Origin of the sequence: Flavobacterium xueshanense, from assembly GCF_900112975.1 — a bacterium.
In the GTDB taxonomy this organism is placed as follows: Bacteria; Bacteroidota; Bacteroidia; order Flavobacteriales; family Flavobacteriaceae; genus Flavobacterium; species Flavobacterium xueshanense.
On the sequence record NZ_FONQ01000002.1, the window covers coordinates 288,357 to 492,695 of the forward strand.

195 protein-coding genes, 1 tRNA gene and 1 pseudogene (1 of these 197 cut by a window edge) are annotated in these 204,339 nt (G+C 34.3%); 122 read left to right on the forward strand and 75 right to left on the reverse strand.

What is annotated here, in order from left to right; genetic code table 11:
* The 3 genes in view from BMZ76_RS03470 to rnr are tightly spaced (at most 42 nt apart) and all read right to left on the reverse strand, a layout consistent with a single transcriptional unit that may run on beyond the window.
* Positions 1–270, reverse strand: partial view of a LysE family translocator gene (locus BMZ76_RS03470; RefSeq protein WP_091203323.1) — the 5' end (the start) only. It extends 408 nt beyond the left edge of the window; only the first 270 of its 678 coding nucleotides appear in the window; it begins with the start codon at positions 268–270; the stop codon falls past the left edge of the window.
* 42 nt (positions 271–312) lie between these two features.
* Positions 313–981, reverse strand: a complete 669-nt coding sequence (locus BMZ76_RS03475; protein ID WP_091203324.1) for a head GIN domain-containing protein — start codon at positions 979–981, stop codon at positions 313–315.
* A 5-nt stretch (positions 982–986) separates the two neighbouring features.
* Positions 987–3,179: a ribonuclease R gene (rnr, locus tag BMZ76_RS03480; RefSeq protein WP_091203325.1), complete on the reverse strand. Its 2,193-nt coding sequence runs from the start codon at positions 3,177–3,179 to the stop codon at positions 987–989.
* Between the two features lie 119 nt (positions 3,180–3,298).
* Here rnr and BMZ76_RS03485 point away from each other — a divergent pair, with 119 nt between their 5' ends.
* From BMZ76_RS03485 to BMZ76_RS16045, 5 genes are all read left to right on the forward strand, one after another.
* A complete protein-coding gene (locus BMZ76_RS03485) occupies positions 3,299–3,532 on the forward strand; it encodes a hypothetical protein (RefSeq protein ID WP_091203326.1) in 234 nt (77 codons plus the stop codon).
* 730 nt (positions 3,533–4,262) lie between these two features.
* Positions 4,263–4,691: a ribose 5-phosphate isomerase B gene (rpiB, locus tag BMZ76_RS03490; RefSeq protein ID WP_091203327.1), complete on the forward strand. Its 429-nt coding sequence runs from the start codon at positions 4,263–4,265 to the stop codon at positions 4,689–4,691.
* Positions 4,692–4,789: 98 nt separating this feature from the next.
* Positions 4,790–5,023 carry a hypothetical protein gene (locus BMZ76_RS16035; protein WP_244281740.1) on the forward strand — a complete coding sequence of 78 codons (234 nt, stop codon included), beginning with the start codon at positions 4,790–4,792 and terminating at the stop codon, positions 5,021–5,023.
* Between the two features lie 38 nt (positions 5,024–5,061).
* Positions 5,062–5,352 (forward strand): ATP-binding protein, encoded by a 291-nt coding sequence (locus tag BMZ76_RS16040; RefSeq protein ID WP_244281741.1) that lies wholly within the window; start codon positions 5,062–5,064, stop codon positions 5,350–5,352.
* 54 nt (positions 5,353–5,406) lie between these two features.
* Entirely contained in the window at positions 5,407–5,859 is a 453-nt protein-coding gene (locus BMZ76_RS16045) for a DUF4143 domain-containing protein (RefSeq protein WP_244281742.1), read from the forward strand.
* Here BMZ76_RS16045 and BMZ76_RS03500 read toward each other — a convergent pair.
* Entirely contained in the window at positions 5,838–6,107 is a 270-nt protein-coding gene (locus BMZ76_RS03500) for a DUF1294 domain-containing protein (protein ID WP_091203328.1), read from the reverse strand. The two genes, BMZ76_RS16045 and BMZ76_RS03500, sit on opposite strands and share 22 nt — an antisense overlap.
* A gap of 64 nt (positions 6,108–6,171) precedes the next feature.
* Here BMZ76_RS03500 and BMZ76_RS03505 point away from each other — a divergent pair, with 64 nt between their 5' ends.
* Complete coding sequence (locus BMZ76_RS03505; protein WP_091203329.1) at positions 6,172–8,295, forward strand: Tex family protein; 2,124 nt, start codon at positions 6,172–6,174, stop codon at positions 8,293–8,295.
* A 40-nt stretch (positions 8,296–8,335) separates the two neighbouring features.
* Here the strand turns inward: BMZ76_RS03505 and tatA are convergent, their stop codons facing one another.
* Positions 8,336–8,509, reverse strand: a complete 174-nt coding sequence (gene tatA, locus BMZ76_RS03510) for a twin-arginine translocase TatA/TatE family subunit (protein ID WP_091203330.1) — start codon at positions 8,507–8,509, stop codon at positions 8,336–8,338.
* Between the two features lie 211 nt (positions 8,510–8,720).
* Here tatA and BMZ76_RS03515 point away from each other — a divergent pair, with 211 nt between their 5' ends.
* The 10 genes from BMZ76_RS03515 to BMZ76_RS03560 all read left to right on the forward strand — a co-directional run bounded on the left by BMZ76_RS03515 (position 8,721) and on the right by BMZ76_RS03560 (position 18,777).
* Positions 8,721–9,233, forward strand: coding sequence for a peptidase (locus tag BMZ76_RS03515; protein WP_091203331.1), 513 nt, complete (start codon positions 8,721–8,723; stop codon positions 9,231–9,233).
* 35 nt (positions 9,234–9,268) lie between these two features.
* Positions 9,269–10,768: a GH3 auxin-responsive promoter family protein gene (locus BMZ76_RS03520; protein WP_091203332.1), complete on the forward strand. Its 1,500-nt coding sequence runs from the start codon at positions 9,269–9,271 to the stop codon at positions 10,766–10,768.
* A gap of 8 nt (positions 10,769–10,776) precedes the next feature.
* Positions 10,777–11,655, forward strand: coding sequence for a carboxypeptidase-like regulatory domain-containing protein (locus BMZ76_RS03525; protein ID WP_091203333.1), 879 nt, complete (start codon positions 10,777–10,779; stop codon positions 11,653–11,655).
* Positions 11,656–11,697: 42 nt separating this feature from the next.
* A complete protein-coding gene (locus BMZ76_RS03530; RefSeq protein WP_091203334.1) occupies positions 11,698–13,377 on the forward strand; it encodes a DUF6909 family protein in 1,680 nt (559 codons plus the stop codon).
* A gap of 9 nt (positions 13,378–13,386) precedes the next feature.
* Positions 13,387–14,379: a hypothetical protein gene (locus tag BMZ76_RS03535; RefSeq protein WP_091203335.1), complete on the forward strand. Its 993-nt coding sequence runs from the start codon at positions 13,387–13,389 to the stop codon at positions 14,377–14,379.
* Between the two features lie 165 nt (positions 14,380–14,544).
* Positions 14,545–14,823: a dTDP-4-dehydrorhamnose 3,5-epimerase family protein gene (locus BMZ76_RS03540; RefSeq protein WP_091203336.1), complete on the forward strand. Its 279-nt coding sequence runs from the start codon at positions 14,545–14,547 to the stop codon at positions 14,821–14,823.
* Positions 14,817–15,659 (forward strand): dTDP-4-dehydrorhamnose reductase, encoded by an 843-nt coding sequence (rfbD, locus tag BMZ76_RS03545; protein WP_091203337.1) that lies wholly within the window; start codon positions 14,817–14,819, stop codon positions 15,657–15,659. Before BMZ76_RS03540 ends, rfbD begins: the two co-directional genes overlap by 7 nt.
* A 30-nt stretch (positions 15,660–15,689) precedes the next feature.
* Positions 15,690–16,934 carry an oligosaccharide flippase family protein gene (locus tag BMZ76_RS03550; RefSeq protein ID WP_091203338.1) on the forward strand — a complete coding sequence of 415 codons (1,245 nt, stop codon included), beginning with the start codon at positions 15,690–15,692 and terminating at the stop codon, positions 16,932–16,934.
* Between the two features lie 124 nt (positions 16,935–17,058).
* On the forward strand, positions 17,059–17,469 hold the full coding sequence (locus BMZ76_RS03555; RefSeq protein ID WP_091203339.1) for a hypothetical protein: 411 nt from the start codon (positions 17,059–17,061) through the stop codon (positions 17,467–17,469).
* A 21-nt stretch (positions 17,470–17,490) separates the two neighbouring features.
* On the forward strand, positions 17,491–18,777 hold the full coding sequence (locus BMZ76_RS03560) for a hypothetical protein (protein ID WP_091203340.1): 1,287 nt from the start codon (positions 17,491–17,493) through the stop codon (positions 18,775–18,777).
* A gap of 46 nt (positions 18,778–18,823) precedes the next feature.
* Here BMZ76_RS03560 and BMZ76_RS15845 read toward each other — a convergent pair whose 3' ends face one another.
* The gene (locus BMZ76_RS15845) at positions 18,824–18,967 is read right to left on the reverse strand and encodes a hypothetical protein (RefSeq protein ID WP_167547409.1); all 144 of its coding nucleotides are present in this window, start codon (positions 18,965–18,967) and stop codon (positions 18,824–18,826) included.
* A 292-nt stretch (positions 18,968–19,259) separates the two neighbouring features.
* On the opposite strand from BMZ76_RS15845, the gene BMZ76_RS15850 reads away from it, so the two are divergent.
* The 8 genes from BMZ76_RS15850 to BMZ76_RS03600 all read left to right on the forward strand — a co-directional run bounded on the left by BMZ76_RS15850 (position 19,260) and on the right by BMZ76_RS03600 (position 27,541).
* The gene (locus BMZ76_RS15850) at positions 19,260–20,000 is read left to right on the forward strand and encodes an O-antigen ligase family protein (RefSeq protein WP_167547410.1); all 741 of its coding nucleotides are present in this window, start codon (positions 19,260–19,262) and stop codon (positions 19,998–20,000) included.
* Complete coding sequence (locus tag BMZ76_RS03570) at positions 19,990–21,081, forward strand: glycosyltransferase family 4 protein (protein WP_167547411.1); 1,092 nt, start codon at positions 19,990–19,992, stop codon at positions 21,079–21,081. The genes BMZ76_RS15850 and BMZ76_RS03570 overlap by 11 nt, the downstream gene beginning before the upstream one ends.
* Positions 21,082–21,090: 9 nt before the next feature.
* Positions 21,091–22,305 carry a WcaI family glycosyltransferase gene (locus BMZ76_RS03575; protein ID WP_091203343.1) on the forward strand — a complete coding sequence of 405 codons (1,215 nt, stop codon included), beginning with the start codon at positions 21,091–21,093 and terminating at the stop codon, positions 22,303–22,305.
* Between the two features lie 17 nt (positions 22,306–22,322).
* A complete protein-coding gene (locus tag BMZ76_RS03580) occupies positions 22,323–23,069 on the forward strand; it encodes an FkbM family methyltransferase (RefSeq protein WP_091203344.1) in 747 nt (248 codons plus the stop codon).
* Positions 23,008–24,048, forward strand: a complete 1,041-nt coding sequence (locus tag BMZ76_RS03585) for an NAD-dependent epimerase/dehydratase family protein (protein ID WP_143071047.1) — start codon at positions 23,008–23,010, stop codon at positions 24,046–24,048. Before BMZ76_RS03580 ends, BMZ76_RS03585 begins: the two co-directional genes overlap by 62 nt.
* Before the next feature lie 84 nt (positions 24,049–24,132).
* Positions 24,133–25,116 carry a UDP-glucuronic acid decarboxylase family protein gene (locus BMZ76_RS03590; protein WP_091203346.1) on the forward strand — a complete coding sequence of 328 codons (984 nt, stop codon included), beginning with the start codon at positions 24,133–24,135 and terminating at the stop codon, positions 25,114–25,116.
* A gap of 287 nt (positions 25,117–25,403) precedes the next feature.
* Positions 25,404–26,756, forward strand: a complete 1,353-nt coding sequence (locus tag BMZ76_RS03595) for an exopolysaccharide biosynthesis polyprenyl glycosylphosphotransferase (RefSeq protein WP_091203347.1) — start codon at positions 25,404–25,406, stop codon at positions 26,754–26,756.
* Between the two features lie 2 nt (positions 26,757–26,758).
* A complete protein-coding gene (locus tag BMZ76_RS03600; protein WP_091203348.1) occupies positions 26,759–27,541 on the forward strand; it encodes a glycosyltransferase family 2 protein in 783 nt (260 codons plus the stop codon).
* On the opposite strand, the gene BMZ76_RS03605 is transcribed toward BMZ76_RS03600, so the two are convergent.
* On the reverse strand, positions 27,525–28,835 hold the full coding sequence (locus BMZ76_RS03605) for a phenylacetate--CoA ligase family protein (protein ID WP_091203349.1): 1,311 nt from the start codon (positions 28,833–28,835) through the stop codon (positions 27,525–27,527). The genes BMZ76_RS03600 and BMZ76_RS03605 overlap by 17 nt on opposite strands.
* A 132-nt stretch (positions 28,836–28,967) precedes the next feature.
* Between BMZ76_RS03605 and purD the strand changes: the two genes are divergently transcribed.
* Complete coding sequence (gene purD, locus BMZ76_RS03610) at positions 28,968–30,242, forward strand: phosphoribosylamine--glycine ligase (protein ID WP_091203350.1); 1,275 nt, start codon at positions 28,968–28,970, stop codon at positions 30,240–30,242.
* Positions 30,243–30,273: 31 nt separating this feature from the next.
* On the opposite strand, the gene BMZ76_RS03615 is transcribed toward purD, so the two are convergent.
* Positions 30,274–30,504: a DUF6341 family protein gene (locus BMZ76_RS03615; RefSeq protein ID WP_091203351.1), complete on the reverse strand. Its 231-nt coding sequence runs from the start codon at positions 30,502–30,504 to the stop codon at positions 30,274–30,276.
* A 142-nt stretch (positions 30,505–30,646) separates the two neighbouring features.
* On the opposite strand from BMZ76_RS03615, the gene BMZ76_RS03620 reads away from it, so the two are divergent.
* A complete protein-coding gene (locus BMZ76_RS03620) occupies positions 30,647–31,576 on the forward strand; it encodes a DUF6427 family protein (protein WP_091203352.1) in 930 nt (309 codons plus the stop codon).
* Here the strand turns inward: BMZ76_RS03620 and upp are convergent.
* Positions 31,571–32,224: a uracil phosphoribosyltransferase gene (gene upp, locus BMZ76_RS03625; RefSeq protein WP_091203353.1), complete on the reverse strand. Its 654-nt coding sequence runs from the start codon at positions 32,222–32,224 to the stop codon at positions 31,571–31,573. The genes BMZ76_RS03620 and upp overlap by 6 nt on opposite strands.
* Positions 32,225–32,310: 86 nt before the next feature.
* On the opposite strand from upp, the gene BMZ76_RS03630 reads away from it, so the two are divergent.
* Entirely contained in the window at positions 32,311–32,916 is a 606-nt protein-coding gene (locus BMZ76_RS03630; RefSeq protein ID WP_091203354.1) for a DUF4254 domain-containing protein, read from the forward strand.
* A gap of 110 nt (positions 32,917–33,026) precedes the next feature.
* Complete coding sequence (locus tag BMZ76_RS03635) at positions 33,027–34,043, forward strand: glycosyltransferase family 9 protein (RefSeq protein ID WP_091203355.1); 1,017 nt, start codon at positions 33,027–33,029, stop codon at positions 34,041–34,043.
* Between the two features lie 54 nt (positions 34,044–34,097).
* Here the strand turns inward: BMZ76_RS03635 and BMZ76_RS03640 are convergent, their stop codons facing one another.
* The 5 genes from BMZ76_RS03640 to BMZ76_RS03660 form a co-directional block, all read right to left on the reverse strand.
* Positions 34,098–34,406: a hypothetical protein gene (locus BMZ76_RS03640; RefSeq protein ID WP_091203356.1), complete on the reverse strand. Its 309-nt coding sequence runs from the start codon at positions 34,404–34,406 to the stop codon at positions 34,098–34,100.
* 25 nt (positions 34,407–34,431) lie between these two features.
* Positions 34,432–34,725 carry a type II toxin-antitoxin system RelE/ParE family toxin gene (locus BMZ76_RS03645; RefSeq protein WP_091203357.1) on the reverse strand — a complete coding sequence of 98 codons (294 nt, stop codon included), beginning with the start codon at positions 34,723–34,725 and terminating at the stop codon, positions 34,432–34,434.
* The gene (locus BMZ76_RS03650) at positions 34,718–34,969 is read right to left on the reverse strand and encodes a type II toxin-antitoxin system ParD family antitoxin (protein ID WP_091203358.1); all 252 of its coding nucleotides are present in this window, start codon (positions 34,967–34,969) and stop codon (positions 34,718–34,720) included. Before BMZ76_RS03650 ends, BMZ76_RS03645 begins: the two co-directional genes overlap by 8 nt.
* Positions 34,970–35,165: 196 nt before the next feature.
* Entirely contained in the window at positions 35,166–35,711 is a 546-nt protein-coding gene (locus BMZ76_RS03655) for a GNAT family N-acetyltransferase (RefSeq protein ID WP_091203359.1), read from the reverse strand.
* Between the two features lie 176 nt (positions 35,712–35,887).
* The gene (locus BMZ76_RS03660; RefSeq protein WP_091203360.1) at positions 35,888–36,940 is read right to left on the reverse strand and encodes a ferredoxin--NADP reductase; all 1,053 of its coding nucleotides are present in this window, start codon (positions 36,938–36,940) and stop codon (positions 35,888–35,890) included.
* Between the two features lie 152 nt (positions 36,941–37,092).
* On the opposite strand from BMZ76_RS03660, the gene BMZ76_RS03665 reads away from it, so the two are divergent.
* From BMZ76_RS03665 to atpG, 15 genes are all read left to right on the forward strand, one after another.
* Entirely contained in the window at positions 37,093–37,434 is a 342-nt protein-coding gene (locus tag BMZ76_RS03665; RefSeq protein ID WP_091203516.1) for a PadR family transcriptional regulator, read from the forward strand.
* A gap of 10 nt (positions 37,435–37,444) precedes the next feature.
* Positions 37,445–38,116 carry a hypothetical protein gene (locus BMZ76_RS03670; RefSeq protein WP_091203361.1) on the forward strand — a complete coding sequence of 224 codons (672 nt, stop codon included), beginning with the start codon at positions 37,445–37,447 and terminating at the stop codon, positions 38,114–38,116.
* Positions 38,117–38,126: 10 nt separating this feature from the next.
* Positions 38,127–38,807: a hypothetical protein gene (locus BMZ76_RS03675; protein ID WP_091203362.1), complete on the forward strand. Its 681-nt coding sequence runs from the start codon at positions 38,127–38,129 to the stop codon at positions 38,805–38,807.
* 260 nt (positions 38,808–39,067) lie between these two features.
* The gene (locus tag BMZ76_RS03680; protein ID WP_091203363.1) at positions 39,068–40,537 is read left to right on the forward strand and encodes a DUF5687 family protein; all 1,470 of its coding nucleotides are present in this window, start codon (positions 39,068–39,070) and stop codon (positions 40,535–40,537) included.
* A gap of 50 nt (positions 40,538–40,587) precedes the next feature.
* Positions 40,588–41,283, forward strand: a complete 696-nt coding sequence (locus BMZ76_RS03685) for an ABC transporter ATP-binding protein (RefSeq protein WP_091203364.1) — start codon at positions 40,588–40,590, stop codon at positions 41,281–41,283.
* 313 nt (positions 41,284–41,596) lie between these two features.
* On the forward strand, positions 41,597–44,224 hold the full coding sequence (porW, locus tag BMZ76_RS03690; protein ID WP_091203365.1) for a type IX secretion system periplasmic lipoprotein PorW/SprE: 2,628 nt from the start codon (positions 41,597–41,599) through the stop codon (positions 44,222–44,224).
* 3 nt (positions 44,225–44,227) lie between these two features.
* The gene (locus BMZ76_RS03695; protein WP_091203366.1) at positions 44,228–44,626 is read left to right on the forward strand and encodes a bactofilin family protein; all 399 of its coding nucleotides are present in this window, start codon (positions 44,228–44,230) and stop codon (positions 44,624–44,626) included.
* A gap of 28 nt (positions 44,627–44,654) precedes the next feature.
* A complete protein-coding gene (locus BMZ76_RS03700; RefSeq protein WP_317615049.1) occupies positions 44,655–44,840 on the forward strand; it encodes an AtpZ/AtpI family protein in 186 nt (61 codons plus the stop codon).
* The gene (locus BMZ76_RS03705; protein ID WP_091203368.1) at positions 44,837–45,220 is read left to right on the forward strand and encodes a hypothetical protein; all 384 of its coding nucleotides are present in this window, start codon (positions 44,837–44,839) and stop codon (positions 45,218–45,220) included. Before BMZ76_RS03700 ends, BMZ76_RS03705 begins: the two co-directional genes overlap by 4 nt.
* Positions 45,221–45,344: 124 nt before the next feature.
* Positions 45,345–46,496: a F0F1 ATP synthase subunit A gene (gene atpB / locus BMZ76_RS03710; protein ID WP_091203369.1), complete on the forward strand. Its 1,152-nt coding sequence runs from the start codon at positions 45,345–45,347 to the stop codon at positions 46,494–46,496.
* 41 nt (positions 46,497–46,537) lie between these two features.
* Positions 46,538–46,738, forward strand: a complete 201-nt coding sequence (atpE, locus tag BMZ76_RS03715) for an ATP synthase F0 subunit C (RefSeq protein WP_026708812.1) — start codon at positions 46,538–46,540, stop codon at positions 46,736–46,738.
* A 77-nt stretch (positions 46,739–46,815) separates the two neighbouring features.
* Positions 46,816–47,307, forward strand: coding sequence for a F0F1 ATP synthase subunit B (locus BMZ76_RS03720; protein WP_091166431.1), 492 nt, complete (start codon positions 46,816–46,818; stop codon positions 47,305–47,307).
* 2 nt (positions 47,308–47,309) lie between these two features.
* Positions 47,310–47,843 carry an ATP synthase F1 subunit delta gene (gene atpH / locus BMZ76_RS03725; protein WP_091203370.1) on the forward strand — a complete coding sequence of 178 codons (534 nt, stop codon included), beginning with the start codon at positions 47,310–47,312 and terminating at the stop codon, positions 47,841–47,843.
* Positions 47,844–47,881: 38 nt separating this feature from the next.
* On the forward strand, positions 47,882–49,459 hold the full coding sequence (atpA, locus tag BMZ76_RS03730) for a F0F1 ATP synthase subunit alpha (protein ID WP_091203371.1): 1,578 nt from the start codon (positions 47,882–47,884) through the stop codon (positions 49,457–49,459).
* A 71-nt stretch (positions 49,460–49,530) separates the two neighbouring features.
* Entirely contained in the window at positions 49,531–50,391 is an 861-nt protein-coding gene (gene atpG / locus BMZ76_RS03735) for an ATP synthase F1 subunit gamma (RefSeq protein WP_091203372.1), read from the forward strand.
* 61 nt (positions 50,392–50,452) lie between these two features.
* Here atpG and BMZ76_RS03740 read toward each other — a convergent pair whose 3' ends face one another.
* The 3 genes from BMZ76_RS03740 to BMZ76_RS15855 form a co-directional block, all read right to left on the reverse strand.
* Positions 50,453–50,704 carry a hypothetical protein gene (locus BMZ76_RS03740; protein WP_091203373.1) on the reverse strand — a complete coding sequence of 84 codons (252 nt, stop codon included), beginning with the start codon at positions 50,702–50,704 and terminating at the stop codon, positions 50,453–50,455.
* A gap of 625 nt (positions 50,705–51,329) precedes the next feature.
* Complete coding sequence (locus BMZ76_RS15680; protein WP_143071048.1) at positions 51,330–51,542, reverse strand: hypothetical protein; 213 nt, start codon at positions 51,540–51,542, stop codon at positions 51,330–51,332.
* 3 nt (positions 51,543–51,545) lie between these two features.
* Entirely contained in the window at positions 51,546–51,713 is a 168-nt protein-coding gene (locus tag BMZ76_RS15855) for a hypothetical protein (protein ID WP_167547412.1), read from the reverse strand.
* A 378-nt stretch (positions 51,714–52,091) separates the two neighbouring features.
* On the opposite strand from BMZ76_RS15855, the gene BMZ76_RS03745 reads away from it, so the two are divergent.
* From BMZ76_RS03745 to BMZ76_RS03760, 4 genes are all read left to right on the forward strand, one after another.
* Positions 52,092–53,798: a helix-turn-helix domain-containing protein gene (locus BMZ76_RS03745; RefSeq protein WP_091203374.1), complete on the forward strand. Its 1,707-nt coding sequence runs from the start codon at positions 52,092–52,094 to the stop codon at positions 53,796–53,798.
* Positions 53,799–53,925: 127 nt separating this feature from the next.
* A complete protein-coding gene (locus BMZ76_RS03750; RefSeq protein WP_091203375.1) occupies positions 53,926–55,623 on the forward strand; it encodes a S8 family serine peptidase in 1,698 nt (565 codons plus the stop codon).
* Positions 55,623–57,833, forward strand: a complete 2,211-nt coding sequence (locus tag BMZ76_RS03755; protein ID WP_091203376.1) for a lantibiotic dehydratase family protein — start codon at positions 55,623–55,625, stop codon at positions 57,831–57,833. Before BMZ76_RS03750 ends, BMZ76_RS03755 begins: the two co-directional genes overlap by 1 nt.
* Positions 57,834–57,836: 3 nt before the next feature.
* A complete protein-coding gene (locus tag BMZ76_RS03760; RefSeq protein WP_091203377.1) occupies positions 57,837–58,685 on the forward strand; it encodes a thiopeptide-type bacteriocin biosynthesis protein in 849 nt (282 codons plus the stop codon).
* Between the two features lie 145 nt (positions 58,686–58,830).
* Here the strand turns inward: BMZ76_RS03760 and BMZ76_RS03765 are convergent, their stop codons facing one another.
* From BMZ76_RS03765 to BMZ76_RS03775, 3 genes are all read right to left on the reverse strand, one after another.
* Positions 58,831–59,790, reverse strand: a complete 960-nt coding sequence (locus BMZ76_RS03765) for a hypothetical protein (RefSeq protein WP_143071049.1) — start codon at positions 59,788–59,790, stop codon at positions 58,831–58,833.
* Positions 59,791–59,983: 193 nt separating this feature from the next.
* Positions 59,984–60,676: a hypothetical protein gene (locus BMZ76_RS03770; RefSeq protein WP_091203379.1), complete on the reverse strand. Its 693-nt coding sequence runs from the start codon at positions 60,674–60,676 to the stop codon at positions 59,984–59,986.
* Complete coding sequence (locus tag BMZ76_RS03775) at positions 60,677–62,062, reverse strand: hypothetical protein (protein ID WP_091203380.1); 1,386 nt, start codon at positions 62,060–62,062, stop codon at positions 60,677–60,679.
* A 586-nt stretch (positions 62,063–62,648) separates the two neighbouring features.
* Between BMZ76_RS03775 and BMZ76_RS03780 the strand changes: the two genes are divergently transcribed.
* The 8 genes from BMZ76_RS03780 to BMZ76_RS03815 all read left to right on the forward strand — a co-directional run bounded on the left by BMZ76_RS03780 (position 62,649) and on the right by BMZ76_RS03815 (position 70,469).
* The gene (locus tag BMZ76_RS03780; RefSeq protein WP_091203381.1) at positions 62,649–63,092 is read left to right on the forward strand and encodes a GNAT family N-acetyltransferase; all 444 of its coding nucleotides are present in this window, start codon (positions 62,649–62,651) and stop codon (positions 63,090–63,092) included.
* 10 nt (positions 63,093–63,102) lie between these two features.
* Positions 63,103–63,564: a hypothetical protein gene (locus tag BMZ76_RS03785; RefSeq protein WP_143071050.1), complete on the forward strand. Its 462-nt coding sequence runs from the start codon at positions 63,103–63,105 to the stop codon at positions 63,562–63,564.
* Positions 63,565–63,683: 119 nt separating this feature from the next.
* Positions 63,684–65,150, forward strand: a complete 1,467-nt coding sequence (locus tag BMZ76_RS03790) for a lipopolysaccharide biosynthesis protein (RefSeq protein ID WP_091203517.1) — start codon at positions 63,684–63,686, stop codon at positions 65,148–65,150.
* Between the two features lie 204 nt (positions 65,151–65,354).
* Positions 65,355–65,789, forward strand: coding sequence for a dUTP diphosphatase (dut, locus tag BMZ76_RS03795; protein WP_091203383.1), 435 nt, complete (start codon positions 65,355–65,357; stop codon positions 65,787–65,789).
* A gap of 206 nt (positions 65,790–65,995) precedes the next feature.
* The gene (locus BMZ76_RS03800; protein ID WP_091203384.1) at positions 65,996–67,006 is read left to right on the forward strand and encodes a sugar phosphate nucleotidyltransferase; all 1,011 of its coding nucleotides are present in this window, start codon (positions 65,996–65,998) and stop codon (positions 67,004–67,006) included.
* Between the two features lie 51 nt (positions 67,007–67,057).
* The gene (locus BMZ76_RS03805) at positions 67,058–68,410 is read left to right on the forward strand and encodes a tetratricopeptide repeat protein (protein WP_091203385.1); all 1,353 of its coding nucleotides are present in this window, start codon (positions 67,058–67,060) and stop codon (positions 68,408–68,410) included.
* Positions 68,407–69,192: a lipoprotein insertase outer membrane protein LolB1 gene (locus BMZ76_RS03810; protein ID WP_091203386.1), complete on the forward strand. Its 786-nt coding sequence runs from the start codon at positions 68,407–68,409 to the stop codon at positions 69,190–69,192. Before BMZ76_RS03805 ends, BMZ76_RS03810 begins: the two co-directional genes overlap by 4 nt.
* A gap of 59 nt (positions 69,193–69,251) precedes the next feature.
* A complete protein-coding gene (locus BMZ76_RS03815) occupies positions 69,252–70,469 on the forward strand; it encodes a murein hydrolase activator EnvC family protein (protein ID WP_244281743.1) in 1,218 nt (405 codons plus the stop codon).
* Positions 70,470–70,683: 214 nt separating this feature from the next.
* On the opposite strand, the gene BMZ76_RS03820 is transcribed toward BMZ76_RS03815, so the two are convergent.
* Together BMZ76_RS03820 and BMZ76_RS03825 are read right to left on the reverse strand one after the other, a co-directional pair.
* A complete protein-coding gene (locus tag BMZ76_RS03820) occupies positions 70,684–71,532 on the reverse strand; it encodes a polysaccharide deacetylase family protein (protein ID WP_091203388.1) in 849 nt (282 codons plus the stop codon).
* Between the two features lie 14 nt (positions 71,533–71,546).
* Positions 71,547–72,575: a hypothetical protein gene (locus BMZ76_RS03825; protein ID WP_091203389.1), complete on the reverse strand. Its 1,029-nt coding sequence runs from the start codon at positions 72,573–72,575 to the stop codon at positions 71,547–71,549.
* Positions 72,576–72,904: 329 nt separating this feature from the next.
* Between BMZ76_RS03825 and BMZ76_RS03830 the strand changes: the two genes are divergently transcribed.
* On the forward strand, positions 72,905–74,983 hold the full coding sequence (locus tag BMZ76_RS03830) for a TonB-dependent receptor family protein (RefSeq protein ID WP_091203390.1): 2,079 nt from the start codon (positions 72,905–72,907) through the stop codon (positions 74,981–74,983).
* A 22-nt stretch (positions 74,984–75,005) separates the two neighbouring features.
* Here BMZ76_RS03830 and BMZ76_RS03835 read toward each other — a convergent pair whose 3' ends face one another.
* Both BMZ76_RS03835 and BMZ76_RS03840 read right to left on the reverse strand, forming a co-directional pair.
* Positions 75,006–75,449 (reverse strand): c-type cytochrome, encoded by a 444-nt coding sequence (locus BMZ76_RS03835; RefSeq protein ID WP_091203391.1) that lies wholly within the window; start codon positions 75,447–75,449, stop codon positions 75,006–75,008.
* Between the two features lie 3 nt (positions 75,450–75,452).
* A complete protein-coding gene (locus BMZ76_RS03840; protein WP_091203392.1) occupies positions 75,453–76,577 on the reverse strand; it encodes a PQQ-dependent sugar dehydrogenase in 1,125 nt (374 codons plus the stop codon).
* Between the two features lie 500 nt (positions 76,578–77,077).
* Here BMZ76_RS03840 and BMZ76_RS03845 point away from each other — a divergent pair, with 500 nt between their 5' ends.
* The gene (locus tag BMZ76_RS03845; protein WP_091203393.1) at positions 77,078–77,497 is read left to right on the forward strand and encodes a DUF2452 domain-containing protein; all 420 of its coding nucleotides are present in this window, start codon (positions 77,078–77,080) and stop codon (positions 77,495–77,497) included.
* A 389-nt stretch (positions 77,498–77,886) separates the two neighbouring features.
* On the opposite strand, the gene BMZ76_RS03850 is transcribed toward BMZ76_RS03845, so the two are convergent.
* Both BMZ76_RS03850 and rseP read right to left on the reverse strand, forming a co-directional pair.
* Positions 77,887–77,960 (reverse strand) — tRNA-Asn (locus tag BMZ76_RS03850).
* A gap of 138 nt (positions 77,961–78,098) precedes the next feature.
* On the reverse strand, positions 78,099–79,439 hold the full coding sequence (gene rseP / locus BMZ76_RS03855) for an RIP metalloprotease RseP (RefSeq protein WP_091203394.1): 1,341 nt from the start codon (positions 79,437–79,439) through the stop codon (positions 78,099–78,101).
* Positions 79,440–79,629: 190 nt separating this feature from the next.
* Here rseP and BMZ76_RS03860 point away from each other — a divergent pair, with 190 nt between their 5' ends.
* From BMZ76_RS03860 to BMZ76_RS03885, 6 genes are all read left to right on the forward strand, one after another.
* Entirely contained in the window at positions 79,630–80,697 is a 1,068-nt protein-coding gene (locus BMZ76_RS03860) for an NADH:flavin oxidoreductase/NADH oxidase (RefSeq protein ID WP_091203395.1), read from the forward strand.
* A gap of 155 nt (positions 80,698–80,852) precedes the next feature.
* Complete coding sequence (locus BMZ76_RS03865; RefSeq protein WP_091203396.1) at positions 80,853–81,893, forward strand: Gfo/Idh/MocA family oxidoreductase; 1,041 nt, start codon at positions 80,853–80,855, stop codon at positions 81,891–81,893.
* Positions 81,894–82,062: 169 nt separating this feature from the next.
* Positions 82,063–83,274 carry an MFS transporter gene (locus BMZ76_RS03870; RefSeq protein ID WP_091203397.1) on the forward strand — a complete coding sequence of 404 codons (1,212 nt, stop codon included), beginning with the start codon at positions 82,063–82,065 and terminating at the stop codon, positions 83,272–83,274.
* Positions 83,275–83,645: 371 nt separating this feature from the next.
* Positions 83,646–86,579 (forward strand): carboxypeptidase-like regulatory domain-containing protein, encoded by a 2,934-nt coding sequence (locus tag BMZ76_RS03875; protein WP_449756307.1) that lies wholly within the window; start codon positions 83,646–83,648, stop codon positions 86,577–86,579.
* 10 nt (positions 86,580–86,589) lie between these two features.
* Positions 86,590–87,945: a DUF5689 domain-containing protein gene (locus BMZ76_RS03880; RefSeq protein WP_091203398.1), complete on the forward strand. Its 1,356-nt coding sequence runs from the start codon at positions 86,590–86,592 to the stop codon at positions 87,943–87,945.
* A gap of 89 nt (positions 87,946–88,034) precedes the next feature.
* A complete protein-coding gene (locus BMZ76_RS03885; protein WP_091203399.1) occupies positions 88,035–88,499 on the forward strand; it encodes an FKBP-type peptidyl-prolyl cis-trans isomerase in 465 nt (154 codons plus the stop codon).
* 334 nt (positions 88,500–88,833) lie between these two features.
* Here the strand turns inward: BMZ76_RS03885 and BMZ76_RS03890 are convergent, their stop codons facing one another.
* The gene (locus tag BMZ76_RS03890; protein ID WP_091203400.1) at positions 88,834–90,948 is read right to left on the reverse strand and encodes a glycoside hydrolase family 97 protein; all 2,115 of its coding nucleotides are present in this window, start codon (positions 90,946–90,948) and stop codon (positions 88,834–88,836) included.
* Positions 90,949–91,670: 722 nt separating this feature from the next.
* Between BMZ76_RS03890 and hflX the strand changes: the two genes are divergently transcribed.
* The 3 genes from hflX to BMZ76_RS15860 all read left to right on the forward strand — a co-directional run bounded on the left by hflX (position 91,671) and on the right by BMZ76_RS15860 (position 93,708).
* Positions 91,671–92,921, forward strand: a complete 1,251-nt coding sequence (hflX, locus tag BMZ76_RS03895; RefSeq protein WP_091203401.1) for a GTPase HflX — start codon at positions 91,671–91,673, stop codon at positions 92,919–92,921.
* A 261-nt stretch (positions 92,922–93,182) separates the two neighbouring features.
* On the forward strand, positions 93,183–93,389 hold the full coding sequence (locus tag BMZ76_RS03900; RefSeq protein WP_091203402.1) for a hypothetical protein: 207 nt from the start codon (positions 93,183–93,185) through the stop codon (positions 93,387–93,389).
* 148 nt (positions 93,390–93,537) lie between these two features.
* Positions 93,538–93,708, forward strand: a complete 171-nt coding sequence (locus tag BMZ76_RS15860; protein WP_167547413.1) for a hypothetical protein — start codon at positions 93,538–93,540, stop codon at positions 93,706–93,708.
* A gap of 205 nt (positions 93,709–93,913) precedes the next feature.
* On the opposite strand, the gene BMZ76_RS03905 is transcribed toward BMZ76_RS15860, so the two are convergent.
* The 7 genes from BMZ76_RS03905 to BMZ76_RS03935 are packed head-to-tail and all read right to left on the reverse strand — an operon-like array spanning position 93,914 to position 99,450.
* Positions 93,914–94,426 carry a DUF2480 family protein gene (locus tag BMZ76_RS03905; protein WP_091203403.1) on the reverse strand — a complete coding sequence of 171 codons (513 nt, stop codon included), beginning with the start codon at positions 94,424–94,426 and terminating at the stop codon, positions 93,914–93,916.
* A 9-nt stretch (positions 94,427–94,435) separates the two neighbouring features.
* A complete protein-coding gene (locus BMZ76_RS03910; RefSeq protein ID WP_091203404.1) occupies positions 94,436–96,268 on the reverse strand; it encodes an ABC transporter ATP-binding protein in 1,833 nt (610 codons plus the stop codon).
* A 1-nt stretch (position 96,269) separates the two neighbouring features.
* Positions 96,270–96,593 carry an SUF system Fe-S cluster assembly protein gene (locus BMZ76_RS03915; RefSeq protein ID WP_091203405.1) on the reverse strand — a complete coding sequence of 108 codons (324 nt, stop codon included), beginning with the start codon at positions 96,591–96,593 and terminating at the stop codon, positions 96,270–96,272.
* Between the two features lie 16 nt (positions 96,594–96,609).
* Entirely contained in the window at positions 96,610–97,368 is a 759-nt protein-coding gene (locus tag BMZ76_RS03920; protein WP_091203406.1) for a hypothetical protein, read from the reverse strand.
* Positions 97,340–97,759: a SufE family protein gene (locus BMZ76_RS03925; RefSeq protein ID WP_091203407.1), complete on the reverse strand. Its 420-nt coding sequence runs from the start codon at positions 97,757–97,759 to the stop codon at positions 97,340–97,342. Before BMZ76_RS03925 ends, BMZ76_RS03920 begins: the two co-directional genes overlap by 29 nt.
* A 23-nt stretch (positions 97,760–97,782) precedes the next feature.
* On the reverse strand, positions 97,783–98,214 hold the full coding sequence (locus BMZ76_RS03930) for a hypothetical protein (protein ID WP_091203408.1): 432 nt from the start codon (positions 98,212–98,214) through the stop codon (positions 97,783–97,785).
* Positions 98,215–98,235: 21 nt separating this feature from the next.
* Positions 98,236–99,450, reverse strand: a complete 1,215-nt coding sequence (locus BMZ76_RS03935; protein ID WP_091203409.1) for an aminotransferase class V-fold PLP-dependent enzyme — start codon at positions 99,448–99,450, stop codon at positions 98,236–98,238.
* A gap of 232 nt (positions 99,451–99,682) precedes the next feature.
* On the opposite strand from BMZ76_RS03935, the gene BMZ76_RS03940 reads away from it, so the two are divergent.
* The 4 genes from BMZ76_RS03940 (at position 99,683) to BMZ76_RS03955 (ending at position 103,515) form a co-directional block, all read left to right on the forward strand.
* Positions 99,683–101,029 carry a serine hydrolase domain-containing protein gene (locus tag BMZ76_RS03940; RefSeq protein WP_091203410.1) on the forward strand — a complete coding sequence of 449 codons (1,347 nt, stop codon included), beginning with the start codon at positions 99,683–99,685 and terminating at the stop codon, positions 101,027–101,029.
* A gap of 64 nt (positions 101,030–101,093) precedes the next feature.
* Positions 101,094–101,603: an ATP-binding protein gene (locus BMZ76_RS03945; protein ID WP_091203411.1), complete on the forward strand. Its 510-nt coding sequence runs from the start codon at positions 101,094–101,096 to the stop codon at positions 101,601–101,603.
* The gene (locus BMZ76_RS03950; protein ID WP_208857632.1) at positions 101,603–103,132 is read left to right on the forward strand and encodes a PIN domain-containing protein; all 1,530 of its coding nucleotides are present in this window, start codon (positions 101,603–101,605) and stop codon (positions 103,130–103,132) included. Before BMZ76_RS03945 ends, BMZ76_RS03950 begins: the two co-directional genes overlap by 1 nt.
* Positions 103,133–103,134: 2 nt before the next feature.
* Positions 103,135–103,515: an ASCH domain-containing protein gene (locus BMZ76_RS03955; protein WP_091203413.1), complete on the forward strand. Its 381-nt coding sequence runs from the start codon at positions 103,135–103,137 to the stop codon at positions 103,513–103,515.
* Positions 103,516–103,668: 153 nt separating this feature from the next.
* On the opposite strand, the gene sufD is transcribed toward BMZ76_RS03955, so the two are convergent.
* The 6 genes from sufD to BMZ76_RS03985 all read right to left on the reverse strand — a co-directional run bounded on the left by sufD (position 103,669) and on the right by BMZ76_RS03985 (position 108,175).
* Positions 103,669–104,985, reverse strand: a complete 1,317-nt coding sequence (gene sufD, locus BMZ76_RS03960; RefSeq protein WP_091203414.1) for a Fe-S cluster assembly protein SufD — start codon at positions 104,983–104,985, stop codon at positions 103,669–103,671.
* A gap of 81 nt (positions 104,986–105,066) precedes the next feature.
* On the reverse strand, positions 105,067–105,819 hold the full coding sequence (gene sufC, locus BMZ76_RS03965) for a Fe-S cluster assembly ATPase SufC (protein WP_091203415.1): 753 nt from the start codon (positions 105,817–105,819) through the stop codon (positions 105,067–105,069).
* Positions 105,820–105,830: 11 nt separating this feature from the next.
* Positions 105,831–106,103, reverse strand: coding sequence for a Txe/YoeB family addiction module toxin (locus tag BMZ76_RS03970; RefSeq protein WP_091203416.1), 273 nt, complete (start codon positions 106,101–106,103; stop codon positions 105,831–105,833).
* Complete coding sequence (locus BMZ76_RS03975; protein ID WP_091203417.1) at positions 106,094–106,297, reverse strand: DUF2683 family protein; 204 nt, start codon at positions 106,295–106,297, stop codon at positions 106,094–106,096. The genes BMZ76_RS03970 and BMZ76_RS03975 overlap by 10 nt, the downstream gene beginning before the upstream one ends.
* 19 nt (positions 106,298–106,316) lie before the next feature.
* Positions 106,317–107,765 (reverse strand): Fe-S cluster assembly protein SufB, encoded by a 1,449-nt coding sequence (gene sufB, locus BMZ76_RS03980; RefSeq protein ID WP_091203418.1) that lies wholly within the window; start codon positions 107,763–107,765, stop codon positions 106,317–106,319.
* A gap of 80 nt (positions 107,766–107,845) precedes the next feature.
* Positions 107,846–108,175, reverse strand: coding sequence for a HesB/IscA family protein (locus BMZ76_RS03985; RefSeq protein ID WP_091203419.1), 330 nt, complete (start codon positions 108,173–108,175; stop codon positions 107,846–107,848).
* A gap of 168 nt (positions 108,176–108,343) precedes the next feature.
* Here BMZ76_RS03985 and BMZ76_RS03990 point away from each other — a divergent pair, with 168 nt between their 5' ends.
* The 3 genes from BMZ76_RS03990 (at position 108,344) to BMZ76_RS04000 (ending at position 112,848) form a co-directional block, all read left to right on the forward strand.
* Positions 108,344–109,204 carry an MBL fold metallo-hydrolase gene (locus BMZ76_RS03990; protein WP_091203420.1) on the forward strand — a complete coding sequence of 287 codons (861 nt, stop codon included), beginning with the start codon at positions 108,344–108,346 and terminating at the stop codon, positions 109,202–109,204.
* A gap of 77 nt (positions 109,205–109,281) precedes the next feature.
* Positions 109,282–110,913, forward strand: coding sequence for a S8 family peptidase (locus BMZ76_RS03995; protein WP_091203519.1), 1,632 nt, complete (start codon positions 109,282–109,284; stop codon positions 110,911–110,913).
* Positions 110,914–110,973: 60 nt separating this feature from the next.
* Complete coding sequence (locus BMZ76_RS04000) at positions 110,974–112,848, forward strand: M1 family metallopeptidase (RefSeq protein ID WP_091203421.1); 1,875 nt, start codon at positions 110,974–110,976, stop codon at positions 112,846–112,848.
* Positions 112,849–112,909: 61 nt separating this feature from the next.
* Here BMZ76_RS04000 and BMZ76_RS04005 read toward each other — a convergent pair whose 3' ends face one another.
* Positions 112,910–114,115, reverse strand: coding sequence for an NAD(P)/FAD-dependent oxidoreductase (locus BMZ76_RS04005; protein ID WP_091203422.1), 1,206 nt, complete (start codon positions 114,113–114,115; stop codon positions 112,910–112,912).
* A 150-nt stretch (positions 114,116–114,265) separates the two neighbouring features.
* Positions 114,266–115,216 (reverse strand): L-threonine 3-dehydrogenase, encoded by a 951-nt coding sequence (locus BMZ76_RS04010; RefSeq protein ID WP_091203423.1) that lies wholly within the window; start codon positions 115,214–115,216, stop codon positions 114,266–114,268.
* A 224-nt stretch (positions 115,217–115,440) separates the two neighbouring features.
* On the opposite strand from BMZ76_RS04010, the gene BMZ76_RS04015 reads away from it, so the two are divergent.
* From BMZ76_RS04015 to BMZ76_RS04030, 4 genes are all read left to right on the forward strand, one after another.
* Positions 115,441–116,046: a hypothetical protein gene (locus BMZ76_RS04015; protein WP_091203520.1), complete on the forward strand. Its 606-nt coding sequence runs from the start codon at positions 115,441–115,443 to the stop codon at positions 116,044–116,046.
* Positions 116,039–119,407, forward strand: a complete 3,369-nt coding sequence (mfd, locus tag BMZ76_RS04020) for a transcription-repair coupling factor (protein WP_091203424.1) — start codon at positions 116,039–116,041, stop codon at positions 119,405–119,407. The genes BMZ76_RS04015 and mfd overlap by 8 nt, the downstream gene beginning before the upstream one ends.
* A 290-nt stretch (positions 119,408–119,697) precedes the next feature.
* Positions 119,698–119,922, forward strand: coding sequence for a hypothetical protein (locus BMZ76_RS04025; RefSeq protein ID WP_091203425.1), 225 nt, complete (start codon positions 119,698–119,700; stop codon positions 119,920–119,922).
* Positions 119,913–120,206, forward strand: coding sequence for a type II toxin-antitoxin system RelE/ParE family toxin (locus BMZ76_RS04030; RefSeq protein WP_091203426.1), 294 nt, complete (start codon positions 119,913–119,915; stop codon positions 120,204–120,206). The genes BMZ76_RS04025 and BMZ76_RS04030 overlap by 10 nt, the downstream gene beginning before the upstream one ends.
* A 9-nt stretch (positions 120,207–120,215) precedes the next feature.
* On the opposite strand, the gene BMZ76_RS04035 is transcribed toward BMZ76_RS04030, so the two are convergent.
* From BMZ76_RS04035 to BMZ76_RS04045, 3 genes are all read right to left on the reverse strand, one after another.
* Complete coding sequence (locus BMZ76_RS04035) at positions 120,216–120,872, reverse strand: aspartate kinase (RefSeq protein ID WP_091203427.1); 657 nt, start codon at positions 120,870–120,872, stop codon at positions 120,216–120,218.
* 109 nt (positions 120,873–120,981) lie between these two features.
* Positions 120,982–121,341, reverse strand: coding sequence for a YraN family protein (locus BMZ76_RS04040; RefSeq protein ID WP_091203428.1), 360 nt, complete (start codon positions 121,339–121,341; stop codon positions 120,982–120,984).
* A 185-nt stretch (positions 121,342–121,526) separates the two neighbouring features.
* Positions 121,527–122,423, reverse strand: a complete 897-nt coding sequence (locus tag BMZ76_RS04045) for a S66 peptidase family protein (protein ID WP_167547415.1) — start codon at positions 122,421–122,423, stop codon at positions 121,527–121,529.
* Between the two features lie 270 nt (positions 122,424–122,693).
* Between BMZ76_RS04045 and BMZ76_RS04050 the strand changes: the two genes are divergently transcribed.
* The 3 genes from BMZ76_RS04050 (at position 122,694) to amaB (ending at position 126,163) form a co-directional block, all read left to right on the forward strand.
* Positions 122,694–123,803, forward strand: coding sequence for an endonuclease/exonuclease/phosphatase family protein (locus BMZ76_RS04050; RefSeq protein ID WP_091203430.1), 1,110 nt, complete (start codon positions 122,694–122,696; stop codon positions 123,801–123,803).
* 40 nt (positions 123,804–123,843) lie between these two features.
* Positions 123,844–124,383 (forward strand): 3-hydroxyanthranilate 3,4-dioxygenase, encoded by a 540-nt coding sequence (locus BMZ76_RS04055; RefSeq protein ID WP_091203431.1) that lies wholly within the window; start codon positions 123,844–123,846, stop codon positions 124,381–124,383.
* A gap of 232 nt (positions 124,384–124,615) precedes the next feature.
* Positions 124,616–126,163: an L-piperidine-6-carboxylate dehydrogenase gene (amaB, locus tag BMZ76_RS04060; RefSeq protein WP_091203432.1), complete on the forward strand. Its 1,548-nt coding sequence runs from the start codon at positions 124,616–124,618 to the stop codon at positions 126,161–126,163.
* Between the two features lie 94 nt (positions 126,164–126,257).
* Here amaB and BMZ76_RS04065 read toward each other — a convergent pair whose 3' ends face one another.
* Both BMZ76_RS04065 and BMZ76_RS04070 read right to left on the reverse strand, forming a co-directional pair.
* Positions 126,258–126,755, reverse strand: coding sequence for a DUF6646 family protein (locus BMZ76_RS04065; RefSeq protein ID WP_091203433.1), 498 nt, complete (start codon positions 126,753–126,755; stop codon positions 126,258–126,260).
* A 43-nt stretch (positions 126,756–126,798) separates the two neighbouring features.
* Positions 126,799–127,524, reverse strand: a complete 726-nt coding sequence (locus BMZ76_RS04070; RefSeq protein ID WP_091203434.1) for a metallophosphoesterase family protein — start codon at positions 127,522–127,524, stop codon at positions 126,799–126,801.
* Positions 127,525–127,890: 366 nt separating this feature from the next.
* Between BMZ76_RS04070 and BMZ76_RS04075 the strand changes: the two genes are divergently transcribed.
* Positions 127,891–128,667 carry an alpha/beta fold hydrolase gene (locus BMZ76_RS04075; protein WP_091203435.1) on the forward strand — a complete coding sequence of 259 codons (777 nt, stop codon included), beginning with the start codon at positions 127,891–127,893 and terminating at the stop codon, positions 128,665–128,667.
* A 19-nt stretch (positions 128,668–128,686) separates the two neighbouring features.
* On the opposite strand, the gene BMZ76_RS04080 is transcribed toward BMZ76_RS04075, so the two are convergent.
* The 3 genes from BMZ76_RS04080 to BMZ76_RS04090 all read right to left on the reverse strand — a co-directional run bounded on the left by BMZ76_RS04080 (position 128,687) and on the right by BMZ76_RS04090 (position 131,588).
* Complete coding sequence (locus tag BMZ76_RS04080; protein ID WP_091203436.1) at positions 128,687–129,826, reverse strand: ATP-binding protein; 1,140 nt, start codon at positions 129,824–129,826, stop codon at positions 128,687–128,689.
* Between the two features lie 86 nt (positions 129,827–129,912).
* On the reverse strand, positions 129,913–130,668 hold the full coding sequence (locus BMZ76_RS04085; RefSeq protein ID WP_091203437.1) for an SDR family NAD(P)-dependent oxidoreductase: 756 nt from the start codon (positions 130,666–130,668) through the stop codon (positions 129,913–129,915).
* A gap of 47 nt (positions 130,669–130,715) precedes the next feature.
* The gene (locus BMZ76_RS04090) at positions 130,716–131,588 is read right to left on the reverse strand and encodes an aldo/keto reductase (protein ID WP_091203438.1); all 873 of its coding nucleotides are present in this window, start codon (positions 131,586–131,588) and stop codon (positions 130,716–130,718) included.
* Positions 131,589–131,800: 212 nt separating this feature from the next.
* Between BMZ76_RS04090 and BMZ76_RS04095 the strand changes: the two genes are divergently transcribed.
* The 8 genes from BMZ76_RS04095 to BMZ76_RS04130 all read left to right on the forward strand — a co-directional run bounded on the left by BMZ76_RS04095 (position 131,801) and on the right by BMZ76_RS04130 (position 141,017).
* The gene (locus tag BMZ76_RS04095; protein ID WP_091203439.1) at positions 131,801–132,805 is read left to right on the forward strand and encodes an AAA family ATPase; all 1,005 of its coding nucleotides are present in this window, start codon (positions 131,801–131,803) and stop codon (positions 132,803–132,805) included.
* Positions 132,806–132,907: 102 nt separating this feature from the next.
* Positions 132,908–133,771 carry a DUF58 domain-containing protein gene (locus BMZ76_RS04100; RefSeq protein ID WP_091203440.1) on the forward strand — a complete coding sequence of 288 codons (864 nt, stop codon included), beginning with the start codon at positions 132,908–132,910 and terminating at the stop codon, positions 133,769–133,771.
* A gap of 56 nt (positions 133,772–133,827) precedes the next feature.
* A complete protein-coding gene (locus BMZ76_RS04105; protein ID WP_091203441.1) occupies positions 133,828–135,459 on the forward strand; it encodes a hypothetical protein in 1,632 nt (543 codons plus the stop codon).
* Entirely contained in the window at positions 135,459–136,460 is a 1,002-nt protein-coding gene (locus tag BMZ76_RS04110) for a vWA domain-containing protein (RefSeq protein ID WP_091203442.1), read from the forward strand. Before BMZ76_RS04105 ends, BMZ76_RS04110 begins: the two co-directional genes overlap by 1 nt.
* Before the next feature lie 128 nt (positions 136,461–136,588).
* The gene (locus BMZ76_RS04115; protein ID WP_091203443.1) at positions 136,589–137,620 is read left to right on the forward strand and encodes a VWA domain-containing protein; all 1,032 of its coding nucleotides are present in this window, start codon (positions 136,589–136,591) and stop codon (positions 137,618–137,620) included.
* 47 nt (positions 137,621–137,667) lie between these two features.
* On the forward strand, positions 137,668–138,435 hold the full coding sequence (locus tag BMZ76_RS04120; protein ID WP_091203444.1) for a tetratricopeptide repeat protein: 768 nt from the start codon (positions 137,668–137,670) through the stop codon (positions 138,433–138,435).
* Between the two features lie 20 nt (positions 138,436–138,455).
* A complete protein-coding gene (locus BMZ76_RS04125; RefSeq protein ID WP_091203445.1) occupies positions 138,456–140,201 on the forward strand; it encodes a BatD family protein in 1,746 nt (581 codons plus the stop codon).
* A gap of 72 nt (positions 140,202–140,273) precedes the next feature.
* On the forward strand, positions 140,274–141,017 hold the full coding sequence (locus BMZ76_RS04130) for a tetratricopeptide repeat protein (protein WP_091203446.1): 744 nt from the start codon (positions 140,274–140,276) through the stop codon (positions 141,015–141,017).
* Positions 141,018–141,073: 56 nt separating this feature from the next.
* On the opposite strand, the gene BMZ76_RS04135 is transcribed toward BMZ76_RS04130, so the two are convergent.
* On the reverse strand, positions 141,074–141,577 hold the full coding sequence (locus BMZ76_RS04135) for a CvpA family protein (RefSeq protein ID WP_091203447.1): 504 nt from the start codon (positions 141,575–141,577) through the stop codon (positions 141,074–141,076).
* A gap of 134 nt (positions 141,578–141,711) precedes the next feature.
* Between BMZ76_RS04135 and BMZ76_RS04140 the strand changes: the two genes are divergently transcribed.
* The 3 genes from BMZ76_RS04140 (at position 141,712) to BMZ76_RS04150 (ending at position 143,816) form a co-directional block, all read left to right on the forward strand.
* A complete protein-coding gene (locus BMZ76_RS04140; protein ID WP_091203448.1) occupies positions 141,712–142,068 on the forward strand; it encodes a hypothetical protein in 357 nt (118 codons plus the stop codon).
* A gap of 101 nt (positions 142,069–142,169) precedes the next feature.
* Complete coding sequence (gene pheS / locus BMZ76_RS04145) at positions 142,170–143,189, forward strand: phenylalanine--tRNA ligase subunit alpha (RefSeq protein ID WP_091203449.1); 1,020 nt, start codon at positions 142,170–142,172, stop codon at positions 143,187–143,189.
* A gap of 219 nt (positions 143,190–143,408) precedes the next feature.
* Positions 143,409–143,816: a hypothetical protein gene (locus tag BMZ76_RS04150; RefSeq protein WP_091203450.1), complete on the forward strand. Its 408-nt coding sequence runs from the start codon at positions 143,409–143,411 to the stop codon at positions 143,814–143,816.
* A 224-nt stretch (positions 143,817–144,040) separates the two neighbouring features.
* Here BMZ76_RS04150 and BMZ76_RS04155 read toward each other — a convergent pair whose 3' ends face one another.
* The 4 genes from BMZ76_RS04155 to BMZ76_RS04170 all read right to left on the reverse strand — a co-directional run bounded on the left by BMZ76_RS04155 (position 144,041) and on the right by BMZ76_RS04170 (position 147,531).
* Complete coding sequence (locus BMZ76_RS04155; RefSeq protein WP_091203451.1) at positions 144,041–144,259, reverse strand: hypothetical protein; 219 nt, start codon at positions 144,257–144,259, stop codon at positions 144,041–144,043.
* A gap of 37 nt (positions 144,260–144,296) precedes the next feature.
* Positions 144,297–145,292 carry an NAD(P)H-dependent glycerol-3-phosphate dehydrogenase gene (locus BMZ76_RS04160; protein ID WP_091203521.1) on the reverse strand — a complete coding sequence of 332 codons (996 nt, stop codon included), beginning with the start codon at positions 145,290–145,292 and terminating at the stop codon, positions 144,297–144,299.
* A 306-nt stretch (positions 145,293–145,598) separates the two neighbouring features.
* Positions 145,599–146,762 (reverse strand): iron-containing alcohol dehydrogenase, encoded by a 1,164-nt coding sequence (locus tag BMZ76_RS04165; RefSeq protein ID WP_091203452.1) that lies wholly within the window; start codon positions 146,760–146,762, stop codon positions 145,599–145,601.
* 4 nt (positions 146,763–146,766) lie between these two features.
* Positions 146,767–147,531, reverse strand: a complete 765-nt coding sequence (locus tag BMZ76_RS04170; RefSeq protein ID WP_167547414.1) for a type 1 glutamine amidotransferase domain-containing protein — start codon at positions 147,529–147,531, stop codon at positions 146,767–146,769.
* 86 nt (positions 147,532–147,617) lie between these two features.
* On the opposite strand from BMZ76_RS04170, the gene BMZ76_RS04175 reads away from it, so the two are divergent.
* A complete protein-coding gene (locus BMZ76_RS04175) occupies positions 147,618–148,514 on the forward strand; it encodes a LysR family transcriptional regulator (RefSeq protein ID WP_091203453.1) in 897 nt (298 codons plus the stop codon).
* A gap of 198 nt (positions 148,515–148,712) precedes the next feature.
* Here the strand turns inward: BMZ76_RS04175 and nadD are convergent, their stop codons facing one another.
* The 5 genes from nadD to BMZ76_RS04200 all read right to left on the reverse strand — a co-directional run bounded on the left by nadD (position 148,713) and on the right by BMZ76_RS04200 (position 152,304).
* Positions 148,713–149,336, reverse strand: a complete 624-nt coding sequence (gene nadD, locus BMZ76_RS04180) for a nicotinate (nicotinamide) nucleotide adenylyltransferase (protein ID WP_091203454.1) — start codon at positions 149,334–149,336, stop codon at positions 148,713–148,715.
* Positions 149,337–149,403: 67 nt separating this feature from the next.
* The gene (gene gmk, locus BMZ76_RS04185) at positions 149,404–149,979 is read right to left on the reverse strand and encodes a guanylate kinase (RefSeq protein ID WP_091203455.1); all 576 of its coding nucleotides are present in this window, start codon (positions 149,977–149,979) and stop codon (positions 149,404–149,406) included.
* A gap of 29 nt (positions 149,980–150,008) precedes the next feature.
* Positions 150,009–150,869, reverse strand: coding sequence for a YicC/YloC family endoribonuclease (locus BMZ76_RS04190; RefSeq protein ID WP_091203456.1), 861 nt, complete (start codon positions 150,867–150,869; stop codon positions 150,009–150,011).
* A 203-nt stretch (positions 150,870–151,072) separates the two neighbouring features.
* Positions 151,073–151,954, reverse strand: coding sequence for a DMT family transporter (locus tag BMZ76_RS04195; protein WP_091203457.1), 882 nt, complete (start codon positions 151,952–151,954; stop codon positions 151,073–151,075).
* A complete protein-coding gene (locus BMZ76_RS04200; RefSeq protein WP_091203458.1) occupies positions 151,954–152,304 on the reverse strand; it encodes an arsenate reductase family protein in 351 nt (116 codons plus the stop codon). Before BMZ76_RS04200 ends, BMZ76_RS04195 begins: the two co-directional genes overlap by 1 nt.
* 76 nt (positions 152,305–152,380) lie before the next feature.
* Between BMZ76_RS04200 and BMZ76_RS04205 the strand changes: the two genes are divergently transcribed.
* Positions 152,381–152,839 carry a DinB family protein gene (locus BMZ76_RS04205; protein ID WP_091203459.1) on the forward strand — a complete coding sequence of 153 codons (459 nt, stop codon included), beginning with the start codon at positions 152,381–152,383 and terminating at the stop codon, positions 152,837–152,839.
* 140 nt (positions 152,840–152,979) lie between these two features.
* Here BMZ76_RS04205 and BMZ76_RS04210 read toward each other — a convergent pair whose 3' ends face one another.
* Positions 152,980–153,723 (reverse strand): DUF3298 and DUF4163 domain-containing protein, encoded by a 744-nt coding sequence (locus BMZ76_RS04210; RefSeq protein ID WP_091203460.1) that lies wholly within the window; start codon positions 153,721–153,723, stop codon positions 152,980–152,982.
* Between the two features lie 101 nt (positions 153,724–153,824).
* On the opposite strand from BMZ76_RS04210, the gene BMZ76_RS04215 reads away from it, so the two are divergent.
* Positions 153,825–154,970, forward strand: a complete 1,146-nt coding sequence (locus BMZ76_RS04215) for a cystathionine gamma-synthase (protein ID WP_091203461.1) — start codon at positions 153,825–153,827, stop codon at positions 154,968–154,970.
* A 79-nt stretch (positions 154,971–155,049) separates the two neighbouring features.
* Here the strand turns inward: BMZ76_RS04215 and BMZ76_RS04220 are convergent, their stop codons facing one another.
* The gene (locus tag BMZ76_RS04220) at positions 155,050–155,853 is read right to left on the reverse strand and encodes a THC0290_0291 family protein (protein ID WP_091203462.1); all 804 of its coding nucleotides are present in this window, start codon (positions 155,851–155,853) and stop codon (positions 155,050–155,052) included.
* A 278-nt stretch (positions 155,854–156,131) separates the two neighbouring features.
* On the opposite strand from BMZ76_RS04220, the gene gdhA reads away from it, so the two are divergent.
* The 8 genes and pseudogenes from gdhA (at position 156,132) to BMZ76_RS04260 (ending at position 167,461) form a co-directional block, all read left to right on the forward strand.
* On the forward strand, positions 156,132–157,475 hold the full coding sequence (gene gdhA, locus BMZ76_RS04225; RefSeq protein WP_091203463.1) for an NADP-specific glutamate dehydrogenase: 1,344 nt from the start codon (positions 156,132–156,134) through the stop codon (positions 157,473–157,475).
* A gap of 124 nt (positions 157,476–157,599) precedes the next feature.
* Entirely contained in the window at positions 157,600–159,888 is a 2,289-nt protein-coding gene (gene porZ / locus BMZ76_RS04230) for a type IX secretion system anionic LPS delivery protein PorZ (protein WP_091203464.1), read from the forward strand.
* Between the two features lie 90 nt (positions 159,889–159,978).
* Complete coding sequence (gene recO, locus BMZ76_RS04235) at positions 159,979–160,692, forward strand: DNA repair protein RecO (RefSeq protein ID WP_091203465.1); 714 nt, start codon at positions 159,979–159,981, stop codon at positions 160,690–160,692.
* 465 nt (positions 160,693–161,157) lie between these two features.
* Positions 161,158–161,301: pseudogene (locus BMZ76_RS04240) on the forward strand (helix-turn-helix transcriptional regulator); the annotation flags it as partial.
* A 355-nt stretch (positions 161,302–161,656) separates the two neighbouring features.
* The gene (locus BMZ76_RS04245; RefSeq protein ID WP_091203466.1) at positions 161,657–162,694 is read left to right on the forward strand and encodes an alpha/beta hydrolase; all 1,038 of its coding nucleotides are present in this window, start codon (positions 161,657–161,659) and stop codon (positions 162,692–162,694) included.
* 235 nt (positions 162,695–162,929) lie between these two features.
* The gene (ileS, locus tag BMZ76_RS04250; RefSeq protein ID WP_091203467.1) at positions 162,930–166,388 is read left to right on the forward strand and encodes an isoleucine--tRNA ligase; all 3,459 of its coding nucleotides are present in this window, start codon (positions 162,930–162,932) and stop codon (positions 166,386–166,388) included.
* Positions 166,389–166,395: 7 nt separating this feature from the next.
* Complete coding sequence (locus tag BMZ76_RS04255; RefSeq protein ID WP_091203468.1) at positions 166,396–166,776, forward strand: TraR/DksA family transcriptional regulator; 381 nt, start codon at positions 166,396–166,398, stop codon at positions 166,774–166,776.
* An 85-nt stretch (positions 166,777–166,861) separates the two neighbouring features.
* Positions 166,862–167,461, forward strand: coding sequence for a lipoprotein signal peptidase (locus BMZ76_RS04260; protein ID WP_091203469.1), 600 nt, complete (start codon positions 166,862–166,864; stop codon positions 167,459–167,461).
* Positions 167,462–167,525: 64 nt separating this feature from the next.
* Here the strand turns inward: BMZ76_RS04260 and BMZ76_RS04265 are convergent, their stop codons facing one another.
* The 3 genes from BMZ76_RS04265 to BMZ76_RS04275 are packed head-to-tail and all read right to left on the reverse strand — an operon-like array spanning position 167,526 to position 169,320.
* Positions 167,526–167,723, reverse strand: coding sequence for a hypothetical protein (locus tag BMZ76_RS04265; RefSeq protein ID WP_091203470.1), 198 nt, complete (start codon positions 167,721–167,723; stop codon positions 167,526–167,528).
* A 42-nt stretch (positions 167,724–167,765) separates the two neighbouring features.
* A complete protein-coding gene (locus BMZ76_RS04270) occupies positions 167,766–168,329 on the reverse strand; it encodes a 5-formyltetrahydrofolate cyclo-ligase (protein WP_091203523.1) in 564 nt (187 codons plus the stop codon).
* Positions 168,330–168,339: 10 nt separating this feature from the next.
* Positions 168,340–169,320: a succinylglutamate desuccinylase/aspartoacylase family protein gene (locus BMZ76_RS04275; protein ID WP_091203524.1), complete on the reverse strand. Its 981-nt coding sequence runs from the start codon at positions 169,318–169,320 to the stop codon at positions 168,340–168,342.
* A gap of 130 nt (positions 169,321–169,450) precedes the next feature.
* On the opposite strand from BMZ76_RS04275, the gene uvrC reads away from it, so the two are divergent.
* The 11 genes from uvrC to BMZ76_RS04330 all read left to right on the forward strand — a co-directional run bounded on the left by uvrC (position 169,451) and on the right by BMZ76_RS04330 (position 186,028).
* On the forward strand, positions 169,451–171,253 hold the full coding sequence (gene uvrC / locus BMZ76_RS04280) for an excinuclease ABC subunit UvrC (protein ID WP_091203471.1): 1,803 nt from the start codon (positions 169,451–169,453) through the stop codon (positions 171,251–171,253).
* Between the two features lie 36 nt (positions 171,254–171,289).
* Positions 171,290–173,488, forward strand: coding sequence for a patatin-like phospholipase family protein (locus tag BMZ76_RS04285; RefSeq protein ID WP_091203472.1), 2,199 nt, complete (start codon positions 171,290–171,292; stop codon positions 173,486–173,488).
* 184 nt (positions 173,489–173,672) lie between these two features.
* Positions 173,673–174,830, forward strand: a complete 1,158-nt coding sequence (locus BMZ76_RS04290; RefSeq protein ID WP_091203473.1) for a homogentisate 1,2-dioxygenase — start codon at positions 173,673–173,675, stop codon at positions 174,828–174,830.
* A gap of 195 nt (positions 174,831–175,025) precedes the next feature.
* Positions 175,026–176,186, forward strand: coding sequence for a 4-hydroxyphenylpyruvate dioxygenase (hppD, locus tag BMZ76_RS04295; RefSeq protein ID WP_091203474.1), 1,161 nt, complete (start codon positions 175,026–175,028; stop codon positions 176,184–176,186).
* A 292-nt stretch (positions 176,187–176,478) separates the two neighbouring features.
* Positions 176,479–177,249, forward strand: a complete 771-nt coding sequence (locus BMZ76_RS04300; protein ID WP_091203475.1) for a DUF3108 domain-containing protein — start codon at positions 176,479–176,481, stop codon at positions 177,247–177,249.
* Complete coding sequence (locus BMZ76_RS04305) at positions 177,249–178,184, forward strand: tryptophan 2,3-dioxygenase family protein (protein WP_091203476.1); 936 nt, start codon at positions 177,249–177,251, stop codon at positions 178,182–178,184. Before BMZ76_RS04300 ends, BMZ76_RS04305 begins: the two co-directional genes overlap by 1 nt.
* Positions 178,185–178,204: 20 nt before the next feature.
* On the forward strand, positions 178,205–179,419 hold the full coding sequence (locus tag BMZ76_RS04310) for a peptidoglycan DD-metalloendopeptidase family protein (protein ID WP_091203477.1): 1,215 nt from the start codon (positions 178,205–178,207) through the stop codon (positions 179,417–179,419).
* 185 nt (positions 179,420–179,604) lie between these two features.
* Positions 179,605–181,257, forward strand: coding sequence for a glucose-6-phosphate isomerase (pgi, locus tag BMZ76_RS04315; RefSeq protein ID WP_091203478.1), 1,653 nt, complete (start codon positions 179,605–179,607; stop codon positions 181,255–181,257).
* Positions 181,258–181,642: 385 nt separating this feature from the next.
* Positions 181,643–184,948: a TonB-dependent receptor gene (locus BMZ76_RS04320; protein ID WP_091203479.1), complete on the forward strand. Its 3,306-nt coding sequence runs from the start codon at positions 181,643–181,645 to the stop codon at positions 184,946–184,948.
* Positions 184,949–185,044: 96 nt separating this feature from the next.
* Positions 185,045–185,467: a hypothetical protein gene (locus tag BMZ76_RS04325; protein WP_091203525.1), complete on the forward strand. Its 423-nt coding sequence runs from the start codon at positions 185,045–185,047 to the stop codon at positions 185,465–185,467.
* A gap of 84 nt (positions 185,468–185,551) precedes the next feature.
* On the forward strand, positions 185,552–186,028 hold the full coding sequence (locus BMZ76_RS04330) for a septal ring lytic transglycosylase RlpA family protein (protein ID WP_091203480.1): 477 nt from the start codon (positions 185,552–185,554) through the stop codon (positions 186,026–186,028).
* Here BMZ76_RS04330 and BMZ76_RS04335 read toward each other — a convergent pair whose 3' ends face one another.
* Positions 186,029–186,496, reverse strand: a complete 468-nt coding sequence (locus tag BMZ76_RS04335) for a CYTH domain-containing protein (RefSeq protein ID WP_091203481.1) — start codon at positions 186,494–186,496, stop codon at positions 186,029–186,031.
* Positions 186,497–186,805: 309 nt separating this feature from the next.
* Here BMZ76_RS04335 and BMZ76_RS04340 point away from each other — a divergent pair, with 309 nt between their 5' ends.
* The 3 genes from BMZ76_RS04340 (at position 186,806) to BMZ76_RS04350 (ending at position 190,632) form a co-directional block, all read left to right on the forward strand.
* The gene (locus tag BMZ76_RS04340; protein ID WP_091203482.1) at positions 186,806–188,893 is read left to right on the forward strand and encodes a recombinase; all 2,088 of its coding nucleotides are present in this window, start codon (positions 186,806–186,808) and stop codon (positions 188,891–188,893) included.
* Between the two features lie 46 nt (positions 188,894–188,939).
* Entirely contained in the window at positions 188,940–190,022 is a 1,083-nt protein-coding gene (dinB, locus tag BMZ76_RS04345) for a DNA polymerase IV (RefSeq protein ID WP_091203483.1), read from the forward strand.
* A gap of 94 nt (positions 190,023–190,116) precedes the next feature.
* Positions 190,117–190,632: a PAS domain-containing protein gene (locus BMZ76_RS04350; RefSeq protein WP_091203484.1), complete on the forward strand. Its 516-nt coding sequence runs from the start codon at positions 190,117–190,119 to the stop codon at positions 190,630–190,632.
* A gap of 55 nt (positions 190,633–190,687) precedes the next feature.
* Here the strand turns inward: BMZ76_RS04350 and BMZ76_RS04355 are convergent, their stop codons facing one another.
* From BMZ76_RS04355 to BMZ76_RS04380, 6 genes are all read right to left on the reverse strand, one after another.
* Entirely contained in the window at positions 190,688–191,461 is a 774-nt protein-coding gene (locus BMZ76_RS04355) for a Bax inhibitor-1/YccA family protein (protein ID WP_091203485.1), read from the reverse strand.
* Positions 191,462–191,634: 173 nt separating this feature from the next.
* Positions 191,635–193,065 (reverse strand): pyruvate kinase, encoded by a 1,431-nt coding sequence (gene pyk / locus BMZ76_RS04360; protein ID WP_091203486.1) that lies wholly within the window; start codon positions 193,063–193,065, stop codon positions 191,635–191,637.
* Between the two features lie 5 nt (positions 193,066–193,070).
* Entirely contained in the window at positions 193,071–193,559 is a 489-nt protein-coding gene (locus tag BMZ76_RS04365) for an IPExxxVDY family protein (RefSeq protein ID WP_091203487.1), read from the reverse strand.
* Between the two features lie 114 nt (positions 193,560–193,673).
* Positions 193,674–194,414, reverse strand: a complete 741-nt coding sequence (locus BMZ76_RS04370) for a ribonuclease III family protein (RefSeq protein ID WP_091203488.1) — start codon at positions 194,412–194,414, stop codon at positions 193,674–193,676.
* Positions 194,415–194,420: 6 nt separating this feature from the next.
* Entirely contained in the window at positions 194,421–195,674 is a 1,254-nt protein-coding gene (gene fabF, locus BMZ76_RS04375) for a beta-ketoacyl-ACP synthase II (protein ID WP_091203526.1), read from the reverse strand.
* A gap of 181 nt (positions 195,675–195,855) precedes the next feature.
* On the reverse strand, positions 195,856–196,092 hold the full coding sequence (locus tag BMZ76_RS04380) for an acyl carrier protein (protein ID WP_007137004.1): 237 nt from the start codon (positions 196,090–196,092) through the stop codon (positions 195,856–195,858).
* 176 nt (positions 196,093–196,268) lie between these two features.
* On the opposite strand from BMZ76_RS04380, the gene purN reads away from it, so the two are divergent.
* The 4 genes from purN to BMZ76_RS04400 all read left to right on the forward strand — a co-directional run bounded on the left by purN (position 196,269) and on the right by BMZ76_RS04400 (position 200,371).
* Entirely contained in the window at positions 196,269–196,838 is a 570-nt protein-coding gene (gene purN, locus BMZ76_RS04385) for a phosphoribosylglycinamide formyltransferase (protein ID WP_091203489.1), read from the forward strand.
* Between the two features lie 7 nt (positions 196,839–196,845).
* Complete coding sequence (gene rnhA, locus BMZ76_RS04390) at positions 196,846–197,325, forward strand: ribonuclease HI (RefSeq protein ID WP_091203490.1); 480 nt, start codon at positions 196,846–196,848, stop codon at positions 197,323–197,325.
* 95 nt (positions 197,326–197,420) lie between these two features.
* Positions 197,421–198,344 (forward strand): PfkB family carbohydrate kinase, encoded by a 924-nt coding sequence (locus BMZ76_RS04395; RefSeq protein WP_091203491.1) that lies wholly within the window; start codon positions 197,421–197,423, stop codon positions 198,342–198,344.
* 128 nt (positions 198,345–198,472) lie between these two features.
* A complete protein-coding gene (locus tag BMZ76_RS04400) occupies positions 198,473–200,371 on the forward strand; it encodes an amidophosphoribosyltransferase (RefSeq protein ID WP_091203492.1) in 1,899 nt (632 codons plus the stop codon).
* Between the two features lie 308 nt (positions 200,372–200,679).
* On the opposite strand, the gene BMZ76_RS04405 is transcribed toward BMZ76_RS04400, so the two are convergent.
* Positions 200,680–201,288, reverse strand: coding sequence for a superoxide dismutase (locus BMZ76_RS04405; RefSeq protein ID WP_091203493.1), 609 nt, complete (start codon positions 201,286–201,288; stop codon positions 200,680–200,682).
* Between the two features lie 376 nt (positions 201,289–201,664).
* A complete protein-coding gene (locus tag BMZ76_RS04410) occupies positions 201,665–202,348 on the reverse strand; it encodes a ComF family protein (RefSeq protein ID WP_091203494.1) in 684 nt (227 codons plus the stop codon).
* A 97-nt stretch (positions 202,349–202,445) separates the two neighbouring features.
* On the opposite strand from BMZ76_RS04410, the gene BMZ76_RS04415 reads away from it, so the two are divergent.
* On the forward strand, positions 202,446–203,987 hold the full coding sequence (locus BMZ76_RS04415) for a glycine--tRNA ligase (RefSeq protein ID WP_091203495.1): 1,542 nt from the start codon (positions 202,446–202,448) through the stop codon (positions 203,985–203,987).
* 61 nt (positions 203,988–204,048) lie between these two features.
* Here the strand turns inward: BMZ76_RS04415 and BMZ76_RS04420 are convergent.
* Positions 204,049–204,339 (reverse strand): integrase core domain-containing protein (locus tag BMZ76_RS04420; protein ID WP_143071051.1); only part of this gene is annotated, 291 nt, incomplete at its 5' end.

Sequence of the window (204,339 nt, forward strand, 5' to 3'; positions counted from 1 at the left end):
TAGGAAGGAAATTATACCATAAACTAACATCAATACACCTCCAAAAATGAAAAGGGCCGGCTGATCTTTTAAACTTTGAATTAACCGATAACTTCCTAAATAAGCAATTCCAATGAAAACAATATCTCCTAAAATGACTCCTAAATCAAATACTAAAGCCGCTCTAAATCCTTTTATAATACTTGTTTCCAGTAAAATAAAAAAAACAGGACCAATCATAAAACTTAAGAAAATTCCCCATGGAATACCAGCTACAATATCGTTTACCATTAAAAATTAAAATTTATTACCGCCAAAATATACACTATAATACTAATTTTTTTCAATTATCGTTCCGCCAATGAAAACTTTTGTGTTAATGTGTTTTGGTTTACCGTAGATAAAAATAGAGCCTCCAGCTCTTACTTTTGCATCAACTAATGTAGACGCATGGATTTCTGATTTTCCTCCTGCAGCAACACTTATTGTGGTTTGTGAAGTCTCTAAATCCTTTGCGTTTAGAATTCCACCAGAAGTTATTACAACATCTTGATTTTTCGCTTTCCCGGATAAAGTAACTATTCCACCAGCATTTGCTTTCACACTTACTTTATCAACATCTATGTCTAAGTTTATTTCTCCACCTGATTTTGCATTCAAATCTAAGCTTGTTTGTTTAAAATCTTTTTCACTTGAAACATAACTTCCCTCACTCACAGCGATACTTTCCAGGTTTTTAAAATATAATTTAACCATAATATCTTCACCGGATAATAATTGTGGAAAAGGCATTCTGATTTTCAATTCTCCGTTTTTATTTACCGTTTCCACTTCGTCAGCGCGAGCTCCTGTTACGACAATTTTGTTCTCTGAAGATTCAATTAATTTGACATTGATTTTATCAAAAACTTTAACTTCATCAAAATCTCCTAAGTTTCTGGTTGCTTGAGCATTTGTTAATTGACTCAAAAATACAAAAGCAATAATCATTAATTTTTTCATTTTTTTTATTTTAGAGGTTCTCCAATTCTTCTTAAAAAATTAAAATCCAGTTGTTTTTTAACTAAATCGGCATTTTTTACTTTAACGTAAATTTCATCTCCTAATTGTAATAATTTACCAGAAGTTGCGCCGGTTAGTGCATATTGTTTTTCGTCAAAGGTGTAATAATCGTCTTTTATATCCCGAATTCTACACATTCCTTCACATTTATTTTCTATAATTTCAACATAAATTCCCCATTCTGTCACACCTGAAATTACTCCTAAAAATTCCTGATCCTGATGATCTTGCATATATTTTACCTGCATGTATTTAATAGAATCACGTTCGGCATTGGTTGCCAAACCTTCCATTGTGGACGAATGAACACATTTTGTTTCATACGTTTCTTCATCTACAGATTTTCCGCCGTCTAGATAATGTTGCAACAATCTATGCACCATTACATCCGGATAACGACGAATTGGTGAAGTAAAATGCGAATAATAATCAAAAGCTAAACCGTAATGTCCTATGTTATCCGTCGAATATTTGGCTTTACTCATACTTCTAATCGCAAGCGTATCAATTAAATTTTGTTCTTTTTTACCATTCACTTCTTCCATCAACGCATTCAATGATTTTGAAATATCGCCTTTGTTACGGAAATCAATTTTGTAACCAAACTTAGCAATCACCGTTTGCATGGCAATTAATTTATCTTCATTTGGTTCATCGTGAATTCTGTAAATAAAAGTTTTCTTTTGTTTTCCAATGTATTCCGCTACTTTTCTATTGGCCAAAAGCATGAATTCTTCAATCAGATGATTGGCATCTTTTGAAACTTTAAAATAAACCCCTTGAGGTTCTCCGGCTTCATCTAAATTGAATTTGACTTCAACTTTATCAAAAGATATCGCTCCTTCAGCCATTCTTCTTTTTCTAAAAATTTTAGCTAATTCATCCATTTTTAGCGTCGCAGCAACAATTTCTGAAGAAACTTGATACGAACTTCCCGTAATCGAAATTTCTTCAGGAATTACATCGTCTTTGGTTTCTATGATGTATTGCGCTTCTTCGTAAGCAAAACGTTGATCGGAGTAAATTACCGTTCGACCAAACCATTGATTCACTACTTGCGTTGTTTCTGTTATTTCGAAAATAGCAGAGAAAGTATATTTTTCTTCATTTGGGCGTAAAGAACACGCAAAATTTGATAATACTTCCGGTAACATTGGTACCACTCTATCTACTAAATAAACCGAAGTCGCTCTTTGATACGCTTCATCGTCCAGGATTGTTCCTTCTTTAAGATAATATGAAACATCGGCAATGTGTATACCAATTTCATAATTACCGTTTTCTAATTTTTTGAAGGAAAGTGCATCATCAAAATCCTTCGCATCTTTTGGATCAATCGTAAAAGTCAACGTATCTCTCATGTCACGACGTTTGGCAATTTCATCATCTTCAATCGAAGTATCAATTTTTTGTGCAAACGTTTCTACTTCAATAGGAAACTCAGATGGTAATCCGTATTCAGCAAGAATAGCGTGGATTTCCGTATCGTGTTCTCCTGGTTTACCTAAAACTTTTATTACAGAACCAAAAGGACTATCGGCTCTGGCTGGCCAATCTTCGATGTGAACCAAAACTACATCGCCTTGCTCCGCCTCGCCTATTTTATCCTTTGGAATAAAAATATCGGTATACATTTTTGGATTTGCAGTAGAAACAAAAGCAAAATTAGCTTGAATGTCAATAACACCAACAAAGTCGGTTTTGTTTCTTTCAATTACTTCAATTACTTCACCTTCCGGTCTTTTCCCTTTTCTGCGATTGTAAACATACACTTTGACGATATCTTTGTCTAAAGCGTGGTTCAAGTTATTGGTGGGGATAAAGACATCTTCTTCCATTTCAGGACAAACAAAATAAGCTGTTTTTCGTCCGGTCATGTCAATCTTACCTTCGTAATACTCTTTACTCTCAGCTTTCACTAAGTATTTGCCCGGTTCTGATTCTATAATTTTATTTTGCGAAGCCAAAATCTTCAAATCTTTGATAATTTGATTTCTGCTTTCGGTATCATCGAGCTCCAGCTTTGCACCTATTTGTTTATAATTGAACGCTTTATTAGCACTTTGCGATAATATTTTTATAATTTTTTCAGAGAAATCTTTCTCTTTTTTTATCGGCTTTCTTAATCTTTTACTCATAAATCTGTTCTTAAAAGTCTAAAATTACAAAATACTAAATTGTTATCGGTAAAGAGTTCACAGTTTTAAAGAAAATATAACTTTACAGAATAGTTGTACCTTTATAAAAAGTATCAAAAATGGAAGAATTTCAAACCATTGCAATTTTTAATTATTCGCATGAAATTGTAGTTATAAAGCATTTGCTGGAGCAGGAAGATATTCACTATTTTTTTGAAAATGAAACATTGGTTTCCATTGATCCGTTTGGAAGTTTCGCATACGGTGGAATCAAACTCAAAATTCATTTCAATGATTTTGAAAAAGTTCAGGAATTATTAGACAATCTGAACAACAATTTGAAAATCGTTTAGATTTGAAATCAATTTTTAAGTTTTAATTTTTTGAAAGTTGTCAACATATATTAATATAATAAAAAAGAAAAATTAAATTTAAATTATTTTTTGGTTGTTATTATAGCGTGTTAATAGTAGCAATAAATTTATTTTAAAAAGCTTTGAAACCAAGTTTAAAGATTTTATTGAGAGTTATCAACATACTTATTTTGCGATAAAGTATTAGTTTTAAAGTATTTTTATATTTTAATTAACAATCGTTGATAACATAAAAACTATTGCTTTTGTAAATAACTCGTGCTGCGGTTTTTTGTTGATAACCTACTTTTTAATATTGATAACTATTCTAAAAATTCTCCGAACTAAATTAGGATTTAAAAACTAGGTTTTGGATTACATATTTTTTCGATACAATTAAAAAATAGTTCTTATTTTCTATCCAAAGTTATGAACAGTTTGTGTTAATTTAAAGTTAACTGAATATCAAGCAATTGCGTTTTGCTATTAACAATACAAATTTTTAACATTTTAAATATATAACTTTCATTGATTTACAGCTATTTATACATTTAAAAGAATTGTTGATAACCTTTAATTTAATAGAAATCTGATAGTTACAGAACCTTTTGTTGAATTCATTTTTAAAGGTACGCTTCAATTAAAATAGTCGAATGAAGAAGTTATATTTAAATTCATCAGAATAGATTACTTTAATTAAATTTGCAGAACACAACTTAATACATAAAACATGAAAATCTCGATAGGAAATGATCACGCAGGCCCGGATTACAAAAAAGCAATTGTCGAAATGCTGAAAGCAAAAGGACACGAAGTAACTAATTACGGAACAGATTCCGCAGAAAGTGTAGATTATCCTGATTTTGGTCGCCCGGTTGCAACGGATATTAGTGAGGGAAAAGCTGATTTTGGAATTGTTATTTGCGGAAGTGGAAACGGAATTTCTATGACAGTGAATAAACAGTCTAAAGTTCGCGCTGCTTTATGTTGGATAAAAGAAATTGCAGTTTTGGCGCGTCAACATAATGATGCGAATATTATTAGTATTCCCGCACGTTTTACTTCAATTCCACAGGCAGTAGAAATGGTAGAAGCGTTCTTAAATACAGAATTTGAAGGTGGAAGACATCAAACAAGAGTGGATAAAATTTCTTATTAGACTCTTTTTATTGACTGAATTTACATTAATTCAGTCAGTGGACTGACTGAATTACTATTTTTTGATTGTAGTTGATTTAGGTTTTTAAATCAAATAGAATGGAAGATTATTTAAAAAGAGCATTATTTCAAGATTTTGGTAAAAAAGTACTTCCTAACAAAGTATTGATTTTATTAAGCGCTCGTCGTGGTGGAAAAACTAAACTAATAAAAAATTACCTTCAAACTATTCCTGATGAAAGTTATTTGCAACTGAACGGAGAAGATATCATTGCCGCTAATTTACTCAAAGAACGTTCCGTAGCAAATTACAAGGATTATACTCAATATTGATTTGCTGGTTATAGACGAAGCCCAAACGATTCCTGATATTGGATTTAAACAACAATCTTGGCGAACCATTGTTAGGAAGAAAAAATACGATGTATCTTTTTCCAATAGCACAAATGGAATATTCGCAATACGAAAATTACAAACAAACTACAGAAAAAATAGAGGAAAGATTACTCTGTGGAAGTTACCCTGAACTGATTCAATATCCAGACTGGCAAGACAAAAAAGAGTATTTATATGAAATCATTAATTCGTATTTACTGAAAGATATTTTAGTATTTGAAAGAATAAAACATACCGATAAAATATATGATTTGCTGCGTTTATAAGCCTATCAATTAGGAAAAGAAGTGTCGCTACATGAATTAGCAAATCAATTGCAAATGTCAAAAAATACAGTGTCTATTTATTTAGATTTGCTTTCTAAGGTGTTTATTATCTTTAAAGTAGAAGGATTTAGAAGAAATCTCCGAAAAGAAATTGTAAAATCCAGCCGTTGCTATTTTTATGATATTGGGATTAGAAACGGCATCATTAATAATTTTAATCGTTTGGATTCCAGAACAGATGTAGGCGATTTATTGGAAAATTACTTAGCTGTAGAACGCGTTAAAAAGCAAAAATACCTAAAAATAAAAACCAATAATTATTTCTGGCGCACTTATGATCAGCAAGAACTAGATTGGCTTGAAGAAAAAGGAGAAGAACTGGCGGGATTTAAGTTTAAGTGCAGTGAAACCAAAAAAGTTAAAATTCCTGCCGCTTTCGCCAAAGCTTATCCAGATGCTACTTTTGAAGTAATTAACAAGCGTAATTATTTAGATTTTATAACGTAGAAATACACAATAAAAACTTGGAGCAAACCAATTAAAAAAAACTTCCATAAAAAAGACATTTTTGAGGTTTTATGTCGGAAAACAAGCATCGCTAATCCAGAACCAATTGTTCCGCCAAAAACACTTGTAAACAATAAATTGCGTTCAGAAATGCGCCATTTTTGCTGTATGGCCAGCCGTTTGTCAACTCCTACTATTGAAAAAGCAACCAAGTTCATAAGCGGAAAGTACCAGAATAAAAAAGACATAAATAAGGATTTTTGACTCAAAGATACTATTTTAGCAACATGATTTTATAATCTTAAATTTAAAATGACCAACATACAATTCATATCAAAAGTCGTTGCCACTGCAGCGATAAACATTCAAAAAACAGTACAATTATTACAGGAAGATTGTACGATTCCGTTTATTTCCAGATATCGAAAAGATACAACAGGAAATCTGGATGAAGTACAAATAGAACAAATTGCAAAGCTTCAAAAAGAATACGAAGTGATTGTAAAACGCAAAGAAGCGATTTTAAAATCGATTCAGGAACAAAATGCGCTAAGTCCAGAATTAGAGAAAAAAATCCAACAGAGCTTCGGTTTACAGGAATTGGAAGATTTTTATCTGCCATTCAAAAAAAAGAAAAAAACAAAAGCCGATCTTGCGCGAGAAAACGGATTGGAACCGCTGGCCAAAATCATCATGGCGCAAAATAATAACGATGTCGATTTTATATCCACACAGTATTTGAATGAAAAGGTCATCAACGAAATAGCGGCATTACAAGGAGCAAGAGACATTATTGCCGAATGGATTAATGAAAATATTTATGTTCGAAAACAACTCCGACGATTGTATGAACGCAAAGCCATTATCACCACCAAAGTTGTAAAAACAAAAAAAGACGACGAAGCAGCACAGAAATTCAATCAGTATTTCGACTGGTCAGAACCGCTTAGTAAAGCACCTTCGCATCGATTATTAGCCATGCTTCGTGCCGAAAATGAAGGATTTATCAAGTTTAAAGTTGAAGTAGATATTGATGAAGCGTATGATATTACTGACACGTTAATTTTAAAAGGTCAAAATAAAACTACGCCACACATTCAACTAGCTATTGAAGACAGTTACAAACGATTGCTGAATCCAGCAATTTCAAATGAAGCTTTACAAGAAGCTAAAGCTAAGGCTGACGCCAATTCCATTCAGGTTTTTGCGAACAATCTGGGGCAATTATTACTAGCACCGCCTTTGGGAGAAAAACGAATTCTGGCGATTGATCCTGGTTTTAGAAGCGGATGTAAAATTGTTTGTTTGGACGAAAAAGGAGATTTGTTATACAATGAAACCATTTATCCGCACGCACCTCAAAAAGAGGAAGCGATGGCGATGAAAAAAATCCGTTCGATGGTGAATTCCTATAAAATTGATGCCATTTCTATAGGAAACGGAACCGCTTCACGTGAAACCGAATTCTTGATCAAGAAAATAGCTTTTGATAAACCGGTCCAAGTTTTTATCGTTTCAGAAGCGGGTGCATCGGTATATTCTGCCTCCAAAATTGCCAGAGATGAATTTCCGAATTATGATGTCACGGTTCGTGGCTCGATTTCTATCGGGCGACGATTAAGTGATCCATTGGCTGAATTGGTGAAAATTGACCCGAAAGCCATTGGCGTAGGCCAATACCAACATGATGTTGACCAAAACAAGTTGAAAGAAGAATTAGATAATACGGTGATTCGTTGCGTGAATTCAGTTGGGATAAACATCAACACGGCGAGCAAGCATTTATTGAGTTACGTGAGTGGAATAGGAGAGAAGCTGGCCGAAAACATTGTTCAATATCGTTCTGAAAATGGTCCTTTTACAGATCGAAAACAACTTAAAAAAGTGCCGCGTTTGGGTGAAAAAGCGTACCAACAAGGCGTTGCTTTTATCCGAATTTCGAACGCAAAAAATCCGTTGGATAATTCGGCTGTTCATCCGGAAGCATATGGAATTGTGGAGAAAATGGCAAAAGATTTGAAATTGACGGTACATGATTTGATTGCCAATAAGGAAAAAACAGGCTTAATAAAACCAGAAAATTACATTACTCCAGAAATAGGTTTATTGGGATTGAAAGACGTTATCAAAGAACTCGAAAAACCGGGATTAGATCCAAGAAAATCAGCCAAAGTTTTTGAATTTGACCCGAATGTAAAAACGATAAAAGATATAAAAACAGGAATGGTTTTACCGGGAATTGTGAATAACATTACTAATTTTGGTTGTTTTGTAGATATTGGAGTCAAAGAAAGCGGATTGGTTCACATTTCCCAACTCAAAGCGGGTTTTGTCAGCGATGTGAATGAAGTGGTTAAATTACACCAGCATGTTCAGGTCAAAGTCACCGAAGTAGATGAAGACAGAAAGAGAATTCAATTGAGTATGGTTATTTAAACCATAAAAAAAAGCTTTTCAAATTATGAAAAGCCTTTTTTTATTTTGTTTCTTCTTCTTTTTTATCAGCTGGCTGACCATCTTTGGCTGCGTTTTTGAACTCTTTGATTCCACTTCCCAAGCCTTTCATAAGTTCTGGGATTTTTTTACCACCAAAAAGTAATAAAACAATCGCTAATATAACAAGGATTTCTGTAACACCTATACTACTCATAATACGATAATTTATGCCGAAGCGAATTTGTAATAAATCTAAAAGCAAAGGTAGATAGAAATAGTTTACGGAAATTCAATTTACCTCATTTATTTGGTTTCAAAAGCGTTAAAAATTTACTAAAAATTAATTAAGGTTTGCTATGCGGTATAAATACAAGTAAACACAAGCAAGGACAAAAATTGTTATATTTGTTTATTAATCAAATTATATGTCCAAGAAAAGACAAAAGCGACGCAAAATCAAGGAAAATTTATTTAATAAAAGACGTTTAATCATACTAAACGAAGATACTTTTGAAGAGACATTTTCATTGAAACTTACCTTAATGAACGTTTTTGTGGTAGCGACTTTGGGCGCAATAATTATCACATTTGTCACTACTTTAATTATTGCTTTTACTCCTTTACGGGAATTAATACCAGGATATTCCTCGTCAAAATTAAAGCGAGACGCAACGGAATTAGCCTTGAAATCAGATTCGTTGTCCAAGGCTTTAAAAAGAAATGAAGCCTACATCAAATCCATCCAGAAAGTATTGACGGGAGAGTTAGAATACGCTAAATTTAATAAAGATTCCATACTGGAAGCAGCAGATGAAATTACTATACCTGTTGATTTATCGCCATCAAAACAAGAACTGGAACTGCGGGAACAAGTAGCGAAAGAAGATAAAAATTCTCTTTCAAGCTCCTTGAAAACCAGGAGTGGAAATCCGAAATAAAAAGTATCTTTCAATTTTAAAAGAACAAAACAAAAATGTCAATAAAATCATTTGCAGCAAAATTATTTGCAAAAAAAATATACAAGGAAACACAACTTTGGTCCAACAATCCAATTGCAACTCAAAGAAAAGTGTTGTTGCAATTAATCCAAGATGCCAAACAAACACAATTTGGGATTGACCATCATTTTGACCAAATAAAAAACGAGATGGATTTTGCTAAACAAGTTCCGGTTCGCGATTATGAGGAGCTGAAACCATACGTGGATAAGGTGGTAAAAGGCGAGAAAAATATCCTTTGGAAAGGAAAACCACTTTATTTTGCCAAGACTTCCGGAACGACTTCCGGGGCCAAATATATTCCGTTAACTAAGGAATCCATGCCGTATCATATTGAGGCGGCCCGAAATGCGATCTTGCATTATATTCACGAAACCGGAAATGCAGATTTTGTTGACGGTAAAATGATTTTCTTGCAAGGGAGTCCAATATTAGAAGAAAAAAACGGAATTAAATTAGGAAGATTGTCTGGAATTGTGGCGCATTTTGTTCCAAAATACCTTCAAAAAAACAGAATGCCTTCTTGGGAAACCAATTGTATCGAAGATTGGGAAACCAAAGTGAATGCAATTGTCGAGGAAACAATCAACGAGAACATGGCTGTGATTTCCGGAATTCCTTCCTGGGTGCAAATGTATTTTGAGAAATTGCATCAAAAAGGAGGGAAGCCTGTTGGGGAAATCTTCAAAAACTTCAATTTGTTTATTTACGGCGGTGTGAATTATGAACCTTACCGCGCTAAATTTGAAAATTTGATAGGGCGAAAAGTAGACAGTATTGAGTTATTTCCGGCTTCGGAAGGATTTTTCGCGTATCAGGATTCGCAAAAGGAAAAGGGAATGTTACTGCTTTTGAACTCGGGAATTTTTTATGAATTTATAAAAAGCGACGAATTTTATACGAATCCAGAAGGTTCGGGACCAAGACGTTATACCATTGGCGAAGTAGAATTGAGCATAAACTATGTTTTGATTATTTCTACTAATGCGGGACTTTGGGGCTATAATATTGGAGATACCGTTCAATTTACCAGTTTAAAGCCATACCGAGTTATCGTTTCGGGAAGAATCAAACATTATATTTCTGCTTTTGGCGAACATGTAATTGGGAAAGAAGTAGAAAGCGCGCTGCAGGAAGCAATTATTGGAACTAACATTCGAATCAATGAATTTACGGTCGCACCTCAAATCACTCCAGCAGCAGGATTACCGTATCATGAATGGTTTATTGAGTTTGAAAATGAACCGGAAGACAGCGCATCGTTTGCGGAAGCTTTAGACAACGCGATGCGAAAACAGAACATGTATTATGATGATTTGATTGTGGGTAAAGTGCTCCAAAAAGTGATGGTCACCAAAGTTGCTAAAAATGGTTTTCAAGACTACATGAAATCGATAGGGAAGCTGGGTGGTCAAAATAAAATCCCAAGGCTTTCAAATGATAGAAATATTGTGGATAAATTAGAAAATTTATAAATTAGAAAATGAAAAAATTTGCACTGTTGTTATTGTTATTGAGTACTTGTATCTATTCACAAATTAAAGGCATTGTTCTAAATGAAAGTAATAAACCAATTCCCTATGTTAATATTTGGGTTGAAAACGAAAATTCAGGAACGACATCTGAGGAAAATGGTTCATTTTCTATTAATGTAGTTGATCAAAATAAGGTTTTGATTTTCTCCGCTTTGGGTTTTGAAACCAAGAAAGTTAAAGTTGCGGGTGCAGAAAAAGTGGTTTTGAAAGAAATAACATTTGAATTGAATGAGGTGGTAATTAATAAGAATAAAAAAGAATTAACAAGGCTTATTGGGGATTCAAAAAGCACGAGTGCTATTCATATCTCAAGAAGAGCGCCATGGATTTATGCCAAGTTATTTAAATATGAAATTGATTATATAAAAACTCCTTTTATAAAAGAAGTAATAATTTACACCTATAGTAAAATAAAAAAAGCTAGTTTTAAATTACGAATTTATAAAGTTAAAGAAGATGGATTTCCAGGAGAAGATTTCATTAGGGAAGATATAGTTGTATTTGTAAAAAAAGGTACGATAAAAAACACTGTAGAATTATCAAAATATAATCTGAATATTCCGAAAGAAGGAATATTTGTTGCGTTTGAATGGATGTTGATTGAAAATAATAAGATCGAATTCATATATAAGAATCGAGAATTAAAAAAAACATACAAAGATTTTGATTATGCTCCATCCTTGGTGTTTAATTATAAAGATAGAGATTTAACATTTACTTATTCTAATGGGAGATGGAATAAAAGGCCAAAAATAGATTTTGAATTAAACAAAAGTGTCAGAGGTGCTGTTATTGAGCCTGCAATCAATATGACATTAATAAACTAAAAGTTAAAAACTTACATTTGCAGGTTAAAAAAGTAAAAAAGTATGAAAGAAACAAAAAATATATCACGTTCCAGATCGCAAGAATCATCGGCTGCCATTGAAAAAATGTATATCACGATGCGCCATCTTTTCAACAGAGGATTTTACAAACCAATGGGAATTTCAGGTGATACGTTGCGTGAAGCATTATTAGCATTACGACCAGAAATTTATGGGAATATTGCCGAAGAAAAAGTAGAATTGAACGGACTTTTATATGTAATTGAACGTCTGCCGGTAGGAATTGAAGAATGTAGATTTATCAATTTAACTTCGGAAGAAGGGTATTCAAAATCTCATTTTCAGGCGATTGTACCGCCAAAAAGACGCCGTAATTGTTACCGAATTGATGAGGAACAAATGAACGTGGAGATTACCCGCGGACGATCAGATATTTATGACATTCTGACGCATTTGACCTTTATTTTCATCGAATCACACAAAATTAGAAACAGGGTTTTGCTGGATGATGCCGGTGAGGTTTCCCGCGACTGGTTCAAACTGGAACAAGCGGTTTCCCAAAAGAAGAAACTAACTCTTGTTGAAAAAGAAAAAGCCATTTCACATGCCGCTAATATTCTTGGGAGAACATTTGAGGAAGTATTGGATATTTATGATGCTTTTGGTTCAGCTGCTGCGCCAGATCGCTTTTTGCATGTCATTTTTTGGTTGGGGAAACTCGCCATTGAAGAAATTGTAGATGATAATAAAAGAACGATTACCTTTAGTCCTATTTTAAGAGAGCGATTGGGACACCATATTCACGGGGAAATTTGGGCCACTAACATCAAGGAGGTTTTGAAAGAAAACCAACTTTTAGACCGTCCGATTCACGTGATCAGTGCGAACATGCACAGTGTGATGAACTCTATTTTTGCAACTAAAGTTTTAAAAACCAAGTTCAAGGACAAGCCTGATTTCTTTATTTATGAGGAACTGAGTAAGTCCGGCGCGAATGCTGTCCGGAACCAAGTCGAAGAAGCAGCCTTGAAATTTGGAATGATTTCGTTGCCGGACACATCTGGAACGAATATCGATGTTCAGATTTTTGATACTGCCAAAATTGACTGGGCAAAAACATCTTTTCCTAAGGCAAATACAGGAGATAAAAAACCAGTGTTAATCGTTATGGATTATGCATTTGGGGAACAGGCTTATGAAACGATTGATGAGTTGTTGAAACCATTTAAAAAAGACATCTTACTGAATGTGGAATCAGTTTCTATCATGGGGAAAGCTGGAATTCTGGAAGGTGGAAAAGGGGATATTATGATTCCGAATGCGCACATCAATGAAGGAACAGCGGATAATTATTTTTTCAAAAATGAATTAACTGCTGATATGTTTGAAGGAAATGATATTGCTGTTTTTGCAGGTCCAATGGTTACTGTTTTAGGAACTTCTTTACAAAACAGAGATTTATTGAAGTTTTTCCATGAATCGACTTGGGGAATTATCGGACTGGAAATGGAAGGTTCATATTACCAAAAAGCGATACAATCTGCTTCAAAAATCAGAAAGAGTGTTCCTCACGATGTTAAAGTTAGATATGCTTATTATGCCTCTGATAATCCACTGGAAACAGGAAGCACATTGGCTTCAGGCGGACTGGGGACTACGGGTGTAAAACCAACGTATTTGATTACGATTAAGATATTGGAACAAATTTTCAACGTAAAATAAAAAATATAAATGAGTACAAACGTGCCCAATAATCAAGACGATCAGGAAATTGATTTGATGCAAATTTCTAGAAAAATTGGCAATATATTTCAGGATTTTAATACATTCTTGTTCAGATGCATTCGGTTTTTTGTAAAAAATGCAGTAGTGATTTTGATTTTGTTCGTGCTTGGTTTTGGAGTAGGGATGTTTTTAGATTCAACTAAGAAGACCTACAATCATGAAATTATTGTAACTCCAAATTTTGGAAGCACGGATTATTTGTATTCAAAAATTGATTTGTTAACTGCTAAAATCAACGAAAGAGATACCGCTTTTTTAAAATCAATAGGTATTCAGGAACCAACTAAAATAACAAAAATTACAATTGAACCAATAGTTGATGTTTATGGTTTCATCAATAACAGCGAACAAAATTTTGAGTTACTAAAATTGATGTCAGAAGATGGGGATTTAAAATCGATTGTAAAAGAAACGACTACGAGTAAGAATTACGCTTTTCATACCATTACGTTATTAACAAAGGGTATAACCGAAAGTAAAAAAGGAATACAACCCCTGCTAAACTATTTGAATACCAGCGATTATTACAATAGAATTCAGAAAGTTTCAGTTAAAAACATTCAACAAAAAATAAAGACAAACGATGCCATTGTTTCTCAAATAGATGGAATATTGAATGAGTTTTCGAATTCCGCTTCCGGAAACCATCAAAAGAGTGATAAATTGGTATATTACAATGAAAACACACAATTAAATGACGTTATCAAAACTAAAGAATCATTAATTAAAGAGATAGGAAATCTAAAAGTGGCTCTGTTATCTTCAGATAAAATCATCAAAGACAACAGCACAACTATAAATAAAGAAAATACAACCTCTATCAATGGTAAATTAAAATTAATTTTGCCACTTGTATTTATTCTTATTTTTATTTTCATACGTTTTTTTATTGCTTTTTATAAAAAACAATCATTAAAAGCACAACAAATAAAAGCTTAATTTTTAGAGATAAATTTAATTCTCAACCAGAGGATTCTCAATTTTTTACTATTCATAAGAATGCTACAAAATGCATTATATTGCAATTAAAATTGAAAGGATTTGTGTCATGATTACTAAAAAAGTTTTCGAAATGCATGTATTTGTTATTATTTAAATTAAATCATGAATTTTATACCGACTCAAATCAACGGATGTCACAGTTTAGAATCGGAATTTATTAAAAATAAAAGGGGCTATTTTATGATAAGTTTCAAAGAGAATGCCTTAAAAAAAGAAGTGCATCAGGATGTTCATTTTGTTCAAAATTATCAATGTTTTTCAACAACAGGAGTGCTTCGCGGAGTGCATTGTCAAACGGAAATTCATGCACAGGCGAACGAATTAATTTCCGATAAACATTTCGTATTATTGACTTTAGAAAACGAAAAAAAAATATGGTAGTTCTTGTAACGGGTGCGAATGGACAATTGGGACAATCATTGCAATTTATCGTTGCGGGTTATCCTGAAATTGACTTTGTTTTTTGTGATTCTAAAACCTTAGATATTACTAAAAAGGAATCGATTGAGCTAGTTTTCACAAAAGTAAAACCTGATTTTTGTATTAATACGGCTGCTTACACAGCAGTTGATAAAGCAGAAAGTGAACCTGAAAAAGCATTTGAAATTAATGTCATTGGGGCACAAAATTTGGCAGAAGTTTGTCGGGATTTCAAAACAAAGTTAATTCATGTTTCTACTGATTTTGTTTTTGATGGTACCAAAAACAGACCTTACACAGAGGATGATAGTACCAATCCTCAAAGTATATACGGCCAAACTAAATTAGATGGTGAAAAAATTATTCAAAAAACGATAAAAGAATGTTTTATCATAAGAACTTCTTGGATTTTCTCTTTATTTGGGAATAATTTCATGAAAACCATGTTGCGATTGGGAGCTGAAAGAGACAGTTTATCCGTTGTTGATGATCAGATAGGAACACCAACAAATGCAGTTGATTTAGCCCATGCTTTGGTACAAATTATTTTACAGACTTCTGAAAATCCGGAAATCAATAGGTACGGAATTTACAATTTCAGTAATGAAGGACATTGTAGCTGGTATGATTTTGCTCAAAAAATACTCGAAATAAATAGTATAAACATCCATGTAAAACCAATTCCATCTTCAAGTTATCCAACTCCGGCTGAAAGGCCTAAATACAGTGTTTTAAATAAAAGCAAGATCAAAAGGGCTTTTGATATTGAAATTAGAGCATGGGACGAAACAATTTAGTTTAGGTAAATACAACTAATTTGCAAGTAAATGTTTAGAAAAATATACCTGTCATTAAATAACGAAATCGCCAAGAACTTTTTTTATTTTAGTGTAATAAAGTTTGCTAACATACTGTCAAAATATATTTTATTAGGCTATTTGATAAGGACTTTGGGCGAGGAAGGATACGGAGTTCTTACTTGGGTTGATTCATTTGTTCAATATTTTCTGATATTGGTTAATTTTGGATTTGATATGTATGCGGCTAAATACATTGTTGAAAACAAACAAAATAAAACTAAAATCGATGAAATTATTTCTGCAATTATAACTGTAAAAACAGGATTATTTGTTTTTGGTTTTGTTCTTTTGGGGTTGTTTTCTTTTAACAATGAAATAGCCAAACATATCGATTTGATATTTTTTATGTTGTTTATGGGAATTGGAGAAATATTGTTTCCAATTTGGTATTTTCAAGGAATTGAAAAAATGAAGCCCATTGCTATTGTAAGTGTGGTTTCCAGAACATTATTGGTTTTTCTTACGATACTATTTGTAAAAAATTCAAGTCACATCGCAGTATATATTTTTATTTTAGTTCTTTCTAACATTGTTTGGGGAGGTTTAGGGTTTTATTTTCTAAAAAAGAAATCTGATTTTAAATTTATACTTGTTCCCTTAGAAACCATTAAGCATTATCTAAAAGAGGGATATTTGTTTTTTTTAGGAAGATTTTCGACACTTTTTTTAAATTTTGGAACCATTTTTCTAATTGGTTATTTCTGTTCAAAAAACTTAGTTTCTGGTTTTGATATTGCTTCTAAAATAATTTTTGCTTTCATATTTCCATTTGAAGTCATTCAACAAGCAGTTTTTCCTTTAATTGTAAGGACTAAAAACAAATTATTTTTGCAACGATTGGTGCTTTTTACCATTTGTAGTGCTTTGTTTTTTTCTGGAAGTATTTATTATTTTTCCGAAGAAATGATGACTTTTTTTGGAGGAAATCAAATGACAAAATATGCTTATTTACTAGAATCATTGGTGGTATTAATTCCGGTGATAAGTTGTTCTATAATTATAGGAAGCTGTTCTTTAGTTGCTTTTGGTGCGTTAAAACAATATAATTATGCGCTTGTTTTTTCATGTTTGATTTATTTTTTTACAGTGTTACTTTTGTATGTAATGAATCAAATGAGTTTTATTAATTTGTTGCTGCTTCGCATTAGTGTTGATGTAATTATGGTTATGCTTATTTTTTATTTTGCTGTAAAAAAGAAAACATTGTTGTAATTTGATACAAAAAACAGTGACCAGAAAACTATTTTAAATCGATATGATTATAGTCTAATTTGACAATGAAAATTAAAAATTGCAACTATATTTGTATAAAAGTTAAATTAAAAAAGATTAAAAAATGAAAAATTATTTTTATTTGATATTTGTATTAGCGCTATTTCTATCGTGCAAGGAAGAGGAAAAGAAAACAGACTCTTTTAGTTTAAAAGAAATTGTAAACAAACAAAATTATCAAATGGAACTTTATCAAACAGATGCTAATGAATATTCATTAGTGGTATTGAATAGATTGACTGGAAAGGTATTTGTAGGCAAAAATGCCTCTGGATGGTATGAAGCTACAAATGCGGATAGTATTCCGGTTTACAAAACACCAACGTATTCCATTAAAGTATTTAAGGGCCCCGAGTCCAGTCCTCAAATTTCATTGATGGATGAGAAAGAGGGAGAACTTTATATGTATATTGTGGGACACACGGCAAATTTTTACAATACAAATGCTGGTATAAAAGCGCTTGAAAGAGGTTAATACATCCCTAAAATGATATTAATGGTTGTAATTTTATTTTTTTTATTCTTACTGGTAGGAATTCTATATTGGAAGCGAAAAATATTTTTGCTGTCACCTGTTGATGTTTTTGTATTGTTCTTTGCAGGAGTTTTAATTTCGACTGTATTATATCATAATTTTTATCCAAGATACGAGAAATTCAATTTTTTTCAGTTTGATTTTATTGGAAAAAACAAATTCAACAGAACCTTTTTTGTTTATCTAAAAATGCTTTTGCTGTTTTTGTTAGGCGTTTTTATCTATTCGGTTTTTAATAAATCGTATTTCGTTTTAGCCAAACAGCGAATCAAAATTATTGATACGCGAAATCTTAAACTCAACACCAATCAAATTTCTAAGATTATAGTAATCATCGCTTTGTTATGTGTGTTGTTGGTTTACATTGATTACGGTTCTTTACTATTTTACAGAGCAGAATATATTCCGAAGGATAATTCTATTTTTAAAATTATTTATCAAAATTTATTTATTGTTTTGTGCCTTTTGTCAGGTGCTGTATACAGAACTAACAGGTCACTTGCGCTGACAGCTTTTTGTATTGCCATTATTGTAGGGATAGGAGTGGGGAGCAGATCAGCCACTATTTATTTATTAGCATTTGGGTTGAGTTATTCCGTTTTTTTAAATCGTTCCAGAGCCAGAACGTTCTATATTTTCTTTATTCCTTTTGTAATTTTTTTCTTTGGATACAACATTTCGCTGCGTTTAGAAGCGAATGGACATGGTTTAATTCCGTATTTAAAAGTAACACTTGAAAAACCTGAAATTTTATTTACTTACACTATAATGAATATTTATTATACGTTTATTTTTGGGTTTTACGCTACTTCCGAAACCATTCATTTGTATAAAAATGCTTCGATTGGTAATTTAATCACCACACTGAATCCATTACCGGGAAGAATGACAAATTGGTATAGTATTGCTTCTAAATTAAGAATAAACGAAATAGCTCCTTTTACGGCCATTGGTGAATTAGCCAAATACCCTGTTTTTAGTGTTTTTTATTATTCCTTATTAGGATATTATTTTGCAGCGATAGATTATTTTATCAAAAATCAAATAGTGCGCAAAAAATATTTGTGGGCTGTACTTCAATTCTTATTGTTAGTTTTATATGTTGTTCATAGTTTTGAGTATAATCTGCGATCTTCACATCGTTTTATTTATTATTCTATGGCGCTTTATCTGCTTTATTTTATTTTAAAAGGATTAAAAACTAAATTGCCGCGTAAATTAAGCAATAGTAATCTCTTGACAGAATGAGGGTAAAAACAAAAATTAACGATTTCTCAATTGAAAAAGCAGTTCCTTATGTTGCTTTCTTTTGCGGTTTATTTGTGCTACTGCCATTTAAAGTAAAGCCCATTACGGTAATGGTTTTTTTTCTTCTGTGTCTTTTTTCTATTTTTAAATACAGAATCAGCGCTAAAATTAAAATGAAAACAGTTTTCATGTTTAGTATTTTCTTTATCGTTTATGCGCTTAGCTTATTTTTTTCTGAAAATATTCAAAAAGGTTTTGCAATTTTAGTCCGTAGTATTCCAATATTAATTATACCTCTTGGATATTCTTTTTTAACTTGTGAGACAAAAGTAAAGTTCAATCAAGTATTCCGGAAGACCTTTATTATTGCCGCAAGTATCTATTCAATTTTAATATTTATTTACTTATTTCAATTAGGATATTTTAGTCAAAAACATGATTTATATTATTGTTATTCCTACATAACATTTGAATTTTGGGGCATGAATGAGCATCCTATTTATATATCAATCTTTTTTTCGGTAGCATTATTTTTTATTTTGATGGAAGGTTTCAAAAATAAAATTTTTAATTTCATTTTGTTTTTAGTCTTAATTTCTGGACTTTTAATATTGGCAAGAAAAGGTGTTGTTGTTTCTTTTTGTATTCTTTCTGGCATTCTTTTGTTTCTAAAACGAGATAAAAAACAAATCGCTAAATTGGTATTCGTTTTTATAAGTTTAATGGTATTATCACTATCTATTGCCGAAATTAGAAACCGTTTTTTGGAAATATTTGATACTAGTAGTATTGTAAATAATAAAGAAACGTCGTCTGGTATTAGATACATTCTATGGAACACAAGTGCGAAAGTAATTCAAATATCAGATTATTTAGGATATGGAATTGGAGATGCCCAAGCAGTTTTAAGCACACAATTGGCGGCGGATGGTTATACGGTTTTATCTGAGGAAAATTATAATGCGCACAACCAATTTCTTCAAATAGGATTAGCAACGGGAATTGTGGGAATTTGTTTGTATTTATTTTCGTTGCTCTACTTTATTCGAATATTTATCAAAAGAAAGAATGCTGAAGGAGTTGTCTTTTTACTGTTTTTTATTTTTGTTTTTCTATTCGAAAGTGTTTTGGAACGACAAAATGGAATAATTATCTATTCCTTTACAAATTGCATGTTTATATATGCTTCAGAATTTGACAAAAACCTTAAAAATGAGATATAACCTCCTTATCATTGGTCCTTTTCCAGGTCCGCCAAAAGGAATAAGCTTGTCCAATCAAGTTGTTGCAAATGGTTTAATAAAGAGAAATTGGAACATAAAAAAAATAAATACGGAACATTCTGATAAGGTAAACGGTGCAATTGGTCAGTTCTCAGTTGATAAATTATCATTCCTAAAAACCTATTTTCAAGGCTATAAAATTTTTACGGTTGATGTAGTTTATATCACGATAGGAATTACTTTTTTTGGAGTCTTAAAATATGCACCCTTTATTTTGTTGTCTAAAATTGTAAACAAGAAAACAATAGTTCATCTGCACAGTAACCATCTTAAAAAAGAATACCAATCTCTAAAAGGAATAAAAAAGAAGGTCTTTTTTAATCTTATTGCATCGTTTGACGCTGGAATTGTACTTTCTAATTCTTTAAGAGACAATCTAACACCTTTTATAGCTTCTGATGCTGTTCGAGAACTGTATAATTTTGTAGAAGACAAATTAATAATTTCGGAAGAGATTTTACTTAAAAAGAAAGATTTTACAGAAATCCGACTTTTCTTTTTAAGTAATTTTTTAGAAGAGAAGGGAATAAACCTATTGCTTCAAGTTATAAAAAGATTAAATGAAGAAGGATTATTTCTAAAAGTTAAAATAGCAGGCAATAAGATCTCAGGAAATAATGTAGATGGATTGCTGGCAGAATTAAATAATGTGGAGTATCTTGGGATTGTTTCTGGTGTAGCCAAACAAGATTTGTTAATTTGGGGCAATGTTTTTTGTCTCCCTACTTTTTTCAGTATGGAAGGACAACCCATTAGTATTCTGGAAGCTATGGCATTTAATAATTTAATTTTGACAACACAGCATGCAGGAATTCCAGATATATGTTCTGAGGAAAATGCTGTTTTTTGTAAAGAAAAAAGTGAAGAGGATCTTTATTTAAAAATAAAATTCATAGTTTCAAGATGGGATGAAGTACAAAAAAAAGGAATCTCAAACGGAGTTTATGCGAGAAATAAATTTACTGAAACCAAATTTATATCAACACTAGAAGCTATAATTTTAGAAACGATACAGAAATAAATTTCATAAATGAAAATTACTATAATCAGTCATAATTATTTCCCGGAGGATAGTGGGATAGGTTTATATTCGACGGGCATGGCAGAGTTTTTGGCTTTAAAACATGATGTGAATATAATAACAGGAGTTCCCTATTACCCGCAATGGAAAATCTATTCAAATTATGCAAACAATCCTCTCTTTTCAAAAGAAATTATAAACAATGTAACGGTATATAGATTCAAACAATACACTCCCGTAAAGCCAACTTTTTTTAAGAGAGTGCTTCAAATGACTCATTTTTTTTTGGGTTCAGTTTTTAATATTATAAAAATCAAGAAAGCAGATGTGGTATTAGTTGTTATGCCTTTTACGCTTTCCATTATTCTTGGGTGGTTTTTAAAAACAATAAGGGGAGGAGGAATGCTTTGGGTTCACATCCAGGATTTTGAATTTGATGCAGCTTTTAAAAATGGGATTTCAGCAAAGAATCAGTTACCGTCAAAGATTTTATTTAAAATTGAAAAATGGACCTTAAATAGAGCGGACTTTATTAGCACCATCAGTAGAGGAATGATGATAAAATCAGCGCAAAAAACAACAGTCAATCAAGTTTACTTTCCTAATTGGATTGATTATTCTTTAATAAATCCAGAAATTGCACAGGAAAATAAAGTTTTTAATAAAAATACGTTTAACATTCTTTATTCTGGTAATATTGGAGAAAAACAAGATTGGAATTTCTATATTGAGTTTGTAACCGCAATGGAAGTACATCCCGAATTTCATTTTTATTTAGTGGGTGAAGGAGCAAAACGCGTGGAAGTTTTAAAACAATTACAAAACAAAGTAAATTTCACCTATTATCCTCCGGTGCCTTATAAACAGTTAAATAATTTGTTGTGTGATGCGGATGTTCATGTATTGTTTCAAAACTCAGAGTTCAACGATTTGGTCATGCCCTCAAAAATCTTAGGGATGATGGCAAGTGCAAAACCATCAATAGTTACTGGCCATAAAGATTCTGAAATAAAGGTTAACTTTGAGAATTCTCACGGGGGTTATTATTTTGATGAGAATACTATTGAAACAATAAAAATGTGTCTAATGGATTTAAAAAACAATCCTGAGAAGGCTCGTTTAATGGGAATTTTAGCAAGAGATTTTGTAATTGAAAATTTTTCGTATGAAAAAGTTTTATCAGAATTTCAATTAAAATTAGAAGATACAGTTCAAAAAAAATAAAAAACAATTGATAATAAATGGAATATTCTACCTTAATAAAAAGGATTTTTATTATTGCAAAATCAAAATGGATCTTGCATATATTAAAAGGAAATTTATTTTCTTTAGCCTCTTTTGAAGTAGTTTCAAATTTAAAGGAAATGGTTCCGGAATTGCATTATATAATTGATGTAGGAGCTAATTCGGGACAGTTTTCGAAGGTAGCGAGCTATTTTTATCCTGAAGCAAGAATAGATGCTTTTGAACCGCTTCCAAATCTTTACTCAAAGATTAAAAAAACATTTGAAAACAAAAAAAATATTAGAATTCATAATGTTGCTTTAGGAAATGAGAACGGAACCATTATGTTTAATAAAAATAATTACGGACATATTAGTTCAATATTGGAGATTAGTAGTACAAATAAACACTATCCTAAACAAGAAAATGATTTAAACCAAATTATTGTTAATATAAAGACCCTAGACTCTTTAAATTTAATCAAAAATAAAACCAAAGGTAATGCCCTTTTAAAACTAGACGTTCAAGGATATGAACTGGAAGTTTTAAAAGGTGCAGTAGAAACAATCAACAATATTGATTATATTGTTATTGAAGCAAATTTAGAGGAACTGTATTCCAATCAACCTTCCTTTACAAAAATGAATAATTATCTGAATGAAAGGGAATTTGAATTAATGGGAATGCTTGATTTTAATTTAGGTGATAAGAATAAATACATCGAGGTGGATTTATTATATAAAAAAACAGAAAAAAGGAAATAGTTCTATGGCAAAAATACTAATCACCGGAGGTTCTGGCTTTATAGGGACTAACTTAGTAGCATATTTTTGTTCTAAAAACCACGAAGTTATCAACTTAGATATCAATTCACCAAAAAATAAATTGTATTTAAAAAATTGGGTCAAAGGGGATATTTTAAATTTAAGTGATATTAAATCATGTTTCAATACATTTAATCCTGAATATGTAGTTCATCTGGCAGCACGCACAGATTTAGAAGAAAAAAAATCAATCAACAGTTACAGCGCAAATACGGATGGAGTTCTAAACATTGTTGAGGTTGTAAATTCATTTCCGAACATAATAAAAACAATTTATGCTTCAAGTCGAATGGTTTGTAGAATAGATTATTTACCGACTTCATTTAATGATTTTTGTCCTCCAAATTTATATGGCGAAAGTAAAGTCATTGGAGAAAAATTAGTTAAGGAAAAGGCAAAACATGATTATGTAATTGTTAGGCCAACTTCAATTTGGGGTCCATATTTTGAAATTCCTTATCGTACTTTTTTTGATACTATCAGAAAAAAAACATTCTTTTTACCTAAAAATTACAATCCTAAAAAATCATTTGGGTTTGTCAGCAATACGGTTTTTCAAATAGAGCAAATATTATTTGCTTCTAAAGAAAATACAGAAGAAAATTATTATTTATCAGATTATCCAGCAATTAATCTAAAAGAATGGTCAAATTTAATCTCTGAAGAGTTTAACGGAAAGAAAACAAAAGAGGTTCCCATTTTTCTATTAATAATAGCCGGAAAAATCGGTGATATTCTACTAAAAACCGGTTGGAAAAATCCTCCTTTAACTTCATTTAGATTAAACAATCTAATAACGGATATGGTTTATGACACTCAAAATCTAGAGAAATTATGTGGAGAGTTGCCTTATAAGCTGGAAAATGGTGTAAAAATAACTACTCAATGGATTAAAAATGAACATGCCAAAAGCGTGTAAAGCACCATTATTTAAAACAAATCTCATTTTTTACAAGATTATTTGTTAATTGTTTTTTATACCTTGCGTTCGTAAAATTGATTTATGAAAAGAATACTTATCACTGGAGCCGCAGGTTTTTTAGGATCACATCTTTGTGACCGATTTATCAAAGAAGGTTATTTTGTTATTGGGATGGATAATCTCATCACTGGGGATTTAAAAAACATTGAGCATCTTTTTAAATTAGAACAATTCGAATTTTACCATCATGACATCACAAAGTTTGTCCATGTTCCGGGAAATTTAGATTATATACTTCATTTTGCATCACCTGCAAGTCCAATAGATTATCTAAAAATTCCAATTCAAACCCTGAAAGTAGGATCTTTGGGAACGCACAATTTGTTGGGATTGGCCAGAGTAAAAAAAGCACGAATTCTTATTGCATCCACTTCTGAAGTGTACGGAGATCCATTGGTTCATCCGCAAACCGAAGAATATTATGGAAATGTAAATACAATAGGACCAAGAGGAGTGTATGATGAAGCAAAACGTTTTCAAGAATCAATCACTATGGCATACCATACATTTCATGGTGTAGAAACCAGAATCGTTAGAATCTTTAATACTTATGGGCCAAGAATGAGACTTAATGACGGTCGTGTTATTCCAGCATTCATAGGTCAGGCGATTCGCGGAGAAAATTTAACCATTTTTGGTGACGGGATGCAAACTCGTTCGTTTTGTTATGTTGATGATCAGGTAGAAGGTGTTTTCAGATTATTGCATTCGGATTACGTTTATCCAGTAAATATTGGAAACCCGGACGAAATCACCATCAAGGATTTTGCAGAAGAAATTATAAAATTAACAAGCACAAATCAAAAAGTAGTCTATCATCCGTTGCCCGTAAATGATCCTCTGCAGCGTCAGCCTGACATTACTAAAGCTAAAAATTTATTAGGATGGGAAGCTAAAGTAGGTCGTGCCGAAGGAATGAAAATCACGTATGATTATTTCAAATCTTTATCTAAAGAAGAATTATCCAAAGAGGAGCACAAGGATTTTTCAAAATATATTTTTTAATACAAGGATTTAGGCTCAAAATGGTTTCGTCATTCTTGTGTAGTTTTATCATACTCTTTTTGATTTCATATTGTAATAAAATAAACCATTTTTACATGCCGATGCGTAGTTTAAATGTTATAAATTAATTTAAACATAAATTTATAATAAAAACACTTTTATTTTTGTTTCAAAAATCATAATTTGGGCATGAAAATACTGCATTAAAAGACAGCTTATTTTCGGTTTCGGAGTGTAATCATAGTAGTAAAAGAAAATCAGTATGACTTTTCTAATCGGATAAAATAGTGAAAACCAAAACGGGAAGATATTCAGGCTATATTCGCCCTTTTTCATTTGTAATAGACTTAATTGTTATCAATGTACTCTCAGTATACTTGACTGGCTTTCCTGTTTACGAGCTTTTTTATCCCCTTTTTATAAGTATAAGTTGGTTTATTATAGCTTCTAGTTTGGGGTTTTATGAAGTTTATAGATACACGAAAGTGATTTCCATACTAAATTGTGCTCTAAAGCAAGGGATTTTGTTTACGCTTATCTGTCTCGCCTTCGCTTTTTTTGACTCTGAAAATTCCAGTTTTCAAAGAATCGTTCTCTTCACTTCAGTTTCGCTGTTCTTAATTCTAATCATTAAACTGTGTATTTATTATTTTCTAAAAAGGTACAGAGTGCTTTTTGGCGGTAATTTTAGAACTGTAATACTGTTAGGAAATTCTAAAAGTGTGAAGCCATTACAACAGTTTTTTACTGAAAATCCGGATTATGGATATAAATTAGAAAAAGTTTTTGACTTGGAAAAAGATAAAGTGCGAAAGCTTAGGGAGAGTTTTGCCTTTGTTTTGGAACACAAAATAGATGAAATGTATTGTTCGATGAGTGATTTGACGCAAAATCAAATTAATGAAATTGTATATTTTGCTGACAATAACCTAAAAACATTAAAATTTATTCCGGACGAAAAGCAGATTCTTTCCCGGAATTTTACTTTTGAATATTACAATTACATTCCAGTAATTTCCTTGAGAAATATCTTGTTAGACGATACCTTGAACAAGGTCATCAAGCGGGTTTTTGATATTTTATTTTCGGTTGTGGTGATTCTAGGGTTGTTATCTTGGCTTACCATAATTCTCGCAATTTTTATAAAATGGGAATCAAAAGGGCCTTTGTTTTTTATACAAAAGAGGAATGGATTAAATTATAAAGAATTCAATTGCTACAAATTCAGATCGATGGAATTAAACGATGAAGCTGATGTAAATCAGGTTTCTAAAAATGATATTCGGGTAACTACAGTAGGTCAGTTTATACGGAAAACAAGTATTGATGAGCTGCCACAGTTTTTAAATGTATTATTTGGCGATATGTCCGTTGTAGGCCCCAGACCCCACATGGTAAGTCATACCGAAATGTATGCGTTGAAGGTGGATAAGTTCATGGTACGCCACTTTATAAAGCCAGGAATAACCGGACTTGCTCAAACCAAAGGATTTCGTGGTGAAGTCGAAACAGATAAAGATATTATTAACAGAGTAAAATTTGATATTTTTTATTTAGAAAATTGGTCTATTTTATTAGATATTAAGATTATTTTTAACACAATATACAACACCATAAAAGGTGATGAAAAAGCGTATTAAAAATGGAAAAATCACTTGTGTCCATAATTACTCCTTCTTTTAATTCTGAAAAATTTATTGTTGAAGCGATTCAATCGGTTCAGCACCAAACCTATCAGCATTGGGAAATGATAATAGTAGATGATTGCTCCACTGATGAAACGGTTTCTATAATTGAAGAAATCGCAATTAAAGACGCAAGAGTCCAACTTTTTAAACTCGAAAAAAACTCAGGAACCGGAATTTCCAGAAACGCCGCTTTGGCGAAGGCAAACGGAAAATATATTGCTTTTTTGGATGCAGATGATTTGTGGAAACCAAACAAGTTAGCAGTACAAATTGAGTTCATGAAAGTGAATAATCTTCCTTTCACGTTCTCTTTTTATGAATGCATCAACGAAGCTGGACAACCGCTTAACAGAAGAATCGAAGCGCCACTGCATCTTTCATACCGGCAGTTGTTTTTTTGTAATTATGTAGGGAATCTAACGGGTATCTATGACGTAAATTACTTTGGGAAAATCGCTATTTCCTCCATCCGGAAACGACAAGACTGGATGATGTGGCTGACTGTTCTTAAAAAAATAAAATTCGCACAACTTGTTCCGGAGAGTTTGGCTTTTTATCGCATCAGAGACAACTCGATTTCTGCATCTAAATTTGATTTAGTAAAACATAATTTTTCAGTGTACAGATCATATCACCGTTTGAATTTAATTGGTGCAACACTTTGCATGATTGGTTTTTTGTTTACTCAATTAATCCTCAAACCACGTTATTCCAAGACCATTAAAGCATCGATTTAAATTGCTTCAATTTCCCTCGATTGCTTCTTTCTAAAGTATCTTTTCGGATAAATATAAATTTTAAATTCGGTTCCAAATACAGTTCAATCGCCTTTTCAATTTTTTTAATTTGTGCCAAATTTAATTGGGTTTCACTCACATATTCAATTTCAAAAGTATCTATTTTGGTTTGTTTTATCACAAATTCTTTTACGTTTCCGTCGTCTTCAATAATGCTTTTTGTCACGTAATAGAAAGTAAGTCCGGGCGACTTTTTTCCGCTTGGCAAAATAGCAACATCATTAGTTCTTCCAATTAATTTTTTGAGAATTGGTTTTTGCAACGTGCTTTTTTCGTCCAAAATTCCAATATCGCCAATATCGTATCGGATAAACGGATGCGCTTTATTGAATAAGGAAGTAATGACAATACGTCCTGAAGTACCGTTAGGAACTGCTTTATCATTGTCATCTAAAATTTCCACAAACAACGTTTCGGAATTCACCTGCCATTCATCATCTGGGTTCTGGAAGGCAATCAAATCCAGTTCTGAAGCGCCATATTCATTGACGATAGGAATCCCAAATTGTTTTTCCAATAAGAGTTTGTCTTCTTCAAAAAGCATTTCAGAAGTTACCATGCACACTTTTAAAGAGGGACAAATGGCTGTTAATACAATATTTTTCTTTTGTAAAAATTTGGCAAACAAAACAATCGAACTCGTGTAACCGTTGATGTAATCGAATTTTTTAGTTCGAAAATGATTCAAAAATCCATCTAAAACTTTATCAGATAAATCGAAAATGGGAAACCTAAACCGATGGCTCAAAGCATCTTTTAAACGCTCTTTTTGATGGCCTATGAAATCCATTGGAATTCCATAAAAACGCGCTTGAAAGGATACATTAAAATCGATGCCGTACCAATCAAAACGATACATGTTTGAAGCCCAAGTCAACGCATGACAATATTTATCTTTGGCAAAAATAAAAGGAGTTCCGCTGGAACCAGACGTTTTATTGACGTAAATGTTTTTAGCGGAATAGCCTTCCGAAAGCCTTTCCTGTAATGGTTTCTGTAAATTTTTCTTATTTAAAACTGGTAAATCTTCCCAGCGGGTAAAAGTTGTTACGCCGGTTAAATCTTTGTAAAAAATATTGTTTTGCAAATGAAAATGAACAATTTCCAATTTTTTATGTTCAACGAAAGTCTCGTGTTCTTTTTCAGAAAAGGCTACAATTTTCCGCAATTCGGCTTTGGCTTCCTTCATTGGGAAACTATTTAGCTGCAGCGATAAGTCGAATAGTGGGAACATCTTAAAGGTATATTTCATCAAAAATAATATTTACCAACAACTAATAATGGAGAACCAACAACTTTTTAAAAATTAATTATTTTTTAAGTTCAAAAGCAATTATTTTTGCTGCACAACTAAACACAACGACACATGACAATTTTACTACTGGGTTCAGGCGGAAGAGAACATGCTTTTGCATGGAAAATGATTCAAAGTCCGCTTTGTGACACACTTTTTGTAGCACCAGGAAATGCGGGAACGGCTTCTATTGCTACTAATGTCGCTATCAGTCCAACTGATTTTGAAGCTATAAAAGCATTTGTTATTCAGGAAAAAGTAGCAATGGTTGTCGTGGGACCAGAAGATCCTTTGGTAAAAGGGATTTATGATTTTTTTCTAAACGATGCTGCATTAAGTCATATTCCGGTTATCGGTCCTTCAAAAATGGGCGCACAACTGGAAGGAAGTAAAGAATTTGCCAAAGAATTTCTAATCAGACATAACATTCCAACTGCCGCATACGATAGTTTTACAGCTGAAACGGTAGAAAAAGGATGTGAATTCTTGGAAACACTGCAACCTCCGTATGTTTTGAAAGCTGATGGATTGGCCGCCGGAAAAGGCGTTTTGATTATTCAGGATTTGGCAGAAGCCAAAGAAGAATTAAGAAACATGCTGGTTCATCAAAAATTTGGTGCCGCAAGTTCTAAAGTCGTTATTGAAGAGTTCCTTGACGGAATTGAATTAAGTTGTTTCGTTCTTACTGATGGGAAAAATTATAAAATTCTGCCAACGGCTAAAGATTATAAACGCATTGGCGAAGGCGATACAGGACTAAACACGGGCGGAATGGGAGCTGTTTCTCCAGTTCCTTATGTTGATGCGGTTTTAATGGAAAAAATTGAAACACGCATCGTAAAACCTACCATTGATGGATTTCAAAAAGACGGAATTCCGTACAAAGGTTTTGTTTTCATTGGGTTAATCAATGTTAATAACGAGCCAATCGTAATTGAATATAATGTGAGAATGGGCGATCCGGAAACCGAAGTGGTTATCCCGAGATTGAAAACGGATTTGGTAGCGTTGTTTTTGGCTGTAGCCAATGAAAAACTAGACGAAATCAATCTGGAAATTGACAAAAGAAGCGCTACTACAATTATGATTGTTTCTGGTGGATATCCGGAAGATTTCGAAAAAGGAAAAGTAATTTCCGGATTGGAAAAAATTCAAGATTCTATTGTTTTTCATGCGGGTACTAAACTGGATAACGGAAATATTCTTTCAAATGGAGGAAGAGTTTTGGCTGTAACATCTTTTGGAAATGATTTTGAAGAGGCCATAAAAAAATCTTACCAAAACATAGACAAGCTACATTTCGATAAGATGTATTTTAGAAAAGATATTGGAAACGACTTGAAATAATTGACAAGTATCGTTCACTTTTTTTTAAATATTATTTTAAGAAAGAGTGAGCGGTAGTATCTTGCTTTTCTGTTCCAGCGTCTTCAAAAATCTTTAATTGTCTGATCCAATATACCATTGCGGCAGCACAAATAATCATAAAAATCCAGTTGATTGTATTTGCAACAAACCAAGAACTCAACTCTAATGAGCGTAAAAAGTCTAGTGGAGCAAATAGAATATCAACAAATAAATATTGTATTCCTTCGAAAAATGATTTCATAATGTATAGAATTAATTTTAATAGTTGTTTTTGGCAACTCTGATTTGTAAAAGTTCTGATTTAGAAGAATCTTTTTGAACAAGCAGGGTTTACTTTTTAAACAAGTATTATATTTACGAACACAAAAGTATAAAATATCCGTATGATAACAAGTGTTTTTAGAAAATCTACACCGTTAAATTTTTCATTGGTCGTAATTTTAATGCTGGTTTTCTTTTTATTTTTCCAATTTCAAGATTTATCTTGGACAAATTCTTTTTTTTCTACCGCACAAAAAGGGGGATTGTTCTGTGTTGTTGTTGCTTCTGTTTTTATTACCGATTTTGTGGCAAAGAAAAACGGATTGAGTAAAGACAGCACATACACGATTTTTTTTTACTTTTTGTTTCTACTTTTTTTTCCTTCAGCGCTAGATAATTTAAACTTGATTTTGTCTAATTTCTTTATTCTGTTGGCGCTTCGCCGATTGATTTCATTACAATCTCTAAAAGCTTCCAAAGAAAAAATATTTGATGCTTCATTATGGATTTTTCTGGCTGCGTTATTTCATTTTTGGAGTATAATCTTTCTAGTGTTAGTTTTTATATCAATAATTTTTCACGTTTCCAGCGATTATAGAAACTGGATATTACCTTTTATCGCTTTTTTTATAGCAGTAATCATGTTCCTGCTTTTTGCAACGGTTTTCGATTTAAATGTCATTGAATACATCCTTAAAAGTGTACAAATCAATTTTAAGATTGATTATTTCACGAATAATTATCAAAATGGGGCTTTGTCTATTTATGCAACTGTTGCCCTGTTTTTCTTGGTTTCTATGTTTGCCACATTGTCAAGCAGACCACAATTGCTGCATACTTCTTTCAAAAAAATTATCGCCTCTTTCTTTATTGGAGTAATAATTTTTCTGATTTCGGATAATAAAAGTAATGACTTATTGCTTTTTACATTTGCGCCTTTGGCCATACTGGCAACGAGTCACATCGAAATGCCACAACTAAAATTGAAGCAGGAAATGGTACTTTTTGTGCTTATAACCTGCAGTTTATTTGCTTTTTTCAGCCAACTATAATTTTTCACCGTAGGCTAAATCTCCCGCATCTCCCAGACCGGGAACAATATAGCTGTGTTCATTAAGTTTTTCGTCTAATGAAGCGACCCAAAGATGACAGTTTTTCGGCAGATGTTCTTCCAAATGCGCGATGCCCTCTGGTGCGGCAATTACAACTGCGATATGAATTTCTTTTGGCGTTCCTTTTTCCATCAATTTATTGAAAACGCTTACAATAGATTGACCGGTGGCAAGCATGGGATCAACTAACAGCAGATTTTTGTTGTTGATGTCAGCAATGGCTTGATATTGCACTAAGATATCAAAGTAATCATCATTGTTGGGATGGTGACGGTAAGCAGATACGAAACCATTTTCGGCATTATCAAAATAATTCAAAAAACCCAAATGCAGTGGCAATCCGGCTCTTAAAACAGAACATAAAACCAGTTGATCTTTAATCTCAGTCGTGTTTTTTATACCTAGCGGCGTTTGGATTTCGACACTTTTATAATGCAGTTCTTTACTTAATTCATACGCCATTATTTCGCCAATACGTTCAATATTTCTTCGGAAACGCATGCTGTCATTGTGAACATTTACATTGCGTATCTGTCCCAAAAAATGATTTAGAATACTGTTTCCTTCCGATAAATAATGAATTTGCATGGTTTTATTTTTGTAATTAAACTTACAGTTATTTTTTTATGGTATAAAAGTATAAAAAGTATCTTTGTCTTTTAATATATAAAGATATGTTTTCAAAATTAGCGTACTCCGTATTCGAACAAAGCATCAAAGATTATCATCAATTTGATAACGTTAACCAGCCTATAAATAATCCTTTTCCGAAGGATAAATTTGAACATTTATTGTATCACAAAAACTGGATTGATACCGTTCAATGGCATTTTGAAGATATTATTCGGGATCCAAATATTGATCCTGTGGCTGCTTTAACATTGAAAAGAAGAATTGATGCTTCTAATCAGGAACGTACCGATATGGTGGAATATATTGACAGTTATTTTCTTCAAAAACACAGTCTTGTAATCGTAAAAGATAATGCAAAAATCAACTCCGAAAGTCCGGCGTGGGCTTTTGACCGATTGTCGATTTTGGCATTGAAAATTTATCACATGCAAGAAGAAACTAATCGTGCCGCAGCTTCACAAGAGCACAGAGATAAGTGTCAGACAAAGTTGAATATTTTATTGGAGCAAAGAACAGATTTGTCAACTGCTATTGATGATTTATTGACAGACATTGAAAATGGCAATAAATTCATGAAAGTGTACAAACAAATGAAAATGTACAATGATGATGATTTGAATCCTGTTTTGTACCAAAACAAGAAGTAAAAAAGATATTTTGAACCATAAAAGTATTAAGATTCATTAAGTTTCTCTTAATTACCTAATGGTTTTTAAACAATAATTAATTGGCAACTAGCATCAAACATATAGCCGTCATGAGACTTTCCGCAATGGGAGATGTCGCCATGACGGTTCCTGTTTTACGCGCTTTTGTAAACCATCATCCACAAGTTAAAATCACAGTGATTTCCAGACCGTTTTTCGAACCTTTTTTTGAAGAAATTCCCAATCTTTCTTTTTTTGCTTTCGATGAAAAAGAACGACACAAAGGGTTTTTGGGATTGTTGCGCTTGTTCCAAGATTTAAAAGGTTTAAACATTGATGCTTTTGCCGATTTACACAACGTTTTGCGTTCTAAAGTCATCCGAAATCTTTTTGCGTTAAGCAGAAAAAAAACAGGTTCGGTGGATAAAGGAAGAGCAGGAAAAAAAGCGTTGACCCAATCCGAAAATAAAGTGTTTCAGCAACTCCCTACGATGTTTGCAAGACACGTCAAAGTATTTGAACAACTCGGTTTTACAGTTGATTTATCACATCCAGTTTTTCCTGACAAACCAATTTTGGGCCATGAAATTCTGACGATAATTGGAGGAAAAAATCACAAACTTATAGGAATTGCTCCTTTTGCACAATACGATTCTAAAGTATATCCGTTGGATTTGATGAAGCAAGTAATTGACAAATTAGCTTTAAATACAACACATACCATTTTACTTTTTGGCGGTGGAAAAAAAGAAATTGAACTATTGAATTCACTTGCTTCCAACAAAAAAAACGTAATCAATATGGCTGGGCAACTCAAATTGCAGCAAGAATTGCAGCTCATCAGTAATTTGGATGTGATGCTTTCGATGGATTCCGGGAATGCGCACATTGCGGCTATGTTGGGCGTAAAAGTAATTACACTTTGGGGCGCTACGCATCCGTATGCAGGATTTTCACCGTTTAATCAGCCATTGGAAAATTCTTTGGTTTCCGATAGAAATATTTTTCCAAAATTACCAACTTCGGTGTATGGAAATAAAAAAGTTGCAGGTTATGAAGATGCCATGCGAACGATTTTGCCGGAATCAATAGTTTTAAAAACAAAAAATATTCTTTTGAACCATTAAGGCATTAAGAGATTTAAGATTTAATGAAACTTAATTCTTTAATGGTTCAAGAATTCAAAGCCAAATTATTTCGTCTTGACATCGCTTCAAAATATATCTTTTTAAATTCGAAATGGTTTCCTGATAATTTGGAGCGTCATACCCAAAACGTTCGTGCTCGGCTTGTTCTTTTTCGATAGCATCGCAGCCTTTTATGACTTCTTTAAGCATATCAAGCATTGCCAATTCTTTGTTGGTTGTTTTTTGAAATTTGAATTCCACTATTTCATCTTGTAATTGCTCACAATATTCTAAAAGTTGCGTTACTTCTGGTTCGTTAAGAAGGGAAGGGTTGTTTTTGAATATTTCTCGAATGGATTTCATATAAAAAACAGTTTACAGTCTCAGTTTAAAGCTTAGATTTCAAATCCATTCTTTCATGAAGAATCCTTATTATTTCTATTTCTTTGACCGAAATAATTCTATAAAAAATAATGTGATGATTGGTTTTAAATCCTAAAATATCAGGTTGAATTAACACATAATTTTTCCCAAAGTTGGGATAGTTGGCTAATTCCTGACAAGATTCTAATAGTTGTTTATAATATTTATTGGCTTGTTTTTCTGACCATTCCTCATAAGTATACTCCCAGATTTCAGCTAAATCATTTACAGCTAAATTTGTCAAATAATATTTAGCCATTTACTCTTTTCTTTGCTTGTAACGTTTCTAGGTGATTTTTTGGGTCAAAGTCTTTTGCAAGTCCACTATCGATTCCTTCCTGAATGGCATTTTTTAATAGTAGAACTTTATCTTCTTCTTCTTCTAGCATACGAAGACCAGCCCGAATTACCTCACTTGCATTTTGAAATCGACCTTTTGAAATACTTTTTTCGACAAAAATTTCAAAATGATTTCCTAAAGAGATTGACGTGTTCTTTCCCATGATTTTAATTTTTTACTAAAGTACCAAAAATTGGTAACAATTGAAATGTTTGTTCTGAAAATTTAACGTTTCCCTGTTTCTTGTAGCAGGGGAAAAGTATATATTAAATTTTTATCAATCACTCGATTTACAAGGATAAGACAACTTTAAATTAAGCCTAAAACCAAATAAAGTAAAACTACGGTTAGAGGTAATTTTAGTTTGTTTTTTTATAATTCTTTTTAATTAAATTCCAATATATCATATCATTTTCTATTCTTATCTGTGCAAAATTAAATTTATTCAGAAGATTTATCGAACTATTATTTTCGGTTAAACAATTTGCAGTAATTTCTTTTATTATTTCGTTTGAGAAAGCCCATTTTATTATTTCTCTTACTGCTTCTTCTGCGAAACCTTTTCGTCTTTCCTCTTTAATTATGCCATATCCTATATCAATATTTTCTTCTTTATTGTTAAATCCTTTAAATCCTAAATCTCCAATTATTTCCAACGTGTCTTTTTTGATTATCATCCAAGATTCATAACCCGTTGGAGAACCTACTTTAGTTAGATTATTAATAATTCTAGGTAATGTTTCTAAAACATCATTGTCTGGCCAACTTTTCCCTTTTTGAAAGTTCCATTTTTCTAAATCACTAAAATCATTGTTTAAAATATTTTGACAAAATGAAATTGTAAAAGGTTTAAGTATTAATTTTTCAGTTATTAGTTGTTCAATTTCAATTTTTTTAATTTTCATATTTTTTTGTAGAAGATTATCAAAGTAAATAAATATAAGGTGTTACCTCATAGGATTCAAAAACAGTGTAGATTTTAATGTACTATTATTCTGCTAATATACTACAAATCAAAATCTTCTCAAAACAAAAAAACTTCCCTTTTCAGAGAAGTTTTTGTTATAATTCAGACTAATTCTTAAACATCATCATAATCCACATAAATAGTCGCTGAGGTAGGATGCGCTTGACAGGTAAGAATAAGTCCATCTGCGATTTCTTTATCGGTAAGGATGGAATTTTTAGTCATTTCGGCAGTTCCGGAGATAACGCGAGCCAAACAACTGCTGCATATTCCGCCTTGGCATGAATACGGAGCATCAATACCCTGCTTTAAAGCGGCATCAAGAACGGTTTGTTTTTGTGACATTTCGAAAGTCGTTTCCTCATCATCTACCATTATGGTAATTTTAGTATGACCTTCTAATGATTGTTCTATTTTATGTTCTTTCGTAGAAGTGGAAAACAATTCAAATTTTATTGCCGATTCTTTTACATTATGTTCTTTTAAAACACCAGAAACAATATTGATCATTTCTTCCGGTCCACACAAAAAGAACTTATCAAATTCTAATTCCTTGTGTTTGTTATTCAAAATAAAATTCACCGTCGATTTTTCAATTCGTCCAAACAAGGCATGTTCAACTTTGGCTTGACTGAAAACATAATGAACAAAAAGACGTCCTACATATTGCAATTGCAAATCGTGTAATTCTTGATGGAAGATAGTTTCTTCAGGCGTTTTGTTTCCGTAAACCAATACAAAAGAACTCTTCGGTTCATTTTTCAATACGGATTTTAAGATAGACATCACTGGTGTGATTCCGCTTCCCGCTACAAAAGCTGCGTAGTTTTTTTGTCGATCCACTTGGGGATCAAAAGTGAATTTCCCTTCTGGTTTTCCTACTTCAAGAACATCGCCAACTTTGAGTTTTGTATTAGAAAATTGTGAGAAAGCACCGTTTTTGACAGCTTTCACTGCAATGCGCAACTCGCCGCTTTCGGGAGAAGAACAGATAGAATACGCCCGACGAATTTCAGTACCGTCAAGTGTTAATTTTAAGTTGATGTATTGACCGGCAATATAAGCGTAATCTGCTTTTAATTCCTCGGGTACGTTAAAAAGTATCGAAACAGCGTCTTTGGTTTCGCGTTTTACTTCTTTTATTATTAATTTCAGAAAGGATGACATGTGATTATTTTTTTACAAAGATAGGAAACACATTAGATTTTTTGAATCCAAAATATTTGAAAATTTTAATACCTAAAACTATTATGTATAAGAATCTTATGTATATTTGTTTTTCAAAATGAGATTACTTCGTGCCTCGCAATGATAAAAAAATGAAAAACTCACAATTATATAAAGGAAGTCTGAATACGATTATAATGAAATTGCTCGAAGAAAACGGCAAGATGTACGGGTATGAAATCACCCAAAAAGTCAAGGTGATTACCCAAGGCGAACTCAACATTACCGAAGGCGCTTTGTATCCGGCTTTGCACAAACTGGAAGCGGAGGGTTTACTGGATGTAGAAATCGAAAAAGTGGACAACCGCATGCGTAAATATTACAAACTCACGGAAAGCGGTCAGAGAGAAACCGTAAACCGACTCTCAGAACTCGAAGATTTCATCCGAAACATGCAGAGTTTAGTGAACGCAAGCCCAAAATTAGAATTTTAATTTTTTGAAGATGAAACTAACCACCGAACAAATAGAATATGTATCTAATTATGTCAAATCCTTTGAAATCAAGTGGTATGAATTACAAGTAGAATTTACAGATCACATGGTAACTAGTATGGAGGAAATTTGGGGGAAAGATCCTGAACTAACTTTTGAGCAAGTAAAACAGCATGCAGCAAAAAAATTTGTAGGGGATTCAAGTTTTAAATCTATTACAAAGGAAAGAAAACGTATTTTGCAAAAAGAGTACAGGAAAGTACAATGGAAAATGATAACTGAGTATTTGAAGTTTCCTAAAATTATTGGAAGTATCATATTAGTGTATCTCGCGTATACTTTTTCATTTTTTTTTGTTAGTCCTCAGAAATATTTAGCGGTATTATTTTGTTCTTTATTACTCATTGGTTTACCATCGCTGTATTACTGGTGGAAAAGCAAAGAAATTGATGGTAAGCATTTTTTAACTTTAGAAACCTTAAACCCTAATCTTTTGGTATTTTCTTTTCCTTCTTTGGGAATGAATATAACTAGACAACTGAAAGAAGAATTACTGCAATACCAATGGTTAATATTGTTTTTTTGTTGTATTTGGGTATTAGGAATTTTGATTTCAATTACAGCAATTCATCTTCAAAAGAAAACAAACGAAAATGTCAAAAAACAATACCAACTAACATAATTTTTTGAAGATGAAACTAACTAACCACCAACTAACGATTATTGAAGAAACGCTTGTTTTAAATGGAGTTGTTTATGATGATATTAAACTAGAATTGATTGATCATATTGCTTCAGAAATTGAGGCGGAAGCTTTTAGTGAAGCGAAACCTTTTGAGATTATTTTAACAAAGGTATTTGATAAATGGAAGCCACAATTAAAACCAACTTCGCATAATTTATTGCTAGGTTATGGGTTTTTAGCCCCAAAGATTATTTCAGATAAATTTGCCGATGACAAGAAAAAGGAACTCCTTGTCGCCGGAGTTACTGTCTGTATGCTTACGGTTTTAATTTTATTGATTAAGAGTAAATTTCAGAGTCCTTCAATTTTATCGGGCATTGTTTTTGTTTTACAAACGACATGCGTACTGGGTGCATTATTGATTGTAAGTGCAAGACTATTTGTTTTAAAATCCAAAACAAAAACAACATATTTATTTTGGTTTAATAAAAGTTTTTCTTTGATTTTGCTTTACGGTTTGCTCATCGGATCTGGTTTTTTCCCCATCCTTGTTACGAATGAAAATTTAGAAATAAGAGTCGGATCCTTGATTGTAGCTTTAACTTATTTATTCTTAGTTTATGGGAATTTAAAATTTTTTTACAAACACTTACAATTCAAAAAGAAACTGTCTATTTCTAATGCATGAAACTGATAGTCCAACGGACAGACCGACTTTATCCACAACATATTGTTCCAACTATTCAATAGTTTTTTAATCAATGACTATTTTTTATTGGGAGTAAATATTGTTTTTATAGTAGTAAGCATCGTACTTTTCATCACTTTTAAAATAATCCCTTCCAAAGTAGAAGCCTATTAAAAACAAACCTACCCGGAATATAAATAAGAAAACTTGTAACGTTTTCTTGTTTTGACTACATATTACAAAACCAAAATAACCAAATTATGATTCAAAAATTCCTTTATCTCGAATGGAAAGCATTTTTTAGGTCAGCTTCCTTCGCTACTAATCTGGCTTTGAAAATCCTGATGGGCTTTGTGGCCATTTATTTCATTTTAATTTTCCTAGCATTAGGAGTCGGGGCCTTTTATATTCTGAAGAAAATGAATTTCGATCCCATCGTAACTGTAAATCAATTCATGATTTATTATGTATTGATGGATTTAATCATCCGATTGCTGTTGCAAAAAATCCCGGTGATGAACATTCGTCCGATGTTGATTTTTCCAATTGAAAAATCCACAATTGTTCATTTCTCTTTGGGGAAAACCGTTTTGTCATTCTTCAATTTGGTGCATGGTTTTTTCCTGATTCCGTTTTGTGTTGTTTTAATCATCGAAGGTTATGATGTGCTTTCCGTCGTGCTTTGGTACACTGCCATCTTTTCTTTGCTATTCACCAACAATTTCCTCAATATTCTACTGAGTAATAAGGATAATTTATTTGCAATTTTCTTAGCAATGGCTGCTATTTTAGGAGGATTACATTATTACGGACTCTTTAATATCACGGAGTTAACAGCGCCATTTTTCAATGCTATTTTCAATACGTATTGGGCTTTTGCCATTCCGGTTTTGGGTCTAATAGCTATATATTATGTTACTTTCCAGTATTTTAAAAAGAATTTATACCTCGACGCTGGATTGTCAAACAAACATGATGTTGCCAAAACGGAGGAGCTGACTTGGTTAAACCAATTTGGAACCATAGGAACCTTCTTAAAAAACGACATTAAATTAATCAAAAGAAACAAACGGTCAAAAACTACCGTGGGATTGAGTGTCATGTTCCTTTTTTATGGTTTGCTTTTCTTTACTAATGGGATCGAAGCTTATAATAATCCTGTAATGCACATTTTTGCCGGGATTTTTGTTTCGGGCGGATTCTTAATCACTTTTGGACAATTTGTACCGAGTTGGGACAGCGCCTATTACCAGTTGATGATGACGCAAAACATTCCGTACAAAGGCTATTTGAGTTCGAAATGGTGGCTGATGGTAATTGCTACAATAGTGACCACTACCATTGCATCGTTCTATCTTTATTTTGGATGGCAGGTATATTTAACAATTGTTGTGGGTGCGATTTATAACATCGGAGTCAATTCTCATTTGGTTTTATTGGGTGGTGCATACACCAAAACACCAATCGATTTAAGTTCCGGAAAAGGTGCTTTTGGCGATAAAAAAGCATTCAATGTAAAAACCATGTTGATTTCGATTCCGCAGTTGGCTTTGCCCGTTTTGTTGTATTGGCTAGGCTCTAAATATGCAAATCCAAATGTAGGCTTAGCGCTAGTAACAGGGGCAGGAGTGATTGGTTTTGCATTCAAAGAGAAAGCATTTTCGTTGATTGAAAAAATCTACAAATCAGAGAAATACGCGACCATTGCGGCTTATAAACAAAAAGGATAATTAGCAATCACATTACCCAAGTAACCAGTTAAACGATTAAACTTCAAAAAATGATACAAGTAAACAACCTTTCGAAAACATACAACGGAACAACCGTATTAAAAATAGATACTTTAGAAATAAAAAAAGGCGAAAGCTTTGGATTAGTAGGGAATAACGGAGCCGGAAAAACCACTTTTTTCAGTCTCTTATTGGATTTAATCCAGCCATCAACAGGAAATATTATCAATAATGACATTCAGGTAAACACCAGCGAAAACTGGAAACCATTTACTGCTTCTTTCTTAGATGAAAGCTTCCTGATTGGGTACTTAACGCCGGAAGAATATTTTTATTTCATTGGTGATTTACGCGGACAAAACAAAGCCGATGTCGATGCTTTACTGGCAACACACGAAGAGTTTTTCAACGGAGAAATACTTAAAAACAAGAAATATTTACGCGATTTATCCAAAGGAAACCAGAAAAAAGTAGGCATCATTGCCACCTTAATTGGGAATCCGGAAGTCATTATTCTGGACGAACCGTTTGCCAATTTAGACCCAACCACCCAATTTCGATTAAAAAAAATTATCAAGGATTTAGCTGATAATCCGGAAGTAACCGTCTTGGTTTCCAGCCACGATTTACTGCACACCGTTGAGGTCAGCAACAGGATTGTCGCGTTGCACAAAGGTGAAGTGGTCAAAGACATTCAAACTTCGCAAGAGACGTTACAGGAATTAGAACTGTTTTTTGCTGTTTAAAATTCAACGCAACAGTCGTAGACAAAACTTTTACCGCTAATTTGCGAATTGCATTTATTAATTTGAGTGTTCAGTTTGCGAATTAGCGGTTTATTTTTGGCGTAACCCTCCGTAAAAACTTCGGGTCGGGCTGTCCGCTGTATCTTTATTTTCTTAAAGAAAGAAAATAAAGGATGCCGCTTTCATCCCTTACGCACCAGATGAATATCCAAATATAATGTCATAATTTTCACGATATCAAAAAGAAATGTATTTTTACCAGTTCATATACTAAAAAGTATATTTGGCAGTTAATTGATAAAAACGTTTTCCATTGAAAATCAATATATTTAAACCATTATCCTTCTTGTTATTTTTTGCTTTTTTGGTAGCTTGTTCTACAAAGAGAGACACTTTTATGGCTAGGAATTCACATGCTTTGAGTACCAAATATAATATTTTATATAACGGTCAAGTAGGCTTGGATAAAGGAGTTGAGGCGGTAAATACCAACAGCGATGACGATTTTTGGCAACTACTGCCGGTAGAAAAAATGCAAATTGTAGAAGATTTCACTTCCACAACAAAATCTAAAAACACCGATTTTGAATTGGCAGAAACCAAAGCTACCAAAGCCATTCAAAAACATTCGATGAACATTGGTGGTAAAGAAAAAAACAGTCAAATTGACGAAGCGTATCTGATGCTCGGAAAAGCCAGATATTACGACCAACGATTTGTTCCTGCACTCGATGCATTCAATTATATTTTGTACAAATACCCAAACAGCAGCCGAATTTATGAAGCTAAAATTTGGCGGGAGAAAACCAACATGCGTCTGGGAAATGATGCTTTGGTGATAAAAAATATCAGTAAATTATTAGAAGATCAAGATGTAAAAAAACAAGTTTTTGCAGATGCAAACGCTCTTTTAGCCGCTTCTTTTTTAAATTTAGAAGAAAAAGACAGTGCAGTTGCTAAACTAAAATTAGCAATAGAATTCACGAAAGTAAATCAGCAAAGAGCCCGTTACCGTTTTGTTTTGGGACAACTGTATCAAGAATTAGGATACAAAGACAGTGCTGTTACTTCCTATCAATCCGTGATTGCTATGAACCGAAAAGCGGAGCGCAAATTTGTTATTCAGGCACATGCCAAAAAAGCGGAGTTGTTTGACTACCAAGCGGGAGATTCGGTTTCTTTTGTAAAAACATTCGATAAATTGATTCAAGACCGGGAAAATCGTCCGTACAAAGATTTGATTTTTCATCAAATGGCAGTATTTCATGACAAGCAAAACAATCAGAAAACTGCATTGAATTTTTATAATGCATCGTTACGTACCAATTCAAAAGACACCTATTTAGTAGCTTCAAATTACAGAAATTTAGGAAACCTGTATTTTCGAAATGCAGAATATCCGTCGGCAGCAAAATACTACGACAGTACTTTGGTTAAACTGAATATTAAAACAAGGGAATTTGCAAAAATCCAAAAAATAAGAAGTAACCTCGATGAGGTGATGTTGTATGAAGCGCTTGCAAAGCGAAATGACAGTATTTTAAATGTGGTTGCGATGAATCCTGCGGATCGTAAAACTTATTTTGAAAAGTACATTGTTGCGCTAAAAGAAAAAGATGAGGTTAAGCAACTTTTAGAGGAGAAAAACAAAGCGAAACAGGAAAACATAAACAGAAACAATGCGATTACTTCGATGGATCCTGCTTCAGGTCAAGAGCCGGTAAAATCAGCCCGTAAATCATCAATGGCTCCGCCTACAATTACCAGTGCGGCTTCTCAACCAGCAGCTGGTGTTTTCTATTTTTATAATCCTACAACGGTCGCTTTTGGAAAAGTAGAATTTAAGAAAAATTGGGGCGAAAGGACATTAAATGGCAATTGGAGAATTTCATCAGGAAATGCAAATTCAGCTTTGGCTACTGCTTCGGATGAGGATAAACAATCCGTTGAAAAGGAAGCGGAACCAAATAAAATTATGGAACAATACACCGCTGATTTTTACCTGAAACAGCTTCCAACAGCGCAAATAGAATTGGACAGCATCAATAAAGAACGCAATTTTGCGTATTATCAGTTAGGGATTATTTACAAGGAAAAATTCAAAGAAAATGCTTTAGCAACTGCTAAACTGGAACAATTTTTAATCAATAATCCAGAAGAAAAACTGACGCCGCCGGCGATGTATAATTTGTATAAATTATATCAAATCACAGATGTAAATAGAGCGGCGGAAATGAAAAACAAGATTTCAGCTCAATTTCCGGATTCTCGATATGCACAAATAATTAATAACACTAATCCAAATGGAATTTCTCAAAATGAAACCCCGGAAAATGTCTATAATAAATGGTACAAGTTATTTCAACAAGAACAATTTGTTACGGTTTTAGAAAACGCAGACGTTTTGATTAGTCAGTTTTCGGGAGATGAGATTGTATCCAAATTTGAGTTGCTAAAAGCAAATGCTATTGGTAAATTAAAAGGTTTGACGGCCTACAAGAACGCATTGCAAGTGGTAGCGGATAATTATCCCAACAGTGAAGAAGGGAAAAATGCACAAGTTATTCTGACCGAACAAATCCCATTTTTAGAGAAAGTGGAATTCAAAACAACAGATTCAAACAATTGGAAAATTCTATTTCTTGTGGGTTCCCGAGACGATAAAAACACAAAAGCTTTAGAAGAAAAAATCAAATTATTCATTGCGAGTGAAAATCTTCAAAAACTATACTATTCGTATGATATTTACACGGAGAAAGAAAATTTTATTACAATTCATGGGATAAAATCACGAGTTTACGCGGATGATATTGCACTGGTTTTGAAAGAAAATGTAAAATATAAAATGACCGAGCCAGCTATTGTGGTTTCGGGCGATAACTACAAAGTGATTCAAATTAAGAAAAATCTTGAAACGTACTTAGTACCAGCAAAAGAGTAAAATATGTTTAATAAAAAACAAAAATCCTACACCGATCTTTTGGGAAAAACCAATCGAATCGTGGAAGGCACAATTATAAAAGGCGACATTATATCCCAAGCTGATTTTAGATTGGACGGGAATTTAATAGGAAATTTTCAGTCGGAAGGAAAAATAGTTATTGGACCTGCGGGAAGTGTCACTGGCGATATTATCTGTAAAAATGCGGATGTCGAAGGAAAATTTGACGGAAAAATACAAGTTACTGAAATCCTGAATGTAAAAGCGAAGGCCAGTATTCATGGCGAAGTTTCAGTAGGAAAATTATCCGTGGAACCTGGCGCTGATTTCACTGCGTCTTGCGCGATGAAAACCAATAGTATAAATCAAACCTTGAATGATGGACAACAAAACACCAAATAAAAACAATTCCAACAAGTGGTTGGTATTTATGGGAATTCCGTTTCAAATGGGAATTGTTATTTTCGCGTTCACTTACTTTGGGATGTGGTTAGATAAAAAATATTCAGATGAAAGCTCTTCCTTTTACACTATTATTTTATCACTATTGTCCGTTTTTATAGCACTTTACAACGTAATTCGCCAAGTTAAAAATATTAATAAAAATAACGAATGATTAAAATTTTACCGTTTTTGAAGTATTTAATACCCTTCACATTGCTCTTATTTGCTGCACAATATTATGGAACAGCAGCCTGGAATACACATCATGAATTTTTTTATGCTACTTGGAGTATTTATCTTTTCCTGTTTGTTACCACACTTTTAATCTATTTGCTGTTGCTTTTTGTAAATTTAAATTTTCCTGATTTTACTGGTTTTGCTTTTCTGGGCACCACTTTTGTGAAAATGATGGCGGCTGTCGTTTTTTTGATTCCATTGATACAATCAGAAGGCAGAGAAACTAATTTGGATATAGCAGCTTTTTTCATCCCTTATTTCCTATTTTTGCTTTTTGAAACCGTTTTTGCGGTACGATTAATAGATAAAAGATAAGTTGCTTGAAAATAATGCAATACGATTATAAAATTCATTTTTTGAAATCATCATTATAATTTTCAATTAAATATGTACCTTTGCAAAAAATTTTAAAAACGTAAAATCAGATACACAATTAATAATGGTAATTTCTAAAAAATCACTTCAATTCCTGTTAGTTACTTTTCTAGCGTGTATGCCGTTGGTTACTTTCGCAAATCCAACAGCGGATAGCCTTCAAAATCATACTGAAAACGCTGCTCCTGTTACAGAAGCGCACGTAGAAACAGGTCATTCTGCTGAAAAAGAATTCAATGCTACGGAATTGATTAATGATCACATTGGAGATTCTCATGAATTTCACATTGCGGATTATGATGGTCATCCTATTACGTTTTATCTTCCTGTGATTTTATGGACAAACAATGGATTGAAAATTTTTTCTTCAGAACAATTTCACCATGATAATGAAGGACACCATGTTGTTGATGTTAATGGTCAAAAATTAGTTCGTTTCAACGAGGTTATTTTTTATGCGGATAAATTTGAAACCTTAACGGAGGATGAAAGAAAAAATGGTGCTTTCGCATTTGACGCCAGACCGCTTGATTTTTCAATCACTAAGAATGTTTTCTCGATGTTAATGTCAGCTCTTGTATTGTTCTTCTTGTTCCTTGCTGTAGCGCGTTCTTACAATAAAAATAAACTAGCACCAAAAGGAATCGCTGGATTTCTTGAGCCATTAGTAATATTCGTTAGAGATGAAATCGCGATACCTAATATTGGAACAAAAAAATACGCGAAATACATGCCGTATTTATTGACTATATTTTTCTTTATCTGGATTAACAACCTTATTGGATTGATTCCTTTTTTCCCTTTCAGTTCAAACCTTACCGGAAATATCTTCTTTACATTTGTATTAGCATTGATTACTTTTATTGTAACTTCTTTCAGTGCTAACAAAGATTATTGGAAACATATTTTTATGCCTCCGGTTCCTAAAGCATTATATCCCATTATGATTCCTGTAGAAATCATTGGAATGTTGACAAAACCTTTTGCATTAATGATTCGTTTATTCGCGAATATTACTGCAGGACATATTATTATATTGAGTTTAGTCTCATTGATTTTTATATTCAAAACAGTAGCCGTTGCGCCTATTTCTGGAGCTTTCGTATTGTTCATGAGTGTACTTGAAATGTTGGTTGCGGCGTTACAGGCTTATGTCTTTACGTTGTTGACAGCATTGTTTATTGGTCAGGCCGTAGCAGAGCATGATCATCATTAAAATGTGTTTTATTAATTATTAACTATATTAAATTTAGTATTATGGTATTAGCTGGAATCGGAGCTGGATTAGCTGTTATTGGTGCAGGTCTAGGTATTGGAAAAATTGGTGGTTCTGCAATGGACGCTATTGCTCGTCAACCTGAGGCTGCTGGAAAAATCCAGACTGCTATGATTATTGCTGCTGCACTTATTGAAGGCGTTGCACTTTTCGCAGTAGTTGTTGCGTTGATCGCACAATAATTAAAATTTAAAACTTCCTGATACGGTTGGTATCAGGGAGTTTTTATTTCTAAAACAAACTTTTTAAATATAAAAATATGAATTTAACAGCACCAGAGAGTTTAATTTTTTGGACCTCGATCATCTTTATAGTTTTCTTTATCCTTTTAAGAAAATTTGCCTGGAAACCAATTCTTGGCGCAGTAAAAGGTAGAGAAGATTCAATCAATGAAGCCTTATCTTCAGCAGAAACTGCTCGTAGAGAAATGCAAAATCTTACTGCCGAAAACGAACGTATTCTTCAGGAAGCAAGATTAGAACGTGACTCTTTATTGAAAGAAGCGCGTGAAATGAGAGAAAAGATGATTGCTGATTCTAAAGCTGATGCACAAGCAGAAGGCGCAAGAATGATCGAGCAAGCTAAAACAGCTATTTTAGCAGAAAAAAATGCGGCTATGGCTGAATTGAAATCACAAGTTTCATCATTGTCTTTGAGTATTGCTGAAAAAGTATTAAAGGATGAATTATCTAACAAAGAAGCTCAAACAAAATTGATTGAGAATATGTTAGGTGACGTTAAATTGAACTAATTATGGCAAGTACAAGAGCAGCAATTCGTTATGCAAAAGCAATTCTAGACTTAGCAAACTCAAAAGGTGTTGCCGAAGCAGTAAGCAGTGATATGAAAACTATTGCTACAACTATTCATGGAAATTTAGAATTGAGTACTTTTATTCAAAATCCTACCATTAAAGTTGCGGTAAAAGAAAATGCCTTGTTAGAAGTTTTTGCGGGTATCAACGGAGTAACTCAAGGGTTATTTCATTTATTATTTGAAAACAAAAGATTCGAAATATTAGGGGCTATTGCTACTGAATATGGTAAATTATCTGACTTGGAAAATGGTATCGAAGTAGCGCAAGTTACTACTGCAATTCCTATGGATGCGGCTTTAGAAACAAAAGTTTTAGCGAAAATAGCAACATTTTCAGATAAAAAAATTACAATAGAAAACATAGTAGATCCTGCGATAATTGGAGGTTTTATTTTGAGAATAGGTGATAAGCAATACAACGCTTCAGTTGCCAATAGATTACAAGTATTAAAAAGAGAGTTAAGTAATTAGTTTTATTGCACATTTAAGTGTCTAAATTATAAATTAAGATGGCGGAAATCAAACCTGCTGAAATTTCAGCAATATTAAGAAAGCAAGTAGAAGGTTTTGAATCTGGTGCTACACTAGAAGAAGTAGGAACAGTGCTTCAAGTTGGAGATGGTATTGCTCGTATTTACGGGCTTTCTAATGTTCAATATGGAGAGTTAGTTGAATTTGACAATGGATTAGAAGCTATTGTTTTGAATCTTGAAGAAGACAATGTAGGTGTAGTACTTTTAGGACCATCAACAGGAATCAAAGAAGGTTCAACTGCAAAAAGAACACAACGTATTGCTTCTCTTAAAGTAGGAGAACAAATGGTAGGTCGTGTAGTAAACACTCTTGGTTTTCCTATTGATGGAAAAGGACCAATCGGTGGAGATTTATACGAGATGCCTTTAGAAAGAAAAGCTCCTGGAGTTATCTTCCGTCAGCCCGTTACTGAACCATTACAAACGGGTATTAAAGCAGTAGATGCTATGATTCCAGTTGGTCGTGGACAACGTGAGCTAGTTATTGGTGACCGTCAGACAGGTAAATCAACTGTTTGTATCGATACTATCTTAAATCAAAAAGAATTTTACGATGCTGGGAAACCAGTATTTTGTATCTATGTAGCTATTGGACAAAAAGCTTCGACTGTAGCAGGAATCGCTAAAATGTTAGAAGAAAAAGGTGCAATGGCGTATACTGTTATCGTTGCTGCAAATGCATCTGATCCAGCTCCTATGCAAGTGTATGCTCCTTTCGCAGGTGCTGCAATTGGTGAATATTTCAGAGATTCAGGTCGTCCGGCTTTAATTGTTTATGATGATTTATCAAAACAAGCCGTTGCGTATCGTGAGGTTTCTCTTTTGTTAAGAAGACCACCGGGACGTGAGGCATATCCTGGAGACGTTTTTTACTTGCACAGTAGGTTATTAGAGCGTGCTTGTAAAATAATTGCAGATGATGGCATCGCTAAAAATATGAATGATTTACCAAATTCATTGAAATCAATTGTAAAAGGTGGTGGTTCTCTTACTGCGTTACCAATTATTGAAACTCAAGCTGGTGACGTTTCTGCATACATTCCAACAAACGTAATTTCGATTACAGATGGTCAAATTTTCTTGGATGGAGATTTGTTTAACTCTGGGGTACGTCCGGCAATTAACGTTGGTATTTCGGTATCTCGTGTTGGAGGAAATGCACAAATTAAATCAATGAAAAAAGTAGCAGGTACTTTGAAACTGGATCAGGCACAATTCCGTGAATTGGAAGCATTTGCTAAATTTGGTTCTGATTTAGATGCCGTTACTTTAAACGTAATTGAAAAAGGAAAAAGGAACGTTGAAATTTTGAAACAAGGTTTGAACGATCCATATACTGTTGAAGATCAAGTTGCGATTATCTATGCTGGTTCTAAAAACTTATTGAGAAATGTTCCTGTGAACAAAGTAAGAGAATTTGAGAAAGATTTCTTGGAATTCTTGAACAACAAACACAGAGCAACTCTTGATGCTTTGAAAGCAGGAAAATTAACAGACGAAATTACAGATGTAATCGAATCTGTAGCAAAAGAATTATCAGCAAAATATAACTAATTTAGTGAAAAATGAAAAGTGAGTAGTTTTGGCTATTCACTCTTCACGATTCACTCTTCACTACAAAAAAAATGGCAAATTTAAAGGAAATCCGTAATAGAATTACTTCCGTTTCATCGACGATGCAAATTACATCGGCAATGAAAATGGTTTCTGCAGCAAAGCTAAAGAAAGCACAAGATGCAATTACAGCAATGCGCCCTTATGCCGAAAAATTAACTGAATTATTGCAAAATCTTTCTGCTGCACTGGAAGGTGATGCTGGTGGAGAATTTACAACCCAACGCGAAATTAAGAAAGTGTTACTTGTTGTAGTGACTTCTAACAGAGGTTTAGCGGGTGCTTTTAATACGAATGCAATCAAAGAAGCTAAAAGCCGCGCTGAATTTTACGCAGGTAAACAAGTGGATATTTTTGCCATAGGAAAAAAAGGAAACGATGTTTTAAGCAAAACATTACCGGTTGTAGCTAATGAAAGCGCTGTTTTTGATGATTTGACTTTTGATAATGTGGCTAAAATTGCTAATTCATTAATGGAGAAATTCGTTGCTGGTGAATACGATAAAATTGAGTTGATTTACAATCAATTTAAAAATGCAGCTACACAAATCGTTCAAACAGAACAATTCTTGCCTTTAGCGTCTCTCAAGTCAGATGTTACGGTTGCTCCTGGAGATTACATTTTTGAACCATCGAAAGAAGAAATCGTGTTGACTTTGATTCCAAAATCATTAAAAACACAATTGTATAAAGGAATTCGGGACTCATTTGCTTCTGAGCACGGAGCGCGTATGACTGCGATGCACAAAGCAACTGATAACGCAACGGAATTGAGAAATCAATTGAAATTGACTTATAATAAAGCACGTCAAGCTTCTATTACTAATGAAATCTTAGAAATTGTTGGTGGAGCGGAAGCATTGAATGGGTAATACATTATTGATTCAAAATACATTGAGAGAGCCAACAGATGTTGGCTCTTTTTTTATGTACTTAACTCCTATTTTTGTTTTTTTTAATTGGGTTTTCTGTGCTTGTTTTGACTTGGGACGTTCCCATTATAGAGTCAATTTGTTTTTTACCTATGGCCTCTAACCAAGATATTTGTTTTGTTTTGCTTTTTTGCCAGGGACATGTATTTACTGCTTTTTCTATTTCAGGTAAGGCTATTTTACCTTTTTTTTGGGCGTAAGATGGTGCAGGGAATAATGCAAAGCATACCGAAAAGTACATGTATTTTTTCATATTTTTATACTGAAATCACTATTAAATGTTTTGCAAATACTAAGCTAAATTTATCGTCAGCCTAAAACATCTGTAATAAAATTCACTATTATTTCCAAGTATTGTGTGATTATTTTAAGTATCAGTGTAAACATTTTAATTTGATTTGATTTTCTGTTATTACTGTATTTTAATTATTAGTAATAAGACATTTTATTATGATTAGTGAGATATGTAAAATGAATTATTTCTGTATGAATTTTAATGTAAAAGATTTAATTTAACTACAAAGTCTGTATGGTTCATTTAGGATAGACTTAAAATGAAGTTTTGGGATTCAGCTCCTTTTTTGAATCTGATTGCTTCTTTTTGTATGTTTCATAGCTTGCTAGTGCTACTGAAAAAAAGAGGATTAGAAAGATGCGTTCTAAGACCAATAGTTTGTAGATGTCGTTGTTTTTTTCATCTTTAAAAAAATTTCGTATAATTAAAATAAACACAATTAGAATTGTATTTTGTAACGTTTGAGTAATAAAGTATTTCATTAGATGTGGCTTTTAAACTTCAGTATAGTAGTAGTAACTGAAAAAATATACTTTTCAAACAAATTTTGTAGGTTTTAGATTCTTAAAGTCAGAACTTATATTTATTGATTTAGTTTTGTCATATCGATGGCTCTCATTTTAAAATATATCTTTATAAACACTACAGCAATAAACAATCTATAGCCTCTGTATACCCAAATATTTACTGGGAAAGAGAATAATTCGTAGGTGTCTCTGATTTCAATTAAGGAATAAATGAAGTTTATGGTAAAGAAAATTCCAAAGAATAAATAAAAGTTTTTGGATAGCTTCATTTGTTAGTGATTGTTTGGTATTGCTCTCATTAGTCCAGCCATAAAATTGGCCCAATCAGAAATTATCGCAGCTGCCGCAGTAATAAGCATTAAAAATGCAGTGAAAGTCGGTTCTTTTATAGTTTTTACTTTTGCAATATTTAGTTGATCTAAAAATGGTTGTAAATTCATTTTTTCATTTTTTTAAAATCCTGTTTTTAAAAAAGTTTCTCGAGAACTTTTATGCTCATTTTTTAATGGATATTGTAGCTTTATAAACTCCATGCTCTGTATTTTTTTTAAGGGTTACGTACCAGCTGAATTATTCCCTTTTTTTGATAAAGCTTATATTATTTGACTATCGTTTTTATTTTTAATACTTTTCCTTTCTGAGGCCAAAACTAGGATAGTGGCAGACGTTGTGCAAATACTTGTTATCGGAATTCACGGAATTCCGACAAGATGTATTTTTAAAATATTAAAAATCAATACAATACAAATAACTTAGAAATTTAGTTTTTTACATTATTTTAATTTACATAATCTACTTTTGTACTAAACCAAATAACAATGACTAACCAACAATTTTTAAAAATAGTTCTTGCTGTACTGTTTCCTTTCTTTTTATGGTCGCAGACAAGTAAGCCAATTCAAAAATCGGATTCTTATGAAGATTTAAAAAAAGAGTTTATTTCACAGAAAAGTGATTATAATAAGAAAAGATTTATTTTGGAAATCATTTCTAATTCTTATTCTAAAAAAAATAATTTAAATCTTTCACGGAGTTTTTATCTTTTATCAACTTTATACAAAGGAAATAAAGCAATTCAATACCTTGATTCATCTATTGCTTATTCCACTAATCAAAATGATTATAATTTTCCAGCATTATCTTATTCTAGAAAGGCATATGAGTTAAGAATGCAATTTAAGTATAGCAAGGCTTTGGACAATTTTTTTAAAGCAGAAAAATATGCTAATGGTAATAATGAAGATTTAAATTTTTATATCAAGCGGTCAATTGGTGTTTTGAGGTCAGAGGAATTAGGTGAAGTAGAGGAGGCTTTGTTACTATACCGTGAATGTTTAAATTATATTAGAAAAAAGGAATTATCTTCTTTAAAATACAGTAGCGATTATCACAATCTTTTATTTGTGCTTGCGGATGCACATAAATCATTAAAGAATTTGGACTCTGCTAGTTTTTATAACAAATTAGGGTACAAAGAGTCTATTAAAACTAACGATAAGTTTTACATACCCTATTTTATTTTAAATGAAGGTGCAAATGAAATGTTAAAGAAAAATTATAAAGCATCTTTAGATAGTATAAATAAGGCATTGCCTCAGATAATATTAGATAAAAATTATGGTAATATACTGGCGTCTTATTTTTATTTAGGAAAGTCTTACGCAGGTATGAGTAATGAAAATAAAGCGATTCAAAATTTTATCAAAGTAGATTCTATGTATTTATTAAATAAAAGAATTACACCAGAGTTTATAAGTGGATATTCCTATTTAATTGAATATTACAAAAAAACTGGCGACAAAGAAAATCAATTAAAATTCTTAAATAAGATTATGAGTATTGATAGCATATTACATAGAAACTATAAATATTTAAATAAAGTTTTAGTAAAAGAATATGATACCCCGCACTTAATTGCAGAGAAAGAAGCTTTAATACAATCTTTGGAAAAAAGGCAATCTACTTCTTATATCTGGATTGTAGTTTTAGTTGTAGGTGTTACAGGCTTGTTTGGCTACCAATTTTATTTAAAAAAACAACACCAAAAACGATTTGAAGCAATTCTGCATCCAGCCATGACTACCGAAGAAAATAGTACTGTACTACAAACACAGCCTATAACACCTGATGCTAAAGAAAATCAAGTACAACAAAGTCTATCAGATGAAATAATACTTGAATTATTGGAAAAATTAATAGTATTCGAAAACGATAAAGGCTTTATAGAAAAAACAATTTCTATTCAAAAATTGGCTTTACAATTGAGTACCAATACTAAATATTTGTCTAAGGTAATTAATGAACAAAAAGGAAAAACGTTTGTACAATACATTAATGAGCTCCGGGTAAATGAAGCAGTTTTGCAAATGCAAGCACAACCTATTTTGCAAAATTATACCATAGCTTCATTAGCAAGTGAGTTTGGTTTTAATTCGGCAGAAGCCTTTTCGGCTGCTTTTTATAAAAAGTATAAAATCAAGCCTAGCTTTTTTATCAAAGAGTTGAGTAAAACTAGAGCTAGTTAACTGTTTTAAAATAAGTAAATAGAATTTTAGGTAGCGGAATTCACGGAATTCCGGTAAAAACTTTACATTTTTATTTACAGGAATCGTACAACTTTAATACATTTGAACCATTAAAATTACCTTAATTATGAAATTATTGCCGCTTTATTATTTTACTTGTTTTGTTTTTATTGCAAATATTGTAAGCTGTTTTTCTCAAGAGAACACGATAAGCAGTAATTTATTCAGCATAAAGCAGGATAGTTTATTAAATAATTGGTTTCAGAAAGATTACTTGCAAGACGGTCTACCAGGTATTTCCTTAGACAAATGGTATAAACAAAATAAAAGAATACCAAAAACTAATGAAATAATTGTTGCAGTTATTGATACTAAAATTGATTTAAAACACGAGGATTTAGAAAATCAAATATGGATCAACACAAAAGAAATTGCAAATAACGGCATAGACGATGATAGCAATGGATTTATTGATGATTTAAATGGTTGGAATTTTTTAGGATATAGTAATGGAGACTATATAAAATGGGGGAACAATGAGTTTGTGCGTATTATTAGAAAATGGGCACAGGTATTTAAAGATAAAACAGCGGCACAACTATCCAAGAATGAATTAAATCAATTCAAAGAATATGAAAGAGCCCAATTAAAATTTGGAACTGAAACTAAATTTTATAAAAATTGGTTAAGGTCTTTGCAGTATCTTATACAAGTATATCCATTGGTCAAAGACACATTAAAATACTATTTTCCAAAAGAAGACTATACAAACCAACAGTTGGATAGTTTGTATCAAAAGCATAAAATCAATGACAAAAGTTTTAGGAGCAGAAGGGATGATAACGACAAAGATCTAGGAGCATTAATTGATTATATGCGGGTTAGCTTAGGGTCAAATCAAAATACTTTAAAAGATATAAAAGATCAAGAATCACAACTTAATTCCATTGTAAATGAATGTTTAAATCTTGAATTTAATGAACGCCATTTTATTAACGATGACGTATTTGTCGCAAAAGGAAACAATGAAATAACAAATACAACTAAAAAAGAGCACACGATAGAGAATCACAGCACACTAGTTTCTGGAATAATTGCAGCTGATAGAACCAATGATATAGGAATAAAAGGGGTTGCACCTCATACTAAGATAATGCCTTTGGTTATTTGTAGTAATGCAGATGAGCATGATAATGATATTGCTGCAGCAATTCGTTACGCAGTTGATAATGGTGCAAAAGTAATCAACATGTCTTTTGGTAAGGAATTTTCGTTGTACAAAAACAGGGTAATAGACGCTTATAAACATGCCGAAAAGCATGATGTTTTGCTCGTTCATGCTGCAGGAAACAATAGTTTTAATGTTGATGAAAACCCATATTATCCAAGTGATGTTGATTATGAAAACCCAGATGAAGTTGTAGACAATTTTATAACTGTGGGTTCAATATCACAAAAAATAGATAGTAATTTTGTGTCTGAATTCTCTAATTATGGCAAAAAAAATGTGGATTTATTTGCTCCTGGAGATAAAATTTATACTACTACAGCTGGAAATAGTTATGCGTATGATTCAGGAACTTCACTAGCAGCACCTATGGTTTCAGGGGTCGCTGCTTTGATCTGGTCATATTATCCTAAACTTACAGTTCAGGAGGTAAAACAAATCATTTTAGATTCGGGTACAGCCTATGATATTGAGGTTTTGGTTCCCGGTGGAGAAGGTAAAAAAGTAAAATTTTCAGAACTATCTAAATCTGGAAAGGTTTTGAATGTCTATGATGCGATGGAACTCGCTAAAAAAGTGAGTAAAAAGAAACGATAATGAACAACTACCAAGTTCGTCCTTTCTCGCACTATGTTTTAAGAACCCCTTTATTTCCTTTGTCTTTCTATTGGGATGTTTTGGAAAAGTATTCTGAAAAGACCTTATTGTTGCAGTTTGAAAACCCTTATGTTAGAGAAGCCATTCGTATGGCTTCCCCGGAACTAGTAACGGCTTTAGACAAATGGAAATCTGATCCTTCCAGTCTATCCCATAAAAAAAGGGATGGATTACAGCTTAGCTTACTGAAATATATTGCGCGAATATCAACTCGTTGTACGCCTTTCGGATTATTTGCTGGTTGTACAGTGGGCAAAATAACTTCTGAAACGAAGATTATACTCAATTCAACTGAAAATTTTAGTCGTTTTACACAATTTGACATGCAATTTTGGGTGGCACTATTACACCAATTTGCTAAACGAGAAGAAGTTACAACCCGTCTCAACTATTATCCTAATAATTCGATCTATGCTCTTGGGGATTTTTACCGATATGTTGAATACAACTATGTAAAAACAAAAAGAGAGCACAGTATTTCAGCATTGCGAAAAACAGCACTTTTAAGTGATTTAGTGCTCCAAGCAAAATCCGGAATGACTGTTGATGAAATGATTTCTCTAATTGCCGACGATGATTCTGAAACCGCAGAAGCTTTAGAATATATTAATCAACTTATCGATTTTCAGTTTCTGGTAAATGAATTGGATGCAACAGTTACAGGTAGTGATGAATGGGCGCGTGTTTTTTCAATCATTGATAAAATTCCGAATTTTAAAAAAGAGTCTCTCCTTTTGCAAAGTATAAGAACTCAATTTTTAGTATTGGACCAAACGCTTGTCCCTTATGAAAAAAACTATGAAGCTATAAAGGATTTAATTCAGAAAATAGGTGTGGATCATGATGAAAAATATCTTTTTCAAACTGATTTAAATACGACCGCTTCCGTAAATACTTTGAGTACTAGTTCTCAAAAAAAAGTCTTCCAAGCGGTTCGTTTTTTAAACGGAATTCAAAAGCAAAAGAAGTCTGAAAACCATACGAGTTTTATAAAAGCATTCACTCAAAGGTATGAATCCAGAGAAATGCTTTTGGCAACTGTTTTGGATACTGAAACGGGAATTGGATATCTTCAAAATTCTGAAATGAATGATACGCATGAGATTTTGGAGCATTTTTCTTTCAAAAGTAAAGTTCAAGAATCAGTCATTCAGTCGTGGTCCTCTAATGATTTTATACTGGAGAAAAAACTACGGAAATGTAACCTGAAAAACGAAAAAGCCGTATCGCTTTCTGAGAATGATTTTCCGGATTTTGATCCTACTTGGAATAATGCACCAGCTACCTTTTCGGGAATGATTGAAATTGCATTGCATCAAGAAAAAGAATTGCTTTCAATTGAATCTTCGGGTGATGTTAGCGCAGCAAAATTATTAGGGCGTTTTTGCAATGGAAATGATGCAATTTACAATTTGACCAATGAAATTGTAATAAAAGAAGCGACCTATCATTCTGATAAAATTCTGGCTGAGATCGTTCATATTCCGGAATCAAGAACTGGTAATATATTAAGAAGACCTGTTTTCAGAGCATTTGAAATTGCCTATTTGGCTAACTCTGGAGTAAAGCAAGATTACACGATTGATCTTAATGATTTAATGATCTCGATACGCAACAACAAAATTATTTTGCGATCTAAGAAGTACAATACAGAAGTTATTCCTTGTTTGTCAAATGCCCATAACTATTCTAATAAATCGCTGCCTATTTATCATTTTTTATGCGATTTACAATCGCAAGATATAAAGCCCATTTATAGTTTCAGTTGGGGTGTTTTAGAAACACATTATGATTTTTTTCCAAGGGTTGAGCATAACGGAGTACTACTTTCAAAATCAAAATGGATGGTAAGTAAAACTGAAATTATGTCTTTTTATAAAATGGATGGCAATCAATTATTTGAAGATTTTTCGATTTGGAGAAAACAACGAAGCATTCCTCGTTTTGTAAATTGGGCCTATTTTGACAACACACTATTACTTGATTTTGAAAAAGAAATCGGGATTCAATTATTTTTAAAATCAGTTGTAAATCATGCTAAAATCACTTTAGAAGAATTTCTATTTAGAGAGGAATTTGTTGTGAAAAACGCAAACGGTGAAAATTTTGCCAATCAGTTTATACTATCCTTTTATAAAGAACAATTGTAAAGTATGGAAAGAGATTTTTGCATAGGGAGTGAATGGCTGTATTATAAAATATACACTGGAGTAAAAACAGCAGATCTTATATTGTCTGAAAAGTTTTATCCCTTAATTTTAGATTTACAAAAGGAAAAAATAATTTACAAATGGTTTTTTATCAGGTATAAAGATCCTGATGAACACTTAAGAATTCGTTTGTATTGTAAAACCCCAGAAAATACTGCGACGGTAGTCGCCAGAATGTATCCGGTTTTAAATATGTTGTTGGAACAAAATAGCATTTGGAAAGTGCAAACGGATACGTACCAAAGAGAAATGGAACGATATGGTAAAAAAACGATGATTGCTTCAGAAACATTGTTTTGGCATGATAGCGAAATGATAATACGTTATTTAGCGGTAAAGTCCTCTTTTGAAAAAAAGGAAATGCCCCTTTTATTTAGCTTTACTGCTATTGACACATTTTTAAATTCTTTTGGGTTAAGTAATTCCGATAAATTATCTTTAATGGATCAGTTACAACTGGCTTTTAAAAAAGAATTTGATGCGGATAAAAGTCTTAAAAAAGAATTAGATAAGCATTATAGAGAATTGTTTCCGGAAATGCAGCGGTTTTTACTAGGAAAAGCGGCAGAAGATCATCCTGAAATTTTCAATTTTATTAGTGCAAAGAATAAAAAACACAATGATATGATTAATTCCATTAAAGGAAAATTACAAATTCCTTTATCCGAATTTTTATGTAGTCACATTCACATGATGCTGAATAGACAATATACCTCGAAGCAAAGGCTGTATGAATTGATCATCTACGATCATTTATATCGTTATTATAAAATTCAAGAATATAGAAAATGAAACGCCCATGACAATCGTCATTGACAAACAGTAATATGATTATAGGCGTTCCAACTTCCAATAAAAACAAACATTATAAACAGATGAATTAAAAGGGTTTGGCTACTTATGTTAAACCCTATTGTTTTAAAGTAAAAGATGCAGTTTATTTAAATCCAGTTACTTCAAAAGTTCCGTTATTGATGGTATGCAGTAGCACACCATTATCAAAAACTTGAGTGTTTATTTCACCTCTACTTACTTTTAGTCCGTTGATGATTAGGCGTTCTTTAATAATATAACTTCCTGAGGTTTGAAACTTTTTCCAATCGACGGGACGAATCCATAGTAATTGAGTAGCTCTAAAAATGCCAATGTATTGCTCTAAATCGATCCTGTTTTCTGTACTGTTTTGGTCAAAAGTATAGGTTCCTTTATCCAAATCCCATAAATCTTTTTTGGATTTGATTATGGCGCGGTAACCGTTATCAGAATAGAAAAAAAACTGGTAAGGATTTGTTTTTAAACTTGAATCAAAACTTGAATAAGGTAGATTGGTTAAAAAATTTAGAGTGTTTGTTTCAAAATTTAGGTCTGAAATAAAACTAGTACATTCCGTGTTTCTAACATCTTGAATGGTTATTGTACCTTCTATATGTTTTCTTTTTTTATCAACATCCAACGCATCACTGTAAGATTGCTCCAGTAGTTCTCCTTTAAAATTAAAATGAAGATAATTTTTTGTTTCATCGTATTCAAAATTGGTAATTGTCATTAATCCTTTTGGATTAAAATCGGCTGTTTCAAAATGCATATTTTTATTGCGATAATCAAAAAGTGTGATGTTTCTTAAAGCACCATTTTTATTAAGGCGAAATTCGATTCTAAAACCCATATTATTAGAGCTATCATATCTACAGCTAGCGAATACACCGTTACAACTTTCGTTAGAACTTATAGAACTATTTGTTACTTTTAAATTTTCATTATCAATTTTAATTTCGAAAGACCTTTTGATGTCCTCTTTTTCTATTTCGTCTTTATCACAGGAGTATAATACTAAGAATAGAAGTAATGAAGCTACATTAATTAAAAATCTCTCGAAGTATTTATTTTGATTTGTCACAGTTGTTTTTTACCATTATACTTGTATTAGTTTGGATTCAAATTGTATTTTCTTGTATTATAAACTCTGGATATAATTATTAATCTATCGGCATTCTTGCAAACAACTTTATCCATAAATTGTACAACTTAGTTATTTAAAGTATTTTAACTAGTCGTCTTGGTTTAAAATATATTTTTTATTATCGTAAATTTTAAAATTCTTTCCCGAGTTTAAGGCCAATCCTTATTAATTCATCATATCCTCCTCCAGTTTTAAAGAAATGGTTATCTCTTATTACAGGGAGTTGCCCCCTGATATTAATTCCGATGGTAAAGTTTTTTGGTAGAGTATAGTCGTATCCTAATGTTGTAAGATAGACAAGTGTTTCTGTATTCTTAACTAGATAAGATAATTCAGTGTTCTTAGTTACTGTTTCATCGTTATTCAGAGTAAAATTGTATTGAAAATAATTTTGATAAGTGATTCTTTGTATATTATATCCCACGCCATTTGAAAAATATAGTAAATGTTTTTGCTTTTTTATTAAATTTAAATAAAAATGAGATGCAAATACGATTTGACTTATTGTTTTGTTTTCTTTAAACGAAATTTCATAATTCTTGATTTCATTACTATTTATAGTTCTTTCATCACCGTATGAAAAAACAGCTGGTACATTGTTGAATGAGCTACCTTCTAATGAAATTGAAATACCATATCGTTTTTTTAGATTGAAATAATATTCCATTTCTAAACCTTTAGTCCTATCGTCAATACTCTGATCACTAGACGCTTCAATATAATTGACAGATATTTTGCTAAATTTGTTATTCGTTTGTGCTTGTAGATTTGAAAAAAGCATAGTAGCAATTGCTACTATGCATAATGTGTTGTTAATTTTCATTTATTGAACAATTTTTGTTAAATAAGGTTTAAAATAATACTGTAACTTATCAGCTGCTCTTACAGAGTATTCCGTACCGTTATCATTGTATGTACCAGCTCCCGTGTCTCCAATAATTTGTGTTAAAACCGCTCTTCTGGAAACATTATTGTTATATCTTAATTTGCAGTTACCTCCAACTCTAACATCAAAGTTAATATCGATTTTAGGATCAAATGTAACTTTTTTCTGTTCAACATCCCAGCCTAATTTAACCGTTCCTTTTGCGTTTAAATTACCTGAAAAAGTATGATGAGATGCCCATGTCAATGTGTGCTCAGCTTCATGCATATTCCAATCGTCATCCCATAATATGTTTACATCTACCCAATTATGATTTCTCGCATCTCTTCTTTTTATATGCTGTCTAGTCATAAGTTGTCTCGAATCAGCAGACAGCGGAAAGACTAGATTATTATTATTATCTGTTGTCAAATTCGCTGAAGATCTCACCAATGTTATTGTTGTTGGTGTCAAAAATGTTCCCAAATGCTCCATCAAACGAATTTTGGGAATATTAACTTTCAGTACATCTGCATCCATTATTTTTGTATGGTCTACGTTAAAGTTCAAAAAACCTTGCCATCCCTGAAAGGCCCAATTTGGAGGATTATTACTTATTATTACAGGATTTGGGTTAGGGTCAGAAGCAATTCCACTTTCAATATACACTGCGGGTCTAACAACTAAAACAGGATTATTATAGGCAAAATCGTCGTTTATTATAGCAATTGGTTGTAAACCATATATTCCATTTACAGATTGATAGCCATAATTATAATTTTGTTCAATCATTGGATCCCAAGTAAGTGTAATTGTGTTTTCATCTTCTAAATTAAAGTTTTCTTCATAAGGGAAATAAACGTCAAGTCCTTGTGATGCATAATACTCAGAAAGTTCATCATATGTATCCTCGATAGTTCTTTGAGTCGTTGAAGCGTTAATTTTTTTCAGTTGACTTTTCAAGTTGGGATATTGATCAATATTTTTTCGTACTTCGTTTATAAGAGTTTTTCTAAATGATTCTTTTGCAGAAATTTTTATGTTGTTTCTATTTCTGGATAGTAATAATAATTCCTCTTTCGATATGTTTTTTCCCAGTAGCGCATTTACAGTTACTGCTTCTGAATTATCCCCTCTTTGATGTATTAGATCAACCAGATATTTGCGATTTTCTTTATCTGATAAAGTTTTACCTAATAATTGTGCAAACTCTTTCATCGCTTCAATTTTATTTGATTTCGCTGAATAATTCATTTCCAAACTATTATCTTCAATTTTATCTTCTCTCTCGCAAGAATTTAATGTAAATATTCCTACTGCAATTAATAATAAATATTTTTTCATGTCATTTTTAATTTTTTGTTGTTTTCTAAAAAGCCACTAATTCATAAGAGCTTTCTAAGATTTTAAACTGTTGTTTTCCAATATGGATATTCTACTTGTAAACAGAAATTCACTATGTCAGAAAAATTTAAAATTTTTTATAGAATAATCAAACTTTATCTTTCCGAGATAATTTGGTAATGTAAAGTTTCTCGAGAACTTTTGGGCTTAGTTTTTTAGAGATCATAGCACGATAACTCTTTGCTGTGTTTTTTCTGAAAGGGTTACAGTACAGCTGAAGTATTCCCTTGTAATTGGCCAATTGATTTTAAAAAGTGATTTAGATTTAGATAACGTCTTACCCAAAAGACTTTCACTTTCTTAAAGCCAAAACTACCCTCATATATTTTAACACACAAACACTTGTTATTGGAATTCGCGGAATTCCGTGTCCAAATTCCGTGAATTCCGATAGGTTATTTAAAAAAAGAAAGTAATTCATTTTTCTTTAGAAAATAAGGATCGTAATGTCTTTCAGAAAAATCATAATTTCTATTCTTCCAAACCATTCTTTTTTTCTTTAATTTTACATTTTTGAAAAACAACCATGAAAATACAATTAAGAGAACTCAGCACAGTAGAAGAAATGCTTGAAAACATTGAAGTAATGCGATTTTTATACCCCGCATTTACGGTAGAAAAATACAAATCGTATCTTACGGAGATGATTCCGAATAATTACAGGCAGGTAGCCGTTTTTGAAAATGAGATTTGTGTGGCGGTTTCTGGGTTTTGGTCGGGAACAAAACTTTGGTCGGGAAAATACATCGAAATTGATAATTTTATTGTGCATCCGGATCACCGTTCCAAAGGATTGGGCAAAATGATGACGGATTATGTAGATGCTTTGGCGAAGGAAACTGGTTGTACCATGATCGTTTTAGATGCCTTTACCGGAAATTTCACCGCGCATCGCTTTTATTACAATCAAGGTTATGTGCCAAAAGGGTTTCACTTTCTTAAGATTTTAAATGAAGAAGGATTAAGTTAAATTGAAAATTATGAAAAGATATAAAATAATTAGTCTCTTGTTGATCACCGCTATCAGCCTTACTTTTTGTGCCATGAAACAAGAACTTCAAACAGAATTTCCTCAAGAAATCCAGTCTGCTTTTTATCAGAAAATGAAAAACGGAACCGAAAGCAGCGGTACTCATTTTTATATCGAATTCAAAAAACCGCTTGCGACAAACATCAAATTGGAGAAAATCTATTTTCACAATCAAGAATCTTCTGTTGAAGAAATTACTAAAAGTACCGTTGTAGCACATTTTTATCAACGTAATAAAAAAGAAGATTTAATTTTGGATAGTAATCCTGCCAAAGAATACGGCAACAAAGCACCCGTAATTCAAAAATCTAAATTTGATTTAAAACCCAATGAAGCAATTTTGGAATACAAGAAAGACAATAAAACCCAGTTCTTTAAAATAACCAATCTCACAGAAAAGCCATTGCGGTAATTGCGCAATAGAAAAGCTTTTGTTATTGATTGTTCTCTTTCAAAACAAACATTCACTTCAGTGGATTAAACCAAAGAATTAGTTATTTTTGGCACTTTAATTTTAATAAAAACACCATTTTGGGATTATATAAAAATCTTTTTAAACAGACTGCCATTTACGGATTGGCAACGGTCATCCCCCGAATGTTCAGTTTCTTATTGGTGCCATTGTATACGGATTTACTCCCAAAAGCAGAATACGGAAAGGTTTCCATCATTTTTGCCTACATGATTTTCTTTAATGTCATTCTTGCATACGGTATGGAAACCGCGTTTTTTAGGTTTTACAACAAGGAAACCAACAAGAATTCAGTAGTAGAAACCACCTCGATTTCAATTTTTTGGACTTCCTTAGCATTTTTGTTTGTATCCTTATTGTTCCGAAACACCTTATCTCTTTGGTCCAGAATAGACGAACAATATATCAGCTACACCATTTGGATTTTAGTGCTCGACGCTTTAGTGATTGTTCCATTCTCTAAATTAAGGGTCAATCAGCAACCTGTAAAATATGCGATAATCAAAATAGGAAATGTAGCTGTCAATCTGTTTCTGAACGTTTTCTTTTTGAGTTATTTACCGGCGATTGCAGAGTCAAATCCAGACAGTGTTTTACGTTCTTTGTACTTGGAAGATTTTCAAATAGGCTATATATTTGTTTCCAATATTGTTGCCAGTTTACTTACATTTATACTGTTGTCACCCAATTACTTTAAATTGAAATGGCATTTTGATTATTCGCTATGGAAACGAATGATGAAATACGGTATGCCTATTATGGTGGCCGGAATAGCATTTGCTATCAACGACCAATTTGACAAAATATTATTGGGAAACTTATTGCCTCCTGACATTGCTGATGCCGAAGTGGGCGTTTATTCCGCCTGCTACAAACTTGGATTATTCATGGTTTTGTACCGAACGGCCTATACTTTAGGAATCGAACCCTTCTTTTTTAGCCACTCGGATAGTCAGGATGCGCCACAAACATACGCTACGATCACCAAATATTTTGTGATATTTGGCTCTTTTATATTACTGTCAGTCATCGTTTTTGCTGATATTCTGAAAGTAATTATGATTCAGGATGAGTCCTATTGGGAAGCCATGAAAGTAGTGCCGCTCATTATTTTGGCAAACTTCTTCTTAGGAATTTATACTAATCTTTCCGTTTGGTACAAACTGATTGATAAAACACATATTGGCGCCTATATTTCTATAGTGGGGGCCATAATCACACTCGCGTTAAATTACCTACTGATCCCAACAATGAGTTATTACGGGTCGGCAATTGCCACGATTGCGGCGTATGGAAGCATGATGTGTATTTCCTACTATTTCGGGAATAAATATTATCCTATTCCGTACGATACGAATAAAATTTTCATGTATCTATTGATTTCAGTAGGATTTTCGGCAGTTTCCTTTTATGGTTTCAGAGAGAATTATTACGTAGGAATCACATTATTACTTGTATTTATTTATTTTATATACCACAACGAAAAAGAATTATTAATCAAAATGTTGAATCGAAAAAAGAATTAGAATCTAGTTTTTAAGAGCTATTTCCTGCTATTCGTTGCAAATGAAATTCACTGAACTCAAATGAAAATAAAAGTATAGTGAAGTAATTTTTTCCTTTTTAAAGAAAAAAGGAAAAGGATTTCCACTACTATCAGGGCTATTACTAAAAAGAAACAACAATATGTACAGACAAGTGGCGACTTGTTTCTTCTAAATAAAAAAACAATGACAATAAACATCATCAACAAATCACAACATGCCTTGCCTAACTATGAAACTATAGCCTCTGCAGGAATGGACTTACGAGCCAGTTTAACTGAATCTATTATTTTAAAGCCACTTGGAAGAGCCATTGTCAAAACAGGTCTTTTCATTGAATTGCCCATAGGTTATGAAGCACAAGTACGTCCGAGAAGTGGTTTGGCTGCCAAAAAAGGAATTACGGTCCTGAATTCTCCTGGAACAGTAGATGCTGATTATCGTGGTGAAATTGGTGTAATTTTAGTAAATTTATCCAATGAAGATTTCATTATCGAAAACGGAGAGCGTATCGCTCAACTAATCATAGCAAAACACGAACGTGCGCAGTGGATTGAAGTACAAGAGCTAACAGAAACGTCACGAGGAGAAGGCGGTTTTGGAAGTACGGGAGTAAAATAGTTTTTGGTATTCAGTTGCAGTTAGCGGTTATGAAATAACGAAGTGAAGAATATATTTCAAATACAATGCTGCAAAAATTCGTTTAATCCATGTGATCTGTGGCGAACAAAAGCGATAGTTTGCAAATCGTGCAAACGTAAAAATAATAAAAACCTTCGTGAACTTTGCGAGAACCTTCGTGAACTTTGCGGTTAAAAAAATATTAAATGAAAATAATTGTTCCAATGGCCGGTCGTGGCTCACGTCTTCGCCCACATACATTAACCATTCCTAAACCATTAATTCCTGTCGCTGGAAAACCAATCGTTCACCGTCTGGTGGAGGATATTGCGGGAGTATTGAATCAAGATATTGAAGAAGTAGCCTTTATCATCCATGAAAGTTTTGGCAAAAAAGTAGAAGAAGAATTAATCGCTATCGCACAAAAATTAGGAGCCAAAGGCACTATTTATTACCAAAATGAAGCTTTAGGAACGGGTCATGCTATTATGTGTGCCAAAGATTCTTTGAGCGGACCTGCAGTTATTGCTTACGCAGATACGTTAATTCGTGCCGATTTTGATTTAGATAAAAATGCGGACAGTGTGATTTGGGTAAAACAAGTAGACGAGCCAGAAGCTTTTGGTGTTGTAAAACTGAATGAAGCGAATGAAATAGTAGAATTAGTGGAGAAACCGGCAACTTTTGTATCTGACCTTGCCGTAATTGGAATTTACTATTTTAAAGATGTTGCAGTGCTAAAAAACGAATTACAATTAGTATTAGACAACAACATTATCCACGGTGGCGAATATCAAATAAATGACGGGATCAAGCAAATGATGGCCAAAGGCATGAAATTTGTTCCGGGTAAAGTAGACGAATGGATGGATTGCGGTAATAAAAATGTAACCGTTGAAACAAACTCCAGAATGTTAGGATTCTTGCATAATGATGGCGAACATTTAGTGGACTTTGATGTCAAATTAGAAAATTCTATTATAATCCCGCCTTGTTATATCGGAAAGGATGTGGTTTTGATTAACGCAACTGTTGGGCCAAATGTATCTTTAGGTGATGGATGCCATGTTTCAAACAGTACGATAAAAAACAGTTTAGTACAAACACACTCTCATATCAAAAATGCAAATTTGGACAATGCGATGATTGGAAATTACGCTAGTTTTGATGGGAATTTTACAAGCATTAGTATTGGAGATTATTCGGTATTGGAATAAATAAAATACAATTCCTGCCTCTTTTTAAAATGGTGCAGGATTAAATTTAAAATGAAAAAAAGCGCTTTCATAATTTTATTTCTCGTTTTGCAATGCAATTCTGCTTTGCTGTGGGCGCAAACGGAGCCCGAAGAAATCAAGCTCGATACAGATCAATTTCAAGAACTTTTTTATGAATCCTTGCTTCAGAAAGGAATTGAAAATTATGATAAAGCGATAGTAGCTTTGGATAAAGCCAACAAAATAAAACCGAACGATGCAACTGTTTATTATGAATTGGGAAAGAATTACTTAGCATTAAAAGAGTATAAAAGTGCCTATAATTACTTTGAAAACGCCACCAAGATCGACCCTAAAAACAAATGGTTCTGGATAGGAATGTATGATGTGAGTTACGAAACTAAAAATTTCAATCAAGGTATTACCGTCATCAATAAGTTGATTGAATTTGATCCAAAATACAAAGAAGATTTGACCTCATTGTATATGGGAACCAATCAGTATGAAAAAGCTTTGGCATTGATTCAGGAACTCAATGAAACCTATGGAAAAACAGACCGAAGGGAATTGTACAAAAGCCAGATTTTATCAGTAGGTAAATTTCAAAATATGGAGATTACCAATCTGGAAGATCTAATTGTTAAAAATCCACAAGATGAGTTCAATTATATCAGTTTAATATTTTTGTATTCCAAAAATAATGAAGAAACAAAAGCTTTTGAAATAGTCAAAAAACTAGAAAAAGCAATTCCAGATTCGGAATGGGCACAAGTTAGTTTATTCAAAAATTATTTGGATGCTAATGACGCACCAAAAGCGATAAAAGCGATGAATGTCGTTTTGGCCAGTTCCAAAATAGATTCGAAAATAAAACACAGAATTCTGAATGAGTTTCTGATTTTCACGGATAAAAATCCGCAATATTCGCCTGATTTAGAGAAAGCTGTGAACTATTTTGACAATGATTCTTCCGTAGATGTAGCCAAAGAAGTAGGGAAATTTTTCCATGCTAAAAAACAATGGGAAAAAGCTATTATTTATTATGAAAAATCGACAAGCAAGGGAATAGGAGATACTGTAGAAACGAATTTACTTTTGCTTCAAGCGCATACAGAGATGAAACAATTTGATGCAGTAGCCAAAAAATCGTTGGCGCTGGTAGAGACTTTTCCAACACAACCGCAATTTTATTATTATGCCGGTTTGGCTAACAATCAGCTCCAACAATTTAAAAAAGCGAAAGATTTATTAGAAATGGGCATGGATTATGTAGTGGAGAATAAGGAATTGGAAATAAATTTCAATATCCAGCTTGGAGAAGCGTACAACGGTTTAGGAGATTTCAAGAAAAAAGACTTGTTTTTTTCTAAAGCCAATCAATTATTAAAAGAAAAAAAACAATGAAAAAAATTTCAATACTAGTACTACTTACTGTTCTTATGGTTTCGTGCAAATCGAAAGCCATTGCCATTGCAGCAAGTAATGAGCCTGTTGTGGAGGCAGGATATATGTCGGCCAAAAAAATAATAGAAAATCATTACAACAATAAAAACGAATTTTCTACATTATATATAAAGTCAAACGCCCGTTATGCTGATGACAAACAAACGCAAAATGTTACCGCTGAAATCAAAATCAAGAAAGATGAACAGATCTTGGTAAGCATACGTTTTCTGGGAATTACAATGGCAAAAGCATTAATCACTCCCAATACAGTAAGCTATTACGAAAAGATAAATGGGAAATATTTTGATGGCGATTTCAGTAGTTTAAGCCAATGGCTTGGAACGGATTTAGATTATAATAAAATCCAGAACATGTTATTAGGCCAGGCCATTGATGATTTGACAAAAGGAAAATATTTAGAATCATTATTGGAACAAACGTATCGATTGGATGATACATCAAATAAAAATACTAAAAAATCATTCTTTTTGGATGCCGATAAATTCTTGGTTCAAAAACAAGAAATCACGCAAACTGCTGAAGAGCGAATGATCAAAGTAGCGTATGCTAACAACAAAGTATACAATCAGGCTACATTGCCAACAAGCGTTTTAATTAATACATTTCAGAAGAAAGGAAATACCGAAATTAATCTGGAATACAACTCAGTAACTTTCAATGAAGAACTTTCTTTTCCTTATAGTGTTCCAAATGGGTACAAAAGAATTATAATTAAGTAAATTAGCAAAAATATTTTTTCAATATGCCAAAATTTCTCCTAAGCCTAATTTTTATCTGTATGACTTCATTACTGTGGAGTCAGGAATCTCAACAAGAAAAATTAGAAGAACGTAAAGCTCAAATTCAAAAAGAAATTCGAGAAAATGAAAAGTTATTACAATCTGTAAAGAAAAAAGAAAAATCTGCTGTTAACGTAGTGATTATTCAAAGCACTAAAATAAAGCTGAAAGAAAAATTAATAAACACCACTGAAAAGCAAACCAAATTGCTGAATAATGACATGTATATTAATCAGGTTCAAATCAATAAATTGAAAAAAGAATTGACTGAACTTAAGGCGGATTATTCTAAGATGATTGTGAAATCATATAAAAGCCGTTCATCGGAAAGCAGAGCGATGTTCTTGTTATCGTCTGAAAACTTTTTACAGGCTTACAAAAGAGCCCAGTATATGAAGCAATACACGAGCTATAGAAAAATGCAGGGTGAAGAAATAAAAACGAAGTCGAATAAGCTTACGGATTTTAATCAAAAACTAGATGTACAAAAAACAGCAAAACAAAAACTGATTGCTGAAAATGAAAAAGAACGATTGTCACTCGAAAAAGAGAAAAAAGAGCAGTTGAAGTTGGTTAGCGTTATCAAAAAAGATAAGAATAAGATTTCCCAAGAAATTAGAAAAAGACAACAAGAGTACAAAAAAATTGACAGGCAAATCAATAAACTAATTCGGGAAGCTATTGCTGCAGCCAACAGGAAAGCAGCCTTAGAAAAGGCAAAAGCCAATCCGAATGCCCCGGTTTCTAAAGCTGCTGTGTCATCATCCAAAATTGAATTAACTCCGGAAGCCAAAATTATTGCAGATAATTTTAGAGCTAACAGAGGAAGACTGCCTTATCCAGTTGAAAAAGGATATGTGTCATTAGGATACGGAAACCAAACGCACCCATTGTTTAATACGATAACCGTGCACAATAGCGGTGTAGAAATCACTACTGACAAAGGCGCAAGTGCAAGAGCAGTTTTTGGAGGAGAAGTAACCAGCGTTATTGTATTGTCACCAGTAAACAAAGCGGTAATGATACAACACGGGGATTACTTCACGGTCTATCAAAATTTAAGTTCCGTGAATGTTAGCAAAGGAGATAAAGTAAGTATAAAGCAAAGCCTTGGAAAAGTAAGAACTAATGGGGAAACGGGTAAAACGGTAATTAAATTCTTAATCCTTCAAAATACAACTTACAACAATCCTGAAGGTTGGTTGTCACCAAGATAAAGACAGTTATTTTAAATAAAAAAAGCACTATTATATTCCTTGGAATACGATAGTGCTTTTTTTATGACCGATATTTTAGTTAAGAAACTCTTTAAAACTAAAGCAAAAAAAAGTTTTGCAAAGAACCTTTTCAACGGTTATATTGTAAATTTATAATTAGTACAATTGATTTAATTTGTAAAAACAAATGCAAATTTAGAATCGGTTTAAAGTGCTATTCAGCTTTAGTAAAAGAAGAATTTATAGCCTTTATTGTTCCTTCAGTAGACCAAGTCCCCGAAACTATAATACGTCTGATAGTGTATAATGGATCAACAGGATCTCTTTTGGTAGATAAAATATAAGCCATTTTATAATCACTCTTTTTTATTTCTGGGATTGCATCGGTATTCCATAACCCAAACGGATAGGCAAAATCGGGTACTGGTTTCCCTATGATTTCCTCCAGTTTTGCTTTTGGTTTAACCAATTGTGTATTCCAGTCGTCTCCGGTATATTTTGTTACCATGTGATGATCCCAAGTATGTGCGCCTATCACATGCCCGTCGTCAGATAAGCTTTTAATTTGCTCTTTGCTCATATATCCGGGACGGTTAATAGAAACGGTCATTATAAAAAACACCCCTTTAAAACCATATTTTTTCATCTCGGCTGCGCCAATACTAAATTGTTCTTCTCTGGTATCATCAAAGGTAATCATGATTGGCTTTTCAGGTAATGGGTCATCAAAAACTAAATAATTATACAATTGTTCCGGCAAGATGGTGTGGTAGCCTGCATCAGCTAACGTTTTCATTTGTTCTGCAAAAGCAGGAGGTTTTACGGTATATACTTTCACGTTTCCACTCGCACTGGCGCTAAAATCCCTGATGTTATGATAACATAAAATTGGCACTTCTTTTTTCGAAAGAATGGTCGCGGCATCAGCAGCTACTTTTTTTGGAGCAATAATTTTTGCAGGAGCAGCAACAAGCGGGACTTCAGGAACTATTTTACGCGTTTCTGATTGACATCCCACCAATAAAAATAATCCAATGAAAACGGAATAAAGAATATTTTTCATAAGTTAAATAGTAATTATTGGTACTGAATGTAAATTGGTTTTGGAGTGAATTTCACTAATTCTTCAGGACTATAGATTTTCCAATCGTTTTTATTGTCATTTTTATAAAACAATTTAAAACCGGCAAATTGTACAGGTTCTCTATAAATATAACTGACGTAAGAATCTTTTTTTAATACCTTACTTCCAAAACCATCCATATCCATTACGATTTGAACTTCGGGTACGGTTTTGATTTCTTTGTAGTTTTTAACCATACCTTGTGTAAAACGGTGTATCACTAACACTTTTGGAGTCAGTTTATTTTTGCGGACAATGTCTGCCAAAATAGTAATGGCGTCATTAATATCTGCGGCCGTAAAATGTCCGATTTTAGAACCTGGACGTTCTCCGTTTTTCATCGAAAATTCAGGATCAATTCCAAGATGTACATTAGGCATGGCAAGATATTTTTCCAGTTCCGCTACTTCTGATTTAACAGTGCTGTGACCTACCTGGATATCTAAAAATACTAATGCATTGATGGGTTTTGCCCAACTGATAACAGTGTCAATTTGTTTAAAAGGCATTCGCAAGCGGTGCATGTTGTTTTTACCCGGAGCGCCTTGAGCCGTAACAGCAATGTAGTGCAAAGCGGGAATTGTTTTTACACTAGAATCAGCTGCCTGCCATTTAGCTACTTCGCCTTGTAATTTTGCCAACATTTCTTTTCGAGGAAGTTCACCCAAAATTCCCATTCTTGTGGAGTATAAATTTCCGTAATAAGCAATAATTCTATTGTATGGTAATAACGCACCGGGTAAAGGATAAGGCGCTTTTACAGGCCATCTGCCGGTGGTGTCATTGTTGCTTAAAGCGACCATTCTTTTGTTGAAATCAAGTGTGTCAATGGTAAGAGCGGTCTTTTTTTCTATTGAATCCGCTTTTTCAGTCTCTGTTGTCGTTTTTCCGTTTACAGTATCGGCCGCTTTGCCACGATCGCAGGATAAAGTACTTAACAACAATAAAGGAAGTGTGATACATGCAAGTGCTAATTTTTTCATAAGTAAATAATGTTGTTTTTTATTTAAAAGGAATATCGAAGTTTAAAGATAATTTAATTCTTGTTTCAATCACAAAGGTATGATTTTTAAAGAACGTCTTTTCAAGTAAAGTAGTGTTATAAAGCGGTATTTTTTATATAATTTACGGTTTAACGAGGGCTTTATATAATTTCACAACCTATTTTAATCAAATATAAAAACAGAATATAGTTCCGCTTATATGCAATCGAGAATTTTCTTTAATCAATCCTTGCTTAAAAATGATTTTTAGGAATAAAAATAAATAGCTAACTTTATAAACGTTTTTACTCATTCAAATACTCTAACAATTGTTCAAAAAATCCTCTTTTTTCCTCCTTTTTTTATGTAGTGCGACTGCTGTTTTTGGACAAATAAAAAAAGATACGATTGCCCTTTCAGAAATCACATTGAAGGGTTCGCCAATTAAAAATGTACTTCAAAATACGGCTTCTTCTGTTTCAGTGATTACCACAGCTGACATAAATAAAAGTGATGGAATTATTCTGACTCCGGTCTTAAACAAAATCCCTGGCGTTACGATGCAGCAAGGCGCTTTCAATACCAACAGGATTACGATTCGGGGTATTGGCGCCCGATCTCAATATGGTACCAATAAAATAAAAGCCTATTTTGATGGGATTCCATTGACTTCCGGTGAAGGCGAAACCACAATAGACGATATTGATTTAGGAGCGATCGAAAAAATTGAAATTATAAAAGGGCCAAATTCCACTAGTTTTGGTTCCGGTTTGGGCGGTGTAATCCAATTGTTTTCACGAGAAACGCCTTCGTTGGAATCATTCGGGAAATCAACAATCACTTTTGGAAGTTTTGGGTTGTTGCAGCAACGTCTTTCGGCAGGATACAGCGATTCCCAAACAAATGTATTTACAAGCTTTACGGATTTACAAAGTGACGGATTCAGAACAAACAGCTCCTACAACAGAAAATCATTTAACCTGCACGCCAAACAAAAAATTGTTCCCAATGGTAGTTTGTCATTTTTAGGAACATTCACTCGATTGAAAGCTTTTATTCCAAGTTCTATCAATGAGACTGATTTAAAAAATAATCCTGAGAAAGCAGCCGCAACTTGGGCAGCCGCGCAAGGTTTTGAGTCGTATGACAAATTTATGTTCGGATTAGGATACGAGCATCAATTTTCCGAGAAATGGTCTTTACAAACCAGTGTTTTTTCTAATTTTAAAGACGCGTACGAACCCAGACCTTTTGATATTTTGGATGAAAAAATAAATGCCGCGGGTTTTCGTTCCAATGTAAATTATAAAGACCAATTGTTTTCCTTGCCATTTGAACTGAGTTTTGGCACCGAATTATCAACTGAAAAGTACAAGTATTCTCTTTTTAAAAATTTGTACAAATCGCAACCGGGTCAAGGCAGTATTCAAGGAGACGAATTTAGTGCCGTCAAACAAAACCGGAATTACACCAACTACTTTTTACAAATGGAGCTTTGGATTTCAGAAAAACTGCATCTGGAAACCGGAATAGCATTTAACACAACCAAATATTCGTTACAAGATATTTTCGAAAATAATTCTGGGGGTCAAAAGATGCCTTTTACTTTTGGAAATGTTTGGTCGCCAAGAATTGGTTTGTCTTATAAAGTAAGCAAAGGGAAAAACATATTTACGTCGGTTAGCAAAGGATTTTCGGTACCTTCAGTTGCAGAAACATTGACTCCCGAAGGTCAAATAAATACCGATTTAAAACCAGAAATAGGTTGGAATTACGAACTAGGTTTCAAAGGAAATTGGCTTAAAAATAAAGTTTATACAGAAGTAACGTTTTATACCACACAAATTGAAAATTTATTGGTGGCACGACGCACCGCCAATGATCAATTTGTAGGAATTAATGCGGGCAGCAGTTCGCATACGGGATTTGAATTCTTAGTAAATTATAAACTTTTAGAGCTGACCCAATTTCAAATTACACCTTATTTTTCAGGAGCGGTGAATACTTTTAAATTCAAAGAATTTTTGGATGGTGGTGCGAATTATTCGGGAAACCAACTTACTGGAGTTCCCGAAAAACAATTCAATTTTGGAGTGGATCTAAATACAAAAAACGGATTTAGTGTCAACACTTCTTTCCGAACGATAAGTAAAATTCCGTTGAACGATTCCAATACAAAATATAGTGAGCGGTATTCGTTGCTCGACATTAAAACGACGTATGTTTTTACGATCCTTAAAATCCTAAAAACAGAGTTGAATGCTGGAGTTAATAATGCATTGGACACTAAATATGCAGCGAACATTCTGCCGAATGCTGTAGGTTTTGGGACTGCCGCCCCACGCTATTTTTATCCGGGAAATCCTGTCAATTTTTATGGTGGTTTTTCGGTGTCGTATGTTTTTTAGAGACCAATCCTAAGTGCGAATTTTATTTTTTAATGGTTGCGACTTCTTTTTCGGTAACAATTTTGGTTTGTTTATTACTCCAAGAAGTCATGATGTAATTCATCACATCAGCAACTTCCTGATCCGTAAGTCCCATGGCTGGCATGGTACTATTGTACTTTATTTTATTGACGACAATTTTGCCACTTTGTCCAAATTTTACAGCAGCTATACTTTGATTTCTCTTGGTTTTTAACCAATCAGAACCGGCAAGAGGAGGGAAGTTCTTACCATCTCCTTTACCATTTGCACCATGGCATTGCATGCAAAAATCAGCATAAATTTCTTTTCCCGGTGACTGAAATTTTGAAACAACTGTGGTTTTGGTATTCAAGTCAATGTAGTTGTTTTGAGAAAATGGGTTTTCTAAAAAAAAGCTTCCCAATACAAATAGTCCAAATCCCAAAAATAATTTCGTTGTAAACATAGTCTAATTAGGTATGATTTTAATAATTCCTTTTCCTTCTACGCCCATATAAATATAGCCATCTGGACCTTGTGCCACATTACGTACACGACCAATATCGGTTGCGATTTTTTGTCTGCCGATAACTTCATTGCCTTTCAACTTTAGCAATTCAAGATATTGGAATTTTAAAGAACCAACCAATAAATGCCCTTTCCAGTCCGGATATTTGTCGCTGGTAACAAAAGTCATTCCGCTAGGAGCGATAGAAGGCAACCAATAATAAATAGGTTTTTCAATGCCTGGTTTTTCATTTTCTTTGCTGATGGTTGTTCCGTCATAATCGATGCCATAAGTGACTACAGGCCATCCATAATTGACTCCTTTTTTGATAATGTTGATTTCATCCCCACCTTGAGGACCGTGTTCATGTGCCCAAATTGCTCCTGTTACGGGGTTTTTTGCCATTCCTTGCGGGTTGCGATTGCCATAGGTGTAAATCGCTTCTTTTGCTTCAGCCTGTCCTACAAATGGATTGTCTTTTGGAATACTTCCGTCATCATTTAAACGGTATATTTTTCCACCGTCGCGTTTAATATCTTGCGGATTTACAAAATGTTCGCCGCGCTCTCCAATAGAGAAATATAAATAGCCATCGCCATCAAATACAATTCGGGAACCAAAATGCTGCCCTTTTGTAGTGTTGGGAGTGGCTTTGTAAAGCGATTCAATTTGTGTCAGACTTCCGTCCAATAATTTTGCTCGAATGAGTTTTGTGTGACCGCCAGTTCCTTCCCCTTCATCGGAAGCATACGTCATATAAATCCAGCCATTTTTAGCATAATCAGGATGCAGTACGATGTCTAACAATCCGCCTTGTCCACGAGAATATACTTTAGGAACATTTTTGATTTCGGTTTTTGTACCGTTTTTGACTTGATATAAAATACCGCTTTTTTCAGTAACTAACATGCTGCCGTCTGGCAACCAAGTCATTCCCCAGGGAATAGCAATATCTGAAACTACGGTTTCGAGCGTGTAATTTTTTACTTCGTCTTTAATGGGGATGTCATTGGATTTGACTTGCGCATCGCAACTGAAAGAAAGGAATGATATCATTGAAAGTGAAACTAATTTGATTTTTTTCATGAGTTTTATTTTTGGGCATTTTAAAATAAATAAATCTTTTAAAGATAGTAAAAGAGGATTTAAAAATTTAAAAAGGTGTATATTTTTGCTTAGAATTAACAAAACATAATTATTGAAGTCCTGTTTTTGATGTCAGAATTCAAATAGTTTTTTATAATCTTCCAAATCTAAATATTAAATACTTTTTTACGACACATTGAAATTAAATATTTTATTAATTTTGGAATAAGAAGTTGAAACAAAATTAATATTGCCCTTCAAAGCTTTATTTTACTACCGATTTAAATTATTTGTTTAACTTTGCATCAATATCATTAAACAAAATAGCTTTTAAAATGTACGTTTTGAAATTTGTAAATCCACTTTTGCTTTCAACCGAATATTGGTAGATATAAAAAAGTATTGCAAGAACAAGCATTTTAAACTCATTTTAAAAATTATAGATGAAATGTTACTGATTGATTCCTCGGAATTAATTGGAAAAAATAAATTAAAATTTGATGAAAAATAAAAAACCAGATAATGTTGTATATTCAGTCGAAAAAGGTTTTAATGCGAACGTATTGCCTTACGCTACAAATGTTGGAGCCCCGGTAATCAGGGTTGATGATGTGGTTTCTTGGAAAAGTAGAGGGATTGACAATGTGAATAAAGAGCTTGGAAATAAGTTTAACGAACTGAAGCTGCAATATCAAAAGTTGATGCAAGAATACGAATGGAATGAATTAGTGTACAGCGCTAAATTTTCATTTGAACCCGTTATTGGTGAAATTTATCATTTGTACAGAGATGCCACAGGGGTAAATTTTCTTTCTTTAATAGGACCTGATGAATGGAACAAGGAACATATTGGCACCTTTAAACTCAACAGTGATAAAAAATGGATTCTCCTGAATGCACAAGATTCCCATCTCTATTAAATTAAAATAACCGAGATCATTTGGGGATATAGCGTTTATTTATATTTCTAAACCCAGAATTGATTTACTGAAGTGTACTATCTAAGAGAGCATAATCCCTTTTCATTGATTTTAGTCGGACTGATAACAAACAGAATTGTGATTTTTTCTTTGTGCATGTTTCCAATTGATTTTGAGTTAAACAATTGGCATAACAATTCGGAATTCTAAAATGGGTACCTCGAGATTTTAGATGGGTACCGCAATGGGTACCTTTTTTTATCAAAAAACCGGTCAAAGTTGTCAAATGACGAAATTTCCATTTTTCAATAAAACATCGTGAAGTCCAGCTTTCACTACCGCTTTAAAACAAAAAAGACCTTACATCACTGTAAAGTCTTTTTAAAAAGCTCCCTCTCTTGGGCTCGAACCAAGGACCCTCTGATTAACAGTCAGATGCTCTAACCAACTGAGCTAAGAAGGAAACTGTATGTTTTTATTCTTGTAATGAATGAACGTTTTTATATGCTTATTTGTGAAGTGTGTTTCACTTGTAAAGCGGTGCAAAGATAGGCTATCATTTGGTTTGTGCAAATAAAAATCAAACTTTTTTTATTTTTTTTTACTTCCCTACAATTGCCTTGTATATATCATTTCCGTTAGCAAATAATAACAGTGTTATAAGTAATACGAAACCAACCATTTGCGCATTCTCTAGGAATTTGTCACTTGGTTTTTTACCGCTGATGATTTCATATAATAAAAACATAACGTGTCCACCATCAAGTGCCGGAATAGGCAATAAGTTCATTACACCAAGCATTATGGATAATAAAGCGGTGATGTTCCAGAAAACTTCCCAGCTCCAAGTATTAGGGAAAACATTATAAATAGCATGAAATCCTCCTACTTGCTTGTAGGCTTTAGTTTCTGGATTGAAAATCATTTTGAGTTGTTTTCCGTAACCAAATAATTTGTCTTTACCCCTTTTTAGACCGACCGGGATGGATTCAGTAAGAGAATATTTTTTTTCTGTTATTTTGTAATATCCTAATTTAGCTAATAATGAGGCCTCTAATTCGCCAAGTTGTACACCTAGCTTGCCATCTTTGGATACAACAACTTGTATTTGCTGTTCTTTTTGGTTTCTAATAATGGTAGCAGTAATAGTTTTGTTTTTATTATTTAACAAAATCTTTTTGACTTGATCCATATATTTGGCTTCTTGTCCATCCAAAGCTAAAAGTAGGTCATGTGCTTTTAAATTTTTATTAGTGGATTCCGCTGGAATTTCATTTATATAAAATGGTATTCTCATTGAAGCCGGAGGAACACCTTCTTCTTTTCTTTGATCAGCAAAATCAATTGGCATGGTTATTTCTTTTTGAACACCATTTCTATCGATTAATACTCTTTTTGACATCACAAGGTTCATGTTTAAGTCATTGTCAATTTTTTCAAGCTTTTCATCATCAATTGATATTATTTTATCTCCCGTTTTGAAACCAGCTTTCATCATGGCTTGACTTTCAATGTTCAATCCATCTTTCAAATCCTCATTAGCAATGTAGGTATCGCCATAAGCAAATGCCATTCCGATATATATAATGAAAGCCAAAATAAAATTTACGGTAACGCCTCCCAACATAATAATCAAACGTTGCCAAGCGGGTTTTGAACGAAATTCCCATGGTTGCGGTGGCAAAGCCATTTGTTCCTTGTCCATACTCTCGTCAATCATTCCCGAAATTTTCACATAACCGCCCAAAGGCAACCATCCGATACCGTATTCAGTTTCGCCAATTTTCTTTTTTATAAGGGAGTATTTAACATCAAAAAACAAATAGAATTTTTCGACTCTGGTTTTAAACAATTTAGCAGGAATGAAATGTCCTAATTCGTGAAGTATAATCAGTAATGATAAGCTCAATAAAAATTGAGAAAGCTTGATAACTATGTCCATTTTTTAATTTTAGTTCTTTTATAACTCACAAAAGTAAGGTTTTCTATTTGTTTATTTTACAATAATTGTTCCATACCATTTTAAATGTTTGTTAATTAATGGAAATTGAATTCTAAGTTTGATTTGTGAATCTTAACTTTACTTTTTTGAAATGAGTATTTCTTGTTTCTTTCACTTTTAAAATAAGGATATGTCGTCAAAATTATTTTCTCCTCTTCAAATAAAAAGCATCACTCTAAAAAATAGAATTACAATTTCACCGATGTGCCAATATTCTGCTCAAGATGGTTTTGCCAATGATTGGCATCTCGTACATCTGGGAAGCCGTGCCAGTGGTGGTGCGGGACTAATCATTCAGGAAGCGACTTCAGTTTCTCCCGAAGGCCGAATTTCTCCCGAGGATTTGGGACTCTGGAAAAACGAGCAAATCGAAAAAATGCAGCAGATTAATCAATTTATTATCAGTCAGAAATCGGTTCCCGGAATCCAATTGGCGCATGCCGGAAGAAAAGCAAGTGCCGCATCACCTTGGAACGGAAGCCGAAAACTAGACGCAACACAAGGCGGTTGGGATACCGTAGCGCCAAGTGCTGTGGCCTATCATGACAATGAAAAATCACCTGTTGCATTAGATAAAACGGGAATTCAAAAAGTAGTTTGCGACTTTCAATTAGCTACAAAAAGAGCCGTTGAGGCGGGTTTTCAAGTATTGGAAATCCATGCGGCGCACGGGTATTTGTTGCATCAGTTTCTTTCGCCATTATCTAATTTTAGAACCGATGCGTATGGCGGAACTTTCGAAAACCGAATCCGTTTGACTCTCGAAGTAGTCGAATCCGTTCAATCAGAATGGCCGGACAATTTGCCTTTATTCGTTAGGATTTCCGCGACAGACTGGGCAGAAGGCGGCTGGAACTTAGAGGAATCGGTACAGCTTTCGAAAATATTAAAAGAAAAAGGAGTCGATTTAATCGATGTTTCTTCAGGAGGATTAGTCTCGCACCAACAAATTCCGTTGGGTCCAAATTACCAAGTTCCTTTTGCGGAAAGCATTAAAAATGAAACCGGAATCCTAACTGGCGCCGTAGGTTTAATTACGGATGCCGTTCAAGCTGAAAAAATTGTAGCTACAGGAAAAGCAGATTTAGTGTTATTCGCCAGAGAATCCCTTAGAAATCCGAATCTGGGATTGACATTCGCCCATGATTTAAACGCGGATATTCAATGGCCAGAACAATACGAAAGAGCTAAAATTTAATAAAATCTAATCACGAATTTCACGAATTGGCACTAATTATTGGGAGTGAATTTCAGAGGTAAAATTTCAGAGTTAGCCATTTCACCCAGTTCTTCTGTAAACTTATATGATTTATTTGTTTAAAACACACACGTTACTAATTTGAAAAATACGATATGCAAAAAATAAAAACAGCATTGCTCTCTTACGGCATGTCCGGAAAAGTATTTCATGCTCCTTTTTTAAATTTTCACACGGGATTTGAACTTCTTGGTTCTTGGGAACGAAGTAAAAAATTAATCCACCAGGATTTTCCTGCGTTAAAAAGCTACACGTCAATAGAGGAAGTATTGCAAGATGATGTAGATTTAGTCATCGTAAACACTCCGGTGGAAACGCATTATGAATATGCAAAAGAGGTTCTTTTGGCCGGAAAACATGCCATAGTCGAAAAAGCATTTACTACTACTGTTGCCCAAGCGCAGGAATTAGCAGCTATCGCCAAAGAAAAAGGGCTAAAGCTCGCCGTTTTCCAAAACAGAAGATGGGACAGCGATTTCAAAACCGTACAGAAAATTATTTCAGACAAAGTATTGGGTGACATCGTGGAAGCCGAATTCCATTTTGACCGCTATAATCCTATTTTAAGTCCAAAGCAACACAAAGAAACCGCCAATTCTGGTGCAGGCATTCTAAAGGATTTAGGGCCTCATTTAATTGATCAGGCGTTGTGTTTATTTGGTTTACCACAATCAGTTTTTGCGGATATTCGCATCACGCGGGAACATTCTTTAGTAGATGATTACATTGATATTTTACTGTATTATTCCAATTTTCGTGTCCGACTCAAAGCTGGATTTTTTGTGCGCGAAGCCATTCCGGCGTATGTTATTCATGGAAAAAAAGGTTCTTTCCTAAAACCGCGTGGTGATGTACAGGAAGACGAATTGAAAGTAGGAAATAAACCAAATTTAGAAACGTGGGGAACGGAATCCATTGAAAGACGGGGACTTTTGCACACTGAAATTAATGGAGAAATTATTCAGGAAATTATATCCACACTTCAAGGGAATTATTATGATTTTTTTGACGGAATTTATCATTCGATTGTAAATGACTTAACCGAACCGGTGACGGCTCAAGATGGTCTGCATGTAATGCAAATTATTGAAGCTGCAATCCAAAGCAGTGTGCAGAAAAAAGTAATTGACCTATAAAATCTACCGCGAATTCGCTTATTTTTAAAAAAGTCTAAAAAATTAGCGAATTCGTGGTAATTACTTTTTATGAACAATAACGTTGTATTTTTCCTCAAATGTGTTGTTTTGACACAACTAATGATTGCTTTTTGTAATTTTGACCCAATAAATGCTAAAATAAATCACTTTGATAGATTTAAACTTTTTAGGAAGGTCAAAAACGAAAGCCAAATTCAAAAAAACTTACAAAGACGCTAAGGTTTCTTATTTGAACCGAATTCGTTGGGCTGTTTCCATGTTTTATTTTGGCATGGGTTTGTGTTTTGCCACTTGGGCCAGCCGAATTCCGGATATAAAAACCGCTTTACACCTCAGCGAAGGCGATTTGGGAAGTATTTTATTCGCTTTGCCATTAGGTCAATTAGTGATAATGCCTTTTTCGGGAAAATTAGTCACTCGTTTTGGCAGCCACAGAATCTTAATATTTTCCCTTTTGTTATATGTTTTTAGCATGACAAATTTAGGTTTAGCTGCGGCGGCTTGGCAATTGTCATTGGGATTATTCGTGTTTGGAATCTTTGGAAATCTATCTAATATTGCCGTAAACACACAAGGCGTTTACACCGAAGTGCTTTTCAAAAAAACCATTATGTCCTCTTTTCATGGGATGTGGAGTTTTGCCGGATTTATGGGAGCATTAGTAGGATTAGGAATGCTTGCTTTTAAGTTAACACCTTACATTCACTTTCTCATTGTTGGCGGAATCGTGTTTTTGATGATGGCGTTCAATTATAAATTTTTAATAAAAGCCAAAGAAACCATCAAAGCCGAAAAGAAAAAACTTTTTTCAAAACCGGATAGCGCGCTAATTTGGTTGGGAATAATCGGATTCTGTTGCATGGCCAGCGAGGGCGTAATGTTCGACTGGAGCGGTGTTTATTTCAAAGATGTCATCAAAGCGCCTGGACCATTATTCATTCTGGGATACACTTCTTTTATGATTATGATGGCCGGCGGACGTTTCTTAGGAGATGGCCTGATCCGTAAATTTGGACGAAAAACGGTCTTACAAATCAGCGGAATCATGATATCAGCTGGACTTTTTACAGCAGTATTTTTTCCGTTTGTCATTCCAGCAACCATCGCATTTATGTTTGTTGGTTTGGGAGTTTCCACCATCGTTCCCACGGTATATAGTGTTGCCGGAAAAACCCCCAACGTATCGCCCAGCGTAGCCTTGACCACAGTTTCCAGCGTCAGTTTCTTAGGTTTTCTTATGGGTCCGCCAATTATCGGGTACATTGCGGAGCTATCAAGCCTCAGATTTTCATTCGCATTCATCGGTATTTTTGGAATTCTTATCTCCTTAATGGTGTCCCGAATCAAAGCAATCGAATAGATAGAAGTATTTAGGAGCACTATATTTCGTTTCCATAAAAATAAATTCTCCCGCTGTTCGCAGTATCTTTCCAGTCCTGAAAAAGCTCAGGACTGGAAAGGATACTTGCTGCCATCAGGGCTATTAAATTCGTTTCTATTTCCTAAGAACTTTCCCTTAAAATAGATTCAATAAAAATATTTTCATTGAAAATCAATATGTTAGTATTTTTTTTATACATTTAACATTATAATTCTTTCATAGATTATTTTGATTTGATACTGCATGCAAAATACCACTTAGTTGGCAGTATCGTATTTAAGGTTTATACCACTTTTTCCAAAATTCAATTTTAATTATTTTAACGTTATCCCATTTCGGATAATGTTTTCATGTTTGTAGTTCAACCGTTACATGTGATTGTAGCGATTGAACTACTTATTGGATTTTCAGCTTTTAAAAAATATAAACCATCATCCGTTGCATCTATGAACAAATTTTACGTTGCATTTTTCTTTATCGTTCATATTGGATGTAGTGTTGCACAAAACAACACAGGATTTTTTGGAAAAGTCGTGGACTCAAAAACCCAAAATTCATTAGGTTTTGTGGTCGTCAGTATTCAAAATACTACCTTGATGCAACTCACTAAAGACGATGGTAATTTTAGTTTTGATACTGTTCCCGAAGGAAATATTTTGGTTCTGGTGCACAGTCAGGGATTCAAAGATGGGTTGTATCCGGTCGAAATTACTGAAGGACAAATGTTGGATCTAGGAACCATAACTTTAGAAGAAGACCAATCCACGGAACAACAAAACAGTATCATAACTCTTATCGAAAGTGATTTTGGTGAGGACAACAGTAGTTCCGAAAGTACTTCCGGTCTCTTGCAATCCTCCCGGGATGCTTTTTTGCAAGCCGCCGCTTTCAATTGGGGACAAGCCCGTTTTAGAGTTCGCGGATTAGACAGCGAGCATTCCACGATGATGATTAATGGCGTTTCCATGAATAAAATTTATGACGGAAGACCGCAATGGGGCGAATGGGGCGGATTGAATGACGCACTCCGCAATCAGGAATTCACGCTCGGAACAGCACCTTCGGATTATACGTTTGGCGGAATTTTAGGAACGCAGGAAATCAATACGCGGGCTTCTATTTACAGACCCGGTTCCCGAATCTCATTTTCATCAGCCAACACTAATTACAGTTGGCGCACGATGGCAACGCATGCTTCCGGAATGAATTCTCGTGGCTGGGCTTTTGTTGTGTCAGCAGGAAAGCGCTGGGCGCAGGAAGGCTATTTTGAAGGAACAATTTATGATGCAAATTCTTTTTTTATAAGTCTGGAAAAAAAGTTAAGCGAGAAGCATTCCTTAAATCTGACGGCAATGTACACGCCCAATTCCAGAGCCAAAAATTCTCCAAACACTGCTGAAGTTACGCAATTGACGAACGTAAATTACAATTCCTATTGGGGTTTTCAAGATGGTATAAAAAGAAATGCCCGCATAAAAACGATTGAAGAACCCACGATAATGCTAAATCATTATTTTAAAATTAATGATAAAATCAATTTGAATTCAAGTGTAATGTATCAATTTGGGAAAATTGCCAACAGCAACATTGATTATCAAAATGCGAATAGTCCTGATCCTACGTATTACAGAAAAATGCCCAGTTATTACAGCTCCCTTTATGCAAAGGATAACGGAGAATTTTCGGGTGAGTTCACGCCGGATTATGAAAATGCGGAGAAAAGTAAAGCGGAGTTTTTAGCCCATTCTCAAATCGATTGGAAGGCATTGTACCAAGCCAATCAAAATCCAGTTTTGAATTCCAATGGAACTATTTCAGGTTATGAGCCTACAAAAAGCAAGTACGTTTTGTATGAAGATCAAGTAGTGGATGAAACGGCGGTGGCTACAACAAATTTGAGTGCGCAACTATCAGAAAATATCTTTCTGAATGTTGGAGCGTCTTTCAAAAAACTAAAATCTCATAACTCACAAAAATTGTTGGACTTGCTTGGCGGTTCTTATTTTGAAGATATTGATGCTTTTTATAGCGGGAATCAATCCCAGTCTGATTTGAATAATCCAGATCGACAAGTGGTCGTTGGAGATACGTACGCATACAATTATAATTGTTTTGCCAATACTTTAGAAGCGTTTACGCAATTTAAATTCACTTACAGTAAAGTGGATTTTTATCTGGCGCAAAATTTTTGCAGAGCAGATTATCAAAGGGAAGGTTTGTACAAAAACGGAATCTATGAAACCAATTCCTTCGGGAAAAGCGAAAAAATAGCGTTTGAAAACTTTGGCTTCAAAGCCGGATTTAATTTGAAAATTTCCGGCAAACAGTTGGTGACTTTCAATGCGGCACATTTAACCAAAGCACCCTCATTAAGAAATACTTTTGCTAATTCCCGTTTGAATAATTCCATTGTTGACGAACTCGAAAGTGAAAATATCAGTAGTCTGGACGTCAGTTATATCTATCGTTCCCCAAAACTCAAAGCCCGACTAACAGCGTATTATTCTCTAATTAAGAACGCTACTCAAATTTCTTTTTTTTATGCCGAAGGAATTTTTGATGATGGCGCTGGTTATTTAAACACTGATGCATTTGTTAGCCAAACATTGACGCAATTGAACAAGAAGAATGTGGGTGCAGAATTTAGTTTGGAATACCAATTGACACAAACATTTAAAACCACTTTTTCGGCGGCCTTTGGGGAATATATTTATGACAGCAATCCAAGAGTGACGTTGACAAACGATGCTGAAGCAACTTCAGAAAATACCAGTCCGATTTTTAATTTTGGAATGGCTTCACTCAAAAATTACAAGCAAGCGGGGATGCCACAACGAGCCTATTCCGTGGGAATTGAATATCGAGATCCAAAATATTGGTGGATTAGCGCAAATGTAAATTACCTCACCAACAGTTATATTGATATCTCACCCATTTCCAGAACCGAAATATTTTATAAAAATCCCGCAAGTGGTTTTAATTTTCCGGAAGCAACCGAAGAACGGGCAGCAATGCTATTAAAACAAGAAAAATTTGATCCAACGATGTTATTCAATCTTGTGGGTGGAAAATCATGGCGCATTTATGGTAAGAATGTTGGAGTTTTTGCCAGCATCAATAATGTACTTGATGTTACCTATAAAACGGGCGGTTATGAACAAGCCCGAAATGCCAATTTCAGACAAATTAATCAGGATGTTTCCAGTGGCACACCTTCTTTTGGGCCAAAATATTTCTACGGATACGGCAGAACGTATTTCGTGAATCTTTATATCAACCTGTAAATTAAAGTATATGAAATCAACATTCTACAAAACCTTTCTGTTTTTACTGATAATAATCACATTTGGCAGTTGTGTAACAGATGAGGTTGCGGCCCCAAAACTCATTTGTACACAACAGGATTTAGTTACAAATAAAACAGTGAGCGAAGTTCATGCGGTTGCAAATGCCATTGTAACGCAATACAAATACGATGATGTCATCGAGGCGTATGTGGTTTCCAGCGATGAATCGGGGAACTTTTTCAAGTCAATTTCCTTTCAGACTTTGGCAACAGCCACCACGCCAGCCATAGGATTTAGCGTTCCTGTGGATGCTACAAATTTGTATATTGATTATAGATTGGGCAATAAAGTATACATAAAGTTGAAAAACCAATACACGGATATTTCGTTCGGTGGCATGCGCATCGGAAGTATTTTTGTGAATTCCTATAATGAAGGCGGAGTAGGACGGCTTTCGCAAAATGAATATAAAAAAGTGCTGAATGCGTCTTGTACAAACGTAAAGGAAGAGGTTCTGGTTCGGTCATTAATCATGTCGGAATTGCTGAACGATGCTAATTTGAATACGTTGGTCGAATTGTCTGACGTTCAATTTTCAGCCGAAGCTGTAGGACGACATTATTTTGAGGAAGCCAATAACGTGGGCGGCGCTACCAATTGGGGTTTAATAGATAAATTAGGCAATAAAGTGTATTTTAGGACCAGTAGTTTCTCTGATTTTGCGAGTAAAATAGTTCCGCAAGGTAGCGGAAAAGTAAGGGGAATTTTGACGAAATACGGGACGGATTACCAATTATTGCCCCGTTCCGAAAAAGATGTTGTGATGACCGCAACTCGACTGGTTCCCTTCTTCGCTGAAAATTTCGAAACCGTGGTTGATAAATCGAAATTAAGTCTTCCGGGATGGTCAAATTTGGTGCAGAAAGGAACGCTATTCTGGAAAGGCACAGTTTATTCGGGAAACGGGTATGCCGAATTTAATATTTCTGGAACTAAAGTTGTTTCAAATATAGCGTGGTTGATTTCGCCTAAAATAGATATGGATGTTTACACGAAAGAAGTCTTATCTTTTAGATCGGCTCAACATCATTTAGACGTTGATTCCCAATTAAATTCTTTGGAAGTATATGTTTCCGGTAATTTTGACGGGTTGAATTTTGCTACCGCAACTTGGGTTCCGTTAGCCGTTAATTTGCCCAAGCAAGCCACACCTTGGTATCAATTTATAGGAAGTGGCGCAGTAGATTTATCTTCGTACAAAGGCAAAATTAACATTGCTTTTAAATATACCGGTTCGGGGAAAAATCTAGCTTTGGATGGTGCTTTTCAAGTAGATGACGTTCAGGTTTTTGGTATTAAATGATTTTTATTGAAAGAAAGGAGTTGAGGTCATTTTTAGCCACAACTACAATTGTAATTGTATTATATTTGCCTCTCTAAATAAATTATACGATGAAATACACTTTAATTGCTCTAGTCCTAACTCTTTTTATGTCTTGTGCAAAAGGCAAAACTAAAGTAACCGAATCAGTCGATTATGTAACCAAAAACGAAAAAGAAATCGTGGATTACATTGCCAAAAATAAATTGACTGCCACAAAAACCGATTCAGGTTTGTATTATGTGGTTAATGAAGCAGGAAATGGTGTTCAACCAACAGCTTCATCCAACGTAACAGTAGCGTACAAAGGGTATTTTACAAATGGAGATGTTTTTGATCAAAGTAAGGCGGAAGGTATTTCTTTTGGATTAAATCAAGTCATAAAAGGCTGGACAGAAGGCATTCCTTATTTTAAAGAGGGAGGAAGCGGAATTCTTTTAGTTCCTGCTCATCTTGGTTATGGAAGCTATGAAGGTGGGCCTATACCAGGAGGTTCTGTTATTATTTTCGATGTCAGGCTGATTAAAGTAAATTAGTTTAAGAATATTATAAAACAAAAAAGGCTGTCTAGATTTTCTAGGCAGCCCTTTTTGTTTTATGAATCTATGTGGTAAAATGAATTACAACATACAAATTATTATTATTAACTCGTTGGGTGTAATTAATAAAAATTTCAATTAATCTTTAATAAAAAATTTGAACCACATAGAAACATAGAAACATAGAAAAAAAGAGTAGGATAGCCTAATTCTTGGGTTCACATAGCTATGGTTTTCTCTGAAAAAGTGAAACGCCTTAAATAATGTTAAAATCTATGTTTCTATGTGGTTAAAAAATTAAACAAATTGAAATAAACCCAACGGGTTATTATTATTTAATTTCAACGATGCTAATGGCATAACCTCCACCCGGAACACTGAGTTGTTTCAGTTTCGATTTATTGGTTATGGTCATTTTGCGAATCGTATACGCTTGCGGATTGGTTTTATAATGCGCATCTTTTGCATCAGCATAAATCGTGGCCGTATATTTCTTTCCTTTTTCCAAGAAATCAAATTTGATGGTTGAGGTTCGAGACGTATCGCCATTTACGTTCCCAATAAACCAGTTGTTAGTCACTTTTGCTTTACGAGCCACAGTAACATATTGCCCTGGTTCTGCTTCAAGGTATTTGCTGTCAGACCAATCTACTGCTACATCTTTGATAAACTGAAAAGCATCCGGAAAGCGATCATAATTTTCTGGTAGATCAGCCGCCATTTGCAACGGACTATACATCGTTACATACAATGCCAGTTGATTGGCAATCGTGCTGTTCACATGAGAATTATTGTCAGTATTCAATTTGCTTAAATCCATTTCAAAAATTCCCGGTGTGTAATCCATCGGTCCGCCCACTAAACGTGTAAAAGGCAATAGCGTTACGTGATTAGGTTTAGATCCGCCAAAAGATTGATATTCTGTTCCTCTTGCGGCTTCGTTACCAATTAAATTGGGATATGTTCTGGAAATACCAGTTGGACGAACCGCCTCGTGCGCATTCACCATAATTTTATAATCGGCTGCTTTTTCTATTGCGTATTGAAAGTGGTTGTTCATAAATTGGTTATAATGATTTCCACCGTTTTCAATGATAGAACCAACATAACCACTTTTTACGGCATCATACCCATTGTCTTTCATAAACTGATACGCTTTATCCATGTGGCGTTCGTAATTACGCACAGAACCCGAAGTTTCGTGGTGCATCATCATTTTAATGCCTTTTGATTTGGCGTATTCATGCAAGCCTTTCAGATCAAAATCGGGATACGGCGTCAGGAAATCAAAAACATAATCTTTGGAGTGTCCAAACCAGTCTTCCCAACCTTCATTCCAGCCTTCGACTAAAACCGCATCAAAACCGTGTTTAGCTGCAAAATCAATGTATTTTTTGACATTGGTATTGTTTGCGCCATGTTTTCCATTTGGTTTTGCTTTTGAAAAATCAGTCACGCCAAGTTGTACCGTTGGAAACTCATCCGTGTATGCCCAAGAACTTTTTCCGGTAATCATTTCCCACCAAACACCCACATATTTAATAGGTTTTATCCATGAAGTATCTTCAATTTTAGAGGGTTCATTCAAGTTCAATGTTATTTTTGAAGCTAGAATTTCTCTTGCGTCATCACTAACAATTATGGTGCGCCAAGGCGAATGATGTGGAGCCTGCATGTATCCTTTATCGCCGTTGGAATCTGGTGTCAACCACGATTCAAAAACCATAGTTGTATCATCGAGATTCAAATGCATGCAAGAGTAATCGACTAATGCCGCTTCATGTAAATTGATATACAAGCCATCCGCCGTTTTTAGCATCAGCGAAGTCTGTACTCCTGTTGTAGAAAACGACTTTTGAGAAACATTTGCGGTCGTTGCTTTTTCTGACAAACCTCTAATTTCTGACAATTTTGAGGTTGTGTAATCGTATTCTTGAGTGTCATAATCGCCTGGAATCCAAAATGCCGTGTGATCGCCAGTCATGGCAAACTGCGTTTTTTCTTCTTTTATTACAAAATAAGTTAGGTTTTTTTGCGAAGGAAATTCGTAACGAAATCCTAAACCATCGTCAAACAAACGAAAGCGAATAACAATTTGTCTGTCTGTTTCTTTTTGATTTAAGGTTACTGCCAGTTCGTTATAATGATTCCGAATTCTGGCTACTTCACCCCAAACTGGTTTCCAGCTTTCATCAAAAGTTGCCGTTTTGGTGTCAATGACAGTAAAGTCATTTAATAGTGATTTTTTGTCATTTTTTAATTCAAGACCTAATTTGCTGGGTTTGACAACTGCTTTACTTTTGTAATCTAAACTGTAACTTGGAGTTCCGTCATTTAATAATGTAAACTCCATTACAAATTTACCATTTGGGGATTTTAGCTGCTGCGATTTGGCAGGGTTAAAAAAAGCGAGCCATACAAAGGCTGTGAAAAGAAATTGCTTCATTTTTTAAAATATAAATTAATAATTAATCCGAATTTGGAATTAGCATTCGGAATTTTTTTTAAGAAATTGATTTATTTAAAAACGCAACGGTTTTAATACAAATTCTAAAAGTGTGAAAGCAAAAGTAACCTCTTTATTGTTTATTTCACACTCTTTGCAGTCAAATAAAATTTGAAATGATGTACTGTTTTGTTCAATTTATCTGTTAATAAGCCAAAAGTATTTCCGAAACTGTTTTCAAATGATGTTGAACTACCAAAACAGAACTAGTATTTAATGTAAGCAAGTCAAAAACAATAATTTTAAAATAACCATCAATGCTCCAAATTTTTTAAAATTTTTTTAACCGTGAATTACCCGAATTTTCACTGATTTTTTTTGAAATCAAATGTTGATTTGTGGCAAAATTTTTGTTTGGAAATAAGCACTTTAGCCCGCTGATAAAACAGATGTGGCAGATACTCGCAGATTATTTATCGCCAAGAGAAAAATCCGTTTAATCTGTGCTAATCTGTGGCAAAACTTTTCTCGTTCTGGAGTAAAATCGCAGTTTCATCTGTAGAAATACATGGCTGAATTTATTTTATTTTTGGAAAACATTTCAATAGTATAATTTTTGGCTCAACACAAAAACTATCATTATTCACGGCTTCTAATTTTTTATAAACACATAACTTCATAAGTACAAAGCAAATCATTAAATTTGTAGCTTATTCAAAAATATGTTAGAAAAAGAAGTAATAAATTTCGAAAAAACGGCTATAGTTGGTATCGTAACTCAAAACCAAAGTGAAGAGAAACTTAAGGAGTATCTTGACGAATTGGAATTTTTGACTTTTACCGCAGGAGGTGAAGTGGTGAAACGTTTTTCGCAAAAAATGGAACGTCCAAATCCCAAGACTTTTGTTGGAACTGGAAAAATTGAAGAAATACATCAATTCGTTAAAGAAAACGATATCTCGACTTTGGTATTTGATGATGAATTGTCGCCTTCCCAGCAAAAAAATATCTCTAAAATCATTGTGGAATGTAAAATCCTCGATCGAACACACCTTATTCTGGATATTTTTGCGCAACGTGCCGAAACCTCGTATGCTAGAACGCAAGTAGAATTAGCACAATGCCAATATTTATTACCAAGACTTTCTGGAATGTGGACGCACCTTGAGCGTCAAAAAGGAGGAATTGGAATGCGTGGACCCGGCGAAACGGAGATTGAAACCGACAGACGTATTGTTCGTGACCGAATCGCATTATTGAAAGAAAAAATAAAAAGTATCGACAAGCAAATGGGAACACAACGCGGCAATCGTGGCGCTATGGTTCGTGTGGCTTTGGTGGGATACACTAATGTTGGGAAATCAACCTTGATGAATGCCGTAGGGAAAAGTGATGTTTTTGTAGAGAATAAACTTTTTGCCACTTTGGATACCACTGTTCGGAAAGTAGTCATCAAAAATTTGCCGTTCTTGCTTTCGGATACTGTAGGATTTATTAGAAAATTGCCAACACAGCTGGTTGATTCTTTCAAAAGTACGCTGGATGAAGTTCGCGAAGCCGATTTGTTATTACACGTAGTTGATATTTCACATCCTGAATTCGAAGATCATATTGCATCAGTAAACCAAACGTTGTTAGACATCAAAGCGAATGAAAAACCGGTAATTATGGTTTTCAACAAAATTGACGCTTACAAGCATCTGACCATTGATGAAGATGATTTAATGACCGAAAAAACGCCAAGACATTACACGCTGGAAGAATGGAAATCGACCTGGATGAGCAGAGTAGGCGAGCAAAATGCTCTATTTATATCGGCTACCAAGAAAGAAAATTTCGAGGAATTCAGAGAACGCGTTTACGAAGCCGTACGACACATTCACATCACCCGTTTTCCGTACAATAAGTTTTTATATCCGGATTATAAAGACGCGGTGGAAAAAGAAGAAAAAGACGAGGAAGAAATCGAATAATTTTCTCTTAAACATAAAATACAGCAATCCCTTTTGAAATTTCAAGAGGGATTTTTTTTGGGCATGCCCCAGCTTTCTCTGCGTTGCAGCTGCGTCAGGCTGTTCGCTGCAATCTTTTATGTAGTCCCGAGGTTTCGGGACTATATAAAAGGATTTTCGCTTCCATCCTTCATGCGGGCTCTCGTGAATATAAATGCTTGTACATTGTTCAAAATCAATTTGTAAAAAAAAATCAATATATTTGAGAATAAAAAAATATTTATGAAATCGCAAAATAAAATTACAAGATTTTTATTAACTATTGGCGGAATTCTTTTACTAATGGGATTGTTGTCATTAGATTTAAATGATTTTTCTTATGATTTCAATAAAAAATCATATTTTAAAATTATCTCAGGTATTTTACTGCTTTTGATTTGTTTTATTAAAATATACTTTGAAAAAAAGAAAACGGTTTCAAATAACTAAAAATAATGTTGCTGGCACTTGTTTGTTCACGTTCAGTAATCTGTGACAAGTACTTACTTAAATTAAGAAACAAATCATAACGTTTGTAACACCAATCGTTGAAATAGAATATTTTCAGTATTTCACATAAACTTTAAAACTATAAATTATGAATGTTTTAGAAATGCAAATGAAAGAGTTGATACAAAAATCTAAAGATTATCTTGCAAAGGGAAAGCGTAAAATGCAATTTATAATTTTAGGCGTTTCACTGAGTATTTTAGCAATATATGAAGCAGGTAAAAGTTTTGGTGAATTAATATATTTTATCAAAAATTAAATATCGATTAACGCGTTAATGTTCACGTTTTCTGATACGGAACTCACTGGCTCTCGTCCGTCCTCATTCATGGAGATCGTTTGCAGCGAGTATCTACTTAAATTTAAAGACAATCTTTAACGTTTGCATCGCTGATAGCAAAAAAAAGAGTAAACAAAAAGCCCTTCAAAAATTGAAAGGCTTTTCTAAGAAAATAAATTTAAAATTACCTGCCAGGTGATTTATAAAGTGGAACTGCGGAGCACGCTTCACCATACATAATGCTTCGCGCAAAACGCTGTAAATATTGGGCAGCTAAAACATAAGCCCGCATCGGAACCGGTTTTCTGGAGCATCCTTTTATGATAATAGACTTGTTTTCATAAACTGAATAGTCAATTTCAGACAGTAATTCTTCATAAAGTGAAGCGTCTAAATCTTCCAAAGTTCCATTGATAATTTTCTTTGCAAATGGCGCTAATTGAATCGCAACCAAAATAGAAGCCCAAGCCGGTACAATAGCATCGGTACTGCAATTTATTGCCACATATTGATCTTGGTATTGGGACCAATCGTGCTTTTTTAATTCCGATCTAAAATCTTTTTCTTTTAATAAAAATCCATCAAAAAGCCATTGCGAAATATCTATTTGTGTGCGAATCCCTGTTGGATAATAATCTTCAAGATCAAAAACTACCAAAATACTATTGGCAACTTTATTTATAATTTCATCTTCCATACCATTTTTTTATTGATACCCTTCAGCCTGCAGTGTGAACAGTTGGGCATATAATTTATTGTTTTCCATTAACTCATTATGCGTTCCTGATTCTAAGATCTTACCTTCTTGTAAGACTAAAATGCGGTCTGCCTGTCTTACCGTACTAAACCTATGAGAGATGATCACACTCGTTTTATCTTTTATTAATCCTATAAATCGCTCAAAAACTTCGCTTTCGGCTTTGGCATCCAGTGCTGATGTGGGCTCGTCCAGAATCATAACCTCAGCATTTTTCATGTAAGCCCGTGCCAATGCGATTTTTTGCCATTGTCCTCCGGATAGTTCCTGACCTTTGGCAAATCGTTTTCCTAGTTGTTGTTCGTAGCCATACTTTAATTCAGAAACAACTTCGTTGGCCAAACTCAATTCAGCCGCTTTTTGTATTCGTTCGTAATCATTAATTTCATCAATTTTTCCGATGGCAATATTTTCTTTCACTGAAAATTCATACTTGAAAAAATCCTGAAAAAGAACTCCAAAATATTCCTGATAATTGGCCTTATTATAGCGATTTATATTGATGCCGTCAAGCAAAATTTCACCCGAGGTTGGTTCGTAAAACCGAAGCAGTAATTTAGTAAGTGTGGTTTTTCCAGCACCATTTTGCCCAACAAATGCTATTTTTTCTCCTGCCTTTATAACAAAACTAATATCTTTTACTATTTGATTTTCAGATTCCGGATACGCAAAATAGACGTTTTTAAATTCAAATCCGGTTTTGATTTTCTCTGGCAAGGGAATCTCCTTTTCATTTTTATGTTCGGATCGAATGTCAAGAAAATCAAAATAATCTTTCAGATATAAAGAACTTTCGGATATCCGAGTAAATTTCGAAAAAAAATCTCGCAGACTACTCATTAAACGATTGAAACTCCCGGATAAAAAAGTTAATTCACCAAGTGTTATTCCTCCCGAAAGCACTCTGTAAATTATAAAAACATACGCTGCATAATAACTAATTGATCCTAATACATTGAATAAAAACCCATAACTGGAACGTTTTACAACGAGCGATTTATTTAATTTAAAATAGCGTGTTGCAAGGGTTTCAAATCTTTCGACCAGAAAGCTAGTTAATCCAAAAAGCTTAATTTCCTTTGCCGTTTTATCATTGGCGCCAATAAATCTAAGGTAGTCCAATTCCCTTCTTTCGGAAGTCCAGCTTCTGGCCAGCGAATATTGTTGTTGACTGAAACGTACTTCATTAATAAAAGATGGAAAAATGCTTAAAACTAATAAGACAATTAAATAAGGTTCAAAATAAATCAATCCTATCACAAGCGAAAAGATAGAAATAGTAGTTTGCGCCTGACCTAAAACATTCGACATTAAATCGACACGGCCTGCCGTTTGCGTTCTTGCTCGGTCAAGCTTGTCGTAAAATTCAGAATTTTCCAGCAGACTAATATCGATTTCATTAGTCTTTTTAATGATTTTAATCGAACTATTGATATTGTACTGATCTCCAAGAATTCCATCGGTAAGTGAAATTGCCCGACCTACCAAATCAGATAACACTACGAGTATAAACTCTATTGCCACAGAATGCCAAAGCGTAGAATAATCCTTTTCGCCGTGTGTTGTAATTTGGATGATGGCATCAAAAATGAGTTTTCCAACCCATAAAATTGCAACGGGCAACAAAGCCGCAACGATTCTGCAAAAAGCTGATGTCAAGAATAACGTTTTGTTAGTACGCCAAATTTCTTTGAAAAAGCGGGGTATAAAAAAAAGCGAATCAAAAGAAGATTTTAATCCAATTTTTTGATCGTTTAAAGATTTGGGTTGAGTCCGCGCCATTTTAAAGCATTCCCAATTCTAATTTTGCTTCCTCGCTCATTAAATCTTTGCTCCAAGGCGGATCAAAAGTAATTTCTACTTCAGCGTCTTTTACATTCTCTAATGATTTTACTTTTTCCTCCACTTCTCGTGGTAAACTTTCTGCAACCGGGCAGTTTGGTGATGTGAGCGTCATCAGGATTTTTACTTCAAAATCCGTATTGACCATCACGTCGTAAATTAATCCTAATTCGTAAATATCGACAGGAATCTCCGGATCATAAATAGTCTTTAATATTTTTACGATTGATTCTCCTAATTCGGCAGTGTCTATTTCTTGTGTCATAATTTTTATTATTTTATTACTCGTAAATAACTGATATTAATGTAATTGTATCAAATAGGGAAGCTATTTTAATAACTCCAAAATCATTGTTTGAAAATATAATATCAGGGGTAATTTTATTATTGTACTTTTTGTCTAAAGTAACTAAATTGGTTTGAAAATCTTTGTTTGTTTGAAAAGTGTACGTTCCTATACTTTTATCGTCACTTGTAAAGTTGATCTTTTTTAATTGTGAGTCAAACGATTTTGTATAATTCGTTTTGGGATAGTTAGTATGTATTTTTTTTTCATTGTAATTAACAACGACATTGAATATAAACGCATTGTAGTTACCTCCAAAATATTTTTTAAAAGTTTCATTTAATGCCTTATTTCCTCTCGTAAAAAATAGTTTTGTTTTATTCTTTTTTAAATCATAGGTTCCTTCTATCGTATGAGTTGTATGATATAAATTACTTTGTAGTATTTTTTTGTCTTCGTTATTAAAACTTTTAATTTCAAGAAATCCAATAATTTTTGTCGAATCAGACGGACTTATTACCTTTGAAAATTTTAATTTTGGATATTCAGCTTTAAGTAATAATGTGTCTGCATACACTTTGTCATCTTCAATAAAAAAGTTCGATTTTTGTTCATAAACAAATTTGATTTTTGAATATGTTACTGGCAATGTTGTTTGTGAGAAAACTATATTGCATGCTAAAATTAACACTGTTAAAAATATTTTTTTCATACCAATAATTAAATTAATTCCGCGTGCTGAATGCCAAAGCATACATTTTTATATTTTTTATCATCGAAACTAATCCGTTTGCGCGTGTTGGCGATAAATGTTCTTTCAAACCTATTTCGTCAATAAAATTCAGATCGGCTTCCAGAATATCAGATGCTTTTTGATTGGAAAAAGTACGAATTAATATCGCAATAATTCCTTTGGTCAAAATGGCATCACTGTCAGCAGTGAAAATAATTTTATCATCCGTTTGCTCTCCTTGCAACCACACTTTGGACTGGCAACCTTTGATAATGTTGTTTTCGGTTTTGTATTCTTCTTTGATTAAAGGGAGTTTTTTTCCTAATTCGATGATGTATTCATACCGCTCCATCCAGTCGTCAAACATGGAGAACTCATCAACAATTTCATCTTGTATTTCTTTAATTTTCATACTCTGCTGAATTTATTTCAGTTTTATTTTTTAGCTAATGAAGTTATCGTATTTACGAATTTCTTAATTTCTTTTGGTGGAAAACCGTGATCAAAACTAGTGGTTTCATAGGCTTTCTCCTTAATGGTAATTTTCAGTTTGGCTATAGCGGCACCGTCATGAAAACGTTTTTCGCTGGGCGCTTTGAGCTTAGACAAACTATCCAATTTCACTGTTTTAAAACAATCCACTAATTCTTTCCAGTCGGCATCCGATAATTTTTTTGGTACCGGTTTGTCATTGCCGTCTCTATCTTTCGAAACCGTCAGCATCTGATTTTTTACCGTTATCTTTTGATAGAAGCCTCTGGTATTAGCCGTGTATTCAATAACTGCGGTTTCAATATCCTGCGCTTTGGCACTATCGCAACCGTTTCCCAGAAAAATAGTTAGAAATAATAATGATAAGATTTTCATGTATTGATGATTTTAATTTTTTTAAGATAACATTAGTTGCGCTTTTTTAATAGCTTCAACCATTACATCAATTTCTTCTTTGGTGTTATAAAAGGCAAAAGATGCTCTTAGTGTTCCCGGAATTTTAAAGAAATCCATAATGGGTTGCGCGCAATGGTGGCCGGTTCTTACAGCTATTCCTAATTTGTCAATTATGGTACCAATATCGTACGGATGAATGCCTTCAATATTAAACGAAATTACGGAAGTTTTTTCTTTGGCGGTGCCAAAAATTTTTAAACCTTCAATTTCCAATAATCGTTTAGTTCCGTATTCTAATAATTCCTTTTCTTGCTGTTGAATGTTATCAAATCCAACTTCATTCATATAGTCAACAGCAGTTCCCAGAACAATTCCTCCGGCAATATTTGGTGTTCCAGCTTCAAATTTATGAGGCAACTCAGCATAAGTAGTTTTCTCGAAAGTCACTTCCTTGATCATTTCGCCTCCACCTTGATACGGCGGTAATTTATTCAACCAAGCTTCTTTTCCGTATAAAATTCCAGTTCCTGTGGGACCGCATATTTTGTGTCCTGAAAAAACATAAAAATCACAGTCTAATTCCTGAACATCAGGTTTCAAATGCGGAACGGCTTGCGCTCCATCAATCAAAATTGCCGCGCCAACTTCATGCGCTTTGTCAATCATATATTTAATTGGATTGACAGTTCCAAGAGCATTCGAAATATGATTTACGGTTACAATCTTCGTTTTATCCGAAAGCAATGTATCATATTCGGACATGATCAATTCGCCATTCTCATTCATTGGAATTACTCGTAAAGTCGCTCCAGTTTTCTCGCACAACATTTGCCAAGGCACAATATTGCTGTGGTGTTCCAATGCCGAAACTAAAACTTCATCGCCTGGTTTCAAAATCGAAGCAAATCCATTGGCAACTAAATTAATTCCATGTGTTGTTCCCGAAGTAAAAAGAACTTCATGGGCAAATTTTGCATTGATGTGATTTTGAAGTTTACCGCGTGAAATCTCGTATGCATCAGTTGCTAGTTGACTTAATGTGTGTACGCCACGATGAATATTTGCGTTAATTTCCTGATAATATTTTGAAATGGCATCAATCACCACCTGTGGTTTTTGCGAAGTGGCTCCGTTGTCGAAATAAACCAACGGTTTTCCGTTTACTTTTTGGGAAAGAATAGGGAAGTCGGATCTAATTTTATTTATGTCTAACATGTGTCTGTTTTTTTAATGTTTTTATTGGAAAAATATAAAGCCAATAGTCAACATTTTTAGATAGACTAATTTGAAATCAGCCTTGCATTATTTAGAATTTTTCTAAATACAAAAGTAGTGAAATTGGAATTAATTTTTGGCAAACACTTGTTAATAAAAGTTGATTTTCTCATTCGAGTATTGGTTAAAAAATTGTACTTCTTTTTTATTAAATTGCTGAAAATTAATTTCTATGAAAAAATTATTCAAATTCGTTGGTTTAGCTTCTTTTATCGGAATCTTTTATGTTGGGTTCACCACCTATCCAAAAATGGATTTAATTTCTGGCTTTTCAGCCAAAAGTATGGCTTCAGGTCATTTTATTGATAATCGATCACAGGAAATGATTGAGAAAGGAGATAATGATATCGATATGATTGATTTGGCCAAAAACCAAATTGAAGAAGCCGGAAAGTTTGCCGCTGCTTCGGTTTATGGTTTGAAAGAACGAAAAGCGATTTACCGCGAAGGTTTAGGTGCTACTTTAATCAACGATGATTTTGATGTTTCAAAACCGTATTTGGTTCCCAAAAGAACAAAATTGAACAACAATTTACCTTTTCCGTATGGAAATAAGGAACCTAAAGACACCATTTTTAGTAACGTTGATTATACTAAATTGAATGCCGCTGTAGCCAATGCTTTTGATACAAAATGGCAAATCAAAAAAAGAACGCGTTCCCTTTTAGTAATTTATAAAGACAAAATCATTGCTGAAAAGTACGATACTGGTTTTGATAAAAATAGTAAATTATTAGGTTGGTCCATGACCAAAAGTATTACTAGTACCATGTTTGGAATTTTGGAGAAACAAAGAAAATTTGACATTGATGATCCTGCGCCAATTCCAGAATGGGCGAATGACAACCGAAAATTGATTACAACAAGCGATTTGCTGCACATGAATTCCGGTTTACAATGGGTGGAAGATTACGCGACTATTTCTGATGCCACCAAAATGCTTTTTCAGTCTGAAGATATGACTCGCGCGCAATTAGAAAAACCGGCGGAATATAAACCCAATATGCGGTGGAATTATTCTTCAGGGACGACGAATTTGCTTTCCGGGATTTTGCGAAAACAGTTCAAAACGCATCAGGAATATTTAGATTTTTGGTATTCGGCTTTGATTGATAAAATAGGAATGAATTCTATGGTGATCGAAACAGATATGGCCGGAAATTATGTAGGTTCATCCTACGGTTGGGCTACAACACGAGATTGGTCAAAATTTGGGTTGTTGTATTTGCACAAAGGCAACTGGAACGGCGAACAAATTTTCAACGAAAGTTGGGAGAAATATACTGCAACTCCTACGAATAGATCTGACGGAAGATATGGCGGACATTTTTGGCTCAATGCCAACGGACATTTTCCTGATGTGCCAAGAGATATGTATTACTGCAGCGGTTTTCAAGGTCAGATGGTGGCGATTATTCCGTCACTTGATTTAGTGATTGTACGAATGGGTTTAACCGAAGAACCTGAATTTGATTTTAATGGAATGTTGAAAGGGATTGCGGGAAGTTTAAAGAAGTAAATACTTACATTCTTATTTATTTTCATTAATATTACAAAAGCATTTAACTCGTTTTAAGTAATTTATGAAAAACATAATCTTTATTGGAGGAATTCACGGTGTTGGAAAAGGTACAATTTGTAATGAAATAGCTTTAAAAACTGGCTCAATTCACCTTACTGCTAGTCAAATATTAAAATGGGAAGAAATTAGCAATAGGGATAATAAACTTGTAAAAAATATTGCTTCAACCCAAAGTAGATTAATAAAAGGGCTGGAAAATCTAATTAGAACAGATGAAAAATATCTTCTTGATGGTCATTTCTGTCTATTAAATTCAGATGGAATGCCAAGTAGAATTGATGAAGATACTTTTGACCAAATTAATCCAAAAGCTATAGGGATTGTAATTGATGTAGTTGAAAAAATTGCAAAAAGATTAGAAGCAAGAGATGGCAAAATTTATGATGTTAAAGTTTTGAATGAATTACAACAAATGGAAATAGAATATGCAAAATATCTTTCCGACAAATATTCAATACCTCATATTGAAATAAAAGATAGAAACTATACTCAACTAATGGAAATTATTTAATGATGAAAATTTTACTAGATACCAATATCATTATTCATAGAGAAGCGAGTAAAATATACAAACCAGAAATTGGGCAACTTTTCAAATGGATTGATAATCTAAAGTACTCAAAACACATTCATCCTTTAACAGTCGAAGAATTAGAAAGATATAAAGACCCAAATGCTCTTGACACAATGAGTATTAAGATTCAGAGTTACAATTTACTAAAACATCAAGCTCCATTAGGAGAAGAAATATTAAAAGTAAGCAAAAAAGTAGATAATCAAGATAATGATATAAATGACACTCAAATCTTAAATGAAGTTTATGAAGGTAGGGTTGATATCTTAATTTCAGAAGACAAAAAAATTCACACTAAAGCCAATTTGCTTGGAATAAGTGAAAGAGTTTTTAAAATTCAAAATTTCCTTGAAAAAGTTACTGCAGAAAATCCAGAATTAGTCAATTTTAAAGTTTTAGCTGTAAAAAAAGTTGATTTTGCAGAGGTAAAGATTAAAGAATCATTTTTTGATAGTTTTAGAGAAGATTATACGGAATTTGATGTTTGGTTTAATGGCAAATCGGAAGAGTCGTGTTATGTGTGTCATAGTGATGGAAATTTAACAGCATTTCTTTTTGTAAAAACAGAAAGTGAAGAAGAAAATTACTCAAACATTTCACCTGTTTTTCAACCAAAAAAGAGATTAAAAATTGGTACTTTAAAAGTTACGGGAAACGGATATAAAATTGGAGAGCGATTTCTTAAAACTATCTTTGACAATGCTATTCAGTATAAAGTTGAAGAAATTTATGTCACTCTTTTTGTCAAAAGGCCTGAACAAGAACAGCTAATTGAAATGCTTGAAGAATGGGGATTTGTTTACCACGGATTAAAAACAACCAAAAATGGAGAAGAACGAGTATATGTCAGATCATTTGGTAAAAATTTACCAAAGAACATTCAAAATCTTAAATTAACTTTTCCGTTCTTTTCTAGAGAAACAGATAAATATATTATAAAAATTGAACCTCAATATCATACAGAGCTTTTTCCAGACAGTATAAATACAAGAGAAGATAAATCTAAATATACTGAAAACGAACCTCACAGAAATCGAATAAGTAAAGCCTATATTTCACATTCAAAAGATAGAAATTTAAAATCTGGCGATATTGTTTTAATTTATAGAATCGGAGAAGAAGGGACTCAAAAAATTTATACAAGTACTATCACGACTATTTGTATAGTGGAAAACATTAAAAATGATTTTAAAACTTTTGATGATTTTTTCGACTCTTGTAATAGGAAAACTATGATCTCTAAAGATGATTTAAGAAATAAGTGGTGGGATAAATATCCTAAGTATAGACCTTTTGTGATTAATTTTTTGTTTGCACATTCATTACCAACTCCCAAACCAACCATAAGAAATTTAATTGACTTAAAGATTTTTGAAGACAGTAAAAGCATACCTTTAGGCTTTATAAAATTAACTAATGAACAGTTCAACGATTTAATTAATTTTGCATATAAAATCAAAAAATAGTTATGAAAGTAGTAATGTCAATTAAGCCCCAATTTGCAAATAAGATATTTGATGGTACTAAAAAATTTGAATTCAGAAAAGCTATTTTTAAAAACCAAAATGTCACTTCAGTCCTAGTTTATGCGTGTTCACCTGTTCAAAAGGTGATTGGTGAATTTGAAATTGGTGAAATATTCAATTTTGATCTTAAAACGCTTTGGGACAAAACCAAAGAATATTCTGGAATAACAGAAGATTATTTCTATGAATATTTTGCTGACAAAGAACAAGGTTTTGCGATTCAAATTAAAAATAAGAGAAGATTTAAAACACCAAAAAATCTTAAGGAAGATTATAATTTGACACCCCCTCAATCTTTTGCCTATTTTAATTCAATAGAATAATTTTAGCCCCGATAGCAGTGAAAATCCTTTTATTGTTTTCTTTAAAACAATAAAAGATTGCAACTAATGGCGGGAAAAGCTCCTAAAAAAATAAACCCTGTCAGAGTTTTAAACTCTGACAGGGTTACCATTATAACTTTTTCTTAGTGTTGATTATAAATCAAATCCTATTTTCACGCCTAATTTCGTAGCGATAATTTTGGTAATTCGTTGTTTCAATTCCGGTATTTTAATGTTTTCGATAACGGCATTTGAGAACGCATACATCAATAACGCTTTGGCTTCTTTTTTAGGAATTCCGCGTTGTTGCATGTAGAACATTGCGGTTTCGTCTAATTGTCCAATAGTACAGCCATGAGAACATTTTACGTCATCAGCAAAAATCTCTAGTTGTGGTTTTGCATTAATCGTCGCTTTGTCGCTCAATAATATGTTATTGCTTTTTTGGAATGCATTTGTTTTTTGAGCTTCTTTCTCCACGTACACTTTTCCGTTAAAAACTCCCGTAGAACGATCAGAGTAGATTCCTTTATAATCCTGAAAGCTTTCACAATTTGGAGTGGAATGTTTCACTAAAGTATAATGATCGACATGTTGTTTTTCACCAATAATTGTTATTCCGTTTAAAGTACTTGTTAGGTGTTCGCCAAAGTGATAAAAATTCAAGTTGTTTCTCGTGAGGTTTCCACCAAAAGAAAAAGTGTGAACGGATACATGGCTTTCTTGCTTCTGAGAAACATAAGTATTATCAATTAAATTTGCTTCAAGCGTATCGTTTTGAATTTTGTAATAATCAACGATAGCGCGTTTTTGAGCAAAAATCTCAGTAACAGAATTCGTTAACACGGGATTTTCGTTTAAACTTTGATGGCGCTCAATAATTTGGACATGTGAATTCTCTCCAACAATCACCAAGTTTCTCGGCTGAACCAAAAGCGCCGCTTCATTCCCTGTTGAGAAATACATAATCTCAATTGGTTTATCCGCTACTTTACTTTTTGGAATATTGATGTAGGCGCCTTCAATAGCAAAAGCGGTGTTCAATGACGTCAAACTTTCGTCTCTGTTGGCAATTTGATTAAAATAAGTATCAATTACCATTTTGTATTTTGGTTTGGTCAATGCCGATGACATCAGACAAACATCAATTCCTTCGTGTGTGGTTGACGATAAATGCGAACTGAAAACCCCATCAATGAACACTACTTTATACGTGTCTATTTCGTGTAAAAAATATTTTTTTACATGGTTAAATTCAACTGCATTATCTTGTTTTGAAAAAACGGTAAAGTCATTTTTTAAGATGGCGTTTAGTGACGTGTATTTCCAAGCTTCGTCTTTTTTGGTTGGGAAACCTCTATTTTCAAAGTTTTTTATGGCGGCAGTTCTCACGTCATGAAGTTCAGCGTGAACATCAATACGCTCTTCGAAAGCCATAAAAGATGATAGTAATTTTTCTTTTAAATCCATTTTTATTTTGTTTCAAGTTTAATGTTTAAATGTTTAAAGTTATCTGGTGGCAACTTTAAACTTTAAACTTCAAACAAATTTTTACACTTCTTGTTCTTGTTTAATCCAGTCGTATCCTTTTTCTTCCAATTCATGCGCTAATTCTTTTCCACCAGATTTTACAATTTTTCCGTTGTATAACACGTGAACAAAATCAGGAACGATATAGTCTAATAATCTTTGGTAGTGTGTTATAACTACGATTGCATTTTTGTCGCTTTTTAGTTTGTTAACCCCATTAGCCACAATTCGTAAAGCATCAATATCAAGTCCAGAATCGGTTTCATCAAGAATAGCCAATTTTGGTTCTAGCATCGCCATTTGGAAAATCTCGTTACGTTTTTTTTCTCCACCAGAAAAACCTTCGTTTAGAGAACGAGACAGAAATTTCCTGTCGATTTCTAATAATTCTGATTTCTCACGAATCACTTTTAGCATTTCGTTTGCCGGCATTTCTTCCTGACTATTTGCTTTACGGGTTTCATTAATGGCAGTTCTGATAAAGTTCGTCACTGAAACTCCTGGAATCTCCACTGGATATTGAAACGAAAGGAAAACTCCTTTGTGCGCTCTTTCTTCTGGTGCCAATTCCGAAAGGTCTTCTCCGTCTAAAGAGATTTCACCTGCGGTTACTTCGTAGTTTTCGTTTCCTGCAATGATTGAGGCTAATGTGCTTTTTCCGGCACCGTTTGGTCCCATTATCGCATGAATTTCTCCTGCTTTTACCTCAAGGTTGATTCCTTTTAATATTTCTTTGTCCCCAATTGAGGCGTGTAAATTTCTTATACTTAACATGTTGTCTTTGTTTATTCGTAATGACCTTTTAGTGATAAAATGTCTAATATTTCAATTGTATTTTCTTCGGTAACTTTATATATAATGCGATGTTCTTGATTTATTCTTCTTGACCATTTTCCAGAAAGCTGGTATTTCAATTGTTCCGGCTTTCCGATTCCTTCAAAAGGATGTAGTTGAATGTCTTCTATTAAATCTGTAATTTTATTTAAAATGTTTTTATTTCCAGATTTAATCCAAAAATCTAAATCTTTTCTAGCTTTAGTCGTAAATACTATTTGCATAAAGCACGTATTTCTTCCATCGTCATTTTTATCCCTTTCCCGTCTTTAATGCTTTGTTCTGCTTCCAAAATTTCTTTTACAAACTCAGGGTTATATGGATTTTCTTCTTTTACAATTTCAAATCCAAGCGATTTTGCCAATGATTTTAAGACTGGAAAATCTTTTTTCTTTACATTTTTTAAAATTATATCCATAATATTTAGATTTAAAAAATTACCCCACAGAACCTTCTAACGAAATTTCTAATAATTTTTGTGCTTCTACGGCAAATTCCATTGGTAATTTATTCAATACGTCTTTACTAAAACCGTTTACGATCAACGCAATTGCTTTTTCGGTTGGAATTCCACGTTGGTTGCAATAGAAAACTTGGTCTTCGCCAATTTTACTTGTCGTAGCCTCATGTTCTATTTTTGCTGATGGATTTTTGCTTTCGATGTATGGAAACGTATGCGCGCCGCAATTGTTTCCCATTAATAAGGAATCGCATTGCGAAAAGTTTCTGGCGTTCTCTGCGTTTGGTGAAATGCGGACCAAACCTCGATAACTGTTTTGAGATCTTCCGGCAGAAATTCCTTTAGATATAATAGTTGACTTCGTGTTTTTACCCAAATGCACCATTTTAGTTCCTGTATCAGCCTGCTGGAAATTATTGGTCACAGCAATCGAATAAAATTCTCCTGTTGAATTATCTCCTTTTAAAATAACGGAAGGGTATTTCCACGTTATCGCTGAACCGGTTTCTACCTGTGTCCAAGAAATTTTTGCGTTTTTCTCGCAAATTCCTCTTTTGGTTACAAAATTAAAAACTCCGCCTTTTCCTTCTTTGTTTCCAGGATACCAGTTTTGTACGGTTGAATATTTTATTTCGGCATCGTCCAAAGCGATTAATTCTACCACTGCGGCATGCAATTGGTTTTCATCACGACTTGGAGCGGTACAACCTTCAAGGTAACTTACATAACTGCCTTCATCGGCAATTAATAATGTTCTTTCGAACTGCCCAGTTCCTGCTTGATTGATTCTGAAATAAGTCGAAAGTTCCATCGGGCAACGAACGCCTTTTGGAATATAACAGAAAGATCCGTCAGAGAAAACTGCCGAATTCAAAGCTGCATAAAAGTTGTCTTTTTGTGGGACAACTGTTCCTAAATATTTACGGACTAATTCTGGATGTTCTTTGATGGCTTCAGAAATACTCATAAAGATTATCCCTTTTTCACCTAATGTTTTCTTGAATGTTGTGGCTACTGAAACAGAATCCACAACAATATCCATCGCTACATTGTTCATCATTTTTTGTTCATCGACAGAGATGCCCAACTTTTTGTACATTTCTAAAAGTTCCGGATCTACGTCGTCCAATGTTTTGTTTGGATCGACCGCTTTTGGAGCTGAATAATAAGAAATGGCCTGAAAATCAGGTTTGGTGTAATGCACATTTGCCCATTCCGGCTCTGTCATTTGCTCCCAAGCACGATACGCCTCAAGACGCCAATCGGTCATCCATTGTGGTTCTCCTTTTTTGTGCGAAATAGCACGAACTATATCTTCACTTAAACCAATAGGAAAGGTTTCTGATTCCAATTCGGTGTAAAATCCGTATTCGTATTCTTTAGTTTCGAGTTCGATTTTTAAGTCGTCTTCTGTATATTTTGACATAATTTTTTGTCTTAAAGTTTTAAAGTCTAAAGTTTTGAAGTCATTACCAGTCTTTCGACGATATGACTGTCAACATTCGACTAAAGTGAAAATGATTCTCCGCAACCACAAGTTCTATTGGCGTTTGGGTTATTGAAAATAAACCCTTTTCCATTAATTCCCCCTGAGAATTCTAATATTGTTCCGGCTAAGTATAGAAAAGATTTTTTTTCGATTGCAATAGTTATATCGTTATCTACAAAAATTTTATCATCGTCGCTTTTTGTTTTATCAAATTTTAAATCATAAGACAATCCAGAACATCCGCCGCTTTTTACACCCACTCTTACGTAGTCGATTGCAGCGTCAAAACCATCATCTTTCATTAAATCGATGATTTTTTTTCTTGCTGTGTCAGAAACTTTTATCATAGCTTATATTGATTTTGTCTAAATTAATGACAAAGATAGTGTATAAAATGCTTTTTCCATAATTGATAACATTTTTATAATCAATGTTAAAATAGAAAAAAGCTATTTGAAACCGCTAAAAGCATTTGAATACCTTAACTTTGAAACCTATCAAAACCTACAAAAAAAATGAAACTATATCCTATAGAAACAGGCAATTTTAAATTGGATGGCGGCGCAATGTTCGGCGTGGTGCCAAAAACGATTTGGAACAAAACCAATCCGGCTGATGTAAACAATTTAATTGATATTGCCGCACGCTGTTTATTGGTTGAAGATGGTAACCGACTTATAATGATTGATACCGGAATGGGGAACAAACAATCCGAGAAATTTTTTGGTTATTATTCGCTTTGGGGAACCCATTCGATGGACAAATCGTTGGCCAAATATGGTTTTCATCGGGATGATATTACTGATGTTTTTATGACGCATTTGCATTTTGACCATTGCGGTGGTAGCGTACAATGGAACGCTGACAAAACAGGATACGAACTTGCTTTTAAAAATGCTAAATTCTGGTCTAACGAAAATCATTGGGAATGGGCTACAAAACCAAATCCTCGGGAAAAAGCGTCTTTCTTGTCTGAAAATATTTTGCCCATACAGGAAAGCGGTCAGCTGAATTTCATCCAAAGACCCGAAAACGATTTTTTAGAAAAATCAGAATTGGGTTTTGGCATCTTCTTTGCTGATGGACATACTGAAAAGCAAATGATTCCGCACATTCAATATAAGGATAAGACCATTGTTTTTTGTGCTGATTTATTGGCAACAGCCGGACACGTACCTATTCCTTACGTGATGGGCTATGACACCAGACCATTATTGACTATGCCTGAAAAAACAAAGTTTCTAAATGCCGCCGCGGATAATAATTATTATTTGTTCTTGGAACACGATGCGCACAATGAAATCATAACCGTGCAAAAAACCGAGAAAGGCATACGGCTCAAAGAAGTTTATAAATGCGATGAAGTCTTAACATAGTGTTAAGGACAGTTTCATTTGTAACAAAAAAAAATTATTTTAGACAAATATTTCAAAAACTAAATAAAAAATTCGAAATGAATACCATTAAACCCATTTACATTTCTGCTTTTGCTTTTTTAGCACTAGTAGGATGTGGCGCTTCAAAACAAGTTTCAAACACTAGTAATTCTGACCTAGTTGCCATAAGCGCCCCTTTAAACATTACAAAAAAGGCACCAATAACTGAAAACGACTTAAAACGTTGGAGTCATTTAGATATTGTGACCGATACCATTCCTGGGATGAGTGTTGATAAGGCTTACGCCGAATTATTAAAAGGTAAAAAAGGCGTGCCAGTAATTGTTGGAATTGTAGATTCTGGTGTGGATATCGAACACGAAGATTTGAAATCTGTACTTTGGACCAATACAAAAGAGATTGCCGGAAACGGAATTGACGATGACAAAAACGGATACATTGATGATATTCACGGATGGAATTTTCTTGGAGACAGTACCAAAGAAAATTTGGAATACGAAAGAATTATCAAAGACAAAACTTTAGTTGATGATGCTACTTACCAGGCGGCAAAAGCATTAAATGATAAAAAAGTGGCTGATGCTGCTGCTGGAAAAACACGTTCACAGCAAATGTTAGAGACTATTGCTGCTGGTGATGCTGTTTTAGTTAAACATTTTGGCAGACCAGTTTATACAATCGAAGAGGTAAATGCAATTGTTTCACAAGAACCGGTAACACAAAAAAGTAAGGCGGCCATGCAACAAATGCTTTCGTATGGATTGACAATATCAGAGTTGAAAATTGCTGTTCAAAAACAATTAGACGACCAGGTTGCACTTATCAACGGGGATCATCTTAAAACAGATTACCGTAAAGTTGTAGGAGATAATCCAAACGATATTACTAATACAAAATACGGAAACAATAATGTAATGGGACCAGACAAGAATGAAATTCTTCATGGAACTCACGTTGCCGGAATTGTTGCACAAACCAGAAACAATGTTTTAGGTGGCGATGGTGTTGCTAATAATGTTCAAATCCTTACGGTTCGTGCAGTGCCAGACGGTGATGAGTATGATAAAGATATTGCATTAGGAATTCGTTATGCAGTAGATAATGGTGCGAAAGTAATCAACGGAAGTTTTGGAAAAAGTTTTTCTCCACACAAACAATGGGTCTATGATGCGATAAAATATGCTGAGAAAAAAGATGTATTGATTGTTCACGCAGCCGGTAATGATGCAAAAGATATTGACTTTGCTGAAAATTTCCCCAACGATTCAAAAGATAAAGTAACGGAGTTTGCCGATAATTTAATCACAATTGGCGCTTTAAATTTTGAATATGGAAATAAAGTTGTGGCTCGTTTTTCTAATATAGGAAAAATAAATGTAGACGTTTTTGCTCCCGGCGTAAAAATTTACGCTACAACTCCAAATAACACTTATAAATATTTGCAAGGAACTTCAATGGCTGCGCCAAATGCTGCCGGAGTTGCCGCACTGATTCGTTCTTATTATCCAAAATTATCTGCTCAACAGGTAAAACATATCTTGATGGATTCAGGGGTTGCTATTTCAACAGCTGTTGTTGTGGGAGGAAAAGCAAGTGATACGCGTGCTTTTACTACTCTGTCTAAATCAGGGAAAATAGTAAATGCATACAATGCTTTACTGATGGCAGAAAAAATGTCCAAAAAATAACAATTCAAATATTCATCAATGGAAGAGCACTTTGTTCTTCCATTTTTATTTTTAACCTATATGAAAAAACTACTTTTATTATCTTTTTTTACATTAAGTTTTGCAAATTTGTTTGCTCAAAGCTCTTCTTATTGGCAGCAGCATGTTGATTACAAAATAGATGTAACCATGGATGTTAAGACTTATGAGTACAAAGGAAAACAGGAATTGGTTTATACCAATAATTCTCCGGACACCTTAAGAAAAGTATATTATCACCTTTATAATAATGCTTTCCAGCCAGGAAGCGAAATGGATGCCAGAATTCAAAGTATTAAGGACCCTGATGCCAGAATGGTTAACAAAATAAATTCGGGGATTAATGAAGTGAAAGAAAGCCGAATCAAAAATCTAAAACCTAATGAAACGGGGTATTTGAATATCACTAATTTCAGGCAGGACGGAGTTAATATTCCGGTAAAAGCGGTAGGAACAATTCTCGAAGTTACTTTGGCTAAGCCAATACTTCCCAATTCAAAAACTACTTTAAAGTTAGATTTTGACGGTCAGGTTCCCATTCAAATTCGTCGTTCCGGAAGAAATAATGCTGAAGGGGTAGAATTGTCAATGGCACAATGGTACCCTAAAATTGCCGAATTCGATTTTGAAGGATGGCATGCGGATCCTTATATTGCCAGAGAATTTCATGGTGTTTGGGGAAATTTTGACGTGAATATTACCATCGATGCAGCATACGTTTTAGGCGGTACGGGTTATTTACAAAACAAAAATACAATTGGACACGGATATCAAGATCAAGGCGTAGTTGTGACCCTTCCAAAGGGAATTAAAACGTTGACATGGCACTTTAATGCACCAATGGTTCATGATTTTACTTGGGCAGCTGACAAAGAGTACATTCACGACGTAGTGAAAGGTCCGAACAATGTCGACTTGCATTTCTTGTATAAAAACAATCCAAAATATATAGAAAACTGGAAAAATTTGCAGCCAAAAACAGTGCAGTTAATGGCATTTTACAATAAAACAGTTGGTGATTATCCATACAAACAATATTCTGTGATTCAAGGCGGCGATGGCGGAATGGAATATGCGATGTGTACGCTGATTTTAGGACAAGGAAGTTTTGAAGGATTATTAGGAGTAACCGCTCACGAAATGGCGCATTCTTGGTTCCAGCATGTATTGGCTTCCAATGAATCAAAACACGGATGGATGGACGAAGGTTTTACTTCATTTCTGGAAGATTTAGGAATGAATGAAATTGCAGATAAAAAAGTAGAAAACCCATTCACAGGAGCGTATGCTGGATATTTTTCAATGGTAAATTCAGGGAAAGAATTGCCACAAACCACACATGCAGATCGTTTTGACGAAAACAGAGTGTACAGCATCACTTCGTATAGCAAAGGAGAACTTTTCCTGACACAATTAATGTATTTGATAGGGAAAGAAAATTTGATGAAAACCTTAAAAAAGTATTACAGCGATTTTAAATTCAAACATCCTACGCCAAACGATATCAAAAGATCTGCCGAAAGAATTACTGGAGCAAATCTGGATTGGTACTTGACGGATTGGACACAAACCACCAACACTATTGATTACGGTATTAGAGAACCGAGAGACATTGGTGAAAAAACGATTGTAACATTAGAAAGAATAGGCAGAATGCCAATGCCAATTGATTTGTTAGTGGAATATACAGATGGAACATTGGAGAGTTTTTACATTCCGTTGCGTATGATGAGTTTTGAAAAAGAAAATCCGAATCCCGCCATAAAAAGAACGGTTTTGGGTGATTGGGCTTGGGCTTATCCTACAATGGAATTCATGATTGCGAAACCTAAAAGCGCCATCAAGAAAATTACCATCGATCCGAGCAGCTTAATGGCTGACATCAAGAAAGAAAACAATACCTACGAATTAAAGTAATATTTAAAAGCCCTGAAAAGGGCTTTTTTTATGCAATCTAGTCAGGTGTTGCTATTGAAAATTACCTTCTGAATTTAAAATATTCTGCTAAAGGATGCTTCTTATTTTTCAACATTTTAGAAACGAGCTCCATTCCAATTACAGAAAATGTGATGCCGTTTCCGCCAAAGCCCAAAACAAAATAAGCACTTTTGAAATTAGGATGTTTGCCAATGTAAGGTAAACCGTCTTTAGTCTCGCCAAAAGTACCCGCCCAGACAAAATCCATTCTGAAATCATAATCGGGTAAAATTTTCTTCAGATATTTGGTGAGCTTAACTGACTTGTCGCTTAGTAAGGAATCTCTTTTTTCGGCATTTACAAAATCCTCATCCTCTCCACCAATAAGTAATCGGTTGTCATCTGTGGTTCGCATATACATGTAGGGTTCCGCCGTATTCCAAAAAAGAGTGTCGTTAATATGTGATTGGTCGTCTTCAAACCGTTCTCCCACTATTGCGTAAGTAGAAAGTAATTTTACAAACTCATCTTTAATGATTTCGGTACTTTCAAAACCGTTGCAGTAAATTATTTTTTTAGCGGTAATGGTAGTGCCATGTTCTGTTAGAACGCTGACGCCATTTTGTTTGTAAGTGACTTTTTTGATATCCGTTTTATCAAAGATTTTCAATCCTTTTTCATGATTGTACGCCAGAATATCGTGGGCTAATTTGAATGCATCTATACTGCCGCCTTGTTCCGACAAGATTCCACCATACGAATGTTTGATGTGAAACTTTTTATCAATTTCATCAGCTTCGAGCCATTTTACAGGCATTTCAATTTTTTTTCGCGCCTCGAATTCTTTTTTTAACCAACCAACGTCTTTCTCTACAGCGGCAAAATAGAGCGATTCTTTTTTCTTGAATCCACAATCAGATTTTACCTGTTGCACGATTTTCTTCAAATCATCAATCGATTTATAACACGCCCAATAACTTTCAACGGCGGCTTTTTCACCAATTAAATCAATGAGTTGGTGCAAAGGAACGTCAATCTCATATTGTAACATGGATGTCGTCGCCGATGTACTTCCGTGACCAATTTCTCGTCGGTCCATCAGCACGGTTTTGTAACCGTCTTCCATACATTGATGAGCTATAAGGCTGCCCGTTATTCCTCCGCCTACGATTAAAATTTCTGTGTCCAAATTTTCTCTTAATGACGGATAGGAGTTGACGATTCCGTTTTTTACCAACCAAAAAGGTTCACTTGATTTTAGTTTCATGGCGCTGAGGTTTTTATCAAATTTAACGAAAACATTTTTTTAAATGATGCTAAAGAAAAAACACAAAACACAATTAAAAAAAATTGGGTTTCAAAAAACTAGATTTCCACCTTAATTTTTTAAAACCCGAACTCTTTATAAATAAAAGTATTATGCTTTTTCCCAACTCAAATTTTTCAACATATCTTTAGTCATCGTTTCCAAATCAAATTCATGTTTCCATCCCCAGTCCTTTCTGGCTTCAGCGTCATCAATACTTGCTGGCCAGCTGTCGGCTATTTTTTGACGGAAGTCCGGCTCATAAGTAACTGTAAATTCAGGAATATGTTTCTTGATTTCGGCAGCAATCTCCGTCGGCGTAAAGCTCATTGCAGCCAAATTATATGAAGAATGAATTTTTATTTGTTCTACTGGCGCTTGCATAATTTGAATGGTCGCCGCAATAGCATCGTCCATATACATCATCGGCATTTTTGTTTCTGAGGACAAAAAACATTCGTATGTTTTATCCGAAAGTGCCTTGTGAAAAATATCTACCGCATAATCCGTGGTTCCGCCACCAGGAGGCGATGACCAGCTGATTAGACCCGGATAGCGAATGCTTCTGACATCCACCCCAAAAATATTGTGATAGTATTCACACCATCTTTCTCCGGCTTGTTTGCTGATTCCATACACCGTTGAAGGTTCCATTATCGTATATTGTGGTGTATTTTCTTTCGGAGTTGTTGGTCCAAAAACCGCAATACTCGAAGGCCAGAATATTTTTTTTATTTTTCCGGCTTTCGCCAAATTCAAAACATGAAACAACGAATTCATATTTAAGTCCCAAGCAAAAGCTGGGTTTTTCTCGGCTGTTGCAGATAATAATGCGGCCATCAAATACACTTCGTCAATTTGATGCAATTCCACTAAATGTTCAATTTGATTAAAATCTAAAGCGTTTACCACTTCAAATGGACCGGAATTCACCACATCAATATTTAACTTTCGGATATCCGAAGCGATTACATTTTCTGTTTCGTATATTTTTCGTAGTTTTTGGGTAAGCTCCGTTCCTATTTGGCCACAAGCGCCAATAATCAATATTTTTGTACTCATTTTTGTCTGTTTTGAAAAACAAAGATAACGTTTTCGCAAATAACATAACTTTGATGAAAATCATTATAAAAATCTTAAAATAGTGTTTAAAAAAATACGTAATTTCTTAATTTCGGATGTTTTTAAACATAAAAATCAGTATAGCAATATTAGATTGTTATTCCAATACAGGAATTCATTATTGTAAATTTACTTTGTAACTTTGTGCTTTAATGAAATTAAAAATGAAATACATTTTAGCCGTTTTCTTTTCGCTGCTTTTTCTTTTATTGTCCTGCAAAAATGACAATGAAAAACGCATGGTAGAAAATAAGAAAGAAATTCAAAAAAGAGAAGTTATATTTAAAAACATACAGAAAGGTTGGGTTTTGTATGACACGCCAGTAACGGAGGCTGCTGAAAAAAGCATGGCATCTTGGAACGAATGGCGCATGTTTTTGGCTGAACTAGCGCAAAAGCCTAAAAAAACGATTGGAGCTTTTCAGCAAAAATCGAAAGCGCTTTCTAAAAAAGCAATGGCTTTAAACGATAATATTCCTTACGAATACAACAAACCTCAAATAAAAAGCAGAATTTCGATTTTGATTACTAAAGTTAGATTGTTGGATTTATTTATTCATTTGGATAACATTCCGGATAAAAAAGTGACCTTATTAGTGTCAGAAATTAACTTGGAATTGGTTTCACTTCAAAGACAAATGGACAAAATTGTGGAGAAAAGTAAAATCCCTATTGAGGAAGGTGAATCTGAATTAAGGAGAATGATGGACACGGCAAGAGCCATTCCCAATACACCAGTTATAGATCCAAATATCCCACGCGTTGAGTAAAAAAGTCCTATATAATACCTACGATAATGCGCCAAAAACTCAGCAAATAGTTGCTCGTTTATTGGAAAATAATCAAGTAAAAATGCAGCTGTCGGGACTTTTGGGTTCTGCAGTTTCGTTTATAATTCGTTCTGTTTTTAAACAATCGGAGCTTCCTTTTTTAATTGTTTTAAATAACAAAGAAGAAGCCGCATACTATTTGAACGATTTGGAACAAATGATTGGCGAACAAGATGTGCTCTTTTATCCCGGTTCGTATCGTCGTCCGTACCAAATTGAAGAAACCGATAATGCAAATGTTTTGCTTCGCGCTGAAGTCCTTAACAGAATCAATTCCCGCAAAAAACCGGCCGTTATTGTCACTTATCCTGAAGCATTATTTGAGAAAGTGGTAACCCGAAAGGAATTGGATAAAAACACGTTGAAAGTTGCTGTTAGCGACAAGATTTCCATCGATTTTATTAACGAAGTATTGTTCGAATACGAATTTAAAAGAGTCGATTTCATTACGGAACCCGGAGAATTTTCGGTTCGTGGAGGAATTGTCGATGTGTTTTCTTTTTCGAATGATAATCCGTACCGAATTGAGTTTTTTGGAGACGAAGTGGAGAGCATTCGTACCTTCGATGTAGCGACGCAATTGTCCATCGTAACACAAAAAAAGATTACTATAATCCCAAATGTGGAAAACAAAGTTTTTCAGGAAAACAGAGAAAGTTTCTTGGACTATATTTCGGAGAAAACGGTAATTTTCATTCAGAATACCGAAGATTTTTTATCACAATTAGACAAACAATTTGGCAAAGCCGAAGAAGCTTTCGCAAAATTATCGCAGGAAATAAAACGTTCGACACCGGAACAATTATTTTTGAATCAAGCGGAATTTATAAAAAGAGCGTTGGATTTCTCGATTGTGGAATTGAGTTCGAAAGCTATTTTTAGAACCACCAAAAAATTTGAATTTCACATTCAGCCGCAACCATCATTCAACAAGCAATTTGATTTGTTGCTGAATAATCTGAATGAGAATCATTTTAACGGATACAAAAATTATTTGTTTTGTTCAAATGAAGCTCAGGCGAAACGATTTCATGATATTTTCGAAACTTTGGATGAGGCCAATTCTGAGAATATCCGAAAGCAGTACAATACGATTGTTTTGCCTTTGTACCAAGGATTTATTGACGAAGAAAATCAAATAACCTGTTACACCGACCATCAGATTTTTGAACGCTACCATAAATTCAACATCAAAAATGGCTATTCGAAAAAACAGAATATTACCTTAAAAGAACTCACGACATTGTCCGTAGGTGATTATGTGACGCACATCGATCACGGAATTGGGCGCTTTGGAGGATTGCAAAAAATACAGGTTGAAAACAAAACGCAAGAAGCCATCAAGCTCGTGTATGCCGATAATGACATTGTGTATGTGAGCATTCACTCACTGCACAAGATTTCAAAATACAACGGAAAAGACGGAACGCCGCCCAAAATTTACAAATTGGGTTCGAACGCCTGGAAGATTTTAAAACAAAAAACCAAAGCAAGAGTTAAACATATTGCATTCAATTTGATTCAGTTGTATGCCAAAAGAAGGCTCGAAAAAGGATTTCAGTTTGCACCCGACAGTTATTTACAAAATGAACTGGAAAGTTCGTTTATCTATGAAGATACACCGGACCAAACCAAATCTACGGCAGAAGTTAAAGCCGATATGGAAAGCGACCGTCCAATGGATCGCTTGGTTTGTGGTGATGTGGGTTTTGGTAAAACCGAAGTTGCCATTCGTGCGGCTTTCAAAGCGGTGGACAATAGCAAGCAAGTCGCGATATTGGTTCCAACAACAATTTTAGCGTACCAACATTACAGAACATTTACAGAACGGTTGAAAGATATGCCAGTTTCCGTTGGCTATTTAAACCGTTTTAGAACGGCCAAACAAAAAGCGGAAACTTTAAAACAATTGGCCGAAGGAAAACTCGATATTGTCATTGGAACACACCAATTGGTTAACAAAAATGTAGTTTTCAAAGATTTGGGATTGTTGATTGTGGATGAGGAACAAAAATTCGGGGTCAACGTAAAAGACAAACTCAAAACCATAGCTGCAAATGTTGATACGCTGACTTTGACCGCAACGCCAATTCCTAGAACGTTACAGTTTTCGTTGATGGCAGCACGTGATTTGTCGGTAATTACAACTCCTCCACCTAACAGATATCCAATTGAAACGAATGTGGTCGGTTTCAGTGAAGAGTTGATTCGAGATGCGATTTCGTATGAAATTCAGCGAAACGGTCAGGTATTTTTCATCAATAACAGAATAGAAAATATCAAGGAAGTTGCAGGAATGATTCAGCGTTTGGTACCAAATGCCAGAGTTGGAATTGGTCACGGACAAATGGAAGGGAGAAAACTTGAAGAGTTGATGTTGGCATTCATGAATGGAGAATTTGATGTTTTGGTCGCAACCACGATCATCGAAAGTGGATTAGACGTTCCCAATGCCAACACGATTTTTATCAATAACGCGAATAATTTCGGATTGTCTGATTTGCATCAAATGCGCGGTCGGGTAGGACGTAGCAACAAGAAAGCGTTTTGTTATTTTATTTGTCCGCCATATTCTGCGATGACGGATGATGCCAGAAAACGAATTCAGGCTTTGGAACAATTCAGTGAATTGGGAAGTGGATTTAATATTGCGATGAAAGATTTAGAGATTCGTGGTGCCGGAGATTTATTGGGAGGCGAGCAAAGTGGTTTCATTAACGAAATCGGTTTTGATACGTACCAAAAAATCATGAATGAAGCCATCGATGAATTGAAAGAAAATGAATTTAAGGATTTGTATCCGGAGGAAAACAATTTGGAAACCAAAGAATATGTAAAAGACCTGCAAATCGACACTGATTTTGAGTTGTTGTTTTCGGATGAATATATCAATAATGTATCGGAACGATTGAGTTTGTATAATGAATTAGGCGCAGTAAAAAATGAAGAGGAATTGATCATTTTTCAAAATAAATTGATAGACCGTTTTGGTCCAATGCCGCCACGTTCCAAAGCGTTAATGAATAGTATACGAATCAAATGGATTGCAACCCGTATTGGAATCGAAAAATTAGTAATGAAACAAGGCAAGATGATTGGTTATTTTATTTCAGATCAACAATCCGATTATTATCAATCTAAACGTTTTCAGGATGTGTTACAGTTTGTGCAAAAACACAGTGCTATTTGTAAAATGAAAGAGAAGCAAACGCCAGCTGGATTACGACTTTTGTTGACTTTTGACAATGTGAAAAATACCAGGACAGCTTTGGAATTGATGGAGATGTTGGGGGATGAATAAATGGTGAACAAAGCTTTCAGTCTTTTGAAGACTGGAAGCTTTGTTAAATTACTTAACTATCAATTTTTCAATTTCATTTAAATTTTGATTAAAGGTATGGTAGTATTTAAAGTTTTCTAAATCGAAGATTAAAAAAAAACATCAACTTATTACCTACTCAATCGAATGAATAATAGGTTTAAGATCAACTCCTTTTTAATATTTGAAAATGAAATAGTTAGTTAAATTTTAGGATTTGTTTTTTTTACACAATCAAAAAATATAACTTTGTTATACTAAAATTTTAAGTTATGAATTTAGCCGCCAGAAAATATAATTTTATTCAAGAGTTGACTAAGATAGACGAAAATTTATTGGAAAAACTTGAAATTATTTTAAGAACCAGCAAGAAAGATTGGTTTGTTGATTTGAATTCTGAAGAAAAACTTGAAATTGAAATTGGTTTAAAACAAGCAGAAAATGACGAATTTATTAATCACGAAACCGTAATGAATAGATTTTCTAAATGGCGTTAAAGATCAAATGGACGCCACAAGCCGATAAAGGTTTGGCAATTGTTATTGAATATTTAGCGGCAGAATGGACTTTTAGAGAAATTTTGCAATTAGAAGAAAATATTAACCAAGTTACCAATCAGATTAGTCTTTTCCCTGACTTATATCCAAAATCTGAAACCTATAAAAATCTTCACAAAGCAATAATAGATAAAAATAACTACTTGATTTACCGAGTAAATTATAAAAAATCAAGTATTGAAATAATTAATTTTAGAGGGACTAAACAAAAACTGAAATATTAGAAAACCAATCTAATTCTTCAAATCCTTAATTACTTTGAAAGCAACATCTACTTGCTCTTCGCTTACTAAAATCGTGAACTCGTTTGAAGTCGAAATTACTTCATTGATAATGATTCCCTCCCAAGCCAAACGTTGAAAAATGAAATAGTAAATTCCGGGAACAACAATATTTTCTTTAGGTAATTTTACAGTAATCGAAGCCAGATTATCTAGTTTTTGAATCAATTTTTCATTGGCAAAATGCTTATCAACCAGATTATTGATGCTGTTACTGACTACAATGTTAGTTTCATTTACACCTCGGGATGAAGTGTAAAAAATATCCGGAAGTGAATTGATATCTGTAATTAAATCCGCTTGTTTGTTTAAAACGGTGTCAGATGCAGCAAAAGTATAATCAGTCAGGGCCGAACGAACGGTGATTTCCCCAATATTTTTGATGACTTTATTTATCTTGTGATTTAACCTGAAATCCAGTTCTTCTGTTAATCTTTTTAAAGCCATAACAACTGCACCTTGTTTTACTTCCTTGCCAAATTCACTTTCTAGTTCGGTCATTATGTTTCGGGATAATGAGGTCAGATTGATGATGCCCAATGATAATGCATTCAACAAAAAAGGCTTTGTTTTGATGTAATTTTCAACAATGGAGGAAACAGTTTTCATGAAGTAATTTTTTAGTTGGTTGTTATAATACGCGTAGCCAGTGTGTAAATAATACGCAAATATAAATAAAAAAACAATTTGTTACAAATATAACATAAAGAAAAAACAACTAAAAGTGATAAAAAGCGTCTATAAGGTGCTCAATTACAAAAGATTTACCTTCTTTATGGACGGCGATAATGTCAAAACGGACTTCTATATCTAAATTTCTTTCGTTTACAAATGCGTCTACTGCTTTGACAAGAAGCTGGATTTTTTTTGGTTTTACAAAATCTTGTGGCAATCCAAAATCTAATGAGGAACGAGTTTTGACTTCAACAACAGCTAGTGTGTTTCCTTTTTGGGCAAGAATATCTATTTCGGCTTTTTGGAAGGTCCAATTGGTTTGCAAAATAATGTAGCCGTCTTTCCTTAGAAATTCGACTGCCATTTCTTCTCCAAGTTTCCCCAGTTCGTTGTGTTCCGCCATAAAAAAAGTGTTCAGTGTTCAGTTGCAGTATTCAGTTTATAAACTTATGCAATCAATCCCGACGCTTCGGGACGTTAATATGCAATCAAAAATCCAAAACGATGTTCCGTATTACAACAATTATCCTCAGTCTGCCTCCGTTTAGTCTCGTCCTCCTTTAAAGGGAGCTGGAGGAAAGAATTTCTTTATTCAAAAACCAGCGTACTGCATTTTTCATTGACATTAATCGTTACATTATTTCCTAAAATTAAGGCTCTATTATCTTGAATATGACCGGCAGGAAAATTATATAAGATAGGAATATTGTATTTTTTGGTAACATCCTCGATAATTTCTATGGCATTTTTCCCCCATGGAATGTCATTGTCCTTCATTTTTGTCATGGAACCCACAACAATTCCTTTAATGCTTTCCAGACAACCATTTCGTTTTAAATTCATCATCATGCGGTCAATGTGATATAAATATTCATCTAAATCTTCTATAAACAAGATTTTATCAGCACAATCAATCGCGGATGGTGAACCAAACAAACTGTATATAATCGATAAATTTCCGCCTACTAATTCTCCGGTAGCTTTTCCGGGTCTGTTCATCAGGAAAGGATCTATTTCGTACGAAAGTTTTTCGCCAAACAACGCAATTCGCATGGTTTCTATGGCTTCTGGAGTTGCTCTAGGAGCGGTTATTGGCATGATTCCATGAATGGATTTGTAACCCATTGTATTCAAATGATTGTGTAAAACGGTTACATCACTGAAACCAACAATCCATTTTGGATTTTTTTTGAACGCCGTAAAATCCAGTAAATCAATCATTCGTACGGTTCCGTATCCGCCTTTAACGCACCAAATGGCTTTGATGTTTGGATTATCCAATTGTTGCTGAAAATCGGCGGCACGCTGCTCATCCGTGCCGGCTAATTGGTCGTTGTCTAAACCTATTGTGCTGCCTATAACCACATCCAAGCCCCAACTTTTCAATAAATTAATAGCGGGTTTCAAGTTGTCATCTGTATTTTTTCTGGCTGTTGCCAAAATAGCTACGGTATCTCCTTTTTGTAAACTAGGTGGTGTAATCATATTGTATTGGGCTTGACTGTTGAAAGATTGTAAAACAAAAATAAGCAATAGAAATTGATATAAAACAGGATGCTGTTTTTTAAAAGGGAATCGGTTTTTATTCATGCGGTAATTACTTTTCTAAAAAAAAATTAACTTGGAAGTCTATAAATGACAAAAACAAAGATAGACAATTAGAAAAACAATTCTAAATTCACCTCAAATGACTATTTTTACAAATACAGGATTCTAAAATAGGATCAAATCAACGGCGGTAAACAAATGTTGCTTATGAGAATTACGCACCGGATTCTTCTTTTATTTTTATTTTTTCCAATAGTAAAAGCAAATTCACAACAGAAAAAATACGTCATTCACACTGTTGCGTTTTATAATTTTGAAAATCTTTTTGATACTATAAATGATCCGAATACTTTTGATGAAGAGTGGACTCCAACAGGTTTGCAGCGTTGGACCTACGATAAGTACGAAAAGAAACTGGGGAACTTAGCCCGCGTTTTATCTGAAATTGGTTCTGCTGAAAATACGGACTCACCCACATTTATTGGCGGATGCGAAATAGAAAACAGAGGCGTTTTGGAAGTTTTAGTAAAACAGCCCAAACTGATCGAGAAAGATTACGGAATAATCCATTTTGATTCGCCTGACAAAAGAGGAATCGATGTGGCGCTGTTGTATCAGAAAAAGAAATTTCAGCCCACGAGTTATAGCAATATTCCGTTGTACATTTATAAAGAAGGAACTATTACAAATGAAAATTCCAAATCCAATGCTGAAGAAAAAACAGATGATGAGTTGCAAATAAGCACCAAAAATTATCGGGTTTACACGCGTGATCAGCTTTTGGTAACTGGATTTCTCGATGGCGAGGAAATTAATATCATTGTCAATCACTGGCCGTCGCGTTCTGGCGGGGAGAAGAAATCAAGTCCGTTCCGTGAAGCCGCAGGAGCATTAAACCGAAAAATAATAGATTCTTTGCAACGGATAAATCCAAATTCAAAAGTGATTGTTTTGGGCGATTTGAATGATGGACCGTATAATAAAAGTGTCAAATTTGGGCTTGGCGCCAAAGCAAAAAAGGCAGATGTACTTCCGTTCGGAATTTACAATCCATTTGAAGAAATGGCCAAAAAAGGATTTGGAACCATCGCATTTCGGGATGCTTGGGATGTTTTTGACCAAATAATGGTTTCCGAAACTTTACTTCAAACGGATTATACGAGTTTTCGGTATTGGAAAGCAGGAATTTACAACAAGTCATTCTTAATACAAACCAGCGGACAATATAAAGGCTATCCGTTGCGACATTCCGCCAGCGAAATAGGATTTAGCGACCATTTCCCAGTCTATATTTATTTAATCAAGGAAAAAAAATAACGATTTATTATTTCATAACTTTACATTTAAAATAAAAATCATGGCAATAGCAAAACCTTTCAACCTCAATAAATGGATTGACGAAAACCGTCATCTGCTCAAGCCGCCTGTTGGTAACAAAAATTTATACACAGAATCCGGTGATTATATCGTTATGGTTGTTGCCGGTCCAAACGCCCGAAAAGACTATCATTACAATGAAACCGAAGAATTGTTTTACCAACTTGAAGGCTCCATAAAAGTGATTATTCAAGAAGACGGTGAGCGAAAAGAAATGGAATTACATCCCGGCGATATGTATCTTAATCCCGCTAAAATCCCGCATTCTCCTGTGCGTTCCGAAGGTTCTATAGGACTTGTCATTGAACGAAAAAGAGCCGGACAAGGATTTACAGATGGCTTGCTTTGGTTTTGTGATTCTTGCAATCATAAACTGCACGAAGTCTATTTCGAATTGCATAATATCGAGAAAGATTTCTTGCCTCATTTCGAACATTTCTATAATTCAGAACACTTGAGAACCTGCGAAAAATGCGGAACTATAATGGAAACCGACCCAAGATTTGTTGCCAAAAAATAATTCAATGCTGAATTTATATCGGTTTTAGGAGCTAATTACTTCGTCAGTTCGCTTCGCTCGTGTCCGCTATCCGTTCTATCTTTTGCGGTCTCGTAAAAAAAACGAGACCACAAAAGGATGCCACCCCTATCGAGGCTAAAAAATTGTAAAATAAAAGTAGCAATGTTTACTATTTCACGTTAAATCAATATATTTGTAAAAAAATATAACAATTTTCAATAAAAAAGTTACAATGATAACAATAGCAGATCAATTCGGAATCAAAGATGCCCTTAAGCAATTAGGGATTGAGGAGATAAATGAAGGAACATCAACTGGAGCAGCTAATTTTGCCAACGGAAAAATCATCGAAAGTTATTCACCAGCAGATGGGACTTTAATTGCAAAAGTAAAAACGTCTTCGAAAGAGGATTATGAAAAAGCGATGCAAAAAGCTTCAGAAGCGTTTCTAGAATGGCGTATGGTTCCAGCTCCTAAAAGAGGTGATATCGTCCGTCAGATGGGAGATGAATTAAGAAAATTCAAAGAGCCTCTTGGAAAACTGGTTTCTTATGAAATGGGAAAAAGTCTTCAAGAAGGATATGGTGAAGTGCAGGAAATGATTGATATCTGTGATTTTGCGGTGGGATTATCCCGTCAGTTGTACGGATTAACAATGCATTCTGAAAGACCTTTGCACAGAATGTATGAGCAATACCACCCAATAGGAACCGTTGGAATCATTTCAGCATTTAACTTTCCAGTAGCAGTTTGGAGTTGGAACGCAATGATTGCTTGGGTTTGTGGTGATGTTGCGATTTGGAAACCAAGTTCAAAAGTACCTTTATGTGGAGTGGCTTGCCAAAATATTATCAAAACAGTTTTAAAAAGAAATAACGTTCCTGAAGGCGTTAGTTGTTTAGTGACAGGAAACGAATCAGGAGATTTAATCAATAATGATAAAAGAATTTCGTTAGTTTCTTTTACAGGATCAACCAGAATAGGACGTCATGTATCAAAAACCGTTGCAGAACGTTTTGGAAATACTATCCTTGAATTAGGAGGAAACAATGCGATTATCGTTTCGGAACATGCGGATATCAGTATGGTATTGGTTGGAGCCGTTTTTGGAGCGGTTGGAACAGCAGGACAACGTTGTACATCAACAAGACGTTTAATAATTCACGAAAGTGTTTATGACAAAACCATCAGCGTATTGAAAAACGCGTACGGTCAATTGCAAATAGGAAATCCACTGGATGAGAATAATCACGTTGGGCCACTTATCGATAAAGGCGCTGTTCAGGATTATTTGAATGCGATTGAAAGCGCCAAAAAAGAAGGCGGAAAAATCATCGTTGAAGGTGGATTGGTTGAGGGCGAAGGATATGAAAGTGGTTGTTATGTAAGACCATGTATCATTGAGGCTGAAAATCATTTTGATATCGTTCAGAGAGAAACTTTTGCTCCTATTTTATATGTAATGAAATACAGCACGATTGAAGAAGCGATTGCGTTGCAAAACGGAGTTCCACAAGGACTTTCTTCTTCTATTTTTACAAACAGCATGAGAGAAATGGAATTGTTTCTTTCTCAATCGGGTTCTGATTGTGGAATTGCCAACGTAAATATTGGTACTTCCGGAGCAGAAATTGGTGGTGCTTTTGGCGGTGAAAAAGAAACCGGTGGCGGACGTGAATCCGGTTCTGATGCTTGGAAAGCCTACATGAGAAGACAAACCAACACCATCAATTACGGAACCCAATTGCCATTGGCACAAGGAATAAAATTTGATTTGTAGGACCAAAATATAATAAACTAAAAAAGGCAATTTGAATATTTCAAATTGCCTTTTTTTATTTCAAATTCCTTCGAGAATTGTTGTGAAAAGTGTTTTATAAATTAAAAGATGCTCCAATATTAAACGTGAATTGATTGTTTAATTTATCAAAACCTATTGGATTTGTTTTGTAACTAGCAATTGGAATTCCAGCTTCGGTGAAAACACCAAAACCTTCCGTAAAGAAATAACGGAAACCCAAATGCGCACCAAAATTTCTTAAACCTAAATTCAATCCCGGGTAAAGATCCATTTTTGGATCTAATTCAAAAACATTTCCCAAGTTTGCATTGAAACGTCCCTTAACATCCACTCTGTCTCCAAAATCAGGTTTGTTTCCTAAATCATCTTTAGAAACGGATAATAAATAAGAAGTAACAAATCCGAATGACATGTTTTCTCCAACTCCAAAATCAGAAGAAACACGAATTCCAGATCCTCCGTTTTGAAAGTTAGCTCCAACATCAAATTTAACATCTCCTTTTCCTTTGAAGGCCTGAGCATTGATCAAGCCAACTGCCAATAGCAACACTAATGTGGTAATCTTTTTCATACTTTTAATTTTTTAAGTGGGTGCAAAAATAGTTCAATAAAATCTAATTTCTTCCTTTCTCGTCGAAATATAATTGGTCCAAAGGTTCGCTTTGCCAGAATTCTTTGGTGTCAACATCCATAATGCTCAATGGCCCTTTGAAAGCCGCTCCGGTATCTACGTTCCAAACATTTGCCTTTTGAACTGGAGTCGTTTCACCTATTCGGGTAACGGGCGTGTGGCCAATGTAGATTTCTTTGTATAAAGTAAAACGTTTTGGATAAAACGGGTGCTCCGCTTTCATTTTTGTGTCTAATGCCAATGCAGTTTCCCACAAGGTTCTGTCCCAGTAGAAAAGTCCGGGAAAATATTCGAAATCAACACCGTTCATATTAGTAAAACCAGCATGAACAAACAGACGACGTTGCTCATCCAGATAAAAATTATCCAGCGATTTTAGGAATTCAACGTGCTTTTGCTTTGTTTCTGCATTAACGGATTCGTAGGCCAAAACCGTCGCTTCCCCGCCATGTTTGTACCACAAAAGATTGTCCTTACTTTCGTGAAGCCATTCCAGCAATAAATCATCGTGGTTTCCGCGGATGCAAATGCAGTTTTGTTTGGTTTTTAAATCAATGATAAAATCTAGTACCTGAGGAGATTGGCTCCAGCCATCAACGTAATCTCCCAGAAAAACAAGGGTGTCTTTTTTAGTAACGTTGGCTCTTTCCATAATTTGGTGCAATGCTCGCAAACCACCGTGGATATCGCCTATAACAAGTGTTCTCATGGACTTTTTTCTTTTATTAATGCAAAAATAGCAGAAAATGAATACTATTTTTCAAGTTATAAAATTAAGTAAAAGAGTGATGAACGAAGCTTTTTTGGTTTATTTATTTTAAAAATTTTAAAGAATTTGTATTTTAATATAAAATTGAAATATCACTGTTTTAGGTGATTGTTTTATTTAGTTTTTCAGATTAGTTTTACAAATAATTAAACTTTTTATAAATGAGTACACTACTTACATTATCATTACTGTTGGCCAAGATGATTTGTCAATTTTTAAAAGAATTGTTGGCTTTTATTTAGAATTATAAATCAATAAATTTGTGTCAAAACTATTCTTGCAATCAGATAAGCGCTCAAAATTTATATGAAAACATACCTACAAATACTAGTTTGTTTGCTTTTGTTTAGTTGTACGTCCAATAAAAACTTAACAAATGTTAAAGTCAATAATCGTGAATTTGAAGTCAAGTCAGATGGTGCAAGTTGGTTGGATAGTTCCAGAAACAGATTAATTCCGGTCGCGTTTTATAATTCGATTGTAAAAGATAAAATTCGAAATCAACAATTGGTAATTGTCAGTCATGGTTATGGAGAAAATAAACCCGGCGCGAATAAATCGTATTCATATTTAACGAAAAAATTAGCGTCTAAAGGCTATTATGTAGTCAGTATTCAGCATGAATTATCAACGGATGATTTGTTGCCTTTGACAGGGATACCTCAAGTTGTACGACGATCAAATTGGGAAAGAGGAGTAGAGAATATTCTATTTGTTCTAAATGAATTAAAAAAAATAAAACCAGAATTAGACTTCAAACATGTAAACTTAATTGGACATTCAAACGGAGGTGATATTACAGTTTTGTTTGTCCAGAAGTATCCAAATTTGGTTAATAAAATAATTTCGTTAGACAACCGCCGAATGGAATTGCCTAGAACTTCTCAGCCTAAAATCTACTCGCTTCGTTCGAGCGACCAGCCTGCAGATGAAGGAGTTTTGCCTACTGTTGCAGAGCAGGAAAAGTTTGGAATAAAAATCATTAAACTCGCTAATACCATCCACAATGACATGAATGACAGAGGTAGTAAAAGACAAAAAAGAGAAATTAATACGTACATAATGGGATTTCTTATCGAATGAAATATCTAAAATATTGCACTTACTGCACATCATATTTCATCTTTCTCAAAATCCGCAACGCTTCTTTAAACGACAAATACACTTGATTAAAAGGTTTCAAAAGCAACTTGGCATCAATCAGTTTTTGTTTGGCTTCTTCAAAACCGTTGAGGTAACAAATCATGAAGGTGGAAGGCAGGTTCTCTAAATCTTTGTTCTCTCTTGCGGATAACGAAAGTCCTTTCTGGAGTTTTTTAAGCAAAGCAACATTAGCATTGTAAATATGAAATAACATTTTTTTGTTGAATTCCGGCGGCTGAAAAAGCATCTCTCTTTCAATTTTATAATAACCATTGTCATGAAAATGAATTGTTTGTTTTTCTAAAGGATAATAGCTCGTTTTGTCGTTCAAACCTAAAGGAACGTATTCAATAATCGTAAAAGTATCTTCGTCGAAAGTGATTTCGACCACATCCTGAGCCGAATAAAATAGTTTGATTTGCTCATTTATTAATTCAATATCTACGCGGGACAAATAGGTTTTGTCGCGGGATTTCTTGGCAATTCCTGCCCAGCAAATCACAAATAATTCCTTGAATACTTTGTACTTTGGCGCCATATCCTTGTGGCGAAAATTCATGAAATCAATTACGCCATCGAGTGTGTTTTCGATGCTGTTTCGAGAGTTGTTTTCTATGTCAGTTACGGTTTCTGTGTTTTGGTAATTTTTTTCAATTTCGCCTTCAATCGGCGTTGTGTTACTGCCTCTTCGGATAAAAACACTATTGGCAGGAATTGTGTAAATTCCTTTTTTGAAATGGGAGGTTTTGCTTTTTGGCTTGACCGTTACCAGTCCGATAACTTTATCTTTTGGTAAATTTGGAAAAGGTACATTTTCATACTGAATTTTAGGGGGGTTTTCCAGATAGGCATTCACTAAATTCTGAATCCGGCTATCGTCAAAAAAATCATCGCCCACAATAATATTGTCTTGATCTTCGACACCAACAACAATATAGGAATTGTTCGCAGGATTTGAATTGGACAGTGCGCAAATGTGCTTAAGGAACTTGGCTTTACCTTCTCGAGTGTGTAAGTTCAACTGGCGCTTTTTATCATAAAAACTACTCTCATCATTGTGAGCGAGCAGGTTCTTGATAAGAATGCGTTTGTTGATCATTTGCAATTAAATTTTTAGATTTCTCAGACTACTGGATTTTTAGATTGTCTAAATAATCTAAAAATCCAATAATCTAAAAATTAATTTTAAACATCCCTTTTTAAAATAGTCGCTGCGGCTTGTGCTGTTGGCAATACCATCAAATCGGCAATATTTACATGATACGGTCTGGAAACTACAAAGTGAATAATATCGGCGATATCTTTTGGATGTAATGGCTCAAAACCTTTGTAAACATTGGCGGCTCTGTCTGCATCACCCTTGAAACGCACTTCGCTAAATTCTGTCTCTACGGCACCGGGATGAATGGCACCAACGCGAATTCCGTAAGGATTCAAATCCATTCGCATGGCTTGGTTCAAGGCGTCAACTGCATGTTTGGAGGCGCAATAGACATTTCCGTTTGGATATACTTCTTTTCCGGCAATGGAACCAATGTTGATGATATGACCTGATTTTCGTTCAATCATTTGCGGGATAATTGCTTTCGATACATATAAAAGTCCTTTGACATTAATGTCAATCATGGCGTCCCAATCGTCTAAATCTCCGTTTTGAATGGGATCTAAACCATGTGCATTTCCGGCATTATTAATCAAAACATCGATTGCAGCAAAGGCTTCGGGTATGGAATTGATGCTTTCAAAAACCGCTTTTTTGTCCCGAACATCAAAGGATAAAGTGTGCACTTCGGTAAATTCCGAAAGTTCTTTTTTAAGATCATTTAATCGGTCTTCGCGGCGTCCGCAAAGAATAATTTTATAGTTATTTTTAGCTAATATTTGCGCTGTTGCTTTACCGATTCCGCTGGTAGCTCCAGTCACTAAGGCTGTTTTAGTCATGATTTTTTTATATTTTATATTTTAAAGTTTCTGAACTGAACACTAGTTTAGGCTACATCATCGCCCATGCTTGCGGTCCAGATTGCAAACCAATCTTCTTGGTCTAATTCTAATTCGACAGCTTTCATCAGCGATTGAATTCGGGCCACATTTACCGTTCCCGCAATTGGAATTACTTGTGCCGGATGTTTTAAAATCCAAGAAAGTAAAATGGAGTCCGACCCCAAATGGTATTTTGAAACTAAAGTCGCCAGTAATTTTTTCAATCGTCTGGTTTGTGGAATATCTTTTCTAAAAACAGATCCCAGTGGATTCCAGGACATAGGACGAATTTTGTTGGCTTGCATGTAATCAAAACTTCCATCGACCATAGGCTCAAAATTTGTTGCTGAAAATTGCACTTGATTGTACAAAACTTCTGTTTTTTGGCGAATCAATTCGGTTTGTGTAGCCGTAAAATTAGAAAGTCCAAAATCATTAATTTTACCATCTGATTTTAGTTTCAAAACAGCTTCGGCAATTTCATCAGCCTGCATCAAAGGACTTGGTCTGTGTAATAAAAGAACATCCAGATAATCCGTTTGTAGATTTTTTAAGGAATTTTCAACAGACCAGATAATGTACTCTTTTGAATATTCGTAATGTTTTATAGTGTTATTGCGGTTTTCCGTTACCATTTGGATGCCGCATTTGGATATTAATTGCATTTTTTCTCTGGTAATTTTACTCGAAGCAAATGCTTTTCCAAAATCAGCTTCGGTCGTATAATCCCCATATATATCGGCATGATCGAAAGTAGTAATTTTGTTCTCCAAACACACATTAATCATGTTTTCCATTTCTTTGGTGTTGAGATTTTTATCCCAAATTCCCCAATTCATGACACCCGCTACAACAGGGGATAATTTTGTTTTATTCATGGTTTTTATTTTTTAATGAAATTCATAATTCTGCTATTTCAAAGTATATTTTTCAAAGTTCTTAAAAATATAAAAATTGTATCATAATTCGTCCTTAAAATTAGGGTTTTTGTCGAAGTTTTAACCATTTATTAACATCTTACTTCTAAAAAAAAATTCAATTTGCACCTTCAAAACGAAGACATTAAATTGAAGGTTTTAAAAATAATAAAATGGAAGAAAATACATCGACTTTAGATATCAGGGCAATTAATGAAAAAATTGAAAGAGAGAGTGCATTTATAGACCTTCTCACGATGGAAATGAACAAGGTTATTGTGGGTCAAAAGCACATGGTGGAGCGTTTATTAATTGGACTTTTGGGTCAGGGCCATATTTTATTAGAAGGAGTGCCGGGATTAGCAAAAACTTTAGCAATAAATACTCTTTCACAAGCCGTTCAGGGATCTTTCAGCAGAATACAGTTTACGCCAGATTTATTGCCGGCAGATGTTGTGGGAACTATGATTTACAACATTAAGCAAAATGAATTTTCGATAAAAAAAGGACCGATTTTCGCTAATTTCGTTCTTGCCGATGAGATTAACCGTGCACCTGCCAAAGTACAATCGGCATTACTGGAAGCGATGCAGGAAAAGCAAGTTACTATCGGTGATACTACTTTTAAACTAGACCGACCATTCTTGGTTTTGGCTACTCAAAATCCAATTGAACAAGAAGGAACCTACCAATTACCTGAAGCTCAAGTCGATCGTTTCATGCTAAAAACGGTTATTGATTACCCAAAAATGGAAGACGAGCGTTTAGTGATTCGCCAGAACTTAAAAGGAAGTTACGAAAAAGTAAATGCAGTGGTTTCAGTCGAACAAATTTTACGTGCTCAAGAAGCAGTTCGTGAAGTTTACATGGATGAAAAAATTGAAAAATACATACTTGATATTATTTTTGCCACGCGTTACCCAGAGAAATATAAATTGGCTGATTTAAAACCATTAATCAGTTTTGGAGCGTCACCACGTGGAAGTATCAATTTGGCGACGGCCGCAAAATGTTACGCCTTTATTAAACGTCGCGGCTATGTAATTCCTGAAGATGTTCGTGCGGTAGTTCACGATGTGTTGCGTCATAGAATTGGAGTTACTTACGAAGCGGAAGCCGAAAATATTACTTCAGTAGACATCATTAACAAAATTGTAAACGAAGTAGAAGTACCATAAGTCAGTTGGCAGTTTTCAGTGATCAGTTTTCACTTAGAACGCATTAATGACTTATGAATTAAATAAAACTTTTTGCCTTTGCGCCTTTGTGGCAAGAAAAAAATGGAAACAAAAGACCTCTTAAAAAAAGTACGAAAAATAGAAATTAAAACCCGAAGATTGAGCGATCACATTTTTTCGGGAGAGTATCATACGTCTTTCAAAGGGCGTGGAATGACGTTTAGCGAAGTGCGTCAATACCAGTACGGAGATGATATTCGTGCCATTGATTGGAATGTAACCGCACGCTACAATGAAGCACACGTAAAAGTTTTTGAGGAAGAACGCGAGTTGACCATGATGTTGATGGTTGATATTTCGGGTTCAGAAAGTTTTGGTTCGAAAAATCAATTCAAAAAAGATATTGTTACGGAGATTGCCGCAACGATGGCCTTTTCGGCGACCCAAAACAATGATAAAATAGGTCTGATTTTGTTTTCAGATGAAATTGAATTGTACATTCCGCCAAAAAAGGGAAGATCACACGTATTGAGAATCATTCGGGAATTGATAGAGTTTCAGCCGAAAAGCCGTAAAACAGATATTGCTCAAGCCTTAAAATTTTTATCGGGAACCCAAAAAAAGAAAGCAATCGTGTTTGTAATTTCTGATTTCATGTCGGAAGATTACGAGCAAACATTAAAAATAGCCTCCAAAAAACACGATATAACTGGGATTCGCGTGTACGACATTCGAGAAGAAAAAATGCCGGATTTGGGGATGGTTTCCATGCTTGATGCCGAAACCGGAGCAATAGAATTGATAAATACCGGTTCGAAAGCAGTTCGAATGAATTATGAAAAACAGTACCGCGACAAAGTAAACTATTTTAAAGAGACATTCAGTAAATCAGGTTCAGGTGTTGTAAACACAAGGGTTGACGAAAGTTATGTGACGAAATTGTTGAGCTATTTTAAATCGAGATAAAACGAAACCTAGCCCTACCAGAGTTTTAAACCCTGACAGGGTTAACTAGATAAAAAATGAAAATTAGACTTTACCTACTATTATTGCTGCTTTCTACGGCTGTTTTTGCACAACAAAAGCAAGTAGTCACAAGTATTGACACGATTAAAAATAAAATTGGCGCGGAATTTAAACTATCCATAAAAACTACTGTTGATACTTCTTCTAAAGTAATTTTCCCGAAATTAAAAAACTTAGGCGCTTTAGAGGTGATTCAGTCATATCCTATTGACACTGTCAAAATGGACGGTCGTTATGAATTAATCAAAAAATACGGTTTAACCCAATTTGATTCTGGTAGATATGTAGTTCCAAGTATCAAGATTTTTATCAACAGCAAACCGTTTATGACGGATTCACTTTTGGTTGAAGTGGCAAATGTTCAGGTAGATACTTTGAAACAAAAAATGTTCGACATTAAAGATATTGCTCCAGCAGATAACCCGATTGGAGACTGGTGGAAATACCTACTGATCGCCGCATTGATTGTGGGTATTGGAGCATTTATTTATTGGTTTATTAAAAAGCGTCAAGAAAAGAAATTACAGGAAGAAATTTTCAAGACGCCAATCGAGAAAGCGACTAGTTTGCTGGATACTTTAGAGAAAAAAGAACTTTGGCAAAAAGGAGAAGTTAAAGCCTATTATAGTGAATTGACGGATATTGCCAGAAATTATATTGAAGAAGCGATAGAAATTCCGGCTATGGAAAGCACAACTTCGGAATTGATTCAAGGACTTAGGGCAGCTTCTGTCAAAAAGAAAATGACGCTTTCTCAGGAAATAATCGAAAATCTGGAGCGTGTTTTGAAACAAGCCGATTTAGTGAAATTCGCCAAATCAAAACCATTGGATTTTGAAATCACAGAAGACCGAAATAAAATTCAAAAAGCAATTCTGACATTAGACAATTCGATTCCTGTGGAAGTACTAGTTGAGGAAGATATGCTGTTGAATGAAGCGCAAAGACAAAAACAAATTCAAATTCAATTGCACAAACAAAAGAACAAACGCATCGTGACTGCAGTGGCTTCGGTTGTTTTTTTGTTGGCAGCGACTATTACTTTTTTCATCATTACGAAAGGGTTTGACTATGTAAAAGACAACATTATTGGTCATCCCACCAAAGAATTATTGGAAGGCGAATGGGTAAAAAGCGAGTACGGAAATCCGGGAATTATCATAGAAACACCAAAAGTGCTCAAGAGAGTGGATTTGACTAAAACACTTCCTAAAAACGGAATGGCTTTGATTAAAGAAATGCAATCCTTTGCGTATGGAAGTGTTTTGGACCGTTTTTATGTGATGGTTTCTACTTTAAAATTTAAACAGGAGACGCAAATCGATTTGGCTAAATCTATGGATGGAGCTTTGCAATCACTCGAAGCGCAAGGTGCACAAAACATGATTGTAAAACAGGAAGATTTTGAAACCAAAGAGGGAATCAAAGGATTAAAAGCGTACGGAACCTTCTCACAAGTTGATAGCGACAATAAGACCACTGCGAAAATGTATTATGAAGCAATATTGTTCAGTCAAGAAGGCGGATTGCAACAGATTTTACTTTTTCATGAAGAGGGAGACAAGTATGGCAGTGAAATATCAGAACGCGTTTTGAATGCTGTCGAATTAAAACAAGCGAGTAAATAATGGAGAAAATAACTTTTTTAAACCCGGAATTTTTTTGGTTGTTTTTGCTGATTCCAGTTGTAATTGTCTGGTTTATGCGAAAAAAGAACCATCAATCCGCCACATTAAAAATAAGTTCGTTAGAAGGATTTAAAGGCAATAAATCGTATTTGACAAAGTTAAAACCGATGTTAAATGTGCTTCGGGTTTTGGCTTTATGTTCTTTGATTGTAGCCATGGCACGCCCAAGAACGGTCGATGTAAGTAATAAAACTAAAACGACGAAAGGAATTGATATCGTAATGGCAATAGACGTTTCCGGAAGTATGCTTGCCAAAGATTTGAAGCCAGACCGAATGCAAGCACTGAAAAGAATAGCTGCAGATTTTGTTGAAGAACGACCAAATGACAGGATTGGACTAGTTGTATATGCCTCTGAAGCGTATACAAAAGCGCCGGTAACCAGTGATAAAGCAGTTATACTTGATGCGATCAGAAGTATAAAATACGATAATGTTTTAGTAGACGGAACTGGAATAGGAATGGGATTGGCAACCGCTGTCAACAGATTGAAAGACAGTCAGGCAAAGAGCAAAGTGGTTATCCTAATGACTGACGGGGTGAATAATGCAGGGTTTATTGAACCGGATACTGCTTCGGATATTGCAAAAGAATACGGAATAAAAGTATATACAATAGGAATAGGAACAAACGGAATGGCCATGTTTCCGTATGCTATTGCACCAAACGGAAAATTTCTTTTCCAAATGATGAAAGTGGAGATTGATGAGCAAATGATGAAAAAAATTGCTAATCATACTGGTGGAAAATATTTTAGAGCAACGAGCAATAGTAAATTAGCCGAAATTTATGCAACAATAAATAAGCTAGAAACTACTGAAATTGAAGAATTAAAATTCTATGATTATGATGAAAAATTCAGACCTTTTATTTGGTTTGCCGGTTTTTTATTATTGCTGGAAGTAGGGTTAAGGAATACTGTTTTTAGAAGCTTTATATAAAATCCCCAACCCAGCGCTCCCCGAAGGAAAGGGAGTACGAACTGGAATATTGGAATTAGAATGACCAAGTTTAGAATTTTGATTTAGAGTAAAATCTAAGATCAAAATTCATAAATCTAAAATTAAAAATGGAATTAGACGAAAAAAAATATTTATATCTCCTCTTAATACTGCCTTTAGTGGTGTTGATTTTTCTGTTCAATTTATATTGGAAAAGAAAAAAACAACGCGAGTTTGGAGATTTAGAAATGGTGAAAAAGCTGAGTCCTGAAAGTTCAGTTTTTAAACCCGTTTTGAAAGTGTCAGTACTGATTTTAGCATTGCTAGGTTTAATTCTCGGTTTGGTAAATCCAAAAATTGGTACCAAAATGGAAACCGTTAAGAGAGAAGGAATCGACATTGTTTTTGCAGTGGATGTCTCCAAAAGTATGCTAGCTGAAGACATAGCCCCAAACCGATTGGACAAAAGCAAGCAGATTGTTTCGCAAATCATCAACCAGTTAGGAAGCGACAGAATAGGAATCGTGGCGTACGCCGGAAGTGCGTTTCCGGTATTGCCCATCACTACTGATTACAGCGTTGCAAAAATGTTTTTGCAAAGCATGAATACTGATATGGTTTCCTCCGTAGGAACATCGTTCAACGAAGCAATCAAATTATCGTCAACCTATTTTGACGATAAAAAAACAAGTAAGCTATTGATCATGATTTCGGATGGTGAAGACCATAATGAAGGTGCAGAGGAAGCTGCCGAAGAAGCTAACAAGTTGGGGATTAAAATTATTACAATTGGTGTTGGAACTGAAAAAGGAGGTACAATTCCATTGAAAAGAAATGGAATTATCGAAGGTTTCAAGAAAGACAATAACAATGAAGTGGTTATAACGAAATTGGTTCCAGAAAGTTTGACAGCCATTGCTAAAGCCACAAAAGGGGGTTATGTAAATGGCAATAATACCAAAGAAGTGCTTGAATATGTAAAGAATGCATTAGATAATATTCAAAAAACCGAATTTGAAGCGACCGAAATGGCGGATTTTCAATCACAATTTCAATGGTTCTTAGGTTTTGCTTTTTTGCTGTTATTTGTGGACGTTTTCCTGTTGGAAAGAAAAACAAGTTGGGTTAAAAAATTAAATTTATTTAACGAGAATAAATAATTATTTCTAAAAGGTTTCAAAGCCTTCCGGACATATAGATACAATAAATGAAAAGATTTAAAATTATCATAATTGCCTTTTTAATCGTTGCTTTTTCGGGTACAGCCGGATTGCATGCGCAACAAAAAGATCGAATTTTGCCCAAAGCAAACCAAGATTATGCGGATAATAAATTCGTGGAAGCTGAAGCCAATTACCGAATTTCAGATTCAAAATTTCCTAACAAAGCCGCTGCGCCTTTTAATCTTGGAAACAGTATTTACAAGCAAAAACAATCCTCCGAAGCTAAATTTGCGTTTGCTAAGGCCTTAAAAAATTCAAAAACAAGACCTCAGAAACACCGTGCTTTTCATAATCTTGGAAATGTGTTCATGATTGAAAAAGATTATACACAAGCGGTAGAAGCGTATAAAAACGCATTGCGTAATGATCCGACTGATGAGGAAACCCGTTATAATTATGCTTTGGCAAAAAAAATGCTGAAAGACAATCCACCAAAAGACGATAAGAAAAAAGACGAGAAAAAAGATCAGGATAAGAAAGACGATAAAAAGGACGAAAAGAAAGACGGCGAAAAAGATAAAAAAGACGACAAAGACAAAGATAAAAAAGACGATAAAGGCGATCAGGACAAACAAAACAAAGATCCGAAACCCAACGATAAAGGAGAACCAAAACCTGCGCCAGGAGGAATCTCAAAGGAACGTCTGGAAAATCTATTGGACGCCGTAAACAAAGAGGAAAAGAAAGTTCAGGACAAAGTGAATGCCCAAAAAGTAAAAGGAAAACCAGTTAAAACGGAAAAGGATTGGTAATTCAATTAGAGAGTTTGAAAATGAAAAAATACTTAGCAGCGATTGTTTTATTGGTGTGCAGCACACTTAGCGCTCAGGTCCAGTTTGAGGCCAGAGTAAGTAAAACTACGCTGGGCTTGAATGAAAGACTGCGTATTGATTTTATGATGAATGTAGATGGCGATAATTTTGTGCAGCCGTCTTTTGATGGTTTTCAAATTATAGCCGGACCAAGTCAGCAGGTGAGTCAGTCATGGGTAAACGGGAGAAGCTCTTTTGAAAAAGCGTACTCTTATTTTTTGGTACCCAATCAAAAAGGAACATTCATAATCAAGCCGGCGGCTATTGAGTACAACGGTCAAATCTATAAAACGGCACCTGTAAAAATCATTGTGACCGCTGCCACGGAACAGCCCAGAGACCCTAACGACTCGCAAATATCTGGCGATGAAAACCTGTATCTGGTTGCTGATGTTTCTAAAACAAATCCATACATAAACGAACCCATTACGGTTGTTTACAAGTTGTATTTCGCTAACATTGGAATTTCAAATCTAGGGGAATCAAGTAAGCCTAAATATAATGATTTTTGGAGCCAAAATATCGAAATCAAACAACTTGCTGCCGAAGAAGGAATTTTCAAAGGCCAGAATTTCAGGTTTATTGTACTCAAGAAAGTAGTGCTGTATCCGCAAAAATCAGGCAGACTTAAAATTGAGCCATTATCATTATCGGTAGATGTGCAACTGCCAACAAACCGCAGGGATATGTTTGGTCGAATGATGCTCACGGAAACCACAAAGCGAGTTTCGGCTGGTGCCAAAACCATCACGGTTAAGCCATTACCTGAGACAGGAAAACCAGAAGATTTTAGTGGTGCGGTTGGAGATTTTGACTTTAAAGTTACACCATCAAAGACTAATTTGAAACATGGAGAAAGCCTGGATTTGGTTGTAAGTGTAACCGGAAAAGGAAATTTAAAACTATTCAGTTTGCCAAAACCCGTAGTGCCTAATGCGCTGGAAATGTACGATGCCGTTCACAGCGAAGACATCAGCACACCACTTTCTGGAATGGCTGGAAAATCGTCAGACAGTTATACCATAATTCCACAATATAGAGGGAATTATCCGGTAAAACCAATGCAGTTTTCTTATTTTGATTTGAGTTCCGGGGCCTATAAAACGCTGCATTCGTCACAGATTATGATTAATGTTCTGGATGGTCCTACACCGGCTGATTCTACTGCAACAGATGGTAATAAGAATAAAATTACAACCATAGAGGAATTTAAAACTATTAAGTCAAAAACCAATTTTGCGGTAATTAATAAGAAGGATTTCTTTGGTTCAAATTTATTTATAGGATTGTTACTGCTTCCATTTTTACTGGTGCCAATAATTGTATTATTCAAAAAGAAGAAAGAAGCTATGGATGGTGACATTTCCGGAAATAGAATCCGAATGAATAATAAGCTCGCCAAGAAATATTTATCAGAAGCGAAGAAACAAATCAACAACAAAGAACTGTTTTACATTGCGCTGGAAAAAGCTATGCATAATTTCCTGAAAGCGAAATTACACATTGAAACTTCAGAAATGAGCAAGGATAATATTCAGGAATTATTGTTGTCCCGAAATGCAAAACCAGAAGCCGTGAACGATTTTATTGCGCTTACGGAGAACTGTGAAGTAGCGCGTTATGCACCTTCGTCAAGTGTTACAATTCAACAAGATTTTGATAAAGCGGTATTTATAATCTCAGAATTAGAAAAACAGATTGCTTAGCAAAAGTATTACAATTAATTTTGAGTAAATAAACTTTGCGCCTTTGTGCCTTTGCGGCAAAAAAACATAAAGATGAAAAACATACTATACATACTTTTACTTTCAACTCAGGTTTTCTTTGCCCAAAACGGCTTTGAAAAAGGGAATGCGTACTATGCAAAAGGAAAGTACACCGAAGCCGTGGCTGCCTATGAAAGTATTTTAAAAGACAATAAGCAATCCTCTGAATTGTATTTTAATTTAGGAAATGCGTATTATAAATTGAATCAGGTAGCGCCTTCGATTTACAATTATGAAAAAGCATTGGTACTGAATCCAAACGATAAGGAAAGTGTAAACAACTTGAAATTCGCTCAAAAAAGGACTATTGATGAGATTAAAGTAATTCCAAAAGTAGGTTTTGGAAAATTACTTCGGGATTTTACGGAAATTTACCACTATAATACTTGGGGATGGGTTTCTGTAGGACTGGCGACATTTTTTTTATTGTTTTTTATGGGATATTATTTTTCACAAAAAACGCTTTCTAAACGGATTTTCTTCTTTGGAATGTTTGCAGTAGTTTTTGTGATTTTTATCACATTATCCGCTGCAATTATTGAGAAAAGTCATTTTGATACAGAAAAACCAGCTATAATTTTTGCTGAAATGGCTAATGTAAAACCGGAGCCGAGAGATGGTGGAAAACCGTTATTTGCGCTTCACGAAGGAACCAAAGTGTATGTGTTTGAAACTATTGGAAAATGGAAAAAAATACAACTTACGGATGGTACTGAAGGCTGGATTGAAAGTAGTGCAATTAAAGAAGTGAAATAATAGTGTTCAATAGTCAGTTTTTACTATTCAGTACTAATATTTAGTTTGAACGCTACTTACTTTTTCTTCAAACTACTATACCATTCCTTTAGTGAAGGATACATGTAACCCGCTATTTTTTGGATTGGATTGTAAAAAAGAGAATTGTCCAGCGTCTCTTTTTTGGTTAAAATATGATTGTAATTTATTTTTTCGAAAACTGCAAAAACGATGCTGATAATCAAAATTGTTTTCAGCACTCTAAAAAAACCACCGCCCAATTTATTCAACCAACCTAAAAAAGCAAAATCTGCTATTCCAGTCAGGAACTTTCCTATTATAGAGACAACAACAACCACAATCATAAAAGTAAGGACAAAAGCCACTATTTGGATTGTATTGGGATTCCATTTGACAAAGCCCACTAAAATATCCCTCATGTAGGAGGAAAATTTGACAGCAATATAAATTCCCGCCAACAGCGAAACCAAAGAGGCTAGTTCAACAAAAAGTCCGTTTTGCAGTCCTTTATAAAAAGCAAAAGCAAGCAGTACACCCAAAATGATATCCAAAAATCCCATAATAATTCATTAGCAAATAGAAAAGCAAATATAAAAGAATTGTTCTTTACCATTGCCAATTTTCAAGTTCTTATCTTTGCCAAAATAATTTTAGGAGCTATAATTTCATAACTCATAATTCATAATTCAAAAAAATGGCAAGAGACACACAACTTAAAGAACGCTGGGAACAGCTAGTTAATATACTTTCCAATCAATTTTCTCAAGGGGAGGACTTGGATTTAGACGCCATTATTTATCTAATTGGGGTGCAGGAACTTGGGAAAGTACATAAAGAATTTAAAAAAGACGAGAAATTAAACCTGATGCACATCGCGATTTGCCGTTTATTAGAGCCGTATGGTTTTTATGAATTCGAATTTTTTGATGAAGAAGGATGGCCTCATTACAAAGTAAAAGAGGAATTGCCGCCACTTAAAGCAGGAGAACAATCGGTTTTGATGAAAGAAGCCATTGTGAATTATTTCCTGGAACGGAAAGTAATTTCGTAGTTTACAGTCTCAGTCTCCCTTTTCAGAACGAATCTAATGAAAACGGAGACTGAAAACTAAAAACTTTTTCTTAAATTTGCACTCTCAATTACGGAAGGAAAATGATAGATAAGATAAAAGAATATATTGGCGAAGCACAAGCCTTTTCAACGCAAAACACAGCAGAATTAGAAACGTTCCGCATCAAATTTTTAGGAAGTAAAGGACTTTTGAAAGCGCTTTTTGCTGAATTCAAAAATGTTCCAAACGATCAAAAAAAGGAATTCGGACAGGTAATTAATCTGCTTAAAACTTCTGCCGAAGAAAAAGTAAAATCGATACAAGAAGCTTTGGAGAGCAAAGAGGAAAGTAAAGGTTTTTACGGAGATTTGACTCGCTCAGCTGAACCAGTTATTATTGGTTCTCGTCATCCTATTTCATTGGTAAAAAACCAAATTATAGATATTTTTTCTACCATAGGTTTCAATGTTTCCGAAGGTCCGGAAATTGAGGACGACTGGCATAATTTCACCGCGTTAAACCTTCCGGAATATCATCCGGCACGTGACATGCAAGACACGTTTTTCATACAAACGAATCCCGATATTTTGCTGCGTACGCACACCTCATCCGTGCAAGTGCGTTATATGGAAAATAACAAACCGCCCATTCGTACCATTTCTCCGGGAAGGGTTTTTCGTAATGAAGCTGTTTCGTCGCGTTCGCACTGTATTTTTCACCAAGTGGAAGGATTGTACATTGACAAGGATGTTTCTTTTGCCGATTTAAAACAAACGCTTTTATATTTTACCAAAGAGATGTTTGGAAAATCAAAAATCCGTTTGCGTCCGTCTTATTTTCCGTTTACTGAACCAAGTGCTGAAATAGATATTTATTGGGGTTTAAAAACTGAAACCGACTATAGAATTACCAAAGGAACCGGTTGGTTAGAAATTGGTGGTTGTGGAATGGTAGATCCTAACGTATTGAAAAACTGCAACATTAATCCCGAGGAATTTACTGGTTTTGCCTTTGGAATGGGAATCGAAAGAATCGCCATGTTGTTGTATCAAATTGGTGATATTCGTATGTTTTACGAAAATGACGTACGTTTCTTAGAGCAATTCAAATCAAGTATATAGGTATTGGGAGGAACGAAGAAATCTCTTAATGATTTTTGACTTTTGCGTTTTTAGGAGCTATTTCCAGCTATTCGTTACAATCTTTTTTGAGGCGAAAAGCCTAAAAAAAGGATTTCCACTGCTATCTGGGCTAGAGCTTTTAGGTTCACAGTAGATTTAGATTAAATACGAAACAATAATTAATAATGAATGAAGAGTTGCTTCGTTCTGCCAAATGACATGAAAAAAGACATCATTATCCCCGAAGTAGAGAACGTATTTTTTGCAGCAGTCCAAGAATGGAGTGACGATTTCATGGAAAAAGTATGGTACGCTTATTTAGTCAATGACAGCGATTTCCTAATTGAAAGTGTCATGGTAGTTTCCAAAGCTTTTGGTACCATTGACGGTGAAATGAAAAAAACATCGCTTTTGCGTCACGCTTTTGCTGAGATTCCTGCAGTTTCTGTTGTGAAAGTCGAAATGATTGAAAAAAGTGTTTTGGCATTAAACAATGAATTCATGCTTACGTTTTTCATGGACGGAAAATTATACGATAAAAAGTTCGCTTTTAAAGCAAATTCCATCAACGAAACCGAAGTCGAAGAAGTGCCTATTTTATTTGTTGACGGAGTTATCGTGAGATAAGTCAGCACTATTTTCTATTCTTATTTTTTTCTTCCAACTAAAATAACTTACTACAAATGTCCCGGCCAAAACGAAATAAAGTGTTCACAGTAGAGTTTTTTTGGACAAAAAGGCATCTTCAAAACACATTTCGAATACGTCAAAAACGGCTGTGCAAAAGGACATAATCAATCCCCAAATCAACCCATTTTTAACCTGGAATCTCCGCCTTTTATTCATAAAAATTATTTAACGGCTTGTTGTTTAACTTTGGATTTCCAGGTAAAATATCCTAGCACAAATATCCCTACAAGGACATAAGCAACCGCGCGAATATAAAAATTAGCGGTAGCAACCTGTTCCGAAAAAGGGATCTCTTTAATGTCAAAAAGCACATTAAAAACCGTCATAAATACACCCCAAATCCCGCCAGTTTTTATCTGATATTTCCATCTTTCGCTCATGAAGTGATTCTATTTTGATTGTTAATCGGTAGTTGAATTAATCCAGTTTATCTGTTAATTTTTTGAACACGGTTTTGGCATCCTGACCTTCGTATAAAATACTGTAAACGGCATCTATAATTGGTGTTTTGGCACCATACGCCTGATTGAGTTTATACGCACTTTTTGCGGCATAATATCCTTCGGCAACCATACTCATTTCCATCATTGCTGATTTTACCGTGTAGCCTTTACCGATCATATTCCCAAACATTCTGTTTCTGGAGAATACAGAATAACCGGTAACCAATAAATCGCCTAAATAAGCTGAATCATTGATGTTACGTTTCATTTTGTGGACTTTCTTGATGAATTTTTTCATCTCACGAATCCCATTACTCATCAAAACCGACTGAAAATTATCGCCATAACCTAAACCGTGAGCCATTCCTGCTGCAATAGCGTAAATGTTCTTTAGCATCGCTGCATATTCGGTTCCTATAATATCGTCTGTGATTTTAGTTTTGATATAATTTCCAGATAAATTTTTAGCTACAACTTTAGCTTTAACAGGATCGCCGCACGCAATCGTAAGATAGGAAAGACGCTCCATGGCAACTTCTTCAGCGTGACAAGGACCGGTAATTACACCGATATTGTAATACGGAATGTCGTATTTGACATGGAAATGTTCGCCCACAATCAGACTTGTTTCGGGCACAATTCCTTTAATCGCTGAGAAAATGATTTTATCTTTTAGAGAAACGGTTAGTTTTGCTAACTCACCATCCAAAAAAGCGGATGGAATGGCAAAAATAATGTAATCCGCGTATGCTACAGCTTCGTTTATATCGCTGGTGAGTTTCAGTTTTTTGGTGTCAAATTCAACCGAACTTAAATAATTTGGATTGTGCTTGTAGGTTTTAATATGCTCTATAGCAGCTTCATTACGCATGTACCATGAAATTTCGGTAAGATTTACACATAACATTTTTGCTATCGCTGTCGCCCAACTTCCACCGCCTATTACTGCGAATTTTATATTTTCAGCCATTTTTTTATTGAATTTAATCAAAAGTACTTAAAAAACCATTAATTAAGCAAATTAAATTATTCCAAGAAACACACTGTTTGTCGGGTATTAGGATGTAATTGTCTTAATTTTTTAAATTTAAAATAATTATTTTTGATTTTGTATACAATATAGGTACTGCTGTTTCGTTATCAATATTTATTGTTTAAAAAATTAACAAAAAATGCGGATTGAATTAGTTAGTTATATTTTAGAATTTTAAAAGGCGTTCCCATAAATGAGAACGCCTTTTTTTAAACAACGGTAATCAGTATTTAGTTATTAGAATTAATAACTCATTTCAACAATAGACTTTACTTTTTCTAAAGTGATGTTTTGTTTTTCTCCCAGTCCTAACCAACCTCTTTCTTTAAAACGATCCACAATAAAATCTGCCGTTTTATCAAAATCTTTGGTGTAATCAGATAATTTAGTTTCCATTCCCATAGTGTGGAAAAATTCAACGGTTTTGTTGATGGCTTCATTTGCGATTTCATCATCCGTTCCAGTCAAATTGAAAATACGTTTTCCATATTGTGCCAATTTTCCTTTTTTAGTTTCAAACATCACTCGGTATAAATTTGGACCCACAACTGCCAATGTTCTTGCGTGATCGATTCCGTACAAAGCTGTTAATTCATGTCCAATCATGTGTGTCGACCAATCTGAAGGAACTCCTTTTTGGATTAATCCATTTAACGCCATCGTGCAACTCCACATAAAGTTAGAAGCTAAAGCATAATCTTTAGGGTTCTCAACTACTTCTGGACCAACTTGGATTAAGGTTTGCAAAATACTTTCGGCGATTCTATCCTGAAGATAACCTTCATGCGGATAGGTTAAATATTGTTCCAAAACATGAGTGTACGCATCAACAACTCCGTTTTCCAATTGTCTTTTTGGCAAAGATTCAATTACGGTTGGGTCACAGATAGAGAATTTTGGAAACAAGGCACTACCGCCAAAAGATAATTTTTCTTGGGTAGATTCAATTGTTATTACTCCGCCGGAATTCATTTCGCTTCCTGTAGCGGGTAAAGTTAGAATGGTTCCAAAAGGGACAATCGTAGTCAAATCAGTAGTCATTATTCTTTTTTGAAGAATATCTATTGGATTTCCATCAAAGTGAGCCGCAGCCGAAATGAACTTTACTCCGTCAATTACAGATCCTCCACCAACAGCAAGAATAAAATTGATGTTTTGTTCTTTGATAATGGCAACTGCTTTCATCAAAGTTTCAAAATGCGGATTTGCTTCTATTCCGGCAAATTCCACAATATCAAAACCTTTAAGGTTCTCGATTACTTGATCATAAATTCCATTTTTGAAAATACTTCCACCACCATACGCGAGAAGGATTTTTGCTCCATCTGGCACTAATGCGGAAAGTTTTTCAATTTGTCCTTTTCCAAAAATTAAATTGGTAGGATTGTATAATTCGAAATTTAACATACTTTTATTTTTTTAAATTCAGTTGATTTAATAATTTTTCAGCCACTAATTTAGACGAAGCTGGGTTCTGACCTGTAATCAATAATCCATCTTCTACTGCATAAGGCTGCCAGTCACCTGATTTTGAATAAATTGCTCCATTTGTTTGTAATGCATCTTCCAATAAAAACGGAACGACATTTGTTAATCCTACTGCTTCTTCTTCTGTATTTGAAAATCCAGTTATTTTTTTACCTTTTACTAAATATTCGCCATTTACTTTTACGTTTTTTAACGCTGCAGGTGAATGACATACAAAAGCTATCGGTTTTTTATTATTGTAAAAAGATTCGATCAAGGCAATTGAATTTTTATCAGTAGCTAAATCCCATAACGGACCGTGACCTCCGGGATAAAAAACTGCATCATAATCAGATTCTTTTACATCGGCTAATTTGTGCGTGTTTTTCAGTTTTGCCAATAATTCAGTATCAGCATCAAATCTTTTAGTGTCCTCAGTAGCTGCTGATGGATCTTCACTTTTTGGATCAATTGGTGGTTGCCCTCCTAACGGTGTAGCAATATCAATTTGGACACCTTTATCTAATAATTCATAATAAGGTGCAGCAAATTCTTCTGTCCAAAATCCTGTTTTTTCTCCCGTGTTACCCAGTTTATCGTGACTGGTAACAACAAATAATACTTTTTTCATACCTTTTTTATTTTGTGCAGTTGCTGAAATACAACTAACGGTTAATACTAAAATGGCAAATAATGCAATCTTTCTCATTTCGGATTTTCTTTATGCAAATTTAAGGCGAATATGTTATTAGTAAAAATAATTTAAATTATGTTTGTGATAAATATATTTATATCATGGTTAATCTAGAATGGTACCGAACATTTAAATCCGTATATAAAAATGGTAATTTTTCTCTGGCTGCCAAAGAACTATTCATCAGTCAACCGGCTGTAAGTCAGCAAATATCAATGTTGGAGGCGCATGTAGGTTATAAACTTTTTAATCGAAAGTCTAAAGGCGTGGAACCAACGGAATATGCTAAGTTACTCAATAATTTAATAATTGAAGCACTGGACCGACTGGAAAATGTAGAGAATGGTTTTCGTGCCAAAGCAATAAATGCGAATCGGTTAATTTCAATTGGAATCTCAAAGCATTTAATGAGCAGTTTGGGAAGTGCCTTGGTTTCAAAATTTGATTTTATTGATTTCAGCTTTCATGAAGACGATACGCTTTTTGAATTGGTCGATTCTAAAAAACTAGATTTTGCAATTGTAACCAAGCAATATGATACGTTTGACACCATTCAGAAAAAGGTTGGCGAAATCAAACAAGTGATTGTTGGTTCCAATAACATCGATATTTCCGAATTAAAATCCAATATCAAAATAAAGGATTTCACGGCCACTGAATATTGGTTGAACGACCAAAAATGGTTCAGTCACAATGCTCAGATTCCGCAGATCAAGTTGTTCTGGTTGCATGTTTTCAGCAAAAAAAGACCATCGATGATTCCCAATTATATCATTCCGTCCGAATATGAAATGCTGGAAATCATTTCGAAAAATACCGGAATAGGAGTAGTTTGGGATATAAACGCAGAAAGATTATTAGCAGAAAATAAAATCCAATTGTTGTGGAACAGCAAGCAAATGCCAAGTACGGAAGTATTTGTATTATCAGGAAAAAATGAAAATTTGAGTACTATTTTTGACAATATTCAACTCGAATTAAAAAGTATTTTGGGGTGATAATAGTTCTTACAAACGCTATTTTTTCACCACATAGAAACAAATAATTTTGCGATAAATGCAAGAGAATCTTACTTTTTAAATAGTTTGCATAGCTATGTGTGAAAATCACGTTTTAAACTAATCTGCTTGGATAATTTTATTATGTGCCTATAGATTTAAATGTTCAGGCTACTTTAGGAAAATTATTTAATAGAGTTACTTCTTGTAAAAATTATTATGATCAATATATTCCCAAACTTTTGCAGGTAATAAAGGCTGTACATTTTTCCCTTTTTTAATATTATCCCGAATAAACGTTGACGATATTTCGACAACCGGAGCGTCAATCATGTGAATTTTTGTCGCATATTTTTGGAAAATTTTTAAATCCAAATCTTCCGAATCGGTTGAAATTGCTTCGTCAGCAGAACTTTTGGATTCAAGTCTTGGATAAACATAAATTCCGTGATGCGCCAGGATTGCTTCGTAGTTTTTCCATTTAGGAAACGACCTGAGATTGTCTTCACCCATGATTAACGAGAACTCGTAATTGGGATATTTTTCTTCAAGATGAACTAAAGTATTGACAGTGTAATTAGGTTGTGACAATTTAAACTCAATATCCGAAGGTTTTATTTTTGGAAAATCCTCGGTGGCAAGATGCACCATCTGCAAACGATGGTAATCATCAAGTAACGTACTTTTTTTCTTCAAAGGATTGTGTGGGGTAACCACCATCCAGATTTGGTCTAAACCGGAGTGCTCCGCCATGTGATTGGCAATGATAAGATGCCCAACATGAATGGGATTAAACGTTCCGAAATACAGACCTATTTTCATTTTATTTTAGTAATTAGTGAATAATGAATAGTGAGAAGAAGTCATTCACTTCTCACTATTCACTATTTCACTTGTTTACATAATTCTTTACCAATTGATACGCTTCTTCCAAAGCAATATCTAAATCGTAGTTTTTTATAATCACATCAAATTGTGGCGCTGTTGCTAATTCTACAGAAGCTTTGGCAATACGCATATTGATTTTATCGTCGCTTTCGGTAGAACGTTCTTTCAATCTTCTTTTTAGTTCATCTACGCTTGGTGGTTTCACGAAAACTGCTAAAGTTTCTTCAGGAAATTTATGCTTAATACGCAATCCACCAGCTACATCAATATCAAAAATCACATTTTTGTCTTTGGCCCAAATACGTTCCACTTCACTTTTTAAAGTTCCGTAGAAATTATCGCGGTACACTTCTTCCCATTCCAAGAAGTCTTCGTTTTTGATGTGTTTTTTAAATTCTTCCGTAGACATGAAATAATAGTCTTTTCCATTTACTTCTTCACCTCTTGGTTCGCGGGATGCTGCCGAAATTGAAAATTCAAGATTCAAATCTTCTTTGCTTAATAAATGTCTAACTATGGTAGTTTTTCCCGATCCTGACGGTGCCGAAAAAACGATTAATTTTCCTCCTGTGCTCATTTTATGCTGAATTTATTTCAGTATCTATTTTATAGAACGTTTAATACTTGTTCCTTGATTTTTTCCAATTCGTCTTTCATCTGAACGACTAATTTTTGCATTTGTGCGTGATTGGATTTAGAACCCATAGTATTTATTTCACGTCCCATTTCTTGGGTGATGAAACCTAATTTCCTGCCGTTAGCCTCAGTCCCATTGATGGTTTCCAGGAAATAGTCCAGGTGATTTGTCAAACGTACTTTTTCTTCGGTGATGTCTAATTTCTCTAAATAATAAATTAATTCCTGCTCAAAACGATTTTCATCTACATTCACTTTAAGTTCTGCGATAGCAGTTTGTAAACGGTCTTTTATTGCTTGAACGCGTTCCGGATCTAGTGCCAATGCTTCCGTCATATACTGACGAACATTGCCAATTCGCAACTGAAATTCTTTTTCTAAAGACATTCCTTCATCTCTTCTAAAGTTCAAGATGTTTTGCAACGCTTCCTCGATAACGGTTTGGATTTGTACCCAGTCGTTTTCATCAATTTCATCACGCTCTATTTTCATGGTATCTGGCATGCGAACTGCCATTTTCATTAGCTCCGTTTCATCAGCATCGACATACACTTCTCTCAATTGGTTGATATAGGCTTTTACAATCGGCACATTCACTTTTGTCGAGGTTTGTTCCGCGGTACTTTCGATAAAAATAGAAAAATCTACTTTTCCTCGTTCCAGCTTGAGTGCAATTTGGTTGCGTAAACCCAATTCCATTTCGCGGTACAGCGAAGGCATTCTCACATTCAAATCCAAACCTTTACTGTTTAAAGATTTTACTTCTACCGTGATTTTTTTGGTTGGTAATTGCAAAGTCGCTTTCCCAAAACCCGTCATTGATTGTATCATATAATTTTCTAAAAGAGGTCAAAGATAAGGAAAAAGTGTTCAGTTTTCAGTCACAGTTTTCAGTTGGGGAACTGTTCAAATTACATTTATTTAAACAGTATGATTCTTAAATGTCTTATATGGTTAAAAAGCATAGTAAAATGGTTAAAATTTTTCGGACTCGATTTCAGTTTAGCACTGAGACTAGAAACTGAGACTGAAAACTATTTTTTTTTCTGTGTCACCAAATAAACGCCGACAAATATTAAAACTGCGGAACCAATTTTCACCAAACTCAATTCGTCTTTGCCCAAGCTTATCGCAAAAATAGTTGCGAATAGCGGTTGTAAATAAATAAAAACAGCAACCGTGGTTGGTTTTAATTCTTTCATCGAAAGCAAATTGAGCAGATACGTCAGAAAGGTCGAAAAAATAACCACAAATACTATCTTCCAGCAAATATCCATTGGAACCAAAGCCCAATTCACAGTTTGAAATTGGCTCCAGCCAAAAGGTAAAACCATAATAAATCCGAACAAATAAATCCATTTTACAAATGTAAAAGCATTGTATTTATCCATTAATTTCTTGACGATAATCAGGTAAAATCCATAAGAAATAGCGTTGACCAAAACCAAAAAATTTCCCAATCCGGCGTTTGTGGCGCTGCCAATGGATTTCCCGTACAAAATTAGAAATGCAGTTCCGATTAATCCAAGAATAATCCCAAAAACCATTCGTTTTTGCATGCGTTCCTTCATAATAATGGCCGAAAGCGTCAACACAATCATAGGTGTTGAAACCATAATTACGGCCGCACTAATGGGAGAAGTAAGGCTTAATCCTTTAAAAAACGTAAGCATATTAAACGCTACGCCAAAGAAAGCCGCAGCAATAATTCGGGGAAAGTCACTAATTGCAAGTTTCTCCTTTGGCATAAAAAGCCAAACCAGCCAAAATAATATCACGGAACCACCTACGCGCAATAGGATAAAGCCGGATGCATCAATGTACAAAGGCATGACATCCTTGGCAATAGTAAATGTAACGCCGTAAATTATGGAGACAATTGTGGCGCCAATTAGGGCAAGATTTCTTTTGGACATTATGCCAACGCTTTCATTACCTGTAACATATTTTGCTGTGTATTGCCAATGTAAATTTTGTCTTTGATGATAAAAACGGGACGACTCAAAAAAGTGTAATGTTCCAAAATGTATTTTTTATAATCGGCTTCGGTTAACGATTTATTCTTCAAATCCATCGATTTGTACAACTGTGCTTTTTTGCTGAAAAGTGCTTCGTAGCTTCCGGAAAGTTCTCGCATTTGCTCTAACTCGGCAATAGTAATCGGGTCTTGTTTGATATCGTGAAATTTAAAATCATGTTCTTTGGGTAATGATTTTATGATTTTTCTGCAAGTGTCGCAAGATGCGAGATAATATATTTTGTCCATGTAAATAGCGATTTCTTTATGCAAAGAAAATTCATTTGACACGGAAAATGATTATTTTTATCAAAAAAATAAAAAAATGAATCAATTATTTGACGTCAGCACTACAAGCAGAAATATGGTTTCAAAATTTCTATCGGGATACACTCTCGACCAACTCAACACTATTCCGGAAGGATTCAATAATAATTTGATTTGGAATATCGGCCATATTATCGTTTCTCAACAATTATTAGTGTACAAGCTTTCTGGTTTGCCGATGATGATTTCTGATGAATTAGTAGAGAAATACAAAAAGGGAACCAAGCCGGAACATATCGTGACACAAGCCGAAGTTGACGAAATCAAATCGTTGTTGTTTGAAACCATCAGCCAAACCAAAGTCGATTATGACAATAAAATTTTCAAAAATTACATGGAATATACCACTTCAACAGGTGATCATGTTTTGAAAAATGCCGAGGATGCTATGGCTTTCAGTAATTTCCATGAAGGGCTTCATATTGGGAACATGATGAGTATCAGAAAGTTTATTTAGGTGCTATTTCCCGCTATTCGTTGCAATCTTTTTTCGGTAAAAACATCAAAAAAGGATTTTCACTGCTATCGGGGCTAAGCAATCAACAAAAAAACACTATTTGGTCTTTAAAAAATGTTTGATTTTTTAAAGACCATTTATTATTTAACAGCCAAATAATCATTCACTTCAGTGTACGGCAATAATAATTCTTTTGGTCCGTCAGCATACGATGCTGCTTCGTAGGAATTGTAATAAAGTAGCAATCCTTTATCAGTATAAAAAATATTTTGGGGCAGTTGGAACTTTTCTTTCTCAAACATTAAACCGGTTGCATTGATAGATTTGTTAGCCGGGATTTTATATTTGGCTCTGAATTTTTTTTCGGCGAAAGCCTTGAAATCCAGTTTATTATGAAACAATTCCTCATTCGAAATAGTTTTTCCGGTATTTGGGTCAAAAAGTAGGGAACGCAAACCTTGGTATCCATGAGCGCCACCGGTGTACGTGTAGTGTTTGATTTCAATATTCAATACGGCATCTGATTGGTATTTTACGTTTCCTTCAATGTCAGCTTCCCAGCCAAATTTGTCATTGGGAAATTCTTTTTGGAGTTTCTCGTAGGAATCAATAAATGAAGCCAATAAGCCATTGTAATCAGTTGCCGTGTATGGCTTTTCGCCAAAATAAATAATCTCTTTCATTACCGAAAACACTTTTTTATTGATACTGTCCGCTACTACCGGGACGGCATTTGCAACGGGAATTTTTACACTGATAGAAGGACAATTTTCTTTGCAGGGCATTGTGGTTTTTTTCTGAAAAGATTCCTCTTCAAAAACCAATTCGTTCGAACATTGCGCTGCTGAAAAAAGTAGTAAAGTGTAAATAATAAAGTGTTTCATCTCAAAATTGTTAATTAAATACAAAGGTATCATCTTGTAGCTTGGTTAAAATAAATTAAAAGGTAAATTTGCGAAACAATTTTGCATTAAAAATTCAACTTATGAAATTCAATACTAAAGTCATTCACGGTGGACAACATCATGACCCAAGCACAGGAGCAGTTATGCCTCCAGTATATCAAACATCGACCTTTGTACAAACTAGTCCGGGGCAGCCTATAAATCCGGATTATGAATACAGTAGAGCTGCAAATCCTACCCGAAGCGCGCTTGAAAATGCATTGGCAAGTATTGAAAATGGAACACGAGGATTGGCTTTTTCGTCAGGTTTGGCAGCAACGGATTGTGTTTTGCGTTCTTTCAAATCCGGGGATGAAATCATTGCGATGGACGATTTATATGGTGGAACCTACAGAATGTTTACCAGAATTTATAAAGATTCCGGTATTAAATTTCATTTTGTGGATATGAATGATATCGAGAAATTCAAGTCATTAATTAACGAAAATACAAAATTGGTTTGGGTAGAAACACCAACGAATCCTTTGATGAAACTAGCCGATATTCAGGAAATTGCAAAAATTACCAAGGAAAAGAAAATCCTTTTTGCGGTTGATAATACTTTTGCAACGCCTTATTTGCAAAAACCTTTGGATTTAGGAGCTGATATTGTAATGCATTCCGCAACTAAATATTTGGGAGGCCATTCTGATGTTATTGCTGGGGCTTTGATTGTAAAAGATGAAGCGCTGGGGGAACAATTGCATTTTCAACAATTTGCGACAGGAGCAACTTTGGGGCCAATGGATAGTTTCTTGGTTCTTAGAGGAATTAAAACCTTGCATTTGCGCGTGGAAAGACATTGTGAAAATGGAGGGAAAGTCGTAGCGTTTTTAAACAATCATCCAAAAGTAAAAACTGTTTATTACCCGGGATTGCCAAGCCATCCGTATCATGAAATTGCCAAAAAGCAAATGAGTGGTTTTGGAGGAATGGTGTCATTTACTTTCGTTTCAGGCAAGAAAGAAGATGCAATTGACTTTCTGGAGAAATTAAAAGTTTTTACATTAGCAGAATCTTTAGGCGGAGTGGAATCATTAGCGAATCATCCGGCTTTGATGACGCATGCTTCCATCCCGGAAGACAAGCGTAAGGAAGTTGGTATTACGGATGATTTGGTTCGGTTGAGCGTAGGAATTGAAGATGCTGAAGATTTAATCGAAGATTTGAAACAAGCGTTAGCGTAATAGAATATCTTTCAAACAAAAGCTCCAATTCTAAATTTAGGATTGGAGCTTTTGTTTATTATAACGATTATTTTAAATGCTATTGTAAATAATAAATATATCCCACATTGAACCAGACCAACCAGTCGTTTGCTTTATTTTCTTTATAAATTTCCGGATTAGGATTTAAACCATCTACCCAATTCGAAAAGAAATATTGAAATCTTAAATCAACCATTAAGTCCGATAGAGGCGCTAATTTATAACGAGTTCCTACACTGGAAACAACGGACCAAACCGTACCGCTCTCCGAAGAAAATCCATAAGGACGGCTGTCGGTTGGAGTTAAATATTTTGGCAACGTTGTCAAAGGAGTTCCTAACGGACCTAGAGTGGAGGAGGCTTCGGCATTGTAATAACTAAATTGCCCGCCAACGCTTACAAATGGGCCTAAACTACCTGTTCTTGCTGTGAAATCACGAATACTCAATGGGAAAAATTCCAGTTGCATACCAAGATTAGTTACTGCGGTACTCCCAGTCATTGCTTTCAATTGCTCTTTTCCTAGCGACGGTTTTCCTTCAACATATTGTCCAAAATGCTGTAATTCGGTTTTATTATAGGATAGTTCAGATCTAAGTTTAAAGTGGTCATTGAAATACGTTTCAGGAGTATAACAATTACAATCTGCTTTATAAGAAAAGTTTAAATAATGAATAATTCCAATACCAATTCCAGTGTTTCCGGCGTTTGTAGAAAGATCATGACGTTCTCCATAATCCGACTGAAAAGCTATCGGACCGGCAATGATTCCCACTTCATGAGAAAACCCACCGAACTGAGCATTTAAATTAGTAGAAAACCCTACAAAAAGTAGTAAAAGTGGTATTATTTGTTTGATCATTAGGGGGTAAAGTTTTCAAATCCTGACAAATATATAAAAACATCATTCATTTATAAACATAAATTCACAATTAAAAATAATCAGACAAATTCTTATTTACTTACGAAAGTGGTAGTGATTAGCTTTAAAAGTGGATATCTTAAATACAATTCTTTGAGAATGCTTAATAAAAAGATAATTCTATTGATAAATTCAAAAAACAGAGTCCGAATATTTTTATAAAATGTATCTTTGTAAATTATAACGAAATCGTTTTCTTAATTAATTATTTATAATCTATGTTACTAAAAATAAATGATTTTATGGCTCAAGTTGAAGCCAAGAATCCAAATGAACCTGAATTTATTCAAGCTGTTAGGGAATTTGCAGAAACTGTAATTCCATTTATTGCAGAGCAAAAAAAATACGACGGAAAAAATTTGCTCCTTAGAATAACTGAACCAGAACGTTCAATTATATTTCGTGTTCCATGGGTAGACGATCAAGGGGAAATTCAGGTAAATAGAGGTTTCAGAATTCAAATGAATTCAGCAATTGGACCTTACAAAGGTGGAATACGTTTTCATCATACCGTGAATTTATCAGTACTTAAGTTTTTAGCATTCGAACAAGTATTCAAAAATAGTTTAACCACTTTGCCAATGGGCGGTGGAAAAGGAGGTTCTGATTTTGATCCACAAGGAAAGTCTGATGGTGAAGTAATGCGTTTTTGCCAGTCTTTCATGACTGAATTGTGCAGACACATCGGGCCACAATTAGACGTCCCTGCAGGAGATATTGGTGTTGGAGCCAGAGAAATTGGGTATTTATTTGGTCAATACAAAAGAATCAGAAACGAATTTACCGGAGTATTGACGGGTAAAGGATTAGCTTACGGTGGTTCTTTAATCAGACCGGAAGCTACGGGTTATGGAGTAGTGTATTTTGCGGAACAAATGTTGAGAACTATTGGTCAAAACATTAGCGGTAAGACTGTTTCAATTTCTGGATTTGGAAATGTGGCTTGGGGAGTTGCTTTGAAAGTAAATGATCTTGGAGGAAAAGTAGTTACAATTTCTGGTCCTGATGGTTACATTTATGACGAAGAAGGAATTTCTGGTGATAAAATTGATTTCATGCTTGAAATGAGAGCAAGAGGTGATAATAGAGCCGAAGCGTATTTAGAGAAATATCCAAAAGCTGTTTTCCACAGAGGGAAAAGCGTTTGGGAAGTAAAAGTTGATATAGCAATTCCTTGTGCCACTCAAAATGAGTTGAACGAAGAAGATGCTAAAAAATTAATTGCAAACGGTGTTATTTGTGTAACTGAGGCGGCAAATATGCCGTGTACGTTAGAGGCCATCAAACAATTCTTGAAAGCCAAAGTACTTTTTGCACCAGGTAAAGCAGCAAATGCAGGTGGTGTAGCAGCGTCAGGATTAGAAATGACTCAAAACTCTATTCGTTTGAACTGGACAAGCGAAGAAGTAGATTCAAGGTTAAAAGAAATCATGGTTGGAATACACAATCAATGTAAAAAATACGGTACAGACAGCGAAGGTTATGTGAATTACGTAAAAGGAGCAAACATTGCCGGATTTGTAAAAGTAGCTGATGCTATGCTAGCTCAAGGAGTGGTGTAAATCAGGTTTTATTATAATTTAAAATGCCTTCTTCCATGTTAGTGGTCGAAGGCATTTTTTTTATGTAACAAAATGCTAAGACTTTCGTTTGTTCTATATTTGTAAACCAATAGTCATACAAATAATGAAAAAGAGCGTTTTAAGTTTTTTGTTTCTGCTTTTTGTACAAATGGGTTTTGCCCAAAGTGATTTGTCATGGCAGGGTTATTTCTCCTACAATGAAATTAAAGATGTCTCGGAATCTGTAACCGCTGTTTTTGCCGCATCAGAAAATGCATTATTTTCCAAGAATACCACAACAAACTTAATCAAAACGACCAATACTATTGATGGACTTTCAGGACAAACTATTTCATCGGTTTACCACAGCGCAACATTCAATAAAACAATTGTAGGTTATGAAAACGGACTCATAATTGTCATTAATGAAGCCGATGGAAGTATCCTGAGTGTCGTCGATATTGTCAATAAACACCTTCCGGCAAACATAAAAAAAATCAATCACTTCATGGAATTTGAAGGTGTTACTTATGTTTCCTGTGATTTTGGAATTGTCCAATTTAATTTGACCACGATGCAATTTGGCGATACTTATTTTATTGGTGATAATGGAGCTGAAATCATTGTGAATCAAACTGCATTGTTCAATGGGTTTATTTATGCCACTACCAATAATGGAATAAAAAGAGCTGCTATTTTTAATGAAAATTTAATCGATTTCAATCAATGGGCAACAATTACAACCGGAAATTGGTCCGGAATAACAACTTTTGGCACCGATTTGTATGCTGTTGATTCTTTTGGGAATGTTCAAAAATTTTCTACCACATCAAATTCTTTTACTGGATTTACTCAGCTTCCTCAGCGTGCAGTAGATATGCGAGCAACAACAAATTATTTAATACTAACAACTTTGAATAGTATCTATATATACAACAATCAAATGGTTTTATTGCGCCAAATAAATACCAATCAAATCCCGGAAAGCAATCTTGGATTTACCTGCGCTACTATAATAGGAGATGTTGTTTTTATTGGAACAAAAGAAAACGGATTTATTACCACTTCGCTTTCTTCGGCTGCAACTTTTGAAAATATAACACCTGCAGGTCCTTCCAGAAACAATATATTCGCGCTTCAGGCCACACCGAATGTGCTTTGGACAGTTTACGGAGATTATTCAGGAGATTACAATCCGTATCCATTAAACAGTTACGGTATCAGTAAATTCAGTGCTGCTGGATGGTTAAATATTCCTTATGAAAAAGTTTTTGGGGCGAAATCGATGACCAGAGTTACAATTAATCCCAGCAATGAAAATGAAGTATATGCAAGTTCTTTTTTTTCGGGATTATTAAAAATAGAGAATGACGTACCAAAAATTTTGTACAATCAAACCAACAGTGGTTTAGAGTCTTTGACATTTGTGGGCCCTAATTATATTGACATCAGGGTAAATGGAACGGCATTTGACAAATCAGGGAATCTTTGGGTTACCACCAGCCGAATAAAAAATGGATTGAAAGTACTGAAACCAAATGGGCAGTGGCAAAGTTATGCTATGGATGCGATTTTGGCTTCAGCGATAGATAATAATTTTGGCACAATTGCCATCGATAAAAATGGAACCAAATGGCTTTCTACTAGTGAAGATGGTGTTGTTGGTTTTAATGAAAGTAGCAATAAATTTAAAAAAATAACAACAGGACCTGATACCGGGAATTTGCCAATTTCAAATGTAAGAGTGGTTGCGGTAGATACCAGAAACCAATTGTGGATAGGAACGACAAAAGGGTTGCGAGTTTTGCCAAACGTTGGTAGTTTTCAATCAGGGGACCAAATGACAGCGAATCCAATAATAATTTTAGAGGATAATCTGGCGCAAGAGTTGTTGTACGAACAATTTATTACTGACATTGCCGTCGATGGGGCGAACAATAAATGGATTGGCACTGCGGATTCAGGATTGTTTTTAGTGTCGCCAAACGGACAGGAAACCAAGTATCATTTTACAATAAACAACTCACCGTTGCCCAGTAACGTTATAAATGATATCGATATAAACGATGCTACAGGCGAAGTTTTTATCGCTACTGCGAAAGGATTGGTTTCTTTTAAAGGAGTTTCGACTGCCGCCAATGATGATTTAAGTAATGCATACGTCTATCCAAATCCAGTGCGACCAGAATACCAAGGAACCATCAAAATTGCCGGATTGCTGGATAAAGCTACTATTAAAATCACCGATATTGAAGGAAATTTAGTGCATGAAGCCACTTCAGAAGGTGGTACGATGGAATGGGACACCACGGCTTTTGGTAAATACAAAGTCGCATCAGGGGTATATATGATATTTATTTCGGCACAAGACGGCGTGGAAACGAAAGTAAAGAAAGTAATGATAATTAGATAGTGCTCAGTGATCAGTCACTAAGTATGAAAATAGTGGTCAGTTCTGTAAAATCTAATAATCTAAGAAGTCTAATAATCTAATTCTATAAACTTGTTAGTAAAAACCAAAGCCATCGTCATTTCGTCTTTAAAATTTCAAGAAAAAAGCTTGATTGTGAAATGCTTCACTTTGTCTCATGGGTTAAAATCGTATTTTGTTCGGGATGCTTTTTCTTCTAGAAAATCCAATCAGAAAATTGCATATTTTCAACCCTTGACAATTCTTGAGATTGAGGCGGTTCATAAAAACAAAGGCACTTTAGAAAATTTCAAGGAAATAAAAATTGCCTCGCCTTTTCATTCGATATATTCAGATATTTATAAAAGTACGATTGTAATGTTCATTTCTGAAATGTTGCACCATTCAATTCATGAAGAGGAAACGAATGAGCATTTGTTTACCTTTCTGGAAACGGCTTTGCTTTGGTTGGACAATCATGATGAAATTACTAATTTCCATTTAATTTTATTATTGGAAACCACAAAATATTTGGGGTTTTATCCTGATATTTCTGATATTGACATGCCTTTTTTCGAAATGAATGAAGGTATTTTTACGCCTTTTAACGCCATCAGTTCACTTACGGAGCATGAAAGTAATTTATTTAAAAAATTGATTGATTTAAAATTCGATAACAATCAAAAAACATTTCATGTCATCGAAAGACAAATCATATTGAGAATACTGATTGATTACTACAGTTTTCATTTGGACGGATTTAAAAAACCAAAATCTTTAGATGTTTTAAGAGAAGTTTTCTCTTAAAAATTAAATTTTATATCAAAAAGTAAAGTTTATTTGTCTTTTAATCAAGTTTGTTATTCTTTATGGAAAACAAGCTTTATCTAATTATCTTTATGAAACCAAAAGTAAAACAAGAAGGCGATATCGAAAAAATGGATAAAAACATAGGTTACTAACTATATAAAAACATGAAATGAAATATATAAAATTAATTTTGATTTTGATTTCAGTAACTATTATTTCGTTACAATTATTTACGGATTACAATATTAGCAAGTGGATTAAAGCAGTAGGATACCTAATTTTTGTCATGCTATTTTTTGTAGAATATCGTAACTCGATAAAAAACAAAAGGAAGTAACACTAAACTATAAATGTTCTTTGTTGTTCTATTATTGAATTTTAGTATTTTAAAAAAAGCGTACAATGAAGAATAGACTAAAAGTAGAACGCGCCATTTTAAATATCACCTAAGAAGAATTAGCGGAGAAAATAGGCGTTTCTCGGCAAACCATAAATTCCATTGAAACCAATCGGTTTGTGCCATCAACACTTCTGGCGCTAAAACTGTCAAAGTTATTTGAAAAATCAGTTAATGATTTCTTCGAGTTAGAAGGCGATGAAAAATAATAGGTAATAACTGTAAATTGATAAGAAATTCTGCGTAGTTAAAATAATCAATAATTTACTGATATTTTTTCTGATTTAGCGTATCATTAAAAATGCTATTAAAGAACTTATAAATTTTAAAATTGTCAAATAATTATTTAGTATATTTGATATAATTATTCATTTTTATTTTCCAACCTACTGATAATCATTATTTTGACTACTATGCAACTTATTTTTACTATCCTTCAGTAAAGGAGTAATCAAGTTTTAAAACATCAAAGGTCATAGTATAATTTAGTACAACAAGAAGCCCTAATTTCGATAGAATTCATTTACGGAATACTGTTCTTTTATTAAATTTAAAACTCATAACATGAAATCAAAACTAAAAAAATTCGGAACATTGTTGTTGGCGATTGCTTTTTCAGGTGAAGTAGTTGCACAAACAAAAGACGCTTCAAAAGATCCTAACATTGATAGCAATGTCAGAGAATTTTTGAAAGTCCTTAATTCTGCACCGGGTAAACCAGCAGAACAATTGCCACCAAAAGAAGGCCGGGCAGCGCTGACCGCCTTGCAGTCGTCAGTAAAAGTTGACATCTCTGGCGTAGTTGTTACAGACAAAACGATTGTAGTGGATGGACAAAACATTGTGCTGAACATAGTCAAACCCGCAAATGCAAAAGGCGAATTACCTGTTTTTATGTTCTTTCACGGAGGAGGCTGGGTGCTTGGAGATTTTCCTACTCATCAACGTATGATTAGAGATTTAGTGGTTGAATCTGGTGCTGCAGCGGTTTTTGTTAATTATACGCCATCTCCAGAAGCTCATTATCCAGTTGCGATCAATCAAGCTTATAATGCTACGAAATGGGTGGCTGAAAATGGAAAAGAAATAGGAGTAGATGGTAAAAGACTTGCGGTTTCGGGAAACAGCGCTGGCGGAAACATGGCGGCGGTTGTCGCGTTAATGGCTAAAGATAAAAAAGGACCGACTATTAAATTACAGGTTTTATTTTGGCCAATTACCGATGCTAATTTTGAAACAGAATCCTATAATTTATTTGCGAAAGATCGATTCCTGACTAAAAATTCAATGATGTGGATGTGGGATAATTATACAACTGACCCAAAACAACGTAAGGAAATTTATGCCTCACCCTTGCAGGCAACAACTAATCAATTAAAAGGATTGCCACCAGCATTGGTACAAACAGCACAAAATGATATTTTAAGAGATGAAGGAGAAGCGTATGCGCGTAAGTTAGACGAAGCAGGAGTAAAAGTCACTGCAACACGTTATAATGGCATGATTCACGACTGGGGATTGTTAAATCCAATTAGCACCGTTCCCGGAACTAAATCAGCCTTATTGCAAGCAGCTTCAGAAATAAAAAAGGCATTGAAATAAAGCTTAATTTTGCACGTGTAAATCATATATTTTTAAAAAAAGCATCCTTGATCTGTCAATCTGGATGCTTTTTTATTGTTTTCTCAGAACTGGACAAAACTGACACATAGATTTTTATTTCATTTATACTTTATAATAGCATCCCAACGTCCTCGATAATGCAAAAACTCTTCACTCTTTACTTATAACTCATAACTATTTATTACTTTCGCACTTTGATATAGAAAAGGATAAAATGAGCACAAAATTTACTGAATACAAAGGACTTGACTTACCAACTGTAGCCTCAGAAGTACTTGATTTTTGGAAGAAAGAAAACATATTCGAGAAAAGTGTAACCACTCGTGAAGGAAACCCACCATTTGTGTTTTTTGAAGGTCCGCCTTCGGCAAATGGATTGCCTGGAATTCATCACGTGATGGCGCGTGCTATCAAAGATATTTTTTGCAGATATAAAACTCAAAAAGGGTTTCAAGTAAAGCGTAAAGCCGGCTGGGATACCCATGGTTTGCCTGTGGAATTAGGTACTGAAAAAGAATTAGGAATTACCAAAGAAGATATTGGAAAAACCATTTCCATCGAAGAATACAACGAAGCGTGTAAAAAAACCGTAATGCGTTATACGGATGTATGGAATGATTTGACCGAAAAAATGGGCTATTGGGTAGATATGGAAGATCCGTATGTGACCTACAAATCCAAATACATGGAAACGGTTTGGTGGATTTTGAAACAAATCTACAACAAGGATTTGATGTACAAAGGCTACACCATTCAGCCGTATTCTCCAAAAGCAGGAACAGGATTATCATCGCATGAAGTAAACCAACCAGGAAGTTACCGTGATGTTACGGATACGACTGTTGTGGCACAATTTAAAGTAATTGATGCACACAAAGAATTGTTATTCTCTAAGTTTTACGATTATATCAGTTCTAATAATTTACTACATTATAAGTTAGAAGCTTTGGATTTACATGAAATCTTTATCCTAGCTTGGACGACAACTCCTTGGACATTGCCAAGTAATACCGCTTTGACTGTAGGTCCAAAAATCGAATATGCTTTAGTAAAAACATTCAATCAATATACATTTTGTCCGGCTACATTGATTTTAGCTAAGAATTTAGTTGGAAAACAATTCGGAAAAGGTTTCTTTGAAAGTACTGAACCTGCTGACTTTGAAAATTTCAAGGAAGGTGATAAGAAAATTCCGTATCAAGTTCTCGCTGAATGTAAAGGAGCTGATTTAGTTGACATTCGTTACGAACAATTAATGCCATTAGTGCTGCCGTATCAGAATGCTGAAAATGCTTTTAGAGTAATTTCTGGAGATTTTGTAACTACCGAAGATGGAACAGGAATCGTGCATACCTCTCCAACTTTTGGTGCTGATGATGCAAAAGTAGCTAAAGAAGCTACGCCAGAAATCCCGCCGATGTTAGTTCTGGACGAAAATGGAACTCCGGTTCCGTTAGTAGATTTACAAGGAAAATTCACTTCACATGTGGGCGAATATGCCGGTAAATATGTGAAAAACGAATATTATAACGAAGGTGAAGCGCCGGAACGTTCCGTAGATGTTGAAATCGCCATTCGCTTGAAAGAAGAAAACAGAGCGTTTAAAGTAGAGAAATATGTCCACAGTTACCCGCATTGCTGGAGAACAGACAAACCTATTTTATATTATCCTTTAGATTCTTGGTTTATAAAAATCTCTGAAGTTAAAGACAGAATGTTTGACTTGAACGAAACCATCAACTGGAAGCCAAAAGCTACTGGAGAAGGACGTTTTGGAAATTGGTTGAAAAATGCCAATGATTGGAATTTATCGCGTTCAAGATTCTGGGGAATTCCATTGCCAATTTGGAGAACCGAAGACAAACAAGAGGAAATCTTAATTGGTTCTGTTGAAGAATTATACAACGAAATTGAAAAATCTATCGCTGCAGGTTTCCAAAAAGAAAATCCTTTCAAAGGTTTTGAAATTGGAAATATGTCGGAATCCAATTATGATTTAGTTGATTTACATAAAAATGTAGTCGATGAAATCACCTTGGTTGCTGCTTCTGGAAAAGCAATGACGCGTGAAGCAGACTTGATTGATGTTTGGTTTGATTCTGGTTCTATGCCTTATGCGCAATGGCATTATCCTTTTGAAAACAAGGATAAAATTGACGAAAATAAAGATTTTCCTGCTGATTTTATTGCCGAAGGAGTGGATCAAACCCGTGGTTGGTTTTATACCTTGCACGCTATTGGAACATTAGTTTTTGATAAAGTAGCCTATAAAAATGTAGTTTCAAATGGATTGGTTTTAGACAAAAACGGACAAAAAATGTCCAAACGTTTAGGGAATGCCGCAGATCCTTTCGAAACATTAAAAGAATACGGTCCGGATGCTACACGTTGGTACATGATATCGAATGCAAATCCTTGGGACAACCTGAAATTCGATTTAGAAGGAATCGCTGAGGTTCGCCGTAAATTCTTTGGAACTTTATACAACACTTATTCATTCTTTAGTTTGTATGCCAATATTGATGGTTTCAAATTTGAAGAAGCGGAAATTCCGGTAAACGAAAGACCGGAAATTGACCAGTGGATCATGTCGGAATTGAATACTTTGATCAAAGAAGTGGACGGTTTTTATGCGGATTATGAACCAACGAAAGCAGCTCGTGCAATCTCAGAATTTGTACAGGAAAACTTGAGTAACTGGTACGTTCGTTTGTGCAGAAGACGCTTCTGGAAAGGGGAATATGCACAAGACAAAATCGCTGCTTATCAAACCTTATATACCTGTTTGTTAACCATAAGTAAACTGGGTGCGCCAATTGCTCCATTCTTTATGGACAAACTTTACAGAGATTTAACTTTGGCAACACAGTCGGAAAAATATGACAGTGTACATTTGGCGGAGTTTCCAGTTTCGGTTGAAAACTATGTTAATAAAATGTTAGAGAGCAAAATGCAAAAGGCGCAGACCATTTCGTCATTGGTTTTATCACTCCGAAAAAAGGAAATGATAAAGGTACGCCAACCGTTGCAAAAGGTAATGATTCCAGTACTTGACGACAATCAAAGAGCTGAAATAGAGGCTGTTTCTGACCTTATAAAAGCAGAGGTTAACGTGAAAGAAATCGTACTTTTAGATGATGCTTCCGGTGTTTTGGTGAAACAAATTAAGCCTAATTTTAAGACGCTCGGACCCCGTTTTGGAAAAGATATGGGCTTGATTTCTAAGGAAATACAAGGATTTTCAAAAGAGCAAATTTCTCAATTGGACAAGGAAGGAAGTCTGAATATTAATATTGCAGGAAAAAACGTAATTTTAACTTTAGAAGATGTCGAAATAACATCACAAGATATTGAGGGTTGGTTAGTGGCCAATTCAAACGGAATAACGGTTGCGCTGGATATTACAATTTCACCAGCATTAAAACAAGAAGGAATTGCCAGAGAATTAGTAAACAGAATCCAGAATATCCGTAAAGATTCCGGATTTGAAGTCACTGATAAAATTAAAGTTCAATTGAAACGAAATGGAATTTTAGAAGAGGCGATTCTTAAAAATGAAGCGTATATAAAATCAGAAACATTAACGAGCGATTTGGTTTTTGTGGATGAAATAGAAAACGGTACAGAAATCGAATTTGACAATATAAAAACAATGCTATTAATTTCAAAATAATATAAAGATGGTAGAAGAAGCAACAAGATACTCAGACGCGGATTTAGCAGAGTTCAAACAGATAATCCTGAACAAAATTCAAAAAGCACAATCAGATTTAGATTTAATAAAAAGTGCTTACATGAATGATTTGAATAATGGAACTGACGATACGTCTCCAACATTCAAAGCATTCGAAGAAGGAAGTGAAAGTATGTCTAAGGAAGCAAACTCACAGCTGGCGATTCGTCAGGAAAAGTTTATTCGTGATTTGAAGAACGCACTGTTCCGTGTAGAAAATAAAACATACGGTGTATGTAAAGTTACAGGTAAATTAATCGGGAAAGAAAGATTGAAAATCGTTCCTCACGCAACAATGAGTATCGAAGCAAAGAACTTGCAACGATAAACTTGTTGTTAAACAAGATTTAACGCTCCATTGGGAGCGTTTTTTTTGATTAAATTGTTATTTTTGCGCCATTAAAATATATAAAATGTCATTACGAAAAGCGTATCTCCTTATTTTTATTTTATTACTTGTTGATCAAGTTTCAAAAATATACATTAAAACTAATTTTATTTTAGGTGAAGAAGTTGAAGTATTCAAATGGTTCAAAATTCTTTTTATCGAAAATGAAGGAATGGCTTGGGGTACTGAAATTCCGGGTACGTACGGAAAATTATTCCTGACACTTTTTAGGTTGGTTGCGGTTGCTGGAATTGGGTATTGGTTGTGGGATTCTGTAGAAAGAAAACACAGTTCTAATTATTTAATTGTAGCCATTTCATTGATTTTAGCAGGTGCCTTCGGGAACATTATCGATTCTGTTTTTTACGGCGTTATTTTTGATGACAGTCAACAACAATTAGCTACTTTGTTCTCAGATCAACCGTATGGAACTTGGTTTCACGGAAAAGTAGTAGATATGTTTTACTTTCCTTTTTGGCATGGAAATTTACCAAGTTGGTTACCAATTTGGGGCGGAAAAGAATTTACTTTTTTTAATGCAATTTTCAACATTGCAGATATGGCGATTTCTACAGGAGTTGGAATCTTAATTTTTTTCAATAAAAAAGCATTTCATCACGATTAGATTCGACGTTTTTTACCATATACAAAAAGACCTGTTCATGATTTGAACAGGTCTTTTTACTTTATTAGTTTTTGTTGTGTCCGGGTGCGTAACGTTTAGCGCTTTTCCCGCCGTATATTTTTTTAGCTTGACCTGGAGGAAGTCTTTTAGCTTTATAGGTTGATCTGCTGGTTCCGGTTTGAATGCTGCAGTTTGAAAATGAAACTGCGAATAAAATAACCATAACGCTTACGGCAAATCTTGAATTTTTGAATGTTCTCATAACTTAATTGAATTATATCTGATGCGAAAGTACGGATTAAAATTAAAAAGAGTGAATTGAATTTGGCGTCACACAATAATCCAGTCGTATGTCACCTTCAAAAACATCAGTAATCAATTCTTCGGGTTCAAAGAAAGACAGCCCAATTTTGATTGCATCCGGTTTGCATTCTGATAAAAATGCATCATAAAATCCCTTTCCATACCCTACACGATGTCCTTTTTTATCGAAAGCCAAAAGCGGTACAAAAGCCACATCGATTTTAGTCGACGGAACTTCAATGCCATCAATAGGTTCTGGAATATTGTATTCGTTTTTCTTGATTTTAGTATTGTCAGTCAATAGGAAATGAGTCATCTTTCGGGTGGCAAAATCAGCTTTGGAAACAATTATCTCTTTGTCTTTTCCGGATAATATGTGAAGAATAAATTCAGTATTAACCTCTTTTTGTTCTGTTATAGGTAGGAAAATATGAAAGTAGGTTTGCTCCCAAAGAGGAAGTGTCAGTATTTTATTGGCTATAGCCAAACTCTTTTCCTCGATTTCATTTTCTGATAGGGAATTCCGTAAGGCTTTGTATTTTTTTCGTAACGCAGTTTTGTCCATTTTAATAATTTTATTCTCCTTCTTCTCCAAAAGCATTCGACAAATGATAAATGGCATCGCCTTCATACACAATTGGGGAATGATTGGCATTTATGATATAACCGTCGTTTGGCGCTTTTACTTTTCGCTCAAACTTTCCGAAAGGATCAGTTATGGTGGCAAGAATAGTTCCTTTTTTTACAAATTTCCCAATAGTGTCGTAATCATGTAATAATCCGGAGCATTTGGCTCGTATCCAGCCTGATTTTTCAATATAAATGGTGTCGGATTTCTGATGTACTACAGTATGTTTTGGGTCTAGCATATCAAGGTGCGAAAGCAGACGTTTCGCTCCATTTATACCTTCATCGGCGATAGCGTTATTGATATCTAATGACTTTCCGCCTTCAAAAAGCAACATTTTGACATCCATTCTTTCACTGGAACTCCTAAAGGATCCCATTATGTTTCTGGAATATAAGGTGAAAGGCGCATTAAAGACATCGGCCAGAATTTTTAATTCCTGATTGTTATGCGTTATTCTAATTTGTGGTGCGTTGAAACGGCTGGCTCCACCGGCATGAAAATCGACGGCATATTCAACCAAAGGCATGATTTCAGCTAAAATATGAAACGCAAATCGGCTGGCCAACGAACCCGTTTTACTTCCCGGAAACACGCGGTTTAAATCCCGACCGTCTGGAAATTCTCTCGATTTATTTACAAATCCATAAACGTTTATGATTGGTATACAAATGATTGTGCCTTTTTTTGGCTTGTTGATTTTTTTGTGAATGAGCTGTCTTACGATCTCGACTCCATTGATTTCGTCGCCATGAATTCCTGCCGAGAAAAGCACTATGGGACCTTCAAACTTTGAGCGTCTTACCATAATGGGGATGTTCAGTTTTGTTGTGGTGTGTAGTCTGGCAATTTCGACATTGATGGTTTTGCTTTCGCCAGGAATAATGCTTTCGCCAAAAAGAACGATAGGTGTGGTATTGATTTTCATCATAAGTTCTTGAAACGATAAAAATAAGGATTATAACGAATTAGAAACTAAAATTCTGATAAAAATTTTGCCAGAACGATTTCAAGAGTATTGATTTGTATTTCGTGATTTTTGAGATTAACTTTGTTGTATGAATCCAATAACTTTAGCCTTACAAATCCAAACCTTACCTAATAATCCTGGAGTGTATCAATATTACGATATAGAAGGAAAGATTCTATATGTGGGCAAGGCCAAAAATTTAAAAAAAAGAGTTTCTTCTTATTTCAATAAAATTCACGATACGGCTAAAACTAATGTGCTCGTAAAGAAAATTGTCACGATAAAACACATTGTGGTTCCTACGGAAACCGATGCCCTTTTATTGGAAAATAATCTGATAAAAACCTTGCAGCCGCGCTACAATGTGTTACTGCGGGATGATAAAAGTTATCCGTGGTTGTGCATCAAGAAAGAACCTTTTTCGCGCATTTTTGCGACTCGAAGAATGGTCAAAGATGGGTCGGAATATTTTGGTCCATATACCAGTTTCAAAACCGTAAGTACTATTTTAGAATTGATTAAAGAGTTGTATCCGCTTAGAACTTGCAATTATGATTTGAGTAAAAGCAATATCGAAAGTGGGAAATTCAAGGTGTGCCTCGAATATCATATTGGCAATTGCATGGGGCCTTGCGAAGGATTAGAAACTTTAGAAAATTATCAAAAGCAGGTGGATGCTATTCGCGAAATCCTGAAAGGAAATTTCAAAGAAAGCATGAAAGATTTCAAACGTGTCATGACAAATCTGGCCGCTGATATGCATTTTGAAGAAGCTCAAAAAATAAAAGAGAAAATTGAAATTTTAGAGAATTATCAATCGCGTTCCACGATTGTAAATCCAAAAATCACCAATATCGATGTGTTTTCAATTGTTTCCGATGAAAGTGCGGCTTATGTGAATTTCCTTCAAATTTCGCACGGTTCGATTATTCGTTCGCACACGATGGAAATTAAAAAGAAATTGGATGAACCCGATGAAGAATTATTAGAATTGGCGATTGTCGAGCTAAGAGAGCGTTTTCATTTATTATCCAGAGAAGTTATTGTTCCGTTTCACGTTGATTTAGGTGAAAATATAAAAGTAACCGTTCCACAATTGGGAGACAAAAAGCAAATTTTGGATTTATCCATTCGAAATGCAAAATTTTACCGAATCGAACAACTCAAACAACTGCAAATTGTAGATCCGGATCGCCATACGAAAAGGATTATGGCGCAAATGCAAAAAGACTTGAGATTGCCGGTAGAGCCAAGACACATTGAATGTTTTGATAACTCAAATATTCAAGGAACAAATCCCGTGGCGGCTTGTGTAGTTTTTAAAGATGGAAAACCGAGTAAGAAAGATTACCGTCATTTTAATATAAAAACGGTTGAAGGACCTGATGATTTTGCCTCCATGACGGAAGTAGTGTACAGAAGATACAAACGATTGCTGGATGAAAATGAACCTTTGCCCAATTTAATAATTATTGACGGTGGAAAAGGACAATTGTCTTCGGCATTGAAAAGTATTGATGAATTGGGATTACGAGGAAAGATTGCTATAATTGGTATTGCCAAAAGACTGGAAGAGTTGTTTTATCCGGGAGATTCTATTCCGTTATATTTAGATAAAAAATCAGAAACACTCAAAATAATCCAGCAATTGCGAAACGAAGCGCACCGTTTTGGGATTACGCACCACCGGGACAAAAGGAGTAAAGCAGCGCTGAATTCTTCGATAGAATCCATTCCGGGCATTGGAGAAAAAACCATGTTGACTTTGATTCAGTATTTTAAAAGTGTTAAAAGATTGAAATTAGCGACAGAAAAAGAAATTTCGGACGTTATAGGTATATCGAAAGCCAAAAAAATTACCGAATTTTACAAGGCAACAAAGGAAAATTAATATTCCCCCATTCTATCACGGAACAAATGGCTGCTTATGAAGAAAATCGCACTATTATTCATTGTTTTTACCAGCTTGGCTGTGTTTTCGCAAGAGCAAAAAAGACCTAAAATAGGTTTGGTTTTGAGTGGTGGTGGTGCAAAAGGATTTGCTCATATTGGAGTTTTGAAAGTATTGGAAGAAGCCGGAGTCAAGATCGATTACATTGGCGGAACCAGTATGGGCGCGGTTATTGGCGGTCTTTATGCTACGGGATACAATGCAAGCCAAATTGATTCTATTTTTAAGGCGACAAATTTCAATGAGTTAATCAACGATTTTATTCCCAGATCTTCTAAAAATTTTTACGAAAGAAGAAATGATGAATTATATGCGTTAATTCTGCCGTTTAATAAAATGAAAATTGGAATTCCGGAAGCCTTGTCTAAAGGAATGTATAATTATAATTTATTGAGTACAATTACGAGAAACGTAAGACACATCAGGGATTTTAATCAGCTTCCGATTCCTTTTTTATGTATTGGTACCAATATTGAAACCGGTGAAGAAGTCCTGTTGAACAAAGGAAATTTAGCGCAGGCCATGATTGCAAGCTCCGCATTTCCCTCTTTATTTTCCCCTGTTGAAATTGATGGAAAAATTCTGGTAGATGGTGGAGTTGTTAATAATTATCCCATTGAAGAGGTACGAAAATTGGGTGCTGATATCATTATTGGGGTCGATGTTCAAAATGATTTGTATGACCGAACACAACTCAGAGATGCCACTAAAATTTTGGTGCAAATCACGAATCTTCAGTCTATAGAGCGAATGAGGAAAAATGTAACCAACACGGATATCTATATTAAACCAGATGTTACACAATATGGAGTGATTTCATTTGACAAAGGAAACGAAATTATAAGAAAAGGGGAAGAAGCTACCTTTGCAGTTTACGAACAAATAAAAAATATTGTCGATGAATCTAATCCTTACCAGAAACCAAAGTTAGAATTAGGTTCCGACAGTATACAAATTAGAGCAATAAACAGCAATGAATTAGATAATTACACGAAAGAGTATGTCATTGGGAAATTACGATTTAAGCCTGGGACAAAAACGGGTTACGATAATTTATTAAAGGGTATTAATAATATAAATGCCACCAAAAATTTCAGTGCCATATCGTATTCATTGGAAGCAAACAAGGAAGATGTTGACTTACATATTAATTTAAAAGAAAATCTGACAAAAACTTATTTGAAATTCGGATTGCATTATGATAATTTATTCAAAAGTGGAGTGTTGGTGAATTTGACTCGTAAAAAAACACTTTTTAAAAATGATATTGCCTCATTGGATATTATTTTAGGCGATAATGTCAGGTACAATTTAGATTATTACATTGAAAATGGATTTAATTTGAGTTTTGGTTTTAAATCTCATTACAACCAATTCAATAGAAATGTGGCTAAAGAAATCAGTAGTACAACATTCAATAATCCGGATATAAATTCCATTAATGTTGATTTTACTGATTTTACAAATCAAGCTTATTTCCAATCGTTATTTGTTCAAAAATTTTTAATTGGTGGCGGAGTCGAATTGAAATTTTTAAAAATAAAATCCGAAACACTCGCCAATGTAGATCCAATAATTGACAACAGTAATTATCTAAGTCTTTTTGGGTACATGAAATACGATTCTTTTGATAATAAATATTTCCCTAAAAAAGGATGGTATTTCACAGGTGATATTCAATCGTATTTGCTTTCCTCCAATTATACGGGCGATTTTAAACCATACTCAATCGCTAAGGGTGATTTTGGGGTTGCAGCAACTTTATTTAAAAATGCGACAATAAAATTACAAACTGATGCTGGGTTTTCTTTTGGTCAGCAAAGCGTTGCTTTTTTTAATTTTATTTTGGGAGGTTATGGTTATAATCCCCTTAATAATTTCAAATATTTATATGGGTACGATTATTTAAGCTTGGCCGTTAATAGTTACATAAAATCAACGGGAACGGTAGATTATGAGTTTTACAAAAAGAACCACATCAATTTTTCGGCAAATTTTGCTAATATTGGAGATCGGATTTTTGAAACGGTGGATTGGATTTCAATTCCAAAATATTCTGGTTATGCCGTCGGATATGGTTTGGAAACAGTCATTGGACCCATAGAAATAAAATATTCCTGGTCCCCGGAACAGCCCAAAGGGTTTACCTGGTTCAGTATTGGGTTTTTGTTTTAATTATAATTTATTTCAATAATAATTCCGATATTTGTTATAATGAAAACAAAATGGCTAGGTTTATTAGAGTATCTTCAATTTCTTATCAAGAGAAATCCTGAGTAAATCCTCTTTTTTTGATTTATCATAGCACATTATAAAGTACTCTCAACTTTAATTTGTTACACTTTTAAACAAAAAAATCATGCCTTTATACCACAAATTGGGGATTTTTCCTCAAAAAAGACACACACAATTTGAAAAACCAAATGGTGGTTTGTATTACGAACAACTCTTTGGCACAGAAGGATTTCACGGTAATTCGTCCTTGTTGTATCACGTTCACAGGCCTACGCAAGTCAAGGAAATTCTCAATTCGTATTCGGTTGAGCCGAAAATTGCCATTGGAAAAAACATCAAATCATTACTGTTAAAAGGTTTTGAGTTAATGCCGGAGGACGATTTTCTGGACAGCCGCAAAGCCATGTTAATCAATAAAGATTGTATTATAGGACTAGCCGCACCAAAACAATCATTACGAAGTTATTTCTATAAAAACGCCGATGCTGATGAAATGATTTTCATTCATAAAGGGAAAGGAAAATTGCGCACCATGATGGGAAATATTCCTTTCGAATATGGAGATTACTTAATTATTCCTCGTGGAATGATTTACCAAATTGATTTTGAAACTTCGGAAAACAGATTGTTTTACGTCGAATCATTTGCGCCTTTTTACACGCCAAAACGCTATAAAAATGAGTCAGGTCAACATTTAGAACATTCGCCATTTTGCGAGCGCGACTTTATTTTGCCAAATGAGTTAGAAACACACGATGAAAAAGGTGATTTTCTAATCAAAATCAAGAAAGAAGGAATGATGCATGAAGTCGTTTATGCCACGCATCCCTTTGATGTAGTAGGTTGGGACGGTTATAATTTTCCATACGGATTCAGTATTCACAATTTCGAACCCATTACAGGTCGGGTACACCAGCCACCACCAGTTCATCAGACTTTCGAAACTTCGACTTTTGTTGTTTGTTCGTTCGTTCCAAGATTGTACGATTACCATCCAAAAGCCATTCCTGCACCTTACAATCACAGTAATATAGATAGTGATGAGGTTTTATATTACGTAGATGGGGATTTCATGAGTCGCAACAATATAGAGCAAGGTCACATTACATTACATCCAAAAGGAATTCCTCACGGACCGGCGCCAGGTGCTATGGAACGCAGCATTGGTCATACAGAAACGCACGAATTAGCGGTTATGGTTGATACCTTTCGCCCGTTAATGGTCACCGAAGAAGCGATGGGATTGGACGACGGTCAATATTACAAATCTTGGATAGAGTAATTAGGAGCTATTTCCTGCTGTACGCTTTATCTTTTCCTGGCTAAAGAAGCCAGAAAAAGGATGCCGCTTCCATCAGGGCTAGGGCTTTAGAGTAAACAACAACATAATTTTAAATTAATAAATCCGTGTCCATCTGTTTTATCCGCGTCATCCGCGTTCCAAAACTAGAAATACCGAATCAAAAAATAAATCACAATGAGCAAAGAACTTAAATCAGTAGAATACGGACTAGAAAAAATATTCGAAGGAGCGCAAGATTTCCTTCCGTTATTAGGAACCGATTATGTAGAATTCTACGTAGGAAACGCAAAACAATCCGCACATTATTATAAAACTGCTTTCGGTTACCAGTCATTGGCTTATGCAGGATTAGAAACCGGAGTACGAAACAGAACATCGTATGTGCTGAAACAAGATAAGATCCGCATAGTATTAACCACGCCATTAACACAAGATTCTCCAATACACGAACATTTGAGAAAACATGGTGACGGAGTGAAAGTAGCTGCACTTTGGGTCGAAGATGCCACAAGCGCTTATGAGGAAACAATGAAACGTGGTGCGCGTTCTTTTATGGAACCAACAGTCGAGAAAGACGAATTTGGAGAAGTAGTACGTTCAGGAATTTACACGTACGGGGAAACGGTTCATATTTTTGTGGAACGAAAAAATTATAATGGTGTTTTCTTGCCTGGATATAAGGAATGGAAATCCGATTACAATCCAGAGCCAACCGGATTAAAATATATAGATCACATGGTTGGAAATGTGGGTTGGAACGAAATGAATACTTGGGTTAAGTTCTATGAAGACGTAATGGGATTTGTGAATTTTCTTTCTTTTGATGACAAACAAATCAATACTGAATATTCCGCGTTGATGAGTAAAGTAATGTCAAACGGAAACGGAAGAATCAAATTTCCAATCAACGAACCTGCTGAAGGGAAGAAAAAATCGCAAATCGAAGAATATTTAGATTTTTACGGTGGACCTGGAATTCAACATATCGCTATTGCAACGGATGATATTATCAAAACGGTATCTCAATTGAAAGCGAGAGGAATCGAATTCTTATCCGCTCCACCGCATGCCTATTATGAGGCCATTCCGGAGCGATTGGGTGATCACATGAAAATGATGAAAGAAGATTTGAATGAAATCGAGAAATTAGCTATTATGGTCGATGCCGATGAAGACGGATATTTATTGCAAATTTTCACAAAACCGGTACAAGACAGACCAACCTTGTTTTTTGAGATTATTCAAAGAATGGGTGCCAAAGGTTTTGGTGCAGGTAACTTTAAAGCGCTATTTGAATCAATTGAGCGAGAACAACAATTGCGAGGAACGTTGTAAAAAGCTATTATTTTTACAGATAGTGAAAAAAAAACCGATGAACAGCATGTTTTTTTGTAAATGTTATGTTAAACTTTGTTTTTAACAAATATAACTGAATTTGTTAGCTACCTTTGCACTCGCAAAAAGGGAAGGGGTGGTTTCCTTCCTAATTTCATATAAATTTCATAGTTTATAGTTTTTTGGTTAGTTAATAGCATAAAAACTCAGTCATTTTTTGACTGAGTTTTTTTGTTTTGATATATTTGGAACAAAATTTGATCATGCTGTCAATAAATTGACAAATTAAGTAATGAAAAAACTAATCTTATTCTTTGTATTAATTATAACAGTAAGCTTTGATTCTCCTCAGGAAGATGCTTACGACGTGGGGGAATTTTTCAAATTCAGGATACATTATGGAATAGTGAATGCTGGATATGCAACATTAGAAGTAAAAGATGCAACGATAAATAATAAAAAAACTTTTCATATTGTTGGGAAAGGATATACCACGGGAATGTCCCGGTTTTTCTTTAAAGTAGATGATTTATACGAAAGCTACATTGACAAGGAAACGAAAAATCCATATCGCTTTGTTCGAAAAATTGATGAAGGAGGCTACACTAAAAATCAAGAAGGTTTTTTCAATCAGTCCGTCAATAAAGTTGTTGTAAAAGACTACAAACACAAAACCGAAAAAACGCTTTACATTCCAAAAAACACACAAGATATATTATCAACATTTTATTACTTAAGGAATCATCCTAATATTGATAAGTTAAAAATTGGGGAATCAGTGACAATTGACATGTTTTTTGATGATGAAACTACTAAATTCAAGCTAAAGTTTATGGGAAGGGAAAATATTACCACTAAATTTGGCGTCGTTCCATCAATGATTTTTCGACCCTTGGTACAATCAGGCCGTGTTTTTAAAGAGCAAGAAAGTCTTACGGTTTGGATCTCGGATGATGACAATAAAGTGCCATTAAGAATAAAAGCCAGTTTGGCAGTAGGTTCAATAAAAGCAGATATAGATGCGTATAAAGGTTTGAAAAAACCTTTTAAAACAAAACAATAATGAGCAATAACGACAATTCAGAAGCTATTTTAAAAGAAATTGAGCATAAATATGAAGCAATAAATCAAAAAACGGAGACGCAGCTCGAAGGGTTATTGTGGTCAAAACCAATTACATATTGGGATTATATCCAAACGGATGCGTTATTGAATCTTCAAATTCAAAGAACGACGCTACCTGACGAAATGGTTTTTATCATGTATCATCAGGTTAATGAATTGATATTTAAAATGATACTGTGGGAAATGAAGCAAATTTCCTATTGTGAGGCTATTAATACGGTTTTCTTTACCGAAAGATTAATGCGAATCAGTCGTTATTTTGATATGTTAACCACCTCTTTCAGCATTATGGGAGACGGAATGGAAGTGGAGCAGTACATGAAATTTAGAAATACACTGACACCTGCGAGTGGTTTTCAGAGTGCGCAATATCGCCTAATAGAATTTTCTTCGACTGACCTAATAAATTTGATTGACCACCGTTATAGAGATACAATTGACAGACATACCTCTTATGAGTTTGCACTAGAACATTTGTATTGGCAAGCCGCCGGTAAAGATTATCACATTGGGAAAAAATCATTTTTACTGGAGGAATTTGAAAAAAAATATAAAAAGGAATTCCTGGCTCACATGGAGGAATACAACACCGTAAACATTTGGCAAAAATTTAAACAATTGCCGGAATTAGATCAAAAAAATCCCGAATTAGTTCAAGCGATGCGTCATTACGATCACACGGTGAATATTACTTGGGTAATGCAACATTTAAACACAGCAAAAAAATACATTGATCAAAGCGGAAAAGGAGATGGAGAAGCTACCGGTGGAAGTGACTGGAAAAAATACATGCATCCAAAATATCAGAGAAGAATTTTCTTCCCGGAATTATGGAGTAGCCATGAATTAGAAAATTGGGGAGCAGAAATGTAAGTTGAATTAAAAAACAAGGTTTGAAACAAATATTTATAATTATAATTGCGCTATTTACTTTAGGATCATGTAACAAAAAAGAGGAAATAGTACCGAAAAAAGTAGTGAAACTTATTGCTAAAAAGAGTGAATTTGGATTTGTTCTTGCTAATTTTAATATCGTTAATGATACTGTAAAAAGAGGCGACACTTTTGGAACGATTATTCAAAATCAGAATATTGGGGACCGAAAAATATATGAAATTGTTGCCAAAGTGAGAGATTCTTTTGATGTAAGAAGTATAAGAATTAATAGACCTTTTACGTTATTAAGGTCTAAAGATAAAAAACATAAGTTACAGGTTTTTATCTATCAGCCTGATAATTTAAGTTATTATGTAGTTGACTTTCGTGATACAGCGGTCGCTGTTTACAAAAAAACAAAACCAATTACCATTAAGCGACGTACTATTGGTGGCGTTTTGAAAGAATCATTATCAGAAACTTTAGGCAATGCCAAGATCGAAGGGGCGTTAGCTAGTAAAATAACCAAAATATACGCTTATTCTATTGATTTTATGAAGCTAAAAAAAGGCGATCGTTTTGCGATAACTTTTACTGAACGATTCATTAATGATACTGTTTATGATGGAGTGGAAGAACTGGAAGCTTCGTTTTTTGAATACAAAGGAAAAATTATTTATGCATTTCCTTTTGCTCAGAATTCGAATAAAATAGACTACTACGATGAACAAGGGAAAACACTGAAAAATTTCTTTCTTAAATCTCCAATAAAATTCAGCAGAATATCCTCTCGATTTTCCACAAATCGTTTTCATCCGGTACAACACCGTTGGAAGGCACACAAAGGAACGGATTATGCGGCACCACGCGGAACTCCTATCACGGTTACGGCAGGAGGTGTTGTAGAGCAAAGTGGTTTTACGGCCGGAAACGGGAATTTTGTAAAAGTAAAACACAACGGAACCTATTCTACACAATACCTGCACATGTCAAAAATATTAGTCAGACGCGGACAGCGTGTCAATCAAGGGCAGGTTATTGGTTTGGTAGGAAGTACTGGTTTGGCAACAGGTCCGCATGTGTGTTATCGATTTTGGAAAAATGGTAAGCAAGTAGATGCGCTAAGGCTTAAACTGCCTACTGGAGAACCCATGAGCGGAAGTAACAAAAGTCGTTTTCTGGAACAAATAACACCTTTAAAATTTCAGTTAGACAGTGTTGCTAATTTATAATTTAACAATGTAAACCTCTTTAAAAATATATCGAGTTTTAAAACTGAAATGCTTCATGTAGTCATAGATGGTCACTATTTAGTGTTTTTCGTGCTAAATTGTGATATAGTCAAAAACTCATTTACCATTAAAACTAATTTCAGTATTTTTGCCAAATTCAAATAATACTACAAAACACCTAATTAATGGCTTTAAATACTATAAACCCGACAGAAACGAATGCTTGGAAGAAACTTGAAATGCATTATAACGAAATGCAAAAAGCTTCAATGCAAGAATTATTTCAATTGGACGCAACTAGAACTGAAAAATTCAATTTGAAATGGAATGATTTTTTAATTGACTATTCAAAGAATATTATTAATCAAGAAACACTTCAGTTGTTGCTGGAATTGGCAGACGAAGTTGGACTTAAAAGCGCAATTGCAGAATATTTTGATGGTGCGATAATCAATCAAACGGAAAATAGAGCAGTGCTTCATACCGCATTGCGAGCGCAAGAATCAGCAGTTATAAATGTTGATGGAAACAATGTAATTCCGGAAATATATGAAGTAAAAAATAAAATAAAAAAATTTACAAATGAAGTCACTTCAGGTGAAAGAATGGGTTACACAGGAAAACCTTTCACTGATGTCGTTAATATAGGTATTGGAGGTTCAGATTTAGGGCCCGCTATGGCAGTTGAAGCATTGCAATTTTACAAAAATCATCTTAATGTTCATTTTGTTTCAAATGTTGATGGCGATCATATAAATGAGATTATAAAAAAACTAAATCCGGAAACTACCCTTTTCGTGATTGTTTCTAAAACATTTACCACGCAAGAAACATTGACTAATTCTGAGACCATCAGAAAATGGTTTTTATCCCGAGACTTCGGAACAACTCAAGAAGATATTGCTAAACATTTTGTTGCGGTTTCTACCAATATGCAAAAAGTAACAGAGTTTGGGATAAACCCGAACAATGTATTTCCTATGTGGGACTGGGTTGGAGGAAGGTTCTCTTTATGGAGTGCCGTTGGACTTACGATAAGTTTAGCCGTAGGATACGATAATTTTGATGAATTTCTACAAGGAGCTAATGAAATGGACGAGCATTTCAGGACTGCTAATTTTGATCAAAATATGCCAGTTACTTTAGCATTATTAAGCATTTGGTACAATAATTTTTTTGGTGCCGAAAGTGAAGCCTTGATTCCATATACACAGTACTTGCAGAAATTAGCCCCTTATTTGCAACAAGGAACGATGGAAAGTAATGGTAAAAGCGTGGGACGTGATGGGAAAACTATCAACTACCAAACCGGAACTATTATTTGGGGAGAACCGGGAACGAATGCACAACATGCTTTTTTTCAATTAATTCACCAAGGGACTAAATTGATTCCTGCAGATTTTATCGGTTTTGTAACTCCTTTATATGGAGACTATGACCATCATGATAAACTAATGTCTAACTTTTTTGCACAAACGGAAGCGTTAATGCACGGGAAAACAGAAGCACAGGTTCAGGCAGAATTTGATAAACAAGGTATTTCAGAAGACAAGGCTAAATTTCTTTTGCCGTTTAAAGTTTTCACAGGAAATAAGCCTACCAATACTATTTTAATTCAGAAATTATCGCCAAAAACTTTAGGTTCTTTGATCGCTTTGTATGAGCACAAGATTTTTGTACAGGGAGTGATCTGGAATATTTTTAGCTTTGATCAATGGGGAGTTGAATTAGGAAAACAATTGGCAAATTCTATTTTAGATGAAATTAATACGAAAACGATTAAAAGTCATGACAGTTCTACAGCCTTTTTATTAAATCATTTTCTGATGAATAAGTAGTGTTAATTATGCCATTAATTTTTATAATTTTATAAATTTAGGTCTGTTATTAATTTGCGGCTCTCTTTCTTTGGATTTTTTAGGATTTAAAAGCCCTGGTTATAATTTAATCAGGGCTTTTTTATGGATAAGTAACTCTGTTATAGTAGTTTTATAAAAAAAATATGATTTATTCCAGAATGTAATATTAGTTTTTTTTGTGAAAAAATTAATAAAAAATTAATAAGATGAGTAATATTATATGTTTTTAACAAAAAAAATGAGTTTATCATTTTAAGTAAAAATTCCTACCAGAAAAAGATATTATTCTTAACGTTGTGTTAACTTTTTAAGATAAAAATGTTATATTTTTGCTGAAATTTAATAAACTAAACAAAAAACAAAAATGAAAAGAATTATTTTTATTTTGATTATTTTTTTATCAGTCGTAGGTCATTCGCAGGTTACTAGTTCTGCTATGTCTGGTACTGTTAAATCAAATTCTGGAGAGACTCTGCCTGGAGCTTCAGTTGAGGTTGTTCACAAGCCTACTGGAACAAAATATTTCTCTACAACAAGTGCTAATGGAGGATATGCAGTTCAGGGAATTAGACCAGGTGGTCCTTACACTGTAAAAGTAACTTACGTTGGTTACAAAACAACTGAAATCACAGAAATCAATGCTCCTTTAGGGAATAATTTAACTGTAAATGTTGTTATAGACGAAGAATCAAATGCTTTGAATGAAGTGATTGTTTCTACAAAATCTAAAGGGAATTTTAATAAAGGAAGAACTGGAGCATCGCAACAATTTTCTAACAGAGAAATCACAGCAGTGCCAGTAACGGGAGCACGTTCAATAAACGCCATAACGAAGTATAATGCAAACGCAGGTAGTAATGGTACTTTTGGAGGACAAGATTCAAGATTAAATAATTTTACAATTGACGGATCGGTTTTTAACAATGGTTTTGGACTAGGTAATGATTCACAAGCAGGAGGTAGAACAGGTTCTACTGCGATTTCTTTAGATGCTATTGAACAATTGCAAGTAAGCATTGCGCCTTATGATGTACGTCAATCAGGATTTTTAGGATCTGGAATAAATGCAGTTACTAAGAGTGGAACAAACGAAGTAGAAGGATCAGTTTACAATTCATTCAGAAGTAACAAAAAAGATTTTATTGGAAATAAAGCAGGAGACAACGTAGTTATTCCTGGAAAATTTGATGAAAAAATTTGGGGAGCTAGAATTGGAGCACCGATCATAAAAGACAAATTATTTTTCTTTGGAAATTTTGAAACTTTAGAAAATATAAGTCCAGCTACAACTTGGACTTCTACAGGTTCTACACAAGCAAGCGCTCAGGTTTCCGCACCTACTTACGCGCAGATGGAAACACTTTCTAATTTTTTACAAGACAAGTTTAATTACACCACTGGACCATGGGAAAATTATGATGCCGAAAGAATTTCAAAAAAATTCCTTGCCAGAGTTGACTGGAATATTAATAGCAATCATCAATTGACGGCTCGTTATGTGTTTCACAACTCCAATTCTGACGAGTTAACTTCAAACTCTTTTTCATTAGGAAATGGTAATAGGAGAACAAGTCCGCTTGCAATGTCCTTCAAAAATAGCGGTTACGTTATTCAGGATAACACTAGATCAGCAGTTTTAGAATTAAACAGTAAATTAAGTAATTCTTGGTACAATAACTTTATTGCGGGTTACGACAAACAAATTGAAGATAGAGCGTTACAAGGTGGTGGTTTGTTTCCAACAATTGACATTTTAAATGGCTCAAATACTTACATTTCTGCAGGTTTAGATCCATTTACACAGGGTAATAAACTGTCCTATTCTACTTTACACTTTACTAATAATTTGACCAAAACTATAGGTAAACATTCATTATTGTTTGGAACTAACTTTGAGTATTTCAAATCAAGTAACTTGTTCTTCTCAGGTTCAAACGGTGTTTATATCTTTAACTCACTAACTGATTTTTATGCTGCGGCTAACCAATCTGCTAACACAGGAGGAATTCCATCAACAACTGCTCTTCCCGCGCGTTTTCAGTTTAGATATTCTGCTTTACCAGGAGCGCAAGAGCCATTGCAAATATTTAAGTCTAATAAATTAGATTTATATACTCAGGATGAAATGAAATTGAGTGATCGATTCAAATTAACAGTAGGTCTTCGTGCTTCTGCAGTATGGTTTGCTGATACAGCCCTTGAAAATCCTGCAGTTACTGCTTTAACTTTTGGACAAGGACAAAAATTCAACACTGGTGACATGCCTGATACTCAGTATTTGTTTGAACCAAGAGTTGGTTTCAACTTAGACTTAAATGGTGATGCAAGTACTTTACTTCGTGGAGGTAGTGGTATTTTTACAGGTAGAGCTCCTTCAGTTTTTTTATCTAATGCTATTGGAAATAATGGTGTACTAACAGGCTTTGTTGACGTTAGTGGTCCAGCATTAGCATCAGGAGGATATGGTTTTACTCCAAATCCTAATGATTATTTTATTCCAAATACACCAACTCTTCCAACTACATTTGAATTGGCTTTCACCAACAAAAAATTTAAGTTTCCTCAAGTTTGGAAAACTAATGTAGCGGTTGATCAAAAACTTCCTTTCGGATTCGTAGGAACAGTTGAAGGGATTTTTCAAAGAAACATTAATGCGATCCATTATTACAACAGTAATTTTGATGCGCCTGTTGGAACTTTCAGTGGTCCGGATAAGAGACCAAGATATGCACGTAACGATGCAGGTGTTCGTGTAAATGATAATGTTTCTAGTGCAGTTGTTTTGACCAACACTGATAAAGGATATTTTTATTCTACAACTTTTAAATTAGAGTATCCTTACAAAAAAGGTCTTTGGGGATCGTTCGCTTACACATATTCAAGTGCTAATGATTTATTATCTCCGGGTTCTATTGCTTCTGGTTCATGGACAGGTGCTAGATCTGTAAATGGTAACAACGATTTACCATTAGCATTATCTAACAATAATACTCCACATAGATTAGTTGGTATTTTAGGATACAAAATCGAATATGGTAAAAATGTTGGCGCGGCGACTTCAATCAATTTAGGATATATTGGTGAACAAGCTGGACCATTTTCTTACTCTTACGGAGGAGATATGAATGGAGACAGAGTTAATAATAATGACTTAATTTATGTTCCCAAAAGCGGGAATGAAATTCGTTTTCAACCATTGGCAGTTACAAATAGAGTGAATAATGTTAATGTTGTAACGACTTATTCTGAAGTACAACAACAAGCGGCTTACGACCTTTACATTAATCAAGATAAATATCTTTCTACAAGAAGAGGACAGTATGCTGAAAGAAATGGTGGAGTTTTGCCTATGTTGCATAGATTAGACTTATCAGCTACTCAAGATTTTTATATTACAATCGCTGGTAAAAAGAACAATTTTCAATTTAGAGCTGATATCTTAAACTTTACAAATTTCATTAATAAAGATTGGGGTGTTACACAAAGAGTTACAAATTCAAATGTTTTGAATTTCAGAACAACAACTGCGAATGTTCCTTTTTATCAATTAGCAACTCAAGTTGAATCTGATGGAAGTAGAATCTTAATTAAAGATACTTTTAAGAAAAACGCTTCAACTTTTGATGTGTGGCAAGCACAATTTACACTTAGATATATTTTTGGAAAATAAGAGTATTTAAAGTAATTGAATATTTAAAACCACGTTTAAAAACGTGGTTTTTTTATGCCTTTTTTTATTATATTTGTTAAAACAAAAACAATATCTATGTACGATTTTATTCAAAAATTCCATTCCGGTTGGGCTTATTTAGCACTTTTAGTATTAGTGGTTGCTGTGGTTAACTCCTTTATCGGGATGTCTTCTAAAAAAGATTTCACTTCAAAAGATCGAAAAATTGCATTGTTTGCTTTAATAGCAATTCACATTCAATTATTAGTTGGTATCATTTTATACTTTGTATCACCCTTAGGTTTGGCTTCATTTGGACAAATGGCTGACAAAGCATTACGCCTAACATCTTTAGAACATCCGTTGATCAATATCATTGCGATTGTTCTTATTACAATTGGTTGGTCCAAGCATAAAAAGTTAATGACAAGTGAATCTAAATTTAAAACTTTTTCTATTTTTTACGGTCTAGGTTTATTACTTATTTTGAGTAGAATACCATGGAATATGTGGTTATAAAAACCGAATAAAGCTCTAGAAATAGGGCTTTTTTTATCTGGGTATGGTTTTTGTTTTAATAGATTTAATTAACAGAAAATATTTATGAAAAAATCAATTACTTTATTTTTTTTATTGACATTTATAAGCATACTAAGTAGTCAAAGTACAATCAGACAAAAAACGTTAGTCCAAAAAGACTCGATCAAAAAGAGTAAACTTGCATTAGAAAGTCAAGACAAGAAAATTGATTCTTTAAATAATGTATTAAGTGTTTTTAAGCCTTTTAAAAGAGAGGCACATGCATCATATTATGCTGATAAGTTTAACGGAAGAAAAACTACAAGCGGAAGAAAATTTGATAATAATAAATATACTGCAGCACACAAAAAACTCTCTTTTGGAACAAAAGTAAGGATTACCAATGAAAAAAATGGCAAATGGGTAATCGTCGAGATTACTGACAGAGGCCCTTTTGTAAAGTCCAGAGAAATTGACCTTTCAAAAAGGGCTTATATGGATATTACTTCCAATAAAGGTAGCGGAGGAATGTTAGTCACCATAGAAATAATAACGAAATAATTACCAGTTTTTGAAAGGATTATTGCTTAAATAGGCATTGTAATACCGAATGTCGCCGGTTAGTTCAGTACCCAACCAATCTGGTTTTTCAAAAGTCTCCGTTTCAGAGTTAAGCTCAATTTCTGCCACGATCAATCCTTCATTGTCTCCATAAAATTCATCTACTTCAAAAACATGATGGCCCTTTTTTATTTCAAAACGGGTTTTATCAATCACTCCTTTTTCACATAAAAGCAATAGCATTTGAGCTTCTGCTACCGGAATTTCTTTTTCCCACTCAAATCGGGATAATCCTGTATCGTTTGACGCTCCTTTGATAGTCAGAAATCCTTTGTTGCCTTTTATGCGAACGCGAACCGTACGCGCTGGATTTGAATTCAAATAGCCTTGTGCGATATGGTTTTTTGCAAAAGCTTCCGCTTTGAATGAATCATCTTTTACTGTAAATTTTCTTTCTATTTCAATCATTTTAGTATTTTTTATAGATAGCGTCTGCTATTTTCTTTATTGTATCTCTTCTCTTGCGTCTGACTTTTTATTTCAATATTTTCTATTTAAAAAAAGGGCTTCTTGGATTGCTCTTTCTTTGCCTTTCAAAAGAGTGCTATCTAATTGAAAATTCAACGTAAAGTTGTCCAGCACCGTAATTCAAAGGTATCAAAATATTTACTTTAATAGATTTTGATTCTTGAGTCTGTCTAACAAGCTGTAATTTTAGGAATAATTTACAGTAGTTTGTTTTCCGATTTGTATTTTTACAAAAATTGAACTAATATAATGAAGGCATTTTTCAAAGCAAAACCAAAGCCAACTATTGCTGGACTTTTAACTGAGTTTTTTGGTGAAGCGCAGTCTTGGCGTGAAACAAATGATCGCTTGGAGCCTTTAGTAGAGTTGATTCGGTTGATTCGACCTTTAAAAATCAAAAATGTTCAAAGGGTAGATTTACAGGAAATCATTTTATTTTTGAAAGAAAACTATTTGTGTCGACAACAGTTTTTTATTTATCTCAAAGAAATTTTAAAAGATAAAAAGTTCAATAAAATTCTTGCTGATGCGGCAATTCTTCAGGATGTAGATTTTATTTTTGAAGTCAAAAAAAGGATTTTCGCGAAATTTTTGCCGTATCAACCCCAAAAAGATACTTTAGAATATATTCTTAATCAAGTTTTTTATTTAGCGAATGACGGGATTTGGATCAACAAAATTCCATTAAGTCAGTTGGGAGAATTATATAATCTTTTGAGGTTTAAATCCATTTACGAAAGTATAGAACCTAACTCCGTTTTATCGGAATTATTAGTTTCCATGCATTTAATCACACAACGGATCAGTGGTCGTGCGATGGAAACGGATGTAATTAAAATGGTACCGGAATTCGATGATCTTGAAAGTCCTTTTTCAGCTTTTGAAAAGGAATTATTTCTAATTGAAGAGCGGATTAGAAGTTCAGATAGACATTATATCGCTTCGGATGATTTGTCTTATGCACAGCTGCTGGTTTTGCACAAACAATGCGTAGAATTTGTAGATAAAGCATTTCATAACAGTTCAAAATATGGAATTTCACTTCGGGTGAACCAAAATTTATTAAAAATTAGACAGCAATTAGAACGATTAAAATTTTTGATTTCATTATTGACTGTCGGTAAAGAAAAAGATAAAAAAAATAATGGAATTATATTGGCGTTGCGGTTGATAAAATTCAATTGTTATAAAAATAATGTTCGAAAATTTATTGGAGAAAGCACACAATTGATTTCGTATGAAATCACACAACACACAGCAAAAACAGGAGAACATTATATTACAGAAAGCCGAAAAGAATATTACAAAATGTTCAAAACGGCATTGGGTGGTGGTTTCATTGTGGGGATTTTGTGCGTTATCAAAGTGTTGCTGTCTAAAGCGGATACGAGCTTTTTTGGGCATGCGTTTTTATATAGTATGAATTATGCATTTGGTTTTATTGCCATTTATCTTCTCGGTTTTACTTTGGCGACTAAACAACCGGCGATGACAGCTTCGGCTTTAATAAAAGCATTGGAGGAAGGCGTGATAAAAAAAGGAAAAGATGCTGAAAAATATAAAGCTTTCGCCATCCTTTTTGCCCGCGTTTTCCGCTCGCAGTTTATTGCATTTGTAGGGAATGTTATTATGGCTTTTCCGGTTTCATTACTCGGAATTTGGTTGATTGACTATTTTTTGAACTACAATATCGCCGCGAGTAAATGGGAATCTTTATTGATTGATTTAAGCCCGATACACTCGTTGGCAATTTTTCACGCTGCTATTGCCGGTGTATTTCTGTTTTTATCCGGAATTATTTCAGGAAGTATTGCTAACAGAGACAAACACAATCAAGTTTATTTCAGGATTACAGAGCATCCTTTTTTGAAAAGGAATTTAGGAAAAACTAAAACGTTGAAATTAGCGAAACTCTACGAAAAAAGATGGGCTGGTATCATTTCAAATTTTTGGTTTGGAATATTTATGGGAAGTACGGCATCTATTGGGTTATTTTTAGGATTAAATCTCGACATTCGTCATATCACTTTTGGTAGCGGAAATCTTGCACTAGCTTTATATGGAGCCAATTATAATGTGAGTGACGCCATGTTATTCTGGGGTGTTTTTGGAATAGGAATTATAGGATTAGTCAATTTTATGGTCAGTTTTAGTCTGTCAATGGGACTTGCCTTTCGTTCTAGAGCAATCTCATTATATGAATTACGATTCGTTACCGTTTCCATTTGGAATCATTTCAAATCAAGTCCTGTCAGTTTCTTTTTTCCGACAGAAAAGAAAGCTAAATCAGTTGTAGTCGAAAATTATTTGAACTTCGAGGACCGGAAAAACTCATAGTGTGTCAGTCATTTGAAAACAAAAACGGTTATGCAATACGGTTAAGATGCAGGAGTTAATTCTAAATAGAAAAATTATACACGTCGATATGGACGCTTTTTATGCCTCGGTGGAGCAGATGGATAATCCATTTCTGAGAGGTAAACCTATTGCTGTTGGAGGTTCTGACAGTCGGGGTGTTGTGGCAGCTGCAAGTTATGAGGCCAGGAAATTTGGAGTCCGAAGTGCAATTAGCGGAGTTTTAGCCAAGAAAAACTGTCCGGAACTCATTTTCGTCAAACCCCGATTTGACCGTTACAAGGAAATTTCGAGTAAAATTCAAAAAATCTTTCACGATTATACAGATTTAGTTGAGCCATTATCACTTGACGAAGCGTATTTAGATGTTACTGTTAACAAAAAAGGAAATCCAAGCGCTACATTATTGGCAGCGGAAATAAGACAACGTATTTTCAAGGAAGTGGGTCTAACTGCTTCGGCTGGAATATCAATCAATAAGTTTGTAGCCAAAATTGCTAGTGACTACAATAAACCAAACGGACAAAAAACGGTTAATCCGGATGAAGTAATTTCATTTTTAGAAGCGTTGCCCATTCGGAAATTTCATGGTGTTGGGAAAGTTACCACTGAAAAAATGTACCAACTTGGAATTTTTACCGGAGTGGAATTAAAGAATAAATCTTTGGAATTTTTGGAAAAACATTTCGGAAAATCAGGTGCTTATTATTATCATGTGGTTCGGGGGATTCACAATAGTGAAGTAAAATCCAATCGAACTGCAAAATCAGTTGCTGCCGAACATACTTTTGATGTTAATCTTTCTTCTGAAATTTTCATGATGGAGAAATTGGAAAGTATTGCGGCAGCGTTAGAAAAAAGGCTAAAAAAGTATGATGTAGCTGGCAAAACAGTCACGTTAAAAATCAAGTATAGCGACTTTACTCAGCAAACCCGCAGTAAAACCCTGCCGTATTTTATTGCTGATAAAGTATTAATTCTCGAAATCGTAAAGGAATTGTTGTTTCAGGAGCGGATGAAAGATTCTGTTCGATTACTTGGCATCTCAGTAAATAATTTAAACACAGAGGAGAAAAAGTTTGTTGTAGTGCAGTTAAAATTTGATTTTTAGGTGTTTAAAGCATGTTCAACAATGGTTAAAGTTGAATAATTGCTGTTTTATCGTTACAAATAAATTTACATTTGTCTTTTTAAATCGATAAATCATGAATAATTTTAAACAATATGAAGATGCTATTGCGGTGTATCACAATGGTTTAAACGTAAAGACAGCTCCAATTTTCTGCTGGGATTTTCACAATGAATTTTTGACTGAAGTAAAGAGCTTTTTTTTGGATTTAAATAAATTAAATTCAATTTCTTCCAAAAATAAATGGGTGGAGAATAACTGGGATTTAAAAAATAGTCTCAGAGATGAAGTTATAATTGTCACTGATGCAAGATTAAAGATTGTTTTTGCTTCACATAACATAGTAAAAATGAATGGCTATGTAGAAGATGAAGTATTGGGTAAAAGCCCAAAGATGTTTCAGGGTGAAGCGACTAATCACATTACTTCAAATGAAATCCGAATAGCAATATTAGATCAGCAACCTTTTGAGAAAGTTGTCATGAATTACAAAAAGAACGGGGAAGTTTATGCTTGTTTGATAAAAGGATATCCTGTTTTCAACAGCAAAGGTGAATTGAGTCATTATATCGCTTTTGAGAAAGCTGCATAAAAGAGAAAACCTTTCCAGTCTGGAAAGGTTTTCTCTTTTTACATAAATATATAGGTTAGTTTTTACTGTTCAATTTAGATAGTAATCTTAAAAACTCAATATACAGCCAAACTAATGTAATCATTAATCCCATGGCACCATACCATTCCATGTATTTTGGCATTTTTTGTTCAACTCCTTTTTCAATGCGATCAAAATCTAAGAATAAATTTAAAGCTGCGATGATAATCACAAAAACGCTGATGCCAATGCTCATCAGGGAGTTTCCATAATGAACGGGAACAAAACTGGTAAACATGGAGAAAACCCAAGATATAAGATAGTAAGTGGCTATAGCTAACGTAGCTGCCACGACAACTGATTTGAATTGCTCCGTCACTTTTACAATTTTATACTTATACAAACCCAGACAAACCATAAAAGTTACAAAAGTTGCGCCAACCGCCTGAACTACAATTCCAGGATATTTGACTTCAAATATTGCCGAAATTCCACCAATAAATAATCCCTCGAACAGCGCATATCCCGGAGCTAGATAAGGAGAATATTGTGGTTTGAAAGCAGCAATAAGCACTAAAACTAACCCAACGACAGCTCCGCCAATAGCAGCAACCAAAGGGTTCATTCCGTTAAAAGTCAGCCACCAGATTACGGTTGCAGATGCGGTAAGAAGCAAAAATAAGATTAAACTTTTATTAATAGTGCCAGACAAAGTCATCTCCTCATTATAATCTATAATCGTTGCATGATGTACCTCATCTCTTTTTGAAACTGCAGTTGACGAAAAAGTTTTATTGTTTAAAAATGGATTTTTAGAATTTAAACTCATAATTTTTAGGGTTATTTGTTGTTCAAATATAAATTTTATTTTGCAGAAGAAGGTGTAATTACTCTTAAATTTTTGTAAACTAAAATCATATTATTTGGAATATTGCATAAAAAAAATCCATCTTATTTCGTTTTAAAACGAGACAAGACGGAAAGTATTTGAGCAGTTTTAAACTATTCTATTTCAGAAACTCTCAAGGTGTTGACCATTCCTTTATCTTTGATAGGCATTGCTGCTAGATTGATAAGGAAATCTCCTTTTTGTACAAAACCTTTTTGTTTTACAATTTCGTTGATGTCAGTTACGGTATCATCGGTACTAACATCTTTGGTATACATAAAAGATTTTACGCCCCATAATAAATTAAGTTGAGTAAGAATTCTTTTATTGGATGTAAATACTAAAATATGTGCATTTGGTCTCCAAGCTGATATTTGAAAAGCCGTATAGCCACTATTTGTCAATGTACAAATTGCTTTGGCTTTGATTACATTCGCCATGCTTGCTGCGTGATGACAAATGGTTTTAGTGATAAAACGTTTTGTTTTTATTTGTGGAGTGTTTTGTGGTACTTGAATTAGCGGAGAATCTTCTACTGCTTCAATGATTTGAGTCATTTTTTGAATTACCTGAACTGGATAATTACCAGTTGCTGTTTCTCCTGAAAGCATTACTGCATCTGCACCATCCATAACTGAGTTTGCAACATCATTCACCTCGGCGCGAGTTGGTGTCAGGCTGGTAATCATAGTTTCCATCATTTGTGTAGCAACGATAACTGGAATACGAGCTGTTTTAGCTTTACGAATCAATTCTTTTTGAACAAGAGGAACTTCATGTGCCGGAAGTTCTACTCCTAAATCTCCTCGGGCAACCATTAATCCATCGCAATAGGCAACAATCTTGTCGATATTTTCTAAAGCTTCCGGCATTTCTATTTTTGCAATAATTGGAATTTTATAATCCGAATGTTTTGCGATTAAATCCTGTAAGTCTTGTAAGTCTTGCGGTGTTTTTACAAATGATAGTGCGATCCAGTCTACATTTTGGCTAATAGCAAATATGGCATCTGCAATATCTTTCTCGGTCATTGCGGGAAGCGATATTTTTGTATTTGGTAAATTAACCCCTTTTTTAGATTTTAATTCACCACCTTGAATTACTCTTGCAATAACTTCTGTTTTCTTATCAGTCTCCACAATTTCGAAAATGAGCTTTCCATCATCAAGTAGAATTCTTTCCCCTGGATTTACATCATTTGGAAAGTTTTGGTATTTCATGAATACTTTCTTTGCAGTTCCAAGTATATCTTCGGCGGTAGTAAATGTAATTAGATCACCGTCATGCACTACTACACCTTCTTTCATAACTCCTACGCGAAGTTTTGGACCTTGTAAATCGCCTAGAATTGCTGTGGTATATCCAAACTCTTCATTTAATCCTCGTATCAGGTTTATTTTTTCTTTTACATCTTCGTAATCAGCATGCGAAAAATTTACTCGAAACACATTTACGCCTGCGTCAATCATGTCTTTTATGATTTCTCTTGTACTACATGCAGGCCCAAGTGTGGCTACAATTTTAGTTTTTTTGTTTGTAAGCATTGGTATTAAAAAATTAAATTGTTTTTAGATTTTATTTTATTTGTATCTACTATATAAACAGTTGATATGCTGTCTATGGTATTTAATAGGAGTTGTATATTAGATACATTCATGGTATCGTCGTTATTTTCTATTTTCAAAAAATAATCTACTTTTTTGAATTCAGGAAGTAAAAAGACTTTTGTTGCCACTTCCATTGTTACATCTGAAAATAGATTTGGAGTGTTTCCTTTTTTATATTGGATTACCTCGTTTTTATTTTGAATCAAATTCCAAGTAATGGTACTTTCTTTATCAATGTAATAAAATCTGGAAAAATTAGTCTCTCCTTCTTTTATATTAATTTGAATTTCATTCTCACTTTTACTTAGGTTTACAGGCAATTTTTGATTAATAAAAAATGCCAATCTATAGTCTTCTAAGAAAGTATGAATCGCAATAAGATAGTAATCTATTTTGTCAAATTCGCCAAGATCAAGTTTATGAATAGCCATTTCATGAGAAAATAAGATGTAAATATAGTATTTCTAATGAAGCATAAGGGCCTCAAAACGCGATGTTTTTGTTAATTTATGAACGAAAACGATATAGTTTTATAAATGTTAAGATTATTTTCTATCCATTTTTTCTTGAAATGCAAAATAAGCGCGTTGGGATGCTTTTTCTTCTGCTTTCTTTTTAGAGGTTGCTCTTGCTTTTGCAATTACCTTGTCGTCAATGCTAAGTTTTACACCAAACAAACGTTGTCCGTCAATGGCATTGTCCTCAAAAATATCATAATGGAATATTTTTTTCTCTTTTTGACACCATTCGATAACCAGACTTTTATAACTGATTACTTTTCCTTCGAGTCTTGCAATGTCTACGTAGGGAATTACGACTCTCTTTTGAATGAATTTTTCGCAATACACATAACCTCGGTCTAAGTATATGGCTCCAACCAACGATTCAAAAATATTACCATGGATGTTTTCTCCAAAATGCTGAAGTGGCACTTTGCTTTCTATATATTGAACTAAATTCAGGTCTTTGCCTAATTCGTTCAAGTGTTCTCGGCTTACAATTTTAGAACGCATTTTGGTCAGATAACCCTCGTCACCTGCGGGTGCTTTGCTGAATAAATGGGCAGCAATAACGGAACTTAACATGGCATCACCCAAAAATTCTAATCGTTCGTAATTGATTGGATTTCCTAAAACATCCAGACGATTAGAGGAGCGATGGGTAAACGCTTTTTTATAAAAATCAAGATTTAACGGGGCAAATCCTAAAATTTTCTGAATAGAATCAAAAAAAATCCCGTCTTCTGGCGAACGGGATTTTGAAAATATTTTTCTGATTATACGCATATATAATTAGATTTCTAATTTTTTTACCAATACACAAGCATTGTGACCTCCAAAACCGAAAGTATTACTCATAACAACATTCATGTCTCTTTTTTGCGCTTTGTTAAATGTAAAGTTCAGTTTAGAATCTATGTTTTCATCATCCGTAAAATGATTGATTGTAGGTGGTACTATTCCATGTTTTAACGAAAGAATCGAAGAAATTGTTTCAACCGCTCCTGCTGCTCCTAGTAAATGACCTGTCATGGATTTAGTCGAATTTAAATTCATCGTGTACGCATGTTCACCAAAAACATGCAATATTGCTTTAGATTCTGCCATATCACCAAGTGGTGTTGAAGTTCCGTGCATATTTACACCATCAACATCAGTTGCTTGCAAACCAGCATCTCTTAAGCAGTTTAACATTACATTTTTAGCGCCTAATCCTTCAGGATGCGGTGCAGTAATGTGATACGCATCAGCTGACATTCCGCCACCGCCTATTTCGCAATAAATTTTTGCTCCACGGGCAACAGCATGTTCATATTCTTCCAATACCAGCGCACCAGCTCCTTCGCCTAAAATAAAACCATCTCGGTCTTTATCCATTGGTCTTGAAGCAGTTTTAGGATCGTCGTTTCTGGTTGATAAAGCATGCATAGCATTAAAACCTCCCATTCCGGCTATCGTCACCGCAGCTTCAGAGCCACCGGTTATCATCGCATCAGCATGTCCTAATCTAATATAGTTAAAAGCGTCGATTATAGCATTTGTAGAAGAAGCACAAGCTGAAACAGTAGTGAAGTTTGGACCTCTGAAACCGTATTTTATAGAAATATGACCACCGGCAATATCCGAAATCATTTTTGGAATAAAGAATGGATTAAATTTTGGTGTGCCATCTCCGGCGGCAAAGTTCAACATTTCAATTTGAAACGTTTCCAGGCCGCCAATACCTGATCCCCAAATAACACCAACTCTGTCTTTGTCTAATTTTTCAAAATTAAAACCTGCATCAAGTACCGCTTCATCTGATGAAACCATGGCATATTGTGCATAACGGTCCATTTTTCGGGCTTCTTTTCTGTCTAAAAAATCTTCAGCATTAAAATTTTTCAATTCGCAGGCAAATTGCGTCTTAAATTTTGAAGCATCAAAATAGGTAATTGGAGCAGCGCCACTAACGCCGTTAATAAGTCCGTTCCAATAGTCTTCAATGTTATTTCCAATAGGTGTAAGAGCGCCTAAACCTGTTACAACAACTCGTCTTAATACCATAAATTCTTTATTTTTGTTATCTTTAAACAAATAAAACCCATGCTTTCTTTACTGTATTACTATTACAAAAGAGCCATGGGTGTTACAGTAAATATATTTGTGATTGAAATTCAATCTCGAATTTAATTTTAAAAATAATAATAACACCCGTTTACAAGAATGCAAACGGGTGTGTCTTTTATTATTTTTTAGCTTCCTCGATATAAGAGATTGCTTGACCTACAGTAGCGATGTTTTCTGCTTGATCGTCTGGAATTTGAATGTCAAATTCTTTTTCGAATTCCATAATAAGCTCAACAGTGTCTAATGAGTCAGCTCCTAAATCATTAGTGAAGCTTGCTTCTGTTACAACTTCGTTTTCGTCAACACCTAATTTGTCTACGATAATCGCTTTTACTCTTGATGCAATGTCTGACATAATCTTTAATTTTAGAATTTAATTTGTTGGCAAAAATAAAAAACTTTATTTTAAAACAACTATTTAGTTAATAAATGTGACATCTAATTTATGAAATTTATTTTAACAAAGCTGTCGCAATGTTATTTATTTTCGATTTTTATACCTTTTTTTGTGCAATTAAAACAAGTAAGGTTATGAAAAAAATTGTGGTTTTTGCTTCTGGATCGGGTACTAATGCTGAAAATATCATAAAGTATTTTGCAAAAACAAAAACGGGAAATGTTGTGGCAGTCTTCACAAATAATCGAAATGCGGGAGTGCTTGAAAGAGCAAAAACCTATGAAATACAAACAAATGTTTTCTCAAAAGAACAGCTTTTTGAAGGCGAAGTATTACATAAGGTAAATGAAATCCAACCGGATTTGATTGTTTTAGCAGGATTTCTATTGAAATTGCCTGCAAATATCATATCAGCCTATCCGGATAAGATCATAAATATTCATCCTGCTTTATTGCCAAAATATGGTGGAACAGGAATGTATGGGATGCATATTCATAAAGCAATTGTTGCCAATAAAGAAAATGAAACCGGAATTACCATTCATTTTGTTAATGAAAATTATGATGAAGGAAATATTATTTTTCAACAAAATGTTGTTTTAGCAGGTGATGAAACTCCCGAGGAAGTGGCTCATAAAATTCATGATTTGGAACAAAAATATTTCCCAACGGTAATTGAAGAAATCCTAAATCTAAAATCCTAATTCATAAATGGAACACGACGTACACATATACACGGATGGCGCAGCCAAAGGGAATCCCGGAAATGGCGGTTATGGTGTAGTGATGGAATGGGTAGGAAAGCCGTATAAAAAAGAATTCTATGAAGGTTTCCGTCGAACTACAAATAACAGAATGGAATTGCTAGGAGTTATTGTAGGCCTCGAAAAACTAAAGAATCCAAATACTAACGTTTTGGTGATTTCTGATTCTAAGTATGTGGTCGATTCAGTTGTTAAAAAATGGGTTTTAGGCTGGGAAAAAAAAGGATTTGTTGATAGGAAAAATTCCGACTTGTGGAAAAGATTTTTAGTGGCTTACAGAAAACATAAAGTTGATTTTAAATGGATCAAAGGACATAACAATCATGTTCAGAACGAAAGGTGCGATGAATTGGCCGTTATGGCTTCGATGCAAAAGGAACTTTCAGTCGATGCTTTCTATGAAAAAGAGGAGGCAAAGTTGTTGTGATTCAAGAATGTAAATTGGCAAAACTTTACAATTGAGACTCTTTGCAACTTTACAACTTATAAACTATCTTTGCGCCTTAATTCGAAACGTATATAATGAATAAATTATTGATTGTTGGAACAGTAGCTTTCGACGCAATTGAAACTCCATTTGGAAAAACTGACAAAATTTTAGGTGGTGCGGCAACTTATATTGGTTTATCGGCTTCCTTCTTTAATGTACAATCCGCTATAGTTTCTGTAATTGGCGATGATTTTCCGCAAGAATATTTAAATTTATTGACTTCAAGAAACATTGACATTTCTGGTCTTGAAATTGTAAAAGGAGGGAAAACTTTCTTTTGGAGTGGTCGTTATCATAATGACTTGAATTCAAGAGATACGCTGGATACACAACTAAACGTTTTGGCTGATTTTCAACCAAAAGTACCGCAAGATTATAAAAACGCTGATATAGTAATGTTAGGAAATTTACATCCATTGGTACAAAGCAGTGTTTTGGACCAAATGGAAACACAACCTAAATTGACAGTATTGGATACCATGAATTTTTGGATGGATTGTGCTTTACCTGAATTATTAGATGTAATAAAACGTGTAGATGTAATCACCATCAATGATGAGGAAGCAAGACAACTTTCGGGAGAATATTCTTTAGTGAAAGCGGCTGCAAAAATCCATACGATGGGACCTAAATATGTAGTGATTAAAAAAGGAGAACACGGAGCACTTATCTTTCATAATAAAGAAGTTTTCTTCGCGCCGGCTTTACCACTTGAAGAAGTTTTTGATCCAACTGGAGCAGGAGATACTTTTGCGGGAGGGTTTGCAGGATATTTAACGCAGAGTGAAAATATTTCATTCGAAAACATGAAAAACGCAATTATTCAGGGGTCAAATTTGGCTTCCTTTTGTGTGGAGAAATTTGGAACCGAAAGAATGGTTGATTTAGATAAAACCGAAGTAGTTTCCAGATTGCAACAATTCAAATCACTGACACAATTTGATATAGAATTATAATATTATGAAACCTCGGAAACGGGGTTTTTTTGTTAAATAAAATTAGCAGGGAATTACATCTGATTTATCTTTTTTTAAATCAGTAGAATTTATTTTTAGAATAACACAACAACACAAATAACCTTACAATGAGCGATGCTTTAAAACACGAGTGTGGTATAGCCTTAATTAGACTACTCAAACCGCTTGAATTTTACAAAGAAAAATACGGAACGGCTTTTTACGGAATCCAAAAGATGTATCTTTTGATGGAAAAGCAACACAATCGTGGACAAGATGGTGCTGGTTTTGCAAGTATAAAATTAGACGTGGAACCAGGAGAGCGTTACATTAGTCGTGTTCGTTCCAATCATGCACAACCGATTCAGGATGTTTTTGCGCAGATTAATGACAGAATTAATGAGGAAATGGCTTCTCATCCGGAATACGCGGATGATGTGGCGTTACAAAAACAGAAAATCCCTTATTTAGGAGAATTGTTTTTGGGACATGTTCGTTATGGAACTTTTGGAAAAAACAGCATTGAAAGCGTTCATCCTTTTTTACGTCAGAATAACTGGATGCACAGAAACTTGATTTTGGCTGGAAACTTTAACATGACGAATGTTAAAGAGCTATTTCAAAGTTTAGTGGAATTGGGTCAGCATCCAAAAGAAATGGCTGATACGGTGACTGTCATGGAAAAAATTGGTCACTTTCTGGATGACGAAGTAACTGATTTGTACCAAGAATGTAAAAATAATGGCTTGACCAAAAGAGAAGCGTCGCCGGTAATTGCTGAAAAGCTGGATGTTGCCAAGATTTTAACCCGAGCTTCTAAAAATTTAGATGGCGGTTACGCGATGGCTGGACTTCTGGGACATGGGGATTCGTTCGTATTTAGAGATCCGGCAGGAATTCGTCCCGCTTATTTTTATCAGGATGACGAAATAGTAGTAGTGGCTTCAGAAAGACCGGTAATCCAGACTGTTTTTAATGTGCCTTTCGAAAAAGTTCAGGAAATTGAACCAGGAAACGCATTGATCATTAAGAAAAACGGAACAGTTTCTATGCAGGAAATTCTTCCGCCAACGGTTAAAAAAGCATGTTCTTTTGAACGAATCTATTTTTCCAGAGGAAGTGATGCTGAAATATATCAGGAAAGAAAAACACTGGGAAGACTAATTCTTCCGGCTGTTTTAGACTCGATTGATCAAGATACAGACAATACGGTTTTCTCTTATATTCCAAATACAGCTGAAACTTCATTTTACGGATTAGTGGAGGCAGCACAAGATTTCTTGAATCAAAGAAAGAACAATTACATCCTTCAAAATAGAAATACCTTAACAAAGGAATCGTTGCAAGAATTACTTTCGGTAAAAATACGTACTGAAAAAGTAGCGATAAAAGATGCTAAACTAAGAACCTTTATTACAGAAGATAGTAGCCGTGACGATTTAGTAGCCCACGTTTATGATGTGACGTATGGCGTTATAAAACCCACGGATAATCTGGTAATAATAGATGATAGTATTGTTCGGGGAACCACCTTGAAAATGAGTATCATCAAAATGATGGATCGTTTGAATCCAAAAAGAATAGTAATTGTTTCCTCAGCACCACAAATAAGATATCCGGATTGTTACGGAATTGATATGGCTAAACTGGAAGGTTTGGTGGCTTTCAAAGCAGCTTTAGAACTGCTCAAAGAAAGAAATTTGTATCATCTTGTGGATGAAGTATATGTGAAATGTAAAGCGCAGGAAAACTTCAAGGACAATGAAATTGTAAATTACGTAACGGCAATATACGAACCTTTTCAACCTCAAGAGGTTTCAGATAAAATCGCACAAATGTTGAGTTCTCCGGAGATAAAGGCCGAAGTGAAAATTATTTTTCAAACAGTAGAAGATTTGCATACTGCTTGTCCGAAAAATTTAGGAGATTGGTATTTTACCGGAGACTATCCAACACCTGGAGGAAACCGAGTGGTAAACCGAGCATTCATGAATTTTTATGAAGGAAAAGACGCCAGAGCGTACTAATTTTGGGGTCGATGAGATTTTAATCGGTTTTCTAAGTTGTTCATCTAATTTATTTGGTGGCAACGAAGAACTAGTATAAATTTGAATCACCATAATATTAGTAGGTTAAGTTTATGGTAGATTTGGGGCAAAAAGGGTGGAAGAGATTCCACCTTTTTTATTGGAATAAAGTCAAAGCCCCTAACCCTTGAAGGGGAATAGAAGCAGAGATACAAAATAAATTTTCGCAGGAAAAAAAACAGGCTAGAAAAAAATTATTATTTTTTTCTAGCCTGTTTTTTTAATTCCCCCTTCGGGGATTAGGGGGCTTATTTCTCTAAAGCGAATCTTCTGGCTACCTCTGTCCAGTTAATTACATTGAAAAAAGCTTCGATATAATCGGGTCTTCTGTTTTGATAATGCAAATAGTAAGCATGTTCCCAAACATCCATTCCTAAAATTGGAGTTCCGCCACAACCTACACCAGGCATTAATGGATTGTCTTGATTTGGAGTACCGCAAACAGCTACTTTTCCACCTTTATGAACACAAAGCCAAGCCCATCCAGAACCAAATTGAGTTGCTCCAGCTTTGCTGAACGATGCTTTAAATTCTTCAAAAGTTCCAAAAGCAGCTTCAATCGCAGCCAATAAATCTCCAGTTGGAAGTCCGCCACCGTTTGGTGTCATTACAGTCCAGAACAAATTATGATTGTAAAAACCACCGCCATTGTTACGAACTGGCATGTTTTTCATATCAAGATTAATCAAAATATTTTCAATCGTCTTACCTTCCATATCCGTCCCTGCAATTGCTGCATTGAGATTGGTAGTATAAGCATTGTGATGTTTCGTGTGATGAATTTCCATCGTGCGCGCATCAATATAAGGTTCTAATGCGTCGTACGCATAAGGTAATTGTGGTAATTCAAAAGCCATAATATGATTATTTAAATGATTTATAAATATATTTATTCAAATTTAAACATTAAACTTTGGAAACGGAAATTCTATTTCGTTATAATTTCATTAAATTAATTGATAATGTGTTCTTTGAGATTGCAACAGTCTTGTTTTCAGGTGTTATTTCCTGCTTTCTGCAGCAAATGAAATTCATTGAACACCAATTAAAATAAAAGTATAGTGAAGTAATCTTTTATCCGTTGCAAAGGTTATTAAAAGGGTTGTGATCGCAAATTACGTTCCTTAATTCGTTTCATAGTAAAAGTTAGATTCAGTAATCAGGTTTAAAAAAGGTAATGTTTTTTAAATTGCCGTATTCTTTAAATATAACTAAAGAAACAAAATTACCTAATTATGATTGTGCCATCGCCATACAAACAATACTGATTTTTGCGCCGGGAATTTTCAATAAAGCTCTGGAACAAGCTTCCAGTGTTGCGCCTGTTGTGATAACATCGTCAATTAAAAGGAAATGTTTGTTGTGGTCTTTTCCAGTAAAAGAAACATCAAAAATGGTTTCGATTCCTTCTGTTCTTCCTAATAAGTTTTTCTTGGATTGCGTTTTTGAATACACATTCCGAATTAAAAGTGAATCATTATAATCGATATTTAAACTAGAAGAAAGTGCTGTTCCAAAAGCAGTTACCTGATTGTATCCTCTTTCTTTTAACTTTTTTCGGTGTAATGGAACAGGAATAATTTCATCAACAGATTGTAATAACTCAATGTTCTTTAAATCTTCGGAGTACCATTCGCCAAGAATTGTCCCTATTTCCTCGTGTCCTTTATACTTTAAATTATGGATAAGTTCTTGGACAATTCCCTTTTTATGAAAATAAAATAATGCTGAAGCATGCACTACAGGAATACGCCCATAAAACTTTTTGAAAGCATCATTCTCTGGATTCAAATGATGATTCGTCAGTGGAATGTCGTGTCTGCAAACCGTACAAATAACATTTTCATTGGATAATAAAAAGGAGCTGCAACCGGAACAGACTTTTGGAAAAAAGAGATTTATAATGCTTTCAAACATGTAATCAGGGATTTATTTATAAAAATAGACAAATCAATGCTTCAATCTTTAACAATTTTCTTTTTTTTAAGTTCACTTTTTATATTTTTGCATCATTATGGCAAAACAAGAAGATTTATTTAAGAATGTAATTTCGCACGCAAAAGAATATGGATTTATTTTTCCGTCAAGCGAAATATACGATGGTTTAAGTGCGGTCTATGATTATGCACAAAACGGAGTAGAATTAAAAAAGAACATACGCGAATATTGGTGGAAAGCAATGGTTCAAATGAACGATAACATTGTAGGACTTGACGCGGCAATATTGATGCACCCAACCACATGGAAAGCGTCAGGTCACGTAGATGCTTTCAACGATCCATTGATTGATAACAAAGATTCAAAAAGAAGATATAGAGCCGATGTTTTGATTGAAGATTATGCCGAAAAGCTAAATCAGAAAGCAATCAAAGAAATCGAAAAAGCACGCGCTCGTTTTGGAGATGCTTTCAACGAACAGGAATTTGTTACGACAAATGCCCGTGTGATGGAGTACAAAGCCAAAGAAAGAGAAATTCTGGAAAGAATGGCGCGTTCTTTAGGAAACGAAGATTTGGAAGATGTAAAAGCATTAATTGAAGAATTAGAAATTGCTTGTCCGGAATCAGGTTCTAGAAATTGGACCGAAGTGCGTCAATTCAACTTGATGTTTGGAACAAAACTTGGAGCTTCAGCCGATTCAGCAATGGATTTGTATTTGCGTCCCGAAACGGCTCAGGGTATTTTTGTGAACTTCCTGAATGTTCAAAAATCAGGTCGAATGAAAGTTCCTTTTGGAATTGCACAAACGGGTAAAGCGTTTAGAAATGAAATCGTTGCCAGACAATTTATTTTCCGTATGCGCGAGTTTGAACAAATGGAAATGCAATTTTTTGTGCGTCCAGGCGATGAAATGAAATGGTACGAACATTGGAAAGCGGCGAGACTTAATTGGCATTTGTCACTTGGTTTAGGAAAAGAAAATTACCGTTTTCACGATCACGAAAAATTGGCGCATTATGCGAATGCAGCTGCTGATATTGAATTTAATTTCCCTTTTGGATTCAAAGAATTGGAAGGAATTCACTCTCGTACCGATTTCGATTTAAAAGCGCACGAACAGTTTTCTGGCAGAAAATTACAATATTTTGATGCTGAATTAAATCAGAATTACGTTCCTTATGTAGTGGAAACTTCAGTAGGATTAGACAGGATGTTCTTGGCAGTTTTCGCAACTTCATTAAAAGAAGAAACGCTAGAAGATGGCTCCACAAGAACTGTTTTGAAATTACCTTCGGTTCTGGCTCCAACTAAAGCGGCAATTTTGCCATTGGTTAAAAAAGACGGATTGCCAGAAATCGCGCATAAAATCATTGACGATTTACGTTGGGATTTTAATGTGGCATATGATGAAAAAGATGCCGTAGGAAGACGTTACAGAAGACAAGATGCTCTTGGAACACCGTTTTGTATCACAGTAGATCATCAAACAATAGAAGATCAAACGGTAACGATTCGTCATAGAGATACAATGAAACAAGATCGTGTGGCTATTGCAGACTTGAAATCAATTATCGAAAATGAAGTTTCAATGAAAAACTGGTTGATGAAAATGTAATTAGTTGTGGATAATGTCTAGTCCTGAAAAAAGTTGACACGAATTAGATTTTAAAATTACACTAATTATTAACCTCGGAAGTAAAAACTTTCGAGGTTTTTTTCTTCCATTTTTTTGATTTGATTACTTGTTGTAAATGCGTCTGATTTGGCGTTAACATTTGACAACTTAAGTGAGGCCTATTTTGGTTATAAATATCAATAGATTCCCTTATTGCTTTTAATGCCTGTACATGATTTATAAATCCATCTATTAGTAAAAATTCATATTTTAAAATACCATTTATTCTCTCTGCTATTGCATTTTCGTAAGGATCACCATTTTCAGTCATACTAATTTTGATGTTGTTTTC

Bases quoted from the DNA above. Each gene is read 5' to 3' on its own strand.
- BMZ76_RS03475 (WP_091203324.1), bottom strand. From the start codon at position 981: ATGAAAAAATTAATGATTATTGCTTTTGTATTTTTGAGTCAATTAACA.
- rnr (WP_091203325.1), bottom strand. From the start codon at position 3,179: ATGAGTAAAAGATTAAGAAAGCCGATAAAAAAAGAGAAAGATTTCTCT.
- BMZ76_RS03485 (WP_091203326.1), top strand. From the start codon at position 3,299: ATGGAAGAATTTCAAACCATTGCAATTTTTAATTATTCGCATGAAATT.
- rpiB (WP_091203327.1), top strand. From the start codon at position 4,263: ATGAAAATCTCGATAGGAAATGATCACGCAGGCCCGGATTACAAAAAA.
- BMZ76_RS16035 (WP_244281740.1), top strand. From the start codon at position 4,790: ATGGAAGATTATTTAAAAAGAGCATTATTTCAAGATTTTGGTAAAAAA.
- BMZ76_RS16045 (WP_244281742.1), top strand. From the start codon at position 5,407: ATGTCAAAAAATACAGTGTCTATTTATTTAGATTTGCTTTCTAAGGTG.
- BMZ76_RS03500 (WP_091203328.1), bottom strand. From the start codon at position 6,107: ATGTCTTTTTTATTCTGGTACTTTCCGCTTATGAACTTGGTTGCTTTT.
- BMZ76_RS03505 (WP_091203329.1), top strand. From the start codon at position 6,172: ATGACCAACATACAATTCATATCAAAAGTCGTTGCCACTGCAGCGATA.
- tatA (WP_091203330.1), bottom strand. From the start codon at position 8,509: ATGAGTAGTATAGGTGTTACAGAAATCCTTGTTATATTAGCGATTGTT.
- BMZ76_RS03515 (WP_091203331.1), top strand. From the start codon at position 8,721: ATGTCCAAGAAAAGACAAAAGCGACGCAAAATCAAGGAAAATTTATTT.
- BMZ76_RS03520 (WP_091203332.1), top strand. From the start codon at position 9,269: ATGTCAATAAAATCATTTGCAGCAAAATTATTTGCAAAAAAAATATAC.
- BMZ76_RS03525 (WP_091203333.1), top strand. From the start codon at position 10,777: ATGAAAAAATTTGCACTGTTGTTATTGTTATTGAGTACTTGTATCTAT.
- BMZ76_RS03530 (WP_091203334.1), top strand. From the start codon at position 11,698: ATGAAAGAAACAAAAAATATATCACGTTCCAGATCGCAAGAATCATCG.
- BMZ76_RS03535 (WP_091203335.1), top strand. From the start codon at position 13,387: ATGAGTACAAACGTGCCCAATAATCAAGACGATCAGGAAATTGATTTG.
- BMZ76_RS03540 (WP_091203336.1), top strand. From the start codon at position 14,545: ATGAATTTTATACCGACTCAAATCAACGGATGTCACAGTTTAGAATCG.
- rfbD (WP_091203337.1), top strand. From the start codon at position 14,817: ATGGTAGTTCTTGTAACGGGTGCGAATGGACAATTGGGACAATCATTG.
- BMZ76_RS03550 (WP_091203338.1), top strand. From the start codon at position 15,690: ATGTTTAGAAAAATATACCTGTCATTAAATAACGAAATCGCCAAGAAC.
- BMZ76_RS03555 (WP_091203339.1), top strand. From the start codon at position 17,059: ATGAAAAATTATTTTTATTTGATATTTGTATTAGCGCTATTTCTATCG.
- BMZ76_RS03560 (WP_091203340.1), top strand. From the start codon at position 17,491: ATGGTTGTAATTTTATTTTTTTTATTCTTACTGGTAGGAATTCTATAT.
- BMZ76_RS15845 (WP_167547409.1), bottom strand. From the start codon at position 18,967: ATGAAAACTGTTTTCATTTTAATTTTAGCGCTGATTCTGTATTTAAAA.
- BMZ76_RS15850 (WP_167547410.1), top strand. From the start codon at position 19,260: ATGAATGAGCATCCTATTTATATATCAATCTTTTTTTCGGTAGCATTA.
- BMZ76_RS03570 (WP_167547411.1), top strand. From the start codon at position 19,990: ATGAGATATAACCTCCTTATCATTGGTCCTTTTCCAGGTCCGCCAAAA.
- BMZ76_RS03575 (WP_091203343.1), top strand. From the start codon at position 21,091: ATGAAAATTACTATAATCAGTCATAATTATTTCCCGGAGGATAGTGGG.
- BMZ76_RS03580 (WP_091203344.1), top strand. From the start codon at position 22,323: ATGGAATATTCTACCTTAATAAAAAGGATTTTTATTATTGCAAAATCA.
- BMZ76_RS03590 (WP_091203346.1), top strand. From the start codon at position 24,133: ATGAAAAGAATACTTATCACTGGAGCCGCAGGTTTTTTAGGATCACAT.
- BMZ76_RS03600 (WP_091203348.1), top strand. From the start codon at position 26,759: ATGGAAAAATCACTTGTGTCCATAATTACTCCTTCTTTTAATTCTGAA.
- BMZ76_RS03605 (WP_091203349.1), bottom strand. From the start codon at position 28,835: ATGTTCCCACTATTCGACTTATCGCTGCAGCTAAATAGTTTCCCAATG.
- purD (WP_091203350.1), top strand. From the start codon at position 28,968: ATGACAATTTTACTACTGGGTTCAGGCGGAAGAGAACATGCTTTTGCA.
- BMZ76_RS03615 (WP_091203351.1), bottom strand. From the start codon at position 30,504: ATGAAATCATTTTTCGAAGGAATACAATATTTATTTGTTGATATTCTA.
- BMZ76_RS03620 (WP_091203352.1), top strand. From the start codon at position 30,647: ATGATAACAAGTGTTTTTAGAAAATCTACACCGTTAAATTTTTCATTG.
- upp (WP_091203353.1), bottom strand. From the start codon at position 32,224: ATGCAAATTCATTATTTATCGGAAGGAAACAGTATTCTAAATCATTTT.
- BMZ76_RS03630 (WP_091203354.1), top strand. From the start codon at position 32,311: ATGTTTTCAAAATTAGCGTACTCCGTATTCGAACAAAGCATCAAAGAT.
- BMZ76_RS03635 (WP_091203355.1), top strand. From the start codon at position 33,027: ATGAGACTTTCCGCAATGGGAGATGTCGCCATGACGGTTCCTGTTTTA.
- BMZ76_RS03640 (WP_091203356.1), bottom strand. From the start codon at position 34,406: ATGAAATCCATTCGAGAAATATTCAAAAACAACCCTTCCCTTCTTAAC.
- BMZ76_RS03645 (WP_091203357.1), bottom strand. From the start codon at position 34,725: ATGGCTAAATATTATTTGACAAATTTAGCTGTAAATGATTTAGCTGAA.
- BMZ76_RS03650 (WP_091203358.1), bottom strand. From the start codon at position 34,969: ATGGGAAAGAACACGTCAATCTCTTTAGGAAATCATTTTGAAATTTTT.
- BMZ76_RS03655 (WP_091203359.1), bottom strand. From the start codon at position 35,711: ATGAAAATTAAAAAAATTGAAATTGAACAACTAATAACTGAAAAATTA.
- BMZ76_RS03660 (WP_091203360.1), bottom strand. From the start codon at position 36,940: ATGTCATCCTTTCTGAAATTAATAATAAAAGAAGTAAAACGCGAAACC.
- BMZ76_RS03665 (WP_091203516.1), top strand. From the start codon at position 37,093: ATGAAAAACTCACAATTATATAAAGGAAGTCTGAATACGATTATAATG.
- BMZ76_RS03670 (WP_091203361.1), top strand. From the start codon at position 37,445: ATGAAACTAACCACCGAACAAATAGAATATGTATCTAATTATGTCAAA.
- BMZ76_RS03675 (WP_091203362.1), top strand. From the start codon at position 38,127: ATGAAACTAACTAACCACCAACTAACGATTATTGAAGAAACGCTTGTT.
- BMZ76_RS03680 (WP_091203363.1), top strand. From the start codon at position 39,068: ATGATTCAAAAATTCCTTTATCTCGAATGGAAAGCATTTTTTAGGTCA.
- BMZ76_RS03685 (WP_091203364.1), top strand. From the start codon at position 40,588: ATGATACAAGTAAACAACCTTTCGAAAACATACAACGGAACAACCGTA.
- BMZ76_RS03695 (WP_091203366.1), top strand. From the start codon at position 44,228: ATGTTTAATAAAAAACAAAAATCCTACACCGATCTTTTGGGAAAAACC.
- BMZ76_RS03700 (WP_317615049.1), top strand. From the start codon at position 44,655: ATGGGAATTCCGTTTCAAATGGGAATTGTTATTTTCGCGTTCACTTAC.
- BMZ76_RS03705 (WP_091203368.1), top strand. From the start codon at position 44,837: ATGATTAAAATTTTACCGTTTTTGAAGTATTTAATACCCTTCACATTG.
- atpB (WP_091203369.1), top strand. From the start codon at position 45,345: ATGGTAATTTCTAAAAAATCACTTCAATTCCTGTTAGTTACTTTTCTA.
- atpE (WP_026708812.1), top strand. From the start codon at position 46,538: ATGGTATTAGCTGGAATCGGAGCTGGATTAGCTGTTATTGGTGCAGGT.
- BMZ76_RS03720 (WP_091166431.1), top strand. From the start codon at position 46,816: ATGAATTTAACAGCACCAGAGAGTTTAATTTTTTGGACCTCGATCATC.
- atpH (WP_091203370.1), top strand. From the start codon at position 47,310: ATGGCAAGTACAAGAGCAGCAATTCGTTATGCAAAAGCAATTCTAGAC.
- atpA (WP_091203371.1), top strand. From the start codon at position 47,882: ATGGCGGAAATCAAACCTGCTGAAATTTCAGCAATATTAAGAAAGCAA.
- atpG (WP_091203372.1), top strand. From the start codon at position 49,531: ATGGCAAATTTAAAGGAAATCCGTAATAGAATTACTTCCGTTTCATCG.
- BMZ76_RS03740 (WP_091203373.1), bottom strand. From the start codon at position 50,704: ATGAAAAAATACATGTACTTTTCGGTATGCTTTGCATTATTCCCTGCA.
- BMZ76_RS15680 (WP_143071048.1), bottom strand. From the start codon at position 51,542: ATGAAGCTATCCAAAAACTTTTATTTATTCTTTGGAATTTTCTTTACC.
- BMZ76_RS15855 (WP_167547412.1), bottom strand. From the start codon at position 51,713: ATGAATTTACAACCATTTTTAGATCAACTAAATATTGCAAAAGTAAAA.
- BMZ76_RS03745 (WP_091203374.1), top strand. From the start codon at position 52,092: ATGACTAACCAACAATTTTTAAAAATAGTTCTTGCTGTACTGTTTCCT.
- BMZ76_RS03750 (WP_091203375.1), top strand. From the start codon at position 53,926: ATGAAATTATTGCCGCTTTATTATTTTACTTGTTTTGTTTTTATTGCA.
- BMZ76_RS03755 (WP_091203376.1), top strand. From the start codon at position 55,623: ATGAACAACTACCAAGTTCGTCCTTTCTCGCACTATGTTTTAAGAACC.
- BMZ76_RS03760 (WP_091203377.1), top strand. From the start codon at position 57,837: ATGGAAAGAGATTTTTGCATAGGGAGTGAATGGCTGTATTATAAAATA.
- BMZ76_RS03770 (WP_091203379.1), bottom strand. From the start codon at position 60,676: ATGAAAATTAACAACACATTATGCATAGTAGCAATTGCTACTATGCTT.
- BMZ76_RS03775 (WP_091203380.1), bottom strand. From the start codon at position 62,062: ATGAAAAAATATTTATTATTAATTGCAGTAGGAATATTTACATTAAAT.
- BMZ76_RS03780 (WP_091203381.1), top strand. From the start codon at position 62,649: ATGAAAATACAATTAAGAGAACTCAGCACAGTAGAAGAAATGCTTGAA.
- BMZ76_RS03785 (WP_143071050.1), top strand. From the start codon at position 63,103: ATGAAAAGATATAAAATAATTAGTCTCTTGTTGATCACCGCTATCAGC.
- dut (WP_091203383.1), top strand. From the start codon at position 65,355: ATGACAATAAACATCATCAACAAATCACAACATGCCTTGCCTAACTAT.
- BMZ76_RS03800 (WP_091203384.1), top strand. From the start codon at position 65,996: ATGAAAATAATTGTTCCAATGGCCGGTCGTGGCTCACGTCTTCGCCCA.
- BMZ76_RS03805 (WP_091203385.1), top strand. From the start codon at position 67,058: ATGAAAAAAAGCGCTTTCATAATTTTATTTCTCGTTTTGCAATGCAAT.
- BMZ76_RS03810 (WP_091203386.1), top strand. From the start codon at position 68,407: ATGAAAAAAATTTCAATACTAGTACTACTTACTGTTCTTATGGTTTCG.
- BMZ76_RS03815 (WP_244281743.1), top strand. From the start codon at position 69,252: ATGACTTCATTACTGTGGAGTCAGGAATCTCAACAAGAAAAATTAGAA.
- BMZ76_RS03820 (WP_091203388.1), bottom strand. From the start codon at position 71,532: ATGAAAAATATTCTTTATTCCGTTTTCATTGGATTATTTTTATTGGTG.
- BMZ76_RS03825 (WP_091203389.1), bottom strand. From the start codon at position 72,575: ATGAAAAAATTAGCACTTGCATGTATCACACTTCCTTTATTGTTGTTA.
- BMZ76_RS03835 (WP_091203391.1), bottom strand. From the start codon at position 75,449: ATGTTTACAACGAAATTATTTTTGGGATTTGGACTATTTGTATTGGGA.
- BMZ76_RS03840 (WP_091203392.1), bottom strand. From the start codon at position 76,577: ATGAAAAAAATCAAATTAGTTTCACTTTCAATGATATCATTCCTTTCT.
- BMZ76_RS03845 (WP_091203393.1), top strand. From the start codon at position 77,078: ATGAAAAATAAAAAACCAGATAATGTTGTATATTCAGTCGAAAAAGGT.
- rseP (WP_091203394.1), bottom strand. From the start codon at position 79,439: ATGGACATAGTTATCAAGCTTTCTCAATTTTTATTGAGCTTATCATTA.
- BMZ76_RS03860 (WP_091203395.1), top strand. From the start codon at position 79,630: ATGTCGTCAAAATTATTTTCTCCTCTTCAAATAAAAAGCATCACTCTA.
- BMZ76_RS03865 (WP_091203396.1), top strand. From the start codon at position 80,853: ATGCAAAAAATAAAAACAGCATTGCTCTCTTACGGCATGTCCGGAAAA.
- BMZ76_RS03875 (WP_449756307.1), top strand. From the start codon at position 83,646: ATGTTTGTAGTTCAACCGTTACATGTGATTGTAGCGATTGAACTACTT.
- BMZ76_RS03880 (WP_091203398.1), top strand. From the start codon at position 86,590: ATGAAATCAACATTCTACAAAACCTTTCTGTTTTTACTGATAATAATC.
- BMZ76_RS03885 (WP_091203399.1), top strand. From the start codon at position 88,035: ATGAAATACACTTTAATTGCTCTAGTCCTAACTCTTTTTATGTCTTGT.
- BMZ76_RS03890 (WP_091203400.1), bottom strand. From the start codon at position 90,948: ATGAAGCAATTTCTTTTCACAGCCTTTGTATGGCTCGCTTTTTTTAAC.
- hflX (WP_091203401.1), top strand. From the start codon at position 91,671: ATGTTAGAAAAAGAAGTAATAAATTTCGAAAAAACGGCTATAGTTGGT.
- BMZ76_RS03900 (WP_091203402.1), top strand. From the start codon at position 93,183: ATGAAATCGCAAAATAAAATTACAAGATTTTTATTAACTATTGGCGGA.
- BMZ76_RS15860 (WP_167547413.1), top strand. From the start codon at position 93,538: ATGAATGTTTTAGAAATGCAAATGAAAGAGTTGATACAAAAATCTAAA.
- BMZ76_RS03905 (WP_091203403.1), bottom strand. From the start codon at position 94,426: ATGGAAGATGAAATTATAAATAAAGTTGCCAATAGTATTTTGGTAGTT.
- BMZ76_RS03910 (WP_091203404.1), bottom strand. From the start codon at position 96,268: ATGGCGCGGACTCAACCCAAATCTTTAAACGATCAAAAAATTGGATTA.
- BMZ76_RS03915 (WP_091203405.1), bottom strand. From the start codon at position 96,593: ATGACACAAGAAATAGACACTGCCGAATTAGGAGAATCAATCGTAAAA.
- BMZ76_RS03920 (WP_091203406.1), bottom strand. From the start codon at position 97,368: ATGCTTTGGCATTCAGCACGCGGAATTAATTTAATTATTGGTATGAAA.
- BMZ76_RS03925 (WP_091203407.1), bottom strand. From the start codon at position 97,759: ATGAAAATTAAAGAAATACAAGATGAAATTGTTGATGAGTTCTCCATG.
- BMZ76_RS03930 (WP_091203408.1), bottom strand. From the start codon at position 98,214: ATGAAAATCTTATCATTATTATTTCTAACTATTTTTCTGGGAAACGGT.
- BMZ76_RS03935 (WP_091203409.1), bottom strand. From the start codon at position 99,450: ATGTTAGACATAAATAAAATTAGATCCGACTTCCCTATTCTTTCCCAA.
- BMZ76_RS03940 (WP_091203410.1), top strand. From the start codon at position 99,683: ATGAAAAAATTATTCAAATTCGTTGGTTTAGCTTCTTTTATCGGAATC.
- BMZ76_RS03945 (WP_091203411.1), top strand. From the start codon at position 101,094: ATGAAAAACATAATCTTTATTGGAGGAATTCACGGTGTTGGAAAAGGT.
- BMZ76_RS03950 (WP_208857632.1), top strand. From the start codon at position 101,603: ATGATGAAAATTTTACTAGATACCAATATCATTATTCATAGAGAAGCG.
- BMZ76_RS03955 (WP_091203413.1), top strand. From the start codon at position 103,135: ATGAAAGTAGTAATGTCAATTAAGCCCCAATTTGCAAATAAGATATTT.
- sufD (WP_091203414.1), bottom strand. From the start codon at position 104,985: ATGGATTTAAAAGAAAAATTACTATCATCTTTTATGGCTTTCGAAGAG.
- sufC (WP_091203415.1), bottom strand. From the start codon at position 105,819: ATGTTAAGTATAAGAAATTTACACGCCTCAATTGGGGACAAAGAAATA.
- BMZ76_RS03970 (WP_091203416.1), bottom strand. From the start codon at position 106,103: ATGCAAATAGTATTTACGACTAAAGCTAGAAAAGATTTAGATTTTTGG.
- BMZ76_RS03975 (WP_091203417.1), bottom strand. From the start codon at position 106,297: ATGGATATAATTTTAAAAAATGTAAAGAAAAAAGATTTTCCAGTCTTA.
- sufB (WP_091203418.1), bottom strand. From the start codon at position 107,765: ATGTCAAAATATACAGAAGACGACTTAAAAATCGAACTCGAAACTAAA.
- BMZ76_RS03985 (WP_091203419.1), bottom strand. From the start codon at position 108,175: ATGATAAAAGTTTCTGACACAGCAAGAAAAAAAATCATCGATTTAATG.
- BMZ76_RS03990 (WP_091203420.1), top strand. From the start codon at position 108,344: ATGAAACTATATCCTATAGAAACAGGCAATTTTAAATTGGATGGCGGC.
- BMZ76_RS03995 (WP_091203519.1), top strand. From the start codon at position 109,282: ATGAATACCATTAAACCCATTTACATTTCTGCTTTTGCTTTTTTAGCA.
- BMZ76_RS04000 (WP_091203421.1), top strand. From the start codon at position 110,974: ATGAAAAAACTACTTTTATTATCTTTTTTTACATTAAGTTTTGCAAAT.
- BMZ76_RS04005 (WP_091203422.1), bottom strand. From the start codon at position 114,115: ATGAAACTAAAATCAAGTGAACCTTTTTGGTTGGTAAAAAACGGAATC.
- BMZ76_RS04010 (WP_091203423.1), bottom strand. From the start codon at position 115,216: ATGAGTACAAAAATATTGATTATTGGCGCTTGTGGCCAAATAGGAACG.
- BMZ76_RS04015 (WP_091203520.1), top strand. From the start codon at position 115,441: ATGAAATACATTTTAGCCGTTTTCTTTTCGCTGCTTTTTCTTTTATTG.
- BMZ76_RS04025 (WP_091203425.1), top strand. From the start codon at position 119,698: ATGAATTTAGCCGCCAGAAAATATAATTTTATTCAAGAGTTGACTAAG.
- BMZ76_RS04030 (WP_091203426.1), top strand. From the start codon at position 119,913: ATGGCGTTAAAGATCAAATGGACGCCACAAGCCGATAAAGGTTTGGCA.
- BMZ76_RS04035 (WP_091203427.1), bottom strand. From the start codon at position 120,872: ATGAAAACTGTTTCCTCCATTGTTGAAAATTACATCAAAACAAAGCCT.
- BMZ76_RS04040 (WP_091203428.1), bottom strand. From the start codon at position 121,341: ATGGCGGAACACAACGAACTGGGGAAACTTGGAGAAGAAATGGCAGTC.
- BMZ76_RS04045 (WP_167547415.1), bottom strand. From the start codon at position 122,423: ATGATTACACCACCTAGTTTACAAAAAGGAGATACCGTAGCTATTTTG.
- BMZ76_RS04050 (WP_091203430.1), top strand. From the start codon at position 122,694: ATGAGAATTACGCACCGGATTCTTCTTTTATTTTTATTTTTTCCAATA.
- BMZ76_RS04055 (WP_091203431.1), top strand. From the start codon at position 123,844: ATGGCAATAGCAAAACCTTTCAACCTCAATAAATGGATTGACGAAAAC.
- amaB (WP_091203432.1), top strand. From the start codon at position 124,616: ATGATAACAATAGCAGATCAATTCGGAATCAAAGATGCCCTTAAGCAA.
- BMZ76_RS04065 (WP_091203433.1), bottom strand. From the start codon at position 126,755: ATGAAAAAGATTACCACATTAGTGTTGCTATTGGCAGTTGGCTTGATC.
- BMZ76_RS04070 (WP_091203434.1), bottom strand. From the start codon at position 127,524: ATGAGAACACTTGTTATAGGCGATATCCACGGTGGTTTGCGAGCATTG.
- BMZ76_RS04075 (WP_091203435.1), top strand. From the start codon at position 127,891: ATGAAAACATACCTACAAATACTAGTTTGTTTGCTTTTGTTTAGTTGT.
- BMZ76_RS04080 (WP_091203436.1), bottom strand. From the start codon at position 129,826: ATGATCAACAAACGCATTCTTATCAAGAACCTGCTCGCTCACAATGAT.
- BMZ76_RS04085 (WP_091203437.1), bottom strand. From the start codon at position 130,668: ATGACTAAAACAGCCTTAGTGACTGGAGCTACCAGCGGAATCGGTAAA.
- BMZ76_RS04090 (WP_091203438.1), bottom strand. From the start codon at position 131,588: ATGAATAAAACAAAATTATCCCCTGTTGTAGCGGGTGTCATGAATTGG.
- BMZ76_RS04095 (WP_091203439.1), top strand. From the start codon at position 131,801: ATGGAAGAAAATACATCGACTTTAGATATCAGGGCAATTAATGAAAAA.
- BMZ76_RS04100 (WP_091203440.1), top strand. From the start codon at position 132,908: ATGGAAACAAAAGACCTCTTAAAAAAAGTACGAAAAATAGAAATTAAA.
- BMZ76_RS04105 (WP_091203441.1), top strand. From the start codon at position 133,828: ATGAAAATTAGACTTTACCTACTATTATTGCTGCTTTCTACGGCTGTT.
- BMZ76_RS04110 (WP_091203442.1), top strand. From the start codon at position 135,459: ATGGAGAAAATAACTTTTTTAAACCCGGAATTTTTTTGGTTGTTTTTG.
- BMZ76_RS04115 (WP_091203443.1), top strand. From the start codon at position 136,589: ATGGAATTAGACGAAAAAAAATATTTATATCTCCTCTTAATACTGCCT.
- BMZ76_RS04120 (WP_091203444.1), top strand. From the start codon at position 137,668: ATGAAAAGATTTAAAATTATCATAATTGCCTTTTTAATCGTTGCTTTT.
- BMZ76_RS04125 (WP_091203445.1), top strand. From the start codon at position 138,456: ATGAAAAAATACTTAGCAGCGATTGTTTTATTGGTGTGCAGCACACTT.
- BMZ76_RS04130 (WP_091203446.1), top strand. From the start codon at position 140,274: ATGAAAAACATACTATACATACTTTTACTTTCAACTCAGGTTTTCTTT.
- BMZ76_RS04135 (WP_091203447.1), bottom strand. From the start codon at position 141,577: ATGGGATTTTTGGATATCATTTTGGGTGTACTGCTTGCTTTTGCTTTT.
- BMZ76_RS04140 (WP_091203448.1), top strand. From the start codon at position 141,712: ATGGCAAGAGACACACAACTTAAAGAACGCTGGGAACAGCTAGTTAAT.
- pheS (WP_091203449.1), top strand. From the start codon at position 142,170: ATGATAGATAAGATAAAAGAATATATTGGCGAAGCACAAGCCTTTTCA.
- BMZ76_RS04150 (WP_091203450.1), top strand. From the start codon at position 143,409: ATGAAAAAAGACATCATTATCCCCGAAGTAGAGAACGTATTTTTTGCA.
- BMZ76_RS04155 (WP_091203451.1), bottom strand. From the start codon at position 144,259: ATGAGCGAAAGATGGAAATATCAGATAAAAACTGGCGGGATTTGGGGT.
- BMZ76_RS04160 (WP_091203521.1), bottom strand. From the start codon at position 145,292: ATGGCTGAAAATATAAAATTCGCAGTAATAGGCGGTGGAAGTTGGGCG.
- BMZ76_RS04165 (WP_091203452.1), bottom strand. From the start codon at position 146,762: ATGTTAAATTTCGAATTATACAATCCTACCAATTTAATTTTTGGAAAA.
- BMZ76_RS04170 (WP_167547414.1), bottom strand. From the start codon at position 147,531: ATGAGAAAGATTGCATTATTTGCCATTTTAGTATTAACCGTTAGTTGT.
- BMZ76_RS04175 (WP_091203453.1), top strand. From the start codon at position 147,618: ATGGTTAATCTAGAATGGTACCGAACATTTAAATCCGTATATAAAAAT.
- nadD (WP_091203454.1), bottom strand. From the start codon at position 149,336: ATGAAAATAGGTCTGTATTTCGGAACGTTTAATCCCATTCATGTTGGG.
- gmk (WP_091203455.1), bottom strand. From the start codon at position 149,979: ATGAGCACAGGAGGAAAATTAATCGTTTTTTCGGCACCGTCAGGATCG.
- BMZ76_RS04190 (WP_091203456.1), bottom strand. From the start codon at position 150,869: ATGATACAATCAATGACGGGTTTTGGGAAAGCGACTTTGCAATTACCA.
- BMZ76_RS04195 (WP_091203457.1), bottom strand. From the start codon at position 151,954: ATGTCCAAAAGAAATCTTGCCCTAATTGGCGCCACAATTGTCTCCATA.
- BMZ76_RS04200 (WP_091203458.1), bottom strand. From the start codon at position 152,304: ATGGACAAAATATATTATCTCGCATCTTGCGACACTTGCAGAAAAATC.
- BMZ76_RS04205 (WP_091203459.1), top strand. From the start codon at position 152,381: ATGAATCAATTATTTGACGTCAGCACTACAAGCAGAAATATGGTTTCA.
- BMZ76_RS04210 (WP_091203460.1), bottom strand. From the start codon at position 153,723: ATGAAACACTTTATTATTTACACTTTACTACTTTTTTCAGCAGCGCAA.
- BMZ76_RS04215 (WP_091203461.1), top strand. From the start codon at position 153,825: ATGAAATTCAATACTAAAGTCATTCACGGTGGACAACATCATGACCCA.
- BMZ76_RS04220 (WP_091203462.1), bottom strand. From the start codon at position 155,853: ATGATCAAACAAATAATACCACTTTTACTACTTTTTGTAGGGTTTTCT.
- gdhA (WP_091203463.1), top strand. From the start codon at position 156,132: ATGTTACTAAAAATAAATGATTTTATGGCTCAAGTTGAAGCCAAGAAT.
- porZ (WP_091203464.1), top strand. From the start codon at position 157,600: ATGAAAAAGAGCGTTTTAAGTTTTTTGTTTCTGCTTTTTGTACAAATG.
- BMZ76_RS04245 (WP_091203466.1), top strand. From the start codon at position 161,657: ATGAAATCAAAACTAAAAAAATTCGGAACATTGTTGTTGGCGATTGCT.
- ileS (WP_091203467.1), top strand. From the start codon at position 162,930: ATGAGCACAAAATTTACTGAATACAAAGGACTTGACTTACCAACTGTA.
- BMZ76_RS04255 (WP_091203468.1), top strand. From the start codon at position 166,396: ATGGTAGAAGAAGCAACAAGATACTCAGACGCGGATTTAGCAGAGTTC.
- BMZ76_RS04260 (WP_091203469.1), top strand. From the start codon at position 166,862: ATGTCATTACGAAAAGCGTATCTCCTTATTTTTATTTTATTACTTGTT.
- BMZ76_RS04265 (WP_091203470.1), bottom strand. From the start codon at position 167,723: ATGAGAACATTCAAAAATTCAAGATTTGCCGTAAGCGTTATGGTTATT.
- BMZ76_RS04270 (WP_091203523.1), bottom strand. From the start codon at position 168,329: ATGGACAAAACTGCGTTACGAAAAAAATACAAAGCCTTACGGAATTCC.
- BMZ76_RS04275 (WP_091203524.1), bottom strand. From the start codon at position 169,320: ATGAAAATCAATACCACACCTATCGTTCTTTTTGGCGAAAGCATTATT.
- uvrC (WP_091203471.1), top strand. From the start codon at position 169,451: ATGAATCCAATAACTTTAGCCTTACAAATCCAAACCTTACCTAATAAT.
- BMZ76_RS04285 (WP_091203472.1), top strand. From the start codon at position 171,290: ATGAAGAAAATCGCACTATTATTCATTGTTTTTACCAGCTTGGCTGTG.
- BMZ76_RS04290 (WP_091203473.1), top strand. From the start codon at position 173,673: ATGCCTTTATACCACAAATTGGGGATTTTTCCTCAAAAAAGACACACA.
- hppD (WP_091203474.1), top strand. From the start codon at position 175,026: ATGAGCAAAGAACTTAAATCAGTAGAATACGGACTAGAAAAAATATTC.
- BMZ76_RS04300 (WP_091203475.1), top strand. From the start codon at position 176,479: ATGAAAAAACTAATCTTATTCTTTGTATTAATTATAACAGTAAGCTTT.
- BMZ76_RS04305 (WP_091203476.1), top strand. From the start codon at position 177,249: ATGAGCAATAACGACAATTCAGAAGCTATTTTAAAAGAAATTGAGCAT.
- pgi (WP_091203478.1), top strand. From the start codon at position 179,605: ATGGCTTTAAATACTATAAACCCGACAGAAACGAATGCTTGGAAGAAA.
- BMZ76_RS04320 (WP_091203479.1), top strand. From the start codon at position 181,643: ATGAAAAGAATTATTTTTATTTTGATTATTTTTTTATCAGTCGTAGGT.
- BMZ76_RS04325 (WP_091203525.1), top strand. From the start codon at position 185,045: ATGTACGATTTTATTCAAAAATTCCATTCCGGTTGGGCTTATTTAGCA.
- BMZ76_RS04330 (WP_091203480.1), top strand. From the start codon at position 185,552: ATGAAAAAATCAATTACTTTATTTTTTTTATTGACATTTATAAGCATA.
- BMZ76_RS04335 (WP_091203481.1), bottom strand. From the start codon at position 186,496: ATGATTGAAATAGAAAGAAAATTTACAGTAAAAGATGATTCATTCAAA.
- BMZ76_RS04340 (WP_091203482.1), top strand. From the start codon at position 186,806: ATGAAGGCATTTTTCAAAGCAAAACCAAAGCCAACTATTGCTGGACTT.
- dinB (WP_091203483.1), top strand. From the start codon at position 188,940: ATGCAGGAGTTAATTCTAAATAGAAAAATTATACACGTCGATATGGAC.
- BMZ76_RS04350 (WP_091203484.1), top strand. From the start codon at position 190,117: ATGAATAATTTTAAACAATATGAAGATGCTATTGCGGTGTATCACAAT.
- BMZ76_RS04355 (WP_091203485.1), bottom strand. From the start codon at position 191,461: ATGAGTTTAAATTCTAAAAATCCATTTTTAAACAATAAAACTTTTTCG.
- pyk (WP_091203486.1), bottom strand. From the start codon at position 193,065: ATGCTTACAAACAAAAAAACTAAAATTGTAGCCACACTTGGGCCTGCA.
- BMZ76_RS04365 (WP_091203487.1), bottom strand. From the start codon at position 193,559: ATGGCTATTCATAAACTTGATCTTGGCGAATTTGACAAAATAGATTAC.
- BMZ76_RS04370 (WP_091203488.1), bottom strand. From the start codon at position 194,414: ATGCGTATAATCAGAAAAATATTTTCAAAATCCCGTTCGCCAGAAGAC.
- fabF (WP_091203526.1), bottom strand. From the start codon at position 195,674: ATGGTATTAAGACGAGTTGTTGTAACAGGTTTAGGCGCTCTTACACCT.
- BMZ76_RS04380 (WP_007137004.1), bottom strand. From the start codon at position 196,092: ATGTCAGACATTGCATCAAGAGTAAAAGCGATTATCGTAGACAAATTA.
- purN (WP_091203489.1), top strand. From the start codon at position 196,269: ATGAAAAAAATTGTGGTTTTTGCTTCTGGATCGGGTACTAATGCTGAA.
- rnhA (WP_091203490.1), top strand. From the start codon at position 196,846: ATGGAACACGACGTACACATATACACGGATGGCGCAGCCAAAGGGAAT.
- BMZ76_RS04395 (WP_091203491.1), top strand. From the start codon at position 197,421: ATGAATAAATTATTGATTGTTGGAACAGTAGCTTTCGACGCAATTGAA.
- BMZ76_RS04400 (WP_091203492.1), top strand. From the start codon at position 198,473: ATGAGCGATGCTTTAAAACACGAGTGTGGTATAGCCTTAATTAGACTA.
- BMZ76_RS04405 (WP_091203493.1), bottom strand. From the start codon at position 201,288: ATGGCTTTTGAATTACCACAATTACCTTATGCGTACGACGCATTAGAA.
- BMZ76_RS04410 (WP_091203494.1), bottom strand. From the start codon at position 202,348: ATGTTTGAAAGCATTATAAATCTCTTTTTTCCAAAAGTCTGTTCCGGT.
- BMZ76_RS04415 (WP_091203495.1), top strand. From the start codon at position 202,446: ATGGCAAAACAAGAAGATTTATTTAAGAATGTAATTTCGCACGCAAAA.